Raw genomic sequence first — 230686 nt, 5'->3', positions numbered from 1 at the left:
CTGCTCGATTCTGCGGGAACGATCAATCTTCTGCGGGCTCCGGGCGAGCTTGAACTCTCGTTCTCCTGGTTGGGCTTGCCTGAAACTCCGGGCACGTTCCAGCCGAATGCGGTTCCCTACACCGGCGACTTCGTCGTCGCCGCCGTCACGCGCACAACCTTCGTTGGCCAGGGCGAGGACACGGCACCGCAGATCACACCGGTTGACGACCAGATCGCGGTCATCGGACAAACCTTCACGCTCGGTATCCAGGCGATGGACCTGGATCTTCCCATCAGCGCTCTCGTTTACAGTCTGGAACCAGGGACTCCCGCCGGAATCTCCATCGATTCCGCGACGGGCGTGCTGACGTGGACACCCACGGCGAGTCCTGGAGCGGGAGTCTATCCGGTCACGGTCAATGTTCATGAGACGGCGAACCCCTCACAGATTGCGACCACGACGTTTTCCATCCGGGTGCGTGCCAACAGCGCTCCGGTCGCTGGTGCGGACTCCACATCGGTGATGCAGGGACAATCTGTGGCCATCAAAATCCAGAAGTTGCTTCTCAATGATTCCGATGCCGACGGCGATGTGCTGACGGCAAGTTTGCCCGGCCCGCTGACCAGCCAGGGGGGAACCATCACGCTGTTGAACGGCAAGGTCACCTATACGCCTCCGGATCTTTTCACGGGAACCGACACCTTCACCTATTCGCTGTCCGACGGATTCGGAGGAACCGCGACTGGCAACGTCACGGTGACGGTGCTGTCCGCCTTCGGCACCAACGCCAATCCCGTAGGCTTGTCGTCCCTGCCGGATGGCACGATGGGACTCAGGATGGTGGGTATCCCGGGACGAAGTTACGTGATCCAGGCGTCCAGCGACATGGTCAACTGGACAACCCTCGCGACGAAGGTTGCGGGGCCCAACGGAATTTTCGAATTTGTGGATGCCGATGCCGCGGGTTTCCCGACCCGCTTCTATCGACTGGCTCTTCCCTGAGAACAATGTTTGAGTGAACCACCTCCGTTATGAGAATACGCCGCTTCGCACCGCTGCTGACCAGTCTTCTGACATCGGTAATTCTGATGGAGGAAACCGATGCCGCGATCATCACGTTCAATTACAACGTCAACCAGGCGATTCCTGATGGTTCCGCGCTTGGATTGAGCGACACCCGGACCGTGATCACCGCCTATGACCAGATCCAGAGCGTGAAGGTGAGCATCCAGGTGACTGGCGGAATGGCCGGCGACTACTATGTCCAGTTGATCGGAGGTTCGAAGAATTCGGTGCTCATGAACCGGGTGGGGAGGACCTCAACCAACAGTTTGGGATACTCCGACAGCGGCTTCAATGTACAGTTTTCCGATGACGCCGCCTCGGGGGATGTCCACACCTACCGGACAACGCTTTTTGGAAACGAAACCACTCCTCTGGCAGGTGAGCTCGGCGGGGTATGGGCTCCCGACGGGCGGACCACCGATCCTGATGCTGTGCTTGCCGCAGATCCGAGGACCTCGTTGCTCTCCAATTTCACCGGTATGGATCCCAACGGACAATGGAGCTTGTTTCTCGCCGATATGGAGGGCGGCGATGTGGGAACTTTGGTGAGCTGGCAACTGGAGTTCGACGTGGTCCCTGAACCTCGTGCCGCGGTACTGTGCCTGCTCGCCACAGGCATCTGGCTTTTCAGGCGTCCTCGGTGAAATCCCCCGACCTTCATTCCGGTTCGCCCTTGGTCAACGCGGCATCCACACCCGGATCAAGGACAGGAGTTTTTCGACATCGAGCGGTTTCGAGAGATAGTCGCTGGCACCGGCTTGGAGACATTGTTCCTGATCGCTCTTCATCGCCTTCGCCGTGAGGGCGATGATCGGCAGCTTGCTCCATTCCCGGCGTTTGCGGATTTCGCGGATGGCGGTGAGTCCGTCCATCTCCGGCATCATGATGTCCATCAGCACGAGGTCGATCGGTTCTTCGAGGTTCTCCGCGGCAGCTTCCAAGGCGGACAGGGCCTCACGGCCGTTCCGTGCGATGCGCAATTTCACTCCGCATCCTTCCAGCACGCTGGTGAGAGCGAAAACGTTCCTCACATCGTCCTCGGCCACCAGCACCCGGCGGCCTTCAAGCGCGGTCTCCCGGTTCATCGACTGTTCGATCATCCGCTGTTTCTCCACCGGTAGGTCGGAAACCACCTGGTGAAGGAAAAGCGAGACCTCGTCCAGCAGGCGTTCGGGAGACTTCGCACCCTTGATGATGATGGATTTTGAATACCGGCGGAGCTGTCTTTCTTCGTCCGGCGTGAGGTCTCTTCCGGTGTAGACAATCACAGGAGGGAACGAATAGCTGTCTTCGGAGCTGAGTTTCTCCAGCAGGGAGAAGCCCGAGGCATCCGGAAGGCTCAGGTCCAGAACCATGCAATCGAACGTGGATGAACCGAGTTTTTCCAGACATTCGGCGGCTGTCCGGGCGCAGACAGCGTCGACATCCTGCGAACCGAGAAGCTGCCTCATCGCATCCACCTGGACCGGATCATCTTCCACGACGAGCACCCGGCGCATCTTCTGGGTGAAGCGGGTTTCAAGATTCAGAAGGGCGTCCGCAAGTTCCTCCCGCTTCACGGGCTTGAGCATCGCTCCCACGGCTCCCAGCGCCATGGCGGTGGTGGTGTAATCGTTGGCGGAGACGACGTGGACCGGAATGTGGCGGGTGCGTGAATCCGCCTTCAACCGCTCCAGCACGATAAGGCCGGAGTTGTCGGGCAGCCCGACATCCAGGACGATGGCGTTCGGCTCGAACTGCTTCGCCAGCACCAGCGCCTCCTCGGCGGTGGTGGCGACGAGGCATTCGAAATGGAGTTCGTGCGCGAGATCATAAATGATCGAGGCGAACCGCTCGTCGTCCTCCACCGCGAGAATGACGCGTCCCGCCCCGGTGAGTTTTTCCCGGTCGTCAGGGAATCCAACAGCGGGCGAAACGGTGGCGGACTGGCTCTCCCGAATCCGTCGCGGAGCCTCCGCCGGCAAGGGAATGGCCTCATCAGACGCCTGATCGCCGGGGCGCGCTGGAATCAGCACGGTGAACGTGCTGCCTTCCCCTGGTTCGCTTTCCAATAGGATCCTACCACCGAGAAGACGGACCAGATTATGTGAAATCGACAGTCCCAGACCGGTTCCGCCATACTTTCTCGCGGTGGTGCCGTCCGCCTGCAGGAAAGGCTCGAATACCGCCCGCTGCTTGTCGGGCGCGATTCCGATTCCCGTATCCGAGACCGAAAATGCCACCCAGCCGGTCCCCCGTGCGCTGACGCTGAGGGTGACGGTACCCTGTTCGGTGAACTTGAGCGCGTTCGACAGAAGGTTCTTCAACACCTGTTCCAGGCGTTGCGGGTCCGTTTCGATCTCCTCCGCGGCGGAAGGATCGGATTCCATCCGGAGTTCCAATGATTTTTGCGACGCGACCGGGGAGAAGGTGTCCCGCAGTGAGGCGAGCAGACGCTGGATCTTCACCGGCTCGGGATTCATCACCATATGTCCCGCCTCGATCTTGGACAGATCAAGCACATCGTTGATGAGTGTCAGCAGATCATTCCCTGCGGACTCGATGGTCAGCGCGTATTTGACCTGGTCAGGGGTGAGATTTCCCTTTGGATTCGCGGCGAGGAGCTTCGCGAGGATGAGGGAGGAATTCAGAGGTGTCCGGAGCTCGTGGGACATGTTCGCCAGGAAATCGGACTTGTAGCGGCTCGCCTGCTGCACTTCGCGAGCCTGGCTTTCCAGATTGATCTTCGCGGTCACGAGGTCGTTCTTCTGGCGTTCGAGGGTGGAGGTCTGTTCCTCGAGCCGGGCATTGATTTGTTCCAGCTCGGTCTGCTGGGCCTCGAGCCGGGACTGTGACTCGCGGAGCGCGCGGCCCTGCTCCTCCAGCTCTTCGTTCGACACACGCAGCTCCTCGCTCTGCGCCTGGACCTCTTCCGACTGCTGTTGTGTTTCCTCCACCAGCTCCTGCAGGTTCATTCGGTATTCGACCGACCGGACCGCGAGCGCGATGGATGATTCCAACCGCTTCAGGAGCTCGACATCGGACTCCTTGATGGCCGCGAAAAATCCCAGCTCGATCACGGAGTTCACCTTTCCCTCCAGCGAGAACGGTACGATGAGAAGATGCCGGGGAACCGAGTTCCCGAGACTTGAACCGACCGCGAGATAGCCCGCCGGGACATCGTTGACGATGACCTGCCGGACGTCTTTCACCGCTTGGCCGAGAAAACCGTCACCGGCCTGGAAACGCTCGGGGACGCTGCCCGCGGCCACCGAATACACGGCGGTCCTGCTGTAACCGTTGCCGTCTGCGGTGAAAAAGGCTCCTCCTTGGGCGTTCAGATATTCGCCGAGAAACCGGAGGATGTTCTCGCCGAGCACCAGCCCGTTGAGTTCGCCGACGATCTTCTTGGCGAGTTCCGCTCCTCCGTGCTGCAGCCAGGATTCCCGTCTGGCGACCAGCCGCATTTTGATGAAAAGGTGCCCGATGGTTGCGAGGATCCAGAGCGTGGTCACTCCGAAGAAACGCCGTATTTCGGACAATTCCCGGCCGGGACCATCCGCAGTCGTGAAATAGGCGGTGATGATCAGCAATGTGCCGACCGTGGCGACGACGAAGGGGAATCGCGGCTTCCAAACGAAGAACGACAGTGCCATCGGCACCATGTGGAGCATGTAGATGGAAATTCCGAACGGGGTGAGATGATCGGCGGCGAATACGGCAGCAATCCCGCACCAGACGCTCCATGCGATGAGAGGCGGGGTTTTTTCTTCAAAACGGGTCATGGATCTTTGTTAAGGTCTGACTAAAACATGAGGAGGTCACCGGGCAAGCGCCTTCAGTCGGAATACGGACGTCCCGCTTCACTGGGAGCGACCTGTCTACCGCCGCAGGGTCATCGACCAACTGAAGACCCGCCCATTCCCTCAGCCGCGATTGTTCCGGAATGCGGATTCAACGTCTTCCGCCATGTTTCCGACCTCCTGGAATCCCGTATTTGATTTATTGTCAGCCATAGCCGCCACGAGAGCCCCGGAAACGATTGCTGTCAAGAGGAGCGGGGAAATGCGCGGATGCGTCGCCATTCCTGTTTTCAACCGGGTGATTGAAAGGCCTTTGCGACGGCTTGGGTGGGAGTGTTGGTCAGATCCAGGGGAAGGTTGATGCGGAGGTTCTTTTTCCAATCCTTGTCCAGCTCGTCCAGAATCGCGGCATTGATTTCGGAGGGAGCGGCGAAACCCCAGCCTCCTGGTTTTTCCGCAGCGAGAATTTCGCCGATTTTCGCGCGGATCTTGCGAAAGCTCCTGACCTCGAGTTCGGCAATCATCGGCATGCTTTCATAGGCACCCGTGCCCACTCCGCCCGGGATCGGAAACGCACCCGACTGGTCGGAGACGGTTTCAGATATCTTCGAATTTCCCTCTGAGAAACTTGTCCTGTCGATCGCCTGCAGGGAATTTGTCTCGGTAGTACGGTAGGCGACCAATTTTCCCCGGTCGGCAACAATGATGATGGATGGCAGTGATTTCATGATTGGTTGGGTTTTGATAATCCGGCCGATTTCTCGCATGTCGGATGCCCGAACCGGTGCTTCCGGGAAACGTTGAAAATGCGGGAGATGGGGGATCGATGCCTCGATACGCACGGGACGCACTTACGATTATGCACTGCGGACCCTGCAAAATGCAGGCTGGGGCCTCCCATCCAAAGCTCCACCGATGTAGGGAAATGCGCCGCTCGCGAGACGGGAAAGCTTGGACAATGATCATCTGATCGAACGAAGGTCCGGCTGGATCGAAATTTTGATTGGATTTCCGGAGCTCTTCGTTTTCCAACACTCTTCAGCCCCCGTTTTATTTGGCTTGGATCGAGGAAACGACGGAGAATGGACCATCTTCTGCGAAGCATGTCCGCATGCCGAACAAATCAAAAGATCCATCCAACGAAACCGACCTTCGTCCGGCACAGGAGCAGGACCATCAGCCGGGCCGCGAAAGCGAAATGACACCGGCCCCCCGGTATGAGAATCCCGAACTGAAGGGGAGCGGCCGCCTCGCGGGCAGGACGGCACTCATCACCGGAGGGGATTCGGGCATCGGCCGTGCGGTTGCCGTCGCCTTCGCCCGTGAGGGCGCCGACGTCGCGATTGTCTATCTTGAAGAGGATGATGATGCCGGGGAGGCCGCCCGGCTGGTGAAAGAGAAGGGGAGGAAATGCCTGCTGATCCGCTGTGACATCTCCTCCCGCAACGCATGCATCGAGGCGGTAGAAAACACCATCAACGAATTTGGAAGGCTCGACATCCTCGTGAACAACGCCGCCGAACAGCATCCGCGCGAGACGCTGGGACAGATCACCGAGGAGCAGTTGGAGAGGACGTTCCGCACGAATGTCTTCTCGATGTTCTATTTGACCGCGGCGGCGATGTCCCACCTCGAGCAGTCGGAGAAACCCACGATCATCAACACCACCTCGGTCACCGCGTATCGGGGAAGTCCCGAGCTTCTCGACTATTCCGCGACGAAGGCCGCCATCGTCGGCTACACCCGTTCTCTCTCCGGACAGCTTGCGGGGAAGGGGATCCGGGTGAATGCCGTGGCTCCGGGACCCATCTGGACTCCGTTGATTCCAGCCACCTTCCCGGCCGACAAGGTCGCGAAATTCGGCTCGGACGTTCCACTGGGCCGTGCCGGGGAACCATGGGAATGCGCGGAGTGTTACGTCTTCCTCGCCAGTGACGCGGCCGCCTACATGACAGGCCAGGTCCTCCACCCGAACGGCGGTGAAATCATCAATGGCTGAGACGGACCGCCCTCTGCCGAACCCTATTAAAAATACCATGAATCCAAGCCGACATGACAAGAACGGAACGCCCTCGCCCGGAATAAGAATCAGATATGAATCCCCGGACGAGAGGATGTTCGTTGGGGAAGAAGTCGGATTGCTTGTGAGTGGCGTCATCGCGGATGTGGTGGCCCACGAAATCTGGAAGCCGGCAAGCACCCTGATCTCTGAAGACGGGGCGACATACGCCGGGGCGGATGGATCAATGAAAGGAACGGTTTATGGGAAAGGCCCCGTGCGGTGTTCCCATCATGAGGCTTTTCTCACGGTGAAAGGAAAGGACCACAGCTTTGTCCCACACGGGAACTTTGAAGAGCTTTCGGCGGAAGAGTCGAAGATCAGGGAACCGGCGACGTGGAAATTCACCTTTCCCTACAGCATCAAGCCTTGCGGCTGTGCGGGGAGCTAGAGGTGTCATAATTGATTGAACAACGACAGGAGCATGAAGATCGCCACCTACAATGTGAATGGCATCAATGGCCGGCTGCCCGTGCTGCTGCGATGGTTGGAGATGGCGCGGCCGGATGTCGTCTGCCTTCAGGAGTTGAAGGCTTCACAAGAAAAATTTCCGCTCTCCTCGATTGAGAAGGCGGGTTATGGCGCCATCTGGCAGGGCGAGAAAAGTTGGAATGGCGTTGCGATACTCGCGAAGGGTACGGTGCCTGTGGAGATCCGCCGCGGTCTTCCGGGAGGGAGAAAGGATACCCAGAGCCGCTACCTTGAAGCGGCGGTCGAGGGCGTCATCATCGGCTGCCTCTATCTGCCCAATGGAAATCCCGCTCCCGGACCGAAGTTCGACTACAAGCTCCGATGGTTCGAACGGCTGGCGAAGCACGCGGAAAACCTGCTGGCGGAAAAGGTTCCGGTCGCACTGGTGGGGGATTTCAATGTGATGCCCACCCCGCTGGATGTATATGATCCGGAGGGGTGGAAGGATGACGCGTTGTTCCGGTCCGAGGTTCGTGAGGAGTTCGGAAACCTGATGGCCCAGGGCTGGATTGACGCGATCCGCTCCCTTCGTCCGGAAGAGCGGATCTATACATTCTGGAAATATCTGAGAAACGCTTGGGGGAGGAACGCCGGTCTTCGTATCGACCATTTTCTGTTGAGTCCCCAACTGGCGTCCCGGTTGAAGGCCGCCGACGTCGACCGGGACGTCCGCGGGTGGGAGCACTCCAGTGATCATGCTCCGGTCTGGATCGAACTGGCGTCCAAGGAGGTTGCCCGAAGGGCGGTGAAGGCACCGAAGAAGCAGGGGGATGTGAAGAGGCCCGCTGCTGATGAAGGTTCGAAAACCGCACCCTTGGCAAAGTATCACCAGAAGAGAGACTTCGACAAAACGCCGGAACCCGGAGGTAAGGTGCCGCGACATGCCGGCAATTCTTTTGTCGTCCAGGAACATCACGCCCGGGCACATCATTTTGATTTCCGTTTGGAAATGGACGGGGTGTTAGTGAGCTGGGCGGTGCCCAAGGGCATCCCGGAGGACACCGCGGCCAAGCGGCTGGCCGTTCATGTGGAGGATCACCCGCTGGAATATGGGGAATTCGAGGGCGTCATTCCGAAAGGCAACTATGGTGCGGGCACGGTGGCCATCTGGGACAAGGGAGAGTGGCAGCCGATGGGACCCGACTGGAAAAAGGATTTCGCCAAAGGCACACTGAAGTTCCGTCTCAAGGGTGACCGGTTGAACGGACCTTATCTCCTTGCCCGGATGAAGGAGGAGCCCAACTGGATGTTGAAAATGCTCGATCCCGCGACGCATCCCTTCCCCAGTGTGAAAGCGGATCGGGAGGTTCCACGTTTCGTCTCCCCCCAACTCGCACGTGTCGTTCCTTCCGTGCCGGCGGGGCATGAATGGCTGCATGAAATCAAGTTCGATGGTTACCGCTTGATCGCCGTGCGGGCGGACGGGAAGCTCACCCTTCATACCCGGAGCGGTCTTGATTGGACCGATCGTTTCGAGGAAACAGCCCGCCATCTTTCGAAAATCAGCACGAAGGATTTCGTCATGGATGGCGAGGCCGTGGTTTTCGACGACAAGGGGCGGACCAGCTTCGGGGATCTTCAGGCGGCATTGAAGTCCGGTGGTGGCGGCGCCATCACATTCATGGCGTTCGATCTCCTGCATTTCGACGGACTGAACCTCCGGAATCTTCCACTCTCCGACAGGATCAAACGTCTGTCGGAACTGGTTGGCGAGGAGCCGGGACCCGTCCGACGGTCCACGGTGTGGCCGGCCGCGATGGGGGAGGAGTTGTTCCGGCAGGCGGCTTCCGCAGGACTGGAAGGCATCATCAGCAAGAACGCCGTGGGTCGGTATGTCGAAGGTTCGCGGAAGGATTGGACGAAGTCGAAAGTCCGTCCGCGCCAGGAGTTCGTGATCTGCGGCTATACACCTCCGAAAGGTTCGTTGCCCGCGTTCGGCGCGTTGGTTCTGGGAACCTACGAAAACGGCAAACTCATCCCCCGTGGCAAGGTCGGGACGGGGTTTTCCGGAAGCCGGCGTGAGGAGCTTCTGCCGCTGTTTCAAAAACTGGCGACCGCTAAGGCTCACTTCAAGATACCTGAGAAAAAGGTCATATGGATCAAGCCGCGTCTCGTCGCGGAGATCGAATTCGCGGAGATCACACGGGACGGTTCCATCCGCCAGGGAAGTTTCCTCTCCTTGAGAGAAGACAAGGCGGCGTCCGAGGTTCACCTGGATGGTATCCAGATGGCGGTTGCGGACGGGAAAGAATCCAGCGTCGCGGGAGTCAGGATCAGTCACCCGGACCGGATGGTGTTCCCGGGAGATCAGATCTCCAAGATGGAGGTGGCACGGTATTTCGAACGGGTGGGCGACCTGATGTTGCCGTTTGTCGTCAACCGGCCCCTGGCGGTTCTCCGCGCGCCGTCCGGCATCACGGGCGAGATGTTCTTCCAAAAATCCTTTCCCAGTCACATTCCGGACCATGTCTACCAAAGCGAACTTCCCGACGGGTCCACCGTTTTCTCCATCCGTGACGTGAAAGGGCTGGTATCGCTCGCGCAATTCGGAGCGCTCGAGGTACACCCATGGGGCGCTCCGCTCCCAGCCGGGGAAAAGCCCGATTTTCTCACTTGGGATCTCGATCCGGACGCTTCGGTGCCGTGGAACGAGGTGCTCGGTGCCGCGCTGCTGCTGCGGGACTATCTTGAGGAACGCGGACTCGCTCCCCTTATCAAGACTTCAGGCGGCAAGGGGCTCCACATCATGCTTCACATCAAGCGCACCCAGGAGTGGGAGGTGATGAAGGCCTTCACGAAGGCGGTGGCTGTCGAGGTCGCGGCATTCAATCGCAAGCGCTTCATCACCACCGCCTCGAAGTCCAAGCGGCAGGGGAAGATATTTATCGACTGGTTGCGCAACGGCCGGGGTGCGACATGCGTCTGTCCCTGGGGACTGCGGGCCCGGCCCGGTGCCACTGTCTCGATGCCCGTCACCTGGGAACAGTTGCCCGAAATCGCCGCAGCGGGATTCACGATCCACGAGCCACCCGAAACTCCCAGGGAATGGATCTCGCCCAAACCCCAAACGGTTTCGAAAAAACTCCTCAGGGATTTGAAGATCATCTGAAAAGTGGTTGTCCGGCATGTTGGGCAGGTTGTCGGCGGGCAGGGGAGAGGGGGTTATCCGGCTAGTCCTCCAATGTGGAGAAACTGTCACCAAATTTTCATCGCCGCTGATCCGGTTTTTCTCAAATCTGGCCGAAATACCCATTGCTCATGATGGCCGGTGTTCCTCCTGTGTTTGAAAACATCCGCCATACGGGCAGTCCTCAACCACCCGGGTCCACCCAACCCGGTGTGGGTCTCAAACCCAACCGTATGCGAAACCCATTCATCCTCGCGCTGCTTCTCATCACGCTGCTCGCCACCGGCAGATCCGGAGCCCAAAGCCATGGCCTGACATCCAGACCGGAGGTCGGCCCTTATCTTGATGGAGTGATGCCACCCACTCCGCCGGTCGTCGCCACCAACTGGAGCACGGTCGTGGCTTTTCCGAACCTGACCTTCGTCAACGCGCTCGGCCTCCTGCCGGTTCCCGGCACGGACAAGCTGGTCGTTTGGGAACGTGAGGGCCGCATGTATTCATTTGTCAACAACCCGGCGACGACAAGCAAAACACTGGCTCTGGATCTCAGCAACCGTTGCCAGGGCTGGGATGACGAGGGACTGCTGGCGGTGGCGTTCCACCCGGCGTTCGCGACCAACCATCACATCTATCTCTGGTATAACTGGGTCACTCCCGGAACGGTCCTTGGAAATCCGACGACGCGCCCGCCGAATGGCACAAACACCCGCCAGCGGCTGGCACGTTTCACCATGGACCCCTCGACCGGCATTGTCGATCCCGCTTCGGAATACATCATCATCGACCAGATCGACCACAACACCTGGCACAACGGCGGCGGCATGATGTTCCATCCGACGGACGGGTTCCTCTACCTGACCAATGGCAATGACGCCAGCGCCGCCAACGACCAGTCCATCAGCAACGCGCTCTTCGGCTGTCTCATCCGCATCGATGTCGACAAGCGCGGGGGGGCGATCAGTCATCCTCCGGTGAAACGCTCGTTCGAGGAGGTCGGACCGAACTGGCCGAACGCCTATCATGTTCCCAATGACAATCCGTTCGTCGGTGTCCCGGGAGCGTTGGAGGAGATTTTCGCCCTCGGCCTGCGCAGCCCGCACCGGATGACCCACGACGCCACGACCAACCGGATTTTTATCGGAGATGTGGGAGAGGGGGCTTTCGAGGAAGTTCACGTGATCGAGCCCAGCGATCCGGCCGGACTCAACTTCCAATGGAACCGCATCGAGGGTTACAACGGAGACCTCGTCGCACCCTACATCGGGGTGAACAGGAGGCCCATCATCGACTATCCGCATAGCGAGGGCAGCGCCGTCATCGGAGGTTATGTTTACCGGGGATCCGAGTTTCCGGAGCTTGTCGGGAAATATGTATTCGGCGACAACGTCACCAACAGGATCTGGCTGCTGGACGAGTCCTCCTACACGCCGACCACCAAGGCGAAGAAAATCCTCATCGCAACGATGCCTTTCGGGCCCGGCCCGAGTTCCGGCGCGAACTACACCGGCCTTTCCTCGTTCGGACTCGATGCGGCGGGCGAACTCTACCTGTGCCAGATGAGCAGCGTGGCGGGGAAGATCTACAAACTCGCCCGCGGTGGTCCGCCTCCCGGAACTCCGCTCCCGGCGACGCTCTCGCAAACCGGCGTTTTCAGCAACATGGCGGCTCTCACTCCGAGTCCGAAGCTGATTCCTTACGCGCTCAACCAGCCGTTCTGGTCGGATGGTGCGGTGAAATCCCGCTGGGCCACCGTTCCCACCGGCACGACCGTCGGTTTCAACGCGACCGGAGAATGGACCTGGCCGGCGGGATCGGTGCTGGTGAAACATTTCGAGCTTCCGGTGGATGACAACAACCCGGCCGTTCACAAACGTCTGGAGACCCGCCTGTTGGTGAAGACCGCCGCTGGCCCTGTTTATGGCGCGACCTACAAATGGCGCGCCGACAACAGCGACGCCGACCTGATGGACAGTGCCATCACTGAAAACATACCCGTCGCCATCACTCCGGTTGGTGCCCTTGCCGGTGCCGACATCGGCTCACCCGGTCTGGCCGGGGCAACCACCCGGACTGGAGACGAACTCACGGTGAGTGGCAGCGGCGCGGATATCTGGGGGAATTCCGACCAATTCCATTTCGCGTCCCAGCAGCGGACCGGCGATTTCGACATCTCCGTCCGGGTTTCATCGCTCACCCAGCCGGATCTTTACACCAAAGTGGGTCTGATGGCACGCGAGAACCTCACGGCAGGCAGCCGTCACGTTTATGCCATGGTCTTCCCCAGCAACGCCGCGCGGAACAACAACGTCGGCGGCTACGAATACCAATACCGCACCGTTGCCGGCGGCCCGTCCGCCGCGATTTATCCGGCGTCCCCGCAGCCGACGGTCAACTATCCGAACACGTGGCTGCGGATGAAACGGGAGGGGGACACCTTCACCGGCTATTCCAGCGTGGACGGTGTGACGTGGTCGGAATTCGCGCGTCTGACTCTCGATCTGCCGGACACCCTTTATTTCGGTCTTGCCGCGACATCCCACAACAACTCCGCTCTCACGACGGCGAAGGTCGTGCTCCAGAACGTCCGGATGCAGCCCTGGTACTACCCGAGTCGTACCGACTGCATGACCTGTCACAATGACAACGCGGGCGGAGTGCTGGGGCCGAAGACCCGCCAGCTGAACGGGGATTTCCATTATCCCGGCGGCGTTGTGGACAACCAGCTCCGGTCATGGGGCCACGTGGGACTCTTCGACAATCCTCCTCCGGAGACCCAATTGCCGGATCTGGACGCGCTCGCCGCGGCCGGTGACACGAACGCTTCCTTGGAAAAACGCGCGCGCTCCTATCTGGATTCGAACTGTTCGAGCTGTCACCGGCCGGGCGGTGTGCATGCGTTCTGGGACGCCCGCTTCGACACTCCTCTTGCGCAGCAGGGAATCATTTACGGCAATCTTGCCAACAACCTGGGAGATCCCCGCGCCCGCGTCGTGATGCCGCAGGATGTCACCCACTCCGTGCTGCACCGCCGCATGAACACGATCGGCGGGGGAATCCAGATGCCGCCACTGGCCAAGAACGTGATCGACCGTGCAGGCGTGGAGCTGCTGGCGGAGTGGATCAATTCGCTTACCCCGAATATCCCGCCGATTGTGGCACTCACCTCTCCGGCAACCAGCAGGCTTTATCTGGCAAGCCAGCCGATCCAGCTTGCCGCGACCGCCAGTGACGCGGACGGGATCAGCAAGGTTGAGTTCTATGACGGCGGCACCAAGATCGGCGAGGATGCCACGCCGCCCTACCAGTTCACCTGGACCGGGGCGCTGCGTGGAGGACATTCGGTTGCCGCCCTGGCTCTCGACACGGTTGGAAACACCGCGCTTTCCACAGCCGTGGACATCACCGTCCAGGGGCCTCCGTTGCCCGCGCCATGGCAGCACGCCGACATCGGCACGGTGGGTGTCGCCGGGGACGCCACCTATGACAGCGGCACTTTCACCCTCTCCGCATCCGGGGACGACATATGGGGCACGAGAGATTCCTTCCATTTCATCTATCGTCCCTTCACCGGTGATGGCGAGGTGATCGCGAGGGTTGCCGATGTTGAGAATGTCGATGGCTGGACCAAGTCCGGAGTGATGATGCGGAATTCCCTGGCAGCGGATTCCACCGCCGCATTCACCGCCATCACTCCTGGGAACGGTGCCGCTTTCCAGCGGAGGAAAACCACCGCCGGAGACTCCGTGCATACCGCCGGGGCGAATGTGGACGCGCCCTATTGGGTGAGGCTCGTCCGTGCGGGCACGACCTTCTCCGCCTATTCCTCGCCGAACGGTGTGGCCTGGTCGCTCATCGGCAGCGACACAATCACGATGGGAACCACGATCTATGCCGGACTGGCACTCACCTCCCACAACAATTCCACACTAGCGGAAAGCAACTTTGACAGCGTCTCCTTCATCAATACGAACAGCCCGGCCTATCTGGCGAAGATCAATTTCCAGCCCGCCACCGCCACCGTGCCGGCGGGCTACCTGGCGGACTCCGGTTCGACATACGGGCTCCGGAGCAGCGGCTTCAGTTATGGGTGGAGCAACCCGGCGTCCCCCGTTGAGTATGACAGTGTGAACGCTCCCGACCAGAGGTATGACACCGTCATTCCCATAGCGGGCGGCTCTTCGTGGGAAATCCAGGTGCCGAACGCCCGCTACAAGGTCCGTGTGGTCGCCGGGGATCCTACCTATACGTCTGGCACCCAGACCGAACACATCACCGTGGAGGGACAAACCCTGTTGAACGCTTCCATTTCCAACGGAACCCGCTTCGCGGACGCCAGCAACACCTTCAATGTCACCGATGGCAGGTTGACGATCGCCACAGGAGCCAATGCGGTGAACACGAAGATCTGCTTCATTGAAATCACCAGCTACGACGTCATCTCCAACATCGCGCCCGCGCTGGCGATCTCCAGTCCCTCGGATGGGGGAATCTTTTATCAGCCGGCATCCGTCCCCATCGAGGTCATCGCGGAGGATGTCGATACGGCGATCACCAAAGTGGAGTTCTTCATCGACGGCATCAGGATCGGCGAGGATACCACGGAACCTTACTCCCATCTGTGGACCGGTCCCGTATACGGCACGCACTCGCTGACCGCAAGAGCCACGGACATCGCCGGTGGAGTCGGAGAAAGCCAGTCCGTCGGCGTCACCGTGAACACTGCCGGTGTCGCGGGGCTGCGCGGTGAGTATTATAATTCCACGAACCTCACCGACCTCGTGAGCGTCCGCGCCGATGCCGCGGTGAACTTCGACTGGGGGAACGCCAATCCCGTCGCCGGAGTCAATGCCGACAATTTCTCCGTGCGCTGGTCCGGGAAAATCACACCTCGTTACAGCGAGAGCCATGTCTTCCGCACCAATACCGACGATGGCGTGAGACTATGGGTGGATGGCCGTCTCATCATCGACCACTGGGGCCCCCAGGCAGCCACGTCGTGGACAGGTACCATCGCTCTCGTCGCGAACCAGAGCTACGACATTGTCATGGAATACTACGAGGGAGGAGGCAACGCCTCGGCTAAGCTCTACTGGTCCAGCGCCAGCCAGATCGAGGAAATCATACCATCCTCCAGGATGACCGTGCCTCCACCGCAGAATCTGCCACCGGCCATCGTTCTGACATCGCCTTCCACCGGAGCTGCCGTGTTCTCCACCGATGAGGTCACCCTCGCCGCCTCCGCGACCGATCCGGACGGGACGATGAACCGTGTCGAGTTCTGGGCGGATGGGAAGATGCTCGGGCAGGTCGCCGCGCCCCCCTACACGTGGAACTGGGCGGGCGGCCTGAAAACCGGCACCCACACGGTATGGGCGGTGGCCTATGACGGAGGGGGCGCCAGCACCACCTCCGCTGTCGTGGAAGTCGAGTCCTTGCCATTCGTGGTCCACCAGCTGTCGGTCCAGCACCTGAGCAACCCGGATCGGGTGGCATTCACCCTTGGCACCACCGTTCCGGCCGGACGGGGCTACAGCATCGAATGGAGCGAGAATCTGATCGACTGGACACCGCTGCGGAGCGAGATCGCGACCGGCTCTCCCATCGAGGTTACGGACACCGCCACAGGTGCGGACCGGAGGTTCTACCGGATGGGAATCACCCGATGAACCCTTCTTCACACCGGCTGCCGGGCAGGGCTTGAAAATGCGGTGCCGGACGTCACGACGACATCCATGATATCGAGAAAGACCTTCTCCCTGACCGCGAGAAACACATTGTAATCCGATGATTTGACATAGCCGAATATTTCAATGTCCAAAGACGTGTCGGAGAAGGAATTGAAGGTTGCCCTGGCATTCTCCGCGATGTCCGGATGCGCGGAAAGCAATCCCCTGATTCCTTCCAACACCGATTTCATTTGTTCGGGGGTCGTCTCATACCTGAGGCGCACGAGAGACTTGAGCAGGATCTGATCCCGGAATGCGAAACTCTCGATCTTCATTTCCGCGAGCTTCGAATTGGGGATGGTCACCACGCTGCGGTCAGGGGTGCGTATCCGTGTGGACCTCAGGCCCACATCCTCGACCACACCCGTTCCTCCTTCGTAGTTGCAGGGATCTCCCACCCTCGCCGGTTGGTCCATCACGAGGGCGATTCCTCCGAAGAGATTCTCGACGGTCTTTTGCCCGGCGAGTGCCAGTGCCAGACCTCCGATTCCCAGTCCGGCCAACATGGCACCCACGTTGACGTTCATGTTCTGGAGGAAAAACATGATTCCGATGATCACGATGGCCGTGTTCGCGACTTTTCTCGCCAGCGGGATGACAGCCTTCGCATGCGAGCGTCCGGATCGATCCAGGAAAACGCGGAGCCGTTCCGCGATCGCAACCGTCAGGTTGAGAAGGAACCATATGGCGGAGAAAATGATGATCGCCGCCTCTGCGTAACCGAGGAAAACCTGAAGGTGCGCGGACATCGGCAGCAGGGTTTTCGCGCCCCGGAAGATGACCACCCCGAGAGCCACCTGCAAGGGGCTTCTGCCTTCACAGATGGACTCCACCAGCCATTGCTTTTGCATCCGGCCCGTCCGGCGGAGCAGCAGCAGCGAGACGGCTCCCACCAGCTTGACGATCACGGAAATGGTCAGGATGAGGAGGGGAAGGCTCATCCAAACCCAGAGCGGGGTGCCATATTTCGAGGCGAAGAACCACTCCGGGAGAAACTGTTCAAGGAAGGCCGTCAAGGGATTGCTTTCGGTCATGACCGGAGCCTAGCAACAGGTGTGCCCCGGATCATCGCTGACATAACCGTCGGCGTGAGAGCTGGATCCGGAGCCTGGGCCACTCCGTCGGTATTCCTCCGGCTGCAAATTGCAACAGGATTTGCCCATATGCAATGTGGCCTGTTTTCCAAGAGTGATGGAAGCCCGCTGCTTTCGCCCGTATGGACGGATATCCGGAGATGGTCCGTTTCATGCAAGGTGGTGAAGATCGATGAATCCCACCCCTCGTATGAAGACTCCATGGATCGGGCTGTTGAAGCGCTCGCTGGACGACTGGATGGAAGACAAGGCCCTCCGGCTCAGTGCGGCCCTGGCCTACTACTCGATTTTCTCAATCGCTCCGCTGCTGGTGATCACCATGGGGATCGCAGGACTGGCCTTCGGCACGGAGGCGGTCAGCGGACAACTCTACGACGAGCTGAGGGGATACGTGGGGGCGCAATCCGCCGCGGCGCTCCAGTCCATGGTCCAGAGCGCTTCCAAACCCGCGCAGGGGATCTGGGCGACTGTCGCGGGATTTGTCATGCTGATGGTGGGGGCGTCCGGAGTTTTCGGCCAGCTCAAGGACGCTTTGAACACGATCTGGGAGGTGAAACCGAAGCCGGACATCGGATTGATGGCACATTTCCGGGAAAAACTGCTCAGCTTCGGGATGGTGCTGGTGATCGGATTCCTGCTGCTGGTCTCGCTCGTGCTGAGCGCCGCGATCTCGGGGGTGAACCATTTTGTCGGACACTCGCTCGCTATCCCGGCGGTCGTGTGGGGGATGATCGCTTTCGTGATTTCCTTGGGCATCGTCACCACGCTCTTCGCGATGATCTTCAAAATATTGCCCGACGCCCGGGTCGGCTGGGGTGATGTTTGGGTGGGCGCGATTGTGACCGGTTTGTTGTTCGAGGTGGGGAAGACGGCTTTGGGCTGGTATCTGGGACGGGAAAGCACCTCCAGTGCCTATGGTGCGGCGGGCTCGGTGGTCCTTCTGTTGCTGTGGGTTTACTATACCTCATGCATCCTGTTTTTTGGCGCGGAGTTCACCCAAGTCTATGCCCAGGCTGGCGGGCGCCTCATCATGCCGACCGAAAACGCGCGGCCGGTCACCGAAACGGATCGTGCGCAACAGGGTCTCGGCCCCGGGACCCGCTCCCCCATCGGACGTGATGAGCCACCTCCGCCACGGGACGTTCATCCGGATTTTTTCCAGCGATTGACCGGTCCGTTCCTGAAATATGTCGAAGCCCGTGGAACATTGCTCACCATTGAGGCACGCGAGGCCTTGCGGCATGTGGTCACGCTCGTTGTCTGGCTGGCGATCGCCATCGTGGCAATCTTCGCCGGTTGGCTGCTGCTGGTGACCACGCTGGTGGGCTGGCTTGTCAGCTACCTCGGCTGGTCGTGGGTCGGCGCCGCCGGGATCACGGGCGGGGGACACATTCTTGTGGCCGCCGTGGCCGGACTCATGATGTGGGGGCGCATTGCCAAGGCAAGGTGGTTTGCCGATACTCTCAACGAACTCAGAAAGGACCGGGAATGGCTACTCAGAAAACCCAGGCAGAATTGAGACGGCGGGCGATTGAAGACCTTGCCTCCAGCAGGGAGGAAATCGGTGTGGAGGTGCGGCGGTTGAAGCATGAGCTCAACCCCGGTGTCGTCATGCACAAGGTGGTTGATCGTCACAAGGCGGCGGTTGTGGTTACCACGCTAGGTATCGGGGCGGTCGCCTCGCTGCTGGTTTTCCGCCGCATGCGTCACCGTCCGGATGATCGCGGAAATTCAAGGCGTGTGCGCGAATCGGGGGATTCACCTGGATTTACCTCTTCGATGCTGCGACTCGCGGCGGGAACCTTGGTCCCGGTGGTGCTCAAGTCCCTAGTGGTTTCCCCGCTGGTTGAATCACTGGCGCGTCCCGGATCGAATCCGGCAGGTGACCCGGCTTCCTTCCAAGGGTAGGATGGCTGCTTGTCCCAATCTGCAACGCCAGATTGCAATATGCTCTTGTCCGTAACGCGACATGGGGAACCTCCGGTCTGCTGGAAAATCGATTTTCCACTGTGAAACACGCGATTTTGCCACATCGCTGTCGGGCGCGCCGCGATGGCGTGTACGCTGCTAAACACGCGCATCATGAAAACCGACACAGAGTCCGCAAACGAGAATCGCGATCCGATCACCGGCGAACCCGGCAGCCATCCCATTGGAACCGGAGTGGGTTCACTGGCTGGAGCCGCGACAGGAGCCTTCTTAGGAGCGCTTGGCGGACCTGTCGGGATGGCGATCGGCGGAGTGGTCGGTGCGGTCGCGGGTGCGGCGACCGGTCATGGACTGGCGGAAGAACTCGATCCCACCGTGGAAGACGCGCATTGGGAGACGAATTACCGGTTCCAGCCGTATTACCTCGCAGGCTATGATTTCGGCGACTATGGCCCGGCTTATCGTGTGGGTTACGAGGGGCATGCCCGCAACCGGGGGCGGTCCTTTGAAGAGTCCGAACAGGAACTGGCCAGCGGCTGGGAAGAGACCCGGGGCATGTCGCGCCTGCAATGGGAACACGCCCGGCCCGCCGTGAGGGATGGCTGGCACCGCAGGGATTGCGCGACACCCGGCACCACCGATCGAACCGGCCGTTGATCCATCGAAACCTTGTAAAAACTTCCACCTTCAACTTCCGCCCTTATCCCTCCCTGCGGCAAGCGGGCCTGAATTCATCTGTTGCGGCGACCCGCATCCGATGGCATTGATAGTAGGGTAAAGTGCGTTTCATCCAGATCATCACACTTTCACATGAAAAAAACAGTCTCTCCATTCTCCTCCCACATCGCCTGCCTCCTGTTGATGGGGTCGATGACAGCCTGCGTGTCGGGCCCTTCGGGAAAACGTCCCGACAATAACGCATTCATCTCCTACAAACCATCCACCGCCGAAAAGCCCGGTCTCCGCCTGGCGGTCAAGGACCTCATCGATATGAAAGGGGAGGTCACCAGCGCGGGATCCGAATATCTCGCGAAGCACAGCCCTCCGGCAAGCCGGGACGCGGAATGCATGGCCATCGCGCGCGAGCGGAACGTGAATATTGTCGGTAAAACGAATCTCACCGAGTTCGCCATCACCGTCTCAGGCCGGAACGGCTATTTCGGCACGCCGGAAAACAAGCTGGATGGCAGGCATCTGTTCATTCCCGGAGGATCGTCGAGCGGCTCGGCGGTAGCCGTCTCGAGCGGGCTGGCGGATGTGGCGTTCGGTACGGACACGGGTGGCTCGATCCGGGTGCCCGCGGCCTGCTGCGGGATTTACGGCCTCAAGACGACTTACGGATTGGTGTCCACCAAAGGCGTGTTCCCTATTTCCGCGAAGCACCTCGACACCGTCGGTCCGATGGCCGCCAACCTGCCGAATCTGGTTCAAGGCATGGATCTCCTGCAGCGCGGATTCAAGGGGCGTTACGACGCCGCGGCCGCCACCCATCCTTCGGCGGGACAGATCCGCATCGGAAGGCTTTATATCCCGGGAACCGATCCAGCCATTGATCGGGCCATCGACGACAGGCTCAGGGCGAAGGGCTTCAAGATTGTGAAGCTGGATGCCCGTTTCGCAGACAAGTGGGCACAGGCGGATGCCGACGGAGAGGTGATCGCCACCTCCGATGCTTGGAAAAACGACCGGAAATACACAGACAATCTCCAGATCGACAGCAACACCCGGACGGTGTTGTTGAAGGGCTCGATCGATAATGTCGTGGCTTACGATGCGGCGGTAAGACGCAAGGCGGCCTGGAAACGGGAACTGGCCCGCGTTTTCCGGAAGGTTGATTTCATCGCCACGCCTACCATGCAGATCCTGCCACCCCGCAAGCCATTCTGGAGAACCTCATCCATCTTCGAGCTCTACGTGCTCAATTCCCAGAACACCATGGCCGTGAATTTCGCGGGAAACCCCGCACTCGCGATGCCCGTCGGAATGCCTGAAAGCACGATTCCCACCAGTCTGCAACTCGTCGGGCCGCCACGAAGCGAGGCCGCGCTGCTGAATGCCGGACGCCTGTTGCAGACAAATAACTGATCGGAAGCCGTTGTACAGGACGGCAGCTATCTTTGAAAAACCCACCATCATGCATGCTCCATCCTTCATACGTGTCATCCCCGCCGCGCTTGCCCTGTGTTTCGGTGTGACATCGGGGCATGCGGAAACCACCGCCGAACTGGTTGCGAAGGGTGACGCCGCCGACAAATCCTTCCAGCCGGCCCTCGCGCTCAAAAGCTATCTTCCGGCGGAGACGATGGCCAAGAATGATGTGGGTCTCCTGCTCCGCATCGCCCGTCAATACCGTCACCTGATGAGTGACGTCCGGGCCGAGGCGGACAAGTTGAAATATGGCAGCCTTTCGCTGGATTACGCGAAACGCGCCGCAGCCCTCGCACCCAACGATTCCGACGCCCAGCTTTCGCCGGCCATTTCCTACGGCAAGATGCTCCCTTTGAAAAGCAAGGGAGAGCAGGTCGCCATCTCACCCCTCATCAAGGCGGCGGCGGACCGGGCCATCAAGTTGAACCCGCGCAACGATTCCGCCTGGCATGTGCTGGGCCGCTGGCATCAATCGCTCGCGAATGTCACCGGAGCGAAGAGAGCCATCGCCGAAACGTTGTATGGCAAGCTTCCCACCGGATCGAACGCCGACTCGGTGACCTGCTTTCAAAAAGCCATCGCTCTCAATCCGGGCCGCCTGCGGCATCATGTGGAACTCGGCAGAACCTACGCCCAGATGGGAAATACCGTGGATGCCCGCAAGTGCCTCGAAAAAGGCCTCAAGATGCCGAACAAGGAGAAGGATGATTTCGAGGTGAAGGCTTCGGGGAAGGAGACGCTGGCGGAACTGCCTTAGGCTGTCTTAAAGAATCAACCGAAGTCCTAGCGGGCATTCGTTTCGCCATAGGCGGTTGGATATCGATGGTTCGCCTCTGCCGATTGCCCGGCGAGGGGACTGCCCATCCCTCGCTGGCGCCACGATGGACTTGCTTGCTTTCTTCAGTTTCTAGGAATGACTTTATTCTCGGGCTTGACCTCGAACTGGTTGCCGCTCCAGGTGACGAGATAGGTTGCCTTCCTTCCTCCGGCGTGTTGCACCGTCCACCTTTCCTTGCCTGCCTGACTGTTGTTGGTGTTGGAGAGTGGTTCGATTCCGACGAGTTCGCGGCCGGTGGTGTTGCGTTCGACCACCTCGTCCGCAAAAGCCACTCCGCCGATGCCTCCCATCATGTGGGCGAACATGCTGTTGCTGGTGGCGGACATTGCTCTGACGTTCTTTTGATAGGGCATCTTCGGAGCGGGTGCGCAACTGGTGACGATCAAAGCGGCGGATGCGAGTAAAAGTGATGCGATGTATTTCATGTTTTGGAGTGCGGAACGCGTGATGAATCCCGCTGCAAAATGGTTGTTAGAAATGGTTCTGACTAGGGAATTATCGTGATCTCGCCGCCTGCTTCGTCGGAAGTGGTCCATCCCCCGGACGTGGGTGCGGGGCGTATGAAAACCGGAGTCTTGTGAAGGAGCACGCTGAAGCGCGAACTCCGGGCGGCGTCCAGGAGGATCATCGTCGCATGTTTTTCCGGCGCCGATTTCACACTGTCCCAAACGACTTCCCAACTCCAATCACGTGACAGTCCTCAGCGCGGCCCGGAGTTCGCGCTTCAGCGTGCTCCTTCACAAGCCTCCGCTCTTTCCGCTGATTTCAGGTCGTCCGTTGCCATCCTCCCGGCACATCGGTCGTTATTATTCCAATAGTTCAATGATTTGTTTGAAACCAAGACCATGCCGGTTCTTCGTGTCCTTTCGAGACTTTGGTGGTTTCCAATATTACATGGATTGGATGGTCAAAGTCGGAATGGGTTCGCGAAGTCTTAACCTAGATCCGGCTTCCACATCGGCAGGTCCGCGAGCGACCCGTCGATGAACGTCTGGTGCCACAACTGCGTTGCAACGACGGCGACCAATCCCATCTCCATCGACAGGCGCGGGATCGAGCCCACGCGCATTTGTTTGTAAGCCTGGCGCCAGTGGCGGACGGCGGCCACGTCGAAGTAACCGGTGCGGCGGAGGGATTCCTCGCTGAGAAGCTCCTCCACGAACTTCGGAGAGGGATCGAGGTGGAAACTGTCGAGCGGCGCACGGAAGATGACCTTGCTGCGTTGGGCGATTTCCTTCGGCAGCCAGCGTTCGGCGACGAGGCGCAGGAGGTGCTTGTCGCGGAAGCCGTTGAGCTTCCACTTCGGGTGGAGTTTCGAGGTGAAATCGAAAACCTCCTCGTCAAGAAACGGATAGCGCGCCTCCACCGAGGAATGCATGGCCACGCGGTCGCCCTTCGCCTGCAGCAAATGTCCGGCCAGGGTCACACGCGCTCCGACCCACAGGCTGCGGTTGAGCGGATGCCAATGTTTCGCCCGGTCCAGGTCCATGCCGAGGTCCTGCCAGGGGCGCGGGGTGCCGCGGTATTCATGCATCGACTCGCCATAGAGGCGGAGTTTCGAAAGCCCGAGCACACCATAGGAATCGATCCATGCGTTCGGACCGCCCACGGCTTTTTCCAAACTCCTCCTGTATTCCTTCGGATATTGAGGGGTGCCGCTGGCCCTCAGGAAACCCCGCCTCGCGTAATCGCTGACACGCAGGCCGGGGATCGAATCAAGAGCGTTCATGATCCTCGCGATCTTGTACCAAGGATAACCCGCCAGCCATTCGTCCGCGCCTTCTCCGGTGAGAACGACTTTCTGGCCGTTCGCATGGACCCGTCCGGCGAGCTTGAGGAGTGCCGCGCACGAGGTGTCCACCACGGGGGATTCCGCCGCCTGGATCAATTGCGGATACATTTCCAGCGCGTCGCTCGCGCGGAAATCCTGCACGATCGGCGGCTTCGTCCCGATATGTTTGGCGGACTGGTTCGCGCCGCTGAGTTCGTCCAGCGACGGATCGTCCACCCGCACGGTGTAGGTATTGATCGCCGGGCCCTTGAGCTTGCACGCCATGGCGACGATCATGCTGGAGTCCAATCCTCCTGAAAGATAGGCTCCCACGGGGACATCCGCGCGCAGGCGGCGGTCCACGGCGGCAAGAAGCACGCTCTCCAGTTCGTCCGCCAGCTTCACCGGATCGGTTTCTGGATTTTCCTCGCCTTCATTGGGGAAGTCCATGCGCCAGTAAACCTGCTCGCGGATCACGGGATCCGGCGTTCCCTCGTTGCATGGACTGATCTGGAGGTAGTGGCCGGGTGTCAGCAGGCTCACCCCCTCGAAGCACGTCACGGGGCCAGGCATGGCGGCGAAGGAGAAAATCTGGTCGATGCCGCGACGGTCCGCCCTGGGGGTGACCATTCCGGAGGCGAGCAGCCCCTTGATTTCGGAGGCGAAGAGCAGCCAGTCCCCCTGACGGGTCCAGTAGAGCGGGCTGATGCCGAAGCGGTCCCGTCCGAGCGTCACGACATGGCGTTTCACATCATAGACGGCGATTGCGAACTGGCCCCGCAAACGCTCGAACATTCCTTCCGCGCTCTCCTCCCAAAGATGGGGGATGATTTCCGTGTCGCAGTGGGTGTGCAGGACGTGTCCCCGTGACCTCAGCTCGGCGCGTTTCTCGATGTGGTCGAACAACTCGCCGTTGAAAACCACCTTCACACTGCCGTCCTCGTTGGCCATCGGCTGCTGGCCGTCGGCCAGCCCCACAATCGCGAGGCGGCGCGAGACCATCGAGAGTCCGGGTACCCGCAGGAAGCCTTCCTCATCCGGCCCGCGATGGTAGAGCGCGCGTGACATGCGCTCGATCACGCCGTCCGGGACACTCCGCCTGCCTGCCAAATCAACTATGCCAGCTATTCCGCACATTGCTCCTAATAGGTCAGGCCGGGACTGGTGCGCAACCGGTATTTCCATTCCGGCACGAAAACCGCTTTGCGGAGAGCGGTTCCTTTCCAAAATCCTTGCAAATTGCACGTCCTCAATGAAAGCGTTGGGACGTTTAAAATAGGTTGGCGCGGCCCGGTTAAATCGGTAGTTTGCGTCAAAAGAAACCCCGATCTGTTAAAACCACTCTTCGATCAACTATGTCCAGTTCACCTCTTCCCCACGCGCCCGTATCCACCCCAGCCGCCGGGGAACAAGACAGACGAAACAGGGAGGACATCGCGATCATCGGAATCGGCTGCCGGTTTCCCGGCGGAGTCAACGACGCCGAGACGTTTTGGAACCTGCTGGTGGAAGGGCGCGATGCCATTTCCGAAGTTCCGGCGGACCGTTGGAACGTGGAGCGTTTCTTCGATGCCGAGACCGGCATCACCGGGAAATCCATCGCAAAACGCGGGGGCTTCCTCGACCAGATCGACCAGTTCGACCCCCAGTTCTTCGGCATCTCGCCGCGTGAGGCACCTTATATCGACCCGCAGCAGCGGCTCCTGCTGGAGACCGCGTGGGAAGCCATCGAGGACGCCGGCCTGGTGCTGGATTTCGAAAAAGGCACCAACATCGGCGTGTTCATGGGTGTCTCCCATAACGACTATCAGAACATCCAAGGCGGCGGCACGGACCGCAAGGGCATCAGCTCGCACTCTCCCACCGGCAGCGCCCACAGCATCGCGGCGAACCGGATTTCCTATTGCTTCAACCTCAGCGGCCCGAGCCTCTCGATGGATACCGCGTGTTCGTCCGCGCTGACGGCGGTCCATCTCGCTTGTGAAGCCCTGCACGCCGGCCGTTGCGAGATGGCCATGGCGGGAGGTGTCACGGTGATCATCACGCCGGACGGGTTCATCGGTTTTTCCCAGGCGGGCATGCTTTCCCCGGATGGCGCTTGCAAGGCATTCGCCGCGGAAGCGAACGGATTCGTCCGTGGCGAGGGGGCGGGCATGGTCCTGCTCAAACCACTTTCCCAAGCCATCGCGGATGGCGATCCCATCCAGGGGGTCATCCTCGGCTCGGCGCTCAACCAGGACGGCCACACCAACGGTATCTCCCTCCCGAGCACCGAGGCTCAGGCACAGCTCATCCGTGACGCCTGTGCGGATGCGGGCATCCGCCCGGAGGAAGTGGGCTTTGTGGAAGCCCACGGGACCGGTACTGCGGTGGGCGATCCGATCGAGGCGACGGCCCTCGCGGAGGCGCTCTGCGTCGAGCGGGAGAGTCCGCTTCCGATCGGCTCGGTGAAGACCAACCTCGGCCACTTGGAGACCGCGGCGGGCATTGTGGGCCTGATCAAGGGCATGCTGGTGCTCAAGCGCGGCCAGATTCCCGCGAGCCTTCATTTTGAGAATCCCAGCCCGCACATCGATATGGAGGCGCTCAAGCTGCGCGTTCCTGTGAAAATGGAAGCGTTCCCGAATGACGGCGGGCGTCGCATCGCCGGGGTGAACTCATTCGGATTTGGCGGAGCGAACGCCCACGTCATCCTCGCCGAGCCGCCGGCCCCGGCTGGCGTGACAGGCCGGGATTTCCCGATGAACCGTTCATGGCCGTTGATGATTTCCGCCCGTTCGGAGGATGCGTTGAAAGCCACCGCGGCGCGTTTGGGTGATTGGATCGAAGCCCATGAACTTGGTAATGGTGTTTCTCCCGTCCTGCCGAAACTCACCTACACGCTCGGAGCCCGCCGCAACCATCACGCCCACCGCCTGACGGTGGTCGGCAGTTCGTCCGCCGAGCTTACCGAGGAACTGCGCGAGTTCGCCTCCGGATCCACCACAGGCAAGGGGCGTGTTTCCTTCACTCCCCGGCCCGAGTTCGCGCCACGCATCGGTTTTGTCATGAGCGGCCAAGGCCCCCAATGGTGGGCGATGGGCCGCGAGCTGATGCGCAACGAGCCGGTGTTCCGTGAAACGATGGAAGCCTGCGAAGCGGCGATGCGTCCGTACGCGAGCTTCTCCCTTCTTGAAGAACTGGGGCGCGACGAGGCGGATTCGAAAATCCAGATCACCGAGATCGCCCAACCGGCGATCTTCGCCATGCAGGTCTCGTTGGCCGCCCTTTGGAAATCACTCGGTGTGGAACCATCCGCAGTGGTCGGTCACAGCGTCGGCGAGGTCGCGGCGGCATGCGTCGCAGGAATCCTGCCGCTGGAGGAAGCCGCGCGGGTGATCGTGCTGCGCGCGCGCTTCATGAATGAATGCGCCCGTGGCGAAGGCACCATGCTTGCCGTGGCTCTTTCGGAAGACGAGGCGCTGGAAATCATTTCCCGCCACGACAGGTCGGTGAGCATCGCCGCCTTCAACGGCCCGCGTTCTCTCACGCTGGCGGGCGTCAAATCCTCGCTGGAGGCGATCCGTGCCGAGCTTGAACCGAAGAACATCTTCGCCCGCTTCGTCCGGGTGGATCATCCGTATCACCACGCGATGATGCAACCGGCGGCGGACCGCCTGAACGCCGATCTCTCGGACATCACTCCTCAGGAGGAAACGCTGCCGTTCTTCAGCACCGTTACCGGTGCCCGCTGCTCCGGCAACGACTGCGTGGCGGCACACTGGGGCAGGGGAATCCGCCAGCCGGTGCAGTTTGTCAAAGCCGTCAATGCTGTCGCCGATTTCGGTGTCGATGTGTGGCTGGAGCTGAGCTCGCACCCCGCGCTTTCGATGTCCATCCAGGAGTGCCTCACCGAGCGCGGCCTCAAGGCCCAGGTCACGGCATCCGCCCGCCGCGAGCGGGAGCATGATTCGTTCCTCGAGGCCGCCATGGATCTGCATCGCGGTGGCGTGGTCCTCGATTTCGCCGAGATGACCCCGTCTCGTGAGTTCCTCACTCTGCCCGCTTATCCGTTCGACAGGGCGCGTTGGTGGCACGAGTGCGCCGAGTTGCGGGACGCCCGTCTCGCGCCGGGTGGCAAGGGGCTGCTCGACAGCCGGCAGCCGCGTGCCACCCCAACGTGGAGCGCCCGTCTGGACAACCGCCACATGGCTTTCCTCAAGGATCACAAGGTGGACACCCACATCATTTTCCCGGGGGCCGCATTTGTGGAAATGGCATTGGAGGCCGGTGTGCAGTTGTTCGAAGGACGGCCGTTCGCCATCGAGGACTTCGAAATCCGCCGCCCGTTGATCCTGCCGGATCCGGCGTCGTCCGTGGCCCTGGAACTTACCTACGAACCCGCCGAGCGTTCGTTCACGATCCAGAGCAAGTTCGACCAGGCCGCCTCGTGGTCGGTGCACGTCGTCGGTTCCCTGCGCAGCGAGCGCACGGAGTCGTCGTTCGGAAATTCCACTCTTCCGGCCCCCGACGCCGATCTTGAATCCGAAGGCGTCGGCGCTTTCTACGGCCACATGAGCGATCTCGGCCTGCGCTATGGCGAGGAGTTCAAGCCGATCCGTGAACTGGCCGCCGGTGCCGGAAAATCCGCTGGCCGTGTTTCCCTTTCGGAAGCCATCGAATCCCGCGCTGGCGAATACGCGCTGCATCCGGTGCTGCTGGACGGCGCGCTGCAGGTCTTCTCCGCCGGTGCGAAAACCGTCGAGGACCGCAACGCGAAAATGAAACTGCCGGTGAGGTTCGCGAGAATCCTATTCCTCCGCACGCCCGGAGCCTCGACCCAGGTCCGTGCGAAAGTCCTCCATTTCAATGAGGAATTGATCGAAGGCCGCATCGGCCTCTACGACGAATCCGGCCGCCCGTGCGTCCTCGTGGACGGCTTCCGCGCGGTCAGCATGTCGAACGTGCGCCGCGCCGGTTCCTCCGGTGGCACCCGCGACCTCATCTACAATGTCGATTGGGAGCGCACGCTGCCAACCGTTCCTCCATCACCGCAAGCGTCTGTTCCACTGGCTCAACTCAAGGAAATAGCGGGCACCGCGTTGGATGAAGTCCTCGCCCTGCGCGGTCGGTCGACTCTGGAAGCGGTGATGCATGCCGAAGACACCCTCGCCGCCGCGCTCATCGCGAACGGTCTTCGTGAAATCGGAGTGGACGCCGCGTTTTCCGCGGAATCGCTGGGCGTTTCCCCGACGATGAGCACGGTCTTCGGCCGTCTGATGGACAAGCTCGCCAAGCGCGGCCTGCTCACCTCCGGCGACGGTTCGTGGACGCCGACCGCTGATTTCGCCACCGCTGCGGATTCGTCCCAGGAGATCCTCAAGGATTTCATCACCAGCTACCCGGGCCATCTGCCGGAAGCCTTGCTCTGCACCTCCACCTGCGGAGAATTCGGTGCGATCATCCGTGGTGAAAAGGACGCCGTGCAGGTTCTTTTCGGCGGTACGAATGCCGATCTGCTCGACCACTTCTACGGCGACGGACTTTTCTCCAGCCACTGGATGGCCAGTATCGGCGGTGCCGTGCGGGAAGCCGCGCGCAGCCTGCCCGAAGGTCGCGGGCTGCGGATTCTCGAAGTCGGTGCCGGCACCGGTGGTCTCGCCGCACAGGTCCTGCCATTGCTTGACCGTGGCATCCACAGCTATACCTTCACCGACGTTTCCGCCGGGTTCTTCTCCGCCGCGAACCAGAAGCTGGCCGCTTACCCGGAAGTGGAATACAAGGTGCTCGATCTCGAAAAGGCACCCGCCGGCCAGGATTTCCAGCCGGACAGCTACGACTTCATCATCGGCACCAACGTCCTCCACGCTGTGGCCGATGTCCGCGCCACGTTGAAAAACCTCCACGAACTGCTCGTCCCGGGCGGCACACTGATGTTCATGGATGTTGCCACGCCGCAGCTTTGGACGGAATCGGTGTTCGGCCTCACCCAAGGCTGGTGGCATCTCACCGACCGCGACCTGCGTCCGGAACAGCCGCTGATGCAGCGTGACCAGTGGGAGGCTGCGTTGAAGCACGTAGGCTTCGCCGAAACCACTTCGATGCCCGGTCTGCAAGGACCGGAGGGCGAAGGGCAGATCGGTATTCTCGGCCGCAAGGGCGGCGATGTCATCGCGGAAAACGCGGCAGCGGAAATCCCGGTGGAGGCGTCGTGGATCATCTTCGCGGATGAATCCGGGCTAGGCGCCGAAATCGCCGGACAGGTCAATGCCGCCGGTTCCAGCGCCCGCATCGTACGTCGTGGCGACAAGTTTGCCGCGACGGAGGCCGGCGGATTCACCGTGCGCGACGACGCGCCGGAAGATTGGAAAGAACTCTTCGCCGCGCTGCTCGCGGACACCGCTCCGGAACGCATCGTCTGGTTGTGGACGCTTGATGAAACGACCGACGACGCGCTCATGGGCATCGGTTCGCTGCTGCATCTCACGCACGCGCTGGAAGAAACCATGGCCGTCGCGAAGCTGCGGATCGACCTTGTCACCCGTGGCGCGCAGCCGACGGGACTTGGCATGGGAGCGACCGCCGTTTCCCAAGCGCCATCCATCGGAATTTTCCGCGTCATCCTCGGTGAGCATCCGAACTTCGCCTGCCGTGGCATCGACCTGCCAAGCGAGGCGTCCGCGAAAGATCGCGCGCTGCTCTGGAGCGAACTGCTCCACCCCGATACGGAGCGCGAGGTCGCCCTGCGTGGCGAGGCCCGTTACGTCCAGCGGATCACCCGTGGATTTGAAAACCACGAGCAACGCCTAGATGCATCTGTCCCGCTCCGTCTCGAATCCCGCGAGCGTGGCTTGTTGGACAGCCTGCGCTTCACCTCGTTCGAACCGCCCACCTGCGCTCCCAACGAGGTGCTGATCCAGGTGAAGGCGGCGGGGATGAACTTCCGCGACGTTCTCAAGGCCCTCGCACTCTATCCTGCGGAAACCGCCGACGCGCGGATCTTCGGCGACGAGGTGGCAGGGGAGGTGATCGCCGTCGGTGCGGACGTCACCCATCTCTCGGTCGGCGACAAGGCGTTCGGTCTCTCTGTCTTCGGTCTCGCGACCCACACCCTCGCCCGTGCGGCGGATGTCCGGAAGATGCCGGACAACCTCTCCTTCGAGGAAGCGGCGACGCTGCCCGTGGTCTTCATGACCGCATGGTACGCGCTGCACACCGTGGCCCGCATGAAGGCTGGGGAAACCATCCTCGTCCATGCCGGTGCGGGTGGCGTCGGCATGGCCGCCATCCAGATCGCCCATCATCTGGGTGCGGAGGTCATCGCCTCCGCCGGCAGCACGACCAAGCGGGCGCTGCTCAAGACGCTCGGCGTGAAACACGTCATCGATTCCCGCCGTGGTGATTTCGCGGAGTCGGTCATGGAGCTGACCAACGGTCGTGGCGTGGACATCGTCCTCAACGCGCTCGCCGCCGAGGCGATTCCGATGGGGCTTTCCTGCCTTGCGGAGTCCGGCCGTTTCCTCGAGATCGGAAAACGCGACATTTACATGAACTCGCGTATCCCGCTGTGGGGACTGCGCCGGAATTCCTCGTTCCACGTCATCGCCATGGACGCGATCTTCGCCGGAGACGAGGAGAAGACCCGCGAACTCATGGCGGAAATCGCCGGATTGGTGGAAAAAGGCGCGCTCAAGCCGCTGCAGTTCCGCTCCTTCCCCGCAAGCCGGATCGATGCCGCGTTCCGCCTCATGGCGGGCGGCAAGCACACTGGAAAAGTGGTGGTCGGTTTTGCCGAGCCCTTCATGTCCCGCAAGGGCGACCCGGCGTTGCCGGCGTTCTCCATCAAATCGGACGGAGCCTACCTCATCACCGGCGGTCTCGGAGGATTCGGCCGGGTCCTCGCCGAGTGGCTGGTCGAGTGCGGTGCGCGCCACCTCGTGCTCAGCAGCCGCAGCGGTGCCTCCACACCGGAAGCTGTGGAATTCGTGGCGAAGCTCGAGGCGCAGGGCATTTCCACCCGTGTCATCAAGGCGGACATCGGTTCTCCGGAGGACGTGAAGCGCCTCGTTTCCGAAATCCCGACACTCAAGGGAATTTTCCACCTCGCGATGGTCATCGACGACGCACCGCTCTCGGCCCTCACGGCTGACCGCCTGCGCACCGTCATGGCTCCGAAGGCCCACGGCGCATGGCTGCTGCATGAAAACACCAAGGACATGGAGCTGGACTGCTTCGTCATGTTCTCGTCGGTTTCGAGCATCTTCGGCAATCCCGCACAGGGCAACTACGCGGCGGCGAACGCCTTCCTCGACTCTCTCGCCCACCATCGCCGCGCGTTGGGATTGCCCGCCCTCGCGATCAACTGGGGCGTGCTCGGTGGCGAAGGCTACGTCGCCCGCAACGAACGGGTCGCGGAGTTCCTCGCACGCCAGGGCACCGGCGCCCTCACACCCGGCGAGGTCACTTCGCTCATGGAGTCGTTCCTTACCGGTCACGCGACCCAGATGTCCGCGATCCGTGTGGACTGGGCGAAATGGCGCCAGTCCTTCCGCGGCATGCAGGACAATCCGCTGGTCGAGCGCATCTTCGCCGCAGGCGTGGAAACGCAGGACGCCGGAGGCGGTGGCAACGACTGGCGCGGCAAGATCCAGGCCGCTCCGGCGGACGAGAAGAACGCGGTCATCGGCCAGGCCGTCCGCGATGTCGTGGGCTCGGTGCTGCGGGTGAAGCCGGACAGCCTGCGAGAGGATCAACCTCTCACCGACCTCGGCCTCGACTCGCTGATGGGTGTGGAAATCGAGACCATGCTGGAAAGTTCCATCGGTGTCGCGCTTCCCCCTACCAGCCTCATGCGGGCGCGGACGATCGGCCAGATCGCCACGCTCATCGCCGAGCAGATGGGCAGCGATGGAGATGCGCCGGCCAAACCGGTGGCCGCCGAAGCCGCCACCAGTTCCGAGGAAATCGACCTCGACTCCATTTCGGACGAGGATCTGGATCTGTTGCTGGGCGGAACGTCCGAGAAAGATGGTGCCGCTGACAAAAACCTCGTCCATTGATGTCGGATCCGAGAGCACAATTCAAGCTCTGGCTGGAAAGCGGGGAAGCCCGCCTCCAGCCGGTGACCCTGCCGCAGCGCGAGTTATGGGAGAATTCTCCCATTCCCGTCCCGCATCCGGCGAACCATATCTGCGGACTCATTGAAATCAGGGGGCCGCTCACGCATGAACAATGCGAGGCAGCGCTCCAACGGGTCATCGACCGCCATGAGGCGTTGCGAACCTCGTTCCTGCCGGGCAAGGAGCGACCGCTGCAGATGATCCGCACCGCCGTGGAAGCGGTGCTTGGTTATCGTGAACTCGCTCCCGGCGAGGATCTGGAGGCGGTGATGCAGGAAACCTACCGCCGTCCGTTCGACATGTTGCAGGGGCCTGTCCACCGCGTGGAAATGATCCGGCGCGGGGTGAATGACCATGTCCTCGCTTTCGCTTTCCACCACGCCATCGCGGACGGATGGTCGCTCGGGGTGTTCGTGCAGGACCTCTGCACCGCCTACGTGATGGGCCTCTCCGGCTTGAAAAAAGCCGTCGCCGTCGGCATGATGGGACTGAAAAACTCCCTGCCGCCCGTCGGTCAGACCTACAGCGAGTGGGCCGCCGCGGAGCGTGCTTCATGGCAGCCCGCCGATGTGGCGCGGCGCACGGGTTTTTGGAAATCCCACCTCGCCGGTTCGACCCGGATCTGGGATGGAACCGACACGTCGCAACCACTCGAACGCTGGGTGTCGGCCATCCCCGCGGATCTCGCGCGGGGCGGCAAGGCGCTGGCGGTCAGCCACGGCACCACGCTTTTCAGTACGTTGCTCGCGGTGTTCCAGCTCACGCTTTCCAAATGGACCGGCAAGACGGACATCCTCGTCGGAACGCCGGTCGCGAACCGTAACAAGGATTCCGTCCGCGAGACCATGGGCTACTTCGCCGGAGTGGTCCCGATCCGCGGGCAGGTCGATCCTTCACGCGATTTCCCCGATCACCTGAAAAAGGTCGCGGAAACCACGCTGGATTGTTTCGCCAACGCGATGCCCTTCGCCGAACTCGCCGCCGCGATCGGCGAACCCTGTTTGCCCGGGCGGCATTCGATCTTCGACGTCCGTTTCGCCCTGCAGAACCACCCCGTTCCGGATGTCACGCTGCCGCGCATTTCCAGCAAGCTCCGGATGCGGTCCACCGGCACCGCCCGCTTCGATCTCGGTTGTGAAATCACGGCCGATGGTGAAGGTCTGGAGATCGTCTGGTTGTTCCGTCGCGGACTTTTATCCCTTGCCGACATCAGGGACCTCGACCATCTCTATCAAAGCTCGCTGGCGGATGCCTGCCATGCCCCAGCCTCCAACCTCATGACCGCCTCGCGATGAAAACCTTGCCAGCAGACGTCGGTAACGAGCCGCACTGGGTGAGCCGCCAGGCTTTCCAGATCGTGATCATCATGGCTCTCTTCGCAGAGATCACGATGTTCCTCATCCTGAAAAACGAGGTTTCGCTGTGGTGGGCGGTGCCGGTGGTGCTGGTGATCAGCCACCTCATGCACGGCGCGGCGGTGGGCTTCCACGAGGCGTCGCACGGTCTGCTGCGACGGAACCGCAAGTTCAACGAATTCGACGGCGTGCTCATCGGTCTTCTCAGTTTCATGAGCTTCAGCCTCTACCGGGCGTCGCACCAGTCGCACCACGCACACTTCACCACGGAGCGGGATGAGGAACTCTGGCCGTTTGTTTTCACTTCTTCCCCGCGCTGGTTCCGGGTGCTCATCGCCATTTTCGAACTCACCTTCGGCATGTTCTTCGTGCCGTTTCTTTTCCTCCGGACCTTCCTCCGCAAGGGCTCGCCGATCCGCAGCAAGAAGGTCCGCAAGCGCATCTGGCAGGAGTTCGCCCTCATGGGTGTGCTGTGGGTCGTCATCCTGACGACGGTCGCCTTCTTCGGCCTGTGGAAATATTTCCTGTGGATGTATTTCATCCCCACCTTCATCGCCGGCGACCTCCAAAGCTGGCGGAAGTACATCGAACACGTCGGGCTGACGGGGAGCACCATCAACAGCGGGACACGCAACATCGTGGCGGATACCTGGACCGGAAAACTGGTTGCCTTCACCCTGCTTCACGAGCCCTATCACGGCCTGCACCACCTGCACGTCGGCCTGCCTCACGCGGAGCTGCCCAGGCTCGCGCCCGAGCTCGAGCCGAAGCACCCGGATGAGATCCACCCCTTTCCAAGCTACCGCCATGCGATGCTGCATCTGTTCCGCGCGCTGGCCGATCCCCGCGTGGGCGCACAGTGGAACCGGAGGGAGAATTCACCGGTATGAGCGGATCCCGCACGGCCGGTTCATGCGTTTATGAACTGACAGCCCTGAAGAAGGACTACGACGAAGGCAGCGTTCAGGCGCTGCGCGGAGTGGACCTGCGCATCATGGAGGGTGAGTTCGTCGCCATCACGGGTCCCAGCGGTTGCGGGAAATCCACGTTGCTCCAGATGCTGGGCGCGCTCGACGAACCTACGGATGGGACTCTTAAATATCGCGGCGCGCCGTTGCCGCACCACTCTCAGGCCTCTGCCTACCGGGCGAGGGAGATCGGCATCATTTTCCAGGCATTCCACCTCCTGCCGACCTTCACCGCCGTGGAAAACGTCCAGATGCCCATGCTGGAAACGGATCGCACCGCCGGAGATCGCAAGACGCGGGCCCTGGAACTCTTGCAGGCGGTGGGGCTGGAAAAGCGGGTAAACCATTTTCCTTCGAAACTCTCGGGAGGGGAGCGCCAGCGCGTCGCCATCGCCCGCAGTCTCGGCAACAGCCCCTCCGTCTTGCTGGCCGACGAACCGACCGGGAATCTCGACAGCGAGAACGCCCATTTCATCCTCGATCTCATCATCCGCCTCCACCAGGAACACCGGATGACGCTGGTCCTGATCACCCACGATCCCTCAATCGCCGCCCGCGCCTCGCGGGTCATCCACATGAAGGATGGCCGCGTGGTTTCCGATAGCAACCCTCCACCTGGGGCCATCTGACATGACGTTTTTCACCATCATCGTCCGTGGTCTCCTGCGCAGGCCGGTCCGCACCGGGCTGACATTGGTCGGCATTTCCATCGGTATTGCCGCCGTGGTCGCGCTCGTTGGAATTTCCCGAGGCTTCGAGCAAAGCTGGGCGAAAGGCATGCAGGCACGCGGCACGGACATCGTGGTCAGCAGCATGGGCAGCGGACTTGCCCCGAAGCCTTTCAACACATCCGTGCGCGACCGCATTTCCGCGGTTCCCGGAGTGGCGGCGGCGTGTTCGCTTTATGTCGATCTCACGAGCATCGAGTCCTCGTCCATGATGATCGTTTCCTCCCGCGAGTGGGGTGGCTTCTCCTGGCAGAATCTCAAGCTCATTTCCGGCAGGTTGCCGAATGACGCGAAGGAACCCGCCGTGGTGCTGGGACCCAACGCGGCCGAAGTGTTGGGTAAAAAAGTCGGCGACCCGCTCCAGATCGACACCCGCGAGCTGACCGTGGTCGGCATCGTTGATGGTGGCGCGCTGGTGGAGAACGGCTCCGTCATCCTGTCACTTTCTCTCTATCAGGAGATTACGGGCAACGAGGGGCAGATCAATGTGGTCGACGTCCGGGTGGAGCCCGGCAGGGATGAAGCCGGCATCAAAAAGATCTGCGCGGAAATCAACACGGTCGTCACCGAAGCCAAGGCCCTTCCTGCCGGCGAAAACATCGGCAACAGCCAGGCCTACAAATTCATCAGCGCGATGAGCTGGGGCACCTCGCTGCTGGCGGTGATCGTCGGGGTCCTCGGTGTGATGAACACCATGCTGATGACGGTGTTCGAGAGGAAGCAGGAGATCAGCATCCTGCTCGCCATCGGCTGGAGGCGGTCGCGGGTCATGCGCATGATCCTGCTTGAGTCGGCGTTGCTCGGATTCCTCGGCGGCGTTACCGGAGTGATCGTCGGCTCCATCACCGTCAAGGTGCTCGAGAAGATGCCGGCCATCAACGGATTGCTGGAACCGGACCTCAGCGTGCGATTGATGGTAATTTCGGTGGCAATCTCGGTGATCGTGGGCGTCATTAGCGGACTGTATCCCGCCTGGCGCAGTTCGCGGCTCAAGCCGAGCCTCGCGATGCAGGGCTGAAACGCTGGAACCCATGAAAGCCATCCTCATCTTATCCACCTTGTCCGCGCTCGTGTCTCCCACCTTCGCCCAGGAAGCGGATGCGAAGTCTCTCGCCACCCAGCTCGCCGGCCTCCAACAGGACGGCTCTTCCTTCGCCAAGGTGAAGATGGACGTGACCTCGGCGGACGGCGCGAAGCAGTCCCTGCAGTTTCAGATCAAACAACGCCGTTCCGCGAACACGACCGAGGTGGTTTACCAGATCCTCTGGCCCAAGGAACGCATGGGTGAAGCGGTGCTTCTGAAGCGGTCCGGTGTGGAAATGTCCGGCACCCTTCTCACCCTCCCTGACAAGGTTCGCAACCTCAGCGCGGCGGAGCTCAAGGGGCCTCTCCTCGGGACATCCCTGTCGTGCTCGGACGTGCTTGAGGATTTTTTCAGTTGGGAAAACCAGAAGATCGTCGGCGAGGAGACCGTGAACCGCGTGAAATGCCAGATCCTCGAATCGAAATCCGGTTCCGCCACGGTCCGCAGTTGGATCGATACCAAGCGTGTGGTGCCGCTGCGCATCGAGAAATACCTGTCCTCTGGAAACGCCTTCCGCAGGATCGAGGCGGTGGCGGTCAACAAGGATGACAACAACCGCAACATCCCGTCCAGCATGACGGTCCAAGACCTGCAGAAGGGCACCACCACCTCCATCGACGGATCCAAGCTCAAGCACGGGGTTACTTACGACAACTCCGACTTCACCGCCGAAGGCCTGAAGAATCTGACGCCCCCACGCTGAGCGGCCCGACGCCGGGCACCTGCGAAAGTGGGGGGCGGGTCATCATTCTTTTCCTCCTCAACCCAGCCATTGCAGTCCGTCCGCCATCTGATAGTATCGGTCGGCGGGCGTAAAGCCCTGTCATGAAACCGCTGCCCAACGATCATGCCTTGCTGCGGCCGGAGAACCCGGCGGTCACGGTTTTCCGTGGCACACTGTGGTTGCTGCCCACCGTCTTCGTGGTCATTTCCCTGATAGGAGTGGAGTGGGGAGGCGGCTGGAGCGGATTTCCGGTGGATATTTTGGTCGTTCCTGCGCTGGGCCTCAGCGTTGTTTTCTCCATCGGCGCCGGTTGGTTCAACGCGTGGCTTTCGGTTGACGCCCACATCCACCCGAGTGTTGTCCGTTGGAAAACCTTGAAATTTTCCCTACTTCAATTGCTCATCATTCCCGGAGTTTTCATCAGTGGGTCCATTCTGCTCTGTAGCTTCAATTATTTACGGGTTTGGTGGTAGTGGTGTTGTTTCCATCCCGGCCCGGATGTTCGGAACCGAAGGGAATGTGACGGTCTCGATTGTTGTCCGAATTTTCATCGCCTCGAATTTCCCCCTCGATGCCACAAAATTGGATTGCACAACTGATCTAACAATCGATATACGTCGAATCAGTTTCAAATCGACGGTTCGTGCCGTCTCGTCCAATCCCAACCGCCCCAATCCCATGACCGGTCATCAACCGCACGTCTCTCCGGAAAAATCCCCGTCGCGACCCGCACGCCGCCTTTCATTCCTCACCCGGATTTGCATGGCGGGTGTTTTGTTCTTCTCCCTGTCCTTCGCCGCGCACGCGTGGCCGCAGAAGCATGCGGACTTCGCGAACCACAATCTCTCTCTCTACCAGCAGGTCGCCGGCCGCATCCAGAACAAGATCCTCGCACGCCTGGGCGAAGGTAAGAACAACCGTGACCGCTATTTCATCATTCCCTTCGCCTATCAGAACAAGGGCAACGATCCGGGATACTCGCACTCTTTCATGACGGTGATCCGTGTGCTGCCCGACAACAAACAGGTCAAGCTGGTCCGGGGAATCACCACCCGCACCTACAAGGACCGCGAGTTCCAGGCGTTCACCGTCAGCTGGCTGCCGCACGATTTCACCGCCGATCCGAATCTCTGCGTCTTCAAGGGCTTCGGCGCCCGCCTGTTCCCCACATGGAACCAGTGTCCGCCGGTCGAGGGGAAAAGCTTCAAGCTGGAGGAAACGCTGCAACTCGCGGCGAACGTGAAAAACGCCGTATGCATGTGGGGACCCTACGAGATCACCAAGGAAGGATTTGATCTCGGGGTGAAGCGGTTGCGCCTGCTCGAAAGTGGCAAGATCAAGTATCGTGCCGACGACCGGCTCACCCGCAAGGACCAGAGCGCCATCAACTGTTTCCACGCCATGGCGGGTCTCACGGATTTCTATCCCAACGGCGGGTTGTTCGGAACCGGATTCAAGATGTGGGGCATCAACGGCACCGCACGGGTCCTGCTGGAATACAACGATACCGCGAGGCTGAGAAAAATCCTGCTGGAGCCCGTGGATGAGAAGAACGACCGTTACGGTTTCGTTTACGCGACGGATGAGAAGGGGAGATATTACAATCCCTTCAAGACCGCCTCGGCCTACCAAAGGTGATCCGCCGCGGATCCCGTGGTGGAGTCACGGCGGGAGAGGGGAGCCTGAGATTTTCAACGCCGCTTCCTTCAGCGCCTCCACCAGCGCCGTGGTGCAGGCGGTGGTTTTTCCACGTTGCCACAGCACGATGAAATCCCAGCGCGCCCGGGCATCGGACACCGGCACGAAGGTGATGCCGGGATGGCTGGTCGTTTTGAAATAATCCGGCAGCAGGGTGACGGCGGATTCTGAGGCTACCATTGAAAGCACATGGGTGATGCCATCCGTGGTTGCGATGAACCGCGGCTTGAATCCGGCGGTCCGGCACAGCGACGTGATCCAGCGGTTTCTTCCCGGCATCTGATCCTCATCCACACCGATGAAGTCGCGGCCCGCCAGTTCCCGGATGGAAATCTTCTTCCGGCAAGCAAGAGGATCGCCGTTGGAGAGTGCCACGCAGACACCGAGTGAACAGAGCTTCAGGCTGTGGAAATCCCGCGCCGCGACGGCTCCTTCCTGGCCGATCAACGCGAGATCGAGTCCCCCCGATTTCAACGCATCAATCTGTTCCTTCGGCGACATGTCGTGGAGCTTGAGCCTGATTTCGGGGTGATCCTTGCGCAGCCGCTCCATCGCGGGCGTGAGAATGGACTGCGCGGCGGAGATCAGGAAACCGACGCGCAGTTCGGAGCCGGAACCGCGTGCCTGGCGGCGCACCTCGGCGAGCGCGGCCTCATAGGAATCGATCACCGGCCGCATGACCTTGACCAGCGTGTGTCCGAGGCCGGTAGGCTTCACACCGCTCGTCTCGCGTTCCAGCAGTTTTCCTCCCACCTCCGACTCCAGCAGTTTCATCTGCCTGCTCAAGGCGGGCTGGGTGATGCGGAGCCTCACCGCGGCGCGGTTGACGCTGCCTTCTTCGATGACGGTGAGCAGGGCGCGGACTCGGTCGATCATTCCGCGATGTTATGCCCATCCGGCATAACGGCAACAGCGAACCGGCATTATTCAAAAGCTCCGGACGCCGTCACCATGCGCGTGTCGGTCGGGAACGATTCCCCGGCAAAACAAACCACCCTCATGAAAACAGCCATCATCATTATCAGCGATCCAAAAGCCGGAGAAGAAGCCTTCGCCCGTGCCTTCAACGCCCTCGCGCTCGCCTCGGAAAGCAAGCGCGCGGGCGACGAGGTGGAGGTCGCGTTCATCGGCACCGGCACGCGCTGGCCTGCGGAGCTCGCGAAAATCACCAATCCCGCGAACGGACTCTACAACGAAGTGAGGGACGTCGTCGCCGGCGCGTCCCGTGCCTGTGCGGAGGTCTTCGGGGCAAAGGACGGCATCTCCGCCTGTGGGATCGATTCCAGGGATGACAACCCGATCGCCGGCACGTCCGGTGTCCTCAGCCTGCGCCACTACCTCACCAAAGGCTGGCAAGTGCTCGTTTTCTAACCCACCATCCCCACGACCATGGCCCATAAATTTCTCGACGTCGCCTTCACCCCCGAAGTGCTGGCCGCCCAGCAGCATTATTATGGGCGGTCCCAGACACTCCCCCCGGCGACGCACGACGATCCGCTCGGACCGGATGAGACCGAATTCATCGGCGCGTCCGACAGCTTCTACCTCTCCAGCGTGAGCGGGACCGGCTGGCCCTACGTCCAGCATCGCGGCGGTCCGGTGGGTTTTGCGAAAGTCATCTCGCCCACGGAAATCGCCTTCGCCGACTACAAGGGCAACCGCCAGATGCTCACCACCGGCAATCTCGCCGAAAACGACCGCGTCTGTCTCTTCTTCATGGACTACCCTCACCGCGTGCGGCTCAAGCTGCTGGGTCATGCCAAGGTGCTGGACGCCCGCGATCACCCTGAACTGGTCACACAGGTCGCCGCCCCCGAGATGGTGAAAATCACCGAACGGATTTTCAAGATACGGGTTGTTTCCTTCGACTGGAACTGTCCGAAATACATCACGCCGCGCTACACCGCCGCCCAGGTGGCGGAAGCCGTCGCCCCGCTCAAGGCCCGCATCGCCGAACTCGAATCCCAACTCCGCCAAGCCCCATGAATCCACGCCCGCCGCTGCCACCCTTCACCGAAGAGTCCGCCCTCAAGAAAGTCCAGGCCGCCGAGGATGCTTGGAACAGCCGCGATCCGGAACGCGTCTCGCTCGCCTACACTGGGGACACCGAATGGCGCAACCGCTCGGAGTTCATCAACGGGCGCGACGAGGTGGTTGTTTTCCTGACGAAAAAGTGGCAGCGTGAATTGGACTACAGGTTGAAGAAAACCCTCTGGGCCTTCACCGGAAACCGCATCGCCGTGCGCTTCGAATACGAATGGCACGATGCCGGCGGCCAATGGTGGCGCAGCCATGGCAATGAAAACTGGGAGTTCGACGAGAACGGCTACATGGCCCGCCGCTACGCGAGCATCAACGATCAGGCGATCACCGAAGCAGAACGTAAATTCCGTTGGGAGCGCCAATGAAATAACTTTCCCGCATGCCCCACACCTTCAAGCCCGGTCGGCCGCTCTGGTGGCAATGGCTGACCGTGCTCTCGTTCGACGCTCCGCTCGTCGCCCTGGTGTGGCAGGCGCTGTTCGCACGGGTCGCGGGTGTGAGCCTGCCATGGCATGATCCGGTCCTGCTTAGTCTCGCCGTCTGGATTGTTTACGCGGCGGACCGCTGGATCGAGGGGCTGCGGCTTTCAGCGGAGATCGTTCAGACGCCGCGCCATTTGTTCTATATCCGTCATCGTTGGCCGGTCTTCTGGGTCGGTGTCGCTGCCATGGCCGCCACCGCGTTCATCGCCCTGACCCGGCTCGAAAGCCGGGAATTCAAGGCGGGCCTGCTCCTGCTTGTCCCGACCCTGCTCTATCTGTTTTCCCACCAGCTTCTCCACCGTCATCACCCCCTGCGCCTGCCCAAGGAAATCTGCATCGGCGTGATCTTCGCCCTCGGCTGCGTCCTCGCGCCCGCCGTCCATGCGTCCGGCCATTTCATGATCCTGTGCCTGCCCGCACTGCTTTTCTGCCTGCTCTGCTTCACCAATTGCGCCCTCATCTCCGTCTGGGAAATGGAGGTGGACGCCAGTCATGGTCAAACCTCCCTCGCGCTCCAGCTCGGACGCGGTGCGGTCCTGATTCACGTGCTGCCATGGTTCATCGTGATCGCCGGGATCGTGGTCGCCGTCAGTGGGGACCCTTCCATCAGATCCGCAGCTCTTTGCGCGGCATCAAGCGCGTTTCTCATGGGCCTGCTCGATTGGCTACAACCCCGCATCGGTCGCATCCCCGCCCGTGCTGCGGTGGACATGACCCTGGTGGTGCCGGTGGTGGGCTTCTTGTTTTGGTGAGGGCATCATGCACATCTGCCACACATCTCCTTGCCAGGGCTTCGATCCTGCTTAAAAATGAGAAAGTCGGTAAAAGCTGCTCACACCGTTTGTCGGTGCCGGGAGGTTCCGCAGATGCAGTTTCCACCGTGCCGGGAACAGACGCTCGATGACCGACAGCGTGGGACTCTTCAACAATGGATCTTCATCAAATGACCAGACCGTGGTCCACTGCGTGAGATTTTCCGAACGTTGCAAACGCAGCCCGTTGCCCAGCGCGAGGTCGGAAACATGGAAGGATAGGTCGGGCACGGCGGACGTCGCGCTCGGGGAGAATTCCACGGCATGGCCGGATGCCCCGACAGGCGGCAGACCGAGCAGCATCGATGTGCGGTTGCTCAGGCCGTCGTTGTTCGCATCGCCTTGGGGGATGCTGCCGAGGGACTGGAACCAGCGTTGTTCCCATGCGTCGCTGACGCCGTTTCCATCGGTATCCGCCGAGGCGAGGGCATAGGTCGTGACCATCGAGAAGTGATCGGATGGCCAGGTGTTGTTGAGGACGGGGGTGACATCCGTGCCCCAGGCTCCCACTTTGGTTTCCACCGCGGTGGCGAACATCTCGGAGTCCAGCACCCGCAATGCCTTGCCCTTGTAATAGATGAAGTCGATGCGGTCCTGCGCTTCGGTGCCCTTGTGGATGCTGGACCACGAATTGGCCGGATCGGAAGCGGGGTCCGGATGGGCGATGCGGAACGAATCAAGGAGACCTGCGGCGTGGATGCGCGTGCTGACCGGCCATGCGACCGGGCCGACTCCGCCGTGGCTGGATGCCGTGGCGGCGGTCCAGTCGAGGTGTGACGGCACGTTGAAGTCACCGGTCAACACGACAGGCAGTTGGTCCGCCGCAGCGAGGCGGGAGGTCATTGCCTGGAGTACGGCGGCCATTTGGGTATCCCGGGCCGAGCGTGCTTCCTCCGCCAGAACACTCTGCGGCGTTGCTCCTGCGACACGGGCGGCGTAAGGTCCGTAATAGAGATAATCCAGATGGCAGTTCAGCATCACCATGTCACGTTCCGGACTTGTGGCCACGCGGATGCGCGCTCCCACGCCGATCCCGGCATTGAAGTTCTCCACAATCGGATAACGGCTGACCACCTGCGTGCTGCCGGTGCCGCTTGTCGCGCGATACCAGCCGAGTTCATCGGCAAGCGCCTGCGCCTGGGTGGCGGAGGATTCCTGAAGACCCACGATGTCCGCATCCGCCTGGAGGATGGAATTCACCCCTTTTTGAAACCCGTCTTTCACCTGTGACCATTCTTTCCAGACGTTGTAGCTCATTACCTTGAGCCGGGAGATATGCTCCTGACCTGCCGGGAAGACTTCAAACGTCAGCGGAATGTCGGCGGTCGGAACTCCCGCAGCACCAGCGAGGCGGATGCGTGCCGTTTGGATCCCGGCGTCCGTGATGCCTGGCGTTCCAGAAATGACACCCGCCGCGGAAACGTTCAACCACGACGGTCCTTCCACCTTGGTGAAGCTGCGGACGGTGGCGGGGGTGGCGAATGCCGAGATCTTCGCCGAATAAGCGGTGCCGGCAACCGCATGACGGAGGCGGATGGAGGAAGTCCGCCAGGTGGAGGGGGTGCTGTTGGCGATCGTCAGGGTGACCGGGCCCGCGAGGATTCCGTAGGCGTCATTGGCGAGAAAGTAGACGCCGTAGGTGCCGGCCCCCAAGGTCGGATTATTGAAGGTCACCGAACCCGAGGGGAAGCTCCCGCTCGCGGTTTTCGTACCATTGGTGTAAAACCACAGCAGGGAAACCGGATTGCCGCTCGGAGTGATCCCCGGGGAATAGATGCCGATCCAGTCCTTGGTATTTCCGGGGCCGCCGGAAAAGTTCACCGTGATGTTTTCACCGGGTTCATAGCTTGTTTTGCTGAGGCTGACGGCCGGGGCCGCACAGGCGCTTCCTGCCAAAGCCATGGAAACCAGGAGATGTCGTATGTTGGAGAGAGTTTTGAGGATCATCTTTCCTTCACACTGGGTGGGAGGAAAAACGACGGCAACGGGCAGAAGCGACGGATCTTGGGCAATTTCGCCGGAACCTAAGAGACCGGAAACGGCATGAACGCATGCCAGTCGATGTCCTCCAATGAGGAAATCCGGATGATCGATCGGGATCCGGGAACTTCGTTTCCCGGGTTGTTCCCGACCCGGACCACCTTCATTCCTGCCGCGGTGGCGGCGGCGGCGCCTCTTTCGCTGTCTTCGATCGCGAGGCAGATGGAGGGATCGGCTCCGAGGCGCCGGCTCGTGAGTAGGAAAACATCCGGCGCTGGCTTGCCCTGCGGCACCTCGTCGCCTCCTGACCGGGCGGAGAAATAGCCCGCCAGTCCGGCGGCATGCAGACAAGTGTCGATGTCCGCCACGTCGCTGGAACTCGCGATGCCGAGGGGAACGGACCGCTCGCAGAGCGCTTCCAGGCAGGCGACCACGCCGGGGAGGGGAGGCAGGGGAGTGGATCGGAGGATCTGTCCGAGGCTGTCGCGCCAGTCGGTCCGGAACCTTGCGGCATCGAAGCCGGCACCTGCTGTCGAGATGAGCTGCTGTTCGATGGCTGTGTTCGACGCACCGATGAAATCCCGGGCGTAGGTTTCCTCCGTCAGTTCCATTCCCTGGGCCGCGAAAGCCGTCCGGTAGGCTTCGAAGTAGAGAGGTTCCGAGTCGATGAGCGTACCATCGAGATCAAAAACCACGGCCCACCTGGGACGGGTTGGAGACGGTGATTCGTTCCTCACTTCACGTTCGCGGAATGAGGAGGGGCTCTCACCGGTCGAGCGGGTGAAGAAGCGTCCCATTTCATGACAAGAGACGAAGCCCATGTGTTCCGCGATTTGGGCAAAGGAAAACCGTGGTTCGAGAAGGAGGGTGCGGAGGTGGGCGAGACGGACCCTTTGGATTTCCTGTTTCGGACCGTGCCCGAGAGCGGCTGAGAAACGGGCCTTGATGGTGGTGAGGGAAAGAGGACTGCCCGCGACGAGTTCGGAAACGCGGATCGGATCACGGGGCGCTTCCAACCGTATCCGGCGGATGATGCCTTGGATGCTCGGATCGACGGTGCCAAGGGTATCGCTGGAGCGGCGGACGATGACGGCGCCGGGTGCGACGGTGGTGCGGAGATTGTCCGTCTGGAGACCGCTCCCGGACATCTGTTGTTCCAAAAGTTCCGCGACATGTCTGCCGATCGGGAAAGCCGGATAGACGATCGTGCTGAGCGCGGGTGAGGAGGAGAAGCAGTAGGCCGGGTCATCGCCGAAACCAATGACGGCCAGATCCTCCGGCACCCGGATGCCCAGCCCTGCCGCCGCGCGGATGGCCACGCTGGCAAGCGCATCGTCAACGGCGAACAAGCCGCAGGGCTTGGGCAGGCGGCGGAGGAATTCGGCTGTTTCCGCCTCGACCTCGCGCCATGTGTCCTTTTTCCAAAGCGGGCGCCCTTGAAGGTAGTGGACCGACGGCTGGCGGGCGAATTCGGCGAGGCGTTCCCGGAATCCGCCGAGCCGCTCCCGCGCGTAACGCCGGAGGCCCGGAGCGTATTCCTGTTCGCGGTAAATCGTCTCCCCGCGTGCGAGAAACGCGTGGTTTTCCAGTCCGCAGGCGACGAGATGTTCCGCCGCGATCCGCCCGACGTGGTGGTTGTCCGGAATCACCCGGGGAAACCCATCCGACGGTCCCTCCGTGCTGGTGATGACCACTGCCACGCCGCGCTGGCGGAACGCGGAGAGCTCCTCCTGCGTGGCGCGGAAGAGAATGACACCGTCTCCGTTCCAGTGCCGGTCGATGCGGATCGCCTCCATTTCACCGAACGAGTCGTTTTCAGTGACGAGCGTCCATGGCTCCCGCGCCCGCAGGTAGTCGGTCACGCCTTCCATCAGCCGGGAGCCATACGAAGTCCATGTAGGAAAACGTATCCCGACTTTGGGTGGAGATGGGCGATCGGAAAACAAGCGGGATGAGCGTTTGGCGCGGGAGATGGATAGTCAAGCGGTGGCTGTGAGGAGCGCGTCAGCCTGAACGCCGCTTGCCGGGGATATCCTGTCCCAAGGCTGATCCGCCGGACAGAACGACGACGCCCCCACCGTTCAGGCGGATCTGCGCTGCCTGCGGACCAGCAGGCCCACCGTGCCGGCGAGACCGAGCAGACATGCGCTTGGCTCGGGCACCACTGAGACGCTCACATTGTCCACATAACCGTCGATATAGGCCCCCTGCGGGGTTTTTCCCTCGGTGATGCTTATGGAGAACGAACGCGCGCCTGTGGGAATGATCCCCGACAGCGATGCTTCTCCCCAGCCTCTGGAACCCGTGCCGCCCGACAATGCCGCGACGAATGCCGGTCCACCGATGGCAAGCGGCGTACCGATCGCCGCGTTCAGCGAGTCCAGATACTGGACGGTCACCACCGCGAAGTCGTTCTGGCTCTCGTAGGTGCTGAACTGCGCCGCCAGGCTGAGGGTGAGTGCTCCGGAATCGATGGCGATGCCGTCATATCCCAAGGTGGCGAGATTGTAGGTGGGGCCGTTGAATGTCGTTTGGAATGTCACAGCGTTCCCGCCCGCCGGATTGCCACCATGGGCATACTTGAAGCCCGGGGATGCCAGTCCGTTCGCAAGGGTGTAGTTTGCGGTGTAGTTATAGGTGGGGAGGTTGAAGACATTTGTGCCGCCCTCGAAGGTTTCCAAAAGAACCGTCGCCGCGCCCGCCGATGGAGCAAACAACGGAATGAGAAGGCCGAGGGTGGAGCCCGTGATGAGTTTTTTCAAAGGAGTCATGGTATCAGGAGTGGTGGGGGTTGATGATGATTTCAGCTCGCGTCTGGTACGCGACTCGCATTGAAACCAGTTCATCCCGGCGGGAATAAGTGGCAAAATCGCCGGACACTGGGCATTTTCACTGGTCTGGTGCTCCGGTTTTCTCCGGCGATCCTTTGAAGCCACCAGAGCAGGCATTCTTCAGAGAGAAGGAAGGCTTCGCGCCCGGCAACGGCCCGGCCGATAGCGCCTGAGGCCGGACGGTTGTCCGGAGTTCGCGCTTCAGCATGCTCTTCCGAATGGCCACGGGAAGTTGTGCGCCCGCCGGATGACCACAGGCCACCTCACTCGGCCTCCACACTCAACGACGGCAGGGCGTTGATGAGGAAGTGTCCCGCCCGTCTCGCATCACGCCTCAGGGCACGGGCCTCCCGTTCGAGCGGGTTTTCAAAAAGGGCGGTGAACCTGCGTTCTTCCGCGACCACCTCATTGACGGCGGCTTCGACATGGGGAGCTTCGACAGGAGGTTCTACGACCGGGACTGGCTCGATCCGTGTGACGGGGGAATGCTGCGACTGTTGGAGAGGCCGCAGCATGATGACTCCCACCGCTGCTGCGGCAGGCAAAACCAACCATGCCCAAAACCGCGCTTTCCGGGTCCGTTCAACGGCGTCGATTGAGGAAAGTATCCTTTCTTCCAAGTCTGGTGGGGCGGTCACCCGCGGTTTTTCCATGCGCAGCAGGTCCTCGATTTCTTGATAGGTTTCCGGATCTTTCATGGTGATAACGAAGTGGGGTGGTCAGGCGGTCTTTTTACGGAGGGTTTCAGCGAGGGTTTTCCGGGCACGGTGGAGCAGGACTTTCACCGCGATCTCCCGTTTGCCCAGGATCGTCGCCACATCCCGGACCGGCAGCTCCTCGCCATAGTGAAGCCATACGGCGCTGTAGGCATCCGGCTTGAGTTTGAGTCTCGCCATCTCCCACAGCCATGGTGCGGACACCGATGGCTCCGGCTCGGCGGGAAAGGGGAGGATGGCGGGGAGTGGACGGACTTTTCTCAACGCGCTGATGGATTGCCTGCGGGCGAGTGTCAGCAGCCATGGCAGCAAGGGCTGCGCGGGATCGAACCTGTCGAATTTTTTCCATGCCAGCAGGAAGGTCTCCTGGGTGAGATCCTCGGCATCCTGCCGGTGGCGTGCGAGCGTGAGGAGAAATCCGAAGACGTTCCCATTGTAACGGTGGACCAGCTTGCCGAACGCCGCCGCGGATCCGCGGCGAGCCTGTTCCACGAGAACGGCGTCATCTGGAAACGGAGTCGGAGAGCTGGAAAAATCCCTGTTCACAGGCATGCGCGCTTCAGCGGCTCTCAAGCTTCTTTCCTTCCTCCACGGCTTTTTCCATCAGGGGAATCCACTCGTCGACGGGCAGGCTGAGCGCGGCGGTGAATACGGGCGCGCGCGTGACGGAGTCAAGCTCGGCGCGCAGATCCAGGCCTTCCAGCTTCGCGTCCGGGATCTGGGCGAAGGCGATGATGCCATCGATCATCCTGCGCAGGCGGTCCGCATCGCTGTTGCTTTCGGTTTCCGCGCTGGCCCGCAGGACAAAGCGTCCGTCGGATTCGAGTGCGGCAAGTTGCAGGGTTTTCGCCATGCGGACGAGCTTGGCCAGATCGGATGGCAGCCCTATTTCCGAGATCCTTGCCCTGGCGACGAGCAGAGGCTTGCCACTTTCGTTGGCTGTGAAACTGTCCTCGGCGGCGGGGGGAGGCGTTTTCAGTGTGTCGAGCGCCCGTTTCAAACCCTCTTCCTGCCTGCTGAAAACCAGCAGGTTTTCATTGGCAAATGCCGCATACTGCCTCACTCCATCGTCCAGCCAGGAATGGACGACGGTTCCGGCGTGGGTGAGTTGGGCGGCTGTGTCCGCGAACCGCAGCAGGGATTCAAGACCCTGCCGGTCGAATTTTCCATCGATCAGTGCGGCGGAATTCTCAGGCGTGCCATCTCCATAGAGGGTGATGCCGTGGATCTCATCCAACGGTTGCAGGGTGAAGAAGGCCGTGAGCGATGGAAAACGTTCCTCGTGGTTGGCCTCGATCAATGAGAAAACCGCTTGGCCCGTGCGGCTTTCACGCATGGCGTCGATGTCCGCGTGGACCATCCACTTCGCTCCGGATGATATTTGCGAAGGCTGCCACTGGCCTGCGGTCAGAGGGGTGAGGAATGCGAAAAACAAGCTGAGGACAGGTAGTTTCATGGATATTGGTGCTTTCATCCGGAAGTACGCCCGGGGCCCGCGAAAGGTTACAAAAATTTCGTAAGCCATTTCCGCCCGGGGGACTCGGTGGCTCGGATGAGGGGCTGCTGAAAGCTAACTTTTCAGAACAATCGTGTCGGTATCGGGGGGAGTATCCCGTTTGTCCTTTTACGGAGGCGATGATTCCAACCCGGTCCGCTCCAAATCCTTCCAACCCTTACATACTGTCTATGAAACCCTTTCGAAGCCTGAGCATTCTGAGTATTTTCGTTTCCATGAGCACTCCACTCATGGCCCAGTCCACCTGGACCGGCGCGACCACGAACTGGTCCACCGCCACGAACTGGACTCCCGGTCTCCCCGCAAGCGGCGCGAATGTCACCATCGCCGATGCCACCACCAACGGAACGCTCACTCTGGACGATGGGTCTCATACCATTGGCAGTTTCACCTTCGGTGCGACCGGCACGCGGACGAACGCGCTCGTCGTCCAAACCAACACCGCCAACACCTTGACCATCGGCGGCGGGCTCACCGCGAACGGTTCCTTCACGGCGATCGGACTGCGTCTGAGGGGGAACTATGTGATTCCTTCGGACCAGGCTTGGCAGGTCAACGGTTTGGTGGGTTCGCACTCGGTTGACTCCGGTGTGGCTGTCAACGAGGTTTCTGCCGGGAACCTCGGGACGTTCGCCTTGAATGCGAACCTCAGCAAATCCGGCCCGGGCCAGCTCACCTTCGGGGCCACCACCATCAGTGGCGCGGGTGACATCAACATCAACGAGGGTTCCGTCAAGCTCAACGGCGGCGGCTCCATGCTGCTCACCGTCGGAGGTGCGGGCAAGATCGCGGTGAACAATTCCTCCAGCCTGATTTTTTCGAAGAATTCGGGGACTTTCAACATCGCAAGGTTCCTCCAGTTCAATAACACGTCCAATCTCGTCACCGGCAGCGGATCCAATGGCACGACCGGCACCTTCGATGTTCCGGCCAACATGGAGTGGAACGGTATCCATACCATTTCCAACAATACCAACGCCAACAACGTCGGAACCGTGAACTACCGGTTCACGGGCGTCATGTCCGGTTCCGGCAGCATCACGAAGAACGGTGCCAGCCAGCTCATCCTTGCCGGAACCACCGCCAACACGCTCGGCGGGCAGGTCACCGTCGCGGCCGGAGAGCTGAGTCTTGACAAGACCGGGGTGGTCGCCGTTCCCGGCAATGTCGTTCTCACGGGCGGAGTTCTCCGCATCAACCAGTCGAACCAGATCGCGAATACCTCGAGCATCGTGGTGACGGGCGGAGGAATCACTTTCACCGCGGACCGGACCCAGACCCTCTCCTCGCTGAGCATCGGTTCGGCGGCCGTTTCCAGTCTTTCGGGATTCAATGTGACCGGAGTCACCGCTCTCACTTCCGGCCGCCACCAGATCAACTCCGGCCAGACGTTCACGACCCAAAGCCTGTCCGTTTCAAACAACAGCATCCTCCAGTTTGTCGGCAATTCGGCCACCACATCTTCGACTGCCAATGTGGGAGCGGGTGGGCTCGTTCTGACCAATGGAATCGTCCAGTTCGGGGACGCCGTGTCCCCAACGGGCTACACCGCCGCAAACCAGTTCAACCTTTCGGGTGATGTCGTGTCCACGGGGAACAGCGCCTTCACCATCCTCAATGGGAATGGCCCGAGACTTCTTGATCTGCAAGGAGGCTCCCGTGCGTTCGCGGTGAACGACGGTACCTTGGAGATCAAGGCCAGCGTGCAGAACGGCACGTTTGTGAAGTCGGGCGCCGGCTCGCTGCTTCTCTCCTATGGCGGATCCACCGCCAACTTCTCCTTCACCGAAGGGCCCGTCCGGATCGCGGGCCAGACGAATGCGGGAAACATCAGCCTCTCGGCAGGTTCGCTGCAAATGGACGTCAGCGGTGACACTCCCGCGAAGATCGTCACTACGGGTGATTTCACCCTGACAGGCGGTTCCATCGAAATCGCTTCGGCTGTAGGAAATGTCACCCCCGGAGTCATCGAGCTTGTCCGCTATGGTGGAAATCTCGTCGGCACTCCCACGATCAACATCCCGCCGCAGCTTCAGGGCAGCCGGGTGAATCCGGTCATCAGCTACGGAACCGGCAGCAACAGCGCGATCACCCTCACCTCCACCGCCGTGCCTCTCGGCCTCGTCTGGTCCGGTGCGACGGGTGGAATCTGGGATAACAACAACACCTCGAACTTCAACGCGGGTGCCCAGAAATTCTATCCGCTCGACTCCGTGACTTTCAACGACACCGGAGCCAACGCCTCGGTGGTTCTCAACAGCGTCGTCGTGCCAACGGATGTCCAGTTCAACCACGGGGAAACAAGGCCGACGTATACGGTGTCCGGCACCGGAGGCATCGGCGGGATCACCAACCTCACGAAAAGCGGGACAGGAACCACCATCCTCGCCACGGACAATACCTACACGGGCACGACCAATATCTTGGAAGGCATCCTGCAGGTTGGCAGTGGCGGCCTTGTCGGCAGCCTGGGAACCGGTCCTGTCGCGGTGAATTCCGAATTGTTCCTTTCTCCAACTCTCGCGTTCTCCCGGGCGGGGACCGCTGTGGTTGGCAACATCATCACCGGTAATGGAAATATCCGCAACAACGGTCCGGGCACTGTCGCTTTCACAGCGAACAGCACAGGCTTCACCGGCTCTGTTGCGGTCGCCGCAGGAACCCTGCAGTTTGGCGATGGCGGGGCGGATGGTTCCCTGGGCGGCGCGTTCATCGACGTGTCGGGTGGAGCCACCTTCGCCATCAAGCGGACGGGCACTCCCACCATCGTCAACTCGATCTCCGGCCTGGGTGGAGTCTCCGTCATCGGTGGAAGTCCCATTCTGGCGGGTTCCAACTCATCCGAAGGAGGGCTCACGATCAGGGATGGCGGCGTGGTCCGCACAACCAGTGATTTCACACTCGGTGGTTATGCCAACGAAGTGGTCCCGAACGCCATCCGCCTGATCTCCGGCGGTCTCAAGAACCAGGACTCGGACACCTCCACCGATATCAATCGTGGAATCACCATCACCGACGAAGCCTATTTCACCGCAGGCTGGATCAAGTCGCTGACCATCGGAGGACCGATCACCGGAACGGGTAATGTTTTCATCAACTATGATTCCGGCAGAGTCGTTTTTGCCAATACCACGAGTGATTGGAATGGCAGCCTGACCATCGGTGCCGAGAAACCCGGCTTCACCACCGGGTATGCGGGCACCTTTCAAATCAACACCATCAACAATGCCGGCGAGGCCGGAACCCTGGGCAAGGCATCGGCGGACGCGGCAAACCTGGCCTTCAACAACGGACGTCTGGTTTACACCGGCGAAAACGCTTCCTCTAACCGCGGCTTCACCCTGCAAGGAGCGGGAACGATCGAGGTCGTGAATGCCACAACAGCCCTTGCCCTGAGCGGCAACGCCACGGGTCCGGGTGCTTTCACCAAGCTGGGAGCCGGCACGCTGGTCCTGAGCGGGAACAGCGACTTCGCGGGAATCAAGACGATCAGCGCGGGAACGGTGGTTCTGAAATCCACCAACGGTCTCGGCGGCACCGAGGGCTTTGTGAAATTCACCACCGGAGCCTCCGCTCCTGGCATCCTTGAACTGGCCACCAACACCAGTGTCGCGGCTTATGGCCTCGACATGGCGGCCGGCACGCAAGGCACGATCCAGTCCGGTGTGGGAACACCCGGCCCCGGCATCAATCACACGCTTGGAAACTTCACCCTTTCCAGCGCGACCCTCAATGTCGTGGCCAGCCCGAGCGTCACCGGTGGAGATCCCCGGGTGACCATCGGCAGCCTCAGCCTCTCCGCGGGAGCCGTTGGAACGACGACCTTCAATCCGACTACCGCGAACATCACGCTCGGGCCGGTTTCGATCGGTATCGGAAATTTCGCAAAAACGCTGTCCCTCGGCGGAACCAGTGTGGGCAACCAGGCTTCGGGCGTCATCAGCGACGGTCTCAACGTGGTTTCGCTGACGAAAGCCAATGACAGCACCTGGACGGTATCGGGCAACAACACCTTCACCGGAAACGTGACCGTCGATGACGGAGTGCTGTCCCTCACCCACAGCAACGCCTTGGGCGCCGCTGGCAAGACTCTCATCATCGCCGGTGATGCGGGGGGCAACCGGATTCCGGAGCTTCAGCTGAGCGGCAATATCTCACCTGTGGTGGCGAACCTCCAGATCTCGGGAGCCGGTGTGGGCAACCTGACCGGTGCGCTCCGCAACGTATCGGGCAACAATACGATCACGGTCACCACCCAGGTGACGATGAGGACTGGAAACGGCAATACCACCCTCTTTTCAGACGCGGGCACACTCACGTTGAACTCTCCGTTGGTGACGGCCAATGCGACCGGTCGCGCACTCACCCTCGCCGGCCCCGGCAACGGTATCATCAACGCGGTCATCGCGAACGGTTCCACCGGAGCTCTCCCCGTCACCAAGACCGGTGCGGGAACATGGACGCTCAACGGTGCCCAGACCTACAGCGGTGCCACCACGGTCAACGAAGGCACCCTGTCCCTCGGACAGGCCGCCCTCAGCGATACGGCTGCCGTCGTCATCGCCAGCGGTGCCAAGCTCAACCTGAACTTCACGGGTATCGACCGTGTCGGCTCCCTGACCATCAATGGAGAATTGAAGCCGGAGGGCGTTTACGACGCCAACAACACCGCGGGATTCATCACAGGCACAGGCAGCATCCGTGTGGGCGCCGGGCCTCAGGGCTACACCACCTGGGCTTCGAACTATCCGTTCACCGTCGGAGTCAACGACGGGCCGAACCAGGATCCGGACGGAGATGGCATCAGCAACCTCCTCGAATACGTGCTCGGCGGCGTGCCTGTCGGAACGGGGGCGGCAAACACCTCCATCCTGCCAACCCAAGCGCTCAACGCCACCGCACTGGTGCTCACATTCCGGCGCAGCGATATTTCGGAGTCCGACGTGACCCTCAAGGTCCAGTGGTCCGACAATCTCGTGACCTGGAACGACTTCGCCACCATTGGTGCGGTGGATTCGCTTCCTGCGGTGGACATCACCGAGAACTCGCCCAATGCGGATCTCGATACCGTGGTGGTCACCATTCCAAGAAGCACCACATCCGGCGGCAAACTGTTCGCTCGTGTGAAAGCTTCGAAATAACACGTGGAAACATCCGGGGCGGCTGGAAAGCAAACATCCGGCCGCCCTTCTTCTCCAACTCCCCCCGGAGATACGACATCACCTGACAAACGACCGGAATTCCGGCTCCGGAGCGCTTCTCATGAAGCGGCGTGCCGATGTTATGGAATCCGGACGATGATCCAATTCATACTAATTTTTTGACCAATACCGGCCATTTTTTCCAGTAAACAAATCCGTCACATGAAAACCTCATTGTTCCTCAACGTCGCGTTCCTTTGCAGTTTGCTCCCCGCCATCGCCGCGGATCCGAACACCCTCACTCCGGCCGAGAAATCCGCCGGCTGGCGGTTGCTATGGGATGGAAAATCCTCCGACGGCTGGCGCTCCGCCAAGTCGGAGTCGTTCCCGAAAAAAGGCTGGGGCATCAAGGACGGTGTCCTCAGCGTGCGGGCCAGCGACGGCGGCGAGTCCACCGGTGGCGGCGACATCATTTCCAAGGACCGATTCTCGGACTTCGAACTGTCCGTGGATTTCAAGATCACCGAAGGGGCGAACAGCGGCATCAAATACTTCGTCCAGCCGAACCTGAAGCCCATCGACAAGGTGACCGGCAAGCCGGCCGCTGTCGGCTCCGCCATCGGTCTCGAGTTCCAGATCCTCGATGATGTCCGTCACCCGGATGCGAAGCTGGGCAAGAACGGCAACCGTACCATCGGCTCCCTCTATGACCTGATCACCGCCGACAAGAACAAGAAGGTGAACCCCATCGGCGAGTGGAACACCGCCCGCATCGTGGTGAAGGGCAATCATGTGGAACACTGGCTCAACGGCGACAAGGTCGTGGAATATGAGCGTTCCTCCGCGGACTACCGCAAGCACGTCGCCGGCAGCAAATACAAGGACATCCCTGAATTCGGCGAGTGGGCTGACGGACACATCCTCATCCAGGACCACGGGAACCAGGTTTCCTACCGCAACATCAAGATCCTGGTGGCGAAAAAGTAACCCGGGAAACCACTGCGGAACACCCGGAAGATGGATTGGAAAAGCAGCCGTCATCCGGAGTGTTCCGTGTCTCCGGTTTTCAAAAACCCAAATCGAAACGCCCTAAAAAACTCTGAATGAAATCTTCTTTCTCCCAATCCGACTTCCATCGCCGCTCCTTCCTGAAGGGGGCGCTGGCCACTGGCGCGCTCGCCTTCGCTCCAGGCATTCTCCGTGCCGCCCCGGGTGGCGACAAGGTGCGTCTCGCCTGCATCGGCATCGGCAACCGTGGCGCGGACGTCGTGCGCGACCTGCACAAGACCGGTCTCGCGGAGATCGTCGCGCTCTGTGACACCGACATGGGGTCGAAGCCCACCGAGCCGATCCTCAAGCTCTTTCCGAAGGTGCCACGCTTCCAGGATTTCCGGGTGCTGTTCGACAAGATGGGCAAGGACATCGATGCGGTCAGCATCGCGACGCCGGATTTCTCCCATTTCCCCATCGCCATGCTCGCCATGTCGCTCGGCAAGCACGTTTACGTGGAGAAGCCGATGGCGCACAGCTTCCTCCAGCTCGAACTGATGATGGCCGCGGAGAAGAAATACAAGGTCGCCTGCCAGATGGGCAACCAAGGCCACTCCGATGCGAACTATTTCCAGTTCAAAACATGGGTGGACTCCGGCATCATCAAGAACGTCACCAGGATCACCGCCTTCATGAACAATTCACGCCGCTGGCATGGCATGAAGGTGGACGGCTATCTGCCCGAACAACCGGTGCCCGAGTCGCTCGACTGGGATGTCTGGCTCGCCACCGCCAAACAGCACGCCTATAACAAGGGCTACACGAACGGCGACTGGCGTTCGTGGTTCGACTTCGGAAATGGCGCTCTCGGAGACTGGGGCGCGCACATCTTCGATACGTCGCACGAATTTCTCCAACTCGGCCTGCCCACCGAAGTCGAGCCCAAGCTCGAAGGCTACAGCCCGCTCATCTTCCCCCAGGCTTCCACCCTGGCCTTCCGCTTCCCGAAACGCGGGGAACTCCCGCCCGTCGAACTCACCTGGTATGACGGCCAGAACAACCTGCCTCCGCTCCCGGAAAACTTCGGAACCGCGGTGGTGGACCCGAACATCCCGCCACCGACATCCGGCAGCATCGACACGAAGAAGCAGCCACCCGGCAAGGTCATCTACGGGGAAGGTCTGGTCTTCAAGGGCGGCAGCCACGGCTCCACCTTGAAGATCCTCGGCGAACAGGGGAAGGACATGGAGTCCAAGCTGCCGAAGGTTCCCAAGAGTCCGTCCAACCATGCTGCGAATTTCCTCAAGGCGGCCAAAGGCGAGGAACAATGCCGCTCGAACTTCGCGGTGGCAGGCCCCTTGTGCCAGGCGATGGCCATCGGCGTCATCGCGCAACGCGTGAACGCCACGGTGAAGTTCGATCCGGTCACCAAGGAAATCACCAATCACAAGCTCGCCAACGAATTGCTGAAAGGTGTCCCGGCAAGACAGGATTGGCAGCAATACTACAAACTCTGAAAACCAACCTGCGGCCACCGGTCGCTTGATATACGATTGATCATGCGGGCCGCGCGCCAGGTTTCATCCTGCCGCGCGGCTTTTCGTTTCCACCCGATCCGGCGGGCGGGGCTGGTTCCCATCCACCCATATGCCTTGCACGAGAATCTGGCGGAGAATCGGCGGGAGTCCGATCGCTCCATCATCGATGATGGAATTCAGAGACCGGGGCGGTGATGGAACCACGCATTTCGCAGGAGGCTTAACAGGGAAAGGGATACTCATGCTTCCCTTGGAACCAGATCTTTTCATAAGCTGACGATTGTTCCGCCCATGGCGGCATTGTCGGGTTGTTTCCCTCGATTCCGCTTCTTCGGGCAACGCCTGTTGTTTCCCTCACCGCCTTTCATGAAATTCAGAATCCCGGCCCTGTTCGTCCTCGTCTCAATCCTGTTGCTCCTCGGTCACCAGATCACACGGGCGCAGCCGTTTGTCCATCCGGGCGGATTGCACACGAAGGAAGACCTGGACCGCATGAGAAGCAAGGTCGCCGCCCGTGAGCATCCGTGGATCGATGGCTGGAATCTCTTCATCAAGGATCCGAAGGCGCAGGACACCTACAAGGCCAGGCCCACGCCGGACCTGCGTACCCGCCAGCGTGCGCAGGATGATGCCACGGCGATGTATTACAACGCGCTGCGCTGGTATATCTCCGGTGAGAAAAGTCACGGTGACTGCGCCGTCAGGATCGCGAACGATTGGGCCTCGAAGACGTCCCTGCGACCGTATGGTGATGATCTCAGTGGTATTCCCATCGGTAGTTTCGCGCTCGCGGCGGAAGTGCTGCGGATTTACCCGGGCTGGGCGAAGAAGGATTTCGAAAAGTTCAAGGACGTCATGGTGAAGCACTGGTATCCCAAGAGCCGCGATTTTCTGAAGAACCATCGCGGAGGACCGGTGGACCGCTGTTGGGCGAATTGGGATGCCTGCAACATGCTCGCGGTGCTCGGCATCGGCGTGCTGTGCGATGATCGCGAAAAATTCAACGAGGCGGTGGAGTATTTCAAGAACGGTCCGGGCATGGGCAGCATCAGGAACGCGGTGCCATTCGTCCATCCCGGCGGACTTGGCCAGTGGCAGGAGGCGGGCCGGGACCTGGCCCATACCATGGGCGGCCAGGGACTGCTCGCGGAGTTCTGCCAGACCGCGTGGAACCAAGGGGTGGACCTCTTCGGCTACGACGACAACCGGTTGATGAAAGGGGCCGAACATACGGCTCAGTACACGCTTTGGAAGGGCGTTCCCTATACGTATTATACGAACTCGGATCATGCGAACCAGTCCTACATCTCAACCAACTACAAGGGACGTCTCGCCGCATCGCATTTCGAACTGCTTTACAACCACTACGTCGTCCGCAGGGGCTTGCAGGCGCCGAACATCAAGGCCTTCGCCGAGATGAGACGGCCCGAGCCTTCGGAAATCGATGTGTTCGGCCACGGTACGCTCGCCTTCACGCTGGACGCCTCGGCCTCGCCCTATCCGGCATTTCCGCCGCCTCCCGTGCCGCTCGATCTCACCGCGACGGCAGGCATCGGCCGTATTGATCTCGCATGGTCGCCTTCGGGAGCTTACACGGCGCATGGCTACGAAGTGTTCCGCTCGGTCTCGAAGGACGGGCCGTTCATCAGCATCCACTCGACGGACAACTGGACCACGCCTGCCTTCACGGACACCGGAGTGGAGAAAGGAAAAACTTATTTCTATGCTGTCGCGGCGCTGAGCAAGGCCGGGGCCAGCGGAAAATCCTCAGTTGCCAGCGCGGCCGCCGCCACCGGTGGGGCTCTGCCAAAGGAGTGGACCCACGAAATCCTCGGTAAACCGAAATCCGGAGGGACGGTGAAGTATGATCAAGTGGCGAATCACTCGATGGTCATCGAGGTGGCGGGCGCGGGCATCGGTGGTGCCTCTGACGGATGCGATCTGGTTTCCTCCGGCTTCAGCGGAGATTGCACCCTTACTGCCCGGTTGATCGACAGGCGTGGAGCGGTCAACCGAGTCGGACTGATGATCAGGGAAAATAACGCACCGGGCTCGAAAGCTCTTGCCCTTACCCTCGGAGACGTGGGAGGCAGGCAGACCCGTTTCGGCACGCGCGCCACGACCGGTGGCAAAATGACATCACAGTCGGGCAATGATTACACATGGCTCCCGATCTGGTTCCGGCTCCAGCGAACGGGTGATGTTTTCTCCGCATTCCAGTCCCCCGATGGAGCCACCTGGTATGAGGTGGGCAAAAGTTCCGTATCCATGTCAAAGGATGTCCTCATCGGTCTTGCGGCAAGTGCCGACGGCAAGGAGAAGGAGCGCTCCAGCGTGGCTTTCGATAATTTGACTTTGGGCGTGCGTCCACCGTCGCGGCCTGCCGCTCCCACCGGCCTTGTATCCGCAGTGTCCGGTAAAAATGAAATCCGGTTGAAGTGGACGAATCCCGCGAACGACCACGCCGGAGTGAGGGTGGAGGCTGCCAATGGGGACGGAATTTTCTACGAAATCGCCGATCTTCCACCAGCCTCGACAACCTTCGTGAACACGGGGCTGGCGACCTCGGACAAACTCCGCTATCGCATCCGCGCCTACAACATCGGGGGATTCTCGGAATATTCGAACGCAACGGAAAGCCTTTCGCCGATGAACCCTGGTGCCATGGAGAAATGACATCCACGGACGGAAAAGCTTTTCTGGCACCGAACCGGGAAATCTACGGTTGGGCGATCGATGGCATCGCCACCCATTCGCTGATCTGCACCTACGGTGGGAAAGTTCAGCGATGGCACTGCGATTCCGACAGACGGAAAACTCATGATGCGGACAGGCGTCGTCCTCAGCACTGCCGTATTCCTTCTCAAGCGGCTGTCGTAAATACGGTTTCGCCGGTGGCAGCCGGACATCATGTGGGGATGGCTGGACGGCTATCTGGAGACCTGTCCTATTTGCTGGCGGTCGCTTTCGAAGTATCGCCGGGGAGCAGTTTCTCCTCACGGATCATTTCGTAGAGACGGGAAGAGATTTTCCCGGCTTCCTCGGAGAATTCCTTCGCGCTCATCGAGGACTGGTCCGTGATCAGAATGAGATGAACACCGGCTGAAGTGCCAGGCCCCAGCGTGGAGATGACGTATTCCTGGTGGCTTTGGATCAACTTGCCGTTCTGGAGGTAATATTCCTTCATCCAGTGGTTCTTTCCGTCGTCGAAGACGTCTGCGACATCCTTGGAGCGGGTGAGTTCGACACCGCGGTATTTGAGACAGATTTCCAGCTTGTGATGCCGTTCCGTGCCTACCGAGTCATACCAAAGCAGGCCGATCTTGTCGTTCTGTCCGGGAAGGGTGACCATCTGGCCTCCAGGCACTTCTGAAAGTGACGCGCTCGTGGGTGGAACCCAGTTTTCCTTTTTCCCCGCGAGAATGGTGGATGAAAGGAATGGGAGCAGGAAAAGCACCGCGGTTGCGAACATCATGGCCTTCTCCGGGCGATTCCAGGAATTCGTCGAAGGGTGGGCCGTCGTGTCATTTTCGTGTGTGCCGAATTTCGTCCAAACTGCGTAACCGAGAATCGCCCATACGACCCACTCCACCCACTCCGCTCCCGGAATCAGGTAAACCATGCGATGGGAAGAGAGGGTGACCAGTGCGCCGACCGGGCTGAACAGCCATTTCGGATCACACACCAGAGGACATACCAGAACCCAGGGCAGCCAGAATGATTCCATCCCTGCGAAGGCGATGGCTCCCGCGGCCACGACCCAAAGGGCGAAGCTCGCGAGCCTCGCCGGCGACAGACGTTCCGGCATGTGACAGTTGGACAGACCCAGGATCACCGCGATCGTCAAAGCGGCACCTTGCGAGCCGTCCGCGTGCGGTGCGAGCAGCGCGATCACCGCCGCCACGTGAAGAAGTTCAAAGACGCGGGAGGAAAACGAGCGCGTGCTTTTCGGCATCGCCAGCAACGCGAAGGGCACAAGCAGGGCCAGGCCGAAGAAATAATGCAATTGCGGACTCTCGATGGCGGGGTAAAACACTTCCCGATAGCCGATGATCATGAAAATCCGCAGGACGTTCGCAATCGCCGCAGCGGGGATCATCATGAAAATCCGCACCCAGTAGCGTTTGCCCATCGGTTCCCGGCGGTTCATCCAGACGGCAACCGCAAGCAGGAGGACGAGCAGATTCAGACCGGCGCAATCTCCCGACCATGGCACGTCGAGACGTCCGACGGTGATGGTATCACCATGATCGGTCGCCTGCCCACCGAAGAGATCGATCAACCACAGGACCACCGGTCGGGAAAGCTGGGAAAATCCATCTTTCGCTACCGAAAACCTGGACAGGAGCACCACGACCAGGATGGGAAGTATCCAGCGGAATTTCTCCCAGATAGGAGGAGCGGACGGTGTTGTGGGATCGTTCGAGGCCATATGATGAGATTTTACAAGGAAAGGCCACCGCTTCAATTTGAAACGGCGACCTTTTGGTTGATTCTTGGGGTGACCCGGTCAGGGCTCAGGCTGCCGTCTTGCGGCGGAGTCCCTTGAGGGCGATGACGGATGCGAAGGCGGCGATGATGGTGATCGGCGGTGCCGGTGCGGCTGGTGCGGATGGAGCGAAGTCGAGCGTCGATTTCGCACCGTTCGGGCCAGTCAGATCGAGAACGAGCTTGTCGCCATTGAGGGTCGCATTGTCGATTGTCGAAACCGTTTGCTCTCCATCGGTGGATTCCAGGAAGAGAAGGGGAGTGCCTGGAAGTCCGCCGTCTTGGCCGGGATTCCAGCCGTTCGCACGGACGGTGTAGTTGTCAGCTTCGAAACCGGAACCATGACCGTTGGTGAAAACGATGGTGTCCCACGAGGTGTTGGCATCTCCGATGAAGTTGATGAAGCCGTATGGCTCATGACCGTTGCCACCGACGTTGTCACCGCTCTGGATCGGGTTGCCGTAGTAGGAATCCGGCAGCAGGTCCATCAGGTTCGCAGTGGTGAAATCCGCGACCAGGACGCCGTTGTTGTAGAACTTCATGTCGTTCGATGCGTCACCTGCGGACCAGTAGAGGCCGAAATAGGAAGTGGCTTGGTTCAGCTTGAGGGTCGTCACGCCGATTTGGCCGATGCCTTCGACAGCGTATGGAGTGCCGTTCGGAGAGCTGGCGCTTGGCGCGCCGCCATACACGTTCGGGTTGATCACGTTGAGCTTGTCGAAGGTGCCAACGCCTTCCCACACGACATTTTCCCTCACTCCGAGAAGGTTGTCGAAGGTTTGGACGCTGGTGCCGCTGAGGCTGGAGTTGAAAGCTCCGACTCCCTCGGAGGTGCTGACGATCATGCTGTAGGTGGGAGCTACGGAAGCCGCGTTGACTTGGGCGGCTGCCATCAGAGCGGTGAGCAGGCAGGTGGCGGTATTGATTTTCATGTTAGGGGGATGGTGGGAGGTTTGATTCGTGAGGGATTGTTGAGCCTGTGCGGCTCGGACTTGAGAGAACCATAAGTTTTTTTTTCACCGATACCAGATATTTGCTGTACGCGATGATGTAGGGTGGCTTGGGATTCAAGGAGCGAAGTCGGGGACGGTTTTTTCCCATCCCAACAGCGCGTTGAGGGAGTTGTTCCACGTTGTAAGGAGCTCGTCATGAATGGGATCCGCTTGTGATTTGTCGGGCAAGGGACCATTTTCGAGGCCGCCGAGGAGGTTGTTAAGGACGACACAGCCAAAATAGGAGAGCATGCCCCGGCAGGAATGGCAGGCCGCGGAACACGTTTTGGAGTCGCCTGATGCGATGGCCCCGTGAATTACCGTGAAGTAGTTGGGCACCTCTCTCCTGACGTCGCCCAACAGTTCGGAGTATTCGTCATAACCGAGCATGACGAACGTGTCCAACTGGCTTACGTCCAATAATGAGTCTGAGGATGTGGTGGGTTCTGAATCCATGGTTTGTGTCAGTCTTGTTGATGAATCGTGGTGGCTACGGTGGTGAGCATGTCACGCAAGCGGTCCAGTGTGATGGGCTTCGCCAGATAATCATCCATGCCGGCGGCGCTGGCGGCATCCCGGTCTTCTTGGAAGACGTTCGCGGTGAGGGCCACGAGGTGCGGACGTTTCTGAAGGGGAATGAGACGGATGCTCCTGCTGGCTTGAAGTCCGTCCATGACGGGCATCTGCAGGTCGAGCAGGATGACGTCGTACTCCCTTGCCGTGGCGGCGTCGACCGCCTGGCTGCCGTCTGAAACGATGTCCGCTTCGATTCCGAGGCGTTTCAAGAGCAGGCGGATGACCTTCTGGTTGTTCAGGTTGTCCTCCGCTACGAGCACCTTGAGATCGGAGAGGCGTTGGGAGTCCGAACCATTGACCGTCTGGGCACTGTGGTTTGATTCCGGAACACCGCCGGGAAACTGGCGGGAGATCATGTCGTGAAGCGACGACGGCCAGATAGGCTTGGAGCCGACGACATCATAGAGGGCGCGGATGTCGGAAGGACAGTTGCTTTCGGAACTGAGCAGGATGAAGCGCGTGTTCCTGGCTTGGGGAAGTGTGCGGAGGTAGCGGGTGAGATCCACGCCGTCCATCTCAGGCATGTGCTGGTCCGTGATGACCAGATCGTAGGGTCCTGACAGATTCCATGTCTGGATCGCCTCGGAACCTCCCTCCGCGGAATGGCAGGCGAGTCCCCAGTTGGCCAAGGTCTCTTCCAGAATGCGTCGGTTGATCGGATTGTCATCCACGATGAGGATGCGCGGGATCTTGCCCACAGGGAATTCCGGAGCCGGTGGGGCGGAACCGGTGTCCGGCGCGGCGGATTCAAGCAAAAGTGAGGCGACAAAGGTGGAACCGCGTCCGCTGAGACTGTCCACGGTGATGTCGCCCCCCATTTGTTCCGCGAGACGCTTGCTGATGGCCAGACCGAGTCCCGAACCTCCGAAACGACGGGTGGTGGTGGAGTCTTCCTGGGTGAAGGGGCGGAAAAGGCGGGTGAGGGCTTCCGGCGAGATACCGATACCGGAGTCCCGGACCTCAAACGTCAGCATCCACCGTCCGTCAGGCATCAGGGTGCCGTCCACCGTGAGACTGACAAAACCGTGCGCGGTGAATTTGACGGCGTTGCCAAGGAGGTTCACGAGGATCTGGCGGATCCGGGCGCGGTCGCCCGTCAACCGGTGTGGAACCGACGGCTCGATGCGGGCGATCAGTTCGATTTCCTTTCCGGCGACACCCACCCTCACCACATCAAACGCTTCCCGGCAGACCTCGGGCAGCACGAAAGGGGAGTTGTCCAGATCGATGTGACCGTTCTCGATCCGGGAGTAGTCAAGGATGTCATTGATCAGTTCGAGCAGGAAGTTGCCGGAGTTCAGGATGGTTCCGGTAAAGTCCTTTTGCTGGGCGTTCAGCGAGGTGGTTTCCAACAATGATGCCATACCGATGACCGCGTTCAGAGGAGTGCGTATTTCGTGGCTCATCGTGGCCAGGAAAGTGCCTTTTGCAAGATTCGCCTTGTCGGCGGCGATAGCCGCGTTGCGCGCCTCGTCACGTGCGAGCACCAGGGCGTCCGACTCGTTTTGGGCGACCTGGCGCAGTCCGATGTTCGCCGCCGCGGACCGCAGTAGGGAGATTTCCCAATCTTCCCAGACCCGTTCTTCGTTGCATGCCTCCAGACCGAGGAATCCCCACAGTTTTTCCGCCACCATGATCGGGACGACAATGATGGAAATGATTTTCCTGGCTTCCAACCCCGGGCGTTCCCCTTCGGGGAAGGTGCTGACAAGGCCATGGATTTCCCTGCCCGCGCCCAGCTCACGATACCAGCGGTCATATGGGGATTTTTCGAAAGGCCGGTCCACCAGTGCCGGGCCGGAGTTTTCCGGCAATCCCGGGGCGCTCCATGAGGCGATCTCGCTGACATGAAGAAGATCGCTGCCGGAAAACGGGTGGCATTTCATCAGGCGGCAGTTGTCGACATTCGCCGCCGTGCCCAACGCTTTCAAAATCGTGCTCCAGACCGAGGATCCGATCCGTTCGGAAAGCAGGGTGGTGCTGATGGAAGACACGGCCTCCAGCAGGTGGCTGGTTCGGCGTGTGTGGGTGATGTCCCGCTGGATGGCCATGAAGCCTGTGAGAATCCCCTTGCTGTCCACCAGCGGCTGGCACTCGATATGGACGATGTAGGCGCGGCCGGACTTGTGGTAGTTGAGTATCTCGGTTTCAAACCCCTTTCCCGCCTTCACGCACTCGCTCATGTAGGCCTTCGCGGGGGGATTTTCATCGGCATGTTGCAGAAAAGCGCCGGGGATTTTTCCAATCACCTCGTCGCGGGTATAGCCGCTGATTTTGGTGAAACCTTCGTTCACCCACTCGATATGTCCGGTGGCATCGGTGATGACCACCGCGTTGTCCGTGCGTTTGGCGACGAGTGCCAGGCGTTTGGCCTCTGCACGGCTTCGGAGGAGGTCGCGCTCGGCTTCCTTGGCTGAAGATAGATCGACGATCGCGAGAATGGAGCCGTCATTCCGCCGGGCGTCGTCCAGCGGTGCCTGATATACCTGCACCGGAACGGGATTCCCCTCGAAACAGTTGAGCATCGCTTCAAACGCGCCGCCGGAGGTGGGGGAGAGGGTCGCGTTTTCGACCAATGAAGCGAGGGGAACTCCTTCCAGCGGCCTTGGTCCGCTGCGGACGAGACGGGCGAAGGCCGGATTCGCATAAGAGACGACGCCGTCCGCGGTGATGACCGCGAGGCCGTTCGGGACCGAGTTCATCACCTGCTGGGCGAACCGGCGTTGCCTGTCGATTTCCAGTCGGGAACGTTGTCGATCGTCGATATTGAGGATCGTGCCCACCAGCCGCAGCGGATCGTCAGGGTGGCTCTGGACCACACGGCCGCGCAGCATGAACCACAGCCAGCGGCCCGTCGTATCCTTGAACCGGACTTCCGCCTCCGATGATTCCCTTTCACGGGCCAGATCGAAAAGCTGCCTGCGATCCTCAGGATGGGTGTGGCGCCAGAGGGTCCGGAGCGGGAGGCTTGAGCCGCTCAGGCCCAAGGTGGAGGAAATGCGTTCGCCGACGTTGAGCTGGAAACTTTTCGGGAAGTATTCCCAAGTGTCGAATTCGGCCGCGGTCATGGCATCGGACAAGCGTTCGGACAAACTTTCCACACGCCGGGCCGTCTCGATGGAAATCAGATGGAAGGCGAAAAGCACGACGAGCAGGGCGGCGACCGACAATGTCACCCCCATGGCGGCGATCCGCCGGCCCGCCATGGGCTGGAGCCACAGCGATGCGTCATAGTCCACGTTCAGGAGAGCCACCGGTCTTCCTCGGGCATCGAAGATGGGGGCCACCGCGGTGAACCAGACTCCCCACGCATCCTTGTAAGGGCCGATGAAAATCGACCGTCCCTTGAAGGCTGGATCCCACTTCGACACATCTCCCTCCACCACTTGTCCGGGAGGGGAGAAGTCCGCCGAGTTGCCGGGGTCGGCCGCGTCCACCAGGAAAACCGTTTTTCCATTCCGTTTGCCGATGATGTAGGTGAAGCGGTTCTGCGGCAGCGCTTCGCGGACCTCCAGCAGGGTGGACCGCATGGCGGCATAGTCCTTGGTTTGGATTTCATCCTTGGTTCCCTTCAGGCTTTGGATTCGTACGGGATCGATATGGTTCGCGCCCAGCCGCAAGGCGCTGAGCAGCGTCGAGGTTTGTTCGTTGCTGACCTGGTTTCCCAGCCAGTGGGCAAGCCATGCGCCGTTGACCGCGGTGAACGCGGCGGCCAGGAGGATCGCGGTGGTGCTGATCCGCCTGCGGCGGAGCATGCTTCGGGACAGTTGGCGGCGGTTGTCCTGGTAGATGATCCGCCAGAGGGTGACGCACAAGGCGATGCTGCAAATCGTCCCCGCCGCCAGGGCGGAAAGCACCATGATCCGGTCATTGGAAAAATGCCGTCCCTCGATGTCGAACGTGGTTTGCACGGCATCCGGGATCATGGCGACAGCGGCCACGGCGGAGAGCAGGACCGCCGCCACCCACGGCGGGAGGATCCGTTTGGATTGTGAAAGCTTGTTTCCACTTGTGGCGGATTTCCATCCTCCGGCGAAGCTGACGGCAATGAGGGGGACGACGACCAGGAGGGACGGGGGGCCTTTCGCTCCGACGATGAACAGGTGTGCGAACATCGCGATCATCGCGGCGAACTTCGCGACAAAAACCGATGTTTTCTGGCCGACCAGGGGCGAAAGGGTGAAACCAAGAAGCGCCGTGGCGTAGACGGTGCCGAGCAGCGTGTCGGCAAGGGTCACCCAGTCTCCCGGGGCGAACGCAAAGGCCAGGATGGGCAGCCAGAGTTTCAGGCCCAAGGTGGCCAGTGCCACGGCGAACAGTGGCCAACGCGTGGGAAGGCGGTCTTTTTGGAAGTGAAAGAGGCTTCCCAAGGCTGAAATCAGCAAAAAGAGTCCGGTAAGGAAAATCGGGTAATCCATGGGAAAGAGCGTGTCTCCTAGTTAAGGGAACTTAGATGATCGCCGCCACGTTAAGCAAGTGCGGCCGCTGGATAAATCAAAATACCTACCATATCAGCTCGCCAGCCGCCACCACAACTGTTGGAATTTCCCACAGGAATATGGATGTCTTGAAGACGATCATCAAGGTGTTGGTAATCGCCTTCGTTTATCTCGGGCTGGGCCCCCTGTTGGGTATGTATCTCAACGGCAAGGACTTTGCCAGAAGGGTCACCCTTGGTTTCATGGCATGGTGGCTGGTTCGCCCGCCATCGGACTTCACGCTGATGTTGTATTCCATCGACAGCTACCGGGGACATGCCAGAGGATTTGAGTTCAATTTCATCGAAGCGATCGGCATCGGTCTGGCATTGGGAGCGCTGCTTGAAAAACGCAAGGATTTCACGTTCCTGCCGCCAGCCATGTGGGCTTGGGGGCTCTGGGTGGCGGTGTGCATGATGTCGATTCCCAACGCGATGAATCCCCTGTATGCGGCGATGCCGGCCTTCAAGTTCGCGAAGATGGCGTTCGTTTTCCTCGGTGTGTTCGCGGCCATTCATGACGAACGTGACGTCAAGGCCGTGATGAGGGGCTTTGCCATCGCCCTCATTCTTCAAATGCTGGTGTGCCTGTGGAACCGTTACGTCCTCGGAGGATTCCGGGTGATGGGCTGGTTCGAGCACCAGAATCCGATGTCCATGTGGTCCTACATGCTGGCGTTCCCCATCCTCGGCCTGGCCATTTCGAAGGAGACCTCCATGCGTGACGTGGTGCTCTGTTTTTGTGCGTTCGCCTCGGCCGGACTGGTGGTGGTGTTGTCCGTGTCGCGTGCCTCGTTGGCCGCGTTCGCGATCGGTTCGGTGATCGTGATGCTCGGCTCGTTCGTGCAGGGAATCACGGGACGGAGGGTGACGCTCAGTATCATTGGCGCGCTCGGGGGGATGGTGGTGATGGCGATCGCCGCGGACACCTTCATGGCGCGGATGGGAGTGGACAGCTCGCCGCAGAACGACCTCCGCTGGGCCCTCAACGAACAGTCCGCGGCGCTGCTCCGGGACCGGCCGCTGGTGGGAGTCGGCTGGAACAACTTCGGCCTGGCGAACAGCCGGCCGCTCGGCGTGAAATATTCGGAGATTCTCGAGCAATGGGAGCGTGAACGGGGGCGCTCGATCTATACGAAAAATTTCATGAGGAATCCGCTTACCGAAAGCCTTTACTGGCTCCTTCTCGCGGAAACCGGCCTGCTGGGTTTCTCCGCTTTCATGATATTCATCCTGGTGACCCTGTGGCACGGACTACGGGCCACGATTTGTTTCTGGAGGACCCCGCTCGGGCTGTTCTTCTTCGGCATGCTGGTGGCGCTCACGATCACCTATTTCCACGGACAGGTCGAACGGGTGCTGACCCAAACGAAAAATCTCACCACCTGGATCATGTTCTGTGGCATTCTTTCCCGCGCCGAATGGTGGCGGAGACGCGAAAAAGCCAGAGCGAAGGCATTGCAGAACAGTTAGTCAATTTTCCCATGAGCGAGAACCACACGGCAACGGTTGACATCCTGATCCGGTTTAAAAACTCCGCGGCAACGCTTCCACGGGTGATTGAACATCTTGAAAACCAGACGTATCCACCCACCAACATCATCGGAGTCGACACAGGTTCCACCGATGGTTCGGCGGAAATCATCCGCCGGGCGGGAGGAACGGTGGTTTCCTGGGATGCGCCATACAGTCACCCCAAGGTCCTGAATTTCGGCCTCGGGTACTGCCGTTCGGAGCTGGTTGTCGTCCTCAGCTCGCACACGGTCCTGCTGTCGCCGGATACGATTGAAAGGATGGTCGCGGTGATGGCCAATCCGGCCATGGCCTGTGTGAGCGCCAAATGGGATGACGATCCTTACTACAGCGATGCGATTTCGTGGGACGAGATGCGGGCGAAGGGGCTGAAGGTTGGATCCATCTATTCCAACAGCATGGGAATGCTGCGTCACTCCTTCTGGCAGGCGACCCCGTTTGACGAGACGATGGAGGGATCCGAAGATTATGCGTGGGCCATCAGCCAACTGCGCCTGGGTCACCTGTGCGGAAGAATGGATTTCCCTTTCGACTATCTCCGTTCCAGCAACGACCGGCATCACGAGCTTGCCCGCAGCGCGTTTCTGATCGCCCGCAGGAATGGACTGCGTCCCGCCTGGCTAGGCGCGCGCTGCACGTTCCAGAACCTCATCAAGGCAGTTCTTTCAGGTGACAAGGAGGCCCGTTCACTCCACGGCGAACGGCTGCGGGCGTGGTGGGATGTGCGCCGGGGAAGGTGATCCGGAACGGACGCGGAGCGGTTCAAACCGTGATGTATCGTTTTCGGAGCGGCATTCCTGAATCCGGTCACCGCATCATGCCGGTCACGGTTGTGGCGGCTGCGTCAGGGGAAGGGTGATGGCCGGGTTCCGGTCGCTGCCGACAGCGCGGGCACCTTCTCCTGCGGTGATTGTGCGCGCGGCGTCGGAGAAGATGAGCTTCACCGTGGTTTCCAACAGGCCGAGAGGCCGTTTCGGAATCCATACGGTGTCGCCCGGCTGGAGCAGGACATCGGTCTCCTTACCGGTGAGAATGGCCCTGAGGTTCACGATCGACGCGCTGGGATTGTCCAGCGTGCCGCGCACGATGACGACCTGGTCCAGATAGGCGTCACGGGCCGGTCCCTTGCCTTGGGCGATACAATCCACCAAGGTGAGCGAGTCCATGTAGCCGACCGCCTGTGGTGCGGCCACGGCACCGAGCAACAGAACGGTGGAGCCCGTGGCGGATGGCAGATAGATGTAGTCGTTGTGCCGGAGATAGATGTTCTGCGAGGTGTCGCCCTCACGAACGAGTTTGTCGAAGTTGACCGGCAGGATGTCACCGTCCCGGATGACCACGCTGTTCGACAAGTCCGCCAGCTCCTGGGTCGTGCCGGTGAGTCGGGCGGTGAAGAGTCCGCCGGAACCGGAAATGGCCTCCAGCAATGTTGTGGGCTGGCGGAGCGGATAAAGGCCCGGCTTGAAAACGCGGCCGAGAATCCAGTAGCGCCGTGAACGGACCTCCACGAGACTGACGTTCACAACCGGATTGGTGTAGTCCTTCTTGAGCGCCTCGCGGAGTTTTTCGGCGAACTGCGTCTGGGTCAGACCTTCGGCGCGGACGCCTCCGGCGAGGTTGTAGTAAACCATGCCGTCCGGCATGACGAAGGTGCGGGCGAGAGTGCCCGTGACTTCCGCGATCTCGATTTCCAACACATCACTGGGGCCCAGAAGATAGGGTTCATCCGGCGGGATCAGCAGTTTTGGATCGACCGTGCGCTTCACCTTCACGTTGGTGAACTGCAGGTTTCTGACCGTCTTGTCCTGCGCGCGGGCATCAAACTGGGATTTCGGAATGGTCTGCGTGCAGGAAGCTCCCATAAGGAGCGTCCATGCGAGAACGAGCAGAGGCGTGAGGAGACGGGCCATTCTAATTTTTGATGATCGGGTCCACGTTGAGATCGACCCAGTTGGTCGTAGCACTCGATACGAACGCGGCGAAAGCGAGTTTCATGATGTCCTCCGCCGTGGCCCACGGGCGGTCGGCGACATAGACGATGTCCTTGGGCTGCAGCTTGAAGTCGGGAATCTTCGCCGCGAGAATGTCCTTCACACTGACGACGAAGGTCTGTGGTTGGCTGAAACTGCCCCTGACGACCAGAACCCTGTCCGTCCAGGCCCGGTCGGTGAAGCCACTGCGGCGGGAGACGGCGGATACCACGGAGGCGTCCGCGGTGAGCCCCTGGACGCCGGGGTTTCCAACGGCCCCCAGCACGTAATAGCTGTTGGAAATGGTGGAGGCGAGGTAGATGAAGTCGTTCGGCTCGATCTCCACGTTCTGGCTCATGTCCCCATCCCTGAGCAACTGCTTGAAATTGATCTTCAACTGCTGGCCGTTCCTCGAAACGAACGAGCGGTCCAGGTCCGCGAGTTCCACGGTGTTTTGCTCGTACAGTCCGGTTTCGATGCCGCCGGCGTTCGCGATGGCTTCCACCAGGGTGATCGGGCGTTCCAAGGTGACGATCCCCCGGTCGAGGACCTTGCCCATGATGGTGAAGCGCTTGGAGGCGATTTCCTGCGGGGTGATGATCACCCGGGGAGAGCGGAAGTTCGATGTGAGTCCCTGCTCGATGGCGAGGCGGGCTTCGTCGATGGTGAGGCCGGCGACCTTGATGTTCTGTGCCTGCAGGAAGCTGATCGTGCCATCCGGTGCGATCCGGAAGCCAGGGCGATCCAGTTCCGGACGGCCGAAAAGCGCGAAATTGATCACATCTCCCGGCCCGAGTTCGTAGCGGGTCCGCCATGAAATGGGAGAGAGTTTCGCCATGTTTCCGGGAGCGTTGCCTTTCCCTGCGGGTGCCTCGGGAGCGGAAGGGGGAGCGGAGGGCTCGGGCGATCCCGTATCTCCTCCCATCGTCACGCCCAAGGACATGAGATGGAGCAGGGCGACTGAAAACACGCGTTTCATGACGGAAGGATTCACGAGAAACGTTTGGCGAGAAGAAGGGAAACGGCGTCGCCGGACTGGCGGATCTTGCCTTTCGGGCGTTCGATCCATGCGAGGGTTCCTTCGCACGGAGGCAGATAGGCTTCGGTGATCGGACGTTGCTTGGTTGCAACGGCGAGCGAGTCTTTTTGTCCCTCGACCACGGCGATCCAGTGCCTGACTTGGGAAAGAAGAACGCGCTCCTCTCCGTGGGGCAGCGAGGCGGCCCGTACCAGATTTGGCAGCGATTCCCGGGTGGGATGGTCGGCGAGCCGGGACCACTCAATGTCCGCGGATGCGGCGTTGCCGTCCCAAAGCGTGTCAGGCGTGAGATCCAGAATCCTGGCGGGTTTGCCGGTGTCTTTTTGAATTTCGGATGCCAGCAATGTCCAGAGCCGCCGCTCATCCTCGGGATTCAGCGCCGCGGTCCAGAACAGCAGGGGATCGTGTTCATGCAGGCGGGGAGCCAGGTGGGTGATCCAGAACTGTTCGACCGCTTCCCGGGCATCTTCTTCAGGAGAGGTGGGAAGGCTGGCGATGAGCGGAGCCCGTGTGGCCGCGCAGCATTCGATGATCGACCGGCGGGGGGTGCGGTGGGTGATCAGGAGCGTGATGAAAACGACGAGTCCGGCACCGAAGACGCCGCCCGCGCCACCCATCATGAGCGGCAGCTTGACGAGCGACGATTGCAGGATGGACCGGGGGTCGGGCGCTTGGAAAACCTGCCAATATCCAGGTGCGCCGGTGGCGAAGATTTCCGCTTCCTTCAGGCGGTTGCTCATCAGCGAGAGTCCTTCGATGTGGGCGTCACGTTTTTTCTCAAGCGCGCTGTAGCCGCTGGTGATCGAGGGAAATTCGCTCAGTCGCTTGGCGGTGGCCGCCCGCAGTTTTTCCAATGACACGACCCTGTTCTTCGATTCGAGCAGTTCGTTCTTGAGCCCGATGATGGTGAGGTAGATCTGGTTTCCCAAAGGGGTACCGGTGTAGGAGCCGAGATCTCCCTTGGCGCTTTCGCTGAGCAGCTTGATCTGGCTTTCCAGATATTCGATACTCTGGAGCTTGGCCTGCACGAGCGGGTTGGCATCCGTGTAGGTGGCGCGCAGGGCGGCGAGTTCGTCCTTGGAAATCTTGAGCTGATACTCGATCGGGCTTTGATGGCGGATCTGTTCGTTGAGATTGGCCAGCTGGCTTTCCTTGGAGCCGGCCAGGGTCCGGGCGTTTTCGAGTTCGAGTTCGATCTGCGAGAGTTTGCCGAATTCCGCCGCCACTTGCGAATTTCCACCCAAGAAATTGTTCTCCCGCGCATATTCCAAGAGGTTCAGGGTCGCGACCTCGATTTGTTTTTCAAGCGCCCTCACCTCTTTCTGAAGAATGGCGCGGACTTCAAGCGCCTCCGCCTGTTGCAGCCGCTTCGTGTAGGCATTGATCTCCTCCGCCCATATTCCGCTGAACGTCAGCGCGTCGCGGGGGCTGAACGGGGAGTGATAGGTGATGTAGAAAATATCGGTACCCTCCAACTGGCTGGTTTCGATGTGTTCTTTCGCCATTCCCGGAACGAGGCCGTTGCGCGCGCGGATCACCGCGAGATCCAGAGGTTCGTTCGCGTGGAGGGTGGCCAGCAGGGTGGCGTCGTTGAGATCGACGGGGCGGAACGCCTGGCCGTTTTCAGAACTCTGCACGGTCTGCGGCACGCGGCGTTTGATCAGGGAAACCGAGATCGTGTAGGTGGGGTGTGTCAGCTTGATTCCGGCAAACACTCCGAGAATTCCGAAGATCAACACCCCGGCCATCACCCAATGCCATCGGGAGAACGCTCCGGCGATAAGCCTGAAGGGATCTAGTGGAAGCGGGAAACGGAAACGCATGACTGGGGGAGCCGGAGAGCGGTCCGGGCCGAGTGGGTCGTTGGCCGGGCCTTTCTGTCCGAACGGGGAGTCTTCGGAATAAAAATGGTCGCTCTTATTGTGGATGAGCCAATGATGAACGGCCATGTCGGCTTTTTGCAAGCCTGAATGAGATCCCCGGCGGATTTCCACCTGATTTTTTGTTAGGAAATCCGTGGAACACGACCGCCGCGGGGAGGATGCGGTGGCGGGGCGTGTCGGCTCGCGTGAATCACGGCATCAGGGAAAAAACGGTCTTGGAGAAATCACGGCTGAACGAGGTCAGAGACATGGTCTCGCGGACCCTGGCCACGAGCGACGGCGGAGGGGAGGATTTTCCGTTGGCGATGAAGCGGTTGATGGCGGCGGTCAGCGCGCTGGTGCTGTTCGGTTCGAAGCGGCGATCCGCCGGCAGCAGGTCCTTCATTCCATCACGGTCGCTTCCCAGGACCGTGGTGCCGGAGGACAGGGCCTCAAGCATGACGAGGGGCAGTCCTTCGTAGCGGGAGGGAATGGCCAAGGCGTCCAGCGCCTGATACAGCCGTGCCGGATCACACCACGGCAGGACGGTTCCATCGACGCCGCGCTGCCGGAGCATGGTTTTCAATTCCTCCCGATCCGGACCATCCCCCGCGAAGACGAGATGGCAGGTCCGGACGAGCGATGCGTCCGCCGAGACGGCTTCGACGAGAAGGTGCTGCTGCTTCTGGCGGAATTCGATCCGCCCGATGACTCCGATGCGGGTCTTGTCTGGTGGCAGTCCGAGTTCGTCACAGGCGGCCGATGCGTCACCCGGGTGGAAGCGCGTGGTATCGACTCCGTTATAAACGATATGGATCGGGACGGTGGCTCCCTGAGCTTTCAGAAGCCTGGCCATTTCATCGGTGATGGTGATGAACGAATCGGGAAGCTTGAATACATGGGAACAGAAAAAATCCCTCAGCGCCCCGAGCTTCGCACCCATTTCCGCATTCGAGTGGGGCACGGGGATGTAGCTCGCGCATCTGATTCCCGCCCGGCGTGCGGCAAGCAGGGAGAGCGACGAATGTTCGATGTTTCCCTGGATGGCGACCACCAGCGAGGGATTGATCTCCCGGAATCTGGCCGCCAGTTTCGTGACACGCGAGGGCTGGAGCCGGTTGCGCAGCGCCTCAAGCTTGGAGGACTGCCAATCGACCTTTTCCAAAACAAGCTGCGGATGCCGGGCGGTCAGGGCCGTGACCTTTTCGCAGAGCTTTTCATTTGCCGAACTGGCGAGGAAACGGACGTGATGGGGAGAATCCGCCAATACCGCCTCGAGGCCGAGAAGGCTCATCACCTCATGGCCGCCGAAAACAGGACTGTCGTCATAGAAGAGGATGCTCATGCGTTGCGGGCCTTGAGAAGCAATGCCTCGATCTGGCGGGTGATGGGGGCGATGTCCAGCCGGTTGCGTACTTCCTCCAGACCGGTGGTGGAAATGGATGCGCGGAGTTCGGGCGACGCTCCGAGTTCGGCGAGGCTGGTCGCGTAAAGGTCGGGATTCGCCGCTTCGGCGACGAGGCAGTTGACGCCGTGGCGCGCCAATTCGACCTGTCCGCCATCCAGCGAAGTGATGACAGGAAGCCCGGATGCCATGGCTTCGAGCGGAGTGATGGCGAAGGGCTCTCCCCAGTTCGAGGTGAAGAGCAGTGCGTCGTATTGCGAGTAAAGCCCGCGCATCTCGGAGGCCAGGGCCGTGCGCCGGTGGATGTGGTCCGTCAAACCCAGCTTGCGGATTTCCTCGTCGATTTCCGCCAGATAAGGGGCGTCACCGTTGCCGAAAATGTCCAGCGTGAGGAAAGTCATCCCGGCGCGGTGGGCTGCCGCTACCGCACGAATGGCGGTAAGGGGATCCTTGTCCGCGGAGAGCCTGCCAACCCACAGAAGCTTTTCAAAACGCGAGTGGTCGGTCTTTACGGTGAACACCGAGGTTTCCGTCGCGGTATGGATCACTTCCGCATGAGCCACTGGCCATCCCTTCGCCGCGGTGAGATCCCGCAGGAAAGCGCTGCAGAACGAGATGTTTTCAAAACGCAGGGTGCTTGTGGGGGCGGTGGGGGCCGCGAGATCGAGACGTTTTCTGATCCCCAGCGCGGTGAGGATGCCGCGCAGGAATGTCCGCGAGAACGTGCCAGGCGTGTTCCACCAACCGAGCCAGACATCGGCCGCAAGGCTGCGGGCGATCCAATGGTCGGAAACGAAAAAAGTCACGGGAATGGCCGATGCCCTCAGCGTGTGGAGGATGGATTTGGAGATCCCGCCGAGGTTCCACACATAGACCACGTCCGGGCGGAATGCCGCAATTTCCTCGCGCACCGCCCGGTGGTTCGGTGCTTCGATCTCCTTGAACAGCCGGTGGATCGGCAACCAGGGATGGCCGAAAAAACCATGGATTTTCAGGCGTCTCGAAACGTGCGGCTGGGCGAACTCCGGGCGGTTCGCGATCCGGTGGTCCGAGGTGAGCACCCGCAGTTCGTGACCGGTTTTCGTCAGTTGCTCCACCACATCCCGGCAGATGATTTCGTAGCCGCCGATTTCGTGGGGCGGGTAGAGGTTGGAGATGACGAGGATTTTCATGGGTTATTTTCTCCGGATCACATTGCCGACCAGCGTGCGGAAATTTTTGTAAACCGCTTCGGCATTCGCGATGAGATGGACGGCGGGAGTGGACGAGCGCTTGAAGGACCAAGGCACCGGGGGCGTTGCCTTGCCTTCCTTTTCCAGCCAATCCAGCAACTCCATGACGTGGGGGTGACAGTAGAGGAACTGCTTGCGCCAGCGCTTCCACGGCTTCGGGTTGGCTCCGAAGTGGGCGACGTGGGCCTTGGGGTCGCGGTTGAGCTGCAGTTCCCCGACCGGCGGGGAGAGCTCGGAAAAGGCAAGCAGCGAGCTGAACACCGACTCGTCCGTCATGAAGTAGGCGGGCGAGCTGTTGTCCACCACTCCCGCGTGGCGCGGGGGGATCACCTTGGCGATCTGGCTTTTCCACTGGCGGATGAAATCGAGATGCCGGCGGTGCAGCACGAAGGTGTTCGTGACGCAGGTCGTATCCACCCGTGCGTTCGCCAGCTGGCCGACATCCTCCTGCCATTTTTTTGATACGGATGCGGGCAGGCCGCCGCGCGCCTCGCCGGATGCGTAGTGGTTCCGCCAGACCCACGCGTTTTCCCAAGGCTCGCGGAGGCGGATCTGGAATTCACCGTTTTTCGGGATCAGCATTTCGCTGATGTCGCCGATGACCATGCAATCGGAATCCAGCCATGCGATGTACTCCGTATTGCCGGTGAAGAGCGCTTCGGATTTCCGGTTGGCGACATTGCGTTTGTCTCCATCGTCGAGGGTGAGCACCTTGACCTGTGGAAACTGGGTGAAGAGCCTGATGTCTTCCTCCGTGAACCCGATCTGCAGGATGTGAACGGGGATGCCCGGCACATTTTTCGCGGCGCTGGCGGCCAGGAGAAACGCTCCCCAGAGGAAATTGCGGTCGCAGGCTGAGACGATGGTGACTTCTGAATTCATGATTGGGATCGTTGGAAAACTTGGCGGCCCGCGCGGTTGCCGTCACGGCGCCCCAGCCGCTGGGCGAGGCGGACGGCCGTCGCGAAGGGGAGTCCGCCGAGCCGGTGGTTTTTCAGGCACCACTTCGCATCACGCAGGGAATCCGCGAGCCAGCCGAGAACCAGATTCTTCTCCGGCGGCGCGGTTCCGGCGGCGGACATGGCCTTCGCGTCTCCGAAGAGGCGCTTGTAGGACTGGCTCACCGTGTAGTTGTGCGAGTGCGTCACCACGGAATCGATGGCATACGGAATGGAAAAACCGGCGGCGGCGAGGCGGCGTGTCCATTCATCGTCTTCCGCGTATTGCAGGTCCTCTCGGAAGGGGTGCTCGTCGAGCACCGAGCGATGGGTGATGGAACTGACCATACTGAAAAAGTGATCCCAGTTTTTCGACTCCCGCTCCGGTCCGAAGCAGCGGTCGTAGTCATGGGCGAAGACCGCCTTGCAATCCGGACGGGGGATCTGGCGGGAGAACCCGGCGCCAAACTTCGGATCCGCCAGGCAGGGTTGGATGAGGGAGGTCAGCCAGTTTTTTCCGACCGGCGTGGCGTCCGCGTTCAGGTAGACGATCCAGTCATGTTTCGCCTCGCGCGCGCCTTGGTTGAGAACGACGCCGGGCACGTAGGTCCCGAGGGGAATCTGGATCAGTTTCGCGCGTCCGGTTTCCTTGATGATCCCGATGGAACCGTCGCTCGACCCGGAATCGATGACGATCAGCTCGATCTCCCCGTCAAAGTCCTGCGCGAACAGCTCGCGGATCGTGTCGCCGATGGCCCATGCCTCGTTGAAGCTGCGCATGACGACGGAGATTGCTTGGGGAAATGGCCTCATCTGTGGCGGCTTTCTGCGAATTGGTAGATCTCTTCGAGCCGTTCGTTGACGGCTTTCCAGGTGTATTGCCCGGTCATCTTCGAGTATCCGGCGGTGGCGAGCGCGCGGCCCAGTCCCGGCTCCATCGCGATCCGCCGGAGCGCGGCGGTCAGGGCTGCGGCATCGCCCGGAGGAAAATGGAGACCGTCCTTCTCATGGGACACCAGCATCTGCAACCCGCCCACATTCGAGGCGATGACCGGCAATCCCGCGGCCCACGCTTCCAGCACGACGATGCCGAAGGGTTCGTGCCGGGACGGAAGAACGAAGGCATCCAGTGCGGCGAGCAGGTTCTGGTGGAGTTCGGATTCCGCCACGACGGACGGGTGGAGGGTCACCAGTTGTTCCAAACCACTCTCACGGATGAGGCTGACGATCTCCTCGCGATATGCGGGAGCGGTGACCGGCCCGCCCAACAGGAGGCGGAAGGATTGATCCGGATTTCCGCTGACAAGGTTCGCAAACGACTCGACGAGGAGAAGTTGGTTTTTCTGGGGATCAATGCGGCTCAGGCATCCGAACGCGATCACATCCTCCGGCCAGCCGAGCAGCGCGCGGCCTTTCGCACGGTCACCGTGGGCGAAGGCCTCCGCCGTGACGCCGTTCGGCAGGTGGTGGACGCGGTCGTGATTGAGCGCGGCTTTTGCCTTTTCATACTCCGAGTACCCCACGCAGAGCACCGCGTCCGCGTCTTCCAGCAGGTGGCGCGAGCGGAAGATGGCTCCGAAGGGCTTGCCCCATTCGAAGTGGCCTTCCTGTGCTTCGACAATGGAAGCCGCCTCCGCCTTCGGGACATCGAAGATGTTTCCGTGAAGCGTCGCGACGAAAGGCTTCTTGCGATATCTCGCGGCGGTCAGTACGGCACCTCCCATGCGCTTGAGCACGTGCGCATGATAGATCCGCACGTCCTTGGCGGCCAGCAGGTGGAAAAACAGATCCAGCGAAAGCAGGTTGCCGCCTTTCTTGTCCAGCGCATGGACATCCGCTTCGGACAGGCCGAGGAATGGATAGCAGTAGCGATAACGGCGGATGGGAATATCCCGCCATACTTCGCGAGGCAGGGGGGCCAGGGCGCGGGAGGTGTGGATCTCCGGCTGGAATCCGAGTTTCTGCTGCTCTTTGCAGAGATTGTAAATGACGCTCTCGGTTCCGCCCCATTCATCGATGGCGAAACGTCGGGGGACATGGAGGATGCGGGACATGGTCGTTCAGGCTTCCGAGGCGGCTTTCATGACAGGAAATATGCCGGGTAGGGAGCGGACAGGCAGGGTGTCCGCGTTCGACATCCAGGCGGCGGCGCTGTCGGGATGCTCCGGCGCGTAGCCGTGCATCGCCGTGACCTTGCGCTGGTTGAGGAACGACGGCACGAACAGCGAGCCGGACGGCAGCAGGTAGAAAAGCTCGCCGTATTTCCGGTCCGGGAAAAGGCAGCCGTATCCGGCGAGGCGTTCGTCGGTGAGGATCTCGCCATCCGGCTGGGCCGCCAGCCAGGCGGTCGCGGTCGTGCGGCTGGTCTCATCGGAAAACCAGAAGCGTGCCATCGTCGAATCCCAGACGGCGATGTAGTCCCGTCCGTATTTCAAGCCGAGCTTGTTCCAGCGCGGCAGGAGGTCCGAGCACACGTGCACATCCGCCATGCCATGGTCGCTGAACAGGTGGATCCTGACATCCCGGTAATGTCGTGAGGCGAGGTCGGCGAGGGATTGGAGGTTCTTTTCAAACTGGTCGAACGCGGCATCCACCTCCGGGTGGTCGACGCCGTACTTGTGCATCACCGCATCAAGTTTCGCGGTGAAGAGATAGATCAGCTCGACCTGTCCCTTTTCGATTTCCGCCCGGGCGTGGGCGATGTTTTCCGGGTCCGACAAGCGCCAGTCGGATCGCACCCATGGTTTGCCGGATTTCTGCCAATGCTCGAAAATCGTGGTTTGTCCGCCGGTGATCCCGCCGGGTTCGTAGATGTCCTTCTTCTCGGAATAGTCGAGATAGGGGAGCTTGGAAAACGGCACGCTGTAGAGCTGGAAATAACCGGTGTATCCCTGCCTGCGCGCGATGAATTTCGAAACCTTGTTCCGCACGCGGTGATGGCCCGCGACGATTTCCGGCAGGATGCCGAAAGGGCGGAGATTGGAGAAGGGCGATTCCGAAGGAGCCTTGATGAAAAACGAGAAGTGCCCGTGATCGCTCGGCACGGCACCTGTGAGGATCGTCGGATCACACGTGGATGAGTAACCCAGCAGGGTTTCGCATTTGTTGCGGACGGGAAGGAGGTTTTCCGCGAAGCGTCGGCGAGATGCGATGGCCCATCCCAGTGCATCTGCGAAGATGAAGATGTCGATCCGCTGCTTCATCCTTATTTTTCCCCGGTGAGCTGGTTGATGAGCTGGATCAGTTGCAGGGGCGAAAAGGGTTTTCCAAAGACCTCGCGCGCGCCGTCCTTGCGGAGGTTGTCCACGACCTCGGGCGTCGCCCGGCCGGTGACGAACACCACCGGGACATCCTCACAACCGGGAATCGCATGGAGCTGGCTCATCACTTCGGGGCCCCGGATGTCTGGCAGTTCGAAGTCGAGAATGACGAGGTCCGGCCGCTGGTGGCGGGCGCTTTCCAGCACTCCCGCACCGGTATTGAAGAAACTTCCGTGGAGGCCGTTCCTGCGGAAGTGGATCTGATAGAGCTTGGAGATGACAAAGTCATCCTCTGCGACAATGATTCGTTTCATGTGAAAATATCTAAGGTGACCAAGGTACAGTCGTCTTCGAGATTCGTTCCATACTCGTTCCGGATGCGCTCGCGCAAGCGCGTCCAGAGTTCGGCCGGCGTCGCATCGCGGTTCTGGTCCATGTGGTCCATGAACGAGTGCCAGCCGGAGTCCTCGTCGCGGCGGTCCCATTCGTAACAACCGTCGGTCACGAACAGCAGGCGTTCGCCACCCTTGAGCTTGACGACATCGCTGGTGTAGGCGACCTGGGAGATCACACCGAGAGGGGGACCGGAGGGTTGGAAAAAGGTCCGCGAACCGTTCTGCTGGTAGAAAAATGTGGGACAGTGGCCAGCGCTCGCATGGTCGATCACCCTGCCGTCCGCGCTCACCCGGGCGATCGCACAGGTGATGAACATGCTCAGGCTGCCCAACTGGTTGCAGAGTGTCTTGTTGATTCTTTCCAGCATCATCGCGGAGGTGGGGATGTGCAGGGAAAGACTGAAGGCCGTCCGGAAAATACTGGCGAGCAAAGCTGCCGAGACGCCCTTGCCCATCACGTCGATCATGGCGATGACGAGGTTTCCATCCGGATCGGTTTCAGCGATGGCGTAGTCACCGGCGATGGTGAGCGAGCTTTCCTGGAAGATCGACACACTCCAGCGGTTCGAGACGGGAGCGGTGAGGATGGGAAGCAGGCCCTTTTGGATTTCCACGGCGATTTCCAATTCGCGAAGGTCACGCTGGGACTCGTCACGGATGTTCGACAGGTGGGCGTTCGCACAGGCGATGCCGCAGAGATCGGCGAGGGTGCGGAGGGTGCCGAGCGGATTGCGTTCCTCGTTGCTCATCGATGACTTGCGCAAGGCGATGAGCGCGCCGAAGTGGATGTCGCCCGCGACGATGGGAAAGACGCAGCCTCCGCCGACCTCGCGCATCGTTCCGAAGTCCAGGTTCTGCCGGACGAGGTCGTCATGGTTCTCCCATACGGTTTCGCGCGTGAGATTTCCCAAGGTCCTCAAGGTGAGGTTCGCATCATTCTGATCGAGGAACCAGGTGGCGTTCACCAGCACCTGGTGGATGGTTTCGGGCAGGGTGGGTACGCCGAGGAAGAAGATCCTGTCCAGCGGATGCAGCGAAAGGAACTCCTCGAGGGACGTGCCGATGAAGTCGCTGAGGTTCCCGCTCTCGATCAGGTTTTCCGTCAGGCGGTGGAAAACGGAGAGGCTTTCATAACAGGAGGACAGCTCTTCGAGAACGCTGTCGATCTCCGGACTTCCCGGAAGCGGCAGGCCCTGACCGGGATAGCGCTTCATGATTTCGAGGCGGAAGCCCCGAGGACCGTGCCACGAATGGACCTCGTCCGCGAAAGTGGAAATGATGTAAAGACCTCTGCCCGATTCGGAAGTGGGGTCGTCCGGGAGGCTTGGCGCGTCCAGCCGTCCCTGCGGCGGACCGCTCCCCGGATCCTGCGCGGCAAGGACGATGGAGTTCTGGGTGATGCTCCACTCGATGACCACGCTGTTCGAGCGGTCGCTCTGCGCGCCGTGGAAAATGGCGTTGAAGACCAGTTCGCTGAAGACGAGCTTCCATTGGGTGATCTCGTTTTCAGGCAGTTCTCCATCCGAAATCGAATCAATGAACCGGTTCCGAAGAGGACCGACCAGCGCGGGGTCCGCCGGGATGGTGTAGCGCAGGACTCCGGTGGGCGGAGTGAGGGGTTCTTGCAAACTCATGAGGAGGGGTGGAGTTTTGAAGGTTGGAGCTTGCGGACAAACTCGACGGTGGGGGGAAGGTGGGTTTCCTGGGGAAGGGACGCCTGGTAAACGGCGTGGACAGCCTCCTCGGCATCGGATGGGCTATGGCAGCCCTGGCTGTCCGCATAGGAAAAGACACCGATGGGCGCATGGCGGATGATGTTCTGCCATTCATGATCCAGGCTCTCCAATTGTTCCCTGGTTCGTGGAAGCAGGCCATAAAGCGGAAGCCGTCCTTTCCACACCAGTGGCAGCCACGCGACGCGGTTCGCGAGTCCTTCCGTGGGATCGCCGGGCAGGACTGTTCCGTCGAAGGCGGTGAATGTTTTCCCCCGGGAATCCGCGCCGCCGAGGCGGAGATACAGGAATAGCGCGTGAAGACGGTCCTTCCACGGCACGATGAGGGAGTTTTTTTCCAGGCTGGATACCAGGTGGGGTTCGATTTCATCGATCCGTGCCCGGTGGGTGAGGTTGAAAAGCACGCCGCTCTCGAGCAGACAGTTGGAGAGCGCGGTCATCGGCCCGAGGAACGAGTGGGCGGAAAGGTGCGAATTCGAAATCTTGTTCGAACCGGAGATCACCGAGCCTTGTCCGATCACCGCGTTGGGGCCGATCTCACAGTCGGGACCGATCAGGACGTGGTCGCCGATGAAATAGGGCGGGATCAACCTTGCCTCCGGGTGGATGCGGCAGGAGAAGCCGATGCTCAGCAGGTGGTAGTCCGGCTCACCCGCCATCCGGGCCAGCCAGGCCTTTTCGATGCCGCTCGCACGGTCGATCAACTCCCATCCGTTCGTCGGCGGTGGGGGAGAAGGTTCGCCGGGCAGCCAGTCGGCATGGATGGCGGTTTCCGGTGCGTCGGAGATCTTCCCAACAGCGGTGAACTCGGTCTTGATGGGCCAGAGTTCGGAATCCTCGAGGACGTGGCGGATGGCCGCCGGACGATCCGCGGCGAAGATCCGCACGGTGGTCGCGCCCTGGTTCACCGCGAAATCCAGCCAATGGTGCAGCAGGCATTGGTCGCCCATCATCCACAGTGCGAACGGCAGCGGGGAATGTCTCACGGTGTCCAGCCCGCTCCAGTCCGGCAGCACGAGATCCAATGTTTCTTCAGACATCATCGATGGGTTAGTAGGCGCCTTTTCCAAACAGCACGGCAGGCAGGGTCTTCAACAGGATGGAGATGTCGTAAAACGCGCTGGACGACCGGATGTATTCCAAATCCAACCTGACCTGGCCCTCGAAGTCGATCTCCGAGCGGCCGCCGATCTGCCACAGGCAGGTGATGCCGGGCTTCACCCTCAGGCGGCGGAGGTGCGAGGCCTTGTAGGTCGCCACTTCCCGAGGCAGCGGCGGCCTTGGTCCCACGAGGGACATGTCCCCCCGGAGAACGTTGTAGAACTGGGGAAATTCGTCGATGGAGAGCTTGCGGATCCATTTGCCCACCTTGGTGATGCGCGGATCGTTTTTCATTTTGAACGTCACACCCGTCTGACCGTGCTGGTTCTGTTCGAGCAGGTTGTCCTTGATCTTGTCCGCGTTGACCACCATGGAGCGGAACTTCCACATTCCGAACAATTTGCCACCGGCTCCCACCCGGTTCTGGCGGAAAAAGATCGGCCCGCCGTCCTCGATCCGGATCAGCAGGGCTGTCGCGGCGATGATCGGTGAAAAAGCCATCAGCGCGCCGATCGAGCCGACGACATCGATCCCGCGCTTCATAACGCGGGCCAGCAGAATGGTGAAGCGCCACACCGCCATTTTCCGGCGGGCGTTCCTGCTCCATTTTTCGATTTTTCCTTGTTGCCCGGCCTGGCTCCAATATTCCTCCGGTGCGATGCTCATCTTGTGGATTTGTGAACTATTTGGTTGTCTTAGGGAAGCAAACAATGCACTTATCTATGAGTAATTTCTAACCGAGAATTGGAATTTTCGAAAAAACAAGGCTCGAATGCCCGTCTCAGATGGGTTGCCGGGGGCGGACCCGGGCAGAGAGAGTTTCAGAAGGCGAGGAGTTCACAAAAATCTACCACTCAATGATTGTTCAATCTAGCAAGCAGGATGACGGCACGATGTTAATGACTGTCCTGGTGGACAGCTTGGATCGCCTGAACATGCCGGAGTTCAAGGCGGAGGCGGCGAAGGTCATCTCCCAGTCCGACGGACGGTTGGAGGTTGATTGCTCCACGCTTGGCTTCATCGACAGTTCCGGTCTCGGGGCCTTTCTCTACGCCCACAATCTGCTGGGCGAGGGGAGGCAGCCGATGAGACTGACTGGAGTGGGCTCCGAGGTTCTGACAATATTGGAGCTGATGCAGGTCCACCGGCTTTTCGAACTGGAACCCAAACGCTAGATGCTGGAGATGGAGAATTCCGAACGTTATTTCGAAGGAAGCCATCCCGGGTTGAAACAGCGGTTAGAAGAGCACTTTTCAAGAACTTCGGAATCTTTCGCAAGCCGTGGTATCTCCGGAGCCTTGGTTCTGGGCGGCGGTTACGGAAGAGGCGAGGGGGGGGTCATGGAATCCCCGGGCGGCGTGGAATTCTCCAACGACCTGGACTACTTCCTGTTCAATGATGCTCCCGATGATGCCGCGCTGCTCGCATGGTGCCGGGAAATCGAAAAAACGGAATCCGCCCTGCTCGGAATCGACGTGGAGATCAAAACCCTGCGCGCGGAATCCATCGGTGACCCCAGCCGGTCCATGATGTTCGCGGATCTGGTCGCTGGTCATGTGGTGGTGGCGGGGAATGCCGGCTTTCTTCAGAAGATGCGCGACAGTCTCGACTTCTCCCGCATCGAACCGGAGGAAGCCACCCGCCTGCTGTGGAACCGGGGCAGCGGAATGTTTTTCTCCCGCTGCCGGATGGGCGAGGGCGGCGACAAGAAATTCGTCATCCGGAACCATGCGAAACTCAAGCTGGCCTTGGGCGACGCCTGGCTGTGCCTGCATGGCGCCTATACCTCGAAATGCCGTGAACGGGGCGAGCGCCTGGCCAAGACGGAACTTCCCGCGAATCTGGCGGCAATCCGCGCCTGGCACCGCGAAGGGGTGGATTTCAAGTTCAAGCCCTTCGCAGATGGCATGACTTGGGAGGAACTGGATTCGGAATCCGGAAAATTGATCGAAGCATGGGGGGTGGTCTATCTGGCTGCGGAGACGAAACGCTTGAAAAGAAACTTTTCCGGGTTTTCCGAGTATCTCGCTGTATCCCGGCTGCTGCCCGGCGGCCATCTGAAAAATCTCGTTCTGGCACTGCGGGACCGGCTCCGGCGAGGAGCCAGCCTCAAGCCGCTGGGTGATTATCCACGTGCCGCGCTCATGCGCGCCCTGCCATGTCTCCTCGGCCTCACCAGCGGTGGCGAGGCGGAGGCAGCACGTTTCCTGCCGAAGCCCGAAGGGGATCCATCACGGTTCCGCGCTTGGGAACCGGTTTATTCGAAGTGGTGGACCTATTACGCATGATTCCGATGAAGCGTCTCCTGATTTTCCTGCCTTACGTGCCCTTTCCCCTCATGCGGGGCACCTACCAACGCGTCTACCACCTGGCGGAGGAATTGGGGAAGCACTATGAAGTGGACCTTTTCTGTCTTTCCTCAGAACCCGGGGACGCCGGCCATATCGGGCGTTTCCAGCAGTTCTGCAAGAGGGTGCGCTTCGAGCCGTTCGAGCACGGACCATGGGCTCCTTTCCTGACCGACCGCATCTGGAATCCGCTTCCGGTGACCGTCCGGCACTGGTGGTCTCCGCAGGTGCTCGAATCCCTGAAGCGGTTCACCGAAGGGAGGGAATATGACGTCGTGAATTTTTGTGATCTCGTGCTGTGGCCGTATATCAAGACGGTTTTCCCGTCCCACCCCGTCCGCGTCATGGATCGCAGCCGGGTCGACTGGCTTTATCAAACCGAGGTCCTCAACACCCTTGACCAGGGCTTCATGGAAAAGCTCAAGCTGAGGGAAAATCTCTCCAAAATCGCGAAACTGGAGCGCGAGGTACGGAACGAGCTGGCTCTCACCGTGGTCTGTGGTCCTGATGACAAAACCTTCCTGGAGCAGAAACTCGGCGAAAGCGACCGGGTGTTCGTTCTTCCGAACGGTGCCAATGTGGGATTTTTCAACGCGGACGAATGGCCTCCCCAGCCCACCGATTTTCCCAGCGCGATGTTTTGCGGCGCGCTCGACTACACTCCGAACACGGACGGCCTGGCCTGGTATTTTGAGAATATCCATCCGCAGGTCATGGCGGCCTGTCCGTCGTTCAAGGTCATCCTGGTCGGGAAGAATCCAACCGACACCGTCCGCGGATACGGCACGCTTCCGGGAGTGGAGTTCGCAGGCGAGGTTCCCGATGTGAGGCCCTTCTACCAGAAAGCATGGATGCAGATCGTCCCCCTCCGGATCGGTGGCGGGACACGCCTTAAAATCGCGGAAGGCCTTGCGATGTCGAATCCCGTTGTTTCCACCACGCTCGGGGCCCAGGGACTGGAACTCCACCATGGTGAACACCTGCTCCTGGCCGACACTCCCAAGGATTTCGCGGAAGCCATCCTGCGTTACGTCGCGCATCCCGCAGAGCGTCGGAGCCATGGTCTGGCCGGTCGCGCGCGCATTCTTGAAACCTACACCTGGAGCGCGCTGGGCAGCCGCCTCGCCGAGCGCATCGACACCCTTCACCGTTTGAATTCATGAAGCCAACGCACTTGGAACCACCCATCACGGTATTGTTAGGCCTGCCGTTTCACGACATCACGCTCGAGGAGGCTCTCGACTACTGTGCGGATGCCATGAGAGGCACGACGAACCGCTACCTGGTGACCGCCAATGTCGATTTCACGACACAGGCGTTCGAGGATCCTGACCTGAAGAAGATCGTCTTTTTCGCGGATCGTGTGGTGTGCGACGGCATGCCGTTGGTGTGGCTTTCGAAATTGCTGGGTTCGCCCCTGCGCGAGCGCGTCGCGGGATCCGACATGGTGCCGAAGCTGCTGGAAATCTGCGGCAGGGAAGGCCATTCCGTTTATTTTCTCGGCAGCGATGTCGATACATTGATCGAGGCGAAAGGCATCGTCGAGGCCCGCTACCCGGGCCTCAGGGTGGTGGGCGTGGATTCCCCGCCCATCGGAGCGGTCGTCGAGTGGGACAATGACATGCTATGCGAGAAAATGCGTGCGAGCGGCGCACAACTGCTGCTTGCCTGCCTGGGGTGCCCCAAGCAGGAGCGCTGGATCTTCGCCCATCACCGGGAAACCGGCATACCGCTCAGCATCGGCGTGGGGGCGAGTCTGGATTTCATCACCGGCAAGCAGAAACGCGCCCCGGTCTGGATGCAGAAATCCGGCTTCGAGTGGTTCTGGCGCATGTCCAGCAGCCCGCGGCGGCTGGTTTCCCGTTACAGCAAGGATTTCGTGTTCCTGATCAAGGCCTCGCTGCTGCAGTTGAATTCCCAACGCCGGCGCAAGCGCAAGGAAGTGGTTCCCCGCGATACCGTACGCGATGAAATGCCATTGTCCGAGCCGGTGATGCGGATTTCGTGGCACGGGGAGTTGCAGAATTCCGAACTCAGCGGTGCCCCGGTTCCGGAAACCGTGACGGCTCCGGTGCTGCTGGATACGTCGAAAATCACTTTCCTTGACAGCTCGGGCCTCGGCCGTCTCGCCCTGCTGGCGAGGATCTGCCGGTCGGCGAACCAGATGCTCATCGTCGTCAACCAATCTCCGGTATTTGCGAAATCCATCCGGGCGGTCCGGATGGAATCGCTTTTTTCCTCCGCGAAGTCCGAGAAAGCCGCCATCGAGCTGATCCAGAAACATACCGAAAGCGGGGGAGTTCTCCAGAAATCCGAGGAAGGTGTGGTGTGGGTCGCCTTCAGTCGTTCGCTGGACGCGCTTTACCATGAGGAGATGATGGATATCCTGGAAAAAGCCATTACAGGATCCGCCGGAATCCATACCCTCGTCGTGAACCTGAAGGAAGTTTCGTTCATCGACAGCCGTGCCGTGGGCGGCCTCATCCGTGCATGGAAAACGATGACATCGAACGGCGGGCAGATGTTTCTTTATGGCGCGAATTCGGGGGTCAGCGAGATCATCGCGCTCCTGCGGTTGGACAAATTCCTCACCGAGTGGAAAGGAGCTCCTCCTGCATGAAGGTCCTGCTGTCTGCCGGGATGATCCAGGGCGGACGCTCGGGAGTGGGGCGCTACGTCATCGCTCTTGGCGAGGCTCTCGTCCGCGAACAGAAATCGGTGGATCTTTACATCGCCGGACTGGATGCCGACCGGGCCTTGTTTCCATGGCTCGCGGATGACCGCTGGGTTTCCATTCCCGCCGACATGGGTGGAGGAGTGAAAAATCTCATCTGGCACCAGCTGAAACTGAATCCGATTGTCAGGGAGCTGAAAATCGACCTCGTGCACATTCCCAGCTACCGGCGGATGTTATGGAACTGCGCGGTGCCGCAGGTGGCCACCATCCACGATTGCGCGCCTTTCATCCTCAGGGAAAAGTACGATTTCTTCCGGGGCTTTTTCGGACGGGTCATCGTGCCGCGGATCGCCCGTCGCGTCCGCCGGGTCATCGCCGTGAGCGAGACCACCGGCAGGGACGTGATCCGCTATATGAAGGTCCCGTCCAGCCGTGTGACCGTCGTGCCGAACGGAATCGATCACGGGATGTTCAAGCCTTCCGGTGCGGAAGCCGTCGCCGCTTTCAAACAACGGAAAAAGCTGGATCAGCCGTTTTTCCTCTACGTTGCCCGCCTCGAGCACCCGGCGAAGAACCATGTCCGGCTCATCCACGCGTTTGAGAAGCTCGTGGCATCCGGCAGGTTCGGCGGACAACTCATTCTTCCCGGCGCGCCTTGGCACAGGGCGGAGGTCATCGAACAGGCCGTCGCAGACAGTCCTGTCCGGGAACGCATCCGGTTGGAGGGATTTGTCGACAATGCGGATTTGCCGCTCTGGTATGCCTCCGCGGAGGCGCTGATCTTCCCTTCGCTGATGGAGGGATTCGGCCTGCCTCTGCTGGAATCCCAGGCCTGCGGCACCCGGATCGCATGTGCGAACTCCACCAGTCTGCCCGAGGTCGCAGGCCCCGTCGGGATTCTCTTCGACGGACTCGACGAGAATTCCATCGCGGCTGCGATGGAGAAGCTCTCCACCATGGAGGACGCAGAGCGTCGTGCTTGCGAAGCCGCGGGCATCGAATGGGCCGGTGGTTTCACCTGGTCCTCACACGCCCGGGCTGCGGCGGAAATTTATCGCGAAACCCTGCAAACCCACTGAAATGTCTGATTGGCAAAAACGATTCTGGAGCACCACCGCGAGCGGTTATGTGGGAGTGGTGGCGAGAATGTTGCTGGGCCTGCTGTTGTTCCGCCAGATGTTCGAACAGCTCAGTCCCACCGAGTTCGGGTTCTGGGCCTTGATGTGGTCTCTCTTCGGTTACGGCATCCTTCTGGATTTCGGTTTCGGTTTCACCGCGCAGAAATCCGTCGCCGAGAAAACCGCGACAGGTGACATCGCCGGCTTGAGCAGGCTGTTGGCGACGATTTTCTGGACCTTCGTAGGCCTGGCCGCGATGCTGCTGGTGGTGTTCGTCGCGATCCGCGAACCTTTTCTCACCCGCATGCAGGTCCATGCGGAGGATCACGTGGAGTTCGGGCGTGCCTATGTCGTGTTCTTCATCGGCATGGCGATGATGTTTCCGCTCGGCCTGTTTCCCGAAATACTGCGGGGACTCCAGAGGAACGACCTCGCGAACTGGGTGGGCACGCTTGCGACGGTCCTGAATTTCGGCTTCCTCTCGTGGGGTCTTCATGCGGATTGGAGTCTTCCGGTGCTAATGGGTGTCAGTGTCACGACAAGCGCTCTTCCCAATCTCGTCGCCGTGTTCATCGCCTTCAGGCATCTGCCGGGCATATCATTCTCACCCGCGCTGTTCGAATGGAGGTCCGTGCGTTCACAGATGGGATTCTCCGTCGCCGCCTACCTCATCACCTTCAGCAACATGCTGATGTCGAAGACCGACCAGCTGATCATCACCCTGGTGATCAACGTGGCGGCCGTGACCATCTATCAGGCGGGTTACAAGATGGGCGAGATGCTCAGCATGTTCAGCACCCAGCTCCAGCAGCTGTTGTCTCCGGCCGCCGCCTCGCTGTATGCCCGTGGTGATGAGTCCGGACTGCGGAACCTGCTGCTGCGGAGTTCCAGATTCACGTTCCTGCTGGTCACCCCCTGTTACCTGCTTTCCGCGGTTTATCTGGAACAGCTCATTCAACTTCTCACCGGTCTGGACACCGTTTCCAAAGATACCTGGTGGATCGGTCAAACCCTTCTTTTCACGATCTACAGCTCGCAGATGACCAACAGCTGTTCGAAGAGGGTCCTGATGATGTGCGGGGAGGAAAAGCGGCTGCTTTACATTTCCCTCGTAGACGCCTTGGCGAACATTGTTCTCAGCGTTATCCTCGGCTACCGGTTCGGCGTGCTTGGAGTCGCCCTCGGTACGATGATACCGACCGTGCTGGTGGGCTGGCTGTGGGTCGTTCCCATGACGGTGAAAAAACTCAAGCTGCCGCTCTCTGATTACCTTGGTTATCACCTCAGGGGGACTGCGGTGCCACTGCTGGTTTTCTCCGGCATCCTCGCCACTCTGGCTGTCGGCGTGCCTATTTCCTCCAATGGCGGCTTCCTCGAGCTCGGCTGGCGGGGGATCGTCTGCATGGTTCCGTTGGCTTTCCTCGGACGGAAAGTCATCCGCGGAATGTCCCGGGAAACGGAAGCGTGATTCGTTCTATTCTCTCAGGAGGAATTCCTCGCAGGCATGTTTCGCGTGGTGCGGGGAGACGGGCTTGAGGTGACAAGGCCCGGCCTCCCCATGTCTCCAGACGGAGAGACTCATCTGGAATGGCTTTGAAAAATTTCCCTGTGATGCCTACGGGACGTTCGCGCGGAATGAATTCCGCGCTCCCGGTGGATGCCGGCATCATGGAGTCCGGTCTCAGTGCGACTTGAGCAGCTTGTGGATGATGTCCAGCATGGAGGCGGGGGAGTTCGCCCCGACCATCGCATCCCGCGCGGATTCGGTGCCTGCGAGTTTCGCCGTCTGCCTGAGGAGCGAAAGCTGGGCTTCGGGGCGTTCCGCAGGAGTGATGAGCAGGAAGAACAGGTGCACCGCCTGGTTGTCACCACTGGAGTAAACCACTCCTTCCTTCGACTGGCCGACGACGGCCAGCGGCGCGGAGATACCGGGGCAGCGGGCGTGGGGAATGGCGATGCCGTTTCCAAGGTCGGTCGAAATTTCCTCCTCGCGGGCGAGCACGAGGTTGTAGATCTGGCTCGCATCGAAACCGGCGGGCAGGCGGTGGGTCGGGATGGCGTGGATGAGTTCGTGGATGGCTTCCTCCTTGTTGGTTGCCGTCATCGAGGTGACCACGCCTCCGTTCTGGACCGCGCTCCCGAGCAGCACCGGCTTGTCGCGGGTATCCTCGTCTTCGAGCTTTCCAACGACCTGCTCCAGGATGTCCTCCATGGTGACCAGACCCAGAGGGGCTCCGCCGTCCTCGACGATGTAGATGCTGGCGCTTTCCTCCTGCATGCGTGTGAGGGTGGAGTCGATGCTGTCGTTCGGCAGGATCGATTTGACAGGACGGATGAGGCTGGACCAGTCGTTTCCTTCCTTCTGTGCGAGCAGGTCCTTGGTCCGCAGGTACCCGGTGACGCGGCGTGTCGCCGGATCAACCACAGGCCAGCGGGAGAATCTTTCCTGGGCGATCTGGTTCAAAACCGCCTGGCGGTCAGCGGTGGTGGACAGGGACCGCACGTGGGCCCATGGGACCATGACAAGCGCGACCCGTTGCGAGCGGATATTCGAAAAGTTGTCCATGATGAGGTGCAGGCGGATGTCCTGCAACTTCTGTTCCGCCGCCTGGCGGTGGATGCCCGTGTCCGTGAGAACGAGGCGGGCCAGGGCGACGGCGGCTTCCGCTTCTTCAAAGACGGCGGCGGAAGCTCCGCTGCGTTCCAGTTCCTCCCGTTCACGGAGATAGCGGGCCCGGACGACGATGCGCACGCTGTCGCTGATGGCCCTGCTGGCGGCGACGACGGCGGCCCGGTGCGAGGCGTTCGGCAGGGTGATGATGAGATGGGATGCTGTTTTCATACCCGCCTCTTCAAGCACCCCTTGGTTCGAGGCATCGCCATAGATGGCCACCTGTCCTTCCGCGTGCAGGGCGGTGACGGTGTCCATGTTCATGTCGATCACGACGGTGGAGAGTCCCGCGTCTTTCAGCACCCGGTGCACCGAGCGGCCGACGGGACCGTAGCCGACGACAATGGCGAGGCGTTTCCCGTCATCTTCGCCATGGGAGGGACCGGCGGGCATGGGCTTCGTTTGGGCGATCCTCTTTTCAGCACGACCATTGAGCAATTTCCACAGTCTGGGGCGTGCGCGCAACCAATCCTCGATCTGCGGCAGGGCGCGGAACAGCAGGGGATTCACCGTGATGGAAATGATGGCGGAGGCGACAAGCACGTTGTGTCCGGCGTCCGGCATCAGCTTGTGCTGCCGGGCGAGTTCCGAGAGGATGAAGGAGAATTCTCCGATCTGGGCCAGACCGATCGCCACCGTGAGCGCGGTTCTGACGGAATGGCCGAGCACCGCGACGATGAGAAGCGCGGCAAGCGGTTTTGCGATGAGAATGATGCCGAGCGCCGCCGCGACCATCAACGGTTGCTCGATGAGGAATGCCGGATCAAACAGCATGCCTACCGAGACGAAGAACAGCACCGCGAACGCATCCCGCAGCGGCAGCGCGTCCGCCGCCGCCTGATGACTGACTGGGGATTGCGCGACCACCATGCCGGCCAGGAAGGCTCCAAGCGCCATGGACGCACCGAAGAAGAAGTAGGACGCCGCGGCGATGGCCACGGAAAAGACCAGCACGGTGAGGGTGAACAATTCACGCGACCTGAGCCGTGCGACCTTCACCAGCGCCCAAGGCACCACCTTCGCTCCGGCGACCAGCACGATGGCCACGAGCACGGCGAGTTTCAGCAGAGCGGTTCCGAGCGTCAGCCAGAGCCCTCCACCGCCGGCGGAGGTGATGGTTTTCCCTTCCGCCACGGCTTGCGCCGCCTGGACTTCGGATCCCAGGACCGGAATGAGTACCAGCAGGATGACGGTGAAAATGTCTTCCACGATCAACCAACCAACCGCGACGTGTCCCTGGCGCGAACTGAGGACATCCGCATCCATCAGCACACGCATCAGCACGACGGTGCTCGCCACCGCCATCGCCATGCCGAGGACAGCACCCGTGGTGAGGGGCATCCCGAAGGCGGAGAACACCACCATGGCCAGCACCGTGGCGATCAGGCTCTGCCCGACCGCCCCCGGAATGGCCACGTTCTTCACCGCGATCAGATCCTTGAGATGGAAATGAAGACCCACCCCGAACATCAGCAGGATCACGCCGACTTCCGCCAACTGCTGCGCCAGATGCACGTCTCCGACAAACCCGGGCGTGTGGGGACCGATGATCACCCCCGCCAGCAGATAGCCGACGATGGGCGAGAGCTTGAGCCATTGGGTGAGCAACCCGAGAACCCAGGCGACGGTGAAGGCGGCGGCAATGGTGGAAATCAGCGATAAATCGTGCATGGTTTTTTAACGGGGTGGGAGAGTCCGATCAGGCGGAGTGGGAGAAGGCGGAGCGGAACAGGTTCTGCAACGCTTGTTCGCGGATGGAGTCCATGAGGACGACAAAGAGGTTGTAGGATTCATTTTTGTATTCGACGAGAGGATCTTTCTGGCCTTGGGCGCGGAGGTTCACCCCTTCGCGGAGTTCGTCCATGTCGCCCAGGTGTTCCTGCCAGAGCCGGTCGATGGCATACAGCACCATTCGGCGTTCCCCGTGGTCGAGCATTTCCTCCGGGATGTCCCGGACCTGGGTGTCGTAGGCTTCCTGCATTTTACGGACAAGCATCGCGGAGATGACATTCTCCCTGGGATCTTGGAAATCCTCCGGAGTGATGCTGACGGGGAAGTTCTCGTTCACCCGGTCATAAAGTTGTGCGGAGAGGGACTCGTAGGGATCGCACTCGGAAAGGAATCCGCGGATTTTTCCCGGGATCACTTCGGCGACGAGATCGTGCACCAACCGGCGCGAATCCTCGGTGGTGAGAACCTCGTTCCGGTAGCCGTAAACGATTTCGCGCTGCATGTTCATGACGTCGTCGAAATCCAGCACATGCTTGCGTGACCGGTAGTTCCGCTGTTCCACCTGCTTCTGGGCCGCCTCTACGGATTTCCCGAGCGAGGAGTTCTGCAACGTGACCTGGTCCTTCGCATCGAACTGTTCGACCGAGGATGCCAGGCGGTTCTGGCCCGCGTGGTGGCGCATGAGGTCATCTTCCAAGGAAATGAAAAACTGCGATCTGCCGGGGTCGCCCTGGCGCGAGCAGCGTCCGCGGAGCTGGCGATCCACACGCCGGGACGGATGCCGCTCGGTGGCGATGACGAACAGCCCTCCCAGCTCGGCGACTCCTTCGCCGAGTTTGATGTCCGTGCCGCGCCCCGCCATGTTGGTGGAGACCGTGACGGCACCGCGCTGTCCCGCGCGGGCGACGATTTCCGCCTCACGTTCATGGAATTTTGCATTGAGCACCACGTGCGGGATTCCCGCACGCTTGAGCAGCCGGGCGAGCGTTTCCGACGATTCGACAGAGGCTGTTCCGACGAGCACGGGCTGGCCGGCGGCGTGGGCCTTTTCGATCCGGTCGATCACCGCGTTATACTTGTCACGCCTCGTCTTGAAAATCTGGTCGTTTTCGTCGATCCGGATGTTCCGGGTGTTGGTGGGGATCGGCAGCACATCCAGCTTGTAGATGTCATGGAATTCCGCCGCCTCGGTTTCCGCGGTGCCGGTCATGCCCGCGAGTTTTTCGTAGAGACGGAAGTAGTTCTGGATGGTGATGGTCGCGTAGGTGTGGGACTCCTTTTCAATGTCCACCATTTCCTTGGCCTCGACCGCCTGGTGGAGTCCGTCCGACCAACGGCGTCCCGCCATTTCCCGGCCCGTGCTTTCGTCGATGATGGACACCTTGCCCTCGCTGACGACATAGTGGACATCCTTCTCGTAGAGGCAGTAGGCCCTGAGAAGCTGGGTGATGTTGTGAACCTTGCCCGCTTGCTGGTCGAGCCGGTCCCGGACCTCCACCCTGGCGGCCGATTTTTGCTCAGGGGTGAGGTTGCGGTTGTTTTCGATGGACGAGAGGCGTTCGTTCACATCAGGCAGGGTGAAGAAGTCCGGATCGTCGGGAGAAAGGTGGAGGCGGCCCTTTTCCAAAAGATCGGCCGACTGGTTCTTGTCATCCACCGTGAACAACAGGTCCTGCTTGAGTTTGAAGAGGTTTTTCTTGTTCGCTCCCTGTTGGTAGGAAAGTTCGCTTTTATCCAAAAGCCTGCGCAGTTCAGGGTCCTCCATGAACCGCAGGAAACGCCTGTTGCGCGGCTGACCCAGCTTGAGCTTGTAGAGCTGCGCGCCGGCCGCGGGCACGTCTCCCGCTTTCAGAAGGCGCTCCACTTCGCTGGCGACGCGGTTGCAAAGCTCCGTCTGCTTTTTGTAAAGCCCTTCCACCATCGGCTTGTAGAGCACGTATTGGTGGGATTCCTGGGAAGCGTAGCCGGTGATGATCAAGGGTGTTCGCGCGTCATCGATAAGGATGGAGTCCACCTCGTCGATGATCGCGAAGTAGTGCCCGCGCTGGACCTGCTCGCCACGGGTCATGGCCATGCCATTGTCCCGCAGGTAATCGAAGCCGAACTCGGAGTTCGTCCCATAGGTGATGTCGCAGGCATACTCCGCCCGGCGCTGCTCCGGTTGCATCTCGTTCTGGATGCAGCCGACGGACAGGCCTAGAAATCCGAAAAGCGCGCTCATCCAGTCGGAGTCGCGCTTCGCGAGGTAGTCATTCACCGTCACCACATGCACCCCGAGGCCAGCGAGTGCGTTCAGGTAAACGGGCAGGGTGGCGACGAGGGTTTTTCCCTCACCGGTCTGCATTTCCGCGATCATCCCGCGGTGGATCGCGATCCCGCCGATGAGCTGGACGTCGAAATGGACCATGTTCCAGATCATCGGTTGGCCATTGACGGGGACCTCCCTGCCGCACAACCGGCGGGCGGCGTTTTTCACCACGGCATAGGCTTCCGGCAGAATTTTCTCCAGATACTTCGCGCGTGTCTTGGCGAAATGACCGGTGATGTCCTGAAACGCGGCCTTGGCACCTTCGATCGAGGCCACCGTGGGTTGGATCGTTTTCGGCAGTGAGGAAAATTCGCCCCGCAGTTCCGAAAACCGTTCTTCCAAAGCACTTGCAGCGGTGGCGAGACCGGTTGCGTCCATCCGCTCGAGTTGTGACTTGGTCGGACTGTCGAGTTTGTGATAGCGGGCGAGGTGTGCCTGCCATTGCTTCGTCAGCGTCAGCAGTTTTTCATCAGGTTCGCGACGCAACGCTTCCTCGATCTCGTTGATGCGCGAGACGGTCGGGCGGATGCGATTCACCTCGCGGTCGTTTTTACCGCCGAGGATTTTAGGGAAAAGCCATTGGATCATGAAATGAAAGTTGGGGAAAAGAGATTGGAAAAAACAAATGGACCGCGGTGTCACCACCGCAGGAATGAGGCCTGATCCGACACTCGTCGTGATCTGCCGAAAGCCGTGCGACCGCACGGCGCGCCGGATGGTATTTTTCAACCCGGCTGACGGATGCTCAAAGGCAAACGATTCAGGCGATGTCCCAAGCGGGAGGCGCGCGTCCTCGCACCGCACCGTCCACCGGGTCGCCGGTTGGCCGGGTGAATCGGGCTTCGATGCGCGGAATCCATGAGAACACGGGACTCGCCTTGATATCGTCTGCGGCGCTTGGTTCCAAGTACGCCACCGGCTCGACCGGGCGGCCCCGCAGTTGCACATCATCCGACAGTGCGGAGATTCCGCTGTCATGCGAGGTTTCCTGCCTTTTGCCCGCCCTTTGTCCCGGCAGCAGCGCGCCCAGTCCCACGAACGCCACCAGAGCGATGACCCAGGGGATCATCGTCGCGTGCAGCAGTTTGTTTTCGGAGTGGGACATCGTGGAGCCGGCATGGGGGCTGAGGGAAACAGATCATTCCCTTCACACGAAACTCCGGGAGACGGGGACGGTTGTCAAACGATTGCGTCAAAAGAAGACATTGGAGGGACTCACCGGTAATCCGGCTCTCCACAATCCAGGGGCCTGACCCGTTTTCTCAATGAACAGCACCGGGCGGACGTCTCAGTATCGCTTTGGAAGGTGCCAGAACGGATTTTTCTCGAACTTCTGTTTGAATTCCGGGGAGGTCTTGGCGGAAATATCGAACCAATACGAACCCAAGACGACGAAATGCAGCAGGATCGCGCCGGACAATGCGAACACGTAGGCACTGAGGGAAACCGGATTCAGTGGTTTCACCGTTACCTGATGGCCGCCGACATAGTCCCACATCGGCGAGCCCAGGCGTTTCGCGTTGAAGTAGCTCAAGGTTTGGCAGAAAAGGGAGAGGATTTCCCAGCCGAAACCCACGCCGATGAACATCACGCGCAGGGAACGGATGGTGGAAGCGGCGAGACTGAGTTTTGAACCGTCCTTGTTGAGGACCCGCAGTCCGAGCAACCATTTGCCCGGGGTGGTGGCAAAGTAGTGGATGAGGAGGATTTCAATGATGAACCACGGGACCAGTCGGAAAAGGATGACCCAGTGGTTGAGCAAGGCCGCCTCGATGTCCTGCCGTGCCGCCCACATGCCGAGCCACCAGATCCCGGTGAAAAGCAGGAGATCCAGCCAGCGCGCCCAGAAGCGTCTGCCGTAGCAGGTAGGGACAGGAAGCGGAGGAGGCAGGCGCTCTGTGGGAGGAACGACGGGATCGGGCTCGATCGCTGGAGCGGCGGCCGGCTGGAATTCACGGGCGAAGATCTCGATCTCCTCCAAAGGTTTCCATGCTTCCAAGCCTTCGTGCCACGCATGGATGCTGCCGGAAAGCTCGCCGGTTCCGATTTTTTTCCTGACTTCGAAGTCGTGGAGCGGGCCTGTTTTCTCGCCGTCGCGGATGATCCAGATGTCCATGGTCAGAGATTGCGCAGGGATTTGGCCGCATCACTGCGGGCGGCGAAATAGGCCGGCACGAAGGCGGCCAGCGAGCACAGGAGGAAGGCGATGGTGGCGAAGGCGGCCTGCTCCCATGCGTCGTTGTAGGCTGGCAGGATGTCCGAACCAATCAGGGCGGCGGAAAACGGATCAAATCCGAAGATCCGCAGGACGCCCTGCAACTCGCCGCGGAACGCGATGACGATCCGTCCCAGACCTACCCCCAGAAGTCCCCCGAGCGAACCGAGGATCATGCCTTGGTAAAGGAAAACCCGGATGATCTGTCCGGAAGACGCACCGAGCGATTTCATCACGCCGATTTCCCTGCGTTTCTGGATGGTGATGGTGAACATGACCGCCATGATGGAGAACGCGGAGACGAGCATGATGAAGATCAGCACGAAATACATCATCACGCGTTGCTGGCCGATCAGGCGGAAAAACGGTTCGTAGGCTTCGCCCCAGGTGTGCCATGTCCAGTCCGGATCGAAGGACCGGCCGGCCGCCGCCTTGAAGTTTTCCGCCTCATACGGGTCCGTCAGCGTGATGCGGATACCCTGCACCGAATCTCCCAGCCCGGCCAGATCCTGTGCGAGGGGCAGGGGAACGAAAAGGGCGGGAGTGGCCGCCATCATGGAAGCAGGGTAGATGCCCATGACCTCGACCTCCTTGGGAAGGACCAGGGACTTGAGGCTTTTCAACACCTCGGCATCCATTTTCTCCGTATCCGTGACACCGAGTTCCGCGAGGCTTGTTTCGATCCGCTGCCTGGATTCCGCGGGGAAAATGAAAACTCCGTCCGTTTCGTTGATCGCGGATTCATCCATGGCAAACAGAATGGATTCGATCTTGTCGCGTTCGGCCTGCCGGATGTCATCCTCATAGATGGCCTGCAACGCGGCGTAGGTTTCGCGATACTCCGCGAGTGTGAGGGTGGTCTTGTCCCCATCCACCTTCCAACCCGATCCCAGCACGGGCGAGATCTTCTTCCAAACTTCCGGAAAAGCTTCGCGCACCGGGGGGCGTTCGGTGCTTTTGAAGATCCGCATCACCTCGCGCACGTTGCGGGTGGAGATCAGGCGGATCTTGTCGCCCACGCTGATGTGGAGATTCTCGGCCACGAGCGAGGAAATGACAACGCGGTCGTCGATCCCGAGATCGGCGGACGAACCGGGGTAGGCCTTTTTATCGAGCAGTTTTTCCAATCCCGCCACCTGGACCGGATCACTGGTATCCACCGCCCGGAAATCCACCGGACGTTGGTCGATGGGGGCGTCGATGACGACATTGTCCGCGACATAGGCGGTGGCGGATTCGACATTGGGCAGCTTTTTCACCATCGAGATCGCCTCGTCCGCCTCCTCCCGGACCATGCGGTGGTCCCGCATCAGCAGGACATGTGGCAGGGCTTCGAGGTAGCGTTGCTTCACGTTCCGCTCCAGTCCCGCGAAAACGGACATGACGACGACGAGCGCCAGCACGCCGAGCATGACCCCTACCAGCGAGATGAGGCTGAAGGAAGAAAGAACCGAGCGGCGGGGGTTCAAATACCGCCGGGCGAGGAGCAGGCTGAAGGATCGTTTTTTGATGCCGTTAGCTAACCCGTGATCGGCGGCTGGGCAAGAGATAGTGAACCAATCTCAATCGCCATTGGCCAGGCCCAGCAGTTCGATGAGCCGCTGCAGGTCGTCATCGCCGTAATATTCGATTTCGATCCTGCCTTTTTTCGCCGAGTGTTGGATGGCGACGTGGGTGGCGAGGTGCTCCCGCAGGCGGTTCGTGATGGCCCGGACATGGATGTCCACCTCACGTGCGGCGGGAGTTTTTTTCGACTCACCGGACTCCTGCGGAGAATCGTTGAGGAACGACTGTGCGAGCTTTTCCGTGGCGCGGACGGTGAGGGATTTGCGGATGACCTGGTCGGCCACCAGCAGTTGGGTATCCTGATCCTTGATCGCGAGGATCGCCTTCGCATGGCCGACGGTGAGGCGTGCCTGGGCGACCAGCATCTGCACGTCCTTGTGCAGGCCGAGGAGACGCATCGCGTTCGCCACGCTGGCTCGCGATTTTCCGACGCGTGCGGCGATTTCATCCTGTTTGAGGGTGAATTCCTCGGCGAGGCGCACATAGCCTGCGGCTTCTTCCATCGGGTTCAGGTCCTCACGCTGGAGGTTCTCGATGAGAGCCATCTCCAACACGTCACGGTCGGAGGCTTCGCGCTCGATGACGGGAACGGTGGCGAGACCGAGTTTTTTCGAAGCCCGCCAACGGCGTTCGCCTGCGATGAGCTCCAGTTTTCCGTTCACCGGACGCACGATGAGCGGTTGGATGATGCCGTGTTGGCGGATCGACTCCATCAGGTCGTCCAAAGGCGATTCGACGAACTGCGTGCGGGGTTGCAAGGGGCTCGGGACGATGAGGTCGAGCGTGACGTCACGCACGCGTTTGAAATCATCTGGCGCGATTACGGCTTCTGTCGCCGCTGGGGATGCACTTTTTTTGATGAGTGCTCCGAGTCCTTTTCCGAGTGCCTGTTTCGCCATGGGGCGGCCAGCTTTACGCAAAGCTTCCGGGAAATCCAAGCGGAATTCGGGCGGATGCTCAGTATCTGTCTCAAACCGGCGATTTTGGTTCCTCCTGCGGCTGCGGTTGGAGACGTTTTCGGCCCGGAATGAGGAAAAATAAAGTGATGGAATCGGGAATAGTTCACGATTCGTCGATTTTTACGAATTTTCGTAGTGTGGACCGTGGTTTCCAACCCACCCACGCAGCACTTCAAGCAACAGTTCGCCGTGCTTGACGGACGCTGTCGGAGGGGGCATCCCTAGCAGCGTGAAATTGAAGATTTTAACCTCCATTCTTGCTGCTGGCAGCATCTGTGCCCAAGACGGACCGCCGCCGCTCGCTCCCTTGCCGAAAGTTCCCGCTGAAAATGCCCCACAAGCCGCCTCTTCGTCGTCGGCTGCTCCGGCGGACGTGGTGGCCTCCGCCGTCACGGCGGTCGCCAGCCTCGGTGACGAAGTGGTCCTGGGCCGCTATCAGGTGGCGGTGGAGCGCATGAATCCCCAGTGGAAGAAGCGCACCGCCGACCGGATGGGAGGAATGGACAAGCTCGAGCAACAGTTGGATGGCGTGGCGAAACAAATGGTCCAACAGGGCATCAGCATGATTTCCTTCAAACCCCAGGGCCAGCCGCGCTCCTACGAAGTCGGCCCCGGAAAGAAGGTGGAGACGGTGGATGGCGGGCAGGTTGAAACCCTGGTGTTCAGCAAATGGCTGGTCATGATCCCGACCGTCACGAAGTTCCGCATCATCCGTCCGGGCGAGGCCAAGCCCATCGTGATCGAGAGTATCGGTTTCCAGGTGGCTGTCACGGACAAGGGGAAAAACGACTGGACCTTCATCGATGGTGCGGGCCTTACGGTGAACGATCTCCGCAGCCTTTACGTCAACCTGCCGCAGGATCTGCAATTTCCTCCTTTGGAAAAGCGCGAGGCCCGCTAGAATCACCGATATGGCAGCGAAGAAGACCGGGAAAAACAGCGTCGCGGAACAAAACACACTCCATCGCAAGCTCTTGGAATTATGGAAACGGGGACAGAGCGAACACTGTGAGGTCCGCGGTTCCGAGATCCACGGACGGGGCGTCTACGCCACCACCTTCATTCCCAAGGAGACGAAGATCATCGAATACGTCGGTGAGCTGATCGACAAGACGACCAGCGAGAAACGCGGCATTTCCCAACAGGAAAAATCCGTCACCACGGGTGATGCCGCCGTCTACATCTTCACTCTTTCCAAGAACTATGACATTGATGGAAATGTCCCTTGGAACACCGCGCGCCTCATCAATCATTCCTGTGCCCCGAACTGCGAGGCATGGATCGAAGGTAGGAAGATATTCATCCACGCCCTGAGGGACATCGATGCCGGCGAGGAGCTTACCTTTGACTATGGGTTCGATGTGGAATGCTACGAAGACCATCCCTGCCGCTGCGGCAAGGACGGCTGCGTCGGCTACATCGTCAGCCGCAGCCAGTGGAAGGACCTGGCAAAGAAGTTGGAAGCGAAGGCGCTGGCAGGCTGACCCGGCCCGCGCTCTTTTATCCCCCTTTTTATTTATTGTCTCACCCCTGCATCAGTTTCACCCCCCACCAGATCAGTGATCCGGTGGCGGTGACGAGCAGGACGAGCAGCACGAAGCTGCGGCTCTGGTCACGCAGGATGTTCGCCACCTCGCCACGCGAGACGATCTGGTCATGCTCGATCCGGCGGCGGCGCTCCTCGATCTCCGCGAGCGGCGGCATGGTGGACTCCCGCTCCTTGAGTTCCTTCGCGAGGCGTTTCGGGATTTCCGCGAACTCCTTCTGACGGAGAAGCAATTGTTGTTCCGTCTCGCGCAGTTCGCTCAGTTCCAGATCTTCCTTGAGTAGTGGGCTGCGGGGCATGGCACGGGAAGGTGACTACTTGATGAGATAGATGAAAAGGGCGAATCCACCGAGTGCGAAGATCGGCAGATTGAAGGCGAATCCATTCCGGAGGTTCACCATGAATTCCGAACTGGCGGCGCTGCGTGTGGCGGTTGTCCGGCTCCGTTTCGAAGGACGGCCGAAAATGGCACCGCTGCGACCATTCTGGAAATGGGCCGCGGCCTGGTCGTATTCGTCGGCCGCGATGTCGATGGCCATCGAAGCCTTTTCAAGCTTCTCCGCCACCTGCTCGCGGGACCAGTTTTCCGGATTGATTTTCTGGATCTTGTCCAGATGCGCCGCGAAGCAGACACGGCACTGCTCGAGATCTTCCGCTTCCTGGCGGATGTCGAACAACTCGCGGTCGATGAGCGTGAGCGAATTCGTCAGTTTTTCGCTGAGTTCCACCTGCTGGGTGAGGAACGCGCGCTTGCGGCCGGTGAGTTCCTCAAGCTCGCTTTTTTTCCGGGCGAGTTCCTCACGCTGGAGCTGGATGCGACCGAGCTCTTCCTCGGCAGCCTTCAGTTTGTGATCAAAATCTTCCTCGCGATTGCCGCTTCCGGAGGGAATTTCCATCTGCGTCGAGCGGATCTTGATGTGGTGGGTGTGTTCGACAGGTGCAGCCATGGGGTGAAAGGGGTTGGAAAAGACGACAGTCATTTAACTGAAATCTTCATTCGCATCCAGCGAAATATTTTACCTTTCTTGACAAATTACAACTGTTAGGCACCTCTGCAACTTTTTCAGATGTAGAACATCGGATCGCTCTGTTTGCTGGCCATGCTGTCCAGGGTGATTCCATCCAAAGACTGTTGGAAGCCAGAGGACACCTGTTCCCAAGCCCGCCGCACGGACTGGCCGGAATCGCCCTCCGGCGTGACGGAGCATTGCAGCAGGGCGGGATCCACTGCATCCACCACCTGGCGCAGCGTGATCTGGTTGGCGGGGCGGCCCAGCAGGTAGCCACCGGCCTTGCCCCTGCGGCTTTCCACCAGACCCGCGCGGCGCAGGTCGTTGAGAATTTGCACGAGAAAGTTTCCTGACACTGCTTCGCGTTGCGCTAAGTCTTCGAGCCGTGTAAGAGTTCGCCCGTCATGGTATTTCGCCAGTTGAGCCATCGCTCGGCAGGCGTATTCCAATTTTTGTGAAATCTTCATGAGCGAATCCCAACAGACCGAAACTCTCCCGGCGAGCAAGAATAAAACCAAGCTTTGCGCTGGAAAAGTGGCGGACCTCCGCAACGTCTGGCAAACCCTCCGCGAAGAAGCGGATCGTGTGGCCAAGGATGAGCCCACCCTCAAGCACCTCGTGCATGACGTGATCCTCTCGCGGGAGACCCTGGCTGCGGCGCTCGGCGCCCGTCTGGCGCGCCGTCTGGCGCGTGAGGACATGCCCCGCGTGAGCATGGAACCGCTTCTCACCGGCGTTTTCGAGGCGTATCCACAGATCGTTCACGCCGCGTCGCGCGATCTGCTGGCGATGTTCGAGCGTGATCCCGCGTGCTTCTCTCCATTGGAGCCGCTGCTTTTCTTCAAGGGATTTCTCGCCCTGACAACCTACCGCGTCGCCCACCAACTGTGGGTGGACGAGCGCCGCTGGCTGGCGCTTTATTTTCAAAGTGTCGCCAGCGAGGCCTTTTCGGTGGACATTCATCCTGCGGCGCGGATCGGCTGCGGAATCTTGTTGGATCACGCGACCTCATTCGTGGTCGGAGAAACCGCGATCATCGAGGACGACGTTTCCATCTTGCACGAGGTTACGCTCGGTGGCACCGGCAAGGAAACGGGCAACCGTCACCCGATCATCCGTTCCGGAGTGCTGCTGGGTGCCGGAGCGAAGATTCTCGGACGGGTGGAGATCGGCACCGGAGCCAAGGTCGGCGCGGGCAGCGTGGTCCTGCACGACGTCGCGCCGCACAAGACGGTTGCCGGAGTGCCGGCCATTGTCGTGGGAACATCCACGGAGGAAATGCCGGCCATCGAGATGAACCAGCACCTCGATTGCTGCGGCCACATCTGACTTATGAAATTCCACACCATTCCCATCGCCCTGCTGGCACTCTCGATCCCCTCGTGCGACAAGGCGAGGAGCCTGGCGGGCAGGGCCCGGTCGGCGGTCGGAAGCGGGGGTGACAAAAATACCGCGGATGATTCCGGCAAGGTGGATCCGTCGCTGGAGAAGCTCGTCGATCGGACAGCCGAAGGTGTCGTCTTTCGCAAGGATCTGCCGTTTCCGACCCGTCTGGATGTAAAGGTCACCCGCACGCATGAGGTGGTTTCACGTGTCTTCGAGACGTCGATTCTCGGGAATACCACGACGTCGCTCAAAGGAAGGCAGACGACCGTCACGCATCTCGAAAGGGCGGGGGATCAGGTCCGCTACACGCTTCTGGAATCCTCCTTTACCGAACCCGTGCCCGAGGAGCAGAAGAAGGATAAAACGAAAAAGCCCGCAGTTCGACAACTCGTGGCGCCGGGCGCTCCGCTGACTTACCAGAGAGACGGTTCCAAATGGACCGCGGACGGCAGCGGGGGATTCCGTGGAGCGACCTTGTCCAAGCAACTGTCTCCCGTGTTCGACCTGTTGTTGGAGGAAAATTCGCTGGCGCCCCGCAAGCTGTGGCTGGGGAAAAAGCGCATCCAGATCGGCACCGAAATCGAGGTTCCGAAGGATTTGCTGCCCATGCTGGTAACGGGAAACCCGGAGGGGAAATATACGATCCGGTTGGATTCCATCGGTGCGGTGCACGGACACCCTTGTGGGGTCTTCACGGTCCACGGCAGCCACAAGCGGCAGAGGGTTCCTGATTTTGAAGGAAATTTCACGGATGAGGAGGTCTCGGTCGGTTCTGGAAGGATCTGGCTTTCACTCCTCCATCCGGTCATTCTCAAGGAGGAAACGGACACGGTTCAGGACTGCCGGACGGGTGGAAATGGCAGTCCGGTCATCCGTTCCCAAGGGACGGCGAAGGTGTCCCTGACGAAGGACTGGAAAATCCCTGCGAAATGATTCCATTTCGGCAAGCCCCTTGGAATCCCGGCGGGATTCTCCACTTGCCGTCCGACCGCCGCCTCCATCATCATGCGGACGATGAATGAAGAAAAATCGTTTTGGAAAGGGAGCCCCTCGCAGTGGCTCAACCTCTGGCCATTCGCAGGTGCCTTGTTTGTCGCGGCCTGCATCATCATCGGGGCGTTGTTGAGCGGACCGTTCCTGCCCATCGTCCTGATCGCGCTTGTTCTCCCCGCCGCATACGTTCTCTGGCGCTATCTGCTGGTACGTTCGCAGGTATTCGAGGTCACCACCGAACGGCTCCGCATCACCAGCGGAATCATCAACCAGACCATCGACGAGATAGAGCTCTATCGCGTCAAGGACTCACTGATGATCCGCCCGTGGTGGATGCGCCTGACCGGCCTAGCTTCCATCGTCTTGGAAACTTCCGATCGGTCGACCCCTCATCTGACCATTCCAGCGGTTCATGGAGGAGTCGAACTCCGCGAGATGCTCCGCAAGAATGTGGAAATCCAGCGTGATCGCAAACGTGTGCGGGAGACGGATTTCGATGAGGTCGGGGGCGATGACAGCGGGCATTCATGAAGATGAGTGAGCCACCAAGAGACCGGGAGGAATTCTGGATCAGGTTTGTTTGCGCCGTTCTTTTCTTCGGGAGTTTGGCCTCATTGCTGATTTTCCCCGATTTCAGATCTCCCATTACCTCATCATGATCTGTTATGTGACAGGGGTGATTGTGATTTCAAGATTCCTCATAGGAAAAATGCTCGGCGTGGTCACCGCCAAGCCCGGGTGATGATTTTTCTGTGAAGAAACCGGATCTCGAAATATGAAAAAGTGGAAGAATATCGCCGTCATCTTATTACTGGCCGGGATCGTCGGCGGGGGTGTCCTTGCCTACAACATTCATCAATTGGTCACAAAGACGATTCCCGACTCCTATGCCCAATGGGCTTCCGCGGAAATGGTGATCGCGTTCCGGAATGAGCGGAACCGGATGCCCGGCAATTGGGAGGAGCTCGGCCCATACTATGGACCGCTGCATCATGGAGGGCTGTCCTTCAATGAAATACGCAATCGCATCATCATGGATTTCCCCCGATTGCGGGAGCTGGAATCAGACTATTCCAAACGCCCGCTGCCGGAGGTCATCCGCACACGTAGCGGCACACAAGCTCATTGGGCCCTGGCCGAACCTAATCAGCTCGTAAATCAGGAAGTGAAGAAGTAACGAATCCGGCCAACGACTTTCCCGCCCGGAAATATGTTCCTGCGGAGTCACAAGTCGCCGGCCGCTGATTCATTTGAGCCGCTTCACTTGGCTTCCGCTGCGGCGGGGACGTCAAGCGCGTGGACCTTGATGGGTTCGCTCTTGCCGTAACCCTCATATGGAGCTTTCACATATTTCGTGGAAAAGGATTCCAGATAGTCCGTCCACTTCTTCTCCGTGGTAATGTCTCCCTGTCCCGACCATCCGAAACCGGAGAACCAGCGGATGGCGCCGGATTCATCGGTCTTCGCAAGGCAGAGGGCCTGGGTTTGTCCGGCGGCGTCGGTGTGGGTGGTCATCTTCACCACCCGGGCCGGATCAATGGCCACACCGGTGCCGAGGTCGTTGCCATCAAGTGTTTCCCAGACGTGCATCGTGCCGGATTTCGGAGTGAAGACCGGTGCGCCGCCCTTGACCTGCGGCATGAGGCCGATGGCGACATCGAGGTTCGCGGCTGGCTTGCCGTCGAGGGTGAAGCGTGAATCGCTTTGGAACATGCGGACTCCCATGATGAGGGTGATGCGCTTGGTCTCGCGGAGGACCTTGCCCTTGAAGTCGCTTGCGTAATCCAGTTCGAAAACGACGCGCTCCGGAGTGTTCTCGATGACGCGCTGGGCGACATAGGTTTCTGAGTTATACAATTTGTCATCCGCCCACACCGAGATGCCGCCGCAGCCACGGGTGTCGCTCACCTTGTAAACGTCATAGCCGTCGCCCTGGTCGTCATGATAGGGCTTGTTGATTTTTCCATACTCCAGCTTCAGGCGGTCCTGCAGGTACCACTTGTCGATGACGGGGTAGGGGACGCGCTTGAACCAGCAGTCGATGCCGCTGTTCTCCGGTCCGGAACGAAGCGCGGGTCCGTAGGTGCGGAAGGCGACGAGGTCGTTCTCCCAGGCAAAATCATCCGAACGTTCGGGGATGAATCTGGCGAACGTGCGCGGCGTGGCCGGCAGGAAGCGCTCGGGCAGCTTCACGCCGTCAAAGGTGGCGAGGTCCGTCCGGCGTTTCGCAGGATCAAGCAGGCGGACCACTTCGGACCCGGCCAACAGGAACGCGCCCGAGCCATAGACTTCCGTGGACTCCGCGGTCGTATCCTGCTTGTCCGGCGCCTCACCGATTTTCTGGACATATCCCAACATGCCGGTGGGCTGGATGTTCTTCGCCAGCGCCTGATAACCTTTCATCACCACGGGACGGAAGGTTTCGGCGGGAAGCAGGCCCCGGTTGATCCCCCAGGCCATGGAGTAGGTGAAAAATGACGAACCGGAGGATTCACCTTTCGGGTCCTGTGGGTCCAGCAGGCTGGTGCGCCACAGACCGTCCTCGTTCTGAAGCTTGACCAGCGCATACATCATGTCGTGGTAGAGGCCGAGATACTTCGTCCGAGACGGATGATCCGCCGGGAGATGGTCCAGCACGTGGATCAGACCGCCGACGACCCAGCCGTTTCCACGCGACCAGAAGACTTTCTTGCCGGTCGGAGTGCGCTTGGTGAAAAAGCGGTTGTCGCGGTAATAGAGGTGGTGTGTGGCATCGTAGAGCACGTCTGTCGTGGTCCACCATTCCTTGTCCGCCCAAGCGAGGTATTTGGAATCCTTGGTAAGTTCGGAGAGTTGCACCCAGATGGCGGGGGACATGAAGAGGGCGTCGCACCAGCACCAGGTGAAGGTGCCGCCGGAAATCGACTTCGGGCCTTCGTTCGCCAGGGCGGTCTGCAGCCTGTCGAAATGGGCGACAGTCGGGTTCAGCTTCGCGGGATCCTTGTCGAGGCGGTATTCCTCCAGCCATGCCTGCAGCACCGCATGGTCGTCCGCATGCGTGACGCGCGGGCCGGGGCCGTAGGACAGCAGTTTGCCGAAGCCGTCGAGAGCGGTGAGATATTTTTCATCACCGGAAACCTGGTGGAGGCTGGCAAGACCCATGAAAAACGGAGCCTGCGTCCAGTCGTGGATCTTGTGCTTGGAAGGGTTCGCGATCTGCCAGTCCGCCACGCGCTTCATGTCGGTGAGAATCTCGGCCACCTTCGGATCCGCCGCGCGCAGGGGCGAGATCACCACGAAGGTGAGCAGCAGGATTTTACCGAAAAGCGAACGGCGGGGCGGTTTGATTGAAAGTTGCATTTGGTTTTTGGGTTGAAGTAAACGTGGTAACTGAGATTCCGTTTGCCACCAGCCGGGTCCAATGAAGGATGGAGGCCCGCTTGAGCAAAGAAAAATCGAGTGCTCCTAAAAGGGGATATTCATCCGGCGAAAGAATCTTTAAAACCACTTCAAACAATTTATGGAAACACGACTGATGCCATCTCCCCGCGAAACAGCGGTCCTTGATACGCAGGAACTGCGCGCGGCCTTTCTGCTCGACGAACTCTTCTTCACGGGCGAGGTGAATCTCATCTATACCGACCTCGACCGTGCCATCGTCGGCAGCGTCATCCCGACGGAAGGCACTCTGGTCCTCGGAAATGACGACGCGCTCAAGGCGGACTTCTTCTGCCAGCGCCGGGAAGTCGGTCTGCTGAACCTCGGTGCCGCAGGCAGCGTCGATGTCGACGGCACGGTTTACGAGATCGACAAACACGACTGCCTCTATATCGGACGTGGCAGCAAGGAGATCTCCTTCAGCAGCACGGATGCGGGCGATCCCGCGGTTTTCTACCTCGTCAGCTATCCCGCGCACGCCGGATATCCCACCACCAAAGCCACCCGGGCGGACGCCAACCGCGTGGAGCTCGGAAGCAAGGACGAGTGCAACGAGCGCACCATTTTCCAGTATATCCACGAGAACGGCATCAAGAGCTGCCAACTGGTGCTGGGCTTCACGGAGTTCAAGCCGGGCAGCATCTGGAACACCATGCCATGCCACACCCATGACCGCCGCAGCGAGGTGTATTGCTATTTTGACGTGCCGGCCGCCCACCGCGTGCTGCACATGATGGGCCAGCCGCAGGAAACGCGCCCTCTGTGGGTGGCGGACCGCCAGGTGGTGCTCTCGCCGCCGTGGTCCGTTCATACCGGTTGCGGGACAGCGAGCTACCGTTTCTGCTGGGCGATGGGTGGGGAGAACCAGGCTTTCACCGACATGGATCGTGTGGAGATCGCGGACCTGCGGTGAGACTCCGGACGGCAAAACATAAGACTTAAGAGAAGAGGACGAGCCCGTCGATTCGTGTTTCTTCCCTCAACACCCCACCATCCAACTTCTTCATGAACTACTTCGATCTCACTGGAAAAACCGCCATCGTCACCGGCTGCAAGCGGGGCATCGGCTTCGCGATGGCACAGGGCCTGGCCGAAGCGGGCGCGGACATCATCGGCGTCAGCGCCAGTCTGGAACCCTCGGGCAGCGCCGTTGAAAAAGCGGTCACCGCGCTTGGCCGGAAATTCACCGCCTACCAGTGTGATTTTTCCGACAGGGAAGCGGTGAAGGCATTCGCCGCACAAGTCGTGGCGGAGCACGGAACGCCGGACATTCTGGTGAACAATGCGGGCACCATCAAGCGAGCGCCCGCCGCCGAGCACCCGGATGACATGTGGTTCGAGGTCATTGATGTGAACCTCAACGCGCAGTTCCTCCTGAGCCGCGACATCGGCGCGAAAATGATCGAGCGTGGCAGCGGGAAAATCATTTTCACCGCTTCGCTCCTCACTTTTCAAGGCGGCGTCACGGTTCCGGGCTACGCGGCTTCGAAGGGCGGCATCGGCCAGCTCACCAAGGCGTTGTCAAACGAATGGGCGGGAAAAGGCGTGAATGTGAACGCCATCGCACCGGGTTATATTTCCACTGACAACACCGAAGCCCTGCGGGACGATCCGGTCCGCAGCACCCAGATCCTCTCTCGAATCCCTGCGGGCCGCTGGGGTGATCCCGAGGATTTCAAGGGACCTGTCATTTTCCTCGCCAGCGAAGCCTCGCGCTACGTGCACGGGGAGATCCTAGTCGTCGACGGCGGTTGGATGGGGCGGTGAAAGCCGCAACCCGGCTTTCTAGGCCTTCTCGTAAATCAAAATCGCGCTGCTGCCGTATTCCCTGCGGCTGACGAGTGTGAAATCCGTGGATTCGGGTGACTTCTGACGGGAGGAAATTTCCACGATGAACCACCCGCCTTCTGCCAGACGGGCAGGGATCAGGCCACTGTTCAGGAGATCGGTGACGTGGTCCTTGTCGCCGTGATATTTCCAATAAGGCGGGTCCGCGAAGATGATGTCGTAGCTCGCGGCGTCGCGCTTGAGGAAAAGGGCGACTTCCGATTTCACCGCCTGGCCGCCATCGAGGCGGGCTTTTGCCAGATTCTCCTGAACCACGCTGATGGCCTGGCGATGGTCGTCGATGAAGGTACAGGTCGCCGCACCACGGCTGAGGGCTTCGAGCCCGAGCGCCCCCGAGCCGGCGAAAAGATCCAGAATTTTCGCGCCGTCCACACGCTCGCCGAGGATGGAGAATACCGCCTGTCGCACGAAGTCCGTGGTGGGCCGTGCGACGGCCGAGGGAACCTTGATGGCGATGCGTCCGGCTTTTCCGGCGATGATTCTCATGAGGGTGAAATGTTACGGATGGAGATTTACAATCGGACCTTGTTGACCGAGGCGCAGGAAAATCTGGCTGATGTTTCCAAAGGCTTCCAGATCAAACGCGGACCGCTGTGGTGTGGAAAGCGGGGTGAGCGCGGGCGGGCCGGGATGATTGGGAAACACCTTGTTCACGATCATTGTGGCGGTCTCGGGAGTGGCGACGAGCCGGGCCACTCCGGCGAGCCGTCCATCCGCGAGGAGGGTGGCGTTTCCCAACACGGAGAGATTATCGCTCGTGAGCCGGGCGTCCATGCAGGAAAGAACATTCCCACGGAGTACGGTGACGAGGCTGGCACGGTCGAACTTCGCCTCCTGCCCGGCCGCCCGCACCGTCGGGTAGAGGGATTGGGCGACAAGATCCCCCTGCCATGTGGAAGGAGCCGACAGAAGTCCGCGAAAACGGGCGTTCGCGCTCACGCCTTCCGCCGTGACTTGTCCGTCGAAGGGAAGATCGACAGGCTTCAATGCTTGCGGTGGGAGGACTGCCTCGATCTGGAGCGGCAGTCCGCTGAAAAGGGCGAGTTGGGCACCAAGTTGGAATTTGTATCCGCTGACTTCCATATCAGCGGGTTTGAGCGAGAGCAAAGGACTTGTCCAAGCAAGAGCTGCCGTGGCGTCCATCGCGAAAGGTTTTCCCTGCGCGGAGATGGATCCGATTTTCAGAACCGATCCGGCCGGATCTCCGGCGATGGGAATGGAACCGGTGGTTGCGGCAAACTCAATCAGAGCATCATCGGAGCCGGCGCGGACCAGGGCGAAGGAGGCGTTTCGCACATGCAGCCAACTGGTTGGGACAGGAAGTGGTTTTGGAACAGGAACTTCGGGTCTCGTTCCCTCCGGGTTGCTGGCAGGTGTCGGGATGGTCGGGGGAGCGGCGACGGGAGGTGTCGGCGCTGGTGGGCTGGCCGCCATTGCCGGAGGCTGGGTAACGGGAACGGGTGGCGGAGGTGGACCGGATTTCGCAAGGTGGGAAATGAGCTCGACAGGCAGGACCAACCGTGGTGCGTCGAATGCGATGCTTCTTGTTTCCAATCGCCCCCGCAGCCAGGCGGACCAGATAGGAGCAACCTGCAACATCCGGACTTCCAGCAGGTGCTCCTTGACGACGGAACGCAATGGAGCGGGCTGGAGGATTCTCAACCGATGAATGGAAACGCCGCTCCACGGAGTGACCGTCACTCCCTCGACCCGGACATCCAATCCACCGCAGCGCCGCTGGATATGAGAGGCGAGCCAGCGGCAGCTCCATGGACTGGCCAGCGCCAGGTTCATCAGCAGGAGTGCCACCGCAGGCAGGATCAGCAGCAGGATGATCCAGCCCCAGCGGCGTGGGCCCGTGCGTCTGCCGCCGGTGGGAGCCGGGGCGTCCATGGGTTATTTTTTCTTGGGGGCGGCGGGTTTCGTCTCAGGTGCCGGAGCCGGTGCTTTCGCCTGGCCGGCTTTGCCAAGGGCGAAGCGGACGACCAGGCTTTTGTCCAACAGACGCGTATTCTCGGTGGAAAGTTCCTGGGCCCGGTAAACGATGATTCCGTATTTCTTGTCCGCGAAACGTCCGATCGCGAAGTTCTCCTTGATCTTTCCAAGGCCGGTATCTTCCTCGAATTTCCATTCAAAACCGGACCACTCGCCCAAGATACTGGTGGATTCCGCCTTGATGTCATCGATGCGCTTCAGCTCGCCGTTCGGCGAACGGAAACTGTCGTTCGCGGCGGAATAGCGGAGGGTTGAAAACGCGCTGGCTCCACCGGTGGAGGTGAGCGTCCAGGTGTCGCCCGCGCTCGGACGGAGCACCATGATGATCTCCTCCATCGGTTTGAATTCGCGCTTGTTCCAGAGCACCATGTATTCGTCATACTCGGCTTTCGTCAGGCCGAGGCGTTCGTCGTAGGGGAGCGGGGCACCGGGTCTGGCGCTGGCGGAAAACTCCCGGAACCACTTGGGATCGCTGCGGGCGGCTTTTTCGACTTTGGCGATGTAGCTGTCGATCTCCTTGGGTGGCATGACCACGCCGATCTGGGCCTTCACGGGGACTTCCTGTTCGAAGAGGCCGGCGAAAATCTTGGGTACTTCGGCCGCGGACAGGCTGGCGACGAGGGAAATGGCGACAAACGGAGCGTGGTATTTCATGGCTGCGCCCATAGGCTGTCTGTCATGTCGGGAAAACTCAAGCGGCGATTCGAGCTGCGTTCACTCCACCTGCGGTAGCGGGCATCCGGCGGAGTTTGCCGGGAAGCCGACCGCTTGCGGAGCAGGTTGATTTCCATGTTCCCGCGCCCGGAAATCCGTATTCTCAGTCCTTGATGCCCGCGTTCAACAGCAGGATGCGGCGGAGTTCCTTGATGGCCTGCGGATCCTTGAAGGCTCCATGGCCGGCAGGGACGATCAGCTCCGACTCGGCGCTGGCCAGGTGGGAGCTGCTGTAGCGGACCACACCGTCGCTGCTGTCTGGCGTATCCCCCCGGCCACGGTCGCCGATGATGGAATGGTGGGGGACCTGGATCGGGATTTCATCGAGGGCCTTGAAGAGCGGATTGCTGGGGGACAGGCCGGCAACACTGGTGAGCCGGCCATGTTCGATGAGGTTGCCGGGCAAATCGATGAACGCGCTGGTGATGGTCGAGGGGAGTTTAAGCAATCTGACGAAATAGGTGGTGAACGATTTGTCCGCAAGTCCGCTGCCACGGTGCGGGGTGCAGATATAGACTTCCCGGCCGATGTCCGGGTCGGCGGAGAATGTAAGGGTGCGTTTGACCAGGTTGTCGGCGGGAAGTTTCGCGTAAAGCTTGTCGGCGTCCTCGCCGAACTGGGCGTTCCAGATTTTCCTGCCGGGATTGATCACCTGCATGCGGGAAAGCAGGCCGCCCATGCTGTGGCCGACGAGCACCATCTTTTTCTGGTTCCCGACCAGTTGACCGAGTGCGTCGAGTTCCTCACGCAGCCGCATGGACGAGTAGCTGATGGGCCACCCGGTGGGGTAATAGAACAGCATGAACTGGTAGCGTCCGCGGAGCTTGGGATCCGCACGGAGATCGTTGATGACATCCTTCCACATCCTCGGATGGGAGTTCAGGCCATGAACGAGGAGGATGGGAATGCGCTCGGGGTCATAGGGTTCCAACAGGATGAGCTTGGAATCCAGCACACCGGGATGGAGCAGGCCGCTGAGGGCGATGGTGATTTCATTGATGTCGTGGGTCTGCTCGACGATGGGAGCGGTGAAATCCGCTGCGAGCGGATATTCGGTTTTCCCTAGATGAACCTTCGAGAGATAGGTCGGGTCGTAGCCGGTGATGGAGGCGTGGCGGGGACCTTTGGAGTTTTTCACCCCGTCGAAGGTAAGGACCGCGGTGATTGGTTCGAGATAGCCACGGCTGGTGACGAACCGCTGCATTTTCGCGTCTGTCGGACGTTTCCACTTGGGAGCACAAGGAGCGCCGACACCCTCCTCGGTGTGCCAGTTCGTACAGAGCCGGTGTCTCACCTCACGCGCGGGTTTGGCGGATTCAAGTCCGGCGAGAGGGTAAAGGCCGGGCTTTTGGGCGATCCCGGCATTGATGCGGTAGGTGAAGCCCGCGTGTGAATAAGTTTTCTCAGGCTTGTATTTCTCTCCGATGAAATTCACCGCCACCCCTTCGGTGGCGGCGGTGATGATCCGGAGGGCGTGCTTCTGATCAGGACCCAGGGATTTCACATCCCGGACGCTTCCTCCATCGGTGTCGAGTTCCGCCCAGGCGATCTCGGCGGCGCGCATCCGGTAGACGGCGGAGATGTTTTCATCACTCTCGAAACGGCGGGCGCGCCTCATCAGGTGATCCGCCGTTTGGAGACCTTCGCCCTGGAGTTCGGTCGTGGACTTCTCTTCCGAAGGCGGGGCGATGGTGCCGCAGGATGTGACGATGCACGTGGCCAGAAGGAAGGCCAAGTGGCGAGAGAGCGTTGGTGCTGGCATGAACTGGGAAGTTGGTTTTACGTGTTCAAAGTTGGCTCTGGGTGGTGAGGAATTCTGTCCTATCAATTCCAGTAAGTTTCGCCAGCCAGGAGGCTCGGTGTTCCCTGAGGGAGCTTTCGTCCATGCTCATCCACCACTGCATGGTTTTGAGTTTTACCTTCTCTTCAGAGTCTTCGGAAATGGATTCGAGCAACTTTTCGATGGTGGCATTCAGCGTTTCCTTGCCGAGGGCATTCATAAGATAAAGTGGCATTTCTTCAACACTGACATCCCAATTGGCGATAAGGCCGGGGAGGTAGGGTGCAAGATCCCTGCTGAAGGGAACATCCAGGCACCATAGGATCGCGCAACCTACCTCATGATCGGTGAAGGATCTTTCTTGAAAGACTGCGAGAAGCCCTTCCGAGAGATCAGACTTATCCAAATTACGGATTTTCGCGTAGAAATGCCTTATCGATTGCCTGCCATTCGGACGGCGAAGTGACTCGTAAAATTCCGCTGTGATTTCCGCGGGTGTCATTTTTGGCAAGGAATATACGAGTCTCTATCATTTTGAAATTCAAACATCGACGGGCCGGCAGTCAGCAAACGTCATCAAAACCAGCTGAACCACTTCCTCCTCACCTTCGGAAAAAGCTCCAGATTGGACGACTTCATGAGCTGGTCCGACCACTCGTCGCAGATTTTCTGGTTCGGTTTTGCGAGGCCTCCTTTTCCGTCGTCCATGACAGCGATGTCCGGTCCGCGGCGGTCGGCGGCGGTGGAGACGAGCCTGCCGGTGGACGCGTCCCGGACGCGTGCCTCGAAGGCGCAGACAGGGAGGCCGGTGGCGACCGCGCTGACGATTCCGGTGGGCAGCGGTGCGGTGGTGACAGCTTCGGGAACCGGTTGGCCGAAACGAACTTCGGTAAGAGCCACTTCCAGGATGAGGGTGTTGGCCGCTCCGGTGTCGCTTGTTTTATAGAACATGCAAACGGGCGAGGAGAACGACTTGTTCAGCGACTTGGTCCAGTAGCGGGCGAGATCCCGGGTTTGGCGGGTATAGCCCCGTTTGTTAGGGATGGCGGTGCTTTTGCTCTCTTCCCATTTTTCGGTCTTGAGATAAGAAGTGGTTACCGGGCGGACGACGATGTTCTTGTATTTCGTGATATCCACCTTGGGATCACGCCATGAATGTTCGAAGGGCAGGCGCTGGATGCGCTGAGTCATGTCCGTGCCCGTGCTTTGCAGAAATCTGGTCGGTTCGGTTCGGACGATGACGGGAGGCGGGCCACAACTTGCGAGGCCGAGTGCGAGGAGGACAGGAACTGCGGTCTTGGCTAGGGTGGTGGGTTTCATGGCTGACGGGTGATACCTTGTAAGTAGTTTGGTTCCGACAAAGCCGCAAGCGGGTTTGTCCGATTGAAGGGTTTCCCCGGTATCCCGCCTGTCATCTTTTCCTGTCAATCAATCCGAAAGGAGAAACGTGAAAGACGAAAAGGCCAAAAGGGGAGCCTCATCGCTCTTTCGATCCATTTATCGGTGAATGGTCCGGAGCCTCAAAGACGAAGATCACTCGTGTGTTTTCGTGACTTTCGTGGTTTGGATTTCCCACTCGGGACAACGCGACTTACAACAATCGATCATCGGGCCTGATATCACACACGGTTTGTCGTTCCCTATTGACCGCCACCGACCGGTGCGCCGGTCGGATTTCAGAGGGATAAGGATCCCGTTCGCATCAATTCGAGCTGGAAGCAGCCGGTCGTTTTCGCTTTGGACCGGACATTCACCTCACCTGAGCAATGCCCAGATGGGCTGCGGGAACACACCCAGCACGAGCACCGCGAGGGACAGCGTGGCGACACAGATCTTGGTGGCTTTCGGAAGCACGATGGCTTTTTCATCTTCCGCGGCCATCCACCAGATGGCGCGGATGACGCTGAAGTAGTAGTAGAATCCGGCGGCTGCCGCGATGAAGGCAACGCCCACTCCCCACCAGAGGCCGGCATCGACCGCGAGGGAGAAAACCATGAATTTTCCGAGGAAACCTGCGGTCAGAGGAACCCCGGCGAGGGCCGCGAGCAGGACGGTCAGCATCAGCGCGAGCTGCGGATTGGTTTTTCCAAGACCGTTGAAGTTCGAGATCTCCTCGCCATCGCGCTGGATGCGGATTTGGGAAAGTACGAAGAAGACGCCGAGGGTCATCAACAGGTAGGTGGCGAGGTAGAAGGAGACTACCTTGATGGAACCTTCCGAGTTCGCCGTTTCAGGCGCCCATGCGGCCAATGCGAGAATGAGGAAACCCGCGTGGGCGATCGAGGAATAGGCGAGCAGGCGCTTGAAGTTCGTCTGCGGGATGGCGGCGAGATTGCCGAAAAGCAGGGTGGCGCAGGCCATGATGAGCAGGATGGCGAGCACGGGGACGCGGGTGATCTCGCTGTTCAGGAATGGCTCCAGGAAACGGATGGTGAGGATGAAGCCCGCCGCCTTCGATCCGACGGAGAGGAAAGCGGTGGTCGGGGTGGGAGCGCCTTGATAGACGTCCGGAATCCAGACCTGCATGGGGACGGCGCCGATCTTGAAACCGAGGCCGACGAGCACGAGGGCGATGCCGAAGAGCAGCGACGCCACGGAGAAGGTCGTGTGCGGTGTGTCGAGGCGGGTGGCGATTTCCGGCAGGCTCATGGTGCCGAGCGAACCGTATACCCATGCGATGCCGTAAACGAGGAATCCGGTGCTGAGTGCTCCGAGGATGAGGTATTTCACACCAGCCTCCAGCGAACCGACGTTCCGGCGCATGTAGGCGACCAGAATGTAGAATGTGACGGTGACGAGTTCCAGCGCGACGAAGGCACCCGCGAGGTCACGGGCGGAGGCGAGCCACATCATCCCGGCACAGGCGAAGATCGGAAGCGCGTAGTATTCTCCGGTTCCGTTTTCGGATTCGGGTCCTTCGGTGAAGCGTGCGAGGATCTTCCGGTAGTCCACCGCGAGGAGCAGCACGAGGATGGTGGTGAGAAGGGCGAAGATCTTGTAGAATTTCGCGAGGCTGTCGAAGTTGTAGAAGTTCCACAGCGGGTAGTCCACCCAGCCCGCCTCGATTTTCTCGGATGGACCGACGGCGACGAAGGTGAGGCCCAGGATGAAGGTGAGTCCGAAGACCGCGGCGATGCCGACCCAGGATTTGTTTTTGCCGGGCAGGAACGCTTCCGCCATCAGCAGGAAGACGCCGAGGAAAACGGTGAGGATTTCGAGAATGAACGCAGGCATGGAGTGGAAATGGATAGGTCTTACAATTCCTATGGGGCTTACTTCAAAAGGTTGAGAAGCAGGTTCGGGCAGAGGCCCACGGCGAAAAGGGCTATGATGAGCAGCAGTGCCGGAACGCGGTCAAGGCAGCTGATATCCGTCGCGGAGGAGGTGGTTTTCACCGTCGGTCCGTGGAAAATGTTCCGGTAGGCGCGGAGCATGTAAACGGCGGATATGACCACGCCCCAGATGGAAAGGATGCAGGCGATCTGAACCGGGCCGAGTCCTGCGGCGGGATCGTAGCCCTTGAAGGCGGAGAGGAAAACGAGCACCTCGCCGGAGAAATTCGCAAGGCCGGGAAGACCGATGGAGGCCATGGCGGCGATGCCGAAGAGGAAGGCCAGGCCGGGGGCGGATTTTGCAAGACCTCCGAGGTCTTCCAGATCGAGCGTGCCGGTGTTCCGCTCGATGCGGTCGGCGAGGCCGAAGAGCAGGGCGATGGAGATGCCGTGGGCGAACATCAGGACGATGGCGGCGGAGCGGGCGAGAGGATTTTCCGGAAACGCGATCAACGCGGCGATGGCGAGGAAGATGTAGCCCATGTGCATGACGGAAGAATTGCCGAGCATGAGGTCGAGGCGTTTTTGGGAGATGGTCACCCAGCCGACCCAGAGCACATTGCCCAGCAGCAGGACGAGAAGCGGAGTCAGCCAGTGTTGCAGACCTTCCGGTGCTAGGGGGACAGCAAGGCGGAGCAGGCCGTAGAGACCGAATTTTTTCAGGACTCCGGCGTGCAGCATGGCGACGGGAGCGGGGGCGCTGGCGTATGCCGGGGCCGCCCACGAGTGGAAGGGGAAAAGCGAGATGAGCGTGCCGAAACCGACAAGAAGCAGGGCGGCGATACCTGTCTGCGCGGAGGCTGGAACGAGCGCCTTGTTCGCCAGCATCGTCGGAATGTCATAGCTGCCCGTCAGATTGGCGAGCCACACCAGACCCGCGAGCAGGACCATGGAGCCGAGGCCGAGGTAGATGGTGATCTTCCAAGCGGCGGTACGACGGTCGCCACGACCCAGAATGCCGATCATCAGGAAGGTCGGAATGAGCGCGAGCTCGTGGAAGGCGAAGAAGAAGAAGAGGTCCCTGGCGGCGAAAGCACCGATGGCTCCGGCGGAGATGAGAAGGGACGAGCCGAAGTAGAGCTTTTCCTTACGCTCCGGAGCCTTGCCGGAGAGCACGGCCGCCACCGTCACGATGACGGAAAGGAGGACCATGATGACACTCATCCCGTCGACGAAACCGAAGCTGAGATGCAGCGCGGGCTTTTCCAAAACATTCAGCGAGGATGACCACAGTCCTTCGTTTTTCCATGTGAGGACGGCGGCGAGACCCAGCACCAGATTGGCGACCGAGGCACCGAGGGCGGTCAGCCGCGCGGGAGCTCCGAGAAGGATCGCTATGAATGCGAGGATGGGAAGGAAGACGAGAAGGGCGAGCATATGTTTTAAAGCACGAAATTTGAAATCTTAAATTCTAAACGGTTGTGTCGTGAATCCTTGATGGCGGGAGGTGTGAAATTCTTATGTTTAGAATTTAATGCTTAAGATTTTGGGATTTCAGAACGCGGTGAAGTAGACGACGAGGATGACACCGAGGCCGAAAGCGAAGGCATATCCCTGCAGGCTGCCGGACTGGACCTTGCGGAAGATGTTGCCTGTGGACTCCGCCGCACGGCTGAGGCCGCCTACGAGCAGGCCGTTGATGAGGAGTTCGTCGAAAAACGCGATGATGGCGGCGAACGCGTCCTGGAAGTAGCGGACGATGAAGTTGTCGTAGATGCCGTCGATGTAGAAGCGGTTCTTGAAGAGCGGGATGGAGACCGGATCCTTGTCCTTGCCATTGTAGAGGACGAAACCCGCGGCAAGGCCGAGGACCAGGGAGGCGATGGAAGCTCCGAGGATGATGTAGTGGCCTTCCGCATGCTCGTGGCCGCCGTGGCGCGGGTCGATGGCGTTGAGGGGGGCTGTGAGGAAGGCGGAGCCGATCGCCATGCCGGCGAGAATGAGGAGCGGGACGAACATCAGCGGGCCGACTTCGTGGGCGTGGCCCGCTCCGTGTTCGTCACGCGGCTTGCCGAGGAATGTCACGACGTAGGCGCGCGTCATGTAGAAGGTGGTGAGGAACGCCACGAACACGGCGATGCCGAAGAGCGCCTTGTTCCCGTGGTAGGCGGCGCCAAGGATTTCCTCCTTCGAGTAGAATCCGGAGGTGACGAAGGGGACGGCGATCAGGGCCGCGGTGCCGATGGCGAAGGTGATGCCGGTGATCGGCATCTTCTTGAGCAGGCCACCCATTTTCCAGATGTCCTGTTCGTGGTGGCAGGCGTAGATGATCGCACCGGAGCCAAGGAAGAGGAGGGCCTTGAACCATGCGTGGGTGAAAAGGTGGAACATGCCCGCCTCACCGGAGACAAGGCCGACGGCCATCACCATGTAGCCGAGCTGGGAGAGGGTGGAATAGGCGAGGATCTTCTTGATGTCGTCCTGCTGTGTGGCCATCAGCGCGGCGGCCAGCGAGGTGATGCCACCGACCCAGGCGATGACCTGGCTGGAGAAAAGACCGGCGAGCACCTCGTGGTCGAGATCGAGCGAGAGCTGCACGCGGAACAGCATGTAAACCCCGGCGGCGACCATGGTCGCGGCGTGGATCAGGGCGGAAACGGGCGTCGGACCCTCCATGGCGTCCGGCAGCCAGACGTGGAGCGGAAGCTGGGCGGATTTGCCGACGGCGCCGCAGAAGACACACAGCAGGGCGGTCGAAAGCACGCCTGCGAAAATTGCGGGATTGGCGCCTTGGAAGGTCTTCACCCCTTCGGCCATCGCATCGAAGGAAAGTGCTCCGGTGATGCCCCACAGCATCAGGATGCCGATCATGAAACCGAAGTCACCCACACGGTTCGCGAGGAAGGCCTTTTTCGCGGCATCCGCGGCGGAGTCCTTCTGGTACCAGTGGCCGATGAGCAGGTAGGAGCTGAGTCCGACCAGCTCCCAGAAGATGAAGGTCATGATGAAGTTGTTCGCGAGCACGATGCCCGTCATCGAGAACATGAAAAGCGAGAGCCCGGTGAAGTAGCGCGCCTTCGCCTCATCCTCCTTCATGTAGGCCAGCGAGAAGATGTGCACCAGCATCCCGATGCCCGTCACGACGATCATCATGCCGGTCGAGAGCTTGTCCAGCTTGATGCCGATCTCCACCGAGAAGTCCCCGATCGTCGCCCAGGGAAACGCCGTGGTGCCGGTTTGCTTGAGCAGGACCAGCGCGATGATGAATGTCGCCACGGCGGAGGCGGTGGAGACCAGCGGTGCGAGTCCTGTTTTGCGCAGCGCCAGTTGGTTCGCCGCCGCAACGACGAGTGGCAGGAAAAGTAGGATCCAGGGTAGGGTCATGGTGGGTGAAATGGGATCAGTGAGCGGTGAAGACTTTGTCGGATGCCGGGTCGTCGGATTTCTCGTCCTTCAATGTCGGGTGTTCAATGTTCGTGTTCCTCAGCCTTTCAGCGAGGTGAGTTCGTCGGTGTGGATGGTCTGGCGGGCGCGGTAGAGGGCGACGATGATGGCGAGGCCGACGGCGACTTCCGCAGCGGCCACGGTGATGACGAAGAAGACGAGCATCTGGCCGTTGTAGTCGGGGAGTCCGTTCGCCGTGGTGTTGAAACGGGAGAAGGCGACCAGCGTCAGGTTCGCCGCGCTGAGCATGAGCTCGAGACACATGAAGACGATGATGATGTTCCGGCGGAGCACCACGCCGGCGAGGCCGATGGCGAAGAGCAGGCCGGAGACGAGAAGATAGTCGTTTAAGGTAGCCATGAAAAAAGTTCGAGAGGTTTCAGTGTTCTGTTTTCAGGGATGGGCTCATTCCGCCTGGCGTTTGGAGAGGACGACGACACCGACGGTGGCGACGAGGAGAAGCACGCCGAGGACCTGCAGCGGGAAATTGTATTCGGTGAAAAGCGTGTGGCCGATGAGATGGACATCGGGAAGCTTGCCATCATGCAGCGTGGTCGCGATTTTGCTTCCCTTGTCGAATCCCTTGGCCGCGGAGGCGAGGGTTGTCTCATCCAGCAACGGGGCGATCTTGTTCGGCGAGCGGAACAGGATGCCGACGAGCTGCACCATGAACGCCGCCACCAGCGCGATGCCGGCAGCGATGGGGAGCAGGGGCTTCGCCGGTTTTTCCTCATCCTTGAGGTCCAGCAGCATGATGATGAAGAGGAACAGCACCATCACAGCACCGGTATAGACGAGGATCTGGATGACTCCGACGAAGAACGCGCTGAGTCCGATGAACAGCCCGGCGAGTCCGACGAAACAGGTGACCACGGAGAGCGCGCTGGACACCGGATTGCGGAACGCGACGACCGCCGTGCCGCCGATGAGCATGACGGTGGAAAAGAGCCAGAAGAGGTAGCTGGGCATGGGAAGTTGCTAGATTTCAGTTTTCAGTTTTCAGCGGAGAGGAAGAGAGCGGGCAGCCGTCAGCATCGGTTTTTTCGGAAAGGGCTTCTTCCCTGAAAAGCCGGATGCTGGAGAGCAACAAACTCATTTCAGCTCGTTCCACTTGTTCACGAGGCCGACGCGGGTGCCGCCGATCTCGTAGAGTTTCGTCTTGTCGTGCACCATGTCGGCGCGCTTGAGGCCGGTGATGAGGTAGTCCTTGCGGAGGAAGATGGCCTGCTCGGGGCAGACTTCCTCGCACATGCCGCAGTAGATGCAGCGGATCATGTCGATGTCGAATTCCAAGGGACGCTTCTCGACCTTCGCCCATGGATCGTCGGAAGGGATTTCGGATGGCTTGATCTTGATCGCCTTCGGCGGGCAGATGAATTCGCAGAGCTGGCAGGACACACAGCGTTCGCGGCCCTGCTCGTCGGTGACGAGTGTCGGCGCGCCGCGGTAGTAATCCGGCATGTGCGAGTCCCAGCGCTGCTCGGGGAACTGCATGGTCACTCCGAGGCCGGAGGAAGCGAGTTCCTTGGAACCCGCGGATTTCCCCCGCAGTGTTTTCACCGCGTGGGTCATGGTGAGGAAGAAACCCTTGATGAGGGCTCCGAAGTAGATTTTCTCACCGAAGTTGAGCTTCGGGCGCTGGAGTTTGACGACGGCCATGAGAGGAAATGTTGGGAAATGAAGGGATTAGGCGCGCAGGACTTTCGGGCGTTCTTCGGAAACTTTCGCGACCCAGATCACCGCTCCGGTAACGACGAGAAGGAGCACCGCGCCGACGGCGATGATGACTCCCGCGAGATCCGGTGCCGCCAGGATGAGGGCGCCGAGGAAGACGTTGATGAGCGCGGCTTCGAAGAACACGACCCAGCCGAGCTTCATCAGCTGGTCATAGCGGAACCGGGGCACCGTCCAGCGCACGAGGATGAAGAAGAGGATGAAGCCGATCAGTTTCGTCAGGAAACAACCGAGGTGGATCAGTCCGCCGAAGTAGATGTCGCCGATGTGCAGCTTCGCGACATGGGCGTCGATTCCGAAGCCGATCGACCAGCCGCCGAGGAAAAGCGTCACGATGAGCGCGGAGCCGATGACCATCGCGGCATATTCGCCCATGAAGAACATCGCGAACTTCATCGAGGAATATTCGGTGTGATAACCACCGACGAGTTCGGTTTCGCACTCGGGGAGGTCGAACGGCATGCGGTTCGTTTCCGCGAAGATCGAGATGGTGAAAATGAGGAAGGCGATCGCGGCAGGGAACCAGAAGAGTGCGGTGGTGAGATCCGGCAGGCCGATCTGACCGTTTTTCCAGAAGGGCAGCAGCAACCAGCCGTTGTCCGCCTGGTATTGCACGATCTTGCTGAGGTTCAGGTCTCCGTAGAACATCAGCACCGGGATGATGGAAAGGCCGAGAGCGATTTCATAGGAAATCATCTGCGCCGTCGAACGCACGCCGCCGATGAAGGGAAACTTCGAGTTCGATGCCCAGCCGGCGAGGGTGATTCCATAAACGGAAAGCGAGGCGACGGAGAAAACAAACAACGGTCCGATATCGAGATCCGCGATGACGAGTTTCTCGGTGTGACCGAAAAGGGTGATCGGCGAGCCGAACGGCACCACACAGACCGTGATCAACGCGGGAACGACCGTCAGAGCCGGAGCCATCCAGTAGAATGCCTTGCGGACGTGCTCGGGGGTGAAATCTTCCTTCAGGAAAAGCTTCAAGCCGTCGGCAATCGGCTGAACCAGACCGAACAAGTGGAAATCGTTCTTGAAGCCCAGCAGCGTGAACGGAATGCCGACCCGGTTCGGTCCCACCCGGTCCTGGATGACCGCGGAAAACCTCCGTTCGAAATAAACGGAAACGGGAACCAGAGGCAACACGACCATGAACGTCAGGACGACGATCTTGGTGATGATGATGGCGAGTTGGAATACAATGTCCGGCATTTGGGTCGGGGAAAATTAAAGATTGGAGGATCAACCGTTGATGAGTCCGGCGGCCTTGCGGGCGCGTTCGTTCTTCAGGAGTGGGATTTCGTAACCCGTTTCGGTGATTTGCGTGCCTTGGTGGCCGATCTTGGAAAGAGTGAGTCCGTTGAATGCGGGCACGTTCTGCGCGATGGCCTTGAAGATATCCTCGATGAGGTGGGCCTCGTTTTTCCCGCCGGAAAGGGCAAGCAGGAGATCGCGGAGGATTTCCCAATCGTCATGGGCCTGGGCGGGAGGTTCGACGGCGCGGTTGAGGCGCTGGAGACGGCCGGAGAGGTTGACCATGGAGCCGCGTTTTTCCGCGAAGGTTGCGGAAGGCAGGACGATGTGGGCGCTCTCGGCGGTTGGATTGGCGAGGGTGCTGGTTTGCAGGAGGAAATCGAGTTTCCCGAGGTCCTCGGCGGTGAATCCCGCGTCGGTGACGACGTCCTCGCCGAGAACGATCAATGACTTGATGGAACCGTCGCGCACTCCGTCACGGATGAAGGCGAGGCCGGAGTAAGGGGTTTCGGTGCCGAGGATCAGTTTCGCACCGACCGTGTTCGGGTTGCGGTCCGCAGCGACGAGCAAGGCGTCCGCCTCGCCGGAGCGGGGGATCAGGGCGAGAAGGCTGGTGTTGAGTTCCGCGGCGAGAGCCCGGGTGAGGAAGAGTTCCTCGTTGGTCATGCGGCCGGAGGCGATGATGGCGGTCTGGCCCACAGGTGTGGATTTCAAGCGGCTGGCGCTTTCCGCGATGGCGGCGGACCAGGAAGTCTGGGCGAAGGTGGAAGACCCGGCACCACGGGCGAGCGGTTCGGTCAGGCGGGCGTCGCTGTCGATGTGATGGAAATTCAAGCGATGTGAATCCGGCATCCATGCGGAGTTCACGTCGTTGTTCAGACGCGGGGTGATGCGGTGGACCTTGTTTCCACGGGTCCAGATGGTGATGTTGCTGCCGGTGCCGCAGTTCACGTCGATGCTCGGCGTTTCCTTGAGGAACCAGACACGCATCTGGAAGCGGAAATCATTGGAGGTCAGCGCGCCGACCGGACAGATGTCGGCGGTATTGAGAGAGTAGTTCGAGTCCAGCAGACGGCCCGGATGGACGGTCAAGGTGGTGTGCGTGCCACGCTGGGTGAAGCCGAGCACCGGATCACCGGCGACCTCGTCCATGAAGCGGATGCAGCGGCTGCACATGATGCAGCGCTCGTCGTCGAGGCGGATGCGGGGGCCGATATCGACGTTTTTCGGCTTTTTCACCTTCATGTCGATGAAGCGGGAGACACCGCGGCCGTGTTGCACGGATTGTTCCTGAAGGCGGCATTCGCCGGCCTGGTCACAGATCGGACAGTCGAGAGGGTGGTTGATGAGGAGGAATTCCATCACGCCCTCGCGGCATTTTTCCACTAGTTCGCCTCTGGTGCGGATTCCCATGTTTTCGCCCACGGTATTCGCACAAGCGATGACGGGGCGTGGCATCCAGCCGATGATTTCGTAGCCATTTTCATCCCGGACCGGCTCCTGACCGGGGGCGGGACGGGGCGGCATGCCCATCTGGACAAGACACATCCGGCAGTTTCCCGGGGAGGAAAGCTTGGGATGGTAACAATAATGGGGGACGGTGACCTGTGCCTGGCGGCAGGCTTCAATCATCCGAGTTCCTTTGGGAAACTGATGCCATACGCCGTCAATCTGGACGTTGACCATGCCTTTCTCGGCAGCAAGGTCTTTAGGCAGTTTCAGTTCCGCAATCGCCGAAGGTGTGTCGCTCATGGCTAGATAGAGCGCCGGACGCATGTGCAGGAGTCGTCCATCGGTGCTCGCGCGGGACTATGTCTGGCCAACCATCATGCGGCAAGCGTGCTTTGTGAAAACTTTCACAAGCCGGAATTCGCCGTTTGCGGTTCTGTCGTCACAATCCTTTCAGCCTTTCCCTCGTCGCCTCATCCACCGGTTCGCACAGGCGGTAGCCGTCTCCTTGTTTCGGGATGGTCATCAGGAGGGCGTCGCGTTCATAGGGCGAGGGGAAATCCAGCCCGATGAGCGCCCGTCCGATGCGTTCGCCGGACTGGCGGTAGTTGAAATAGCAGAGGCTGGCATTTCCGCGGATGCGCTGGTCGAGGAAGTCGTGCAGCGCACCGGGGCGTTCGTAGAAATCCAGGCGCAGGAAGGCCGGATTTTTCAAAAGGTCTCCCCTCAGCGGAATCGCGCGGAAGTTGATGTCCACCGCTCCGGTCAGATCTTCCCACGCGAAGCCGTGCGCGTCGAGTTTCTGAGGAAGGGCGTCGAGGTCCTCGGGGTTTTTCGCATGGATGGTGAAGGCCGGCCAAGCGACCTCCTCGCTGGTCTTGCCGTATTGGAAGTCCGCGATGTCCAGCCCTTCGAAGCAGGTGTCGAGCAGTTCCAGCATCGTCCCGGCCCGTTCCGGGATGCGGACGCGGAGCGTGCGGCTGGTCTTCGCTCCGGCACCGATGGATTGGGCGATGAGTCCGAGCTGGAGGAAATCGATGTTCGCTCCCGTGATGACGACAAGCACTTTTTTGCCGACGAGCGCCTCGCGGTTTTTCAGGACGGCGGCCAGTCCCATGGCTCCGGAGGGTTCGGAAATGCAACGCAACCCTTCCCAGAGCGTGCGGATGGCGGTGCTGACTTCGGCATTGGTCACGGTTTCCACGAGATCCACCGTGCTCTGGCAGATCTGGAACGGGATTTCTCCCGCCTTCCTGACCGCGGTGCCGTCGCAGAAGAGATCCACGCTTTCGAGTGACACCGGTTTGGCTGCTTCAAGAGCGGCCTTCATGGAGGCCTGCCCGGCACCTTCCACGCCGACGATTTCGATATCCGGCCAATACGTTTTCAGCCAACATGAAACCCCTGCCGCCATGCCGCCCCCGCCGATCTGCAGGTAGGCGGCGTCGAAGGGACCGTGCCCGGAAAGGACGACCTCGTCCGCAAGCGTGCCCTGGCCGGCCATGACTTTCAAATCATCGTAGGCATGCACGTAAACCGCGCCGCTGGCCGCCTCATCCGCGCGGGCGGCGGAGACGGCCTCATCGTAACTGTCGCCCGCGAGGTGGATTTCAACAAACTCGCCGCCATGGTGGAGCACGGCATTCTGCTTCACCTTCGGGGTCGAGCGCGGCATGTAGATGCGGGCCTTCACTTTCAAGGTCCGGGCTGCGAGCGCCACTCCCTGCGCGTGGTTTCCCGCCGAAGCGGTGACCACTCCGCGCACCGATTCACCCGGAGTGAGCAATGCCATGCGGTTGCAGGCACCCCGCCATTTGTAGGCCTTGATCGGGGAGAGGTCCTCGCGCTTGATCCAGATTTCCGGTCCGGGGCCTGTCAGATTCAGCCGCTCCAGCGGCGTGGCCTGGCCGAAGCGGTACACACGCTCCCGGGCAAACAGGATTTCCTGGCGCAATTGCCGGTCCAGCGGCAGATCCTCACGATTCATACGCGGAGCTTTGTCTGAAATGCCGGGAGCCGCAAGAGGTAGGATCGGCATTCTCATCCGTTTCCGTCCCTCCGGAGGTTCCTGATCAATGGAAGGTCTACACCACCTTTTCCAGTTGTTTCACCAGTTCCGTCAGCCGTTCCCTTTCGTCCGGCATCGCGGGCGCGGGGTCATACCGCAGGCGCTGGTGCAGTGAAATGGCCTCATCGAGCAAATGCCCGTCCGCCAGACCCGGGCGGAGCCGCAGCAGCCATTCGGAAAACGGCATGCCCGGCGGACGCGGGCCGATGCGTTTCCGGGCGGTTTTCTCTATCGAATGCAGGGGCGTGCGGATGGCGGGGCCTCCATAGCCGTTCATGCGCCTCTCCGCATCCATCCGGCGTTTGGATTTCCACAGCCGCTTCATGATGAACACGAGGACGCCCGAGGCGATGGCTCCCATGACCAGCGAGACGGCGAGCTTGTTGGAGGGTTGGTTGCGCCAGAGGAAAAAATCCTCACGCCAGCGTTTCAGCATGTCGTTGAATCGCTGTTTGGTCGTGTTCCGTTGTGGCAGCGTGCCCACCCAGCCGGGCGGTGTGGTGTCGATGTCGATCCATGTCTTCTCCTTTTCATCCCAGGCGCGGCACCACGCATGGCCGTGGGTCCCGCGGATGATGAATTCCTTGCGCGGCACATCCCTTTCCGCGACCGCATAGCCGATGGCGTAGCGGGCGGGGACACCGGCCTGCCGCAGCAGCAGTGTCGTGGCAGCGGCGAAGTATTCGCAGTGGCCGGATTTGGTTTTGGTGAGAAATTGTTCGATCGCCGTGGGGTGGGCCGGATCGTTGGCCGAGGCCCTGATGGTCAGGTTACGCGAATACTGGAAGTCCCGGCGAAACCAGTTCTGGAGGATTGAGATCTTTTCCCGCAGGGTGCGACGCGGGCGCGCGCTTTCCGGGGAGGCGGGTTCCAGCAGGTCCAGTTCCTTCAGCACCGCCTGCAGGGTCGCGCGCTCGATGGCCGGGACATTGAGATCCTCCCTGAGGCTAACTGGATTTTCTCCGGAGAATCCACCGCTCCACAGCACCGAGCCTTCGATGACCGAGTGCTTGGGGTAAACCCGCACGGTGCCGAAATTATTGCGCTCGATGCCGTCCAGCTCGAATCCCGTGACGCTGGAAGTGTTGCCAGGAAGCGCGAGCGGCGACTCCGCCACCACGGAGCCACGCATGGTGTAGCGCCGCTGTTCCTTGCCGACCGCGCGGATCTGCTCGGCTTCCGGGGCAGCCACGGAAAGCAGGTAGTAGGGGACGTTTTCCTGAAGACGGGTGTCGAGGTCGTTGAACTCGAGCTCCGGAAACGGCTGGCAGAGCCAGCTTCCATTCCAATGATAGGTGTTGTAGGTGGCTGTCCGGAGCAGGGCTGGAGGAGCTTGTTTTTCCGCAGGCTTCAGGCGCCAGATGATGTCGGAGGATTGTTCGATGGTGCCGCGTTTTCCGATCAGCGTATTCACCCATTTCGGATCAAACCCCGAGCGTGTCGCTTCGGAGTTTCCCAGGCGGTCGTACACCTCCTCCAGCGCCTTCTGTCCGGCCAAGGCGATGAGACCGGCGACAACGAGTGCGACGATGAGCGACGCGGGACGGCTGCGGCTGCTGGAAAGAAGCATCCAGCCCGTCAGAACGATGATCCCGGGGAGGAACAACCACGAGTAGGCGCCATTGGACGAGGTGCCCAGGGTCGAGCCGACGAGCGCGGTCACAAACGTGACGTTGCCGAAATTGATCAGGACCACGGATTCCGTCAGCCCCAGGCGGACGTTGCGCTTCCGGCGTTGCTGGGCGAGCAGGGAAAAGGTATTGGCGGGGACGGCGTTTCTCAGTCCGAACGACTGGATGAACTGCATGGGCAGCAGCAGGGGAGGCAGCCACGTGAGCAGCGTGGATGCCGTCATGGTCGCGGGTCCATCCAGATAGATGAGCATTCCCGACAGGAGGATGGCGACGACGCTGAGCTGCCAGGCCCTCGCGCAGGCCTCGTCGTTGAAGTCCCAGCGCACCCGGATCCAATGCGCGCTCTCCACGAACAGCGCCAGCAGCACGCCGAGAAGCGGGCGTCCCGTCATCAGCCCCCAGAAGAGCAATGACGCGCCGAGGATGAAACGGGGAGGTGGATGGATCTGGTAAATGGCCGTCGGGTTGTTGGGATTGCCTAGAATTGCGTGTTCAACCGTACCGGCAACCGCTTGAGATCGCGCATGATCTGGCCGGATTCAAGCCAATGCCCGGGTGCCTGGCCGGGGTTCGCACCTCTCCCGATGACGATGGGCGCGCAGACGATGCCGCCTCTCGTGAGTTTGTTGAGAAACTCCGAACGGGCCTGATCCCAGCCGTTGAAGATGACGAGGCAGGAGGTGAGGTCGTCGCGGTGGCGCAGCACGAGCTTCGCCAGGTCTTCGTAATTATCCTCCCGTTCGGGCGAGACGCCGGCGAGAACCTCCAGCAGTTTTTCCGCGCGCTCCACACCACGGCCCGCCGTCACGAGGTGTGCTTCGTTCTTGATGAACATCAGGTCGAGCAGGGACTCGTTGGTGTCGATGGCTGCGGCGAACGATGCCGCCACCGAGATGACTTCCTCGAACTGCTGGTCCGTCCGGTCTGTGGAGAGCGTGTCCACGATGAGTCCATAGCGCGGGTAGAACGTGTCCTCAAGTTCCTTCACGATGGGCCGTCCGGTGCGCGCCCAGCTTTTCCAATGGATCTGCCGGAGCGGATCGCCGGGACGGTAGTCGCGAAGCCCTACGAATTCGCCGGAGGTGCCGATCGTGTTGGTATTGGCCTCGCCGGAAATCTTGAAAGCCGCGCCGCCGGGAAGCTCGATGGGTGGCAGCGGGAAACGGCGTGGAAGAACCGTCAGCGTGGCCGTCGGCGCCTTCACCCTCCGGCAGCGCTGGAACAGTCCGAACGGGTCCGGAAGCAACACACGCAGGTCGTTGAAGCGGATCACGCCGCGCCGCAGAGGTGTCAGTTCCATCGTGACGCTGGCATGCTGGCCGTGCTCGAGGCTCACATCGTCCTTTGAAAAGCCTCCGGAGAACAGCCGGTTTCCCAGATACAGCCACTGCCAGCGGTAATAGGGCAGCGTACGGTCGAACAGATTCCTTTCCTCCTCGCCCGGTTCGCGCAGCACGGTGAAATCCGCGAGGCCGGGACGAGGGTCCGGCGGTGTGTCCGCCAGCCACGCGCGGCTCAGGCGGCGGGGGCTGTGGTGCCAGACGCGCACCGTGTAGCGGAGCGGCTCGCCGGCGGTGGCGAAGCGTGGCATTTCCCGCTTCGCTTCCACCCTGGCGCGCCGGGACATGGCCCATGGCACGCCGATCATCACCATGCCGAGACTCAGGGAGAACAACTGGTAGGTGGAGCTGGCCTGTTTGCCGAGTCCCAGACACGTGGCGAGGACCAATACGATGAGCAGCGTGATGCCCGCAGGCCGGCAGCGGCGCAGAAGGAAATGGTAGATGCCCGAGCCATGGAAATAGACGTGGTAAAGCCACCTGTCCAAGCGTCTGCGCGGAAGCGCGGGAGACGGGGGATGTGTCTTCATCGGTCAGGCTGGCACAGGCGTTTGCTCGATGATGTCCGCCACGATCTGGCGTGCGTTCGCACCGGAATAACGGGCCTCCGGTGCCAGGACCATGCGGTGCGCGATGACATCCGCGGCCACGGACTGGATGAGTTCCGGCGAGACGAATTCATCACCTTGGAAAATGGCCATCGCTTGGGAAACCTTCATCAGGGCGAGCGAGGCGCGGGGGCTTGCCGCAAGCTGGATGGCGGGGTGGCCGCGTGTCGCGCCGACAAGCGCCACCACATAGTGCCGCAGCTCCTCGCTGAAACGAACCTGTCGCGAGGCTTCCATCAGTTCGATGATTTCCTCGCGGGTGGCCACCGCCTCCAACCGGTTCACCGGGTGCGTCTGCGCCTGATCCGCAAGAATGGCGGCTTCCTCCGCAGCGGTCACGTAGCCCATCGTGCATTGCATGGCGAAACGGTCCATCTGCGCTTCCGGCAGGGGATAGGTGCCCCGGAATTCCACCGGATTCTGCGTGGCGATGACAAAGAAAAGCCCTTCCAGATCATACCGCTCCCCCTCGACGGTGACCTGCCGTTCCCCCATGGCTTCCAAGAGGGCGCTCTGCGTTCTTGGTGAGGCGCGGTTGATTTCATCCGCGAGAAGAATGTCCGTGAAAACAGGGCCGGGGTGGAACTTGAACTCCTGCGAACGGGGATCGAGAATGGAGACGCCGAGAATGTCCGAAGGCAGCAGGTCGGGAGTGAATTGCACCCGCTTGAACATCGCGCCGCCGACCGCTTTCGCGATGGCTTTCGCCATGGTGGTTTTTCCCGTGCCGGGGAAATCCTCCAGCAACACGTGCCCGCCGGAGATCATGCAGGCCAGCACACGCCGCACGATTTCCGGCTGCCCGCGCACGACAGAACTGACAGCGGCTTCCAAGCGGGCGGCGGTGGAGGGGATGCTCATGGATTTTTGTTAGATGGGTGGGACGGGGATGTGGTTGTGTCTGATGAAAACCGCAGAAGCGGAGGCGTGCCACACATTTCGTATGAAGATTTGATGAAGGGCAGAGGGAGGGGCGGACGGGCCGCCCTGATCCGTCGGAAGCAGCTCTTCCAACGCCATCAAAGCCCGGCTGCGAGCTCGCGCACGAGCTTCGGGCCTTGATAGATGAATGATGTGTAGATTTGCACCAGGGACGCGCCCGCACGGATTTTCGCCCGAGCGTCTTCCAACGAAGATATGCCGCCGACACCGATGACGGGAATCCGGTTGCCGAGACAGTTCGCGAAAATTTCCAATGCGATGGTGCTTTTTTCAAACACCGGTCTTCCCGACAGGCCGCCAGCTTCGTCCGCGCGGGGATGGCCGGCCACCAGGTGGCGGTCAAGCGTGGTGTTCGTGGCGATGACGCCGTCCAACCCTCCATCCAGAAAAACACGTGCGAGGTCGCGGATGTGGGTTTCGTCCAGATCCGGGGCGACCTTGAAAAGCAGGGGGACTTTTTTACCATGCTCGGCGGCCAGCTTCTGCTGCTCCTTCTTGAGCGTTTCGAGCAGGCGCGCGCTGGCTTCCGCACCTTGGAGATCGCGCAGGCCCGGAGTGTTTGGAGAGGATAGATTCACCGCGATGTAGTCAGCCACGGGGTAGGCTTTCCGCAGACAGATCAGATAATCGTCCGCGGCGTTTTCATTCGGAGTGTCCTTGTTTTTGCCGATGTTGAATCCGACGATTCCGCCGAAGGATTTCGAGGAACGGACGTTTTCCACTCCCGCGTCAATTCCGGGATTGTTGAAGCCCATGCGGTTGATGATCGCCTCGTGCTCGACGAGGCGGAACAATCGCGGCTTTGGATTGCCCGCCTGGGGGCGGGGGGTGATGGTGCCGATTTCCACCGAGCCGAAGCCGAGCCTGCCGAGCGCGTCGATGGTGTTTCCTTCCTTATCCAATCCCGCCGCCAGACCCACCCGGTTCGGAAACTTCAGCCCCATGATCTCCACCGGAGAGGTGAATTCATCCACAGGCGAAGCCAGTCCGAGCAATCCGGATTTCTCCGCCATCCGCAGGGCTTTCAAACTGGTGTGATGGGCGGTTTCCGCATCCAGGCGGAACAATCCCGAGCGGGCGATTGGGTAAAATGCGTCAAACACGGACAAGAATTGAGTCACGGAACGCTGATTGTCGAACCTCTCATGCGCCAAAATGGCGCGATTCGTGCGAAAAATGCACCGATCGTGCATTTTGTCACACCTGTGAAAAGTGGTTTGATTAAAAATCAACCACTTGGGATCCAAAAATCAAGGGCACACGGATTGCTAAATAGTCAAAGTTGAAAATCACCGGGTCCGGTAAATATTCAAAGTGATGACAAAGTGATCACAATGAATTTTTTCTGAACAAAAAAGGAATAAACAACCTTCGGCGACGTTTAATAAATAACAACCCCATCATCCAATGGCCTACGAATCAGACAGCAGCTTGAAGCTCTATTTGCGTGAGATTTCAAAAACGCCTCTCCTCACCGCTGAAGAGGAAATTTCTCTCGCCGAGCGCATCAAAAACGGTGATCCGGAAGCCCGTGCGCACATGATCCGTGCGAACCTGCGTCTGGTGGTGAAAATCGCCCAAGACTATTCCAATTACGGCATGCCCGTGACGGACCTGATCTCCGAAGGCAACATCGGCCTCATGAAGGCTGTGGAGCGCTTCGATCCTGAAAAGGGCGGCAAACTTTCAACCTACGCGGCCTGGTGGATCAAGCAGTCCATCAAGCGGGCGTTGGCAAACCAGTCCAAGACCATCCGTCTCCCTGTCCACATGGTGGACAAGATCGCCAAGATGCGCCGCATCGCCACGATCCTGACCGAAGCTCTGGGCCGCGAACCGACCGACGAAGAACTCGCCGACGAAGTGGGTCTCCCACACCGCAAGCTCGCCCTGTTGCGCCAAGCTTCCTATCGCCCGACCTCTTTGGACGCACCGATCAACGAAGGCGAGGCCACGGAATTCGGCGAAGTCATCAGTGATGAGAAGGCCGTGAATCCATTGGATATGCTTTCCGACAAGAATCTGCATGGCGAATTGGATGGCCTGCTTTCGGTTCTCGACGAGCGCGAACGCCGCATCATCGACGAACGCTTCGGTCTCAACGGCCGCCAAGCGCTCACTCTCGAGGAAGTCGGACGAGAGTTCGGCGTCACCCGCGAGCGGATCCGCCAGCTTCAAAACTCCGCACTGACCAAAATGCGTCGTGCCCTTCGCAAGAAGGAAAAGCCGATGCCAAAGCCGGTCCTCGGCGATTTCGCGGAAGCCTGATCTCAGCATAGTAAGAGCAAATAAACGTGTGTTTCAACCGCGGCAGTTGGCGCTGCCGCGGTTGTTTTTTGCGTTGGAATCCATATAAACAGGCGTTCGTGCCTGTTCTTGACAAGCCATCGTCCTCAAACCCTCGCTTGATCAGGTTCCAACCGCAACCATTCGATTGTGCGTGGAAAGCCTAGGAGTGGGATTCCGACTCTTTTGCAATTTCGTTCAGAGCTGAGAAAATGCTTAGAACTTCCTTTTCCGGGTCCGGGCTGAGGACAGATAAGAGGGTGTGAAGTTCCAGCACGTCAACACGTCGTTCTCCCAGCTCTATCCTTGCTATCAGCGCTTGCTCCCTGCCGATTTTGGATGCCAGGTCGCGTTGGCTCAAGCCGGCTTGTTTCCGCAGTTCGACGAGACGGGCGCACAATAGCTCGCTGCTCTTCGAATGGATCGACTTTTTCACAACGTCTTCATGAGGGCTTTTGGAGGTTGACTCCAAAATCGCATCATGATGGATTTCGTTTACCAGAGAGTTCACTCGGTGATCTTAATCCCCTCCCGGCACCACCATGAAAAATGTGATCTGCGTCCTGCTTGTCGAAATGATCTTTTTCTCTCTTGCCCGCGCCCAAGTGACGGTCAGTCCTGACACCCCACCCCGTCACTGGATGGAACAGGTCCCGGACACGACCGGCACGCGGGATATCGTGTCACTGGTATTCAAAACCACTCCGGGCGTCCTCTATTCCGTCCAGACCTCGGAGGACCTGACCCACTGGCAGACACTTGATGACGAGTTTTACGGCTTGGGCCAGGAAGTCGTTATCCCGATGATCGCGAAAAATCCACGAAGCGGCCACGGCCGGCGGTGGACCTCCATCTACGGTGCCGCGTCCGGTGAATGTCTCGTTATACATGCAACGGGCCATAGGAGGAGGGCTGCTGCTTTCCTGGAGGTCACTCGATACCGGCAACGCGATGCGACATTATTTGCCAGAGGCTGACGCGGTGGCCGAGTGGCACCAAATGCCATTCTATTGGAATACCTTCGACGGTTATTCATACATGATTACCCGCCCGCCCGCTGATTCCGTGCCTCCCACGGTTCTTTCGGATTTTGGCCCTGCGGATCAAAAGATGGTCGAGACTTTTCAAGAAAATCTTCCTGCGATGAATGCGGAGGTCGCTGCCAGCGTCGCCCGTGCGCGCAACAGTGTGCAAGACCCCGCATCTTCCGCGGGCTCTCGAAAATTCTGGCGGGTGGTCCCGAACTGGTCGCTCGATTCCGATGGCGACAGCACACCGGACTGGCTTGAGTTCGACCTGATCGTCAGAGATCAATCCGACCCCGGCACGGGAAGTGGTGGTGGAAGCGGAGGCGGAGGAAATGAAGGTGGGCCCAGGGGCGACCCCTTCTCGGGTGATACCAATCATAACGGAATCCCCGACGGCGACGAACTCGACTCGGATGGTGATGGCATCGTTGACAAGAACGATGCCTCGAAGTCCGACGAACAGATCAACTGGGTCAAAGGCGGCGCAATGCGGTTCGCGTGGTTCGATGTGATGTTACCGGCGGAAGGCGATCCCTTGCTTGGAGACAAAAAGACACCGTTTCAAGTCAATGACCAGGGCAAGGTGCTCTTCAAAAACTCCCTGTGGCACAATGGCGGGCTTGTCGATTTGCCCGATATCGGCACGGACCTGTCCTTCTGCGGATCCATCGCCCTCGGTGATGACGGACTGATCCTCGGGCAGGGAGCGATCGACTTTCCCGGCGACGAGTATGAGGCCACCGTATCATGCATGGTCAGATGGAGTTCCGCGGGAGGTGCTCCCGTGGTGCTGAAAGTTGGGGACATCTATCCTCAGGTCACCCGTGACGTCGGCTATGGCCTTATCAACCCGGATATGTTGCTCAACGAAAACAACGAATTCATCGGATACCAGGCGACCAAGGTGGATTATAACGCAGATTATGAGGAAGGGGGGGAGCCGCGTTATGGCTATAAGTATCCTGTCCCGAATCCGTTGAAAATATGGAAGCTCAAACCGAGTGGCTCCGGCGGGGATGTCGTCACGTCAGGGGCGGATGCTCCGGATTTCGCCGGCTGGGTGGATGCCGGTGGCGGATTCGGAGGAATCGGGGCCGGCAATCCCGGCAAGGTCACTTTCGGCGGTGGAGACGATACCCACGAATTCGAGGAGAACTACAACCGGTCCGTAAAACTGCCGAACGGCGTCACCGCGATGATGAGGGGATATGACAGGGCCATCGCTCCCGCCACCATGAACAATGGAAGCACGCCGCGGTATTACGCGGGCGATCAATGGACCGCCATCGCCGCCAGTTCCTCCTTCAACAACGCCTTGGATTTTTCCACCGACGGCCGTTTCGCCATCACCGATGGCTTCGGGATCTGGCACAATGGAATGGCTTTGCCTATGTGGAACTGCAGCCCTGGCCTTCCGGAGGACTGGAGGACCCGTTCCAACAACTTCGTCACAGACACCACCCGTCATGGATGGACCCTCGCGGTGAGAAAAGAGGGCGGCGGTCCGGCAACCAAGGCCATGGTCGGCACACCGCTGTTTTTGGAAACACCCACCCCCTCGGAAGGTCTCGACGCGGTGTCCTTCACCGCGAGCAATTCCTTCAATAACGAATTGGAAGGCATCAAGGAGGAGTTCTGGATCATGGTGCCGGCGGGTGGGAATATTCCCGTCCGCATCCGGAGTGGCGCCTGTCCGGTCACCCCCGTCACCCTGGGTGGTGGTACCGGCAGCAAGGTGACGGCGAGTCCTTCCTCGGTGGATTCCACCAACACCGTGGTCACCTTTTCCGCCCCTGCGGACGCGGATGGCACCCAGGAAGTCGTAAGCATCAAACTCGGTGAGCTGCATTCGCTCAGCAAGCCCCTGCGCGCCAAGATCATGAAACCGCGTGTAGTCAAGCTCTCCGTCTGGCCGCTTAAGAAAAATCCCGCCGATCCGGTACCGGCCATCCCTCCCGAAGGGGAGTTCGAGGAATACCTGAATGATATCTACAAGAAGCAGATCAACGTCTCCTTCGACGTCACGATCCAACCGCCATCCAACTCGGGCCTTGCGGCCGATGCCCCGTTCCGCGTCAGTGATCCGCCCACGGGAGCACAGAAGGCCGTCACCGTCGGGAAAAACGTGGGAGACATCCAGGTTTACATCATGGGAGGTGATGCCACCCTTCAGCGGGAAAATCCGCAGTCTTCTGGGGGCAGTGTCAAAGGAATCACGGATCCCGCCGCCAGTCAGGTATGGATGAGCGTGGATGGGGACGCCAACGGCGCCTATGCCCAGCGCCAGAACTGGCTGAGCACCGTGACCCACGAAATCGGCCATGTCTTGTTCGGGAGAGGACATCCGGACCAGGGCAAGGGACCCGCACCTCTGCCGCTCACGGATCAGAGGGCGAGGATCATGTACAGTGCCAGAGATCTCATCGGCCCTTCGACCCAGCAACGGGTCTGTGTCAAGGCGGAGTGGGACGTGGCGGAGACGTGGTTGAAAAACAGACCATTGGGAGATAATTAAAATGAAGAAATTGATTGTAATTATTGCATTTATGTCAAGTTCTTTATCTTTATCTTTGTCAGAGGAGGTGTGGCAACAAGAGCGAAGGATGGAAGCCGAACAAGTCGAGCTTTGGAAAGGGAATCTGGAAAAATCTTCGCGATTGAGCGGTTCGGATAAAGTCGACTTCTTGTCTTTGGGAGCAAGAAGCATGGGGCATCGAATCAGATTGGGGAATCATAGTTCAGATGTTGAGGTAATATATAAAATGATCAGAGAAACCATTATGGCCATTCCCGGCTATGCGGATTATTATGACAAAAAAATCCGTCGGAACATGGATGATGAAGTGGCCAAAAATGGAAAGGGTAATGAGCGTGAACGGATGTGGGCTTTTCAAACATTGGAGCACCTCCCCAGTCCTGAAACTGTGAAGGTCCTCGGCGAGCTTCTCTACGATGATCGTGACCCTTACAAAGGGGCGACGGGTTTCGAGGATACTGGGGCTCCGAGGCCCAACTTCAGATATGCGTCGATGACATTGACCCGCTTGGGGATCCAGAAGGCCCCCATGAAAAACAAGTACCCGGACGGGTCGGTGGGATATGATGATTCCGAGGTCGAAACCTGGAAAGTCTGGTATGAACAAGTGAAAGCCGGGACCCGCACCTTTTCCTTCGAAGGTGACGACACGATCTACAATCTCGCCGGGCGAACCTCCGTCGCCCGTGACGGCCCTGTCCAATCACGCCCCGAACGCAAGGTTTCCACCACTGGCGGTGGGAATCATGACCTGACAACGAAGCCCGCAAGCCGGGCTCCCGGAGTCATCGCCGTCCTGCTTCTACTGGGAATTGCGGCATTCACCGTGAAGAAGATCAAAAGCCGTGCCACGGAAACGAAATAGCAAGTCGACTGCGCTAGCCTGAGATTCGCAGGGTGGAAGCGGTGTGATTGACACAATCACACCGCTTCCACCGTCTCACGGGAGATCCCCCGCAATTCGAAGATCTTTACCAAGGTCTCCTCGATCAGATTGTTCGGACACGAGGCTCCGGCCGTGATGCCTACGGTTACGGGGCGGTCGTTGGAGAACAGACGCGAATAGTCCGAGGTTTTTTCCTCCTTGTGATGAAGGTCGTAATGGACGATTTCCTCCAGTGATTTGATGCGGGAGGAATCCCGGATGAAAAAAGTGGGAACTTCCGGCTCGGCGATTTCCACGAGGTGGGCGGTGTTCGAGCTGTTGTAGCCGCCGACCACGAGCAGGAGGTCCATCGGCTTGCGGAGCATTTCAAAGAGGGCGTCCTGGCGTTCCTGGGTGGCTCCGCAGATGGTGTCGAACATCTGGAAAGCGGAGGGATCTCCATCGCGTTCGGTGATGGCCTGGCGCAGGCGGCGCTGGATCTCTTCTGTCTCCGTTTTCAACATCGTGGTCTGGTTGGCTACCCCGATCAGCTTGAGATGCACGTCCGGATCGAAACCTTCCGAGTAGTCGCCTTGGAAACGGTGGAGAAACTCGGATTTGTCACCACCGTTCTTGAGGTAGTTGCAGACATAATCGACGTCCCCGAGCGTGAGGACCACGAGGTAGTGGCCGTTCTTCTCCTCACCGAGCGCCCGCGATGCGGTGGCGCGCGTTTCCTCGTGATTGGATTTCCCATGGATGATCGAGGTCACTCCGTCCTTGGCGTAGCCGCGGACCCGCCGCCAGACCTTCATGACGTCCCCACAAGTGGTGTCCACCACATAGCAGCCGCGTTGCTCGACCTTTTCCATGAAACTGGTGGGAGCCCCGAAGGCCGGCACGATGACCACGTCATCTTCCGTCAGGTCGTCGTAGCTTTCGTTCATCTCCTTCCATGGAAGCGAGACGATGCCCATCTCGCGGAGTTGCTGGTTCACGTCCGGGTTGTGGATGATCTCGCCGATGAGAAAAATACGGTTGTCCGGGAAGACCTTGCGCGAGGCGTAGGCGAGGTCGATGGCCCGCTCGACTCCATAGCAGAATCCAAACTGCTCGGCGAGCAGGATGGTGGTGTTCCCCACCACCATTTTGCCGCCACGGTCACGGAGTTTTTCAACGAGAGTCGAATGGAAATGTACCGCCACCTCGGCGGCGACGCGTTCCATGACATCCGGGCGGCGCACGTTGACCCGGGACTTCTTCGCTTTGCTGGCGGCTTCGCTCATCTCTGCGGGGGATATAGTCGTGAAACGGCGGACGACCAACTCATTTTCCACGAATCCCGCGATGTGAATGCTTGTAAACCCGGGATTTCGGAGCGACAGATGGGGTTGGGAAAGTCCGCCAAACCCATTTCCGGCGGTGATCTTGTTTTCATGAAATCCATTTTGTCGCGCGCGTTTCTGGCGGTGCTGCTGCTTGTCTGTCCGGCACGCGGGGAGTCGATGTTGCAGTATTTCAACACGAGCTGGGCGGAAATCACCCGCAAGATGCCGGAATTGGCGGAGGCGGGTTATCAATCGCTCTGGCTGCCGCCGCCCACGAAGGCAAGCGGCGGATTATCCGTCGGGTATGATGTCTGGGACCGTTTTGATCTCGGATCGAAGGACCAGCGGGGAACCGTGCGCACCCGCTACGGCACGGAAGCGGAGCTGCTTGAATTGGTGCGGGTCGCCCATCGGTTCGGGATCCGCGTTTATTTCGACAATGTGATGAATCATAACGCGTTCGATATTCCGAAATACAACGCGGACACACCTGCCGATATCTATCCGGGCTTTGTCCCGGAGGATTTCCATCTGCGCAGGACCGAGGACGGATTCTATCGCAAATGGGACAACACACGGGATTGGAACGACGCCTGGCAGGTGCAGAATCTCGGGCTCTCGGACCTTCTGGACATCGCCACCGAGCCGGGTCCCACCAATTTCAACCACGGAGCCTACGAGGGAAGCACGATTCCAAAGGCCAAGTTCATCCGCCACCCGAACCATCCGGAATACTACTGCTACGATGCCTCGGGAAATTATGTGGGCTTCGGCACGGGCAACGGGCTGACCACCGCCTACCTGAACGCACACCCGGAGGCTTACTCCGAGCGGGTGGAGGACATGCTCAATCGCGCCGCCCGCTGGCAACTGGATCGCACGAAGGCCGATGGTTTCCGGCTGGATGCGGTGAAGCACACGCCCGCGGATTTTTTCGGTGCGACCTACGGTGACGACAAGAACTCCAGCGACTATGGCTATCTGGGGCAGGCGCAGCGGCAGTTCAACATCACGCGCGGATTTTCGGATCCAAACCACCGTGACAGCGTCTTCAACACGGAGCAGGGGAGGGATGACGCGATGATGTTCGGCGAGCACCTCGGCCAGCCGCCCGCCTACGGTCCCTACATCGATGCCGGGATGCGTCTGGTGGACAACGATCTCCGCTCGAATCTGAACAACCTGTTGGGGAATCCCTCCTCCGGGTTGAACAACTATCAATACGCGGGCACCGGTGGTTTCCCGGACAGCGTGGCGGTGATGCACGCGCAGAGCCATGACAGCGATTATGCGAACCGCCGCGAACTCCAGCACGCCATCTATTTCACGCGCGCGGGCATGGGGCTGGTTTATACCGATGGAAACTACCACGCCGGAGTGCTGGGTGGAAGTGGCGGAGCGTTTCCTCGTCATGCGAACACCGCCTTTCTCGGGCAGTGGGGTGACCAGCGGATTCCGAATCTTCTGAAGATCCATCAGGATTTCGCACGCGGCTGGCAGAAGGGAGTCTCCGGCGGCGCGGACCTGATCACCTACGAACGCGTCGACAAACGTGAGAACGGCGGCATGTCCGACGCGGCGGGGGTGACCATGCTGATGGCCGTCAATGACAACTACGCCTCGGGTGTTCCCCTCACGGGCGGCACGTCCTTTCCTTCCACCGGTGGCGGAGGCGCGGAAAACAATCCGAACACCGGGGATGAATATCTCTACCAATATGCCAGGGGAGACGCCAGCCAGCTCGGTTTCTACAAATACGCGTCCGACCTCTCGTCCGCCGTCGTTCCCTCCGGGAGTTACTTCGCATTCGCGCCCCGCACTCCGGAAGCGTCCGACCTGTGGAAAAACGCCGGTGGCGCGCCGATCTCGATCTATGAGAACGACCGCCCCGTCGGCAGCGTGACCGTCACGAGGCGTGACGGATCGGATGGAGATGCCGGTTTCAACCCTTACGGCCTGCCGGACGCCGTGACCAACGATTACGCCTATCAGGTGGAGATCCCGCGTGTCACCAGCGCCACGGACCTGCGCTTCGTCGTCCGTGCCGACGGCTCCGCGGAGAATGTCCTGCTGCGCCTGGACGGGGGCATCGACCTCAATGGCACACGTCCCGGGACGGATCCGTTTTACCGGGATCATCCACCCGCTGTCTCGACGGATGGGTTCAATGGCTACGAACAACCGAGCTTCGTCAAACGTACCGGTCCGGAAAAGTTCGCCGCGGTCAACACGGCGCGCAATATCATCGGTTCCTCCGGCGCGGAGACCTTCACGGTCGGCGGCGCGGTGGTGAACGGCGGCGGGACGAACCCGGCATACCAGGATTCCGCCCAGTTTGTTTATCATGATCCCGCGGCTCCCGCACCGGATGGCGGCACGCAGGTGGACAACACCGGTTCGGGCTTGGAATTCTGGGTGAAGACCAACACGGGCCTCGATGGCTACAAGGCGTTCCTTTATTATACCAACGATGGAACCAACCCCGAGGGTGCGGGCGGTGAGGGTCTCGGCACCACCCGGGTCATCCAGCTTCCTTACAACACCGACTTCGCCGGCGGCAGTTGGTTCAAGGCGGTGCTGGCTCCGGTTCCCCCGGGGACCTTGAAATATAAAATCAGCGCGCTGCGGGAGTCGGCGGGAGGCTCTCCGCTCGCCAGTGTCTATCCTTCCGGCCCCGGCTCGGTCGCCCGCAAGCTGCGGATGATGACGGTGTTCCATATCGACAACTTCAACGCCACGCAGGCAGTTCATGCGCCGCACAATGACTATGGAGGCTCCGAGACAGGGCTTGCTGAAGGATTCCACGTGCTTCGGGCCCGGACGTTCCTGAAGCGTCCTGGCAAGACCTCCCTCTACAACACCGTCACCCAGACCTTCTACTACGATGCCGAACGCGCGTCCGGCCAGATCGTCTATCCCTCCGCGGATGGTGGAACCGTCGGTGGCAGCGAGTACGGAGTGGTTGTGCGCGCCGACCAATCGACAACGGAAGTCTGGTACAAGATCGACGATGGCGATCCGACGAACAACGACAGCACCACCGCGTCGAACAATGGCAATGGCACGTGGGTCCGGGCGTCCGAAGTCACCCCCGGTGCGACGATCGCCCCGGCTGACACGCGGCACACCCGTGAGTTCCGTTTCAACTACGTGAACATCCCGGCGTCCGGAACAGGCACGATTTCAGTCCGCCTGAAAGAACCCGGATCATCGGCGGACAACGCGCTGTCGGACGTCGCGGGACATTTCACGACGCTCATCCGCACGGTGAACACCTCCGGTCCTGACCTGCGCGTGTTTGTCGCGTATCCTCAGGACGACGGCAGCGCGATCGATGACGACTACGTTTTGAAGGTGTATTTTTCCAAATCACTTGCCGACGGCTTGGGTGAGGCTGAACTGAAAGCACGTTTCACCGTTCGTTACGGCGCGGACGACACTTGGAACGGCACGGGACCGGTGCTGGCGCCTGCCGCTCTCTCGATCGTGTATAACGAGACGACAGCCTACCATGCGCTCGCGTTCAAGTTGCCGGATCTTTATGATGGCCGGCCGGATTTCCTGCATCGGGTGGAGATCACCCACGCGAGACCTTCCCCGTGGGTGGGTCTCACCGCGTCGCGGCGGGTGAAATTCCTACCCGGCGACACGCTGCCCCCCGCTCCAAACCCTCCGGTTCCGGCACTTGCCCTTTTCGGGACGGTCGTGGGAAATCAGGTCTCTTTCAACTGGGCCGCCGCCAGCGATCCCGGGGGCGGTCTCACAGGCTACCATTTGCAGATCGGGTCCACCCTTGATGGAGTCGACTTGTTTGACGCACCAACCACGGCCACCAACCAGTCCGTCACCGTGCCTTACGGGACCACCGTGTATGCCCGCGTCCGGCAGATCAACGGGGCTGGAATCCAAGGGCCGTACAGTAGTTCCTCCATCCCTGTGCTTGTCCTGAGCCCTTTTGCCGACAATGACGGCGACGGTCAATCGAACGCAGCCGAACACACCGCCGGCACCCACCCGCTTTCCAGCAGTTCCGCGCTGAAAGCAACCGCCATCGCCCTTTCCGGAAACGACGTGAACATTACCGTGGCGACGGTTCCGGGGAAAAAATACCAGCTTGAAGCCAGCGCCACGCTGGCCTCCGGTTCTTGGACGGGCGTTGGAGAACCTGTCACCGCCAGCGGTTCCTCCACCGTGATGACACACGGCGGCGGGGCGGGGGAAAACAGGCGTTTCTACCGCGCGCGGGTGGTTCCTTGAAATCATCCCTACAGGCTTGCCCTCCCGCGATTCCTCGCCATGCTCGCGGCCTTGTGAGTTCCATTCCGGTCGAGCCATCGTTGGAAATCTTCGCCGGGCTGGCGGAGCAGGGCAATGTCGTGCCTGTTTACACCCAGCTTGCTGCTGATTTCGAAACCCCGTTGTCCGCATACCTCAAATTGCGGGATAATCGCCATTCCTTCCTTCTGGAAAGCGCGGAGAGCACGGAAAAAGGTGGCCGATGGTCGATCGTAGGCAGCGGCCCGCGCCTTGTTTTCGAGGCCAGGGAGAAGGAGATCACCATCCGTGACGGTTCCAAGGTTCGCACGTTCACGGCGGAGGACGATGTGCTTGCCGCGCTTGAGCGTGAAATGGCGCCCTTCCAACCCGTCACGCATGGATCCCTGCCACAGTTTTCCGGCGGCATGGTCGGCTATCTTTCCTATGACGCGGTCCGGCAGTTCGAGCCGACGCTCGGAAATCCGCCGCCCGACGCGCTCGGCATTCCCGACGCCATGTTCATGCTGGCGGACACCCTACTGGTGTTCGACCACCGCCTGCGCAGGCTCCACGTCATCGCGAACGCGTTCATCGATGAATTCCCGACACCGGAGGAGGCATATGCCGCCGCCCGCGGCCGCATCGCCGCGATGGTGGAGATCCTCAACCGGCCGTTCCACGTTCCGGCGTTGAACGGTCTCGCGAAGGTTTCTCCGGCGGAAGCCCGCAGCAACACGACGCAGGAGGAATACGAAGCCATCGTGCTCGCGGGGAAAGAGTTCATTAAGGCGGGCGATATTTTCCAATTCGTCCCCAGCCAGCGCTTCGAGGCGGACTTCGACCAACCACCGGTCGATCTCTACCGCGCGCTGCGGTTCGTGAATCCGTCGCCGTACATGTTCATTCTGGAACTCGGCGACTTCGCGCTGGTCGGCAGTTCGCCGGAAGTCCATGTGCGTTCCATCAAGGGGCGCATCGACATCCGTCCCATCGCCGGCACGCGCCCCCGCGGGAAGACACCGGCGGAGGATGACGCGCTCGCGGAGGATCTCATGAAGGATCCGAAGGAGTGCGCCGAACACCTCATGCTCGTGGACCTCGCCCGCAACGACGTGGGACGCATCGCGAAACATGGAAAGGTCCGCGTGGATGATTTCATGATCGTGGAGCGTTACAGCCACGTCATGCACATCGTCTCGAACGTATCCGGCGAGCTCGATCCCTCGCACAGCGCCTACGACGTGCTGCGCGCGACGTTCCCCGCCGGCACGGTCAGCGGCGCGCCGAAGATCCGGGCCATGCAGATCATCAATTCCCTGGAGAAAAACAAGCGCTGCGCCTACGCCGGAGCGGTTGGTTACTTCGGTTTCGATGGCTCGCACGACTCCTGCATCACCCTGCGCACCTGCCTGCTGAAAAACGGCAAGGCCTACGTGCAGGCCGGAGCCGGAGTGGTCGCGGATTCGGACCCCACGTATGAATATGTGGAGACGGTCAACAAATCGAAGGCCCTGCTCAGCGCCATCGCACTGGCGAGGACGCTCGGACCCGCAAACTGAACACTGGAAACAAACAACCCGGTCCCATGCTTCTCATTCTCGATAACTACGATTCCTTCACCTACAACCTCGTCCAATACTTCGGCGAGCTCGGAGCGGAGATGAAGATCTTCCGCAACGACGTTCTCACCGTGGACGACGTCAAGGCGCTCAATCCCGAGCGCATCTGTATCTCACCCGGCCCCTGTACGCCCACCGAGGCGGGGATTTCCTGCGAGCTTATCGAAAAACTCGGCGCCACCATCCCCATCCTCGGTGTCTGCCTCGGCCACCAATCCATCGGCCAGGTCTATGGTGGGGATGTCGTCCGCGCGGACCGTCTGATGCACGGCAAGACGTCGCCGATCCATCACTCGGGAAAAAGCGTCTTCGCCGGAATGCCGGATCCATTCGAAGCCACCCGTTATCACTCGCTCATCGTGAAACGAGACACCCTGCCGGACTGTCTCGAAATCACCGCCTGGACCGAGGAAGGGGAGATCATGGGCCTGAAGCACAAGGAGCATCCGGTGCACGGCGTGCAGTTCCACCCCGAGTCCATCCTCACTCAGGACGGGAAGAAGATGCTGGAGAATTTCCTGAAGATGTGAGAGCCGTTGCCAATGAAAATTTGGCGACTGCTTTCCGCATTGGCTTGTTTCATTTTCACTGCTTCGCCGGTGGACGCGTTTTTCGATCCTCTCACGGATGAGGAGAGGGTCGCCGCATCAAGCGTCATCGCCGTGATCAGGGTGGCCCATGTTCATGACGAGGCCCCGGAGTTTGCCGATGTGGTCGTTGTCCAAGGCCTCAAGGGATGTGCGGCGAACGAGAACATCAAGATTTGGGATGAGAAGTTCACCTCCGGGGATGGAGGGGAATATTCAATCAGCGGCAGGGATGCCCACCTTCAGGAGGGCGAGACCTATCTCATCTATCTGGCCAGGAACAAACAGGGCAGGCTCGTGACGGTCCAGTCTTCTTTGGACAGCTTGAAAGTGACCGACGGCAAGGTCGAAAAACAGGGAGGAAAGGGGATGGAAACGCTGGAAGAGAAGCTCGCCCGGACACGCGAACTGATAAAGAAGCTGGACGAGCCAGAAGCCGGACAGCCCGCCGATGTCAAACCACCCAACTGAGTCTTCTCCCCGCTCACAGCCTCCCGTAATAAACCATCGTCTGGTAGCCGATCTCGACCTGTCCGCCGCTCTCGTATTTGGCGAACAACGCCTCCAGTTCTTCAATCAAATCGTCGTGCCCCGGTTGTCCCGCGTTGGGAATGTAGGAAGATGACAAACAGCGGCCTTTCAGTCCTTCGTAATCGAATTGCTGCCTGTTGGAGAAGATGCCGGTTTCGTAAGTCGCGGGATCATAAAATTCCCTCAGTATTTCCGGGCTGATCTTCATGTGGTCCACTTCCTGGTAGTCCATCGCGTATTTCCTCAGCAGGACTTCATACTCCCGGAGAAATGGAGTGGAGTCCGTCTCCCGTTCGTTCCAGATCAACACCACCCAGCCGTTCGGACGGAGGATGCGGTGGAATTCCTTCTTCGCCCGCGGCCGGTCGAACCAATGGAACGCCTGTCCGGCGACGATGATGTCCACCGAGTCCGTCAGCAGGTCGGTGGCTTCGGCGGAACCCGGGATGCTGGTGAAATTCGCCTGATCCGCGAGCATCCGCTCCGCCGCCTCGCGCATTTCCCTGTTAGGTTCCACGCCATACACACGTTCAGCGTTTTCCAACAGGAGCTTGGTCAGGATGCCGGTGCCCGATCCCACGTCAGCGATCACGGATTCCTCAGTCTGCCCGCAGCGGGATTTCAGCAGCTCCAGCACTTCCGGCGGATAGCTGGGCCGGTATTTGATATAGTTTTCCACCCGATCCGAGAACCGGCCCTTGGGATTGCGTTGGGACCCTTCCATCGGCATCGAACTTGGAGCCCGGAATCGTGCAAGTCAAGGAGGGGAGGGACGGAGAGTGGAATCATCCACACAGGATGCCCGGTGGTGGTGTTTGCTTGTGTCACCGGTGGTTTGCGATCCATCATTTCCTTGCCTTATGAAGAATCGTCTGCGGAAAAGGTGGTGGATTTTTGGCATCGTCGTGGCTTTGTCCGTCATTCTCGCGTGCCTGTTGCCGACGCTGGGAGCCGCCGCGATTCTTCATCCGTTCCGAAAGCATGTGTCGCTGGTGCCTCCTGAAGGATTCCGTGAGGTGACGTTCGCAGGAGACGGCGTCACTCTTCACGGCTGGAGTGCTCCGGCCATCGGGCGGAGACGGGGGACCGTCATCTACCTTCACGGTGTTTCGGACAACCGCGTGAGCGGGGTGGGGGTGATGGAGCGTTTCCGCCAGCTTGGTTTCGATGTGGTGGCCTACGACAGCCGCGCCCATGGGGAGTCTTCCGGTGACACCTGCAGCTACGGATGTTTTGAAAAAGAGGATCTCGCACGGGTCATCGCCGCGGTGAAACCGGGACCTGTCGTGCTGATCGGCTCGTCGCTCGGGGCGGCCGTCGCCTTGCAGGAGGCGGGCCGCAACGAACGGGTGACAGCGGTGGTCGCCGCGGAATCCTTTTCCGACTTCAAAACGGTGGCGAGGGAGCGCGCTCCGTCTTTCCTAACAGATTGGATGGTCCGGCGGGCGTTCTCACTCGCGGAAGAAAAGGGTGGTTTTCAAATCGACTCCGCAAGTCCCGTGATCGCTGCTTCCTCGATCAAGGTTCCCGTGCTTCTGGTCCATGGCGCGGATGACACGGACACGCCTCCGACCCACGCGCAGCGCATTTTCAATCATCTCAAGGGAGTGAGGAAAATGATCCTGGTGCCAGGTGCGAGACACAATGAGTCGCTGGGCGGAAACGTCTGGCCGGAGATCGTCCGATGGATCGGGGATATCCTGGAGCAGTCGGACGCAGACGGGCGCGGGCGATAGTTGTCAGGCCGATTTCGCCTCCGCAGCGGCTTCCTGGTCCCGGCGCATCAGTTCGTTCAGGCTTTCGTGGGCCTCACGCGCGGCACTGAGGAGCTGCTTGCTGTCATGGCGGTGGCGGGCCATGTCCCGGACCATGATTTCGTCCCGCTCACGATAGAGGCGGGTGGCGCGCTCGGCGGCATCCTCGGTTTCACCCAGGGTTTTCAGCGCGTCAGCCCCGAGGCGCAGGGATGAGTCGAGTGTGTCCCGGTAAATGAGTTCCTCCCCGGCATCCAGATATTGATAGGCCTCCGAGCGGCTGTAGGCGCGCATGAAAATCTTGAGATGAGGGTGGTGGCGGCGCGCGTTTTCGACAATTTTGAGCGTGGTGTCCCCATCCTTGAGGGCGATGATGAGGAGCTTCGCATTCGCGGCACCGGCGATGGTGAGGAGTTCCGGACGGCTGGCGTCGCCGTAGAAGATCGGCACACCCACATTGCGGAGGAGTTCCACCTGATCCGCATCGTGATCCAGCACCGTGCAGCCGAATCCTCTCGAACGAAGCAGGCGGCCGATGGCATGGCCGAAGCGGCCGAATCCGCAAATGATGACCGGATTCCCCTCGTCAGCCGCATCGCTTTCCTTCTTGGGCTTCTTGTCAGGGGCGCAGGTGGTGGCCCTCTGGGCGAGTGTGATGAGCAGAGGCGTGGTGGCCATGGAGAGTGCGACAATCGCGACGGCGGCCCGGCCGATTTCCAGATCGAACACACCTGCGGAAAGGGAAAGCGTGATGAGCACGAAGGCGAACTCACCGCCCGCGGCAAGCGACGCGGAGAAGAGCCATGAGGATTTGCAATGGTCTTTCCGCCACTTCGAGAGGCCGTAAAGCACGACTCCCTTCACCAGAATCAGGCCAAGCGCACCGCCGATGACCAACAGCAGGTGGTCGCGGATGTAACCGAAGTCGATGGCGGCTCCCACTCCGAGGAAAAACGCCCCGAGCAAAAGTCCCTTGAACGGGTCCAGGTCGCTTTCCAGTTCATGCCGGTATTCGCTGCTGGCCAGCACCACTCCCGCGACGAAGGCCCCGAGTGCGGGGGACATGCCGACCTTCGTCATCAGCAGAGCCACCCCGATGACCAACAAAAGCGCGGCTCCGGTGAACGCCTCGCGCTGATGGGTCCGTGCGATGGCTTGGAAAACCTGCCGCATGCAGATGCGTCCGCCGATGATGATCAGGGCCACCGCTCCGAGCGTGGCCAATGCCTGTGCCCACAACGGCCAATGGGTGATCCATGCGGTGGACTCTCCGTGCGCGGATGCCGCCTGGCCATTTCCCAACAAAGGCAGCAGCGCGATGACCGGTATGACGGCGATGTCTTGAAACAACAGAACCGCGAATGAATTCTGCCCCGCCTCCGTGTGGAGCAACCCCTTTTCGGCCAGCGTCTGAAGCACGATGGCCGTGCTGGAGAGCGTGAATATGAGCCCCAGCGCGAGGGATGGTTTCCAGCCGAGCCCGCAACCCATCGCCACTCCCGCGATGGCCGCCGTGCAGCCGACGACCTGCAGTGACCCGAGACCGATGAGCTGGTGCCGCATTTTCCACAGCATCTGCGGTTGCAGCTCCAGTCCGATGAGGAAGAGCATCACCACCACGCCGAACTCCGCGAAATGGGTGACCTGCTGTCCAGCGTCTCCGATCAGGTGGAATCCCCACGGACCGATGGCCGCACCGATGATGAGGTAGCCCAGCACCGCGCCGAGGCGGATTTGTTTTCCCACGACCACCGCCAGGACGGCGGCGGCGAGGTAGATGAAAGCTTGTTGGAACGCGTGCTCGAAGGCCATGGCGCGATGCTACATTTCGTGCGTCCGCGGGCAAGCGTCAGAACCTCATCAACGATTCACGCAGGCGGTTCGCCTCGGACGCCGGACCATCGCCGAAGTAACGTTTGAATTCCCGGCTGAATTGGGACGCGCTCTCGTAGCCCACCTCCCGCGCTGCGACGGCGGCGGTGGTGCCCTCATGCACCATCATCATGCGGGCCTTGTGGAGCCGGATGTTTTTCAAATACTGCAGCGGTGAGGAAGCGGTGACCGACTTGAAATGCGAGTGGAATGTCGAGACGCTCATGCCCGCCTCGGTTGCGAGTGTGGTCATGTCCAGAGCTTCGGCATATTCGGAGTGGATGCGGTTCAGCGCCCGGCTGATCTGGCCGAAATGGGTGTGCGGTGCGCCCAGCGCGCGCAATGTGCCGCTCTGTTCTCCACGCAGCACCCGGTAGATGATCTCCCTCACGATCTGTGGCCCGAGCACTTTCGCGTCATCCGCGGTGCGCAGTGATTCCAAAAGCCGTACGGTCGCATCATTCAGGCCGGCATCCAGAGGACTGGAATGGATCGACTGGGGGTGGCTCACCGCTGGCAGGTTTTCCATCTGCATCAGCAGCTCCGCGACGAGAGCCGGAGTGACACCGATGGACACGCCCAGCATTGGCTCCTCCGGTGTTCCGTGTGTCTCGCATTCGAAGGGCAGGGGAACCGACAGGACGAGGTAGTTCGTCGGATCGTAGGTGAAGGATTGGGTACCGAGGTGACCATGTTTTTTCCCCTGGCCCACGATGACAATGCTCGGTTGATAGGCGATCGGCGAGCGTGGAACATATCGGGACGAGCGCATGAACCGCACTCCCGGAAGGCGGGACGCGCTGAAGCCCTCACCGCTGGCGAGTTCGGTGAGCAGGTGGGCGAGGCGGGGGTCGGGGATGTGTGTGCTCATCGGATGGGTGAAGGAATAGGCAATGATTCCGGATGAATCCGCAAGCATCATCTGGCGGGTCGTAGGATCAGGCAATCATTCCGGCGCATCAGGTATTTCGGAAAAACGGAAAACGCGCCATGGTCTTTTCATCCGCAAGGGAATGGACCCAAGCGGAAAACCAACCAAAAAATCATGTCAAACACCACCGAATCGAAAGTCATCCTCATCACCGGAGCCAGCAGCGGCATCGGAGAATCCACCGCCCGCCTGCTTGCGGAAAAAGGCCACCACCTCGTCATCGGCGCGCGCCGCACCGAGCGGCTGGAAAGCCTCGCAACCGAACTCCGCGCCGCCGGTGGATCGGTGGAATACCGTCAGCTGGATGTGACGGACCTGTCGGACGTGCAGGCCTTCGCCAACTTCGCCTTGGAGAAGCACGGCCGCATCGACGCCATCGTGAACAACGCGGGAGTCATGCCGCTCTCCCCGCTCGAAGCGCTCAAGATCGACGAGTGGAACCAGATGATCGACGTGAACATCCGTGGCGTGCTGCACGGCATCGCGGCCACGCTGCCCGTGATGAAAAAACAAGGCGGCGGCCAGGTCATCAACGTTTCCTCCATCGGCGGGCACGCCACCTTTCCCACCGCCGCCGTTTACTGCGCGACCAAGTATGCGGTCATCGCGATCTCCGAAGGCCTCCGTCAGGAAAACACGGACATCCGGGTGACCGTCATTTCTCCCGGTGTCACCACTTCCGAACTGGCCCACACGATCACGGACGAGAGCGCCGCCAAGGCGATGGATTCCTTCCGCGAGGTAGCCATTCCCGCGAGCGCCATCGCCCGTGCGATCTCCTTCGCCATTGACCAGCCTGCCGACGTGGACGTGAGTGAGATCATCGTCCGTCCGACCGCCAGCCCTTACTGAATCCAACCCCATCGACATCATGAAAACCACAGACAACACCATCCTCATCACAGGCGGCGGCTCCGGCATCGGACGCGGCCTGGCGGAAGCCTTCCACGCCTTGGGAAACCAGGTCATCATCTCGGGCCGCGGTCAGAAAACCCTGGATGAAACGACCGCCGCGAACCCCGGCATGAAATCCCTCACGGTGGACATGACCGATGCATCAAGCATCCGGCGGTTCGCCAGGCAATTGGAGGAAACCGCGCCGTCGCTCAATGTTCTCATCAACAACGCGGGCATCATGGTGCCGGAGGACCTGCTCACGCAGCCGGCGGACTCCGATACCGCGGAAAACACGATCCTCACCAATCTGTTGGGACCCATCCGACTCACGGGGGAACTGTTGCCGCACCTGCGGAAACAACCCCATGCCACCGTCATCAATGTGACCTCCGGTCTCGCATTCATCCCGCTGGCGATGGCTCCGACCTATTGTGCCACAAAAGCGGCGGTGCATTCCTACACCGAGTCGTTGCGGCACCAACTGAGGGAGACCAACGTCGAAGTGCTGGAACTCGCTCCACCGTATGTCGCGACGCACCTGATGGGAGACCAGCAGGCGTCGGACCCGCGGGCCATGCCGCTGGAAGAGTTCATCACGGAGGTCATGGACATCCTCACCACGCAGCCTTCCGCCGCCGAAGTCCTCGTGAAACGTGTGGAACCCCTGCGCTTTTCCATGGTCGGAGGACCGGAGAAATACGCGGAAATCTTCCAAGGACTGAATTCGATGCAGCACTGAGGGCAGGGATGTGGCTGGTGCGTCCCCGCACCAGCCCGTTGCGGGAGCATCCTGCTCAGCTTGATGTTCCGCAGGAAGCCGTCATCACCGGGTGACAGTCGGGACAGGATGTCCCCGGAAAGCAACGTTCGGAACCGGCGATCTCCTTCTTCCTTGCAAGCTTGGGAGGAGGACCGATGGTATGCCCCAATTTCCATCCACATCGCATGAAGACCGAAAAAGAAAAGATGCTCGCCGGGGAATTCTACCTCGCATTTGGCGAAGAACTCCTGGGAGAACGTCTCACCGCAAGACGCCTTTGCCGCGAGTTCAACTCCATCCCGGAAGAACGGGTAGAAGAACGCCGCGACGTGCTCGGCAAGCTGCTGGGAACCTCCGATTCCACCACCTACATCGAGTCCTCATTCAAGTGCGACTACGGCTACAACATCCATGTCGGTGCGAATTTCTATGCGAACTTCGACCTCATCATCCTCGATGTCTGCAAGGTGACCATCGGCAAAAACTGCATGATCGGCCCACGTGTCTCCATCTACACCGCAGGCCATCCCCTCGATGCCGATACGCGGATCTCGGGTCTTGAATTCGGCAGTCCCATCACCATCGGTGACAATGTCTGGATCGGTGGCAACGTGGTGATCAATCCGGGAGTGAACATCGGAAACAACGTTGTCATCGCCTCCGGTGCCGTGGTGACCAAGGACGTGCCGGACAACGTGGTGGTGGCTGGAGTGCCGGCCCGGGTGATGAGGACGTTGTAGGGACTATTTCACAAAACGCGTCAGGTTTCCGGAGTGACGATCGGACACGCCGGGTTCGCGCGGAATGAATTCCACGCTCCCGGCGGATGAACGGATCGGAGCCGGGGCGGGATGCCGCAACTCCTGATATCTCTCACACCAGCGCCGGATCAGCTCCGATCATGCCCACGAGGCTTTCGCGGTAGGCGGGGGTGCTGACTTTTTCCAGCATGGCTTTCGCCGCTTCGATGCGTTCGTGGATGCGGAGGCGCTTGAGTTCGCTGTGGTAGTTCGGCTTCGCGAGGAAGGTTTCCAGGTAGGCGAGGTGGCGTTTCCAGAGGGCTTGGTCCACCTTGGCCTTCGCGTCGAGACGGGCTTGATACCAGTCCGAGGCGATGAGCGACTCGCGGGTGAAGAGCGAGCGGACCTCGGGATCGGTGATGGTCTTCCCTTCATATTCGCCGTAGGCCATGATGTTCAGTAGTGCCTTGAGAGGCGGGCAGGCGACGTCGATGCAGCCGTCCTCGAAGTAGTTGAGGGCGACCCTGCGCTGGGTCTCGATGATGTTGTCGAGTCCGTCGATGAAGTCGTCCATGGACTGGAGCTCCGGCCGGAGCATGTCCGGCGTGAAGACGGTGTCCGCGGCGGAGAACATGCGCCCGAAGAAGGTGGTGACGAAGCTCTCGGTGATGCGGTAGCCGAGGCGGCTGGCCTCGATGACCTTGCCGTCGTGTTCGAAGTCCTCGATCTTTTCCAGGTAGCCGTTGGCGATGAGGTAATCCGGTTCGCGCTCGGGGATGAACATGCGGGACCAGACTTCGGGGACGAGCAGGCTGATGTCGTGATCGATGCGATACTTCCGGCCGATGTGTCCGGCCGCGCTGGTGAAACCGTGGTAGTTCGTGAGCAGGAACGAGACAAGCGCGGCGTTCACGTCGTGAATCGGCAGGATGGCGTTGAACGGACCCTTGGTGAGCGCGCCTTCGCTACCCGCACCGGTGGTGGACGGACTCTTCCCGGTGAGGGAAGAGATGAAATCCATGAAGAGCTCGGGAAGCTCCTGATAGTGGATGGGATTGTAAACGGCGAGCGCGCGGATGCCGGCAGCCTCGTCGGGAGGATTGTTTCTCCGGCCCGCGAGCACCGAGTTCACCGGCATGGGAACCGCCGCATCGAGTGGCAGGCGGCGGTAGAAACGCGCGCCGAGGTTGGCAAGATAAACGGAGCGGGGATCCTCAAGATCCGGGCGGTTCTGCAGGTAGCGCGGATTTTTCGTCGGTTTGCCATCCACGATGCGGGGCTGGTGCGAGCTGATGACGAATTCCGGTCTCTCCGCCTCGACGAAAGTGGTGAGCATCTTCCGCATGGGCGAGGTGAATTGCTCGAAGCGGATGGCGTCCTTCACCATGGCTGCGGCGGTCTCGCGGTTGATCGGTTCGTAGTTGGAGAAAAACAGGCCGCCGTGACTGAAGTCGCTCTCGGTTTTCTTGTCGTAACCGCGGTGGATGGCATCGTCGGGGCGTTGGAAAAGGCGGTATTCGCAGTTCTTGATGAACTTGAGCGACGGGTTCTTCACGTCCGGATGAAGGCCGGTCACCGAGCCATGAGGCACGACCATGGCCGCGCTGATATCGTCCTCGGTCTGGACTTTTTTCGCAGGGGCGAAGTCCTTGCGGATGCTGAAGGTCCGCCAGGTGCCGTCCTCGCTGAAGCCGACACGGAGGTATTGGGTGACGAGACGGTCGCGGCGGTAGATCAGCTGGCGGCCGGGGTGGCCGTTGATGAGATCCACGCTGAAGCGTTTCCTCCAGTCGCTGCCCCAGTCGGCCTTGTGGAACCGCTTGATGATGAAAACGAGATCGCGCACGGAGGTCTCGATGGTGCCGAGCCAGGCATTGTATTCGTCAGTGTAGTTCGGGTTCGGCGTGAGCAGGCGGATGACGGAACCGAGCGAGCGCTCGTGGCTCAGCAGGGGACGGCCGGGTTTGCCGGGATCGCGCGGATTCTTGTAACGGTTCGAAAAATCGCGACCGATGATGGCGTCCGCCTTGTCGAGGTCGGTTTTCAGGTCGTTCACGAGCACGGAGGCGGTGATCATCGCATCCGAGAGGGACTTGGAAATTTCGGATTTTCCGCCGCCCGAGACGGTGCATGGCTTGTGGCAGAAGGTGCCTTCCGCGGTGGTGCCGATGAGACGCCAGCGCTGGCCCGCGGTGGGCTTGACCATCTCCACCTTGTAGCCGGAGGGGAGGACGTAGGTGATGCCGGGCTGGAGCGGGATTTTCTGATCGCCCTCTTCGTTCGTCCATGTGACCGACTGGCTGTGGAGGTCGATATGGACGTCTTCGGGGACGTAAAAAATGTCGGCGTATTGTTTGTCGATGCCGTAGCCTTCCGGCTGGAGATTGAAAATCTCACCGTAGCGGCCGGTGAAACCGGAGAACTTGTGATCCACCGGGCGGGTGTAGTCGCTGAGGGAGAAATCCTCGCCCAGGTCGAAGCTGGGGAAGGCGATGGCTCCGCCGGCGTGTTCTTCCTCGGCATTTCCGAAGAGGTTCGCGGCGTAGCTGAGCTGGGTCTTCACCTCCTTCTTACAGTAACCGTAGTAGTTGTCCGCGATGACGGTGACGACGATGCCGCGCTTGTCGCGACAGGTGATCTTGAACGCGCCGCCGTCGTTGTAGAGTTCGTCGGGCGAGGTCCAGCACATGCCGTCGCGCTTCTGGCGGTCGGTGGCATCCGCGATGTTCGGCAGGCCGAGGTCCTTCTTTTTGAAAGTGACGAGGTGGGGGGCGAGGATGACGCAGCCGGTGTGGCCGGACCAATGGGCGGCATCGAGACGGGCATCGTTTTCAGGGAGATACGGATCACCCGCATTGCCGAAGATGCTTTCGACGAAGTCCAGGTTGCTGACGAGATTTCCCGGGGCGAAGAAGCGGGTCTCCATGGTTTTTTCCAGGGAAACGCCGGGGACTTCGGGCGTCAGCACGGGGCGCAGGAGCAGGGACACGAAGACTTTCGCGGGATTCTCGCTGGTGCCGGTGAAGGGGAGCGTCATGATCTCCTCGGGTGGACGGAGAGCCTCGGCCAGCAGGCGGGCGAAGACGATCTTTGGCACGCCTTTCTTGTCCGCTGGCACCGGCAATCCGCCGTCCGCGACGTGGAAAACGCCTTCGGTGGTGCGGCGGTCGCTCGCGGGATTGTGGCAGACACCCTGATGGACACGGAAGGAGCTGAGGATCGAGGACTTGAACTGGTCCTCATCAGGCGGAAGGGAAAGCATCCGGGCGATGCCGTGACGCTCCACCATCAGCGGTGAGGTGGGGAGCAGGTGCATGCCGTCCGGGAACACCTCCCTGACGATCTCCTCACCCAGGTAATCACGCAGGAAGGCGTCGATGGATTGGTCCGCAGGACAGAGATAGTCGGAGAGCAAGCGGGTCTTCTCCTGGAAATTCGCGATGAGCGAGCGGCCGAGGTCGAGGAATGGATAATCCGACTCATTTCCAACGATGGGATACCCGCGCGAGGCGAGCTTGAGATTCACGAATTCCCGCAAACGATTTTCTTCCGCGGGAGAAGCGATGGCGGGGCCATTTTCCGTAAAACCGATCTTGTCTTTGAGGTTGGGCATGAGGTGCTGGAATGGGTTGCGGTTGCTGGGGGAACCGTAAGCAGGGCGCGAACCAAGAAACCAGCGGTAACTTTATGATAAATACCACCAATGGGGGATGTTTTTCCCGTTCATTGACCCGCCCTCCGGTTGAAACATCGGAAGCGGTTTGTGATGAGCTGATTGCGTCCGGAGACGGGAGGGTTCCCCCGTCGAAGCAACCGTGTATCGACCCTTGTGAGCGATGTTTTTTACCTATCCGGCTGGCCGGCCCTGAACGTTGCGAGGATCTTGTCCACTCGTGTGCCGTCCATGTCGATGACCTCGAAGGTCCAGTCGCCGGCGGAAATGCGGTCCAGTTCGGCAGGCATGCGGGCAAGTTCCTTCATGAACCATCCGGACAAGGTCTGGTATTCGTCACCTCCACCCTCGGGAAGGGTGAAATCCGCCAGATGCTCGGGCAGTTTCTCAATTTCAAAGAGCCCGTCGATGAGCCAGGTTCCGTCCGCGCGCTGGAGAATCGGCGAGGCGAGCTGCTCCTCACGCGACGGGACATCGCCGACGATGGCTTCCATGACGTCGATCAACGTGACCATGCCCATCACGCTGCCGAACTCATCAAGCACGAAGGCCGCACGCTGGCCGGTGGCCCGGAAGGTTTCCAGCAGGACGCTGGCCTTCTGCATCTCCGGTACAAAAAGCGGCTTCTGCATGATTTTCCCGAAATCCACGGTCTCACCCGCCGCCAGACGTCCGTAGATGTCCTTGATGGAAACGACTCCGACGAGGTTGTCGCGACGGTCGTCGTAAACTGGGAAAACCCCTTGGGTGCTCGCCATGACCACGGGCCAGATTTCCTCATGGTTCGAGCCCTGCTCGATCCAGACAATCCGGGTGCGCGGGATCATCAGATCGTAGGTCACGAGTTTTTCGAAACCGATCACCCCTTCCATCATCCGGGATTCCGAGCGGTTGATGGAGCCGGTGATGACGCCCTGGCGGACGAGCACGGTGAGTTCCTCTCGGGACATTCCTTCCTCACCACCTTCCCGGATGCCGAAGAGTTTCAGAATGGCACCCGTGGACCATGAGAGCAGGCTGACGGCCGGAGAGGAAATGGTGGAAATGGCGGCCATGGGACCTGCCATGCCGCTGGCGATGGTTTCGGGGAATTTCATCGCCAGCCTCTTCGGCACCAGTTCTCCGACAACCAGGGAGAGGTAGGTGAGGATGCTGATGACGATGAGAAGGGAGAGCTGGCCGGAATATTGGCCGATGAACGGCATCGGTGCGATGAATTCCGCGAGCCGGTCCGCCACACTGCCGCTGCCCAGCGCGCCCGCGACGATGCCGACCAATGTGATGCCGATCTGGACGGTGGAGAGGAAACGGTTCGGCGATTCCGAAAGGATGAGTGCTTTCGAAGCTCCCTTGTTTCCCTTGTCAGCCATGCTTTGCAGGAGAGCCTTGCGGGAGGAGACGATCGCGATCTCGGTCATGGCGAAGATGCCGTTGGCCACGAGCAGGACGAGGATGATGGAGATTTCGAGAATGGATGAATTCATGAATTACAGATCTGAAGGAGATCGCGCCGATAGTGGCACAGATGGGAGGGTCTGTCCAAATGACGAATGAGGGAGGCGACCCCAAGGATCGTCCGCCAGGATTCACCCGTTGGGACACAAGGATCCGTTGTCCTGCCTCAGGCGGATTTTCCGCCGGCTTTCGGTTTGTTGAATTTGGGTGGCAGGGGAGGCTCGCCAGGCACGACCTTTTCGATCGATTTGGTCTGCACCCAGCCACGGGTCTTGGTGGCGAAGGCGACGTAGGTCCATTCGCCGGATTCGCTCAGGATTTCGCAAAGCGAACCGGGTGGTGCGTCGATCACCTCGGGCGAGGTCCGGGCGGCATCCGTGTGGAGGGTGACCTTTTCTTCGGTGATGATGGCCTGCTTGTCCACATCCGCGAATTCGGCATCGTTCGGGAAATAACGGTATCCGAGGAAACCAAGGGAAAGGAGGATGGGGCCGAGGATGAGCACCGCGACCGCGGCGAGGCGGATACGGGCGTCCGGGCGGGTTGCCGGAAACACGAGGAGTGCCAGCACGCACAGCCAGATGCTGCCCCAGAAAACAAGCTTCCAGATGGGCAGGGGGATCCTGGCGATCGCGTATTGGTAGTCCGGACGTTGGACGGTGATCGCTCCGTACTTGCGTTCAAGGAAACGGAGGTTCTGGCGGGCTTCCGCGTGGGAGGAATCCCTGACAAGGGCGCGGCGGTAGTAGAGTGCCGCCTGGCCGGGCGAACCCGAACGGTAGGACGCGTTGCCGATGTTGTAGAGTGTGTCGGCGCTCAGTTCCTGATAAGGGCCCGCTTCCAGCCAGAGCTTGATGGCATCGTCATATTTCGCGGACTCGTAGGCTTCGGCTGCCTGTGTCGCGATGTCAGCCGCACGGGCGGCGGGAGTGGTCAACACGACGGCGGTGAGGAATGCGATCACCGTCGCTGCCTGACGCAGGAGCTTGAGGATTTGTTCGCGGCGTGACCGGTCGAGCACGGACTTCGGCGGCTCGGCGCGGAAGCAGACCGCATCGCGCTCGGCAAGGATCGCCTGGATCTGCGGGTCGGATTTTCCGCCAAGCCAGTGTTCGATGAATCGACCGGCGGCTTTCAGAAACGCCGTGTCATCACCCGTGGCGGTTTGGCCGATGTCACGCAGTTCGTTGAGCTTGGCATCCCGGATGGGATCTTTCCGCATGCGGGGGGAATAACGCATCCAAAGAGCCTTGGCGATGAGCATGAGGGCGATGAGTCCGCCCGCCACGTGGCCCAGCCACGGGGAGATCGAGAGAGAAACCGGTGCGGTGAGCTGCGCCGGGCGTGCGATGGCGAGGATGTCCGACATGCGTTCCAGAGGAATGGGCAGCGTTTGAACCGCAGTGGCGGGGTTCACAGGCTTGGCGGTGCTTGGCGACATTTGCAGGGCGATCGGTTCCGTGGTCAGTGTCTTGTAGGTCTCATCTTTCGGATCGAAATAAACCAGGCGGAAGGAAGGGATTTCAGGCTTCAGCTCCAGCGGCCGGATCGACTGATGGAACGTCACGCTCCCGGAAAGCTGGCGGCGTTCGTCTCCCCGTTGGTCGTTGGTGGTTCCGTAGATTTTCCAACCCTCTTCATTCGCCAGCTTGGGAGGGCGCATGGTATCGAGATTGCCGCTGCCACTGACGGTGAGATCCACGGTGATGGGGTCTCCTTCCTGGACATCGGTGACCGCGGAGCTGGCGCTCAGCTTGAAATTTCCAACGGCATTCTCATAGCCCGCCGGTTTTCCCGGAGGAAGCTCCTGAGCTTCCAGTTCCAACCGGGGAACCTGCAGGTAGAGTTCGGGATTGACCCACCGTGGAAACGGATCCTGCACCGCTTCCCGGGTGGTGAGGCGGATTTTTGCCGGACCGATGGCGACTTTTCCCGTCCGGGTCGGGGTGATGGTGCTCGGGTAGGCGATGGCGTAGTGGGGCACTCCCAGAATGTTGACGGTATCCGCACCGCGGGCGGGATATGACTGGAAGCGCCATGCGGCGACCCCGTCCCGTTCGAAATCCGGAATCCCCCAATCCTCCACCTGCAGTACCGCTGGAACATAGATCTTGATCTCCGTGGTGACGGTTTCGTTCTCGAACGGCTTGTTGTTCAAGACCCGGAAGGCGCTCGCGTAACGGATGGTCCTGCCGAAATAATCGACCTCCGACCACTGCAGTTCGTCAGGATTGAAGATGACGAACTCGATAGGCTCCGTGCGGGTCATTACGCCGTCCACCATCACCTCGACCGGGGGAATCACGTGTTTGCCCACCTCGTAGCTGACAACCCTGTATTCGAACACGTATTCAAACCTGCGCCCCGGCATCATGCTGGGCCTCGGCCCGCGGCCGGTGGGTTCGATCTCGATGTCCTTGACCGTCGGAGCAGCCGGAACGTGGTCGGGCTGGCCACCCATGATTCCGATCTCGAGAAGGGCTGATTCACCCCGTGCGATGAACGACGATGAGAGGCGGCTGGTGGTCTGCCCGTGGAGGATGCCCGACAGCATCATCCATACGGCGAGCGCCGGGCTGAAAAGTGTCAGATGTTTTTTCAAATTGTTCATGAGCTTACCAATCTTTCTCCGCCGGGCGGAAATCCCTGCGACCCGGGGCCAACGGACCCTTTTCGAGATCCGAGTTTTCTTTCAGGATGCGGTTGGCACGTTCCTGGGGAGACTCGTTGGGATTGTCGCCTTCTTCGTCGCCTTTCTCCTCCTTGTCATCCTTTTTACCGTCTTTACCCTGTTCTTTCTTGTCTCCCTCATCTCCGCCGCCGTCCTTGGGATCCTGGCCGTTCTTGCCCTTGCCGCCGGGATTATCCTCGCCGCCGTCTCCTTCGCCATCCTGTGGATCTTCATCGCCCTCTCCCTGCTGGGGAGGACCCTGGCCCGCCTGAGCCATGGTTTGTTCGGTTTCTTCCTCCTCTTGTTTGAGAAGTTCCTGCAGGCGCTTCAGATAGACCATGGTCATCCGACGGTTCTGGCGGGCGGATTCGTCATCCGTCTTACGGGTGAGCGTGGAATCATAGTGCCTGACCGCATCGGCCCAGTTGGTGATGAGGGATTCGAATTTCACGTAGCCACCCGAGTCTCCCTCTTCGGGTGATCTGGATTCACGCATTTTCGCCAGGGCTTCCTTGACGATGGTGTCGAAGCGGTCGAGGTCGGGGATGGATTCGGGATCGGTGGGATACGGATCCCCGGAAAGTCCTTTCCAACCGAGTTGGAAAAGTGAATTTCCCATGCCGAGGTGGGCGCTTGCCTGGACATCGCCGTCCTCGGACATCAACGATTGGCTGTAGGCCGTGCGCGCGCTCCGGTAATCCTGTGCGCGGTACGCCGCGGTCGCCTCACCCAGGCGGTAGCGCGCCTGGGTCTCGCCAGCGTTGGTTTTCTCAGCGAGTTTTTTGTAGGAATCCCGGGCGGATTCATAGTGTTTCGATTCAAGCTGGGCCTTCGCATCGGTGGCGTCGCCGGCTTTCGCATCCGGCAATGTCAGAAACGCACCACCGAGCAGGACCGCCGTGCGGACGCCCTTCCAGCGGGTGCCTGCGACGATGGACGTGATGAGGAAGAGGATCGCCGGAAACATGAGCCACTGATAGAATTCGATGGAGATCTTACGCTGGCGGCCATCCATTTCAAACGCGTCCAGTCCGCTTACCACGGAGTTCACCATGGCCGGTATGTCCAGGCCCGAACCCGCGACGGTGAATCTGCCTTTCGTTTCTTCAGCGAGCTTGCGCAGCACAGCCGTTTGCAGGCGGCTGATGACCGCGTTTCCGGACCGGTCCACTTTCTGGCCGATGGGGGAATTCGGGTCAGGCACGTGGTCGCCGTTTTCCGTTCCGACTCCGATGGTGATGATGTAAACTCCGGATTCCTCCGCATCGGCGATCATCGCCTCCAGATTGCCGTCGTTTTCCTCACCGTCGCTGAGGATGATGAGCGCGTTGTTTTTCTGACCGGTTTTTTTCAGTGTCTCGGTGGCGAGTTGTACGGCTGCGGCGAGATCCGAACCACCGACGGGCGCCCAGTTTTCATCCACCTGTTCGACAGTCTCGCGGACCGCGCTGTGGTCGATGGTGAGCGGCGCGTGCACATACGCGGTTCCGGCGAAAGCGATGAGCCCCATGCGTTCGTTCGGCATCGCTTCCAGCAGTTCGTAAATGATGACCTTGGCCTGGCTGAGCCGGTCCGGTTTCACGTCCGTCACACGCATGCTTTTGGAAATGTCCAAGGCGATCATGACATTCCGGCCGACCGTTTTTTCCGTCTTGGTTCCCGCATCACCCTGTGGCCGCGCCATGGCGACGATGATTGCCGCGGAAGCCGTCAGCAGGAAGGCCAGGGACAACCAACGTGGCAGCGGGCTGCCGCGTTTGACCAGCGCCTGCCGCAGGCGCGGAGCGGCGAAAGCCGCCCACTGCCTGCTCCTGAGACGCGAGGTCAGCACCGCGCCCACGCCGAGAATCGGGAGCAGGATCAGCAATGCCAGCCAGCCGGGATGTGCGAAGGTCATCGTTTCAAGCGGAGGGTGGGGGATTCAACGCGACATAGAATGCCGATGCGAGGGCGGCGAACAGGGTAGCCGCCACGAACCAGGGAAACAACTCGGTATCGTCGATGACGGTCAGGCTCTTCGCCTCGGTTTTCTCCAGGTTGTCGATGGTGGTGAAAGTCTCCTTGAGTTGTGACAGGTTCTGCGCCCAGTAGTGCTCGCCGCCCGTCAGGGATGCGATCTTCTGAAGTGTCGGCAGATCGAACTCCTGATAGGGGAACAGCATCACGCTCCGGTCCACCCGTCCTTTGGTGGTGCCGATCGCCACGGTGTAGATCTTGATGCCGAGGGTCTTGGCGTGCTCGGCCGCCTCGATCGGTGAGATTTTCCCAGAGTTGCTCGCTCCGTCCGTGATAAGCACGATGATCTTGCTCTTCGCGTCGCGGTCCTGGAGACGCACGGACGCGGCGGCGAGCGCGGAGCCGATGGCGGTGCCCTGCTCTTTCACGGTACCGATGCCTTCCTCGAAGAGTTGGAGCTGGTTGAGCGAATTCCTCAGCCACTGGTGGTCGAGCGTGATCGGACTCGCGTCGCGCGGCCTCCCCGCGAAGGCGACGAGGCCCATGCGATCCTCGGGACGGCGGCTGATGAAATCATCCACCACTTTTTTCGCGACGACGATGCGTTGCTGCTGTTCCCCGTGATCGACGAAGTCGTCGATTTTCATGGAGAGGGAGACGTCGAAGGCGATCATGATGTCGATCCCGCTCGCGGTGCGGCTCTGGTATTCATTTCTCCAGACGGGACGGGAAATCGCGAGGATCGCACAGATCAGGGAAAGAAACGCCAGCGGCAGACCGAAACCCCACGCCACGTTGCGCACCCGTCTGCCCAAGCTGACGAGCACCGACAGATTCGGGAAAACCACCGCGGCCTCCGAGCCCCTGCCACGGCGCAGAGCGAGCAAAAGCATGGCTGGAACCAGCAACAGGAGCCATGCCGGCTGTGCGAAACGGAAGTGTTCGAGAAACGCGCTCATGCGGGAGCCCCTTGGTTGAGGATTTCCAACAGCGCCTGTGATTCCGCCACGACCTGCGGCGTGTCCGTGCCTGCCACGGCAGGGGAGTATTTGATCGCGGCGAGTCGTGCCAGCGCGGGTTTCGCCGCGTTCCGGGCGTCTTCCGTGAAGCGTTTCAAGGACTCGTGACGGGAAACATATTCCTCGTGGGTTTCGAAGAGGGCGGGATCTCCGGCGACGACCGACAGGTAGCGCCGCAGAATGAGCGAGCATTGGACGGCGGCGACCCTGGGAACCACATCGCCGATTCCCGCCAGTGCGGCAACCGCCTCGGCATGGGCGGCCCGATTGGCGGCCGACATGTCCGGAACGGAAGGGCGTTTCTTTTTGAACGTGAAAAACGCCAGCACCGCCAGGAGAAGAAGCACGAAGGAAGCCACCATCCACGGCTCCACCCATGAAGCGGGGACCAATGCCTCGGGCGAGGTTGGTTCCTTGAGTTCGAAGCTGGTGGATTTTTCGTTCATCGTGTCTTCACCCCGAGCGCCGGCGGCTGCGTTTTTTCAGAAGCTGGTGCAGCGCGGCCAAGGTATCGCCGTGGGTTTGCAAGTCCGCGGCATCGACCCCGTGTTTTTTGAAGATCGCCGCCACTCCCTCCTGTTGTCTTTTCATGAGTTTCGAATAGCCCATGCGCAGGTTCGGATTCGAGGTGTTGACGAGCGTTTCAAACCCGGTTTCAGGGTCGATCATCACCACCTTGCCGCCCTTGGGGAGTTTTGATTCCAGCGGGTCCAGAACCCGCAGAGCGATGGTCTCATGTTTTTTCGCCAGCTTGCCGACGGGTTTGTCCAAGGAGTCGGCGAAAAAGTCCGAGATGAGGAATACCACGGATTTCCTCCGCAGGGTGCGCACGAGGAAATCGCAGGCATCCGCCACCGAGGTGCCGGGGCTGTCGGGTTTCGCCACCAGGATCTCACGGATCATCCGCAGGAGATGGCGGCTGCCCTTTTCCGGCGGGATGAAAAGGATGGGTTCGTGGGCGAAGATGAGCAGACCGACCTTGTCGCCGTTGTGGAGCGCGCTGAAGCCGAGCACCGCGGCGATCTCCGCCGCGAGCTCGCGTTTGCTGTACATCACGCTGCCGTAGTCCGCGGAGCCGGAGACATCCACGGCGATCACGACGGAGAGTTCGCGTTCCTCCCGGAATTTCCTGACAAATGGCGCGTTCATCCGCGCCGTCACGTTCCAGTCGATGAAGCGCACCTCATCGCCGTGCTGGTATTCCCGGAAATCGTCGAAATCCAGGCCCTGTCCGCGGAACGATGACAGATACTCGCCGGAAAACGACTCGCGCACCAGGCGACGGGCCTTCAGCTCGAGCTTTCGCACGCGAGCCATCATTTCCTCAATCTGTTCGTCCGTCAGCATGCCGTCCAGCTTCCAATCGATTAAGGGACGGCGACCTTGCCCATGATGCGCTCGATGACCGAGTCGGTCGTCATCTCCTCCGCTTCCGCCTCATAGGTGAGGAGGATCCGGTGGCGGAGCACGTCGAGGGCCATGTCCTTCACATCCTGCGGGGTGACGAAGCCACGGCCCTGCATGAAGGCGCGGGCCCTGGCGGTGAGGGCGAGGTTGATCGTTCCCCGTGGGGACGCGCCGGAACGCACCAGGTTTTTCAATGAAGGATCCACCAGTCCGGGAAAGCGGGTGGTGTGGATGATCTGCACGATGTATTTGCGGATCGCAGGGTCGATGTAGATCTGGTTCACCAGTTCCCGTGAGCCGGAGACCTGTTGCGGAGTGGCCACGGTTTTCGTCTGATACGGAGGCGTGGAAGTCGCCATCCGATCAAGGATTTCCAGCTCCTCGTCCTTCGTCGGGTAGCCCACGGTCACTTTCAGGAGGAAGCGGTCGAGCTGGGCTTCCGGCAATTGATAGGTGCCTTCCTGATCGATCGGGTTCTGGGTGGCGAGCACGAGGAAGGGATTCGGCAGGGCATACGAACGGTCGCCGAGCGTGACCTGGCGCTCCTGCATCGCCTCCAGCAAGGCGGACTGAACCTTCGCCGGAGCACGGTTGATTTCGTCCGCAAGGATCAGGTTGTTGAAAATAGGACCCAGCTTCGGCTCGAACTTTGTTTCCTGCGGATGATACACCATGGTTCCCACAAGGTCGGCGGGCAGCAGGTCCGGGGTGAATTGGAAACGGGCGAATGAGGCGTGCAGCGATCCGGAAAGCGCCTTGACCGCCAATGTTTTGGCCAGTCCGGGGACGCCTTCCAGCAGGATGTGTCCGTTGCAGAGCATCCCGATGAGCAGACGGTCCACCAGCCGTTCCTGCCCCACCAGAACTTGGGCCATTTCCGCCTTCACCGCCTGAATCCAGCCACTCGTCTCCGCGATCTGCTCTTGCAAGTTTTCCGTTGTCATCGATTTCGATACTGACTTTGCCACGCCAACCGATCAGTGCAATCGGCAATGCGGTAAAAACTCAGGAAATTCCCTTTGGTTTCTCCGATTTACTTCTTCGGCTCCGGAAACTTCGGATTCTTCATCGCCCCGGGCGCGGCTTCTTTCAGGTTCGGCGGCACGGCGGCGTCCACCTCGCCGGTTGTCCAGCGGATCGCGCCGACCAGCATGTTCTGGAAGGTGGGGTTGGTCCAAACGTCGTCGCGGTGGCCCAGCGCCGTGTAATAAATCCGGCCTTTTCCCTCTTTCCTTGCCCAAGTGTTGGGGAAAGGAGGGCGGTCGTACATCGATCCTTTCATCGCCGGGGAATCGATCACGGTCAGCGCGTGGATGTCGGATCTGAAATCCTTGAGCGAATACCACTCCTCCTTGAAGGCGAAGCTGTCTCCCGCTTCCTCGAAGCCCGGGAACTTGTTGTCGACCACCTTGCAGGTCGCCGTCTGCTGTTCGCCGTGGATGATGAACTCTCCGCCAAGGAAACAAACGTAGGGATCGGCGTCCTTGCCGTGGTTCACATAGCGGTCCGGGCCTTTCTTGGACTCGTTCGCCGTGTGGAAGGTATCGCTCGCGGAGTGGATGCCGATGAAGCCCTTGCCGCTTTTCACATAGTCGAAGAGCGCTTGTTTTCCCTCAGGGGTCATCGGCGGCTGCTTGTCCGTGCCGGGCGAGGTGAGATCACCGGTGGTGTAGAAGATCACGGCATCGAAGCCCGCGAGGTACTCGGGCGAAAATTTTGAACCATCCTTGGAGAACTCGAATGTCCATGAATGTTTCGAACCCAGCTCCAGAAAGATCTTTTCGGAATGGCTGGGCTGGCCCTTTTTCCACGAAATCACCTCATGCTCGAAACCGCTGGATTTCGTGAAAAACAGCAGCTTGTGGGCTGGATCGGCGGCAGCGGGCAGAAGCAAGCCAAGGCCGAACGCGAGGACGAGGGTTTTGGGTTTGAACATGGGGAAACGCTATGCCGTCTCCCGGCGGAGGAAAAGCAGTTACTCCACTATTTCACGTCCTCGATTTTGGCGTGGATCGCATCACATCACGGCTTGTTCCCCGCCTTCGGCCAGCCGTTGTCGTTCCACTCCAGCGTTGCGTCACCGAGAGTCGGATGGCCGCGGCGATTGCCGTCGTAATAATGGAAGAACATCCGGATGGCGTCCTTTTCCCGGATGAACGACGGGTGACCTGGCCCGATGCGGTTTCCCTCGGATTGCATGAAAAGAGTGCCGCCCCCGGTGACGAGTTCATTGCCGGCGGCGTCCAGATAAGGACCGGTGATCTCCTTGCTGCGGCCCACACGCATTTCGTAGGTGCTGTCCACACCCCGGCAGCACAACCCCCAGTTGACGAAAAGATAGTAGAATCCGTCATGCTTGAGCAGGGCGGCGGCCTCGATGGACTCGTGCCAGGCGAGTTGGTGGATCTTCCGGTTTTCGGGATGGCGGAGTCCGGTTTTCGCATCGAGCTCGGTCAGTTGGATGCCGGTCCAGAAGGAGCCGAACACCATCCACAGCCTGCCGTCGGTATCGGCGAAAAGCTGGGGATCGATGGCGTTGTAGGCATCTTCCTTTCCCGAGCGGATGACGATTCCTTCGTCCTTCCATTGATACGCGGGATCCTTGGAATCGAGGGTGGGGCTGCTGGCAAGACCGATGGCGGAGGTGTTCTTCCCCCAACCTGAAACCGAATAATAAAGGAGGTAGCGGCCGCCTTGCCGGATGATGTCGGGAGCCCAGAGATAGCCCTTGTGATCACTGACGACGTCCCGGTGCCAGGCTGGAAGTTCCTTGAAAACCGGTGGTCCCTCCTTCCACGACTCCAGGTCTGTCGAAGTGCGTGTCGAGATCCCGTTGCCCGTGGAGAAGATGTGCCAAGTCTCCTGCTGGCGGATCGGTGTGGAAGGGTCGTGAAAACGGGTTATTTTTCCTCCGTTCGTGTCCTGCGCTGTGGCGGCAAACGGGCTTGCCAGCATCAGGCATGAAAGGGGAGTTGCGGTAAGGAAAACGCGTCGCATCATGTTGCTTGATTGGGCATTCAACCGCGTTCCGTCCATTCTGTTTCAGATCTTCTTGTCGGATTTTCCCGAGCGGTGGCGGAAGACGGGAAAGAAAAAACGACCGGGCTTTCGGCACCGGTCGTTTGATTGAAATGATTTGATAATCAGGCGGGAGCTCCGACAGCTCCAGGAATAGGGCCGGGGCCTTCAGGTCGGTCCTCTTCGGTGGCTTTCGGCGCGGGCTTCTTCTTCAGCTCGTCCGGGATCGGAGGTGGCTTTGGAGCGGATGGCGGATCTTTCATTTCGCCATAGTCGATGATGTCACGGAGATGCACCGCATCCAGCGTCTCATACTCGAGCAGCGCCTTGGCGATGAGTTCCACCTTGTCGCGTCCTTCGTTGAGGATACGGGTCGCCGTGTCATAGGCGTCGTCGATGAAGCGTTTGATTTCCTCGTCGATGATCTGTGCGGTGTTCTCGCTGTAGTTCACGCGGCGGCCGCCCATGTCTCCACGACCGAGAAAGACCGGACCGTCGCCCTCGCCATATTCCACCATGCCGAGCTTGTCGCTCATGCCCCATTCGCAGACCATGTGGCGGGCGAGCGAGGTGGCTTGGCGGATGTCTCCGGAGGCTCCGTTCGAAACATCGTCGCTATGGAATCCTTCCGCGATGCGACCGCCCATGGTGACGATGAGATTGGCGAGCGCCTCCTTCTTCTGGGTGGAGTACTTATCGCCATCCGGCAGATACATGGTCGCACCAAGGTAGGGACCACGCGGAATGATGGTGACCTTGTGGAGAGGATTGGTGTAGGGAAGAATCATGTTGAGGTAGGCGTGGCCTGCCTCGTGCCATGCGGTTCCCACCTTCTCCTTGTCGGACATCGCGAGGCTGCGGCGTTCGCGACCCCAGCGGACCTTGTCACGGGCCTCCTCCATCTCGTCGAGAGTCACGGCCGAAAGGCCGCGGCGTGCGGCGAGGAGGGCCGACTCATTGATGAGGTTGGCAAGCTCCGCTCCGGAGAAACCAGGCGTGCCTCTGGCGATCTTCGAGAGATCCACACCAGCGGCGAGTTTGATCTTTTTCACGTGGACGCGGAGGATTTCCTCACGGCCGTTCACATCGGGAAGGGAAATGGTGACCTGGCGGTCGAAACGACCGGGACGGAGCAGCGCGGGATCGAGGACGTCCGGACGGTTCGTTGCGGCGATGATGATCACACCTTCCTGGGTGTCAAAGCCGTCCATTTCGACGAGGAGCTGGTTGAGCGTTTGTTCACGCTCGTCGTGGCCTCCGCCCATGCCGTGACCACGGTGGCGTCCGACGGCGTCGATTTCATCGATGAAAATGAGGCAGGGCGCGTGCTTGCGGCCTTGTTCGAACATGTCACGGACGCGGGAGGCTCCCACACCGACGAACATCTCAACGAAATCAGAACCGGAGATGGAGAAGAAGGGCACGTCCGCTTCGCCTGCGATGGCGCGGGCGAGCAAGGTCTTGCCGGTTCCGGGGGAACCCACCATGAGAACACCCTTCGGAATCGAGCCGCCGAGTTTCTGGAACTTGCGCGGATCGCGGAGGAAATCAACGATCTCGAACAGCTCTTCCTTCGCTTCCTGGATGCCGGCGACATCCTTGAACGTCACCTTGTTGCGATCCATCGTGAGGAGGCGCGCCTTGGATTTACCGAAGGACATCGCTCCGCGACCGGCGGATTTCATCTGCTGGCGGAAAAGGAAGAAGAGGATGCCGATGATGAGGAGGATGGGCAGGAAGGAGAAAATGGCGTTGGTGAACCAGTCGGTTTCGCGTCCCGAGTAGCTTGCCTTGTCATCCACAAGTTTTTTCAAATCCTCGCCTTGAACGGCCGTGAGGATCGGAACGGTGAATTGTTCCGCGCCGTTGACCTTTCCTTTCGCATCCAAGCTGGGAGTAGGAGTGGCCACGATCTTGCGTGTGCCCACGATCACCGCATCATCCGAACCTGAGGTCGTAAGCACGCGGAGAGGATTTCCTTCGCTGGTTTTTTCCACCCAGTTGGACGCAAGGGATTTGCGGAGTTCTGCCAGAGAAATGGTTTCGAGGTCGCCTGCGACGGGCTTGTCGGACGGTGAAGCGACGGGTTCAAAGCGGATGTCGTTGCCAAGAATCGAGTTGATCTCTTCCCGTTGGAGGGTGAGGTTGACGGGCACTTGGAAATCTTTTTTCGGAACGTCGTCCTTGGGAGCCGGGGCAGGTGGGACGATCCAGCCTGTGATGGTCGCATCGAACGAAGTGTCCTTGGTTGCCACCTTCAACGGATGCTGGGGATTGTCCGTCACTACCCGGCCTTGGTCCCATGCCTGGCGGAACTGCGCGTAAGTCATCGCCTTGACCGGCTTGTTTGACAGCGGATTGAAAAACGCCACGCCTAGAATAGCCGTCGCGAGGCACATCAGGCCAAGGACACGCCAATTGAAACCATTGGTATCGCCCGGCGGGCGGTTCGGGCTGTTGGAAGGCGGAGTTGAGTTCGGTGAATCGGACATGATAGGCGGTGAAATACCTGCACGGCTGGGAAAGGCGCATTCAAGGTGCGCGGGACGTCATACCGTTCGGTAACTGAGGATAGCGCATGGGGTGGAAAAGCAAACCCCTTTTTTGCACGAGTCTTGCGGAGTGCACGACCACCGCCTAGAAGTCCGTGTGGAACCGTCCCAATCTCCGAAAGATTCGCCCTTGTCACTGCTGCGCAGGCTGCGGGTCCTCGGTTGGTTGCAGGCGATCCCTGGGGTCGGCCGGCTCCGGGCGTTGCGTCCGGGGACGGATGCCCATGTCGGTGTGCTGGTGGATGCGTTCGCCGCGTTCGCCACCTTGGATGACGAGCTCAGCACGCTTGAAGCGGATCTGATCCTCGACATGCTGCGCAGCGCCTTTCCGGAAGTGGACCACGGCTGGCTTGGCAGGAGGCTGCAACGGGCGGTGAGGAGCCCCCGGCCGCTCCAAGGTCTGGCCATCGAGCTGAAAGACAGCTTCAATGACGCGGGCAAGCTGGCGCTCGGTCTCCAGCTTTTCACCCTGGTCGATGCGGCGGGCCGCTCGGAACGGAACCGGTCCAGCTTTGAAATTTTCATGCGCCGCCTCGGCCGGCCCGACTACGGTCTTGCGATCCTGAGGGAAATGCGTGGCGACGCCGGTGAGCCGGCCGATGACGAACTGCCATTCGAGCGGTTGGTTTTCGGCCGAGATGGCGCGGACGTGCTGCTGCCGCCGGCGGCGAGCGACCATGAATTCCGCGTCTATCGCGCGGGTGACCTCATCCTGGTCAGGAATACCGGCATCTCGCCGCTGTGGATCCGTGGTCGGTCGGTCGAGACGGGTTCATTTCTCCGGATGCGCGAGCGGCAGCCTCTGGTCGTGCCCGGGTGGACGCTCAGTCATGAGGATCTGATGTTTTTCCTGGACGTGAAACGCACCGGGAACACGCCGTCCATCTATCTCGAAGAAGGTGACGCGGGCCTCACCGCCGAGCGCACGCGGGGACGTCAGAGCGCCTTGCGTGTCAGCTTCGGCCTCGAGGCCCAGGTGGAAGCCCTGCGCGATACCGAACTCCATGCGGGCAGCCGCGGACCGTTGAAGAAGGGAGACATCGTCACCTGCCGGAATCACGAACGGCTGGGGGACTCCACGGGATTCAGCCTTTCGATCAACGATCTGCGCCGCAAGGCCACCCAATCCGGACGCAGGTTCCGTCTTGCCGGGGATCGTCAGGAATATCTCGTCTCGAACGACGCCGCCGCATTGGAATCCGGCGATCTTTTGCTAGGATCCAAGCTTTCTCCGAAAACGGTCCTGTTCATCCGGTTCGACGCCCAGCGCGCCGAAGGCGAGCTGCTCGTGCGTGAAAGCCACGGTCCCATCCTGGTGGACGGCATGCCGGTGAAAAACACCGCGCCCTTGCGCGACGGTTCCTTGATCCGGCTTTCCGGCAGCCAGGCGGTGCGCTGCCGCTTCAGCGAGGGGTTCCTGGACGAGGAACGCACGCTCATCGAGTCACTGCAGGTTGAGGATGTGATCCACGATTTCGGGCCGGATTCACGGGCGCTGGATCATCTGAACTTCGAGGTGAAACGCGGAGAAATGCTCTGCATCATCGGTCCCAGCGGTTCGGGAAAAAGCACGCTGCTCGCCGTGCTTTCCGGCCAACGAGAGCCGACCCGGGGCAAGGTGAAATTGAACGGCATCCCGCTGTACGAACGTCGCGAGGCACTGGTGCCGTTCATCGCGCACATGCCGCAGGAAGAGGCGCTCAATCCACAGCTCACCGTCCGTGAGCATTTGCGGCATGCCGTCACCATCCGCCGTCCCGCGCTTTCCCTCGCGGAGCACGAACGCCGGGTGGACAGCATGCTCGCCGAACTCGGCCTGCAGTCCATCGCGAGAAGGCGCGTCGGTTCGCCGGGGGACAAGACCATTTCCGGCGGTGAGCGCAGCCGTCTGAATCTCGGTGTCGATCTCGGCAGCCGGGCGGAGGTTTTCCTATTCGACGAGCCGATTTCCGGACTTTCCTCCAAGGACTCGGAACACGTGGCGGAAACCCTGCGTTCTCTCGCGCGGGAAAAGATCGTCATCGCATCGCTCCACCGGCCCGGTGCGCCCGTCCTGCGCCTGTTTGACAAGGTGCTGCTTCTGGACAACGGCGGGCGTCTCGCCTACTTCGGAACTCCTGCGGCGATGGTCGGCTACTTCAGGGACGCCTGCGAGGAGCTGGCGATTTCCCATCCATCGGTAGCTGGCAAATCGCCTCTGGGGGCGGATTTCGTTTTCGACGTGCTGGAGACCCCGCTGAGTTCGATCGGGGGCGGCTCGAACACCGGGGCGGCCCGCCGGTTTCCACCGTCTTTCTGGCAAGAGCGCTTCGAGAGCGTGGACCTCATGCAGTCGTTGCAGATGGGCGGCGGACCGGTGTCGAAACTGGGCGAGCTCAAGGACGGCGACCGGTTGCCGGTTCCTCCAAAGCCGACCCGCCGGTTGCGGGCGGTCCTTGCGGTATTTTTCACCCATTTCCTGCGCTCGCTGTTATCCAAACTCCGCAACCGCGGAACGGTCTACAGCACTTGTCTTGAAGCTCCGTTGCTTGCGGCGCTTGTCGCCATCACCCTTCGCTCGTCACCGGAAGGAGCCTATCAATTCTCCACCGCCCTGCACATACCGGCCTATCTCTTCCTCAGTGCGACGGTGGCCATGTTCCTCGGCCTGACGAACTCCGCCACGGAAGTCCTGCGGGACCGCCCGATCCTGAGGCGCGAGCGGAACTGCCAGCCCGGGGCGGGTTCCTACGTGCTGGCCAAGCTCACCTCGCTCGGGTTGGTCGCCGCCGTCCAGTGCCTCGTTTATCTGATCGTGGGAAACCACTTTCTCGAAATCCGTGGCATGCTGCCGTATCTGTGGTTGTGGATGACACTCACCGCATGGACCGGGACCGGGCTGGCGCTCGTCGTATCTTCCCTCGTGAAAACCGAACGTGCCGCCCTGACCGCGGTGCCGCTCTTGCTGGTTCCACAGATGTTGCTCGCCGGCGCGCTGGTGCCGTACCGCGAGATGAACAGGGGGCTTTTCCAGAATTCCAGCGAAGTGCGGGACCGGGGCGGGGTGCCGGTTCCCGCCACCATCATGCCGCTGCGTTATGCCTACGAGGCGATGATCGTGGCCCAGGCGACGCGGAATCCGTTCGAAGCCGAACGGCTGCGCCTCCAGCGCCGCATCGATCGCGGGCGTTCGCTGGAAGCCCCGATGACTCCGGCGCAGGCCGAGCGGTTCGAGCTGGTGAAGGAAGGGTTGCGACGACTGCTGGCGTCCGGCGCGGAGTCGACAGCGGAGGCGGAGAAACTCATCGAGCGCATCCGCAGGCTTTCCACCTCCGGGACGCGAATCGAGGTCGAGTCGATGAAAGTCTGGCCGGACGATGACACCCACGCCCGTCCCGCGTCGGAGTTTTTTGTCAACGACCGCATCGACCTCCTCGTGAGGGAGGCGGAGACCTTCCGGAACGATTACCGCAACAAGGAGCGCCGGTCCGTTTTCCACGCGCTCAAGAAACCCATTCCTTTCGCCACCCAGAAAACGGGAAAAGCCGTTAATGAATACGTCGAGCGGGACGACGAGGTGGATACCCAGAAGTTTTGCGGCACAATCCTGGCCGCCATCATCGTTGTCTGTGGCGTCATCACCACCATCATCATCTCCCGACAGAACCGGGAGACGAAATGATGCGAGGCAGAACGGGTTTTTTGATGTGAATTCCTGTTCGGAATCCGCAGGCTTCCTGCCTATTTGCGGACCCAGTCCGGGTCACAGGTGAAGCTCTTTATGACTTTTGCGGGAATTCCTGCCGCGACACTCTGCGGAGGAATGTGCCCCCGGACGACGGCTCCTGCGGCGATCACCGAATGGTCTCCGATATCGGCCCCCGGAAGGATGATCGCGCGGGCGCCGATCCATACGTTTCTCCCGATCACGATCCGCTCCTTGTGCACTTCCCGGGAGGGTTCGATCTCGTGGAAGTCGGTGTCATACAGGACCACCCAGTCGGCGATCTTGGTGTCCCTGCCAATTTTGATTTCCGTGGAGCAGCAGATGTTCACTCCGTCATTGATGAAACAATTGTCTCCGATCTCCAACCTGCCGTCTTCCAAGACAGCAATGGCGGTTTTGGTGCGGAAACTTCTAAAGATGACACCGCTGCCCATGTTGAACGATCCCTCGTTCCGGATGCTCGGCCACCGGCCGCTGACATTGCATTTCCCGGCGATCGATACCTTTTTGAATCGGCAGTAACGGTTGAAGAGCCACTTGCTGGTTCTGCTGAGGTATTGTTTCATTTGCTGTTGTTTGACTAGGTGAGGGGATGGACGTCAAAAGGCGGGAACTTAAGAACCTTGTGCATCATCCGCCCATCAGGTTCCCCCCGGCAGGGCGACAACTTCGGCAAGCGCCTGCATGACAGCTGCCACAGCTTGCGGATCCAGTGAATCAGGGACCACCGCTCCGAGAACCAGGCATCCGAGCGCGGTTTCCACAGGAATGACTTCCAGGGTGGATGTCGCGCTGATTTTCACATGCACATTGCCGGCAGCCGTTCCCTGGCGGCGGGAGGACAGGGCCAGGCTGCGGGCGAGGAAGTGCAGTCTCCCGTGATGGCTTTCGTCGTAGATGACTTCGCCCTCCCGATCCAATATGAAGATGCCGGATACAGCGAAATGATGTTTCATCCAATCCCGGAAGAGTGCGACGCGGTCGAGTAACTCGCTCTGCGGGGGAGCTGTATTTTCCAATCCCGCAGGAGCAGGAGCTGGAGCAGGAGCAGGAGCAGGAGCAGGAGCAGGAGCAGGAGCAGGAGCAGGAGCAGGAGCAGGAGCAGGAGCAGGAGCAGGAGCAGGAGCAGGAGCAGGAGCTGGAGCTGGAGCTGGAGCTGGAGCTGGAGCTGGAGTGCGGCCGGCATCATAGCCGACGAATCCATCGTCAAATCCGAGGTCCTCGGCCGTCACCGCCGGGTCACGGTGCGGCGTCATGAGGTGGTCGGCGAGGCGGCGGACTTCTTCGGGGTCCACCCATGGGAAGATCGGGTCCATTGTCAACGGGTCGGGGGATTGCCGCCTTTCGATTCGAGCTTGGCTTCGACTTCCGCGCGCAGGGAATCGAAGACGATCTGGGCTCCGGCACCATCCTCAAGCACGCCGACGGGCAGTCCGCGGGCGCTGGCTCGCACAAAGAGCCCGTCGCGCGGTATCTGGGTCTGGAAGACCATTTCCGGTGGCAGAAGCTGTCGCAGGGCGGCCGCGGCCTCGGTGCTTTCGGCGAGTTCCTTCTGCACCATGGTGAGGCAGACGCCGAGCACCCGGAGCCGGGGATTCATCACACGCAGCCGGTTGAGTCCTTCGAGAAGCTTGGGAGCGGAGCGGATGCCAAGCGGTTCGGCCTGCTGGGGAATCATCACTGCGTCGCTGGAAGCGATGACATCGCCACTGATGCCGAAAAGCCCGGCGGCGGTGTCGATGATGCAGAGATCGAATCCCCGGGCCGCGGCGCTGCGGAGGAATCCCCGGACCCTTGCCAGGTGGGCTCCCACGCCACCGCCGCCTGTCTCGTAGTCGCTGGCCTGGCCGCTTGCCACGAGTGAAAACGTTTCCAGACGGGTAGGCACCACAAGACGGTCCAACGGAATGCCCGGGTCCGCGAGATAGTCGTAAAATCCGGTCAACAGGCGGGACTGGCGGGTGAGGGACAGTCCGACCGATCCCTGGGGATCCGCGTCGACAAGCAGTGTCCTGACGCCTGCCCGGGCGAACGAGTGGGCGAGGTTGATTGAGAGGGTGGTTTTACCCACCCCACCTTTTTGACTGGAAACGGCAATACTGATCACACTGAGCGGGGAATTGTTCCGCAACGTTAGCTTCGGCTTGCCACATCGGAAGTCTTTTCTTCAATATGGGGGTGCCACGGGAGTGATCATTCCCTTGTCGAGCGCCCTCACCACTCATCATGAAATCCAGATTTCCCCTCGGTTCATCCGCGCTTGCCGTGGTTTTATGTGCGATCGCGGCAGGTTCCGTGAGCTGCCGCAAGCCCAAGGAGGGAGGAACCGCCGCGCCCAATGTGGCCTCCCGACCGGTTGGAACCGTCGACGTATCGCTGACCGCCAACAATATCGGTTCCCTGCCGGGTGCGTTCTATCAGAATCAGGCCGCGTCTCCCATCCACTGGCAGCCATGGACGAAGGAGACGCTTGGTCTCGCGAAAGCGGCGAACCGGCTGATTTTCGCGGTGGTCGCCCTCCCGCAGCAGATGGGATTTCAGAAAGTGCTCTCCAGTCTGGCCGCGGATGAGAAACGTGTCTCGGAAATCAACTCGAACTATGTTCCTGTCCTGATCGACGGCGATGCTTCGAGGGAAATGGGGCTTCTCACGGCGGATCTCTGCGTGGAGATCAAGCGCGGGCTGCAACTTCCGCTGTTCCTCTGGATGTCACCCGAGGGAAATCCCGTCGCTTGGATTCCCGTGGACCGCAATGCGAACGTGGAGGAGCTCTTCGCCCATTCCCACACGATGGTCAGCCGCATGTGGGCGGATGATTCCTCCTATGTGGAGAAAAACAGCGCGATGGACAACGTGAACCGCCGTGAACGGTTCGCCCTGCGGAAGAACTCGAAGGTGATGAGCCAGGAACCCGGGCCTGACTCCGTACGGGCGCTTCGCCAGCTTACTTCGCTGTATGACCCGGTGTCCCGTAATTTCGATGGAACGGGCGGGCTTTTCCCCGCGGGGGCGCTTGACCTGCTTGCCACAGCGGCGGTCCATCCGGGCCTGTCTCCCGAGGTGAGGGCCAAATGTCTGGACACCACCCGGGAGTTGCTGGCGGACCTGTTACCCAGCGCGATGTTCGATCCACTGGAAGGGGGACTCTTCATTTCCCGGAGGGGCGACAGCTGGGCGCTGCCTTCGTTTTCAAAAAATTGCGCCACACAGGCGCGTGCCGCCGTGGCCCTGATCAACGCGCACCGGGCCACGGGAAATGCGGTGGCTCTGGAAAAGGCGCTCGATCTCATCGCTTTCGCAGAGGCCGCCTATCAGACCCCCGAGGGGCTGTTTCCAATCGGAGTTTCGGAAGAAACTCCCGCCGCCGCATGGCTGTGGAGCGAGGAGGATGTGGAAAAGGCGTTGTCGCCGGAAGACGCCGCGTGGTGGATCAAGGCGACAGGCATGAAGGGGTTGGGAAACCTGCCCTCCGAGTCCGATCCTCGTCGTGAGTTTTTCAGAAGCAATAGCTTGGGACTTGCCAAATCGGTGCCGGAGCTCGCCGCGGAGATGGGCCGGACGGTTGAAGCGTTCACCCCAAAGTTCAAGGCGGTGCGTGAAAAGCTTCTTTCGATCCGCAATGGCCGCATCGGTACCCAGACCCGCGATACGGCTTCCCATGCTCCGACCACCCTGCGCATGGTTTCCGCCTACGCCGCGGCCTTCGGTGCCACCGGGAATATGAAATATCGCGAAAAAGCCGTCTCATTATTGGAAAAATCACGCGTGGCCTTCAGTGACGGGCCCCGTCTCCGGGTTTTCTCCAAGGATGCTCCCGAGTCGGTGGGCGAGGGCAGAGCGTTTCTCTACAGCCTTGCTTTGCAGGCAGCTTTGGATGTTTCGGTGATCACTTCTGACGAAAGTTGGCTGGCGTGGTCCGAGGACCTGGCATCCACCGCCGCCGAGCTTTTCACCAGTGCTGAATTTCTCAAGGAATGCCCTGATGATGCGAAGATTCTGGATCTTCCCGTGACGGATCTCGTCATGTTGTTCGACGACTCCACGGCGGGCCTGATCTCCTTTGCCGAGTGCCGGCTGGCCGAGCGCCAGCGGCCCCTCGCCACTTCATTCAGCCAGTTGGCCACCCCGCTGCCCACCTATGCCGCGGAAAGACCCATTCTCCACACGGACCTCCTTCAGGCGACCATCGCCCGTGAATTCAAGGTTACCGTGGTCACCGGGCCGGATCTCTCGCCCGAAATGAAACTCGCCACCGAACGCATTTCTCCACGCATGGTCCAGAAGCGTCCTGCGAAATCACGGGATGAAGTTCCCGCCGGAGCTGCTATGGTCATCCTGTCCGGAGGGCAGACCCGCGTGGTTTCCACACCCGCGGCTTTGGAAGAAGCGCTCTTGCCCTTGCCGGAAAAATCATGAACCCTCTCCGGAGCAGCCACTCGAAAAAACACCCATCAATGAAATCAAAATTTTCCCTTGCCGCAGTCTGTTGCGCCACCCTGGCCCTTCCTTGTTTCGCTGAAACCTTCACACTCAAGGATGGGAGCACGTTTGAAGGCAAGATCCTCAGCGAGGAGGGAGATACTTATGTGGTGGACGCACAAGTGACCAAGAGCATCCGGGACGAAAAGCGGGTGCTCAAATCGGACGTCGTCAAGATCAGCCGCGAACAGCCGGACCTCAAGGCTTTCGAAGCCCTCGGCAAGCTGGCACCCACCCCGGACCTCATGACGGCGGAAGAGTATCAGGTGAAGATCTCCAGTCTGGAAAAGTTCCTCAAGACCTATCCTGTCGGGACCAAGACCACCGAGGTGAAGAGCGCTCTCGAGACTCTCAAGGCCGAGTTCGTCCAAATCAGCGCGGGAGGCATCAAGTTCGACGGAAAGATCATTTCCCAAGACGATTTCAAACAAAACGCCTATGATCTCGACGCCCGCATTCAGGAAGCGAAGATCCGCCGCCTCGTGGAAGCCGGACGCTATATCCCCGCTCTCCGCCAGTTTTCCGAATTCGACCGTGATTTCCGCACCAGCCTGGCCTATGCGGATCTGCAACCTCTCATCGTGAAGGTTATCCAAAGCCAGCAGGCGGAGGCCAAACAGGGATTGGCCACGCTGCCCGCACGTTTGAAAAAGCGTGAGGCGGCGTTGCAACAAATGGCCGGCGATGCCCGGACAGCGACGGATCTCGCCATCAAGGAGGAGGATGCGGCCATCGATGCCAACTACAAGGCCGAGAAGGAAGCGAAGGAAAAATGGATCACTCCCAGCCCCTATCACAAGGCTTCACTGGATGAATTTGACAAATTCTGCACCACCGAACTTACCCGGCTTGCCGCGGTCAAGACCGTCATCGCCACCGACGGTGGCTCGGCTTACCGCCAGGTTTACAACGTCGTGAACAGCGATGCGAACGCCGCGGCGGTCTCCGCCGCCATGAGTGCCGCAAAGACCGCTCTCGTTCCCGTGCGCTATCTCGCTCCGCTCGACGCCCAGGCAAAGGGCAGGAAGTGACTTTTTCCTGATTTTCCAGCATTCATGTCCACACCACGCACCGCCAGCCGCAGCCGCAAGACCGCGGAGACCTCCATCGAGCTGTCCATCGACATCGATGGCTCGGGAGTTTCCAAAATCGACACCGGCGTCCCGTTTTTCGACCACATGCTCACGCTGTTTTCGAAACACGGCCTGTTCGACCTCAATGTGAAAACCGTTGGCGACATCGAGGTGGACTCGCATCACACCATCGAGGACACCGGCATCGTGATCGGTGACTGCATCCGGGAGGCGCTTGGCACCAAGGAAGGCATCCGCCGCTACGGTTGCTGTTATCTGCCGATGGACGAGACACTCGCCCGTGTGGTTGTGGACCTGAGCAACCGCCCGCACCTGGAATTCCGTGCTCCTGCCGGAACCGCGTCCGCGCCGAACATGCCATTCACCCTTGTGGAGGAATTCTGCCGTGCCGTTTCCTCAAACCTGCGCGCGAACATCCACGTCGAGCTGTTGTACGGCCGCGACGGCCACCACATCGCCGAAGCGATTTTCAAAGGCCTCGCCCGCGCCTTGCGGGACGCCTGTGAAAAAGACCCGCGTGTGAAAGGCATTCCCAGCACCAAGGAGGCACTGTGAAAACCGGCATCATCGACTACGGCGGCGGAAATCTCCGCAGCGTCGCCAATGCGTTGCGTTCGCTTGGCCAGGACCCCGTCATCATCGCCAGTCCCGAACAGGTTGGCGACGTCACGCACCTCCTGTTGCCCGGCCAAGGCGAATTCGGCGACACCATGCGGCGTCTCGAAGAGCGCGGCCTCGCTTCGTTTCTGAAAAACTGGATCGGTGAGGACCGTCCGTATTTCGGCATCTGCGTCGGTTATCAGATCCTCTTTGACAACAGCGAGGAAGCTCCCGAAGTCTGCGGACTGGGCGTTCTCCCCGGTACGGTCCGCCGTTTCCATGACGAGCCCGGCTTGAAGATCCCGCACATGGGCTGGAACTCAGCCGCCGGCACACGTGGAGACACCCGCGTCTGGCAAGGACTCGGCGCAGATCCTTATTTCTACTATATCCACTCTTATTTCCCCGAACCCGCCGCGCCGGATGACATCGTCGCCCGGACCACCTACGGCACCCAGACCTTCGCCGGAGCGGTGGAGCGGGGGAATCTCTTCGCCTGCCAGTTCCACCCGGAAAAAAGCCAGGAAACCGGACTGAGATTGATCAGGAATTTCCTGGGGATCTGAGTGTCTGCCTGGAAGTCCAATAGGTTGGGCTGCCCGAACCGGCACTGGGCATGGACTTGCCCGGCGAGTGCTTGGAGGACTGTTCCTGGCCCGTTGGAATTTACAAATGAACAAAAGTGTCCGTCCACTTCAGCGCGGACGGACACGGGAGGCGGAATGAATTCCGCGCTCCGTTCAAGCGTAGCTCCGGATCGACGCCTTCACACTTTCGTAAACCAGTGGTTCCTTGTGCAGGGTCGGGGCCGAGTCGCCGTTGTATTGCCAGGCGGAGACGTGTGAGAAGTGCTCGTCATGGCGCTTGGCCTCGCCGGCCTGTGTGCTGCCGGAGATGACCTCGGGGTCGGTTTCGAAGAACTGGTGCTCGCTGCGGAAGTGGCCGCCGCAGGATTCCTCGCGGTCACGGGCGTCGTAGCACATGACTTCCGCGAATTCGAGGAAGTCGGCGACGCGTCCGGCCTTTTCGAGTTCCATGTTCACATTCGCACCGGAGCCGGGAATGCGGACATTCTGCCAGAATTCCTCGCGGATCTGTGGGATCTTCTCAAGCGCCTCGGTAAGTCCCTCACGATCGCGCGCCATGCCACACTTGTTCCACATCGTCATGCCGAGCTCGCGGTGGAAGGAATCAACGGTGCGTTTGCCATTGATGTTGAGGAGTTTGTTGACCCGTTCCTTGGTTTCCGCCTCGGTTTGTTTGAACTCGGGCATCGAGGTGTTGAAGGTGCCGGGCTTCTGGGTGACGAGGTAGTTCGCGATGGTCGTAGGAATGACGAAGTAGCCGTCGGCCAGACCCTGCATCAGTGCGGAGGCTCCGAGACGGTTCGCGCCGTGGTCGGAGAAATTCGCCTCGCCGAGGACGTGCAGGCCGGGGACGTTTGACATCAGGTTGTAATCGACCCAAAGGCCGCCCATCGTGTAGTGGACGGCGGGGTAGATCATCATGGGACCCTTGTAAGGATCCTCTCCGGCGATCTTGTCATACATCTGGAAAAGGTTGCCGTAGCGGGCGCGGATCGTCGCCTCACCGAGGCGCTTGGTGGCATCGCGGAAGTCGAGGTAAACACCGAGCCCGGTGGGGGCCACGCCGCGACCGTCGTCACAGGCTTCCTTTGCGGCGCGGGAGGAGATGTCACGCGGTGCGAGGTTTCCGAAGGACGGGTATTTGCGTTCGAGGAAATAGTCCCGGTCATCTTCAGCGACGTCGGCGGGAGTGAGGGTCTTCTTGCGGATCTTCTCCGCGATCTCGCGGGATTTCGGCGCCCAGATGCGGCCGTCGTTGCGGAGTGACTCGGACATCAGGGTGAGCTTGGACTGGTAGTCGCCGCTCACGGGAATGCAGGTCGGGTGGATCTGGGTGTAACACGGGTTCGCGAAGAAAGCGCCCCGCCGTGCGGCGCGCCATGCGCCGGTGACGTTGCAGCCCATCGCGTTCGTGGAGAGGAAGAAGACGTTGCCGTAGCCACCGGTGGCCAGGATGACGGCGTCTCCGGCGTGCGAGGAGATTTCTCCCGTCACCATGTCGCGCACGACGATGCCCTTGGCGTGGCCGTTGACGAGCACCACGTCCAGCATCTCGGTGCGGGGATACATTTTCACGCCACCCTTGTGGATCTCCTTTTCGAGCGCCTGGTAGCAGCCGATGAGAAGCTGCTGCCCGGTCTGGCCGCGGGCGTAGAACGTCCGGGAAACCTGCGAGCCGCCGAAGGAGCGGTTGTCGAGCAGGCCGCCGTATTCGCGGGCGAACGGCACCCCTTGCGCGACGCATTGGTCGATGATGTTGCCCGAGACCTCGGCGAGGCGGTAGACGTTGCCCTCACGCGCGCGGAAGTCGCCGCCCTTGATGGTGTCGTAGAACAGGCGGCGCACGGAGTCGCCGTCATTCTGGTAGTTTTTGGAAGCGTTGATGCCCCCCTGCGCGGCGATGGAGTGGGCGCGGCGGGGGCTGTCCTGGTAGCAGAAGCACTTCACCTGATAGCCCATTTCCGCGAGCGAGGCGGCGGCCGCGCCACCGGCGAGGCCGGAACCGACGACGATCACGGTGAATTTCCGCTTGTTCGCCGGGTTGATGAGCTTGGAGTCCATCTTGTGCTTGGACCACTTTTGCTCAAGGGGGCCGGACGGGATCTTGCTGTCGAGGACGATGGACATGGTGGGAAGCGGTTGGGAAAAGGAATTGGGGTTTTCAGCGGCCGTATCCGCAAAGGATGGCGATCGGGATGGAGACGAAGCCGATCCAGATGACGGCGGCGTAGCCCTTGGAAATGAGGTCGATGGCGGAGGCCGACTTCTTAGAGCGCAGGCCGAGCGTTTGGAAAATCGCGCCGACCCCATGGCTGAGGTGCGAGCAGAGCATCGTCATGGCGACGATGTAGAACAGGACGACGTACCAGACCGAGAAACCGTCGATGACCATCTTCCAGGCATTCTGGCGATAATCTCCGGTGGCCGCTTTGTAGGCCAGATCGGTGTAGAGGGCGGGGTTGTTGTATTCATTGCCCGCCCGGACGGTGAAATGCAACAGGTGGTAGATGACGAAGGCAAGGATCGTCAGGCCGGTCCAGATCATGATGCGGGAGGATTTGGAGGCTTGGATGGTGGCTTGGTATTCGTATGCCTTGCGTGCCGCCTTGTTCTGCCGGGTGAGAGCGATGGTCGCTGCGATGTGCAGGGCCACCGCGACGAGCAGTCCGATCCGGGCGATCCAGATTCCAGCTCCGTGGAGGAGGTGGTGGAGCAGCTGGGCGTAATCGTTGAATGCCTCCTGACCCATGAAAACCAATAGGTTGCCTGTCATGTGGCCTCCGAGGAACAGAACCAGCACCAAGCCTGTGATGGCGACAATGAGCTTTTTCCCGATGGAGGAGGACCAGTAAGTATCGAGGCAGCGGGTGATGGCGTTCATGGCAGGTTTGAATGGGCGATTGGCGACCGGGCCGGGCGAGAAATAGACAGTGCTGAAACTCATTTCAAGGGGAGACTCAGCAGGAATGGGTTTCGCCTATGAGAATGATTCAGATTCCGCATCAGCGAAGTGAAACTCCAGACAATTCATGCCCGTGTCACGTGATAAAAATTATCGAAAAACATTTTCTCTCCGCCCGGTATCCGTCTTCTGATGAAATTCCAGCTGTTCCTGCTAGCCGCCTGTTGCTCCTTCGCCCATGCCGCCGAACCCGCCCCTGACCTGAAGGCCGGCGGTTGGGTGACGCTCTCGGAAAAGGATTTCAGGAAAATCAACTGCCCGGCGGAGACGTGGCAATGGAAGGCGGAGGGCTTGCTCCACTGCACCGGCAGTCCGGTGGGCGTTCTGGGCACGGTGAAGGAGTATCGGAATTTCGAAATGTCCGTTTCATGGTGCCACCTGAAGGACGCGGGAAATTCCGGTGTCTTCCTTTTCGCCCCGGCATCCGCTCTTGAACCGCTCACGGAACCCGGCCTGCCTGGAGCGGGAATCGAGGTCCAGATCCTCGACCTCGGCTACACCGCCAGCTACGAAAAATCCTCGGGCAAAAAGGCGGACTGGTTCACCTGCCATGGCGATGTCTTCGCCGTCGGCTCCTCAAAGATGAAGCCATTCCCGCCTCTCTCGCCCAACGGCAGCCGCAGCTTTCCGACGAAAAACCTCTCCAAAGGCGTGGGGGAGTGGAACCACTACCTGATCCGTGCCATCGACGGTACCGTCCGCCTCTGGGTGAATGGCGAACAGGTGTCCGGTGGCGAAAACTGTGATCCGGCGGCAGGGTTCATTTGTCTGGAGTCGGAAGGCTCGCCGATTGATTTCAAGGATATCCGGATCCGGGAGATCAAATGAAACTTGCGGTGGTGGCTGTCATTCCGATGTTGGCGATGACTCCGGTTACCGGGATCTGTCGCATCATTCATGAAATCTCCCACATTTTTCTCCAAGGCCGGAGACTTCCGCCAGTGGCTCAAGGACAACTCGGGCGAGGCTACGGAACTTCTTGTGGGTTTCCACAAGGTGGACTCCGGGAGACCGAGCATGTCGTGGTCGGAGTCGGTGGACGAGGCCCTATGCTTCGGTTGGATCGATGGAGTCCGCAGAAGGATCGACGACACCCGCTACTCGATCCGTTTCACGCCCCGGAAGCCCGGTTCGATCTGGAGCGCGGTGAACATCGACAAGGTGGGGAAGCTCCGTTCGGAAGGACTCATGACGCCCGCGGGGGAGGAAGCGTTTTCAAAGCGGACGGAAGCCAGATCCAGAGTGTATTCCCATGAACGAGAGGCGCCCGCCGAGCTTGATCCGGCGGAACTGAGCGCGTTCAAGAAAAGCACGGTGGCATGGGAATTTTTTGAAAAGACGCCCCCTGGCTACAAGAAGGTGGTTTTGCACTGGGTGACCAGTGCGAAGAAACCCGAAACCCGGGCGGCGAGGTTCGGCAAATTGCTTGAAGCCTGCGCCGCAGGGCTGCGGCTGAGATAAGGCCCACCCGGCCGTGTGGGCTTGGGAGGCAGGGTGTTGTCCGCCGCCGTCCGGTTTTCAGAAGTCCCCGTCGCTCAGGGGCTGCCGTGCGCTCCAACGGATATTGTCATAAGGGTGATGTCGCAAAGTTGGCCCGCCGCCTGCTAAAGACGGGATATACAACCCATGGAAATGTTTAAGGGCTACGATCCCGGAAAATTCTACGACGAGATGTTCGACAGCGACGGAGCGGTGAGAAGTCATTGCGCCCGGCTGTTGGAGAAATTCGAAAAGGTCGACCAGCGGGATTTCCTCGCTCGGAAAGCCAACTCGGAACTCTACTTCCTTCGCCAGGGCATCACGTTCAACGTCTATCACGACAATCAAGGCACCGAGCGGATTTTTCCGTTCGATCCCATCCCGCGCGTCATGCCGGCGAGCGAGTGGGAGCATCTGGAGGCGGGGTTGACCCAGCGCATCGTCGCCTTGAATCTTTTCCTCCACGATATCTACCACGACCAGCAGATCCTCAAGGATGAGGTGATCCCACGGTTCTACATCGAGCAGGCGAAGCACTATCGTCCGGAGTTCCGTGGTGTGGATGTGGCGGCCGACACCTACATCCATATCTGCGGCAGCGATCTCATCCGTGGGGCGGACGGTGTTTACTACGTTCTTGAGGACAACGGCCGCTGCCCGTCGGGAGCTTCCTATCTTTTGGAAAACCGCAACGCCCTGAAGCGGGCCTTTCCGGGTATTTTCGACTCGGTCGGCGTGCGTCCGGTGGACTCCTATCCACGCGACCTGCTGAACATGCTGCACCACATTTCGCCCCGGAAGGACGGCGATCCCGTCTGTGTGCTGCTCACACCGGGTTGCCACAACAGCGCCTACTTCGAACACTGCTACCTCGCCCGGGAGATGGGTATCGACATCGTGGAGGGCAAGGACCTCGTGGTGCTGGACAAGTTTGTCTACATGCGGACCACCAAGGGGCTCGTGCGGGTGGATGTGATCTACCGCCGCATCGACGACGATTTCATCGATCCGGTCGTCTTCCGCAAGGATTCGGTCCTTGGTGTGCCCGGCCTGATGAACGCCTACCGTTCCGGCAACGTCTCGCTGGCGAATGCCGTCGGCACCGGCGTGGCGGACGACAAGGTGATCTACTACTTCGTACCGAGGATGATCGAATATTACCTCGGCCAGAAACCGATCCTGCCGAACGTGCCGACATTCCTTGCCTCGGAGCCCGAGGACTTGAAATACATCCTCGCGAATCTCCCCGAGCTCGTCGTGAAAGCCGCGAACGAATCCGGTGGCTACGGGATGCTCATGGGACCGTCCGCGACCAAGGAGGAGATCGAGAAGTTCCGCGAGCTCATCATCGCCGATCCGCGCAACTACATCGCCCAGCCGGTGATCTCCCTCTCACGCTCGCCGACTTGGTGCGAGGGTGCCATGGAAGGGCGGCACATCGACCTGCGGCCCTACATTATCTATGGCAGCGACATCAAGATCGTGCCGGGCGGCCTCACGCGCGTCGCCCTGACCAAAGATTCACTCGTAGTAAACTCCTCCCAAGGCGGTGGAAGTAAGGATACCTGGGTCCTCCGCCATTAGAAAATCATTATGCTTTCACGTGTTGCCAACACTTTGTACTGGATGGTCCGCTATGTGGAGCGGGCCGACAATCTCGCACGCCTCATCGATGTCAACCAACAGCTGCTGCTGGATTTCGAACGCCTCGACAGCGAACGCCTCAGCGGCTTCTGGCAGCCCATCATCCTGAGCACGGGTGACGAGGAGGCCTTTGGAAAACTCTACGATGACTCCGGCAGCGACGAGGTCATCCGTTATCTGACGGACGATCCGCGCAACCCGAACAGCATCACGTCCTGCATCGCGCTCGCGCGTGAGAACGCGCGGACGGTGCGGGACCAGTTGTCCGACGAGCTGTGGGAAGAGCTGAACGCGTTGTATCTCTTTTCCCGATCCTCCGAGGCGCAGAGGTTGATCAAATACGATCCTCCGCGCTACTATGAGAACATCCGCCGCTCCGCGGTGACATTCCTCGGCATCGCTTCCTCCACCACACGGCGGAACGAGGCTTGGGAATTCATGGAGCTGGGCCGCCACCTCGAACGGGCGGACAAGACCACCCGTTTCCTCGATGTTTCCAGCTATCTTCCCCCTGGTGAGGATGGCATGGAAGCCGCCTCGCCCGGCATCCTCCACTGGACCGCGATCCTCCGGTCATGCGGTGCGATGGGAGCCTATCGTGCGCTGCAACAGGAAATCAACGCACGGGGAGTGACGGATTTCCTGATGTTTTCCAGTGATTTCCCACGGTCCGTCCGCTACTGTATCGAACGCGTGGACATCTCACTCCACCGGATTTCGGGTACGCCCCGTGGCGCGTTTTCAAATGAGGCGGAGCGCGAGTCCGGGCGTTTGCTCTCCGATCTGAACTTCGGCTCGGCGGAGGAGGTGTCGAAGACCGGGCTGCATGATTATCTGGACGGCCTCCAAAGCCGCTTCAACCACATCGGTGGCGAGATTTTCGAAACCTACGTCCTCATGCCGGAGCGCGTGCAGGTCAGTCCCGGGCCAAAACCTCCAACCATGTCGGATGTCGCCGCATGGCAATTGCAACAACAGCAACAACAACAGCAGCGGAGTGAACCAAATCTCTGAGCCGCTCCAGTCCACGGTCGGGATGAAACTCGCGGTCTTCCACAGGACCACGTTCATCTATTCCTTCCCTGTGACGCACAGTGTGAACACGCTGCATCTGGAACCCCGGACGTTTCCTTATCAGAAGACCATCAGCGCGCTCATCCGTGTGATTCCCGCCACGCGGGTGAGGAGGTTCACGGATCTGTTCCAGAACATCACCCAGCATTTCGAACTGCCGGGACCACACACGCGGTTGGAAATCGAAAGCAGGATCCGCGTGCACAATCTTCCCCTGGACATATCCCAGGCAAGCCGCGAGGCGACGTCGCAGGGCTACAATGACCCGTCCATCCGGGAGCAGATCTGGCAATATCTCCAGGAAAGCCGCTGGGTTTCCCGCCACCCGGAGGTATGGCGGGAGGCGTTGGACATCACCCGGGGATTTTCATCGGTCTTCGACCAATCGATGGCCATCATGTCATGGATCCACCGTGAGTTCGCTTATGAGCAGGGGGTGACCACCGTAAACACCCACCTGGAGGAGGCGTTTGAAATGAAGCGCGGCGTTTGCCAGGACTTCACCCATGTCATGCTCGGTCTCTGCCGTGCGGTGAATATCCCGGCACGCTATGCCTCGGGTTACCTTTACAATGGCCCGCGCGACACGCTGGTGGGAGCGCAGGCCTCCCATGCCTGGGCGGAGATCTACATCCCCGCCGCCGGCTGGATCGGCTTTGATCCGACGAACAACACGCTGGCGGACGAACGCTACGTCAAGGTGGCCGTCGGTCGCGACTACGAGGATGTCACGCCCGTGAGGGGCAACTACCGTGGCACCGGCCACTGCCGGATGGAAGTCCAGGTCGAGGTGGAGAAAATCTGACTCAGAAGGGCTTGTTCAGACCAAGCCATGCCGCCGCCACCCCTGCGGCGATGCAGAGGCCGAGCACGACCGGGCCGGGAAGCACCCCGCGCTTTGACAGAGCGGGCGCACCTCCGATGAACAGCCAGAGGCCGAGTTTCACCATCCACCAATAAGCATCCATCGGTGGTTTTTTCAACATGGCGAAGCCAATGAGCAGGATCAGCACCAGCGAGATGCCATGGAGCGCGGAGGCGCCCTTTTTACCGGATCCTCCGAGCATGATGGCTCCGAGGGATGAAAACAGCGCGATCACACCGCCGACGTGGAGAGTTTTGAGCAAGAGGATGTCCATGGTGGAATAAGGTTGCCCGGAGTCTCTCCGCCGCCGTGGAACGAGGCAAGGATGATCCTTGGTTGCTTCGCTTTGGAATCATGATAGCTTTCAGGTCATGAAAAGGCGCATCGCTTGGGTTCTTGCCACCGTATCGGGCCTCTATCTGCTCGTCGCCGTGCCCATTCCCGATCCGCTGCCGATTGTTGATGAAGCGACGGCGCTGCTGATTTTCGTAAAATCCATGGCCTATCTGGGGTATGACGTGACGCGGTGGATTCCTTTCATGAAAAAGGCGAAACGCGGCAAACCCTCTCATTCCGGCCCGACGGTCGATGTTTGAGACGCCCTGCTGAAGCATCCCCATTTATGGAGGTAGCGGAATTTTCACTGGAAGAATCTCCGCGACCCAAGCGTAATAGCCGCACTCTATGGCTGACACCGCACTCCTCACCCGGCGCACAAAACCTTGGGCTCTCACCTTCTTCAGCTTGCTCGCCATCGGCGGTTTGGTGGCCATGCCCTTCATCGCAGGGGAACCGGATGGTGACAAGATGCCGGACATCGTGCGGTTCATCGGCCACTTCCACCCGGTGCTGCTGCACCTGCCCATCGGAGTCTTCATGCTCATCATTGTGCAGGAATTGGGAGCGATTTTCGGCAGGCGGCATCACGAAAGCGTGGCTAATACTTCGATGTTCCCCTTGTTCTTCGGGGCGGCCAGCTCGATCGTCGCGGTCATCGCCGGTTTCCTGCTTTATCAAGGGCATGGGGACGACTACACCGGCAATGCCATCGCCGAGCGCCATCTGTGGGGCGGTTTGGCTTTTGCCGTCGCCGCGGTCCTGACCTTCGTTTTGAAAGCATGGACCGTCGCGCTGGGAGGGAATGCGGCGTTCTACAGATTGCTGTTGTTCGCGAGCGTCAGCATCATGGGGTTCGCCAGCCATGATGGCGCGTCACTTACTCACGGGGAGGATTATCTGACCAAATACGCGCCGGATCCCATTCGCAGTGCGTTGGGCCTGAAAATCAAAGATTCCGACAAGTCTCCGACGATCAAGGGGACCTCGGATCCAGCCGTAGACGCAAAGCCAAACGAAGCTCCGGCGGGAGGTGCCGGCACCCCCGCCGCACCCGTCGCCGCAGGAGGAGCTCCGGAAGGTTCAGTCTACGAAACGATCATTCATCCCATGTTCGAGCGCCGTTGTGTCCAGTGCCACAAACCCGGCAAGGCCAAAGGCAAGTATCGCATGGACACCTACGAAGTGTTGGTGAAGGGCGGTAAGGATGGAGCCGGCCTGGTTCCTGGCAAGCCTGCCGAAAGCAACGTGCTCATCCGCATGGAACTTCCCGAGGATGATGAGGACCGCATGCCGCCGGAAGGCAAAAAGGGCCTGGAGGCCCATGAGCTCGCGGTCGTGAAATGGTGGATCGAGACGGGTGCTGATCCGAAGAAGACTCTTGGGGATTTCACCGTTCCTGCGGAGATCAAGGAATCGCTCTCGAAAATCGCTCCCGGCGGCCCTGCTCCAAGTGCGGAACCGGAAGCCGCCGAAGGAGAGGAAGCCCATCACGCGCCTGCGGCGAAGCAGGATGACGCCCTCAAAAACGCCGTGGCGGCGATTTCCAAGGAATTTCCCGGAGCGTTGAGCTTCGAGTCCCAGCAATCCACCCTTTTGACTTTCACCGCCGTTTCGCTGCGCGGAAACTTGGATGACGCGGGGTTCAAGAAGCTGGAAGCCGTGACTCCCCAGTTCGTCACGGTGGATCTCTCCGCCACAAAGGTTACGGACCAGGCGGTGGTGCAGCTTGAGTCGGCGAAGAGCCTGCGTCTCGTCCGCTTGGCGGAGACAGGCATCACTGATGCCGCCATCGACACTCTTTTGAAACTGCCGGCTCTCGAGTCCATCAATCTTTACGGCACGAAAGTCACGGATGCCGGAGTGGGCAAGCTCGCCACGATGTCCGGTCTCAAGCGCCTCTACCTGTGGAAGACCGCTGTCACTCCCGAAGCGATCAAGGCGTTGCAGGAGAAGCTTCCGGGGTGCGAGATCGTGACGGGATTGTAAAGATCGGGCATTCCTTTCGCTACTCGATTTTCGCGGGACAGAATGTCCCCGGAGCAGTTGTCAGAATGACGACGCGCCGACGGCTCGCGGAAAGGAGGGCGTTCATCCTGAACGCCGGGTGCCGTGGACATCCTGTCCAGCGGCGGGATGGAAACTTGGATCCATATTCAACCGATCGGCTCAATCTGAAAGGCAACTGCGCGTTGGTATTGTTTCATGCGAAATGGAGTGCCGAACGCCGGTCATGATGTTTCCAGGTGTCAGGGCACCCACCGGCTTCAGTCGATAGGGAGAGGGCATCCTGTCGGGACCCAAGCCAGGCGGTGGCCGAGGACAAAATTCCGGATGTCGGCCGCCCGGATATATAAAAACAAATCGGGAGCAGCGAATGGTATCCGCTGCTCCCGATCAGGACGAGCTGTGACAGATGTCACAACCCCGGGTGATTCATTGATCGATCGTCTTTTCCGTCGCGGCGTCAATGACGAGGAAGCGTTCGCGGTTCATCGTCGGATCGGAGCGGAAGATGAGACGTCCGGAGTGGGAGCGTTCCAGTTCGCCGAGCAGCTTGGAGTCCTCGCTCTTGAAGCGGTTGAGAACATCGCTGTTCACGATGACGATCAGGTCGCCGACGTTGTCGCGATGCTTCTGGATGATGGTGTTGAGGCGGCGCTGGATCTCGATGGACATGGTCATCGGGGTCTTCACGCGGGCGCGGCCCTGGCAATAGGGGCATGGCTCGTACATCGAGTCCCGCAGGGATTCGTTAAGCCGCTGGCGCGTCATTTCCATGAGGCCGACGGGTGAGATCTGCAGGACCTGGGTCTTGGCCTTGTCCTTTTTCAGGCGTTCCTTGATGGCCTTGTAAACCGTCTGCTGGTCCTTGCGGTGGCGCATGTCGATGAGGTCGATGACGACCAGACCACCGATGTTCCGGAGGCGGAGCTGGCGGGCGACCTCGACGGCGGCCTCGACGTTGGTTTCGAGGATCATCTTGTCCACGTCCTTCGAGCCGCGGTTGCGTCCCGTGTTGACGTCCACCGCGATGAGGGCCTCGGTCTCGTCGATGACGATGTAGCCGCCGCATTTCAGCCACACCTGGCGGGAGAATGCCTCGTCGATCTGTTTCTGGATGCCGACTTTTTCGAAAATCGGCTGGGTGGTGGACGGCATGTAATGTACGCGGCGCTTGGCACGGCGGGAGATTTTTCCGGCGATGTTGCGGATCATCTCGGTCGTTTCGGCGTCATCGCACATGACCTGGTCGATCTCATCGGTAAGGAAATCCCGGGCGGTGCGTTCGATGAGGCCGGGTTCCTGGAAGATGCAGGCCGGAGCGGGGTTGTTCACACGGCGGGCTTCGATCTCGTCCCACTGCTCGAGCAGCATGTGGAGGTCCCTGACGAAGTGGCGGGCTCGGGTGCCTTGGGCGACGGTCCGCATGATGATGCCCATGCCTTCGGGGACGGCGAGTTTCTGCACGATTTTCCGCAGACGGGCGCGTTCCTTCGGGTCCTCGATTTTACGGGAGATGCCGAATTGCTCGGTGTAGGGCATGAGGACGAGGTAGCGTCCCGCCATGGAAATGTTCGTCGTGACCCGTGGGCCCTTGGTGCCGATCGGCCCCTTGGAAACCTGGATCACGATTTCCGAACCGATGGGATAGATGTCCGGAATGTCCTTGGAGGTGATCTTTTTCTGCTGCTTCTTCTTGCCCTCGCGCTGGATCTCCTCCAGTCCGCCGTCGAGCGCGGCGGGGATGGCGTCCCAGAAGTGAAGGAAGGCGTTCTTGTCCAGGCCGATGTCCACGAACATGGCCTTCAAGCCGCCTTCGATGTTTTTGACACGGCCTTTGAAAATGCCTCCGACGATGTTCTGGTCTCCTTCCCGCTCGACAGTGTATTCTTCGAGCACGCCGTCTTCGAGGAGAGCGACGCGGCGCTCGAGTTTCTCTACGTTGACGACGATGGAATTCCCCCTCGACGGGTCGGGCTTGCCGATGCCGAGGAGTCTCTTGATGTGTTGGATCATGTTAATGGTGATAAAGGGGTTGAGGGTTGATTTAGGGTTTTTGGGGAAGTTAGTCTTCTTTCACAGGCAGGGCCTTGGGTATGACGGAACCTTCCGCATCCGCGGCAGGGGTGACTGTGGGAAGAGGGATGGTGTCGGTGACCGGCTCGGGCTGGATGGTCGGCGGAACATCGCCGGACTCCTCTCCGGTTTCTCCGACTTCCTCCTCGGTGGCGGGAGGAATCTCCGCGGCGACCGCGCTGATGGCCTCCGGAGCGGGGGAGGTGTCTCCGGCTTCGACGGCGGCGATGGCTTCCGGTGTGATCTCGATGGCCTTGATGTTCTCACCGATGTAGCCCGGCACCTTGGTCTGGGGTTTCAGCGGGAGCCGGATGCCTTTGAGGTCCCGGGCGAACAGGCCGCGATAGACGAGATTGACGAGGGGGCCGACGACGGCACCGCCGGATTGGGCGTTCTGGACCATGATACAGACGGCGTACTTCGGATTCTCGTAGGGAGCGAAACTCATGATCCACGAGGTGTTCGTGAATTTACCGAATTCAGTGGCCTGGGCCGTGCCGCTTTTGGAAGCGGCGACGATGTTGGGAAGTTTCACTTTTCCGGAAGTGCCGCCCCTTTCGTTGGTGGACATGAACATGCCCTTGCGGATGAGTTCGAAATCGGCGGGTTTGATACCGGCTTTGATGAGATCGATCTGAAGTTTCGGAGTATCCGCCACAAGCACCTTGCCACTTTCCGAGATGACCTCCTTGACGACACGGGGCTGGTAATACTTTCCTCCGTTTGCGACACAGGCGGCGACGGAGCATACCTGGAGAGGAGTGGCCATGGATTGTCCCTGGCCGATGGAAAGCATGGCGACGGCGTGATCCGTCAGCGCTTCATTCGGATAGGCGGCGCGCCATGCGCGGCTGCCGGTCAGGATGCCGGAATCTTCCGAGGGAAGTTCGATCCCCGTGCGTTTGCCGATGTTCACCATGGAGCAGCCTTCGATGAGGGCGTCCCGGGGCATGGAGTTGGCGAGGTGGTTGAAATAGGGATTGCAGGAGTGCTGGATGGCTTCGGAGATATTCTGACCTCCGTGGCTGCTGTTGTGAGGAGGCCGTCCGATCCAGCACTTCACCCGCGCGTTGCCATACGAGACATAGCCGTTGCAGGTGTAGTGCTTGTTCGCCATGTTGACGAGAGCCGCCGAGATGGAGATGGGGATCTTCATGGTGGATCCCGGTGGGAACGGGGAAATCGCGCGGTTGGTGAGAGGGGCCAGCTTGTTGTGGTTGTAACCGTCGAAGTTGGACTGGGAAATCGTGGGGTAGAAGTCGTTCGGGTTCAGATCCGGAATGGACGCCATGGCGAGGACTTCACCGGTATTCACATCCATGATGACGCCCGCCGCCCGGCCTGCGTAGCGCAGGGTGTTTTCGAGCAAGTATTGGACGGGTGCGTCGATAGCGAGTTTCACCTTCGCTCCGCTGCCCGGCTTGGTGTAGTCTGACATGCGGATGGTGCGGCCTTTTTCATCCTTCACCACCGCCTTCTGGCCTTCCGGACCTTGCAGGTATTTGTCCATCGTCGCCTCCACCCCTGCGATGCCCTTGTCATCACCGATATAGTGGTCGTATTTGCGCATGGCGCTTTCCGGGACATCGCCTTTTTTCCATTTGGTGATGTAGCCGAGGACATGGCTGGCGAGCGCGCCATAAGGATAATCGCGCTGGGGCCGGAGGCTCAGGTAGACACCCGGCAGGTCGAGATTGTGTTCGGCGAATTTCGCGAACTCCTCATAGGTGAGGTCGGAGCGGTAGCTGAAGGGCACCAGCCCGCCGTGGGTGATGTAGTGGGTGCGGAGTTCCTTGGCATTGTAGGGTCTCGCGAGGTCCAGCCCGGGCGCTCCGAGAATCCTCACCGGTCCGTCGGTCACGATGGCGACGATGTCTTTCTCGACACGTTTGCGCGACATGCCGTCCTCCTTCGTAAGCTTTTCGATCTCCGGATCCTCATGCTGGGCGAGATAAGCCTGGCGGATTTCGTCGAGATTCAGGGATACCTCGTAGTTGCGGACGTTCTTGGCGAGGGTGATGCCGTTGCGGTCCGTGATTTCGCCACGGATGCCGGGTTCGCGGACGGTGACGGTGCGGTTGCCGGGGACTTTCCGAAGATACTCATCCCGATTGACGATCTGGAATTCGTGCAACCGCGACAACAACCCGCCGAAGCCCACAAGGATGAGGGCGGTGAGAAGATAGAGTCTGAGGCGGTAGCTGGGTTCCATGTCAGAAAGAGCGGCGGCGTTTTTTCTTCGCAGCTTCGGGGTTGATGGAATGGTTGCAGGCCCGGGCGACGCGGAACAGCAACCAGAAGATGAGAGGGGAAAAAAGCATGGTCAGCAGCGATGTGAAAAGCATCTGGGTGACCGTGGTTTTCGAGAGGACGAAATCGCCGCGGACGAAGTTGATGATGGCGTATTCGGCGGCAAGGTAGAGGAAGATCGCGATGCCGGAGAGCAGCGCGGAGAAATGCCATTTCCCTTGTTTGAAAAGGGGCTGGATGCCCTGCATGAGGAAACCCATGGCGGCGAAAAGGAAGATCGAATAACCGAAGCGCAGCGACTCGACCTGCTGGGTGTAAACCTCCGGATCTCCGCCGTGCGGGCCCAGCCAGCAATGGGCGTCCCAGAAAAATCCGCCGATGAAGGCGAGCAGCAGCATGGTCGGCTGGCCGACGGTGACGGCGGAGCAGAGGAACACCAGCTGCACCAGCAGGATCCTCGAGTGGTGGATGCCCGTGAACGCGGGCAGGAACTGCTGGACGACGAAGGCCGCGAGCAGAAGCAGGATGGTGATGAACGAATAACGGATCACGGACTGTCAGTATCGGCGGAGAGCACGACGAAAACCGTGCTGAGATCCGCGAAGTTCACCGATGGCCGGACGAGAGCTTCGGAATCCAGCGCGCCTTTTTCGACGGAATCGATGGTTCCTAATAAGATGTTTGGCTGGAAGATTCCTCCCCGGCCTGTGGTGTAAACTTTCTGGCCCTTGTGGAGGGCGGCATCTGTCGAGAGGAAACGCAGGCGGAGGAGGGGATTCCCGTCGAAGCGGCCGCGCTGGCCACTGAGGATTCCCACTTCCGGAGAGCCGTCCACCCGGGCGGAGACCTGGCATTTCTCATCGGTCAGCAGCAGCACGGACGCGCGGTTCTGATCCTTGTAAATGCGGTCGATCTTGCCGACGAGACCTTCGTTCGAAAGCACGGCGAGCTGGGTGCCGATGCCCCGTTCCTCACCGGCGTCGATGTCCACGGTCTGCCACCAGGTGGTGGGGTGGCGGCGGATGACATTCGCCGCGACGACATCGAAGTTCGTGGCCTTCTTGAAATCGAGCGCGTGTCGGAGCTGCGCGTTGTCCATTTCCAGATCCTTGTAGAGCGAGTTCTTCACCCGCAGGGCGCCGAGTTCCCCGCGCAGGGTTTCCACTTCCACCTCGAGTTCCTTCGAATGGCGGGTCTCGTCGAGAAACCTGCGGGCCTGGGTTTCCATTTTGGACCCGGATTTCAAAAACGGAGCCATCGCGGAAAAGTACAATTCCTGGACCTCGCGCACGGCGCGGTCACTTTGGGTGAATGCCCAGACAGCTCCTCCGAGGAACAGCAGCAGGGCGATGAGATTGAGCGGCTTCATGGCCGGGTTTGGCTTTGGGTGGGACCGCTCAGCGATCCGAGTTCGCTACCCGCTTCAGCAACGCAAGCTCCTGAAGCGCCTTGCCCGTGCCCTCCGCCACCGCGCTGAGGGGGTCCTCCGCGATGTGGACGGGCAGCCCGGTTTCCTCGCGCAGCAGGCGGTCAAGCCCTTTGAGCAAGGCTCCTCCACCCGCCAGCACGATGCCCCGGTCGACGAGATCCGAGGCAAGTTCCGGTGGGCAGCGTTCCAGAGTGGTGCGGACCGCGTCAACAATGGTGCTGAGCGGGTCGGCCATGGCTTCGCGGATTTCCTGCGAGGTGATGGTGATGGTTTTCGGAAGGCCGGCGACGAGGTCCCGGCCCTTGACCTCCATGGTCATTTCCTTGGGAAGGGGGGCGGCGGAGCCCAGGCGGATCTTGATTTCCTCCGAAGTGCGCTCGCCGATCATGAGGTTGTAGGCGCGCTTCATGTACTGGATGATCGCCTCGTCCAGCTCATCGCCCGCGGTGCGGACGGAGCGGGCGTAAACAATGCCGGAGAGGGAGATAAGCGCCACTTCCGTGGTTCCTCCACCGATGTCCACGATCATGTTTCCCGAGGCTTCCTGAACCGGAAGCCCCACGCCGATCGCGGCCGCCATGGGTTCCTCGATGAGGTAAACCTCGCGCGCACCGGCCTGCAAGGCCGACTCGCGAACCGCGCGGCGTTCGACTTCGGTGATGCCGGAGGGAATGGCGATGAGCACCCGTGGGGTGGAGCGGCGGCCTTTGTTCACCTTCTTGATGAAGTGGCGGAGCATCGCCTCGGTGACTTCGAAATCCGCGATGACACCATCCTTCAGCGGACGGATGGCGACAATATTGCCAGGCGTCCGGCCGAGCATGCGTTTTGCATCGTCACCGACCGCAAGCACTTCGTTGGTGCCCGCCTTGACCGCGACGACGGACGGCTCGCGCAGGACGATGCCGTGATCCTTGACGTTGATGAGGGTGTTCGCAGTGCCTAGATCGATGCCGATGTCATTTGAGAATAGGTTGCCAAAAAGCTTTTTGAACATGGATGGTGTTGAAAATGAAAGAGTAGTATAAAAAGTGGGAAAGTGGTTCTCGGGGAGTCGGGTGCCGTTTTGGTTTGTTGTGTGACCAAAAAGGAAGGCGGGCTGCCTTTAAGAGAATGGGAAAACCTCATCATTCGCCGTCTCAAGGTCAAGCGAGAATCCGTGTTCCTCATTTTAACCGCCAACGTTCCACGCGCTCCACATCAGCGAGCCGGGGAATCGGAGGAAACACGTCACTCCCCGGGATTTCTGACAGGGGAAAGTGAGTCAGGAACGGACCCCTCCGGGGGAGCGGACGGGTTCACGCGGATGGTGACCGAGGATGAGACATAGTCCGCAAAATCTTCATTCCAGAATTCCAAGGTGCCGGTCCAAATGCCTGCCTTTACCGCTTTCAGCGAGATATCCGCAGTGAAGGTTTGGCCGGGAAGGAGGATTTCAGACCATTCGAGCGAAATTTCATCATCGTAAATGGAATTGGCGACCGGCTTGGGAACCGCATCCAGGTATTCGAACCCTTTGTTCAAATTGTCTCCCAGAGAGATGCTTTCAAGGAACAGGGGGGAGTCACTTGGATTGGTGACCTCCACATGGAGGGTGAAATCCTCACCCAAAGCGACGGAGGGTGGAACCTTGATCACGTGTGAGAAAGGTGGTTTTTCGGTCTCGTCGTCCTTTTCCGTGTTCTGGGGACGATCTCCGGGGGCGTTGACGCGGATGGTCGTGGTAGAGGTGATGTAGGCTTGGGACGGGGTATGGAAATCGATGTCGCCGGTCCAGGTGCCGGGTTTGACCGCTTCCAGATCGAATGCGACATCCAGCGTCTCATCCCGGGAGAGTGTTTTTTGTGAAAAGTATAGCTGGAGCCGCTGCCAAGCTGGCGGGCCACCGAGGCGTCGGGGGAAACACCGACCACTTTGAATCCGTCAAAGAGTGAATCGCTGATGCCGATGTTATCAAGACTCTGGACCACGTCATCCGGGTTGCGGATCTTCACATGGAGGGTGATCACCTCTCCCACCTCGGCATGGGATGGGGCATCGATCTTCACGGCGAAGGTAGGAGTGTTCCGCGAGAAATAATGGCTGACTCCGGTGAGTCCGACGATCCACAATATGGAAACCACCACGGTTGTGATGATCGCCGTGATGACGATCACCGGGGCTTTCCGGGCTCGAGGTCTCAGCGGAGGTTCATTCACGTGAATGTCGTGGGGGGAGTTTGCACGTTGGATAATGACCCGTCCGGCCATTGGATTTCATTCCATCGGGACGGAACCGCGATGGAGCCGGAAGAATGGTTTTATTTGCGAACGGGCGTCTAACGCGCCGCCAGCGAGGGGCTTGGCACGGCGTGACGTCTCAGGAACTCGTCCGCCAGGGCACCGTATGCCTGCGCCCCGAGCCCGGTCTCATCGTGCTCGAAAATGGTTTTTCCATGGCTGGGGGCCTCACCGATCCGGATGGTCCGGGGAATCATGGTCGTATACATCTGCTCCGGGAAAAACCGGGACACTTCTTCCACCACCTGTCGCGAGAGCAGGGTGCGGCCGTCATACATCGTCATCACGATTCCTTCCAAGGTCAGGTTCGGATTCGCGTCCGAGCCACGGATCTGGTCGATGACATGGACGATTTTCGCCAGCCCTTCCAAGCCGAACCACTCACATTGGAGCGGGATGAGGATTTCATCCGCCGCAGCCAGTGCCGAAGTCATCAGGACGCCCAGTGATGGCGGGGTGTCGAGGATGCAGTATTCGAACAAGTCGTTCGGTTTCAGTCCTTGGAGGATGTTTCTCAGCCGGGTGAGATGGTCGTCGCTGCGGGCCAGTTCGATTTCCACGCCCGCCAGGTCCATTTCGGAAGGGACCAGAGAGAGGTTTTCCCGTCCGGTGGGGACGATCTGCTGGTGCACGGTCGCCTCATTCGTCAGCACGGGATACATGCTGCTTCCGTCCGGCACCTCGATGCCGAGGCCGCTGGTACAGTTCGCCTGTGGGTCGAGATCGACCAGAAGCACCCGCTGGCCCCGCAAGGCGAGGGCGGCGGAGAGATTCAGGGCGGTGGTGGTTTTACCCACTCCACCTTTTTGGTTGGCGACGGCGACGACTTTCATTCGGAAAACAGATGTCAGGGACAAGCGCACTCTCCCGGCTCACCGCGCCGGTGGCAATCAAAACCGCAGGGTGAATGAAAATCACCTCCGCCGCACCAGCCCGAGGAGCCCGCCCAAGGCGCACAACCACAACACGCCGGGCTCCGGAACGGCGGAAATGCCCGTGGCCGAGAAAATCCACGGGTAGAATTGCTGCAAATCCATCGCGCCACTGATGCCGCCGTATTTGGAATTCATCCCTCCCACATTCACATAACCGGAGTAACTGTTGATCCCGACCAGATAGCGCACCCCGCCTTCCGTGACGAACACCCCGCCGCCGCTGTCGCCCGGAGCGAGGGAACCTTCCAAACGCGTGGCCGCCGCGATGGAGTCCGCGCGGTTGATCGTGCCGTCGTGGTTGTCGAAGTCGGAGACGATCGAGGTATTCGTCAGACCATACTGTTCACCATAGAATTCGATGAGATTGGTGAACGCCCGCAGTTCGGGAGCTGAGGAGCTGACTCCGGTAATGCCGGTACCGGTGAAGCCGACGCCCACATAGGTCGCTTCCTTCCCGATGATGGATGACGGCTGGGCATAGCGGAACATCTGCGCGGGGCCGGCGGTCGTGACAGGTGCCGACAGATAGAGCAGTCCGAGATCATATGAATTGGAACCGGCGCTCAGGTAGTTCGGATGGGTCACGCTGCTGGAGATGGTATAGTCCACTCCGCCGACATTGAATGTATCGCCCGCTTGCTTGCCCAGGGCGACATGGGCCGCAGTGAGCACCCATTGGTTCGAGATCAGCACGCCGGAGCCGGTGATGCCGTTGCCCGCCACTTTTCCCACGCTCGGGTAAAGGGCTGCCTCGTCCCGGTAAGCCTGTGGATCGAGGGTATGGAGTGTGGTGGAGGCCTCTGCAGTGCAAGCCATCCCGATGATCACCATCAATGCGAAGCTGGGCGGTTTCATGACGAATCTGTTAGGTGGTGGACACGGCATGCGGCAAGGAGAATCGTGCGTGCCGTGTTTACCGTAACTGATCCGTCACACGGGATATAATGGATCTCTCCCTCAGGAATCCGCCGCCAGTTTCGGTGGGATCATGTAAACAAGCGATCCATACCGCGACGGAGGATTCAGTGACAGGCAGGTGAGACTGCCTTTCTTCACCACGATGCCGCCGCCATTCGCGCCGAGCACCCAGGCGATGAGTTGGGAGAAATCAGGCTCGTGTCCGACGATGGCCACCCGTTTGAAATCGCGGAACGCCGCGAGTTCCGCCAGCGCGGTCTCCGGTGACATGCCACAGGCGAGCCAGCCTTGGATGACCGCGCCCGGGATCTCCGCCGTCTGGCAGAATTCGTCCGCCGTCTGCCGGGCGCGGGTCAGCGGGCTTGTGAGGACGATTTCCGGCAGAGCCTTGGCGGCTTTCAACAAGCGCGCCGCACGGCGTGACTGGTCACGGCCCTTCTCCACCAGTTCCCGGGTGAAGTCGCCTCCGATGTTCATGTCTTCCGCCTTTCCGTGGCGCAGCAGGATGAGGTCCATGATTATAAATTCTAAATCTTAAGTATTAAATTCCAAACGAAGAGGGATCCGCGGGTTGGCTCCACGCGTGGACTTATCCGTTTTCTTCTCTTCCGCTTGGAATTCCGAATTTGGGATTTCATGCTTTTTTCACATCGTCATCCCGCCATCCACCGCGAAGACCTGTCCCGTGATATAGCGCGCTTCCTTGCTGGCGAGGAACGCGACCATCGCCGCGATGTCCTTGGTTTCGCCGAAGCTGCCGAGCGGGATGTTTCCGACGACCGCGTTTTTCTGCGCGTCGGTGAGTTCGTCGGTCATGTCGGTCTTGATGAATCCGGGAGCCACCGCGTTGCATGTCACCTGGCGGCCGGAAAGCTCGCGGGCGACGGCCTTGGTGAAGCCGATGAGACCCGCCTTGGAGGCGGAGTAGTTCGCCTGTCCGGCGTTTCCAATGATGCCGACGACGGAGGCGATGTTGATAATGCGCGGATCCTCGGCCTTCATCAGCGGCCGCATGAACGCCTTCACCGTGTTGAAAGCCCCTTTCAAGTTCGTGTCGAGGACGGTGTCCCAGTCCTCCTCCTTCATCCGCATGAGCAGGCCGTCGCGGGTGACGCCGGCGTTGTTCACGAGGATGTTCACCGCACCGATCTCGTCACCGATCTTCTTCGAGAGTTCCTGGACCGCCGCATGGTCCGCGACGTCCACCGCATAGGCCGTGCAGGAGCCGGGGAAATCCGCGTTGATTTCTTCAGCCGCTTTCCCACAGCTCGACTCGCTGCGGCTCACCACCGCGACCTTGGCGCCCTCGGCTGCGAGAGCACGGGCGATTTCCTGACCAATTCCACGGCCACCTCCGGTGACGACGGCGATTTTGTTTGCGAAGCGCTGCATGGCGCAAACCTGACGATCGGAAGGGGCGGGTGTCAATTCCGGTGAGTGACCGCGTTTTCCGATTACCGGAAAATCGCCCGTAAGAACGCGCTTATCATCTTGAAAACGACGAAAACCAGACCGATCACCACTCCGAAGGTGAGCAGCAGCAGCAAGGCGATGGTGCCGAGCACCACCCATAACGGCCACCACCGGCCGTCGAGCTTGCGGATCTGGCCCTGCCACTGCTGCCAGTCCTGCCATTGCTGGCGGGGCGGGGCTTCGTCGCGGGTTTCGGATTTCGCCACCGGGGCGACGCCGTCGATCTCGACGACTTCCACTTCGATGGCTTGCGGTTCGGTTGTCATGGTGCGTTGCTGATTGGCGGTATTTTCACCGTGATGCCCGCCAGTGCAACGTGAATGCGGCCGGATGGAAAAAATCCACGGCTTTCCAATCCATTGCGAAATCCGTCATCGACGCGACCGGGGATATCGGAGATTTTCAACCATGGGGCCGGACCTGACCGACAAGCGCTGGATCGTGGCGAAGGGGATTCTCTTCGCGGTCCTCGCCGTGCTGGCGGGAGTCTTGCAGCTTCTGACGGACACTCCGCTTTGGCAAGAGGCGCTGCTGCTTGTAATCTGCGTCTGGGCCAGCTGCCGCTTCTATTATTTCCTCTTCCACTGTCTCCAGGAGTATGTCGATCCGGGGTTGAAGAGCGCGGGGGTGATGGACCTGGTGGGGAGGTTGTGGAAGCGAAAGCAATCGTAGGGGGCACTACCCGGTATCGGAGTGGATCCGAGGGATGGTTTTGGGATGAAAATAAATCCAATCTTGTTCGGATGAACCAAAAAAGTGTTCATAAGGTCAATTTTTCGATGGACATCCGGAAAAAAAGAGGCATTTTGCAATTGGTTTGGGAATTCATCCACCCAGCCGTAACCCCCCAACCCCCTAAAAATATGTATTACACTGTTTGGAAAAGTACCGCCAATGGCAACTGGTATTGGAATCTCAAGGCTGCAAACCATGAGAAAATTGCTACCAGTGAAGGTTATGTCACGAAGCAAGGAGCCTTGCACTCTATTGAATTGGTGAAAGGCTCCAACAATGCTCCAGTGATCGAAATTTAATCAAAATGTGCGGACAAGGATAAATAAGTGAATGGAGAGAAATATCATCTCACGAACATCCTTGTCCGCAATTCCTAATTTTGGGAAATTTTATCAAAAGGCGAATAAAATATATTCAGCCCTTCGTTTCTTTCTTTGGAAATCGAAATATTGATGAGGGAGGACGAACGGTGAAAATTAGAGAATTTATTCCATCTAATTCTGATCTTGGTATTCTTGAAGAAAATCCCGGCCCCAGTCCTGATAGGTGGAAGCGTCATGGACCTGAGATATTCGACTCAGACTTTCCACTGTTTGACCTCCCCCAGTAAAGGCCTTTTGAGAAGTATGGATCACTCAAAATTAGTTGCAGTAATTGTTTCCACGCAAGATAAATGGATGGGATAATATTATTTATATTTGGGGCGTAATAAATTTCTTTCGGAGATAATATTTTATTACCATTTGAATAATGCGATGGCATATCCATTCTGGCGGCTTGGGTTGCGGTGCTCGTTTTTCTTGACGTTCTGTGACATCCGGATTTGAAAATTTATCCAGTTCTTTTCAATAGTATGCGCCGGAAACGATTTGCCTACGTGCTGCTCATCCTGCTGGTTATGGGGACGGGGCTGCTCTGGCGCTCCCGTTTTCTTCCGCTGCCCCCTTTCTTGAGCAAATATGGCGGTGACGCTTTGTGGGCGTTGCTCGTGTTTTTCGGATTCGGATTTCTGCTCAACCGCGTGACGACGGCGCGTCTCGCGCTTGTCTCGCTGGCCTTCGCATGGACGGTTGAATTCCTCCAGCTCTATCATGCGTCATGGATCGACTCGATCCGCGCGTTCCGGCTTGGACATCTGGTCCTCGGCTCCACCTTCAACTGGCCGGATCTTGCGGCCTATGCGGTGGGGATCGCAATCGGGGTGTGGTTGGAAACGCGAAGCGGGGTTGCCAGCACCTGGAGGACCGACGAAAAACGTCAGGGCGATTTGTGAAATGGGTTGGCCGCCACGCACGGGGAAAAGAGGGGTGGCGGCTGGAGGTCTCCGCCACGAGCCTGTTAGAAACAGGCTGAATACGGGGCACGCGCGGAACCGAATACGGCCGGGCATGAAAGCCGCATTGCGGTTCGCGCGGAATGAATTCCGCGCTCCCGGTGGGTTGATTCCCGATCAACCCTTGATCTCCAGCAGCATCTGCGGGTTGTTCGGGAACTTTTTCAGGAAGAACAACAGACGCTCCATCGCTTCCGCAGGGCGGTGGCCGGAGAGGCCGCGGCGGATGAGGTGGATCTTGTGCAGCATGTGTTCCGCCAGCAGCAGTTCCTCGCGGCGGGTGCCGGATTTGAAGATGTCCACCGCAGGGTAGATGTAGTTTTCCGCGATCTTGCGGTCCAGAACCAGCTCCATGTTGCCCGTGCCCTTGAACTCCATGTAGATGGCTTCGTCGGCGCGGGAGTTCGTCTGGATGAGCGCGGTGGCGAGGATGGTGAGGGATCCTCCGCCACGGGTGTTTCTCGCCGCGGCGAAGAGACGGCGGGGGACTTCCAGCGCTCCGATGGTGATGCCGCCGGAACCGGTTCCACGGCCACGGTTGTTCATGCCACCGTTGTAGGCGCGGGCGAGGCGCGTGATGGAATCCATGATGAGGAAGACATCACGTCCGGCCTCCACGAGCCGTTTGGCACGCTCGATGGCGAGCTCGGCGATGCGGCAGTGGTTGCGCGCCTGCTCGTCATTGGAACTGGCGTAGATCTCCGCACCCGGCAGGGCGCGGCGGAACTCGGTGACTTCCTCAGGCCGTTCGTCGACCAGCACCACCATCAGGTGGATGGCTTCGTCGTACTTCTCGCGGATCGCCTCGGCCATGTGCAGCAGCAAGGTGGTTTTTCCGGAGCGCGGTGGTGAGACGATGAGCCCGCGCTGGCCGCGGCCGACGGGAGCCATGATGTCCACGACGCGGGTGGTGAAGCGTTCGGGCGTGGTTTCGAAGCTGATACGTTTGGCCGGGTTGATCGCCTTGAGTTCGTCGAAATGAGGAAGCTTGGACGCATCTTCGGGAGCCAGATCATTGATGGTGGAGATTTCCACAAGCTGGGGACCACGGTGTCCTTCCTGATAAAGCCCGTGAATCCACTGGCCGGGACGGAGGTGGTATTTGCGGATCGTCTCGGGAGTGACGAAAATGTCGTCGCGCGCCTGCTCGAAGTTTTTCTTCGGCACGCGGAGGAAGCCGAAGCCTTTCGGCGCGAGTTCGAGCATGCCGTCGCATTCGATTTTCGGACCGTCGAGAGGCGCCGTGTTGCGGCGGTCCTCGCCATCCTGCTGTTTTCCTTGCTGGCCGCGGTTGTTGTCGTGGCGCTGGCGGTTCTGGTTGTTCTGCGGGTTTTGAGGAGCTTGCCCGCCGGTCTGGGCGAGACGCTCCTGATTGCGGCGCTTGCGCTTTTCACGCCGGCGCTTGCTGCGGCTTTCCTGAGGCTGGCCACCGCCGTTTGCCTGGTTGCCTGCCGCCTGGTTGTTCTGGCGCTGCTGATTCTGCTGGGGCTGTTCCTGGCGGGCTTGTTGGGAATTCCGTGGCCGGCCATCCTGGTTTTCCGATTCGCGCGGTGCTTCGGCAGGCTCGGGTGTTTGGACGGCCGCGGGAAACGGTATTGATTCCTGTTGCGCGGCAGGGCGGGATTGGACTGGTTCGCGATGGTTCACCGGACCGCCGCCGGGAACACGCCCGAAACGACGCGGGGCCTCCTCCGGAGAAGAGGAATCCGTCATTGGTTCAGCTGCCGGTGATGGAGCCGGCGCCTCTTCGGCAGCTGGTCCTGCGGTGGCCTTTTTCACGGCGGTTTTCCTTGCCCGAGGAGTCTTCACCGCACGGGCGGCGACAGGTTCCTCAGGAGCGGGAACCGGTTTGGAAACGGGAGGCAGATCGAACGGAAGCTCGGGCGTCGAAGAGACGGCCGCTGCTTTCTTCGCCGCCTTTTTCGCGGCGGTTTTTTTCACAGGTGCTTCGACCTGGGCTTCAACGACGGGTGCTTTTTTTGCGGCGGTCTTGCGTGCCGCCTTTTTCGCAACGGGTTCGGTGGACGCGGTCTCGCTTGTCTTGACCGCCACTTTTCTCGCCGCCCTCTTGCGTGCGGGGGGCGTGTCACCGTTCGTGCCTGCTGGGGGTTGTTGCGTGGCGTCCTCGTTGGTATTGTTACTCATCCGGTAGTCGATTGAAAGGGAGTGGGGGAGCGGGTGGCTCAGGAAGCGAGCTGGCCGAGTATTTCATCGGCCACTTCGAAATTGGTGAAAACGTTCAGGGTGTCGGGGTAGTCATCGAGCAGGTCATGCAGCTTGAGGATCTGGCGGGCGGTTGCGAGATCGCTGATGACGCAGGGTGTCTGCGGGATGGAGACAAGTTTTTCGGAAAGGAGGGTCACGCCCGTGCCTCGAAGGGCGTTTGCCACGGTGCCGAGCTCGTTCGCGGCGGTGAGAACGAGATGTTCGTCATCGTCGCTATGGACGTCGTCCGCTCCGGCCTCGATGGCAGCATCCATGATCCTGTCTTCGGGGAGCTCCGCGGCGCTGATGCGGATCTCACCCTTGCGGTCGAACTGGTAGGACACGCTGCCGGGAGTCGCCACGGAGCCGCCGTTTTTCGAGAAAATCGTGCGCAGGTCCTGGGCGGTGCGGTTGAGGTTGTCAGTTGCCATTTCGATGATGAACGCGATGCCGGAGGGGCCATAGCCTTCGTAAGAGATTTCCTGGATGGCGTCGCCGCCGAGTTCTCCGGTGCCTTTCCTGATGGCGCGCTCGATGTTGTCCTTGGGCATGGAAACCGCCTTGGCGTTGTCGATCGCGGTGCGGAGACGGGCGTTTGCCACCGGATCTCCGCCACCGGCGCGGGCGGCAAGGGCGATTTCATGCGCGCACTTGCTGAAGACCCTGCCCTTGATGGCATCGACTCTGGCTTTGATGTGTTTGACCTTGGACCACTTGTTGTGACCGGCCATGGAGGAATGGAATAGGGGTTGGATTAATGCGATTGTCGCGGAAGGGCGGGTGGAATCACTCGCAGATCCGCAAGGCGGGTGGGGGAAACGATCCTGCGAGTTTGCCGATTCGATTTGCTTCAGAAAGCTTCCAAGGCCCGGCAGGGCAGGTGGGCGTCAACCCAAGTGGATTAGAAATTCGACGCGAAACACCGCTCCGTCGTTCCAATGCATGTATGCTGGGGGAACCTTGGCCACTTGGCAACCCAAATTTTCAGGGGCGGACAAGGCGATTTCTTTTCCGGGACTTCAAGTTTGAGGCGCTTTTCCAGGCGGTGGACAAGCGGGCCCGCCTGCGCTTGCCTGCGACCGGGTTTCTCACGCACGCATCGTGTTTGAGCGGTTGTGCGACAGACCGCGCAGCATCGCCATGTTGCCAGCCCCATATCCTTCCCGGATGGGTGAGCCCGCTGAATCGTTGACAGGTTGGGCACCTTCGTTTTTTTTAATGCTCATGCTGAGGATTCGTTGCTCCATCCATCTCTTGTTGCTTTGCCTCGCCACCGCGCGATCTTCAGCGGCCGTGATCCAGTATAATGGTGTCTTCGAAGTGACAGGCACCGGAACGCTTCCATCGCCGACGATCTCGGCTTCCTCCATCGCAATCGGAGACAAGTTCGCGGTTTCGTTCAGCGTGGACACGAATTCGGTTCAAACTTCGTCTTCGGGTGGGGTTGCGATTTTCGGCAATATTCTGCAAGGGCTTCAGTTTCTCCGGCTGTCAGAAAATGACGGAGATTTTGTCCCGGTCATCGCCGGAACGCACACCGTCGCCATCCGTGAGGAAAATGGGGTAAAATATCTTGGTCTCAGTTCCACATTCACCGACGGGAGTACGGTTTCCTACGATTCAGGATCAACCGTTGGCGCAACCGCCACATTTTTCCGTTATAGCTTCCGGTTCAATATGTCGGGAACTTATTCAGATCTCGGAACCGGCACGCTTCTGTCGGCCTATCTAACGCCTCCACCTGAGGAATGGACCATCGGCCAGTCTGCGTTTATCTTCCGCGACGTGCCTGGTGCCTCCGGAAATTTCTCGTCGACAGGCATCCAAGGAACGGTTCCCGAACCCGCCATCTCCATGTCGTATATGTTCGGAATCGGCTGCTGGCTGCTCAGCCGCAAAAGGAAAGCTTGATCTTTCCAGCCCGAAAATCCAATCCGCGTCGCCGTCAGCTTCACCTGTAGGATTGTTCCCGACACTGCTTTTTAGTGATCCACGTGCGACATCATGGTGACGAGATGTTGAACCATGATTCCAAGTCTCGTTGGCGGAAGATAGCAGGGAATACGTGATGTTGAGATCGGCCGGAGCTTTCTGTCGAGGCCGGTCATCGATTGTCCGGAGAAATCGTTCGTGACGACCGGGTGCAAGCCGGATAGCTCGGCGGCAACTCTTGCCGGATATTGTTTCCGGCCGATTTTGCCGGTTGCCGAACGGGCCTCGTGGTGCCAAGCTCCGCTCGTGAAATTCAGCCGCACATGCCTGCTCGCAGCCACCGCCGCATTGTTACTTCCACTCGCAGCCCAGGAGGAGAAAGGAGAGGGGCGGGCGGAGATTCCGAAGGACCTGGTGGATGACGCCCACGTCCGTGAAGAGCTCGCGGTGAACGAATTCACCGCGCCTTCGATTTCGAAGTTGTTCGACACGTTGCAATTTCTCATGCCGCTGCCCATCGCTGAGGTGGAACGGAAAATGCCGGCCCGCATGGCCCAGGACCGAGCGGACCTGTCGATCGAGCTGGGATTCCTCATCGCGGACGGTTTCCTCGTGGTGCAGGCCGAGCAGCTCGACAAGATCGAGGAGCTGGCGAAGGACCTCACCCGCTATGGAAAGGCTCTCGGCGCGGGTGACCGGGTGAACCGTCATGCGGCCAGCCTGCTGGACAGCGCGAAGAACAAGGATGTCACCCAATTGAAAAAGGAACTCACCGCCACCCAGCACGACGTGGAGGCGGAGCTCGTTTCCCTCAAGGATGCGGACCTCGCTCATCTCATCTCGCTCGGCGGTTGGATCCGGGCGCTTGAGGTTTCGACCGTGGCCGTGGACAAGCAGTTTTCCACCGAACGCGCGCGCAAGGTGCTGCGGGAGGACATCGCGGATTATTACACGGAATCCGTCGCAGGACTGGAACCGCGGATTTCCGAACGGCCGAACTATCTAGCCATGCGCGATCTGCTCGCCGGCCTGCGCACCGAGATGGTGGTGGAGGATGGCAAGGAGCCGACTCCCGAACTGATGGCGGAGATCCGCAAACAAGCGGCGAAGCTGGTGGAACTCGCATTGCAACGCCAGAAATGAGTTCGCAGCCGGAACAACGCGCCGCGGTCCTGGGACTGGGCATCATCGGCTCGCGGGCCTGTTCACGCCTCGCCGACGCGGGCTGGCAGGTAAGGTGCTGGAACCGCACACCGAAGGGAAATGCCGGTGAAACGGCCTCTCCGGAAGCGGCCATCGACGGAGCCTCGATCATTTCCCTCTATTTGAAAGACGCCATCGCCACGCGCGAGGTCGTCGGACGGATCGCGGAATTCCTGATCGCGGGGCAGACCGTCCTGAATCATGCGACGCTGGACTTGGACACGACGCTGTGGATGTCCGAACTTTGTGAATCACGTGGATGCCGGTTTCTCGATACCCCATTCACTGGAAGCAAGGTGGCTTCCGCAAACGGGCAGCTCGTTTATTACACGGGAGGCGACGAGGCTCTGGCAAAGGAGCTGGAACCCTACCTCGCCGTCACCAGCAAGGCCCGGATCCACTGCGGTGCGGTGGGCTCGGCCACCGTGGTGAAGCTGGCCACGAACCTGATCTCGGCCTGCACGGTGCAGGCGATGGCGGAGTCTCTCGCCATCGCCACCAGCCACGGGGTTTCCGCCCAATGTCTGATCGACGCCGTTTCGCAAAACGCCTGCGCGTCCGTGCTGACGGGGATGAAATTCCCATCGATGGCCGCGGGCGATTTCGACACGCATTTCTCGCTTTCCAACATGGGCAAGGACAGCCGCTACATGCTGGCTCTCGCACAATCGGCAGGTTTGGAAACGCCGGCCATCGCCGCGGTTTCCAAGCGCATGGGCGAGCTTGATGCCGCCGGTCTCGGTGATCTCGATTATTCCGCCGTGGTGAAACCCTATCAGACAGGCGCATGAGCGGATTGAGAGTGGTTCATTTGGGGAAACCCGCTCTGCTGGAATTCCGGGGACCGGACGCGGTCAGGTTTCTGAACGGCCAGCTCACCCAGGACGTGCGCAAGGTCGTGGGCGGCGGCCTCTCACTTCCATCCTGCGTCACCGACGCGAAGGGGCGGTTGCAGTTCCGCGTCACACTTGTTGAAGGTGCTGAAGGAGCACTCTGGGTGGCGGGCTTGCAGGGAAACGCCGGGGATATCGAAGCGCGGCTCACACGCTATCTCATCGCGGACGATGTGGAGGTCGCCGATCTCACCGGGAAATATTCATTGTGCCATCTCATCGGTCCGGAGACGGAGGCTCCTGCCGGAGTGCTTGTACGTCGATCGGACCGCTACGGGGTTCCCGGCTGGGACTGGTGGTTGGCCTGCCCGGAAGACGAACTAAAGCTCGAAGCCACGACGTTCGCCGACGCGGAGTTGGAAGCCTTGCGCATCCGTAACGGAGTTCCCGCCTGGGGAACCGAACTCGGTGAAGGGATGCTGCCGCCGGAGGCCTTGTTGGAAAACACCGACATTTCGTATCAGAAAGGATGTTACATCGGCCAGGAGGTGATTTCCCGGATCAAGTCCGCCGGAAAGGTGAACAGGCGGCTCACGCGTTTCGTATTTGCCGGGGAAGTTCCTCTCTCCGCCGGCCCCTTGGAAAACGGCGCGGGCGAGATCACGAGCGTCTCACCTCTCGTTGAAAACGGCCTGCGCCATGCCCTCGGTTACGTGAAACGCGGTGCGGCGGAGTTGTTTTACAAGACGGAAACCGGCGAAATCGTTCCCGTGGGACTTCCCTGAGCGAGTTTGTTCTTTGCTGCCGGGTGATTTGCCGGGAGTATGGTCGCGATGATTCTGAAGTGGTTTTTCATGGCCAGCGGTGTCGCGAACATATCGCCGCTGTTCGCCCTGCTGACTCTGGTGCTGGTGCTCGCGGTCCTGATTTCACTGATACTGGTGAAATTCAAACAGAGCCTTTTGGTCGGCTATCTTTTGAGCGGTGTCCTGATCGGCAACGTCGGCCTGATGTGGGTGACGGGAATCGACAAGGGGGATGCGGTGATCATGAACTTCGCGGAGATCGGCGTGGTCCTGCTGATGTTCACGCTGGGCATCGAGTTTTCGCTGAGCGAGTTCAAGCACCTGTGGCGCACCGCCCTGATCGGGGGAGGACTGCAGGTGGGAATCACTGCGGGCATCGTGGGACTCGTGGCCGCGGCGTCCGGCTTTCCCACCGCGGACAGCATCGTCTTCGGTGTCGCTGTGGCGCTGAGCTCCACGGCGGTGGCGATGATGTCATTCCAGGATCTCGGCCAGCAGAACAATCCCGGAGCACGCGCGAGTCTGGGCATCGCGTTGTTCCAGGACATCCTGGTGATCGTGTTTTTCCTGGTGATGCCCGCGCTTTACGGACAAGGGGAGGGATCGGTGGCCGGGCAGATAGGAAAGGCGTTGCTCAAGGGAGGATTGTTTCTGGCGGGGGCCTGGCTGCTGGGCCGCTACGGTCTGACGCCGCTGCTGCATGCCGTGGCGAGAACACGGAGCCGGGAGCTTTTCACCCTGACGGTCATCGGGCTCTGCGCAGGCGTCGCATTCGCTGGCGGAGCCTTGAACCTCTCGCTCGCGCTCGGTGCCTTCGCGGCCGGGCTGGTGGTGAGCGAGTCGATCTACAGCCATCGGATATTGTCCGACATCCTTCCGTTCAAGGATCTGTTTCTCGCGATCTTTTTCATTTCGGTGGGATTGCTCATCGACCTGTCCACCATTGCTTCGGACTGGGGGCGAGTCCTGTTGGGGAGCGCGCTCATCTTGATCCTGAAAAGTGTGGTTGTTTTTTCGGTGTTGAAATGGATCAGGATCCCGGGACGTCCGGCGTTGCTTGCGGCCGGCAGTCTCGCCAGCACAGGGGAATTCTCACTCGTGCTCATCGGCAAGGCCGGCGGGTATCGTCCGTTTGATCCCGGAACCGAGCAGATGCTGTTGGTCTGCACCGCGGTGACGATGGCTGTCGTGCCATCGCTGATGCGCGGTGCGGGACCGTTGGGAAAATGGCTGGAGAAAAAAGGAGTGATGGGTGTCAGGAAGATCGCGCCGGAGGGGATGACACCGGCAAAGGCGATCAAGGGAATCACCGACCACGCCATCATCTGTGGCTACGGTCCGGTGGGGAAATCGCTGAATGAGGCGCTGAAACGCTGCGGCGTGGACACCCTCGTGATGGAGCTCAATTCCGACACCGTGCGCGCGTTGAAAAGCGAGGGGCAGCCGGTGCTCTTCGCGGATGCGACCCATTCGGAAGCGCTGGATCTGGCGGGAATCAAACGCGCGCGGTTGGTGGCGTTCACCTTTCCATCGGTGAGGACCACTTCGATCGCCGTCCCGCTGGTGCGGGAGAGGAACAGCGGAATCTTCATCTTCGGCCGGGCAAAATTTTCCGGAGAGGTAAAGATCCTGCGGGAACTGGGCGTGCAGGTCATCCATGATGAACGCGAGAGCGCGGTGTCCATGGTGCGTGCGGCCCTCTCGTCGTACCAACGCGAGGATGTCGATCCCGAGGAGGTCGTCGGTGATACGATGGAGGCTTGATATTTTCTCCCGGGGATTGCTTTTTTCTAGGGTTTGTCCTGCGGCTTCCGCTAAGAACCTGCGCGTGGCACTACTTCTGGCGATCGAATCTTCCTGCGATGAAACCGCGGTGGCGATCATCCGTGGCCACACCGGAGAGGCGGCGGAGGTTGTTGCTTCCGAAATCTCGTCGCAGATCCCGCTCCACCGCGAACACGGCGGCGTGGTGCCCGAACTCGCCTCGAGGAACCACTCGCTGCACCTGCGGGGATTGGTTGAAAAGGCATTGTCGGACGCGCGGGTGACCATGGAGGACATCGATGCCTTCGCAGCGACCACGGGGCCGGGTTTGGCGTCATCCCTGCTCATCGGCAGCACCGCGGCCAAGGGCATGGCCTGTGCCATGAAGCGGCCTTTCCTTGGAATCAATCACCTCGAAGGGCATCTGCTGTCTCCATTCCTCGACCGTACCACGGTGCCTCCCCACATCGCGCTCATCGTTTCCGGAGGGCACACATTGTTGTTGGACGTCACGGGTCCGGGAAGCTATCGGAAACTCGGCAGCACCCGCGACGACGCGGCGGGCGAGGCCTACGACAAGGTCGGCAAGATGCTGGGCCTGCCTTATCCGGGTGGACCGGAAATCGAGAAAGCCGCGCTCGGCGGAAATCCGAAGGCATACGATTTTCCCCGCTCGATGCTTCATGAACCGCATCTGGATTTTTCCTTTTCCGGTCTGAAAACCGCCGTGCTCTACACGCTTCAGAAGGAAACTGGCGAGCTGCCCGTCGCCGATCTGGCCGCTTCGTTCCAACAAGCGGTCATCGAGATCCTCGTGAAAAAGACCCTGCGTGCCGCCAGGCAGGCGGGAAGAAAACAAATAGCCCTCTCCGGCGGTGTCAGCCTCAACAAGGCGCTCCGTAATGCCTTTTTCGCGGCGGGGCAAAGCGCGGGTGTGGAGATCTCCGTCGCTCCGCCGGTTTTCTGTACGGATAACGCGGCGATGATCGCCTTCGCCGCGCTTCTGCGCCATCTCGCCGGGGAATCATCCGCACTTGATGGCGACATCCATCCGAATTTGCCGCTGGTCTAACGCTCCGTCGTGTGCCCTTATAAGGGCATACCCGATGATTTATAAAACACTGGTTTTCGACTTCGACGGCACCATCGCCGATACGCTTGGTGAGACACGCCTCATTTTCAACCGCATCGCTCCGGACTATGGCATCCGCGAGGTGGCGGAACACGAACTCGACCACCTGCGCCACCTTTCGCTCAAGGAATTGCTCGACCATCTGGAGATTCCGAAGCGCCGCGTGCCCGCGCTCATTTCGAGAGGGACCGGCATGATGCGGTCGAACATCACCCAGCTCAAACTGATAGAAGGCATGCCGGAGGTGCTCACGGAGCTGCGCCGCCATGTCCGTAGTTTCGGCATCCTCACCTCGAACGCGACCGCGAACGTGGACCTTTTCCTGCGCACGCACGGCCTGCGCGACCAGTTCGACTTCATTTCCTCCACCTCCAAGCTCACGGGGAAATCGAAACATCTCAAGGCCATCCGCAAGACGTTCTCATTGCGTGAAGGGGAGATGCTCTACATCGGGGACGAATTGCGCGATGTGAAAGCCTCGCAAAAGGCCGGCATCCCCATCGCAGCCGTCACCTGGGGGTTCAACTCCCGCGAATCCCTCGCCGCCGCGGAGCCGAATTACCTGTTCGACCAACCGTTGGATTTCCTCAGCCTGCTCACCGAGTGCTGTTGAATCAACAGATTGACAGCGGAGGGGCGGGGGAGGCAACCTTCCCGCATGTCGGAAGATAAAAGCCCCTTGGAAAAAGACGAAGCGGACGAATCCACGGACTCCGCGTCCACGAACGATTGCGCGCCGGCCAAGAGCAACCTTCCACCCGCGGTCGCGCTTGCGTTCATCATCATCGCGCTGCTCGGCGTGCTGATCGTGATGGTTTTGAAAAGCGGTGCGCTGGGCACGTCCTCGTCCTCCCATGACAACCGTCTCGCGTCGCTCCAATCCGATCTGGACGCGCGCCGCGCCGAGCTCAACCGGCAACGTGCCGCGATGGGACTTTCCCCGCTCGAAGGAGGTTCTGAACCTATCGAGGACATTGCCGGACGCTTGAAAAAAGACGCAGATTCATTGGTCGCGCTTGCGGCAAGGTTCCAGCAGATGCTTGCGGAAAAGGATACGGCGCTCACCGCGAAAAATGCGGAGCTGATCGGCTCTGAAAAAACACGGATCGCCCTCACTTCGGAGAACACCCGTCTCCAGACAGAGCTGAACCGCGCGCTCGCAAGTGGTTCGGATGTCGAGCTGCTCCGCCGTGATCTCGCCAGCCTCCGCACCCAGCGTGACGCCCTCTCGGAAGAACTCGCCGCCGCCAAGCTCAAGATGCAGAACTCGAGCGGTGCCGTTTCCGCGGATGATTTCGCCGACCTGAAACGCCGTTACGACGAAACACTGCGGGCCAAGGAGTTTTTCGAAGCCCGTGTCAAGGAACTCGAAGGCGATCTCTCGAAAGCCAAGCTCTTCGCCAGCTCGGAAAATGAACTGCTGCCCGCCGCCGTGGAGCTGTTCCGGCAACTCCGGGTTTTGGAAGGGAAATCCGATTCGGACATCAGCGCCGCCTACAGCAGCTTCGGTGTCGATCTCGGAGCCAACGTGCTCAGCAAGTTCACTTTCGCCACGGGTTCCTCCGCCCTCACGCCCGCCGATGAGGAAATCGTCCGCAACGTCTTGTCCGAGATTCCCGATGGCGACTTGTTGTTTGTCGTAGGCTATGCCTCCGAAACGGGAAATGTGGACGGCAACCGGGCACTCTCTTCCGACCGTGCCACCGCCGTCGCGCAGTATTATTCCAGCATCAAGCGCCCAACCCAGTTGGTCCAGGCCGTCTATCTCGGCCAGACGGACCGTTTCAGCAGCAAGATTCCGGAGCGGAACCAACTCGTTGAGATCTGGCGTATCCGTAAAAAGTGAGCCGCGCGGCGGAACCGCTCATCTCCACAGCTCGCAAGCGTGTGCGGCGAACCCCGCACCAAATGCGGTGAGCCACAGTCTCCGGTCTTGCGGGCGATTGGCCGACAGCCGGCGCTCCAATGCGAAGAGCACGGCGGGGCTGCTCATGTTTCCGAAGTCCCGCAGCACTTCGCGGGTTTCGGCCAGCTCGAACGGCAGCACGCTTTCCAACGCTTCGACGACATCGCGCCCGCCGGAGTGGGCGAGCACCTGATCCGGTTCGCCTTTCCTCAAGGCATACAACCCCGCCACCGCTTCCGCCGCCAGCCCCGGTACCGAACGGTGGAGCTGGTTTTTAAGTTTTCCCTGTGAATTCACGAAGCGCACCTTCTCGCGATCTTCGGGCCGATGGGTGGTCGTGAAATGTCCCGCCTGCCAATCGCCCGGAGCGCCTTTGTTGGTCCAGACCGCCGCCGCCGCGCCGTCCCCGAAGAGGCAGAGGCTGATGAGTACTCCGGGGTCGTCGTTGGCAAAAAAGGCCGCGGAACAAACCTCCACCGCCACCGTCGCTACCACCGCGCCCGGATTCGCCGCGAGGAACCCCTGCGCGGCACGCATCGTCGGGATGGCCGCGCCACAGCCAAGGCCGACGATGTCCGAGAGATACGCGTCGTGCCTCATTCCTGTCAGTTCCGCGATGTGGCTGGTCAATCCCGGGCAGAGATAACCCGTGCAGGTGCACACGAACAGGGCGTCGATTTCCGACGCACCGTGCCCGGACCGGCGGAGGGATTCTGACAAGGCCTTCATGGCAAGAACGGGGGCCTCCCGCTCGAAGCGTTGGTTCAACTCCTCCGCATCCGAGCCAAACGATTCGCCGACGGTTTCCAACGCGAGATTCCGGGAATCGATGCCGGAGGTGCCGCCGGTCAGGATTTTTTCCAACAGTCCTGCCGATCTCGGTTTCAAGCGTGGGAGCAGCTTGCTATCCCGCATGGCGTCCCAACACGTTGTCTGGGTGAATGAGTTCGGAGGGACGGCGGTGGCGAGGGAGCGGAGATACATGAGGAGGTCTAACGAATCAGGGAGAGCATCGGCTGGAACGGCAACAGACGGGCGGAAGCCAGGCATTGCAACAGGGATCTTCCGGACCGTCCCAGCAGGAGGGGGTGTAGCGCGCCCGCCACCGCGAGACGGCGGCGGAATTTACCGGACACGGCGGCACGCACGGCTTCCGTGGTTTCCTGCCAGGATCGTCCGTCGCGCGACCATGCGGCAAGGGGGGCGACAGCAAGCTCGGCCGCTTGGAACGCCATCGACATCCCGTTTCCCGTGAATGGAGGAATCATGCTTTCCGCATCTCCGAGGGCAAGCATGCCGGGGATGGGGATCTGCCGCCCAAGCTGGAATCCAGCGACCGCGGAAAATGAACGTTCACGATATTCGGCACTTCTCAGGTGTTCTGCCAGCGCCTGGTTCCCGCCGGCCTCCAGATAGGCGGGAAGCAAACCCGGTCCCTCGGCACGGATCGACCGGTCGAGGCGGAACAGCCCGCAGGCATTCGTCCAGCCATCCTCGACGCCCGCAAGTCCGGCGTAACCATTGGTTCCGCAGTGCATCTCCAGATCCTCTGATAACGGCAGACCCTTCACGTGCATTTTGAGGCCGATCCAGGTGCCGTTCGTCGGGCGTCTGCCGGCCGTCCAGACAAACCCTTCCCGCGCCACGGGCTTGGCACGCACGTTTGTCCTGACAACCGCTCCCGAGCCGACCGCGTGATTCCGCAGCCGCTCATCCAGAAGATGGCGTGAAATACCCAGTGCCGGGGTTTTCAACCGCGCACGGTGGATCAGTTGCCCTTGATTATGCCATGCGAGCGAGTGGTGGAAACGCGCGTCCGCGAACAGTTCCGCGACGCCAAGCCGGGAAAGAGTGTCATCTGTCACTCCGGAAATGAATTCCCCGCACACGCGGTGGCGCGGGTAGTTTCCCGCTTCCAGCACGGTGACGGCCACCCCTTGCGCACGCAAGGCACAGGCGAGCGACAAGCCGGCCAGACCTCCGCCTGCGATGGTGATTTCACGGTTCAACCGCGCCAGAATACCACGTGTCTCGCTCCGCGCCACGTGGAAGATTCACGGCATTGCCAGCGCCCCGTCTCCAGACCCATGCCCTGGCGTATTTCTCCCTGCCTGAATCCGCCGGTGATGCTCACATGCATGTCATGCCGCGTCACCCGGTTGATCCACGGATGCATCAGTCCGCCAAGAACATGTGGCAGGCGCGCGCGGTCCGGTTCGCAGAATACCAGAACCTCGAACCGGTCGACCCAGCGTCCCAACCGCATCAATGCCTCGCCTTCAAAATGATGGAGAAACAGGTTCGCCACCAGAACGCCGCCTTTGTCCGGTGCCTTCGACGCGAAAATGTCACCCTGGTTCCATTCGACCCGTGGCTCCAGGTTTTCCGGCTTCGGTGCGAGGTCATAAGCCGAGACCCTTGCCTGGGGATAACACCGTGCCAGCTTTCCACAGAGGATTCCGTCTCCCGCTCCGATTTCCACGATGCCCTTTCGCACGCTCTCCGCATGTTGTTTGATGGTGCGGCAGACCCAGCGTTCGTTGCCCATAAGGAAATTGATGCGTCGCAGGTCGCGGCGGCTGCGCATCGCCTCGGGATCGTCCGGTGCGAGATGGTCGAGAAGTTCGGGGATGACGATGCGCTGGCTCACAGGCGTAAATTATCCACTGTCGCGCTCCGGTAAACCATTTCCCGAAATGTCGTGACTTGCTGGCGAATCCATTCTCCGGCTAACCTCCCGCATGCCGCAGCCTCCACGCCGACCTTCCCGCCATCCATCCGGGCGAAATTCCGGACCTCCTGCCCGGAAAAGTCCTCCTGCCAAGGATCAGGGCTGGGACCCCGTGGCCGCCTGGTACGACAAGCTCGTCGGTGAAACCGGCTCGGATTATCATCGAAATGTCATTCTGCCCGCCACGTTGAGGATGCTCGCTCCGCAGGCGGGCGAATCCGTGATCGACGTCTGCTGCGGACAGGGCGTGCTGATCAAACCGTTGCTGGATGCGAAGATCGGGAAATTCACCGGAGTCGATGCCAGCCGCCGCCTGATCGAGTCCGCCAGGGCCCGGCATGGCGATGATCCGCGCGTTTCCCTCACCGTTGCCGATGCCTGCCGCCCGGGTCCGTGGGCGGATGGCAAAAACGACGCGGCCACCTGTATCATGGCCGTGCACGACGTTCCGGATCCGGTTGGCTTGTTCAAGAGCATCGCCCAAGCACTCAAGCCTGGTGGCCGCGTGATAATGGTCTTCATGCATCCCTGCTTCCGGATTCCCAAGAAAAGCCACTGGGGCTGGGACGGGGATCAGAAGATCCAATACCGCCGCCTCGACAGCTATGGCAAGCCGCTGGAAATCCCCATCACCACCCACCCGGGCAAGGGAAGCGGTGAGCAGACGGTCTTCTACCACCGCCCGATGTCCGAACTTCTCACCGCCATCGGCCAAGGAGGGCTGGCTGTGACCGCGTGCGACGAGCTCTACAGCCACCGGCGTTCCCAAGGCAACGGCCCCTTCAGCAAGGCGGAGCACGCCGCTGCGGAGGAGTTTCCCATGTTCATCGCCTTGAAGGCGGTGAAACCGTAGATTCGTCTGCTAGCTTGCCATACGTCGCGGGCGCCGTCACGCTGCGCCATGCGACTTTATCAGGACGAGGTTTATCAAAAGGGAGAAAAATTCATCCGCATCGTGCGGCTCGACCGATATGAGGTGGAATTCAAGACCATGATCGGCGGCCCGAAGGAGGAGGGTGAGGTGACGATCTTGGTGAAAAAGGAATTCTGTCGTTTGCTGAAGGGGATGACCCTCGTCCCTCCGGTCAAGAAGACGGCGACGGAGAAATGAGCTGACGGTCCGCAGGAAAGTGATGTGGAGGACGCCGCAGCCGGAGGTTTCGGCAACGCGTCGTGGGCGACCCGAATGGGGGGATTCAAACGAGGATGCAAAAGTTGGATTTTCATCAACCCGCGATGTGTGTCCCGGGACGATTCGTGAAGGAGATTTCTCCTGCTCGACAAGCCCGTGCATTGCTCTAACCATCCGAGGGTATTCACCCGATGTCACCCAACCGTCTCCGCACATCCCTTTGTCTGTCAGCCGCATGGTTCGCCTGCGGCACCCTGTGCGCGGCTGCCGCGGAGGTGGCGGGGACCCTTTTGGTTGAGTTGGATGCGGCGGATTTCCGTACCGGAGCGGTCAAGTGGCCGCAGCACAGCCAGAGCACCGGCATTCCCGGGGATTTCGTTGCCAAAGGATCTCCCACGGTGCAGACGGTGGCGGGCGCCACCGCGGTGGTTTTCGACGGCGATGGCGACTACTTCGTGGGGCCGATGACCACCGCCGCGCTGCATGCCGTGGGTGCCAGACATTCGGTGGAAATCTGGGTTTTCCAAGGAAACATCCGGGACCAGGAGTCGGTTGTTTCCTGGGGGAAAAGGCAGGGGCCGGACCTCACCTTCGCCGGATTCCGCTATGGCGCGGACCCGGATTTCGGGGCCATCGCCCGCTGGGGAGCCTGCGAGTCGGCGTTTGAAGATCTGCCGCCGCCCGGGATGTGGCATCACCTCGTCTATACTTACGACGGGGTCTCCCAAGCGGTGTATGTTGATGGGAAACTCGACAATACCAAGACCGTCAGCAAGCTCGACGCCCACGACATGCTGCCGATCCATCTCGGGGTGGAACTGTCGGGAGACATGAAACCCGAGGGGCAGTTCACCCATTTTTCCGGTGCGCTGGCGAAGCTTCGCATTCATTCCGGTGCGCTGGACGCGGTGCAGGTGAAGCAGAATTTCGCCGCCGAGCACCAGGGATTTCCCGGCCTGGTGGCCAAGCCGCTCCAGCAGTCGCCGATGCACCGCTTCTCTTTCAACGCACCTGCCGGACCGGCTCCGAACGGCACCGCCGTGGTGGACAGCATCGGCGGACTCTCCGCGGTGATTCGTGGGGAAGATGCGGAATTCAACGGTCGGGAAATCCGGTTGCCCGGCGGTTCCTCCGCCACGGAAGCCTATATCGATCTTCCGAACGGGATCATTTCCTCGCGTGAGAGCCTCAGCATCGAGTTCTGGGGCACGCAGGACGCCGCACAGGACTGGTGCCGCATCCTGTCCATCGGCACGAACAGCGTGGGGGAAATCTACGGGCCGGGCGGGGTGTTCACCGGTACGGAAACCCTGACGCTTTTCGGAAATGTGGGGGCCACCCAGGTGAACCGCTTCGCACGGTCGTACGGCACCTATCCGAACGGCGGTCCTGACCGGAATCCCGCCGACTACCCGGACTCGGACTACGGAGTGGAGTTCCATCAGGTCATCATCTACGACAAGGAACTGAAGGAGTGGCGCTGGTATCGCAACGGGATCCTCATGGAGGTCATCGCGGACAACGAGGGACCCACCACCATCCATGACCTGAATGTCTGGCTGGGGCGGTCCGAATTCTCCTCGGACAACAATTTTCGTGGCCGCTTCGACGAATTCCGCATTTACAACCACACCCTGAGCGAGGGGGAGATTTACGGGAATTTCCTGGCCGGTCCGGACAAGCTGAACCTGGGTGGCGAAGTGGTGGCGATGAACTGGGCCCTGGAGGCGCCGGGTGTCCATACCTATGCGAACAGCGCGGGTTCCGACCACTGGCAGACGGGGGCGAACGGCCCGCATCCGGATGGCCCGGGAAACATCGCCACTTTCGCCAGCGCTCTGGCGGGCGACCAGGAAATCGAGCTTTCCACACCCGTCACACTGGGATCCCTCAATCTGGGCACCCGCAACCGGGGTGGGGCCTTCACCCTGCGGGCGAAAGGGGCCGGGGCTTTGACCATGAATTCCGGCAACGGCATTCCGGCATCCATCACCCAGCTCCAGGGAAGTCCCGGCAACCTGATTTATTCTCCCGTCAGGCTGCTGTCCAATACCGAGGTGACAAACCAATCCACCAACCCGTTGCTGCTCGGCGGCGGGATCCAAGGTGAGGGATCCTTCATCAAGGGGGGCAGCGGGACGGTGATCCTGACCGGTGACGGTCAAGCCCATACGGGCGAGGTGAGGATCGTCGCCGGTGCGCTGGTGCTTGGAGATGCCGGGAAGAGCGGCATGCTCGGCGGCAAGCTTTTCACCATTACCGATCCGGGGCGGCTTGTTTTCAACCGCAGCGACGACATCGTCCTCGCGGGCAACTATACGGGCAGCGGGAGGATTGTGCATCAGGGAATGGGCACCCTGACCGTTTCGAAAAACGGGGTGATGTCGAACACCGGCGTCATCGAGTTGTGTGACGGCTCGGGGACTTTCATCAACGACGGGGAAATCAATGGTGCGAACTCCCTGCAAACCGATAGCGAACTCATCCTCCATGGGGCGAGCAGGACACAGGTGACCGAATTCCTGTCCGCAGGTGTGGAAAATGGCGGAATCCTGAGGCTCAGGGATGCAGCAACCGTCAGCATTGAGGGAAGGGGGCATCTCAACATCGGCGATACCGGCGGCGGACAGAGCGTTTTCCACTTCGATGGCGGCACGATCCGCTGCAAGGAGGTGTTTGTCGGAAAAGACCGGAACACCTCCGGCGTGGTGCTCCAGACGGGCGGATCATTGGAGAAAACCGGCGGGGGTGACTCCATCATCGGTGGATATATTCCGGACGCGTGGCAGGTATGGGGGGCATGGCGCATGACGGGTGGGAAGGTGGTCGATGAATGGAATTTCCAGATAGGAGCCCATGGCACGGGGATCATGGAGGTGGACGGCGGTGAAATGAGCATCGCGGGCTTTCTCAGCCTGGGACGCTATGAAGACGAACATCAACATGCGAGCCGCGGTTTGCTGGATGTGAGATCCGGCCGTGTTTCCACCACCGGGGATGACAAGCTCCTGCTCGTCGGCGAGGAGGGGATCGGTGTGCTGAACATCCGCAAGGAAGGCAGTGTGGTCTGCGCCAACAGGATGATCATCGGCTCCGGAACCATCAGCAAACCCGGCGAAGGAACGGTCAATCTCCTCACGGGGGGCAGCCTGACGGTGGACTCGATCACCCAGTTCAACCAGACGGAGGCCATCGGGCGGTTGAATTTCGACGGAGGCACCCTGAGGGCGGGAAATCACAGCGCGGCCTTCTTCGACGGGCTCGACTATGTACATGTCAGGGAAGGCGGAGCCCGTATCGACACGAACGGCTTCGATGTGAAGATCGGCCAGTCGCTTACCGCGCCGCGGGGAAATGGTATTTTGAGCATCCCCATCCTCGACAATGGCTCGGGTTACGTGGGGCCGCCGTGGATCGAAATTTCGGGGGGAGCCGGGAGTGGAGCGACCGCCCTGGCGGAGCTGGAGAATGGATCGGTGAAAAGCATCCTCCTCACCAATGCGGGTTATGATTTCCTCAACCCGCCAGGAGTCAGCGTCATCGGTGGCGGATCAGGAGGAGGCTTGAAGCTTGGCACGCCGGTGCTCACACCGAGCGGCAGCGGTGGCCTCGTCAAGTTGGGAGATGGGAAACTCACCCTTGCCGGGGACAACACTTACACGGGTGTCACCTCGGTGAAGCAAGGCGGGCTCCGCTTGGAAGGCAGCGTCCTGGGAGCGGTGAAACTTGAAGGGGGAACCCTCTTGGAGGGCGGTGGGGCCATCGGGAGCATGCTCAGCGCCGAACCTGGCAGCACGGTGGCGCCGGATCCGGGCGCGACACTTACCATCCGTGGCGATGCGGACATCCGTGGAACGCTTCGCATCGAGGTTTCGGGAGCCGGAGGTGGTGCCATCTCGGTGGCCGGAACACTGGATCTCAGCTCGGCGAAGTTCCTGCTGAGGCTTCCCGGTGATCAACCAGCCAGCCCGGTGATGGTCATTGCCAGCTACGGCATGCTGGAAGGTCGATTTACTGCTGCCGATGGCCTGCCGAAAGGTTATCATATCGACTATCACCACAACGGCTCCAACCAAATCGCCCTTGTGACCACCGGATCAACCAACAATGGCGACTGAGGGAAAAGGGATCATGAAACGTGCCCCGCTTGACCGAGCATGGGTGCGGTGCCTGATACTGTCCGCCTTCTTTCTCCTGAGCCTCCGGGTGGTCCATGCCCAGGGGCAGTATTCGTTCCGCAGTTGGCAGTCCGAGGATGGTCTGCCTGTCAATCTCGTGCGCTCCCTCGTGCAGTCGGAGGATGGTTACCTGTGGATCGCCACCGCGGAATGCATCGTGCGCTTCGACGGTATGGAGTTCGAGCGGATCGAGCAGGTTGCCGGATTTCCTTACATTGGCTCGGAGGACTGCCGGTTGTTCGCCACGGCGGGTGATGTCGTCTGGTTTGCGAGCTCGCGCGGCGGGCTTGTGAAAATGGGAAAGGGGGCCGACCTCATCGTCTGGCCGGATGCTCCCGAGGATAAGGAGAAGCCGGAGGATGCGGGAAACCCACCGCCAGGCGGCAAGGAACCCGTCAACAGCGCTCCGGTGACCCAGGTGGTGGACGCACCCTCGGGTGGAGTCTATGTGAGGAAGGGTGGGGAGATCTGGCTGGTCCTTGGAAGCCGGTCGAAGAAGTTGGATTCCCCGCCTGCGGACGTGATCGAGCTGCTGGATGAAGATCTGCGGCAGCGTGCCAACAACGGCCGCATCGGGCCGGACGGCATGCCGGGCAAGCTGGTCGACCGCAGCCAGTCGGTGTGGTCCGTCTCCCCGACCGGAGAACTCGCCGTCACCTCGCCGGAAGGGTTCATCCGGATCTCCATGCCCAAGGGGAGGGCGGATTCCCATGTCACGGAGATGCTGGAAGATCGCGAGGGCAACATCTGGGTCGCCACGGCATTGAACGGTCTGGGACTTTTCCGCGAGGATCGGGTCGAGGTGGTGAACGCCGCGGCAGGGCTCAGCGAGGGAGCGGTGCTGGCGGTCATCGAGGATAGCCGGGGGAAGGTGTGGCTGGGAAACCGGCGCGGAGGGGTGGATCGCATCGCCGCCAGCTCGATCGAGCACTATGATTTGAACGGATCGTCCGGCACCGGACAGGTGTCCGCGCTTTATGAGGACCGCGACGGCCGGCTTTGGGCGGCCTCCACGGATGGTCCGGTCTTCCGTTGGAAGGATACGGCGTTTGTCGAACAATACCCCGGCGAAGGCGGCTTGAACAAGGTGAACGCGATTTACCACGACCGTCGCGGTACGCTGTGGTTCGGAGGACAGCTGGGATTGAAACGTTCTTCGGGCAGGCGGGTCACGGAGGTCAGGACGGAAGCCGGTTTCCCCGGTGGCGAGGTGACGGTGATGACGGGCGGGGCTTCAGACGAGCTGTGGCTCGGCACCGCCCAGGGATTCGTGCTGCGCGATGCCGACGGACGGCTGGAAACGATCGGCGAGCCCGCGGACCTGTCTTACAGCCGCGTCTCCAGCATTCTCGTGACCAGTGCGGATCAGGTGTGGGTCGCGACATTGGGAGCGGGATTGTTCCTCTATGATGGCGTCGGCTGGCATCGGTTCGACCGCTCCCAAGGATTGCCCGACCTGCGCCTGACGCATGTGATCGACGACCAGTCGGGCCACCTCTGGTTCGGTTCCACCGGTGGCATCATCCGGGCCAGCCGGGCGGATCTCCTGGGCCGCGCCAAGCAGTCGAACTCGCCGATCCACTGGCTGCGCATGGACCGCTCGGACGGTCTGCCCACCCGCGAGTGCGTCGGTGGCCATCATCCCGCGGGTTGGCGGTTCAGCGATGGGGCGATCTGGTTTCCCACCAGCCTCGGGGTGGTCAGGATCGATCCGAATCAGACAATGGTGAACCGCACCCCACCGACGGTGTTTCTGCGGAAGGTTATTGCGAACGGAGCCCAGCAGGATCTGTCGAAGCAAAAAATCGTCCTGGGCCCCGGTAGGATGCGGCTGGAGTTCTCCTATCATGGACTGAATTTCAGTTCTCCGGAAAAGGTGAACTACCGCACGCGTCTTGTGGGGCTGGAAAAAAACTGGCGCGAGGTCGGCCCGCAGCGGGTCAGCACCTATGAGTCGGTCCCTCCCGGCAACTACCGGTTCGAAGTCGTCGCGATGAACGGAGACGGCCTGCTGAGTCCGACTCCCGCCGTGATCCAGGTGGTGGTGGAGCCTCATTTTTGGGAAACGAGCTGGTTCTTCGCGCAGGCGACCCTGCTTGTCATTCTTGTTGCGGGTGGCGTGGGTTGGCTCACCGCCCGG

181 protein-coding genes and 1 pseudogene (2 of these 182 running past the window's edge) are annotated in these 230686 nt (G+C 60.3%); 83 read left to right on the top strand and 99 right to left on the bottom strand.

Going from position 1 to position 230686, the window contains the following annotated elements; translation table 11 throughout:
* Both JIN84_RS20465 and JIN84_RS20460 read left to right on the top strand, forming a co-directional pair.
* Positions 1-984 carry the 3' portion of a cadherin-like domain-containing protein gene (locus tag JIN84_RS20465; RefSeq protein ID WP_234043588.1) on the top strand. It extends 612 nt beyond the left edge of the window, so only the last 984 of its 1596 coding nucleotides appear in the window; its start codon lies beyond the left edge, outside the window; the stop codon is at positions 982-984.
* Positions 985-1013: 29 nt separating this feature from the next.
* The gene (locus JIN84_RS20460) at positions 1014-1691 is read left to right on the top strand and encodes a proprotein convertase P-domain-containing protein (RefSeq protein WP_200352931.1); all 678 of its coding nucleotides are present in this window, start codon (positions 1014-1016) and stop codon (positions 1689-1691) included.
* A 33-nt stretch (positions 1692-1724) separates the two neighbouring features.
* Here the strand turns inward: JIN84_RS20460 and JIN84_RS20455 are convergent, their stop codons facing one another.
* Complete coding sequence (locus JIN84_RS20455) at positions 1725-4811, bottom strand: response regulator (protein WP_200352930.1); 3087 nt, start codon at positions 4809-4811, stop codon at positions 1725-1727.
* Positions 4812-5119: 308 nt separating this feature from the next.
* Positions 5120-5557: a host attachment protein gene (locus JIN84_RS20450; RefSeq protein WP_200352929.1), complete on the bottom strand. Its 438-nt coding sequence runs from the start codon at positions 5555-5557 to the stop codon at positions 5120-5122.
* A gap of 383 nt (positions 5558-5940) precedes the next feature.
* Here JIN84_RS20450 and JIN84_RS20445 point away from each other — a divergent pair, with 383 nt between their 5' ends.
* The 4 genes from JIN84_RS20445 to JIN84_RS20430 all read left to right on the top strand — a co-directional run bounded on the left by JIN84_RS20445 (position 5941) and on the right by JIN84_RS20430 (position 16152).
* Positions 5941-6828 (top strand): SDR family oxidoreductase, encoded by an 888-nt coding sequence (locus JIN84_RS20445; RefSeq protein WP_200352928.1) that lies wholly within the window; start codon positions 5941-5943, stop codon positions 6826-6828.
* A 37-nt stretch (positions 6829-6865) separates the two neighbouring features.
* Positions 6866-7279, top strand: coding sequence for a hypothetical protein (locus JIN84_RS20440; RefSeq protein ID WP_200352927.1), 414 nt, complete (start codon positions 6866-6868; stop codon positions 7277-7279).
* Between the two features lie 33 nt (positions 7280-7312).
* Positions 7313-10468 (top strand): DNA ligase D, encoded by a 3156-nt coding sequence (gene ligD, locus JIN84_RS20435; RefSeq protein WP_200352926.1) that lies wholly within the window; start codon positions 7313-7315, stop codon positions 10466-10468.
* 251 nt (positions 10469-10719) lie between these two features.
* Positions 10720-16152 (top strand): Ig-like domain-containing protein, encoded by a 5433-nt coding sequence (locus JIN84_RS20430; protein ID WP_200352925.1) that lies wholly within the window; start codon positions 10720-10722, stop codon positions 16150-16152.
* 8 nt (positions 16153-16160) lie between these two features.
* Here the strand turns inward: JIN84_RS20430 and JIN84_RS20425 are convergent, their stop codons facing one another.
* Positions 16161-17246 (bottom strand): mechanosensitive ion channel family protein, encoded by a 1086-nt coding sequence (locus JIN84_RS20425; protein WP_200352924.1) that lies wholly within the window; start codon positions 17244-17246, stop codon positions 16161-16163.
* A gap of 250 nt (positions 17247-17496) precedes the next feature.
* Between JIN84_RS20425 and JIN84_RS20420 the strand changes: the two genes are divergently transcribed.
* The 5 genes from JIN84_RS20420 (at position 17497) to JIN84_RS20400 (ending at position 22140) form a co-directional block, all read left to right on the top strand.
* Positions 17497-18825 carry a YhjD/YihY/BrkB family envelope integrity protein gene (locus JIN84_RS20420; RefSeq protein ID WP_200352923.1) on the top strand — a complete coding sequence of 443 codons (1329 nt, stop codon included), beginning with the start codon at positions 17497-17499 and terminating at the stop codon, positions 18823-18825.
* Entirely contained in the window at positions 18795-19214 is a 420-nt protein-coding gene (locus tag JIN84_RS20415; RefSeq protein WP_200352922.1) for a hypothetical protein, read from the top strand. The genes JIN84_RS20420 and JIN84_RS20415 overlap by 31 nt, the downstream gene beginning before the upstream one ends.
* A 174-nt stretch (positions 19215-19388) precedes the next feature.
* Complete coding sequence (locus tag JIN84_RS20410; RefSeq protein WP_200352921.1) at positions 19389-19892, top strand: glycine zipper domain-containing protein; 504 nt, start codon at positions 19389-19391, stop codon at positions 19890-19892.
* A gap of 153 nt (positions 19893-20045) precedes the next feature.
* Positions 20046-21320, top strand: coding sequence for an amidase (locus tag JIN84_RS20405; RefSeq protein ID WP_200352920.1), 1275 nt, complete (start codon positions 20046-20048; stop codon positions 21318-21320).
* Positions 21321-21369: 49 nt separating this feature from the next.
* Entirely contained in the window at positions 21370-22140 is a 771-nt protein-coding gene (locus tag JIN84_RS20400; protein ID WP_200352919.1) for a tetratricopeptide repeat protein, read from the top strand.
* A gap of 143 nt (positions 22141-22283) precedes the next feature.
* Here the strand turns inward: JIN84_RS20400 and JIN84_RS20395 are convergent, their stop codons facing one another.
* Positions 22284-22646 carry a hypothetical protein gene (locus tag JIN84_RS20395; protein WP_200352918.1) on the bottom strand — a complete coding sequence of 121 codons (363 nt, stop codon included), beginning with the start codon at positions 22644-22646 and terminating at the stop codon, positions 22284-22286.
* Between the two features lie 509 nt (positions 22647-23155).
* Positions 23156-25129 carry an asparagine synthase (glutamine-hydrolyzing) gene (asnB, locus tag JIN84_RS20390; protein ID WP_200352917.1) on the bottom strand — a complete coding sequence of 658 codons (1974 nt, stop codon included), beginning with the start codon at positions 25127-25129 and terminating at the stop codon, positions 23156-23158.
* Positions 25130-25347: 218 nt separating this feature from the next.
* Between asnB and JIN84_RS20385 the strand changes: the two genes are divergently transcribed.
* The 8 genes from JIN84_RS20385 (at position 25348) to JIN84_RS20350 (ending at position 39587) form a co-directional block, all read left to right on the top strand.
* Positions 25348-33030 (top strand): type I polyketide synthase, encoded by a 7683-nt coding sequence (locus tag JIN84_RS20385; protein WP_200352916.1) that lies wholly within the window; start codon positions 25348-25350, stop codon positions 33028-33030.
* Positions 33030-34385, top strand: a complete 1356-nt coding sequence (locus tag JIN84_RS20380; RefSeq protein WP_234043587.1) for a condensation domain-containing protein — start codon at positions 33030-33032, stop codon at positions 34383-34385. The genes JIN84_RS20385 and JIN84_RS20380 overlap by 1 nt, the downstream gene beginning before the upstream one ends.
* The gene (locus JIN84_RS20375; RefSeq protein ID WP_200352914.1) at positions 34382-35335 is read left to right on the top strand and encodes a fatty acid desaturase family protein; all 954 of its coding nucleotides are present in this window, start codon (positions 34382-34384) and stop codon (positions 35333-35335) included. Before JIN84_RS20380 ends, JIN84_RS20375 begins: the two co-directional genes overlap by 4 nt.
* On the top strand, positions 35332-36042 hold the full coding sequence (locus JIN84_RS20370; RefSeq protein WP_200352913.1) for an ABC transporter ATP-binding protein: 711 nt from the start codon (positions 35332-35334) through the stop codon (positions 36040-36042). Before JIN84_RS20375 ends, JIN84_RS20370 begins: the two co-directional genes overlap by 4 nt.
* Before the next feature lies 1 nt (position 36043).
* Complete coding sequence (locus JIN84_RS20365) at positions 36044-37159, top strand: ABC transporter permease (RefSeq protein ID WP_200352912.1); 1116 nt, start codon at positions 36044-36046, stop codon at positions 37157-37159.
* Positions 37160-37172: 13 nt separating this feature from the next.
* Entirely contained in the window at positions 37173-37928 is a 756-nt protein-coding gene (locus JIN84_RS20360; RefSeq protein WP_200352911.1) for an outer membrane lipoprotein-sorting protein, read from the top strand.
* 122 nt (positions 37929-38050) lie between these two features.
* Positions 38051-38422: a hypothetical protein gene (locus JIN84_RS20355; protein ID WP_200352910.1), complete on the top strand. Its 372-nt coding sequence runs from the start codon at positions 38051-38053 to the stop codon at positions 38420-38422.
* Positions 38423-38627: 205 nt separating this feature from the next.
* Positions 38628-39587: a hypothetical protein gene (locus tag JIN84_RS20350; RefSeq protein WP_200352909.1), complete on the top strand. Its 960-nt coding sequence runs from the start codon at positions 38628-38630 to the stop codon at positions 39585-39587.
* A 24-nt stretch (positions 39588-39611) separates the two neighbouring features.
* On the opposite strand, the gene JIN84_RS20345 is transcribed toward JIN84_RS20350, so the two are convergent.
* Complete coding sequence (locus tag JIN84_RS20345) at positions 39612-40523, bottom strand: LysR family transcriptional regulator (protein ID WP_200352908.1); 912 nt, start codon at positions 40521-40523, stop codon at positions 39612-39614.
* Positions 40524-40646: 123 nt separating this feature from the next.
* Here JIN84_RS20345 and JIN84_RS20340 point away from each other — a divergent pair, with 123 nt between their 5' ends.
* From JIN84_RS20340 to JIN84_RS20325, 4 genes are read left to right on the top strand one after another with little or no spacing between them, the layout of a single operon-like run.
* Positions 40647-41018, top strand: a complete 372-nt coding sequence (locus tag JIN84_RS20340; protein ID WP_200352907.1) for a DsrE family protein — start codon at positions 40647-40649, stop codon at positions 41016-41018.
* A gap of 18 nt (positions 41019-41036) precedes the next feature.
* Complete coding sequence (locus JIN84_RS20335; RefSeq protein ID WP_200352906.1) at positions 41037-41633, top strand: pyridoxamine 5'-phosphate oxidase family protein; 597 nt, start codon at positions 41037-41039, stop codon at positions 41631-41633.
* Positions 41630-42055: a nuclear transport factor 2 family protein gene (locus JIN84_RS20330; RefSeq protein ID WP_200352905.1), complete on the top strand. Its 426-nt coding sequence runs from the start codon at positions 41630-41632 to the stop codon at positions 42053-42055. The genes JIN84_RS20335 and JIN84_RS20330 overlap by 4 nt, the downstream gene beginning before the upstream one ends.
* 14 nt (positions 42056-42069) lie before the next feature.
* Positions 42070-42924: a hypothetical protein gene (locus JIN84_RS20325; protein WP_200352904.1), complete on the top strand. Its 855-nt coding sequence runs from the start codon at positions 42070-42072 to the stop codon at positions 42922-42924.
* A gap of 51 nt (positions 42925-42975) precedes the next feature.
* Here the strand turns inward: JIN84_RS20325 and JIN84_RS20320 are convergent, their stop codons facing one another.
* From JIN84_RS20320 to JIN84_RS20295, 6 genes are all read right to left on the bottom strand, one after another.
* Positions 42976-44886, bottom strand: a complete 1911-nt coding sequence (locus JIN84_RS20320) for an endonuclease/exonuclease/phosphatase family protein (RefSeq protein ID WP_200352903.1) — start codon at positions 44884-44886, stop codon at positions 42976-42978.
* Positions 44887-45008: 122 nt separating this feature from the next.
* Positions 45009-46835, bottom strand: coding sequence for an HAD-IA family hydrolase (locus tag JIN84_RS20315; protein ID WP_200352902.1), 1827 nt, complete (start codon positions 46833-46835; stop codon positions 45009-45011).
* A gap of 210 nt (positions 46836-47045) precedes the next feature.
* Positions 47046-47735: a hypothetical protein gene (locus JIN84_RS20310; protein ID WP_200352901.1), complete on the bottom strand. Its 690-nt coding sequence runs from the start codon at positions 47733-47735 to the stop codon at positions 47046-47048.
* Between the two features lie 323 nt (positions 47736-48058).
* Positions 48059-48493, bottom strand: coding sequence for a hypothetical protein (locus tag JIN84_RS20305; RefSeq protein WP_200352900.1), 435 nt, complete (start codon positions 48491-48493; stop codon positions 48059-48061).
* A gap of 21 nt (positions 48494-48514) precedes the next feature.
* On the bottom strand, positions 48515-49003 hold the full coding sequence (locus JIN84_RS20300) for an RNA polymerase sigma factor (RefSeq protein ID WP_200352899.1): 489 nt from the start codon (positions 49001-49003) through the stop codon (positions 48515-48517).
* Positions 49004-49070: 67 nt separating this feature from the next.
* Positions 49071-49967, bottom strand: a complete 897-nt coding sequence (locus JIN84_RS20295) for a hypothetical protein (protein ID WP_200352898.1) — start codon at positions 49965-49967, stop codon at positions 49071-49073.
* Positions 49968-50146: 179 nt separating this feature from the next.
* Here JIN84_RS20295 and JIN84_RS20290 point away from each other — a divergent pair.
* The 5 genes and pseudogenes from JIN84_RS20290 to JIN84_RS20275 all read left to right on the top strand — a co-directional run.
* A pseudogene (locus JIN84_RS20290) lies at positions 50147-54070 on the top strand (beta strand repeat-containing protein); the annotation flags it as partial.
* 291 nt (positions 54071-54361) lie between these two features.
* Positions 54362-55168, top strand: coding sequence for an autotransporter-associated beta strand repeat-containing protein (locus JIN84_RS23570; protein ID WP_425602309.1), 807 nt, complete (start codon positions 54362-54364; stop codon positions 55166-55168).
* A gap of 222 nt (positions 55169-55390) precedes the next feature.
* Complete coding sequence (locus JIN84_RS20285) at positions 55391-56155, top strand: 3-keto-disaccharide hydrolase (RefSeq protein WP_200352896.1); 765 nt, start codon at positions 55391-55393, stop codon at positions 56153-56155.
* 116 nt (positions 56156-56271) lie between these two features.
* Positions 56272-57675, top strand: a complete 1404-nt coding sequence (locus JIN84_RS20280) for a Gfo/Idh/MocA family oxidoreductase (protein WP_200352966.1) — start codon at positions 56272-56274, stop codon at positions 57673-57675.
* Between the two features lie 387 nt (positions 57676-58062).
* Positions 58063-60372: an alginate lyase family protein gene (locus JIN84_RS20275; RefSeq protein ID WP_200352895.1), complete on the top strand. Its 2310-nt coding sequence runs from the start codon at positions 58063-58065 to the stop codon at positions 60370-60372.
* A gap of 271 nt (positions 60373-60643) precedes the next feature.
* Here JIN84_RS20275 and xrtZ read toward each other — a convergent pair whose 3' ends face one another.
* The 4 genes from xrtZ to JIN84_RS20255 form a co-directional block, all read right to left on the bottom strand.
* Positions 60644-62128, bottom strand: coding sequence for an exosortase Z (xrtZ, locus tag JIN84_RS20270; RefSeq protein ID WP_200352894.1), 1485 nt, complete (start codon positions 62126-62128; stop codon positions 60644-60646).
* A gap of 85 nt (positions 62129-62213) precedes the next feature.
* A complete protein-coding gene (locus JIN84_RS20265) occupies positions 62214-63116 on the bottom strand; it encodes an Npun_F0296 family exosortase-dependent surface protein (protein WP_200352893.1) in 903 nt (300 codons plus the stop codon).
* Between the two features lie 135 nt (positions 63117-63251).
* Positions 63252-63632 carry an Hpt domain-containing protein gene (locus tag JIN84_RS20260; protein ID WP_200352892.1) on the bottom strand — a complete coding sequence of 127 codons (381 nt, stop codon included), beginning with the start codon at positions 63630-63632 and terminating at the stop codon, positions 63252-63254.
* Between the two features lie 8 nt (positions 63633-63640).
* Positions 63641-68170: a response regulator gene (locus tag JIN84_RS20255; RefSeq protein ID WP_200352891.1), complete on the bottom strand. Its 4530-nt coding sequence runs from the start codon at positions 68168-68170 to the stop codon at positions 63641-63643.
* 140 nt (positions 68171-68310) lie between these two features.
* On the opposite strand from JIN84_RS20255, the gene JIN84_RS20250 reads away from it, so the two are divergent.
* Both JIN84_RS20250 and JIN84_RS20245 read left to right on the top strand, forming a co-directional pair.
* A complete protein-coding gene (locus tag JIN84_RS20250; protein WP_200352890.1) occupies positions 68311-69702 on the top strand; it encodes an O-antigen ligase family protein in 1392 nt (463 codons plus the stop codon).
* Between the two features lie 11 nt (positions 69703-69713).
* Positions 69714-70502: a glycosyltransferase family 2 protein gene (locus tag JIN84_RS20245; RefSeq protein ID WP_200352889.1), complete on the top strand. Its 789-nt coding sequence runs from the start codon at positions 69714-69716 to the stop codon at positions 70500-70502.
* A gap of 84 nt (positions 70503-70586) precedes the next feature.
* On the opposite strand, the gene JIN84_RS20240 is transcribed toward JIN84_RS20245, so the two are convergent.
* The 13 genes from JIN84_RS20240 to JIN84_RS20180 form a co-directional block, all read right to left on the bottom strand.
* Entirely contained in the window at positions 70587-71672 is a 1086-nt protein-coding gene (locus tag JIN84_RS20240; protein ID WP_200352888.1) for a polysaccharide biosynthesis/export family protein, read from the bottom strand.
* Between the two features lies 1 nt (position 71673).
* Positions 71674-72711, bottom strand: coding sequence for a polysaccharide biosynthesis/export family protein (locus tag JIN84_RS20235; RefSeq protein WP_200352887.1), 1038 nt, complete (start codon positions 72709-72711; stop codon positions 71674-71676).
* An 11-nt stretch (positions 72712-72722) separates the two neighbouring features.
* A complete protein-coding gene (locus JIN84_RS20230) occupies positions 72723-74594 on the bottom strand; it encodes a GumC domain-containing protein (RefSeq protein ID WP_200352886.1) in 1872 nt (623 codons plus the stop codon).
* A 250-nt stretch (positions 74595-74844) separates the two neighbouring features.
* A complete protein-coding gene (locus tag JIN84_RS20225) occupies positions 74845-75978 on the bottom strand; it encodes a glycosyltransferase family 4 protein (protein WP_200352885.1) in 1134 nt (377 codons plus the stop codon).
* Positions 75975-77210, bottom strand: coding sequence for a glycosyltransferase family 4 protein (locus tag JIN84_RS20220; RefSeq protein ID WP_200352884.1), 1236 nt, complete (start codon positions 77208-77210; stop codon positions 75975-75977). The genes JIN84_RS20225 and JIN84_RS20220 overlap by 4 nt, the downstream gene beginning before the upstream one ends.
* Before the next feature lie 3 nt (positions 77211-77213).
* Positions 77214-78152 carry a glycosyltransferase family protein gene (locus JIN84_RS20215; RefSeq protein WP_200352883.1) on the bottom strand — a complete coding sequence of 313 codons (939 nt, stop codon included), beginning with the start codon at positions 78150-78152 and terminating at the stop codon, positions 77214-77216.
* Entirely contained in the window at positions 78149-79021 is an 873-nt protein-coding gene (locus JIN84_RS20210; protein ID WP_200352882.1) for a glycosyltransferase family 2 protein, read from the bottom strand. The genes JIN84_RS20215 and JIN84_RS20210 overlap by 4 nt, the downstream gene beginning before the upstream one ends.
* Positions 79018-80262 (bottom strand): glycosyltransferase family 4 protein, encoded by a 1245-nt coding sequence (locus tag JIN84_RS20205; RefSeq protein ID WP_200352881.1) that lies wholly within the window; start codon positions 80260-80262, stop codon positions 79018-79020. Before JIN84_RS20205 ends, JIN84_RS20210 begins: the two co-directional genes overlap by 4 nt.
* 6 nt (positions 80263-80268) lie before the next feature.
* Positions 80269-81411 carry an alkaline phosphatase family protein gene (locus tag JIN84_RS20200; RefSeq protein WP_200352880.1) on the bottom strand — a complete coding sequence of 381 codons (1143 nt, stop codon included), beginning with the start codon at positions 81409-81411 and terminating at the stop codon, positions 80269-80271.
* 2 nt (positions 81412-81413) lie between these two features.
* Complete coding sequence (locus JIN84_RS20195) at positions 81414-81782, bottom strand: response regulator (protein ID WP_200352879.1); 369 nt, start codon at positions 81780-81782, stop codon at positions 81414-81416.
* Positions 81779-83497, bottom strand: coding sequence for a SpoIIE family protein phosphatase (locus JIN84_RS20190; RefSeq protein ID WP_200352878.1), 1719 nt, complete (start codon positions 83495-83497; stop codon positions 81779-81781). The genes JIN84_RS20195 and JIN84_RS20190 overlap by 4 nt, the downstream gene beginning before the upstream one ends.
* Complete coding sequence (locus tag JIN84_RS20185; RefSeq protein ID WP_234043585.1) at positions 83494-84639, bottom strand: hypothetical protein; 1146 nt, start codon at positions 84637-84639, stop codon at positions 83494-83496. The genes JIN84_RS20190 and JIN84_RS20185 overlap by 4 nt, the downstream gene beginning before the upstream one ends.
* Before the next feature lie 7 nt (positions 84640-84646).
* Positions 84647-85363 (bottom strand): sugar transferase, encoded by a 717-nt coding sequence (locus JIN84_RS20180; RefSeq protein ID WP_200352876.1) that lies wholly within the window; start codon positions 85361-85363, stop codon positions 84647-84649.
* A 191-nt stretch (positions 85364-85554) separates the two neighbouring features.
* On the opposite strand from JIN84_RS20180, the gene JIN84_RS20175 reads away from it, so the two are divergent.
* From JIN84_RS20175 to JIN84_RS20150, 6 genes are all read left to right on the top strand, one after another.
* A complete protein-coding gene (locus tag JIN84_RS20175) occupies positions 85555-85872 on the top strand; it encodes an STAS domain-containing protein (protein WP_200352875.1) in 318 nt (105 codons plus the stop codon).
* 183 nt (positions 85873-86055) lie between these two features.
* Positions 86056-86985 carry a hypothetical protein gene (locus tag JIN84_RS20170; RefSeq protein ID WP_200352874.1) on the top strand — a complete coding sequence of 310 codons (930 nt, stop codon included), beginning with the start codon at positions 86056-86058 and terminating at the stop codon, positions 86983-86985.
* 5 nt (positions 86986-86990) lie between these two features.
* Positions 86991-88208: a glycosyltransferase family 4 protein gene (locus JIN84_RS20165; RefSeq protein ID WP_200352873.1), complete on the top strand. Its 1218-nt coding sequence runs from the start codon at positions 86991-86993 to the stop codon at positions 88206-88208.
* Entirely contained in the window at positions 88205-89665 is a 1461-nt protein-coding gene (locus JIN84_RS20160) for a WecB/TagA/CpsF family glycosyltransferase (protein WP_200352872.1), read from the top strand. Before JIN84_RS20165 ends, JIN84_RS20160 begins: the two co-directional genes overlap by 4 nt.
* A complete protein-coding gene (locus tag JIN84_RS20155; protein ID WP_200352871.1) occupies positions 89662-90801 on the top strand; it encodes a glycosyltransferase family 4 protein in 1140 nt (379 codons plus the stop codon). Before JIN84_RS20160 ends, JIN84_RS20155 begins: the two co-directional genes overlap by 4 nt.
* 1 nt (position 90802) lies before the next feature.
* Positions 90803-92308, top strand: coding sequence for a lipopolysaccharide biosynthesis protein (locus JIN84_RS20150; RefSeq protein ID WP_200352870.1), 1506 nt, complete (start codon positions 90803-90805; stop codon positions 92306-92308).
* A gap of 213 nt (positions 92309-92521) precedes the next feature.
* On the opposite strand, the gene JIN84_RS20145 is transcribed toward JIN84_RS20150, so the two are convergent.
* The 6 genes from JIN84_RS20145 to JIN84_RS20120 form a co-directional block, all read right to left on the bottom strand.
* Positions 92522-95182 (bottom strand): cation:proton antiporter domain-containing protein, encoded by a 2661-nt coding sequence (locus tag JIN84_RS20145; protein ID WP_200352869.1) that lies wholly within the window; start codon positions 95180-95182, stop codon positions 92522-92524.
* A gap of 28 nt (positions 95183-95210) precedes the next feature.
* Positions 95211-98138 (bottom strand): preprotein translocase subunit SecA, encoded by a 2928-nt coding sequence (gene secA / locus JIN84_RS20140; protein ID WP_200352868.1) that lies wholly within the window; start codon positions 98136-98138, stop codon positions 95211-95213.
* Between the two features lie 172 nt (positions 98139-98310).
* Positions 98311-98655 carry a hypothetical protein gene (locus JIN84_RS20135; protein ID WP_200352867.1) on the bottom strand — a complete coding sequence of 115 codons (345 nt, stop codon included), beginning with the start codon at positions 98653-98655 and terminating at the stop codon, positions 98311-98313.
* A 183-nt stretch (positions 98656-98838) separates the two neighbouring features.
* Positions 98839-99666, bottom strand: coding sequence for an RDD family protein (locus tag JIN84_RS20130; RefSeq protein ID WP_200352866.1), 828 nt, complete (start codon positions 99664-99666; stop codon positions 98839-98841).
* 2 nt (positions 99667-99668) lie between these two features.
* Entirely contained in the window at positions 99669-101234 is a 1566-nt protein-coding gene (locus JIN84_RS20125) for an ABC transporter permease (protein ID WP_200352865.1), read from the bottom strand.
* Between the two features lie 93 nt (positions 101235-101327).
* On the bottom strand, positions 101328-102128 hold the full coding sequence (locus tag JIN84_RS20120) for a ParB/RepB/Spo0J family partition protein (RefSeq protein WP_325099624.1): 801 nt from the start codon (positions 102126-102128) through the stop codon (positions 101328-101330).
* A 391-nt stretch (positions 102129-102519) separates the two neighbouring features.
* Here JIN84_RS20120 and JIN84_RS20115 point away from each other — a divergent pair, with 391 nt between their 5' ends.
* Complete coding sequence (locus tag JIN84_RS20115; RefSeq protein WP_200352863.1) at positions 102520-103191, top strand: hypothetical protein; 672 nt, start codon at positions 102520-102522, stop codon at positions 103189-103191.
* A gap of 10 nt (positions 103192-103201) precedes the next feature.
* Positions 103202-103774 carry an SET domain-containing protein gene (locus tag JIN84_RS20110; RefSeq protein ID WP_200352862.1) on the top strand — a complete coding sequence of 191 codons (573 nt, stop codon included), beginning with the start codon at positions 103202-103204 and terminating at the stop codon, positions 103772-103774.
* Positions 103775-103814: 40 nt separating this feature from the next.
* Here JIN84_RS20110 and JIN84_RS20105 read toward each other — a convergent pair whose 3' ends face one another.
* The 3 genes from JIN84_RS20105 to JIN84_RS20095 form a co-directional block, all read right to left on the bottom strand.
* Complete coding sequence (locus tag JIN84_RS20105) at positions 103815-104135, bottom strand: hypothetical protein (protein ID WP_200352861.1); 321 nt, start codon at positions 104133-104135, stop codon at positions 103815-103817.
* A gap of 15 nt (positions 104136-104150) precedes the next feature.
* A complete protein-coding gene (locus JIN84_RS20100; RefSeq protein ID WP_200352860.1) occupies positions 104151-104783 on the bottom strand; it encodes a hypothetical protein in 633 nt (210 codons plus the stop codon).
* A 116-nt stretch (positions 104784-104899) separates the two neighbouring features.
* Entirely contained in the window at positions 104900-105313 is a 414-nt protein-coding gene (locus tag JIN84_RS20095) for an RrF2 family transcriptional regulator (RefSeq protein WP_200352859.1), read from the bottom strand.
* Here JIN84_RS20095 and cysE point away from each other — a divergent pair.
* From cysE to JIN84_RS20075, 4 genes are all read left to right on the top strand, one after another.
* Positions 105312-106175, top strand: a complete 864-nt coding sequence (cysE, locus tag JIN84_RS20090; RefSeq protein WP_200352858.1) for a serine O-acetyltransferase — start codon at positions 105312-105314, stop codon at positions 106173-106175. The genes JIN84_RS20095 and cysE overlap by 2 nt on opposite strands.
* Positions 106176-106178: 3 nt before the next feature.
* Positions 106179-107165 carry a hypothetical protein gene (locus JIN84_RS20085; protein WP_200352857.1) on the top strand — a complete coding sequence of 329 codons (987 nt, stop codon included), beginning with the start codon at positions 106179-106181 and terminating at the stop codon, positions 107163-107165.
* An 81-nt stretch (positions 107166-107246) separates the two neighbouring features.
* On the top strand, positions 107247-107756 hold the full coding sequence (locus tag JIN84_RS20080) for a PH domain-containing protein (protein WP_200352856.1): 510 nt from the start codon (positions 107247-107249) through the stop codon (positions 107754-107756).
* Between the two features lie 244 nt (positions 107757-108000).
* Entirely contained in the window at positions 108001-108402 is a 402-nt protein-coding gene (locus JIN84_RS20075; protein WP_200352855.1) for a hypothetical protein, read from the top strand.
* Between the two features lie 83 nt (positions 108403-108485).
* Here JIN84_RS20075 and JIN84_RS20070 read toward each other — a convergent pair whose 3' ends face one another.
* Positions 108486-110564 (bottom strand): glycoside hydrolase family 88 protein, encoded by a 2079-nt coding sequence (locus tag JIN84_RS20070; RefSeq protein ID WP_200352854.1) that lies wholly within the window; start codon positions 110562-110564, stop codon positions 108486-108488.
* 160 nt (positions 110565-110724) lie between these two features.
* Between JIN84_RS20070 and kduI the strand changes: the two genes are divergently transcribed.
* Both kduI and JIN84_RS20060 read left to right on the top strand, forming a co-directional pair.
* Positions 110725-111555: a 5-dehydro-4-deoxy-D-glucuronate isomerase gene (kduI, locus tag JIN84_RS20065; RefSeq protein ID WP_200352853.1), complete on the top strand. Its 831-nt coding sequence runs from the start codon at positions 110725-110727 to the stop codon at positions 111553-111555.
* 92 nt (positions 111556-111647) lie between these two features.
* Positions 111648-112409 carry an SDR family oxidoreductase gene (locus JIN84_RS20060; protein ID WP_200352852.1) on the top strand — a complete coding sequence of 254 codons (762 nt, stop codon included), beginning with the start codon at positions 111648-111650 and terminating at the stop codon, positions 112407-112409.
* A gap of 18 nt (positions 112410-112427) precedes the next feature.
* On the opposite strand, the gene rsmD is transcribed toward JIN84_RS20060, so the two are convergent.
* The 19 genes from rsmD to JIN84_RS19965 form a co-directional block, all read right to left on the bottom strand.
* Complete coding sequence (rsmD, locus tag JIN84_RS20055; RefSeq protein ID WP_200352851.1) at positions 112428-112976, bottom strand: 16S rRNA (guanine(966)-N(2))-methyltransferase RsmD; 549 nt, start codon at positions 112974-112976, stop codon at positions 112428-112430.
* A gap of 12 nt (positions 112977-112988) precedes the next feature.
* The gene (locus tag JIN84_RS20050) at positions 112989-114383 is read right to left on the bottom strand and encodes a hypothetical protein (RefSeq protein ID WP_200352850.1); all 1395 of its coding nucleotides are present in this window, start codon (positions 114381-114383) and stop codon (positions 112989-112991) included.
* 3 nt (positions 114384-114386) lie between these two features.
* Positions 114387-115139, bottom strand: coding sequence for a hypothetical protein (locus tag JIN84_RS20045; protein ID WP_200352849.1), 753 nt, complete (start codon positions 115137-115139; stop codon positions 114387-114389).
* Between the two features lie 163 nt (positions 115140-115302).
* The gene (locus tag JIN84_RS20040; RefSeq protein ID WP_200352848.1) at positions 115303-116961 is read right to left on the bottom strand and encodes a lipase family alpha/beta hydrolase; all 1659 of its coding nucleotides are present in this window, start codon (positions 116959-116961) and stop codon (positions 115303-115305) included.
* Positions 116962-116986: 25 nt separating this feature from the next.
* Positions 116987-117481: a hypothetical protein gene (locus JIN84_RS20035; RefSeq protein WP_200352847.1), complete on the bottom strand. Its 495-nt coding sequence runs from the start codon at positions 117479-117481 to the stop codon at positions 116987-116989.
* Positions 117482-117555: 74 nt separating this feature from the next.
* Positions 117556-118299, bottom strand: coding sequence for a DUF3313 family protein (locus JIN84_RS20030; RefSeq protein ID WP_200352846.1), 744 nt, complete (start codon positions 118297-118299; stop codon positions 117556-117558).
* 435 nt (positions 118300-118734) lie between these two features.
* Complete coding sequence (locus JIN84_RS20025) at positions 118735-120213, bottom strand: NADH-quinone oxidoreductase subunit N (protein WP_200352845.1); 1479 nt, start codon at positions 120211-120213, stop codon at positions 118735-118737.
* A gap of 38 nt (positions 120214-120251) precedes the next feature.
* Entirely contained in the window at positions 120252-121688 is a 1437-nt protein-coding gene (locus tag JIN84_RS20020; protein WP_200352844.1) for a complex I subunit 4 family protein, read from the bottom strand.
* Between the two features lie 117 nt (positions 121689-121805).
* Positions 121806-123635: an NADH-quinone oxidoreductase subunit L gene (gene nuoL, locus JIN84_RS20015; RefSeq protein WP_200352843.1), complete on the bottom strand. Its 1830-nt coding sequence runs from the start codon at positions 123633-123635 to the stop codon at positions 121806-121808.
* Positions 123636-123734: 99 nt separating this feature from the next.
* Positions 123735-124055: an NADH-quinone oxidoreductase subunit NuoK gene (gene nuoK, locus JIN84_RS20010; RefSeq protein ID WP_200352842.1), complete on the bottom strand. Its 321-nt coding sequence runs from the start codon at positions 124053-124055 to the stop codon at positions 123735-123737.
* 45 nt (positions 124056-124100) lie between these two features.
* Positions 124101-124664 (bottom strand): NADH-quinone oxidoreductase subunit J family protein, encoded by a 564-nt coding sequence (locus JIN84_RS20005; RefSeq protein ID WP_200352841.1) that lies wholly within the window; start codon positions 124662-124664, stop codon positions 124101-124103.
* Positions 124665-124787: 123 nt separating this feature from the next.
* The gene (locus tag JIN84_RS20000; protein ID WP_200352840.1) at positions 124788-125354 is read right to left on the bottom strand and encodes a 4Fe-4S binding protein; all 567 of its coding nucleotides are present in this window, start codon (positions 125352-125354) and stop codon (positions 124788-124790) included.
* A gap of 27 nt (positions 125355-125381) precedes the next feature.
* The gene (locus tag JIN84_RS19995; protein WP_200352839.1) at positions 125382-126641 is read right to left on the bottom strand and encodes a complex I subunit 1/NuoH family protein; all 1260 of its coding nucleotides are present in this window, start codon (positions 126639-126641) and stop codon (positions 125382-125384) included.
* 30 nt (positions 126642-126671) lie between these two features.
* Positions 126672-128435: an NADH-quinone oxidoreductase subunit G gene (locus tag JIN84_RS19990; RefSeq protein WP_200352838.1), complete on the bottom strand. Its 1764-nt coding sequence runs from the start codon at positions 128433-128435 to the stop codon at positions 126672-126674.
* A gap of 139 nt (positions 128436-128574) precedes the next feature.
* Positions 128575-130119: a pyridoxal-phosphate dependent enzyme gene (locus tag JIN84_RS19985; protein WP_200352837.1), complete on the bottom strand. Its 1545-nt coding sequence runs from the start codon at positions 130117-130119 to the stop codon at positions 128575-128577.
* Between the two features lie 97 nt (positions 130120-130216).
* Positions 130217-132226 carry a transglutaminase-like domain-containing protein gene (locus JIN84_RS19980; protein WP_200352836.1) on the bottom strand — a complete coding sequence of 670 codons (2010 nt, stop codon included), beginning with the start codon at positions 132224-132226 and terminating at the stop codon, positions 130217-130219.
* Between the two features lie 86 nt (positions 132227-132312).
* Positions 132313-133704: a DUF58 domain-containing protein gene (locus JIN84_RS19975; protein WP_234043584.1), complete on the bottom strand. Its 1392-nt coding sequence runs from the start codon at positions 133702-133704 to the stop codon at positions 132313-132315.
* A 3-nt stretch (positions 133705-133707) separates the two neighbouring features.
* The gene (locus tag JIN84_RS19970; RefSeq protein ID WP_200352834.1) at positions 133708-134643 is read right to left on the bottom strand and encodes an AAA family ATPase; all 936 of its coding nucleotides are present in this window, start codon (positions 134641-134643) and stop codon (positions 133708-133710) included.
* A gap of 158 nt (positions 134644-134801) precedes the next feature.
* A complete protein-coding gene (locus JIN84_RS19965; RefSeq protein ID WP_325099623.1) occupies positions 134802-135827 on the bottom strand; it encodes a quinone-dependent dihydroorotate dehydrogenase in 1026 nt (341 codons plus the stop codon).
* A 304-nt stretch (positions 135828-136131) separates the two neighbouring features.
* On the opposite strand from JIN84_RS19965, the gene JIN84_RS19960 reads away from it, so the two are divergent.
* Complete coding sequence (locus JIN84_RS19960) at positions 136132-136992, top strand: sigma-70 family RNA polymerase sigma factor (protein WP_200352832.1); 861 nt, start codon at positions 136132-136134, stop codon at positions 136990-136992.
* 181 nt (positions 136993-137173) lie between these two features.
* Here the strand turns inward: JIN84_RS19960 and JIN84_RS19955 are convergent, their stop codons facing one another.
* Complete coding sequence (locus JIN84_RS19955; RefSeq protein ID WP_200352831.1) at positions 137174-137521, bottom strand: helix-turn-helix domain-containing protein; 348 nt, start codon at positions 137519-137521, stop codon at positions 137174-137176.
* 31 nt (positions 137522-137552) lie between these two features.
* Here JIN84_RS19955 and JIN84_RS19950 point away from each other — a divergent pair, with 31 nt between their 5' ends.
* From JIN84_RS19950 to JIN84_RS19940, 3 genes are all read left to right on the top strand, one after another.
* A complete protein-coding gene (locus tag JIN84_RS19950; protein WP_200352830.1) occupies positions 137553-137987 on the top strand; it encodes a hypothetical protein in 435 nt (144 codons plus the stop codon).
* A gap of 166 nt (positions 137988-138153) precedes the next feature.
* Positions 138154-140553 (top strand): zinc metalloprotease, encoded by a 2400-nt coding sequence (locus JIN84_RS19945; RefSeq protein ID WP_200352829.1) that lies wholly within the window; start codon positions 138154-138156, stop codon positions 140551-140553.
* Position 140554: 1 nt separating this feature from the next.
* A complete protein-coding gene (locus tag JIN84_RS19940; RefSeq protein ID WP_200352828.1) occupies positions 140555-141439 on the top strand; it encodes a hypothetical protein in 885 nt (294 codons plus the stop codon).
* 56 nt (positions 141440-141495) lie between these two features.
* On the opposite strand, the gene JIN84_RS19935 is transcribed toward JIN84_RS19940, so the two are convergent.
* On the bottom strand, positions 141496-142725 hold the full coding sequence (locus tag JIN84_RS19935) for a 4-hydroxy-3-methylbut-2-enyl diphosphate reductase (protein ID WP_200352827.1): 1230 nt from the start codon (positions 142723-142725) through the stop codon (positions 141496-141498).
* A 150-nt stretch (positions 142726-142875) separates the two neighbouring features.
* Here JIN84_RS19935 and JIN84_RS19930 point away from each other — a divergent pair, with 150 nt between their 5' ends.
* Genes JIN84_RS19930 through JIN84_RS19915 form a run of 4 tightly spaced genes read left to right on the top strand, consistent with a single transcriptional unit; the run spans position 142876 to position 149701 of the window.
* Entirely contained in the window at positions 142876-147024 is a 4149-nt protein-coding gene (locus JIN84_RS19930; protein WP_200352826.1) for an alpha-amylase family glycosyl hydrolase, read from the top strand.
* A 53-nt stretch (positions 147025-147077) separates the two neighbouring features.
* Entirely contained in the window at positions 147078-148583 is a 1506-nt protein-coding gene (gene trpE / locus JIN84_RS19925) for an anthranilate synthase component I (RefSeq protein ID WP_200352825.1), read from the top strand.
* Positions 148584-148609: 26 nt separating this feature from the next.
* A complete protein-coding gene (locus JIN84_RS19920; RefSeq protein WP_200352824.1) occupies positions 148610-149173 on the top strand; it encodes an anthranilate synthase component II in 564 nt (187 codons plus the stop codon).
* 12 nt (positions 149174-149185) lie between these two features.
* Positions 149186-149701 carry a hypothetical protein gene (locus JIN84_RS19915; protein WP_200352823.1) on the top strand — a complete coding sequence of 172 codons (516 nt, stop codon included), beginning with the start codon at positions 149186-149188 and terminating at the stop codon, positions 149699-149701.
* Between the two features lie 13 nt (positions 149702-149714).
* Here the strand turns inward: JIN84_RS19915 and JIN84_RS19910 are convergent, their stop codons facing one another.
* Positions 149715-150485 carry a class I SAM-dependent methyltransferase gene (locus tag JIN84_RS19910; protein WP_200352822.1) on the bottom strand — a complete coding sequence of 257 codons (771 nt, stop codon included), beginning with the start codon at positions 150483-150485 and terminating at the stop codon, positions 149715-149717.
* Between the two features lie 136 nt (positions 150486-150621).
* Here JIN84_RS19910 and JIN84_RS19905 point away from each other — a divergent pair, with 136 nt between their 5' ends.
* Positions 150622-151497 carry an alpha/beta hydrolase gene (locus JIN84_RS19905; protein WP_200352821.1) on the top strand — a complete coding sequence of 292 codons (876 nt, stop codon included), beginning with the start codon at positions 150622-150624 and terminating at the stop codon, positions 151495-151497.
* Positions 151498-151500: 3 nt separating this feature from the next.
* On the opposite strand, the gene JIN84_RS19900 is transcribed toward JIN84_RS19905, so the two are convergent.
* Both JIN84_RS19900 and JIN84_RS19895 read right to left on the bottom strand, forming a co-directional pair.
* Complete coding sequence (locus tag JIN84_RS19900) at positions 151501-153327, bottom strand: monovalent cation:proton antiporter-2 (CPA2) family protein (RefSeq protein ID WP_200352820.1); 1827 nt, start codon at positions 153325-153327, stop codon at positions 151501-151503.
* Positions 153328-153364: 37 nt separating this feature from the next.
* Positions 153365-154258 carry an AraC family transcriptional regulator gene (locus JIN84_RS19895; RefSeq protein ID WP_200352819.1) on the bottom strand — a complete coding sequence of 298 codons (894 nt, stop codon included), beginning with the start codon at positions 154256-154258 and terminating at the stop codon, positions 153365-153367.
* 174 nt (positions 154259-154432) lie between these two features.
* Between JIN84_RS19895 and JIN84_RS19890 the strand changes: the two genes are divergently transcribed.
* The 3 genes from JIN84_RS19890 (at position 154433) to JIN84_RS19880 (ending at position 156715) form a co-directional block, all read left to right on the top strand.
* Complete coding sequence (locus JIN84_RS19890) at positions 154433-155170, top strand: SDR family oxidoreductase (RefSeq protein ID WP_200352818.1); 738 nt, start codon at positions 154433-154435, stop codon at positions 155168-155170.
* Positions 155171-155189: 19 nt separating this feature from the next.
* Positions 155190-155954, top strand: a complete 765-nt coding sequence (locus JIN84_RS19885) for an SDR family oxidoreductase (RefSeq protein ID WP_200352817.1) — start codon at positions 155190-155192, stop codon at positions 155952-155954.
* Positions 155955-156160: 206 nt separating this feature from the next.
* The gene (locus JIN84_RS19880) at positions 156161-156715 is read left to right on the top strand and encodes a sugar O-acetyltransferase (protein WP_200352816.1); all 555 of its coding nucleotides are present in this window, start codon (positions 156161-156163) and stop codon (positions 156713-156715) included.
* Between the two features lie 133 nt (positions 156716-156848).
* On the opposite strand, the gene JIN84_RS19875 is transcribed toward JIN84_RS19880, so the two are convergent.
* The 11 genes from JIN84_RS19875 to ftsH all read right to left on the bottom strand — a co-directional run bounded on the left by JIN84_RS19875 (position 156849) and on the right by ftsH (position 174409).
* Positions 156849-160328, bottom strand: coding sequence for a PPi-type phosphoenolpyruvate carboxykinase family protein (locus JIN84_RS19875; RefSeq protein ID WP_200352815.1), 3480 nt, complete (start codon positions 160326-160328; stop codon positions 156849-156851).
* A gap of 230 nt (positions 160329-160558) precedes the next feature.
* Positions 160559-161872 (bottom strand): hemolysin family protein, encoded by a 1314-nt coding sequence (locus tag JIN84_RS19870; RefSeq protein WP_200352814.1) that lies wholly within the window; start codon positions 161870-161872, stop codon positions 160559-160561.
* A gap of 137 nt (positions 161873-162009) precedes the next feature.
* Positions 162010-164454 carry a BatD family protein gene (locus JIN84_RS19865; protein WP_200352813.1) on the bottom strand — a complete coding sequence of 815 codons (2445 nt, stop codon included), beginning with the start codon at positions 164452-164454 and terminating at the stop codon, positions 162010-162012.
* A gap of 4 nt (positions 164455-164458) precedes the next feature.
* Complete coding sequence (locus JIN84_RS19860; RefSeq protein ID WP_200352812.1) at positions 164459-166411, bottom strand: VWA domain-containing protein; 1953 nt, start codon at positions 166409-166411, stop codon at positions 164459-164461.
* A gap of 4 nt (positions 166412-166415) precedes the next feature.
* Positions 166416-167429 (bottom strand): VWA domain-containing protein, encoded by a 1014-nt coding sequence (locus JIN84_RS19855; protein WP_200352811.1) that lies wholly within the window; start codon positions 167427-167429, stop codon positions 166416-166418.
* Positions 167426-167935 (bottom strand): hypothetical protein, encoded by a 510-nt coding sequence (locus JIN84_RS19850; protein ID WP_200352810.1) that lies wholly within the window; start codon positions 167933-167935, stop codon positions 167426-167428. The genes JIN84_RS19855 and JIN84_RS19850 overlap by 4 nt, the downstream gene beginning before the upstream one ends.
* 7 nt (positions 167936-167942) lie before the next feature.
* Positions 167943-168806 carry a DUF58 domain-containing protein gene (locus JIN84_RS19845; RefSeq protein WP_234043583.1) on the bottom strand — a complete coding sequence of 288 codons (864 nt, stop codon included), beginning with the start codon at positions 168804-168806 and terminating at the stop codon, positions 167943-167945.
* 50 nt (positions 168807-168856) lie between these two features.
* Positions 168857-169840: an AAA family ATPase gene (locus JIN84_RS19840; protein ID WP_200352808.1), complete on the bottom strand. Its 984-nt coding sequence runs from the start codon at positions 169838-169840 to the stop codon at positions 168857-168859.
* Positions 169841-169929: 89 nt separating this feature from the next.
* Complete coding sequence (locus tag JIN84_RS19835; protein ID WP_200352807.1) at positions 169930-170832, bottom strand: ThuA domain-containing protein; 903 nt, start codon at positions 170830-170832, stop codon at positions 169930-169932.
* 86 nt (positions 170833-170918) lie between these two features.
* Positions 170919-171896, bottom strand: coding sequence for an arabinan endo-1,5-alpha-L-arabinosidase (locus tag JIN84_RS19830; RefSeq protein ID WP_200352806.1), 978 nt, complete (start codon positions 171894-171896; stop codon positions 170919-170921).
* A gap of 143 nt (positions 171897-172039) precedes the next feature.
* Positions 172040-174409: an ATP-dependent zinc metalloprotease FtsH gene (gene ftsH, locus JIN84_RS19825; protein WP_486347939.1), complete on the bottom strand. Its 2370-nt coding sequence runs from the start codon at positions 174407-174409 to the stop codon at positions 172040-172042.
* Positions 174410-174596: 187 nt separating this feature from the next.
* On the opposite strand from ftsH, the gene JIN84_RS19820 reads away from it, so the two are divergent.
* The gene (locus JIN84_RS19820) at positions 174597-178127 is read left to right on the top strand and encodes an ATP-binding cassette domain-containing protein (RefSeq protein ID WP_200352805.1); all 3531 of its coding nucleotides are present in this window, start codon (positions 174597-174599) and stop codon (positions 178125-178127) included.
* A 59-nt stretch (positions 178128-178186) separates the two neighbouring features.
* Here the strand turns inward: JIN84_RS19820 and JIN84_RS23310 are convergent, their stop codons facing one another.
* From JIN84_RS23310 to JIN84_RS19800, 4 genes are all read right to left on the bottom strand, one after another.
* Positions 178187-178738: an acyltransferase gene (locus JIN84_RS23310; protein ID WP_325099621.1), complete on the bottom strand. Its 552-nt coding sequence runs from the start codon at positions 178736-178738 to the stop codon at positions 178187-178189.
* Positions 178739-178813: 75 nt separating this feature from the next.
* Positions 178814-179128 (bottom strand): hypothetical protein, encoded by a 315-nt coding sequence (locus JIN84_RS19810; RefSeq protein WP_200352804.1) that lies wholly within the window; start codon positions 179126-179128, stop codon positions 178814-178816.
* The gene (locus JIN84_RS19805; RefSeq protein ID WP_200352803.1) at positions 179125-179361 is read right to left on the bottom strand and encodes a hypothetical protein; all 237 of its coding nucleotides are present in this window, start codon (positions 179359-179361) and stop codon (positions 179125-179127) included. Before JIN84_RS19805 ends, JIN84_RS19810 begins: the two co-directional genes overlap by 4 nt.
* Before the next feature lie 129 nt (positions 179362-179490).
* Positions 179491-180279 (bottom strand): ParA family protein, encoded by a 789-nt coding sequence (locus JIN84_RS19800; RefSeq protein WP_200352802.1) that lies wholly within the window; start codon positions 180277-180279, stop codon positions 179491-179493.
* Positions 180280-180398: 119 nt separating this feature from the next.
* Between JIN84_RS19800 and JIN84_RS19795 the strand changes: the two genes are divergently transcribed.
* The 4 genes from JIN84_RS19795 to hisH are packed head-to-tail and all read left to right on the top strand — an operon-like array spanning position 180399 to position 184911.
* Positions 180399-182588 (top strand): DUF255 domain-containing protein, encoded by a 2190-nt coding sequence (locus JIN84_RS19795; RefSeq protein WP_200352801.1) that lies wholly within the window; start codon positions 180399-180401, stop codon positions 182586-182588.
* Positions 182589-182626: 38 nt separating this feature from the next.
* Positions 182627-183682, top strand: a complete 1056-nt coding sequence (locus tag JIN84_RS19790) for a PTPDL family protein (protein WP_200352800.1) — start codon at positions 182627-182629, stop codon at positions 183680-183682.
* 24 nt (positions 183683-183706) lie between these two features.
* A complete protein-coding gene (gene hisB, locus JIN84_RS19785; RefSeq protein WP_200352799.1) occupies positions 183707-184300 on the top strand; it encodes an imidazoleglycerol-phosphate dehydratase HisB in 594 nt (197 codons plus the stop codon).
* The gene (gene hisH, locus JIN84_RS19780; protein WP_200352798.1) at positions 184297-184911 is read left to right on the top strand and encodes an imidazole glycerol phosphate synthase subunit HisH; all 615 of its coding nucleotides are present in this window, start codon (positions 184297-184299) and stop codon (positions 184909-184911) included. The genes hisB and hisH overlap by 4 nt, the downstream gene beginning before the upstream one ends.
* A gap of 174 nt (positions 184912-185085) precedes the next feature.
* Here the strand turns inward: hisH and JIN84_RS19775 are convergent, their stop codons facing one another.
* Both JIN84_RS19775 and JIN84_RS19770 read right to left on the bottom strand, forming a co-directional pair.
* Positions 185086-187053 carry a fumarate reductase/succinate dehydrogenase flavoprotein subunit gene (locus tag JIN84_RS19775; RefSeq protein WP_345714441.1) on the bottom strand — a complete coding sequence of 656 codons (1968 nt, stop codon included), beginning with the start codon at positions 187051-187053 and terminating at the stop codon, positions 185086-185088.
* 40 nt (positions 187054-187093) lie between these two features.
* On the bottom strand, positions 187094-187876 hold the full coding sequence (locus JIN84_RS19770) for a succinate dehydrogenase cytochrome b subunit (protein ID WP_234043581.1): 783 nt from the start codon (positions 187874-187876) through the stop codon (positions 187094-187096).
* A 150-nt stretch (positions 187877-188026) separates the two neighbouring features.
* Here JIN84_RS19770 and JIN84_RS19765 point away from each other — a divergent pair, with 150 nt between their 5' ends.
* The 5 genes from JIN84_RS19765 to JIN84_RS19745 all read left to right on the top strand — a co-directional run bounded on the left by JIN84_RS19765 (position 188027) and on the right by JIN84_RS19745 (position 192896).
* Complete coding sequence (locus JIN84_RS19765) at positions 188027-188722, top strand: 3-keto-disaccharide hydrolase (protein WP_200352795.1); 696 nt, start codon at positions 188027-188029, stop codon at positions 188720-188722.
* 69 nt (positions 188723-188791) lie between these two features.
* On the top strand, positions 188792-189355 hold the full coding sequence (locus JIN84_RS19760) for a YdeI/OmpD-associated family protein (protein ID WP_200352794.1): 564 nt from the start codon (positions 188792-188794) through the stop codon (positions 189353-189355).
* A 165-nt stretch (positions 189356-189520) separates the two neighbouring features.
* A complete protein-coding gene (locus JIN84_RS19755) occupies positions 189521-190957 on the top strand; it encodes a circularly permuted type 2 ATP-grasp protein (protein WP_234043580.1) in 1437 nt (478 codons plus the stop codon).
* A gap of 9 nt (positions 190958-190966) precedes the next feature.
* A complete protein-coding gene (locus JIN84_RS19750) occupies positions 190967-192031 on the top strand; it encodes an alpha-E domain-containing protein (RefSeq protein WP_200352793.1) in 1065 nt (354 codons plus the stop codon).
* Positions 192032-192053: 22 nt separating this feature from the next.
* Positions 192054-192896 carry a transglutaminase family protein gene (locus tag JIN84_RS19745; RefSeq protein ID WP_200352792.1) on the top strand — a complete coding sequence of 281 codons (843 nt, stop codon included), beginning with the start codon at positions 192054-192056 and terminating at the stop codon, positions 192894-192896.
* A 1-nt stretch (position 192897) separates the two neighbouring features.
* On the opposite strand, the gene JIN84_RS19740 is transcribed toward JIN84_RS19745, so the two are convergent.
* Positions 192898-193230 (bottom strand): hypothetical protein, encoded by a 333-nt coding sequence (locus JIN84_RS19740; protein ID WP_200352791.1) that lies wholly within the window; start codon positions 193228-193230, stop codon positions 192898-192900.
* Between the two features lie 97 nt (positions 193231-193327).
* Between JIN84_RS19740 and JIN84_RS19735 the strand changes: the two genes are divergently transcribed.
* Together JIN84_RS19735 and JIN84_RS19730 are read left to right on the top strand one after the other, a co-directional pair.
* A complete protein-coding gene (locus JIN84_RS19735; RefSeq protein WP_200352790.1) occupies positions 193328-193552 on the top strand; it encodes a hypothetical protein in 225 nt (74 codons plus the stop codon).
* Positions 193553-193640: 88 nt separating this feature from the next.
* Positions 193641-195281, top strand: coding sequence for a c-type cytochrome domain-containing protein (locus tag JIN84_RS19730; protein ID WP_200352789.1), 1641 nt, complete (start codon positions 193641-193643; stop codon positions 195279-195281).
* A 447-nt stretch (positions 195282-195728) separates the two neighbouring features.
* Here JIN84_RS19730 and JIN84_RS19725 read toward each other — a convergent pair whose 3' ends face one another.
* From JIN84_RS19725 to JIN84_RS19670, 12 genes are all read right to left on the bottom strand, one after another.
* The gene (locus JIN84_RS19725; RefSeq protein WP_200352788.1) at positions 195729-197312 is read right to left on the bottom strand and encodes an Rne/Rng family ribonuclease; all 1584 of its coding nucleotides are present in this window, start codon (positions 197310-197312) and stop codon (positions 195729-195731) included.
* Between the two features lie 49 nt (positions 197313-197361).
* Positions 197362-199584 (bottom strand): peptidoglycan D,D-transpeptidase FtsI family protein, encoded by a 2223-nt coding sequence (locus JIN84_RS19720; protein WP_200352787.1) that lies wholly within the window; start codon positions 199582-199584, stop codon positions 197362-197364.
* 1 nt (position 199585) lies between these two features.
* Positions 199586-200173, bottom strand: coding sequence for a hypothetical protein (locus tag JIN84_RS19715; protein WP_200352786.1), 588 nt, complete (start codon positions 200171-200173; stop codon positions 199586-199588).
* Entirely contained in the window at positions 200170-200991 is an 822-nt protein-coding gene (gene mreC, locus JIN84_RS19710) for a rod shape-determining protein MreC (RefSeq protein WP_200352785.1), read from the bottom strand. The genes JIN84_RS19715 and mreC overlap by 4 nt, the downstream gene beginning before the upstream one ends.
* 28 nt (positions 200992-201019) lie before the next feature.
* Positions 201020-202048, bottom strand: a complete 1029-nt coding sequence (locus JIN84_RS19705) for a rod shape-determining protein (protein WP_200352784.1) — start codon at positions 202046-202048, stop codon at positions 201020-201022.
* Between the two features lie 233 nt (positions 202049-202281).
* Positions 202282-202689 carry a hypothetical protein gene (locus JIN84_RS19700; protein WP_200352783.1) on the bottom strand — a complete coding sequence of 136 codons (408 nt, stop codon included), beginning with the start codon at positions 202687-202689 and terminating at the stop codon, positions 202282-202284.
* The gene (locus JIN84_RS19695; RefSeq protein ID WP_200352782.1) at positions 202686-203249 is read right to left on the bottom strand and encodes a hypothetical protein; all 564 of its coding nucleotides are present in this window, start codon (positions 203247-203249) and stop codon (positions 202686-202688) included. Before JIN84_RS19695 ends, JIN84_RS19700 begins: the two co-directional genes overlap by 4 nt.
* Positions 203250-203368: 119 nt before the next feature.
* Complete coding sequence (locus JIN84_RS19690) at positions 203369-204163, bottom strand: ParA family protein (RefSeq protein WP_200352781.1); 795 nt, start codon at positions 204161-204163, stop codon at positions 203369-203371.
* Between the two features lie 81 nt (positions 204164-204244).
* The gene (locus tag JIN84_RS19685) at positions 204245-205120 is read right to left on the bottom strand and encodes a trypsin-like serine protease (protein WP_200352780.1); all 876 of its coding nucleotides are present in this window, start codon (positions 205118-205120) and stop codon (positions 204245-204247) included.
* Positions 205121-205222: 102 nt separating this feature from the next.
* The gene (locus JIN84_RS19680; protein ID WP_200352779.1) at positions 205223-205699 is read right to left on the bottom strand and encodes a SixA phosphatase family protein; all 477 of its coding nucleotides are present in this window, start codon (positions 205697-205699) and stop codon (positions 205223-205225) included.
* 129 nt (positions 205700-205828) lie between these two features.
* A complete protein-coding gene (fabG, locus tag JIN84_RS19675) occupies positions 205829-206575 on the bottom strand; it encodes a 3-oxoacyl-[acyl-carrier-protein] reductase (protein ID WP_200352778.1) in 747 nt (248 codons plus the stop codon).
* 62 nt (positions 206576-206637) lie between these two features.
* A complete protein-coding gene (locus JIN84_RS19670; protein WP_200352777.1) occupies positions 206638-206922 on the bottom strand; it encodes a hypothetical protein in 285 nt (94 codons plus the stop codon).
* 142 nt (positions 206923-207064) lie between these two features.
* Between JIN84_RS19670 and JIN84_RS19665 the strand changes: the two genes are divergently transcribed.
* The 3 genes from JIN84_RS19665 to JIN84_RS19655 all read left to right on the top strand — a co-directional run bounded on the left by JIN84_RS19665 (position 207065) and on the right by JIN84_RS19655 (position 208664).
* A complete protein-coding gene (locus JIN84_RS19665) occupies positions 207065-207328 on the top strand; it encodes a hypothetical protein (protein ID WP_200352776.1) in 264 nt (87 codons plus the stop codon).
* Between the two features lie 71 nt (positions 207329-207399).
* Positions 207400-207690: a YegP family protein gene (locus tag JIN84_RS23565; RefSeq protein WP_234043579.1), complete on the top strand. Its 291-nt coding sequence runs from the start codon at positions 207400-207402 to the stop codon at positions 207688-207690.
* Between the two features lie 554 nt (positions 207691-208244).
* Positions 208245-208664, top strand: coding sequence for a ribosomal maturation YjgA family protein (locus JIN84_RS19655; protein WP_200352775.1), 420 nt, complete (start codon positions 208245-208247; stop codon positions 208662-208664).
* Positions 208665-208841: 177 nt separating this feature from the next.
* On the opposite strand, the gene rho is transcribed toward JIN84_RS19655, so the two are convergent.
* From rho to JIN84_RS19640, 3 genes are all read right to left on the bottom strand, one after another.
* On the bottom strand, positions 208842-210869 hold the full coding sequence (gene rho, locus JIN84_RS19650) for a transcription termination factor Rho (protein WP_234043578.1): 2028 nt from the start codon (positions 210867-210869) through the stop codon (positions 208842-208844).
* A 38-nt stretch (positions 210870-210907) separates the two neighbouring features.
* Positions 210908-211660: a YebC/PmpR family DNA-binding transcriptional regulator gene (locus JIN84_RS19645; RefSeq protein ID WP_200352774.1), complete on the bottom strand. Its 753-nt coding sequence runs from the start codon at positions 211658-211660 to the stop codon at positions 210908-210910.
* Positions 211661-212017: 357 nt separating this feature from the next.
* Positions 212018-212341, bottom strand: a complete 324-nt coding sequence (locus tag JIN84_RS19640; RefSeq protein ID WP_200352773.1) for a hypothetical protein — start codon at positions 212339-212341, stop codon at positions 212018-212020.
* On the opposite strand from JIN84_RS19640, the gene JIN84_RS19635 reads away from it, so the two are divergent.
* The 8 genes from JIN84_RS19635 to JIN84_RS19600 all read left to right on the top strand — a co-directional run bounded on the left by JIN84_RS19635 (position 212334) and on the right by JIN84_RS19600 (position 220445).
* Positions 212334-212840, top strand: coding sequence for a hypothetical protein (locus tag JIN84_RS19635; protein WP_200352772.1), 507 nt, complete (start codon positions 212334-212336; stop codon positions 212838-212840). The two genes, JIN84_RS19640 and JIN84_RS19635, sit on opposite strands and share 8 nt — an antisense overlap.
* Positions 212841-213167: 327 nt before the next feature.
* Entirely contained in the window at positions 213168-214004 is an 837-nt protein-coding gene (locus JIN84_RS19630; RefSeq protein ID WP_200352771.1) for a PDDEXK family nuclease, read from the top strand.
* Positions 214001-214855 carry an NAD(P)-dependent oxidoreductase gene (locus JIN84_RS19625; RefSeq protein ID WP_200352770.1) on the top strand — a complete coding sequence of 285 codons (855 nt, stop codon included), beginning with the start codon at positions 214001-214003 and terminating at the stop codon, positions 214853-214855. Before JIN84_RS19630 ends, JIN84_RS19625 begins: the two co-directional genes overlap by 4 nt.
* Positions 214852-215682 (top strand): CAF17-like 4Fe-4S cluster assembly/insertion protein YgfZ, encoded by an 831-nt coding sequence (gene ygfZ, locus JIN84_RS19620; protein WP_200352769.1) that lies wholly within the window; start codon positions 214852-214854, stop codon positions 215680-215682. The genes JIN84_RS19625 and ygfZ overlap by 4 nt, the downstream gene beginning before the upstream one ends.
* A 39-nt stretch (positions 215683-215721) precedes the next feature.
* Entirely contained in the window at positions 215722-217467 is a 1746-nt protein-coding gene (locus tag JIN84_RS19615) for a cation:proton antiporter (protein WP_200352768.1), read from the top strand.
* Between the two features lie 64 nt (positions 217468-217531).
* Positions 217532-218539, top strand: a complete 1008-nt coding sequence (gene tsaD / locus JIN84_RS19610; RefSeq protein WP_325099620.1) for a tRNA (adenosine(37)-N6)-threonylcarbamoyltransferase complex transferase subunit TsaD — start codon at positions 217532-217534, stop codon at positions 218537-218539.
* 34 nt (positions 218540-218573) lie between these two features.
* Complete coding sequence (locus JIN84_RS19605; RefSeq protein WP_200352766.1) at positions 218574-219212, top strand: HAD-IA family hydrolase; 639 nt, start codon at positions 218574-218576, stop codon at positions 219210-219212.
* 45 nt (positions 219213-219257) lie between these two features.
* Positions 219258-220445, top strand: coding sequence for an OmpA family protein (locus tag JIN84_RS19600; protein ID WP_200352765.1), 1188 nt, complete (start codon positions 219258-219260; stop codon positions 220443-220445).
* A gap of 18 nt (positions 220446-220463) precedes the next feature.
* Here the strand turns inward: JIN84_RS19600 and JIN84_RS19595 are convergent, their stop codons facing one another.
* Genes JIN84_RS19595 through JIN84_RS19585 form a run of 3 tightly spaced genes read right to left on the bottom strand, consistent with a single transcriptional unit; the run spans position 220464 to position 223155 of the window.
* Positions 220464-221489, bottom strand: a complete 1026-nt coding sequence (locus JIN84_RS19595; RefSeq protein ID WP_200352764.1) for a beta-ketoacyl-[acyl-carrier-protein] synthase family protein — start codon at positions 221487-221489, stop codon at positions 220464-220466.
* Positions 221490-221497: 8 nt separating this feature from the next.
* Positions 221498-222514: an NAD(P)/FAD-dependent oxidoreductase gene (locus JIN84_RS19590; RefSeq protein WP_200352763.1), complete on the bottom strand. Its 1017-nt coding sequence runs from the start codon at positions 222512-222514 to the stop codon at positions 221498-221500.
* On the bottom strand, positions 222511-223155 hold the full coding sequence (locus JIN84_RS19585) for a class I SAM-dependent methyltransferase (protein ID WP_200352762.1): 645 nt from the start codon (positions 223153-223155) through the stop codon (positions 222511-222513). The genes JIN84_RS19590 and JIN84_RS19585 overlap by 4 nt, the downstream gene beginning before the upstream one ends.
* Positions 223156-223348: 193 nt before the next feature.
* Between JIN84_RS19585 and JIN84_RS19580 the strand changes: the two genes are divergently transcribed.
* The 4 genes from JIN84_RS19580 to JIN84_RS19565 all read left to right on the top strand — a co-directional run.
* Positions 223349-224089 carry a class I SAM-dependent methyltransferase gene (locus tag JIN84_RS19580; RefSeq protein ID WP_200352761.1) on the top strand — a complete coding sequence of 247 codons (741 nt, stop codon included), beginning with the start codon at positions 223349-223351 and terminating at the stop codon, positions 224087-224089.
* A 48-nt stretch (positions 224090-224137) separates the two neighbouring features.
* A complete protein-coding gene (locus JIN84_RS19575; protein ID WP_200352760.1) occupies positions 224138-224347 on the top strand; it encodes a hypothetical protein in 210 nt (69 codons plus the stop codon).
* A gap of 212 nt (positions 224348-224559) precedes the next feature.
* Positions 224560-228486 carry a LamG-like jellyroll fold domain-containing protein gene (locus JIN84_RS19570; RefSeq protein ID WP_200352759.1) on the top strand — a complete coding sequence of 1309 codons (3927 nt, stop codon included), beginning with the start codon at positions 224560-224562 and terminating at the stop codon, positions 228484-228486.
* A gap of 13 nt (positions 228487-228499) precedes the next feature.
* On the top strand, positions 228500-230686 hold the 5' portion of the coding sequence (locus JIN84_RS19565; protein WP_200352758.1) for a sensor histidine kinase. Its footprint extends 669 nt past the window's final position; 2187 of the gene's 2856 nt are visible here — the first part of the coding sequence; it begins with the start codon at positions 228500-228502; its stop codon lies beyond the right edge, outside the window.

Origin of the sequence: Luteolibacter yonseiensis (assembly GCF_016595465.1) — a bacterium.
GTDB lineage: Bacteria > Verrucomicrobiota > Verrucomicrobiia > Verrucomicrobiales > Akkermansiaceae > Luteolibacter > Luteolibacter yonseiensis.
The sequence above is the reverse complement of the archived record's forward strand: the minus strand, read 5'-3'. Positions and strand labels throughout refer to the sequence as shown.

Coding starts and splice junctions, on each gene's coding strand:
- JIN84_RS19810 (WP_200352804.1), bottom strand. CDS start 179,128: ATGAAACATCATTTCGCTGTATCCGGCATCTTCATATTGGATCGGGAG.
- JIN84_RS19645 (WP_200352774.1), bottom strand. CDS start 211,660: ATGGCCGGTCACAACAAGTGGTCCAAGGTCAAACACATCAAAGCCAGA.
- JIN84_RS19840 (WP_200352808.1), bottom strand. CDS start 169,840: ATGACAACGGAAAACTTGCAAGAGCAGATCGCGGAGACGAGTGGCTGG.
- JIN84_RS20035 (WP_200352847.1), bottom strand. CDS start 117,481: ATGACACCCGCGGAAATCACAGCGGAATTTTACGAGTCACTTCGCCGT.
- JIN84_RS19720 (WP_200352787.1), bottom strand. CDS start 199,584: ATGGAACCCAGCTACCGCCTCAGACTCTATCTTCTCACCGCCCTCATC.
- JIN84_RS19920 (WP_200352824.1), top strand. CDS start 148,610: ATGCTTCTCATTCTCGATAACTACGATTCCTTCACCTACAACCTCGTC.
- JIN84_RS19850 (WP_200352810.1), bottom strand. CDS start 167,935: ATGAACGAAAAATCCACCAGCTTCGAACTCAAGGAACCAACCTCGCCC.
- JIN84_RS20395 (WP_200352918.1), bottom strand. CDS start 22,646: ATGAAATACATCGCATCACTTTTACTCGCATCCGCCGCTTTGATCGTC.
- JIN84_RS20110 (WP_200352862.1), top strand. CDS start 103,202: ATGGCAGCGAAGAAGACCGGGAAAAACAGCGTCGCGGAACAAAACACA.
- JIN84_RS19880 (WP_200352816.1), top strand. CDS start 156,161: ATGAAGACCGAAAAAGAAAAGATGCTCGCCGGGGAATTCTACCTCGCA.
- JIN84_RS19995 (WP_200352839.1), bottom strand. CDS start 126,641: ATGCCGGACATTGTATTCCAACTCGCCATCATCATCACCAAGATCGTC.
- JIN84_RS20190 (WP_200352878.1), bottom strand. CDS start 83,497: ATGAGTTTGCAAGAACCCCTCACTCCGCCCACCGGAGTCCTGCGCTAC.
- JIN84_RS20160 (WP_200352872.1), top strand. CDS start 88,205: ATGAAGCCAACGCACTTGGAACCACCCATCACGGTATTGTTAGGCCTG.
- JIN84_RS19950 (WP_200352830.1), top strand. CDS start 137,553: ATGAAAAATGTGATCTGCGTCCTGCTTGTCGAAATGATCTTTTTCTCT.
- JIN84_RS19865 (WP_200352813.1), bottom strand. CDS start 164,454: ATGAACAATTTGAAAAAACATCTGACACTTTTCAGCCCGGCGCTCGCC.
- JIN84_RS20285 (WP_200352896.1), top strand. CDS start 55,391: ATGAAAACCTCATTGTTCCTCAACGTCGCGTTCCTTTGCAGTTTGCTC.
- JIN84_RS20450 (WP_200352929.1), bottom strand. CDS start 5,557: ATGAAATCACTGCCATCCATCATCATTGTTGCCGACCGGGGAAAATTG.
- JIN84_RS19905 (WP_200352821.1), top strand. CDS start 150,622: ATGAAGAATCGTCTGCGGAAAAGGTGGTGGATTTTTGGCATCGTCGTG.
- JIN84_RS19960 (WP_200352832.1), top strand. CDS start 136,132: ATGGCCTACGAATCAGACAGCAGCTTGAAGCTCTATTTGCGTGAGATT.
- JIN84_RS19745 (WP_200352792.1), top strand. CDS start 192,054: ATGAAACTCGCGGTCTTCCACAGGACCACGTTCATCTATTCCTTCCCT.
- nuoL (WP_200352843.1), bottom strand. CDS start 123,635: ATGACCCTACCCTGGATCCTACTTTTCCTGCCACTCGTCGTTGCGGCG.
- asnB (WP_200352917.1), bottom strand. CDS start 25,129: ATGTGCGGAATAGCTGGCATAGTTGATTTGGCAGGCAGGCGGAGTGTC.
- JIN84_RS20070 (WP_200352854.1), bottom strand. CDS start 110,564: ATGCAACTTTCAATCAAACCGCCCCGCCGTTCGCTTTTCGGTAAAATC.
- JIN84_RS19845 (WP_234043583.1), bottom strand. CDS start 168,806: ATGGCTCGCGTGCGAAAGCTCGAGCTGAAGGCCCGTCGCCTGGTGCGC.
- JIN84_RS20295 (WP_200352898.1), bottom strand. CDS start 49,967: ATGAAACTACCTGTCCTCAGCTTGTTTTTCGCATTCCTCACCCCTCTG.
- ygfZ (WP_200352769.1), top strand. CDS start 214,852: ATGAGCGGATTGAGAGTGGTTCATTTGGGGAAACCCGCTCTGCTGGAA.
- JIN84_RS19735 (WP_200352790.1), top strand. CDS start 193,328: ATGAAAAGGCGCATCGCTTGGGTTCTTGCCACCGTATCGGGCCTCTAT.
- JIN84_RS19665 (WP_200352776.1), top strand. CDS start 207,065: ATGGGGCCGGACCTGACCGACAAGCGCTGGATCGTGGCGAAGGGGATT.
- JIN84_RS20215 (WP_200352883.1), bottom strand. CDS start 78,152: ATGAATTCAGAAGTCACCATCGTCTCAGCCTGCGACCGCAATTTCCTC.
- JIN84_RS20385 (WP_200352916.1), top strand. CDS start 25,348: ATGTCCAGTTCACCTCTTCCCCACGCGCCCGTATCCACCCCAGCCGCC.
- JIN84_RS20040 (WP_200352848.1), bottom strand. CDS start 116,961: ATGCCAGCACCAACGCTCTCTCGCCACTTGGCCTTCCTTCTGGCCACG.
- JIN84_RS20235 (WP_200352887.1), bottom strand. CDS start 72,711: ATGAAACGCGTGTTTTCAGTCGCCCTGCTCCATCTCATGTCCTTGGGC.
- JIN84_RS20030 (WP_200352846.1), bottom strand. CDS start 118,299: ATGAAACCCACCACCCTAGCCAAGACCGCAGTTCCTGTCCTCCTCGCA.
- JIN84_RS19615 (WP_200352768.1), top strand. CDS start 215,722: ATGGTCGCGATGATTCTGAAGTGGTTTTTCATGGCCAGCGGTGTCGCG.
- JIN84_RS20360 (WP_200352911.1), top strand. CDS start 37,173: ATGAAAGCCATCCTCATCTTATCCACCTTGTCCGCGCTCGTGTCTCCC.
- JIN84_RS19910 (WP_200352822.1), bottom strand. CDS start 150,485: ATGGAAGGGTCCCAACGCAATCCCAAGGGCCGGTTCTCGGATCGGGTG.
- JIN84_RS20430 (WP_200352925.1), top strand. CDS start 10,720: ATGCGAAACCCATTCATCCTCGCGCTGCTTCTCATCACGCTGCTCGCC.
- JIN84_RS20105 (WP_200352861.1), bottom strand. CDS start 104,135: ATGCCCCGCAGCCCACTACTCAAGGAAGATCTGGAACTGAGCGAACTG.
- JIN84_RS20260 (WP_200352892.1), bottom strand. CDS start 63,632: ATGGATTCAGAACCCACCACATCCTCAGACTCATTATTGGACGTAAGC.
- JIN84_RS20335 (WP_200352906.1), top strand. CDS start 41,037: ATGGCCCATAAATTTCTCGACGTCGCCTTCACCCCCGAAGTGCTGGCC.
- JIN84_RS20375 (WP_200352914.1), top strand. CDS start 34,382: ATGAAAACCTTGCCAGCAGACGTCGGTAACGAGCCGCACTGGGTGAGC.
- JIN84_RS20000 (WP_200352840.1), bottom strand. CDS start 125,354: ATGGCCGTCGTCAAACTCCAGCGCCCGAAGCTCAACTTCGGTGAGAAA.
- JIN84_RS19870 (WP_200352814.1), bottom strand. CDS start 161,872: ATGAATTCATCCATTCTCGAAATCTCCATCATCCTCGTCCTGCTCGTG.
- JIN84_RS19600 (WP_200352765.1), top strand. CDS start 219,258: ATGTCGGAAGATAAAAGCCCCTTGGAAAAAGACGAAGCGGACGAATCC.
- JIN84_RS19575 (WP_200352760.1), top strand. CDS start 224,138: ATGCGACTTTATCAGGACGAGGTTTATCAAAAGGGAGAAAAATTCATC.
- nuoK (WP_200352842.1), bottom strand. CDS start 124,055: ATGGCTACCTTAAACGACTATCTTCTCGTCTCCGGCCTGCTCTTCGCC.
- JIN84_RS20100 (WP_200352860.1), bottom strand. CDS start 104,783: ATGGCTGCACCTGTCGAACACACCCACCACATCAAGATCCGCTCGACG.
- JIN84_RS19855 (WP_200352811.1), bottom strand. CDS start 167,429: ATGAGCGCGTTTCTCGAACACTTCCGTTTCGCACAGCCGGCATGGCTC.
- JIN84_RS20275 (WP_200352895.1), top strand. CDS start 58,063: ATGAAATTCAGAATCCCGGCCCTGTTCGTCCTCGTCTCAATCCTGTTG.
- JIN84_RS20135 (WP_200352867.1), bottom strand. CDS start 98,655: ATGTCCCACTCCGAAAACAAACTGCTGCACGCGACGATGATCCCCTGG.
- JIN84_RS20420 (WP_200352923.1), top strand. CDS start 17,497: ATGAAGACTCCATGGATCGGGCTGTTGAAGCGCTCGCTGGACGACTGG.
- JIN84_RS20330 (WP_200352905.1), top strand. CDS start 41,630: ATGAATCCACGCCCGCCGCTGCCACCCTTCACCGAAGAGTCCGCCCTC.
- JIN84_RS20025 (WP_200352845.1), bottom strand. CDS start 120,213: ATGCCTGCGTTCATTCTCGAAATCCTCACCGTTTTCCTCGGCGTCTTC.
- JIN84_RS19970 (WP_200352834.1), bottom strand. CDS start 134,643: ATGAGCATCCCCTCCACCGCCGCCCGCTTGGAAGCCGCTGTCAGTTCT.
- JIN84_RS20245 (WP_200352889.1), top strand. CDS start 69,714: ATGAGCGAGAACCACACGGCAACGGTTGACATCCTGATCCGGTTTAAA.
- JIN84_RS23565 (WP_234043579.1), top strand. CDS start 207,400: ATGAACCAAAAAAGTGTTCATAAGGTCAATTTTTCGATGGACATCCGG.
- JIN84_RS20155 (WP_200352871.1), top strand. CDS start 89,662: ATGAAGGTCCTGCTGTCTGCCGGGATGATCCAGGGCGGACGCTCGGGA.
- JIN84_RS20060 (WP_200352852.1), top strand. CDS start 111,648: ATGAACTACTTCGATCTCACTGGAAAAACCGCCATCGTCACCGGCTGC.
- JIN84_RS20195 (WP_200352879.1), bottom strand. CDS start 81,782: ATGAAACGAATCATTGTCGCAGAGGATGACTTTGTCATCTCCAAGCTC.
- JIN84_RS19980 (WP_200352836.1), bottom strand. CDS start 132,226: ATGACGGGACGCCCGCTTCTCGGCGTGCTGCTGGCGCTGTTCGTGGAG.
- JIN84_RS19770 (WP_234043581.1), bottom strand. CDS start 187,876: ATGAGTTTCAGCACTGTCTATTTCTCGCCCGGCCCGGTCGCCAATCGC.
- rsmD (WP_200352851.1), bottom strand. CDS start 112,976: ATGAGAATCATCGCCGGAAAAGCCGGACGCATCGCCATCAAGGTTCCC.
- JIN84_RS20305 (WP_200352900.1), bottom strand. CDS start 48,493: ATGAAAGATCCGGAAACCTATCAAGAAATCGAGGACCTGCTGCGCATG.
- JIN84_RS19595 (WP_200352764.1), bottom strand. CDS start 221,489: ATGTATCTCCGCTCCCTCGCCACCGCCGTCCCTCCGAACTCATTCACC.
- JIN84_RS20130 (WP_200352866.1), bottom strand. CDS start 99,666: ATGGACATCTGGATCATCCGCGACGGCGAGAAAACAGGCCCGCTCCAC.
- JIN84_RS19930 (WP_200352826.1), top strand. CDS start 142,876: ATGAAATCCATTTTGTCGCGCGCGTTTCTGGCGGTGCTGCTGCTTGTC.
- fabG (WP_200352778.1), bottom strand. CDS start 206,575: ATGCAGCGCTTCGCAAACAAAATCGCCGTCGTCACCGGAGGTGGCCGT.
- JIN84_RS19655 (WP_200352775.1), top strand. CDS start 208,245: ATGCGCCGGAAACGATTTGCCTACGTGCTGCTCATCCTGCTGGTTATG.
- JIN84_RS19685 (WP_200352780.1), bottom strand. CDS start 205,120: ATGAAACCGCCCAGCTTCGCATTGATGGTGATCATCGGGATGGCTTGC.
- JIN84_RS20230 (WP_200352886.1), bottom strand. CDS start 74,594: ATGCGTTTCCGTTTCCCGCTTCCACTAGATCCCTTCAGGCTTATCGCC.
- JIN84_RS19900 (WP_200352820.1), bottom strand. CDS start 153,327: ATGGCCTTCGAGCACGCGTTCCAACAAGCTTTCATCTACCTCGCCGCC.
- JIN84_RS20410 (WP_200352921.1), top strand. CDS start 19,389: ATGAAAACCGACACAGAGTCCGCAAACGAGAATCGCGATCCGATCACC.
- JIN84_RS19760 (WP_200352794.1), top strand. CDS start 188,792: ATGAAATCTCCCACATTTTTCTCCAAGGCCGGAGACTTCCGCCAGTGG.
- JIN84_RS19975 (WP_234043584.1), bottom strand. CDS start 133,704: ATGAAGACACATCCCCCGTCTCCCGCGCTTCCGCGCAGACGCTTGGAC.
- JIN84_RS20255 (WP_200352891.1), bottom strand. CDS start 68,170: ATGGATTACCCGATTTTCCTTACCGGACTCTTTTTGCTGATTTCAGCC.
- JIN84_RS19795 (WP_200352801.1), top strand. CDS start 180,399: ATGAAATCCAGATTTCCCCTCGGTTCATCCGCGCTTGCCGTGGTTTTA.
- JIN84_RS20225 (WP_200352885.1), bottom strand. CDS start 75,978: ATGAGCATCCTCTTCTATGACGACAGTCCTGTTTTCGGCGGCCATGAG.
- JIN84_RS20350 (WP_200352909.1), top strand. CDS start 38,628: ATGACCGGTCATCAACCGCACGTCTCTCCGGAAAAATCCCCGTCGCGA.
- JIN84_RS20210 (WP_200352882.1), bottom strand. CDS start 79,021: ATGAGGCCATTTCCCCAAGCAATCTCCGTCGTCATGCGCAGCTTCAAC.
- JIN84_RS20240 (WP_200352888.1), bottom strand. CDS start 71,672: ATGGCCCGTCTCCTCACGCCTCTGCTCGTTCTCGCATGGACGCTCCTT.
- kduI (WP_200352853.1), top strand. CDS start 110,725: ATGGAAACACGACTGATGCCATCTCCCCGCGAAACAGCGGTCCTTGAT.
- JIN84_RS20265 (WP_200352893.1), bottom strand. CDS start 63,116: ATGAAAATCAATACCGCCACCTGCCTGCTCACCGCTCTGATGGCAGCC.
- JIN84_RS19605 (WP_200352766.1), top strand. CDS start 218,574: ATGATTTATAAAACACTGGTTTTCGACTTCGACGGCACCATCGCCGAT.
- JIN84_RS20250 (WP_200352890.1), top strand. CDS start 68,311: ATGGATGTCTTGAAGACGATCATCAAGGTGTTGGTAATCGCCTTCGTT.
- JIN84_RS20020 (WP_200352844.1), bottom strand. CDS start 121,688: ATGCTCGCCCTTCTCGTCTTCCTTCCCATCCTCGCATTCATAGCGATC.
- JIN84_RS20180 (WP_200352876.1), bottom strand. CDS start 85,363: ATGAGCATCGCACCGGAGGAATATTGGAGCCAGGCCGGGCAACAAGGA.
- JIN84_RS20310 (WP_200352901.1), bottom strand. CDS start 47,735: ATGACTCCTTTGAAAAAACTCATCACGGGCTCCACCCTCGGCCTTCTC.
- JIN84_RS20325 (WP_200352904.1), top strand. CDS start 42,070: ATGCCCCACACCTTCAAGCCCGGTCGGCCGCTCTGGTGGCAATGGCTG.
- JIN84_RS20315 (WP_200352902.1), bottom strand. CDS start 46,835: ATGGAAGGCGTGACCGACTACCTGCGGGCGCGGGAGCCATGGACGCTC.
- JIN84_RS20145 (WP_200352869.1), bottom strand. CDS start 95,182: ATGCACGATTTATCGCTGATTTCCACCATTGCCGCCGCCTTCACCGTC.
- JIN84_RS19730 (WP_200352789.1), top strand. CDS start 193,641: ATGGCTGACACCGCACTCCTCACCCGGCGCACAAAACCTTGGGCTCTC.
- JIN84_RS20205 (WP_200352881.1), bottom strand. CDS start 80,262: ATGTCCCGCATCCTCCATGTCCCCCGACGTTTCGCCATCGATGAATGG.
- JIN84_RS19690 (WP_200352781.1), bottom strand. CDS start 204,163: ATGAAAGTCGTCGCCGTCGCCAACCAAAAAGGTGGAGTGGGTAAAACC.
- JIN84_RS23310 (WP_325099621.1), bottom strand. CDS start 178,738: ATGAAACAATACCTCAGCAGAACCAGCAAGTGGCTCTTCAACCGTTAC.
- JIN84_RS19895 (WP_200352819.1), bottom strand. CDS start 154,258: ATGAGCACACACATCCCCGACCCCCGCCTCGCCCACCTGCTCACCGAA.
- JIN84_RS20345 (WP_200352908.1), bottom strand. CDS start 40,523: ATGATCGACCGAGTCCGCGCCCTGCTCACCGTCATCGAAGAAGGCAGC.
- JIN84_RS19835 (WP_200352807.1), bottom strand. CDS start 170,832: ATGTTCAAACCCAAAACCCTCGTCCTCGCGTTCGGCCTTGGCTTGCTT.
- JIN84_RS20405 (WP_200352920.1), top strand. CDS start 20,046: ATGAAAAAAACAGTCTCTCCATTCTCCTCCCACATCGCCTGCCTCCTG.
- JIN84_RS19945 (WP_200352829.1), top strand. CDS start 138,154: ATGAATGCGGAGGTCGCTGCCAGCGTCGCCCGTGCGCGCAACAGTGTG.
- JIN84_RS20005 (WP_200352841.1), bottom strand. CDS start 124,664: ATGCCCAGCTACCTCTTCTGGCTCTTTTCCACCGTCATGCTCATCGGC.
- JIN84_RS19670 (WP_200352777.1), bottom strand. CDS start 206,922: ATGACAACCGAACCGCAAGCCATCGAAGTGGAAGTCGTCGAGATCGAC.
- JIN84_RS20425 (WP_200352924.1), bottom strand. CDS start 17,246: ATGACCGAAAGCAATCCCTTGACGGCCTTCCTTGAACAGTTTCTCCCG.
- JIN84_RS19875 (WP_200352815.1), bottom strand. CDS start 160,328: ATGCCCAACCTCAAAGACAAGATCGGTTTTACGGAAAATGGCCCCGCC.
- JIN84_RS20080 (WP_200352856.1), top strand. CDS start 107,247: ATGAATGAAGAAAAATCGTTTTGGAAAGGGAGCCCCTCGCAGTGGCTC.
- JIN84_RS20095 (WP_200352859.1), bottom strand. CDS start 105,313: ATGAAGATTTCACAAAAATTGGAATACGCCTGCCGAGCGATGGCTCAA.
- JIN84_RS19740 (WP_200352791.1), bottom strand. CDS start 193,230: ATGGACATCCTCTTGCTCAAAACTCTCCACGTCGGCGGTGTGATCGCG.
- JIN84_RS20415 (WP_200352922.1), top strand. CDS start 18,795: ATGGCTACTCAGAAAACCCAGGCAGAATTGAGACGGCGGGCGATTGAA.
- JIN84_RS20320 (WP_200352903.1), bottom strand. CDS start 44,886: ATGGCTTTGGCAGGAAGCGCCTGTGCGGCCCCGGCCGTCAGCCTCAGC.
- JIN84_RS20455 (WP_200352930.1), bottom strand. CDS start 4,811: ATGACCCGTTTTGAAGAAAAAACCCCGCCTCTCATCGCATGGAGCGTC.
- JIN84_RS20185 (WP_234043585.1), bottom strand. CDS start 84,639: ATGATGTCTGAAGAAACATTGGATCTCGTGCTGCCGGACTGGAGCGGG.
- JIN84_RS19805 (WP_200352803.1), bottom strand. CDS start 179,361: ATGATGCCGGCCGCACTCCAGCTCCAGCTCCAGCTCCAGCTCCAGCTC.
- xrtZ (WP_200352894.1), bottom strand. CDS start 62,128: ATGGCCTCGAACGATCCCACAACACCGTCCGCTCCTCCTATCTGGGAG.
- JIN84_RS19830 (WP_200352806.1), bottom strand. CDS start 171,896: ATGATGCGACGCGTTTTCCTTACCGCAACTCCCCTTTCATGCCTGATG.
- JIN84_RS19985 (WP_200352837.1), bottom strand. CDS start 130,119: ATGAATCGTGAGGATCTGCCGCTGGACCGGCAATTGCGCCAGGAAATC.
- JIN84_RS20445 (WP_200352928.1), top strand. CDS start 5,941: ATGCCGAACAAATCAAAAGATCCATCCAACGAAACCGACCTTCGTCCG.
- JIN84_RS19625 (WP_200352770.1), top strand. CDS start 214,001: ATGAGTTCGCAGCCGGAACAACGCGCCGCGGTCCTGGGACTGGGCATC.
- JIN84_RS20050 (WP_200352850.1), bottom strand. CDS start 114,383: ATGGACGCCCCGGCTCCCACCGGCGGCAGACGCACGGGCCCACGCCGC.
- JIN84_RS20220 (WP_200352884.1), bottom strand. CDS start 77,210: ATGAAAATCCTCGTCATCTCCAACCTCTACCCGCCCCACGAAATCGGC.
- JIN84_RS19860 (WP_200352812.1), bottom strand. CDS start 166,411: ATGACCTTCGCACATCCCGGCTGGCTGGCATTGCTGATCCTGCTCCCG.
- mreC (WP_200352785.1), bottom strand. CDS start 200,991: ATGAAGCCGCTCAATCTCATCGCCCTGCTGCTGTTCCTCGGAGGAGCT.
- JIN84_RS19885 (WP_200352817.1), top strand. CDS start 155,190: ATGAAAACCACAGACAACACCATCCTCATCACAGGCGGCGGCTCCGGC.
- JIN84_RS20440 (WP_200352927.1), top strand. CDS start 6,866: ATGAATCCAAGCCGACATGACAAGAACGGAACGCCCTCGCCCGGAATA.
- JIN84_RS20370 (WP_200352913.1), top strand. CDS start 35,332: ATGAGCGGATCCCGCACGGCCGGTTCATGCGTTTATGAACTGACAGCC.
- JIN84_RS19890 (WP_200352818.1), top strand. CDS start 154,433: ATGTCAAACACCACCGAATCGAAAGTCATCCTCATCACCGGAGCCAGC.
- JIN84_RS19725 (WP_200352788.1), bottom strand. CDS start 197,312: ATGATCCAACACATCAAGAGACTCCTCGGCATCGGCAAGCCCGACCCG.
- JIN84_RS20365 (WP_200352912.1), top strand. CDS start 36,044: ATGACGTTTTTCACCATCATCGTCCGTGGTCTCCTGCGCAGGCCGGTC.
- JIN84_RS19705 (WP_200352784.1), bottom strand. CDS start 202,048: ATGTTCAAAAAGCTTTTTGGCAACCTATTCTCAAATGACATCGGCATC.
- ligD (WP_200352926.1), top strand. CDS start 7,313: ATGAAGATCGCCACCTACAATGTGAATGGCATCAATGGCCGGCTGCCC.
- JIN84_RS19570 (WP_200352759.1), top strand. CDS start 224,560: ATGTCACCCAACCGTCTCCGCACATCCCTTTGTCTGTCAGCCGCATGG.
- JIN84_RS19765 (WP_200352795.1), top strand. CDS start 188,027: ATGAAATTCCAGCTGTTCCTGCTAGCCGCCTGTTGCTCCTTCGCCCAT.
- JIN84_RS19755 (WP_234043580.1), top strand. CDS start 189,521: ATGGAAATGTTTAAGGGCTACGATCCCGGAAAATTCTACGACGAGATG.
- JIN84_RS20165 (WP_200352873.1), top strand. CDS start 86,991: ATGAAGCGTCTCCTGATTTTCCTGCCTTACGTGCCCTTTCCCCTCATG.
- hisB (WP_200352799.1), top strand. CDS start 183,707: ATGTCCACACCACGCACCGCCAGCCGCAGCCGCAAGACCGCGGAGACC.
- JIN84_RS20380 (WP_234043587.1), top strand. CDS start 33,030: ATGTCGGATCCGAGAGCACAATTCAAGCTCTGGCTGGAAAGCGGGGAA.
- JIN84_RS20400 (WP_200352919.1), top strand. CDS start 21,370: ATGCATGCTCCATCCTTCATACGTGTCATCCCCGCCGCGCTTGCCCTG.
- rho (WP_234043578.1), bottom strand. CDS start 210,869: ATGAGTAACAATACCAACGAGGACGCCACGCAACAACCCCCAGCAGGC.
- JIN84_RS19990 (WP_200352838.1), bottom strand. CDS start 128,435: ATGAGCGACACACCTTCGGCGATTGCGGAACTGAAACTGCCTAAAGAC.
- JIN84_RS19935 (WP_200352827.1), bottom strand. CDS start 142,725: ATGAGCGAAGCCGCCAGCAAAGCGAAGAAGTCCCGGGTCAACGTGCGC.
- JIN84_RS20280 (WP_200352966.1), top strand. CDS start 56,272: ATGAAATCTTCTTTCTCCCAATCCGACTTCCATCGCCGCTCCTTCCTG.
- JIN84_RS19680 (WP_200352779.1), bottom strand. CDS start 205,699: ATGGACCTCATCCTGCTGCGCCACGGAAAGGCGGAAGACATGAACATC.
- JIN84_RS19940 (WP_200352828.1), top strand. CDS start 140,555: ATGAAGAAATTGATTGTAATTATTGCATTTATGTCAAGTTCTTTATCT.
- JIN84_RS20150 (WP_200352870.1), top strand. CDS start 90,803: ATGTCTGATTGGCAAAAACGATTCTGGAGCACCACCGCGAGCGGTTAT.
- JIN84_RS20085 (WP_200352857.1), top strand. CDS start 106,179: ATGAAATTCCACACCATTCCCATCGCCCTGCTGGCACTCTCGATCCCC.
- JIN84_RS20340 (WP_200352907.1), top strand. CDS start 40,647: ATGAAAACAGCCATCATCATTATCAGCGATCCAAAAGCCGGAGAAGAA.
- JIN84_RS20460 (WP_200352931.1), top strand. CDS start 1,014: ATGAGAATACGCCGCTTCGCACCGCTGCTGACCAGTCTTCTGACATCG.
- JIN84_RS20355 (WP_200352910.1), top strand. CDS start 38,051: ATGAAACCGCTGCCCAACGATCATGCCTTGCTGCGGCCGGAGAACCCG.
- JIN84_RS19750 (WP_200352793.1), top strand. CDS start 190,967: ATGCTTTCACGTGTTGCCAACACTTTGTACTGGATGGTCCGCTATGTG.
- JIN84_RS20075 (WP_200352855.1), top strand. CDS start 108,001: ATGAAAAAGTGGAAGAATATCGCCGTCATCTTATTACTGGCCGGGATC.
- JIN84_RS20045 (WP_200352849.1), bottom strand. CDS start 115,139: ATGAAATACCACGCTCCGTTTGTCGCCATTTCCCTCGTCGCCAGCCTG.
- JIN84_RS19915 (WP_200352823.1), top strand. CDS start 149,186: ATGAAAATTTGGCGACTGCTTTCCGCATTGGCTTGTTTCATTTTCACT.
- JIN84_RS20200 (WP_200352880.1), bottom strand. CDS start 81,411: ATGAAGCAGCGGATCGACATCTTCATCTTCGCAGATGCACTGGGATGG.
- JIN84_RS19790 (WP_200352800.1), top strand. CDS start 182,627: ATGAAATCAAAATTTTCCCTTGCCGCAGTCTGTTGCGCCACCCTGGCC.
- JIN84_RS20175 (WP_200352875.1), top strand. CDS start 85,555: ATGATTGTTCAATCTAGCAAGCAGGATGACGGCACGATGTTAATGACT.
- cysE (WP_200352858.1), top strand. CDS start 105,312: ATGAGCGAATCCCAACAGACCGAAACTCTCCCGGCGAGCAAGAATAAA.
- secA (WP_200352868.1), bottom strand. CDS start 98,138: ATGATCCAATGGCTTTTCCCTAAAATCCTCGGCGGTAAAAACGACCGC.